The organism is Candidatus Njordibacter sp. Uisw_056 (genome assembly GCF_047730085.1).
Taxonomy (GTDB): domain Bacteria; phylum Pseudomonadota; class Gammaproteobacteria; order Pseudomonadales; family Balneatricaceae; genus Njordibacter.
The window spans coordinates 2,483,821-2,714,506 of sequence record NZ_CP159830.1 but is presented as its reverse complement, the minus strand read 5'-3'; the positions used below and the strand labels follow the sequence as shown (position 1 = coordinate 2,714,506).

209 protein-coding genes, 8 tRNA genes and 2 other RNA genes (2 of these 219 running past the window's edge) are annotated in these 230,686 nt (G+C 45.3%); 152 read left to right on the top strand and 67 right to left on the bottom strand.

Annotation, left to right across the window (positions count from 1 at the left end):
- Nucleotides 1-495, top strand: partial view of an ArnT family glycosyltransferase gene (locus ABXT60_RS12980; protein ID WP_443630514.1) — the end only. Its footprint begins 957 nt before the window's first position; 495 of the gene's 1,452 nt are visible here — the last part of the coding sequence; its start codon lies beyond the left edge, outside the window; the stop codon is at nt 493-495.
- On the opposite strand, the gene torT is transcribed toward ABXT60_RS12980, so the two are convergent.
- The gene (gene torT, locus ABXT60_RS12975; RefSeq protein ID WP_443630513.1) at nt 492-1,502 is read right to left on the bottom strand and encodes a TMAO reductase system periplasmic protein TorT; all 1,011 of its coding nucleotides are present in this window, start codon (nt 1,500-1,502) and stop codon (nt 492-494) included. The two genes, ABXT60_RS12980 and torT, sit on opposite strands and share 4 nt — an antisense overlap.
- A gap of 158 nt (nt 1,503-1,660) precedes the next feature.
- On the opposite strand from torT, the gene torS reads away from it, so the two are divergent.
- Entirely contained in the window at nt 1,661-4,600 is a 2,940-nt protein-coding gene (torS, locus tag ABXT60_RS12970; protein ID WP_443630512.1) for a TMAO reductase system sensor histidine kinase/response regulator TorS, read from the top strand.
- Nucleotides 4,601-4,608: 8 nt separating this feature from the next.
- Here the strand turns inward: torS and torR are convergent, their stop codons facing one another.
- Both torR and ABXT60_RS12960 read right to left on the bottom strand, forming a co-directional pair.
- Nucleotides 4,609-5,319: a two-component system response regulator TorR gene (torR, locus tag ABXT60_RS12965; protein WP_443630511.1), complete on the bottom strand. Its 711-nt coding sequence runs from the start codon at nt 5,317-5,319 to the stop codon at nt 4,609-4,611.
- Nucleotides 5,320-5,451: 132 nt separating this feature from the next.
- Nucleotides 5,452-6,036, bottom strand: a complete 585-nt coding sequence (locus ABXT60_RS12960; protein ID WP_443630510.1) for a TetR/AcrR family transcriptional regulator — start codon at nt 6,034-6,036, stop codon at nt 5,452-5,454.
- 97 nt (nt 6,037-6,133) lie between these two features.
- On the opposite strand from ABXT60_RS12960, the gene ABXT60_RS12955 reads away from it, so the two are divergent.
- Together ABXT60_RS12955 and ABXT60_RS12950 are read left to right on the top strand one after the other, a co-directional pair.
- The gene (locus ABXT60_RS12955; RefSeq protein WP_443630509.1) at nt 6,134-7,255 is read left to right on the top strand and encodes an aromatic ring-hydroxylating oxygenase subunit alpha; all 1,122 of its coding nucleotides are present in this window, start codon (nt 6,134-6,136) and stop codon (nt 7,253-7,255) included.
- A gap of 42 nt (nt 7,256-7,297) precedes the next feature.
- Complete coding sequence (locus tag ABXT60_RS12950) at nt 7,298-8,479, top strand: aminomethyltransferase family protein (protein WP_443630508.1); 1,182 nt, start codon at nt 7,298-7,300, stop codon at nt 8,477-8,479.
- An 86-nt stretch (nt 8,480-8,565) separates the two neighbouring features.
- Here ABXT60_RS12950 and ABXT60_RS12945 read toward each other — a convergent pair whose 3' ends face one another.
- The 5 genes from ABXT60_RS12945 to ABXT60_RS12925 all read right to left on the bottom strand — a co-directional run bounded on the left by ABXT60_RS12945 (nt 8,566) and on the right by ABXT60_RS12925 (nt 16,133).
- Entirely contained in the window at nt 8,566-10,626 is a 2,061-nt protein-coding gene (locus ABXT60_RS12945) for an ABC transporter permease (RefSeq protein WP_443630507.1), read from the bottom strand.
- Nucleotides 10,623-11,699, bottom strand: coding sequence for a quaternary amine ABC transporter ATP-binding protein (locus ABXT60_RS12940; protein WP_443630506.1), 1,077 nt, complete (start codon nt 11,697-11,699; stop codon nt 10,623-10,625). The genes ABXT60_RS12945 and ABXT60_RS12940 overlap by 4 nt, the downstream gene beginning before the upstream one ends.
- A gap of 141 nt (nt 11,700-11,840) precedes the next feature.
- On the bottom strand, nt 11,841-12,782 hold the full coding sequence (locus ABXT60_RS12935) for an ABC transporter substrate-binding protein (protein WP_443630505.1): 942 nt from the start codon (nt 12,780-12,782) through the stop codon (nt 11,841-11,843).
- Between the two features lie 196 nt (nt 12,783-12,978).
- Nucleotides 12,979-15,267 (bottom strand): DUF1989 domain-containing protein, encoded by a 2,289-nt coding sequence (locus tag ABXT60_RS12930; protein WP_443630504.1) that lies wholly within the window; start codon nt 15,265-15,267, stop codon nt 12,979-12,981.
- 152 nt (nt 15,268-15,419) lie between these two features.
- A complete protein-coding gene (locus ABXT60_RS12925; protein ID WP_443630503.1) occupies nt 15,420-16,133 on the bottom strand; it encodes a FadR/GntR family transcriptional regulator in 714 nt (237 codons plus the stop codon).
- A gap of 341 nt (nt 16,134-16,474) precedes the next feature.
- On the opposite strand from ABXT60_RS12925, the gene ABXT60_RS12920 reads away from it, so the two are divergent.
- The 5 genes from ABXT60_RS12920 (at nt 16,475) to ABXT60_RS12900 (ending at nt 21,567) form a co-directional block, all read left to right on the top strand.
- Entirely contained in the window at nt 16,475-17,950 is a 1,476-nt protein-coding gene (locus ABXT60_RS12920; RefSeq protein ID WP_046484074.1) for a glutamine synthetase family protein, read from the top strand.
- Between the two features lie 94 nt (nt 17,951-18,044).
- A complete protein-coding gene (locus ABXT60_RS12915) occupies nt 18,045-18,980 on the top strand; it encodes a hypothetical protein (protein WP_443630502.1) in 936 nt (311 codons plus the stop codon).
- Nucleotides 18,968-19,813 carry a GXGXG motif-containing protein gene (locus ABXT60_RS12910; RefSeq protein ID WP_046484076.1) on the top strand — a complete coding sequence of 282 codons (846 nt, stop codon included), beginning with the start codon at nt 18,968-18,970 and terminating at the stop codon, nt 19,811-19,813. The genes ABXT60_RS12915 and ABXT60_RS12910 overlap by 13 nt, the downstream gene beginning before the upstream one ends.
- 20 nt (nt 19,814-19,833) lie before the next feature.
- Nucleotides 19,834-21,171 (top strand): FMN-binding glutamate synthase family protein, encoded by a 1,338-nt coding sequence (locus ABXT60_RS12905; protein WP_046484078.1) that lies wholly within the window; start codon nt 19,834-19,836, stop codon nt 21,169-21,171.
- 12 nt (nt 21,172-21,183) lie between these two features.
- A complete protein-coding gene (locus tag ABXT60_RS12900; RefSeq protein WP_046484081.1) occupies nt 21,184-21,567 on the top strand; it encodes a hypothetical protein in 384 nt (127 codons plus the stop codon).
- Nucleotides 21,568-21,685: 118 nt separating this feature from the next.
- Here the strand turns inward: ABXT60_RS12900 and ABXT60_RS12895 are convergent, their stop codons facing one another.
- The 14 genes from ABXT60_RS12895 to ndhC form a co-directional block, all read right to left on the bottom strand.
- Nucleotides 21,686-22,666 (bottom strand): GlxA family transcriptional regulator, encoded by a 981-nt coding sequence (locus tag ABXT60_RS12895; RefSeq protein ID WP_443630501.1) that lies wholly within the window; start codon nt 22,664-22,666, stop codon nt 21,686-21,688.
- Nucleotides 22,667-22,955: 289 nt separating this feature from the next.
- Entirely contained in the window at nt 22,956-24,410 is a 1,455-nt protein-coding gene (locus ABXT60_RS12890) for an NADH-quinone oxidoreductase subunit N (protein WP_443630500.1), read from the bottom strand.
- Nucleotide 24,411: 1 nt separating this feature from the next.
- Nucleotides 24,412-25,890 carry a complex I subunit 4 family protein gene (locus ABXT60_RS12885; protein WP_443630499.1) on the bottom strand — a complete coding sequence of 493 codons (1,479 nt, stop codon included), beginning with the start codon at nt 25,888-25,890 and terminating at the stop codon, nt 24,412-24,414.
- 21 nt (nt 25,891-25,911) lie between these two features.
- On the bottom strand, nt 25,912-27,747 hold the full coding sequence (gene nuoL, locus ABXT60_RS12880; protein WP_443630498.1) for an NADH-quinone oxidoreductase subunit L: 1,836 nt from the start codon (nt 27,745-27,747) through the stop codon (nt 25,912-25,914).
- A gap of 9 nt (nt 27,748-27,756) precedes the next feature.
- Nucleotides 27,757-28,065 (bottom strand): NADH-quinone oxidoreductase subunit NuoK, encoded by a 309-nt coding sequence (nuoK, locus tag ABXT60_RS12875; RefSeq protein ID WP_443630497.1) that lies wholly within the window; start codon nt 28,063-28,065, stop codon nt 27,757-27,759.
- On the bottom strand, nt 28,058-28,612 hold the full coding sequence (gene nuoJ / locus ABXT60_RS12870; protein ID WP_443630496.1) for an NADH-quinone oxidoreductase subunit J: 555 nt from the start codon (nt 28,610-28,612) through the stop codon (nt 28,058-28,060). Before nuoJ ends, nuoK begins: the two co-directional genes overlap by 8 nt.
- 33 nt (nt 28,613-28,645) lie before the next feature.
- A complete protein-coding gene (gene nuoI / locus ABXT60_RS12865; protein WP_443630495.1) occupies nt 28,646-29,212 on the bottom strand; it encodes an NADH-quinone oxidoreductase subunit NuoI in 567 nt (188 codons plus the stop codon).
- Nucleotides 29,213-29,225: 13 nt separating this feature from the next.
- Nucleotides 29,226-30,164 (bottom strand): NADH-quinone oxidoreductase subunit NuoH, encoded by a 939-nt coding sequence (gene nuoH / locus ABXT60_RS12860; protein ID WP_443630494.1) that lies wholly within the window; start codon nt 30,162-30,164, stop codon nt 29,226-29,228.
- A 13-nt stretch (nt 30,165-30,177) separates the two neighbouring features.
- Nucleotides 30,178-32,955 (bottom strand): NADH-quinone oxidoreductase subunit NuoG, encoded by a 2,778-nt coding sequence (gene nuoG, locus ABXT60_RS12855; protein ID WP_443630493.1) that lies wholly within the window; start codon nt 32,953-32,955, stop codon nt 30,178-30,180.
- Nucleotides 32,955-34,283 (bottom strand): NADH-quinone oxidoreductase subunit NuoF, encoded by a 1,329-nt coding sequence (gene nuoF, locus ABXT60_RS12850; protein ID WP_443630492.1) that lies wholly within the window; start codon nt 34,281-34,283, stop codon nt 32,955-32,957. Before nuoF ends, nuoG begins: the two co-directional genes overlap by 1 nt.
- Entirely contained in the window at nt 34,280-34,819 is a 540-nt protein-coding gene (nuoE, locus tag ABXT60_RS12845) for an NADH-quinone oxidoreductase subunit NuoE (protein ID WP_443630491.1), read from the bottom strand. The genes nuoF and nuoE overlap by 4 nt, the downstream gene beginning before the upstream one ends.
- Before the next feature lie 9 nt (nt 34,820-34,828).
- Nucleotides 34,829-36,607, bottom strand: a complete 1,779-nt coding sequence (nuoC, locus tag ABXT60_RS12840; protein WP_443630490.1) for an NADH-quinone oxidoreductase subunit C/D — start codon at nt 36,605-36,607, stop codon at nt 34,829-34,831.
- Nucleotides 36,608-36,612: 5 nt separating this feature from the next.
- Nucleotides 36,613-37,251, bottom strand: coding sequence for an NADH-quinone oxidoreductase subunit B (locus ABXT60_RS12835; protein ID WP_443630489.1), 639 nt, complete (start codon nt 37,249-37,251; stop codon nt 36,613-36,615).
- Nucleotides 37,252-37,332: 81 nt separating this feature from the next.
- Nucleotides 37,333-37,728, bottom strand: a complete 396-nt coding sequence (gene ndhC, locus ABXT60_RS12830) for an NADH-quinone oxidoreductase subunit A (protein ID WP_443630488.1) — start codon at nt 37,726-37,728, stop codon at nt 37,333-37,335.
- 343 nt (nt 37,729-38,071) lie between these two features.
- On the opposite strand from ndhC, the gene ABXT60_RS12825 reads away from it, so the two are divergent.
- The gene (locus ABXT60_RS12825) at nt 38,072-38,491 is read left to right on the top strand and encodes a CBS domain-containing protein (RefSeq protein WP_443630487.1); all 420 of its coding nucleotides are present in this window, start codon (nt 38,072-38,074) and stop codon (nt 38,489-38,491) included.
- 189 nt (nt 38,492-38,680) lie between these two features.
- On the opposite strand, the gene ABXT60_RS12820 is transcribed toward ABXT60_RS12825, so the two are convergent.
- Nucleotides 38,681-39,217, bottom strand: a complete 537-nt coding sequence (locus tag ABXT60_RS12820; RefSeq protein WP_443630486.1) for a peroxiredoxin-like family protein — start codon at nt 39,215-39,217, stop codon at nt 38,681-38,683.
- 90 nt (nt 39,218-39,307) lie between these two features.
- On the opposite strand from ABXT60_RS12820, the gene ABXT60_RS12815 reads away from it, so the two are divergent.
- Both ABXT60_RS12815 and ABXT60_RS12810 read left to right on the top strand, forming a co-directional pair.
- The gene (locus ABXT60_RS12815; RefSeq protein WP_443630485.1) at nt 39,308-40,054 is read left to right on the top strand and encodes an AraC family transcriptional regulator; all 747 of its coding nucleotides are present in this window, start codon (nt 39,308-39,310) and stop codon (nt 40,052-40,054) included.
- Between the two features lie 162 nt (nt 40,055-40,216).
- On the top strand, nt 40,217-40,927 hold the full coding sequence (locus ABXT60_RS12810; RefSeq protein WP_443630484.1) for a rhodanese-like domain-containing protein: 711 nt from the start codon (nt 40,217-40,219) through the stop codon (nt 40,925-40,927).
- A gap of 69 nt (nt 40,928-40,996) precedes the next feature.
- On the opposite strand, the gene ABXT60_RS12805 is transcribed toward ABXT60_RS12810, so the two are convergent.
- Both ABXT60_RS12805 and ABXT60_RS12800 read right to left on the bottom strand, forming a co-directional pair.
- A complete protein-coding gene (locus ABXT60_RS12805; RefSeq protein ID WP_443630483.1) occupies nt 40,997-41,383 on the bottom strand; it encodes a tetratricopeptide repeat protein in 387 nt (128 codons plus the stop codon).
- Nucleotides 41,384-41,570: 187 nt separating this feature from the next.
- Nucleotides 41,571-42,824: an FAD-dependent oxidoreductase gene (locus ABXT60_RS12800; protein WP_443630482.1), complete on the bottom strand. Its 1,254-nt coding sequence runs from the start codon at nt 42,822-42,824 to the stop codon at nt 41,571-41,573.
- A 397-nt stretch (nt 42,825-43,221) separates the two neighbouring features.
- Between ABXT60_RS12800 and ABXT60_RS12795 the strand changes: the two genes are divergently transcribed.
- From ABXT60_RS12795 to ABXT60_RS12780, 4 genes are all read left to right on the top strand, one after another.
- The gene (locus tag ABXT60_RS12795; RefSeq protein ID WP_443630481.1) at nt 43,222-44,697 is read left to right on the top strand and encodes a M81 family metallopeptidase; all 1,476 of its coding nucleotides are present in this window, start codon (nt 43,222-43,224) and stop codon (nt 44,695-44,697) included.
- A 445-nt stretch (nt 44,698-45,142) separates the two neighbouring features.
- Nucleotides 45,143-45,403, top strand: coding sequence for a hypothetical protein (locus ABXT60_RS12790; RefSeq protein ID WP_443630480.1), 261 nt, complete (start codon nt 45,143-45,145; stop codon nt 45,401-45,403).
- A gap of 58 nt (nt 45,404-45,461) precedes the next feature.
- Nucleotides 45,462-45,647: a hypothetical protein gene (locus ABXT60_RS12785; protein WP_443630479.1), complete on the top strand. Its 186-nt coding sequence runs from the start codon at nt 45,462-45,464 to the stop codon at nt 45,645-45,647.
- Nucleotides 45,644-45,790, top strand: coding sequence for a hypothetical protein (locus ABXT60_RS12780; RefSeq protein WP_443630478.1), 147 nt, complete (start codon nt 45,644-45,646; stop codon nt 45,788-45,790). Before ABXT60_RS12785 ends, ABXT60_RS12780 begins: the two co-directional genes overlap by 4 nt.
- Nucleotides 45,791-45,898: 108 nt before the next feature.
- Here the strand turns inward: ABXT60_RS12780 and ABXT60_RS12775 are convergent, their stop codons facing one another.
- The 7 genes from ABXT60_RS12775 to ABXT60_RS12745 form a co-directional block, all read right to left on the bottom strand.
- The gene (locus ABXT60_RS12775) at nt 45,899-46,867 is read right to left on the bottom strand and encodes an NAD(P)H-dependent flavin oxidoreductase (protein WP_443632112.1); all 969 of its coding nucleotides are present in this window, start codon (nt 46,865-46,867) and stop codon (nt 45,899-45,901) included.
- A 305-nt stretch (nt 46,868-47,172) separates the two neighbouring features.
- Nucleotides 47,173-48,003, bottom strand: coding sequence for a Brp/Blh family beta-carotene 15,15'-dioxygenase (locus ABXT60_RS12770; RefSeq protein WP_443630477.1), 831 nt, complete (start codon nt 48,001-48,003; stop codon nt 47,173-47,175).
- The gene (locus tag ABXT60_RS12765) at nt 47,996-49,117 is read right to left on the bottom strand and encodes a lycopene cyclase family protein (RefSeq protein ID WP_443630476.1); all 1,122 of its coding nucleotides are present in this window, start codon (nt 49,115-49,117) and stop codon (nt 47,996-47,998) included. The genes ABXT60_RS12770 and ABXT60_RS12765 overlap by 8 nt, the downstream gene beginning before the upstream one ends.
- On the bottom strand, nt 49,101-50,021 hold the full coding sequence (locus tag ABXT60_RS12760) for a phytoene/squalene synthase family protein (RefSeq protein ID WP_443630475.1): 921 nt from the start codon (nt 50,019-50,021) through the stop codon (nt 49,101-49,103). Before ABXT60_RS12760 ends, ABXT60_RS12765 begins: the two co-directional genes overlap by 17 nt.
- Before the next feature lie 3 nt (nt 50,022-50,024).
- A complete protein-coding gene (gene crtI, locus ABXT60_RS12755) occupies nt 50,025-51,524 on the bottom strand; it encodes a phytoene desaturase family protein (protein ID WP_443630474.1) in 1,500 nt (499 codons plus the stop codon).
- On the bottom strand, nt 51,521-52,483 hold the full coding sequence (locus ABXT60_RS12750) for a polyprenyl synthetase family protein (RefSeq protein ID WP_443630473.1): 963 nt from the start codon (nt 52,481-52,483) through the stop codon (nt 51,521-51,523). Before ABXT60_RS12750 ends, crtI begins: the two co-directional genes overlap by 4 nt.
- Before the next feature lie 104 nt (nt 52,484-52,587).
- Nucleotides 52,588-53,250, bottom strand: coding sequence for a bacteriorhodopsin-like (locus ABXT60_RS12745; RefSeq protein WP_443630472.1), 663 nt, complete (start codon nt 53,248-53,250; stop codon nt 52,588-52,590).
- A gap of 338 nt (nt 53,251-53,588) precedes the next feature.
- Between ABXT60_RS12745 and ABXT60_RS12740 the strand changes: the two genes are divergently transcribed.
- From ABXT60_RS12740 to ABXT60_RS12730, 3 genes are all read left to right on the top strand, one after another.
- Nucleotides 53,589-54,611 carry an MBL fold metallo-hydrolase gene (locus ABXT60_RS12740; RefSeq protein WP_443630471.1) on the top strand — a complete coding sequence of 341 codons (1,023 nt, stop codon included), beginning with the start codon at nt 53,589-53,591 and terminating at the stop codon, nt 54,609-54,611.
- A gap of 165 nt (nt 54,612-54,776) precedes the next feature.
- Nucleotides 54,777-56,321 carry an exonuclease domain-containing protein gene (locus ABXT60_RS12735; protein WP_443630470.1) on the top strand — a complete coding sequence of 515 codons (1,545 nt, stop codon included), beginning with the start codon at nt 54,777-54,779 and terminating at the stop codon, nt 56,319-56,321.
- 151 nt (nt 56,322-56,472) lie between these two features.
- Nucleotides 56,473-57,789 (top strand): DASH family cryptochrome, encoded by a 1,317-nt coding sequence (locus tag ABXT60_RS12730; protein ID WP_443630469.1) that lies wholly within the window; start codon nt 56,473-56,475, stop codon nt 57,787-57,789.
- Nucleotides 57,790-58,277: 488 nt separating this feature from the next.
- Here ABXT60_RS12730 and ABXT60_RS12725 read toward each other — a convergent pair whose 3' ends face one another.
- Nucleotides 58,278-59,030, bottom strand: coding sequence for a MipA/OmpV family protein (locus ABXT60_RS12725; protein WP_443630468.1), 753 nt, complete (start codon nt 59,028-59,030; stop codon nt 58,278-58,280).
- A 1,473-nt stretch (nt 59,031-60,503) separates the two neighbouring features.
- On the opposite strand from ABXT60_RS12725, the gene ABXT60_RS12720 reads away from it, so the two are divergent.
- Complete coding sequence (locus ABXT60_RS12720) at nt 60,504-60,671, top strand: DUF6435 family protein (protein ID WP_443630467.1); 168 nt, start codon at nt 60,504-60,506, stop codon at nt 60,669-60,671.
- Between the two features lie 234 nt (nt 60,672-60,905).
- Here the strand turns inward: ABXT60_RS12720 and ABXT60_RS12715 are convergent, their stop codons facing one another.
- From ABXT60_RS12715 to ABXT60_RS12705, 3 genes are all read right to left on the bottom strand, one after another.
- The gene (locus tag ABXT60_RS12715) at nt 60,906-61,250 is read right to left on the bottom strand and encodes a S24 family peptidase (protein WP_443630466.1); all 345 of its coding nucleotides are present in this window, start codon (nt 61,248-61,250) and stop codon (nt 60,906-60,908) included.
- A 1-nt stretch (nt 61,251) separates the two neighbouring features.
- The gene (sodN, locus tag ABXT60_RS12710; RefSeq protein WP_443630465.1) at nt 61,252-61,719 is read right to left on the bottom strand and encodes a superoxide dismutase, Ni; all 468 of its coding nucleotides are present in this window, start codon (nt 61,717-61,719) and stop codon (nt 61,252-61,254) included.
- 583 nt (nt 61,720-62,302) lie between these two features.
- A complete protein-coding gene (locus tag ABXT60_RS12705) occupies nt 62,303-62,470 on the bottom strand; it encodes a hypothetical protein (RefSeq protein ID WP_443630464.1) in 168 nt (55 codons plus the stop codon).
- A gap of 331 nt (nt 62,471-62,801) precedes the next feature.
- On the opposite strand from ABXT60_RS12705, the gene ABXT60_RS12700 reads away from it, so the two are divergent.
- The 3 genes from ABXT60_RS12700 to ABXT60_RS12690 all read left to right on the top strand — a co-directional run bounded on the left by ABXT60_RS12700 (nt 62,802) and on the right by ABXT60_RS12690 (nt 64,878).
- Nucleotides 62,802-63,536: a HugZ family pyridoxamine 5'-phosphate oxidase gene (locus ABXT60_RS12700; protein WP_443630463.1), complete on the top strand. Its 735-nt coding sequence runs from the start codon at nt 62,802-62,804 to the stop codon at nt 63,534-63,536.
- A 72-nt stretch (nt 63,537-63,608) separates the two neighbouring features.
- Entirely contained in the window at nt 63,609-63,995 is a 387-nt protein-coding gene (locus tag ABXT60_RS12695) for a DUF4149 domain-containing protein (RefSeq protein ID WP_443630462.1), read from the top strand.
- Nucleotides 63,996-64,353: 358 nt separating this feature from the next.
- A complete protein-coding gene (locus tag ABXT60_RS12690) occupies nt 64,354-64,878 on the top strand; it encodes a hypothetical protein (protein WP_443630461.1) in 525 nt (174 codons plus the stop codon).
- Between the two features lie 237 nt (nt 64,879-65,115).
- On the opposite strand, the gene ABXT60_RS12685 is transcribed toward ABXT60_RS12690, so the two are convergent.
- From ABXT60_RS12685 to ABXT60_RS12670, 4 genes are all read right to left on the bottom strand, one after another.
- Nucleotides 65,116-65,493 (bottom strand): phosphate-starvation-inducible PsiE family protein, encoded by a 378-nt coding sequence (locus ABXT60_RS12685; protein ID WP_443630460.1) that lies wholly within the window; start codon nt 65,491-65,493, stop codon nt 65,116-65,118.
- A 481-nt stretch (nt 65,494-65,974) separates the two neighbouring features.
- The gene (gene azu, locus ABXT60_RS12680) at nt 65,975-66,427 is read right to left on the bottom strand and encodes an azurin (RefSeq protein WP_443630459.1); all 453 of its coding nucleotides are present in this window, start codon (nt 66,425-66,427) and stop codon (nt 65,975-65,977) included.
- Nucleotides 66,428-66,885: 458 nt separating this feature from the next.
- The gene (locus ABXT60_RS12675; protein ID WP_443630458.1) at nt 66,886-67,917 is read right to left on the bottom strand and encodes a YeiH family protein; all 1,032 of its coding nucleotides are present in this window, start codon (nt 67,915-67,917) and stop codon (nt 66,886-66,888) included.
- Between the two features lie 743 nt (nt 67,918-68,660).
- Complete coding sequence (locus ABXT60_RS12670; RefSeq protein WP_443630457.1) at nt 68,661-69,596, bottom strand: LysR family transcriptional regulator; 936 nt, start codon at nt 69,594-69,596, stop codon at nt 68,661-68,663.
- Nucleotides 69,597-69,762: 166 nt separating this feature from the next.
- Between ABXT60_RS12670 and ABXT60_RS12665 the strand changes: the two genes are divergently transcribed.
- From ABXT60_RS12665 to ABXT60_RS12630, 8 genes are all read left to right on the top strand, one after another.
- Entirely contained in the window at nt 69,763-70,773 is a 1,011-nt protein-coding gene (locus ABXT60_RS12665; protein ID WP_443630456.1) for a TAXI family TRAP transporter solute-binding subunit, read from the top strand.
- 101 nt (nt 70,774-70,874) lie between these two features.
- The gene (locus tag ABXT60_RS12660; RefSeq protein WP_443630455.1) at nt 70,875-73,106 is read left to right on the top strand and encodes a TRAP transporter permease; all 2,232 of its coding nucleotides are present in this window, start codon (nt 70,875-70,877) and stop codon (nt 73,104-73,106) included.
- A complete protein-coding gene (locus tag ABXT60_RS12655) occupies nt 73,087-74,349 on the top strand; it encodes an NAD(P)/FAD-dependent oxidoreductase (protein WP_443630454.1) in 1,263 nt (420 codons plus the stop codon). Before ABXT60_RS12660 ends, ABXT60_RS12655 begins: the two co-directional genes overlap by 20 nt.
- Nucleotides 74,350-74,358: 9 nt before the next feature.
- On the top strand, nt 74,359-75,084 hold the full coding sequence (locus ABXT60_RS12650) for an aspartate/glutamate racemase family protein (RefSeq protein ID WP_443630453.1): 726 nt from the start codon (nt 74,359-74,361) through the stop codon (nt 75,082-75,084).
- A gap of 120 nt (nt 75,085-75,204) precedes the next feature.
- The gene (locus ABXT60_RS12645; RefSeq protein ID WP_443630452.1) at nt 75,205-76,215 is read left to right on the top strand and encodes a D-cysteine desulfhydrase family protein; all 1,011 of its coding nucleotides are present in this window, start codon (nt 75,205-75,207) and stop codon (nt 76,213-76,215) included.
- Between the two features lie 54 nt (nt 76,216-76,269).
- Entirely contained in the window at nt 76,270-77,340 is a 1,071-nt protein-coding gene (locus ABXT60_RS12640) for a TauD/TfdA family dioxygenase (protein WP_443630451.1), read from the top strand.
- Between the two features lie 6 nt (nt 77,341-77,346).
- Nucleotides 77,347-78,561, top strand: coding sequence for a hypothetical protein (locus ABXT60_RS12635; RefSeq protein WP_443630450.1), 1,215 nt, complete (start codon nt 77,347-77,349; stop codon nt 78,559-78,561).
- Nucleotides 78,562-78,650: 89 nt separating this feature from the next.
- Nucleotides 78,651-79,547: a fatty acid desaturase gene (locus ABXT60_RS12630; protein ID WP_443630449.1), complete on the top strand. Its 897-nt coding sequence runs from the start codon at nt 78,651-78,653 to the stop codon at nt 79,545-79,547.
- A gap of 49 nt (nt 79,548-79,596) precedes the next feature.
- Here ABXT60_RS12630 and ABXT60_RS12625 read toward each other — a convergent pair whose 3' ends face one another.
- Together ABXT60_RS12625 and ABXT60_RS12620 are read right to left on the bottom strand one after the other, a co-directional pair.
- On the bottom strand, nt 79,597-79,803 hold the full coding sequence (locus ABXT60_RS12625) for a hypothetical protein (protein WP_443630448.1): 207 nt from the start codon (nt 79,801-79,803) through the stop codon (nt 79,597-79,599).
- Nucleotides 79,803-80,603 (bottom strand): Bax inhibitor-1/YccA family protein, encoded by an 801-nt coding sequence (locus ABXT60_RS12620; protein ID WP_443630447.1) that lies wholly within the window; start codon nt 80,601-80,603, stop codon nt 79,803-79,805. The genes ABXT60_RS12625 and ABXT60_RS12620 overlap by 1 nt, the downstream gene beginning before the upstream one ends.
- Nucleotides 80,604-81,472: 869 nt before the next feature.
- Between ABXT60_RS12620 and ABXT60_RS12615 the strand changes: the two genes are divergently transcribed.
- Nucleotides 81,473-81,784, top strand: coding sequence for a hypothetical protein (locus ABXT60_RS12615; protein ID WP_443630446.1), 312 nt, complete (start codon nt 81,473-81,475; stop codon nt 81,782-81,784).
- A 983-nt stretch (nt 81,785-82,767) separates the two neighbouring features.
- Here the strand turns inward: ABXT60_RS12615 and ABXT60_RS12610 are convergent.
- Nucleotides 82,768-84,633 (bottom strand): sigma-54-dependent Fis family transcriptional regulator, encoded by a 1,866-nt coding sequence (locus ABXT60_RS12610; RefSeq protein WP_443630445.1) that lies wholly within the window; start codon nt 84,631-84,633, stop codon nt 82,768-82,770.
- A gap of 198 nt (nt 84,634-84,831) precedes the next feature.
- Here ABXT60_RS12610 and ABXT60_RS12605 point away from each other — a divergent pair, with 198 nt between their 5' ends.
- Genes ABXT60_RS12605 through ABXT60_RS12580 form a run of 6 tightly spaced genes read left to right on the top strand, consistent with a single transcriptional unit; the run spans nt 84,832 to nt 91,382 of the window.
- Nucleotides 84,832-85,884 carry an NAD(P)-dependent alcohol dehydrogenase gene (locus ABXT60_RS12605; protein ID WP_443630444.1) on the top strand — a complete coding sequence of 351 codons (1,053 nt, stop codon included), beginning with the start codon at nt 84,832-84,834 and terminating at the stop codon, nt 85,882-85,884.
- 35 nt (nt 85,885-85,919) lie between these two features.
- Nucleotides 85,920-87,455, top strand: coding sequence for an ABC transporter substrate-binding protein (locus ABXT60_RS12600; RefSeq protein ID WP_443630443.1), 1,536 nt, complete (start codon nt 85,920-85,922; stop codon nt 87,453-87,455).
- A gap of 53 nt (nt 87,456-87,508) precedes the next feature.
- Complete coding sequence (locus ABXT60_RS12595) at nt 87,509-88,375, top strand: carbohydrate ABC transporter permease (protein ID WP_443630442.1); 867 nt, start codon at nt 87,509-87,511, stop codon at nt 88,373-88,375.
- Between the two features lies 1 nt (nt 88,376).
- A complete protein-coding gene (locus ABXT60_RS12590; protein ID WP_046486195.1) occupies nt 88,377-89,222 on the top strand; it encodes a carbohydrate ABC transporter permease in 846 nt (281 codons plus the stop codon).
- A 5-nt stretch (nt 89,223-89,227) separates the two neighbouring features.
- The gene (locus ABXT60_RS12585) at nt 89,228-90,280 is read left to right on the top strand and encodes an ABC transporter ATP-binding protein (protein WP_443630441.1); all 1,053 of its coding nucleotides are present in this window, start codon (nt 89,228-89,230) and stop codon (nt 90,278-90,280) included.
- A gap of 1 nt (nt 90,281) precedes the next feature.
- On the top strand, nt 90,282-91,382 hold the full coding sequence (locus tag ABXT60_RS12580; RefSeq protein ID WP_443630440.1) for an ABC transporter ATP-binding protein: 1,101 nt from the start codon (nt 90,282-90,284) through the stop codon (nt 91,380-91,382).
- Nucleotides 91,383-91,781: 399 nt separating this feature from the next.
- Here the strand turns inward: ABXT60_RS12580 and ssrA are convergent.
- Nucleotides 91,782-92,136: a transfer-messenger RNA gene (gene ssrA / locus ABXT60_RS12575) on the bottom strand.
- 157 nt (nt 92,137-92,293) lie between these two features.
- Nucleotides 92,294-92,773 (bottom strand): SsrA-binding protein SmpB, encoded by a 480-nt coding sequence (smpB, locus tag ABXT60_RS12570; RefSeq protein WP_443630439.1) that lies wholly within the window; start codon nt 92,771-92,773, stop codon nt 92,294-92,296.
- 119 nt (nt 92,774-92,892) lie between these two features.
- Between smpB and ABXT60_RS12565 the strand changes: the two genes are divergently transcribed.
- Together ABXT60_RS12565 and ABXT60_RS12560 are read left to right on the top strand one after the other, a co-directional pair.
- The gene (locus ABXT60_RS12565; protein WP_443630438.1) at nt 92,893-93,321 is read left to right on the top strand and encodes a type II toxin-antitoxin system RatA family toxin; all 429 of its coding nucleotides are present in this window, start codon (nt 92,893-92,895) and stop codon (nt 93,319-93,321) included.
- Nucleotides 93,322-93,328: 7 nt separating this feature from the next.
- Nucleotides 93,329-93,661 (top strand): RnfH family protein, encoded by a 333-nt coding sequence (locus ABXT60_RS12560; RefSeq protein WP_443630437.1) that lies wholly within the window; start codon nt 93,329-93,331, stop codon nt 93,659-93,661.
- Between the two features lie 25 nt (nt 93,662-93,686).
- Here ABXT60_RS12560 and ABXT60_RS12555 read toward each other — a convergent pair whose 3' ends face one another.
- Nucleotides 93,687-94,007: an outer membrane protein assembly factor BamE gene (locus ABXT60_RS12555; protein ID WP_443630436.1), complete on the bottom strand. Its 321-nt coding sequence runs from the start codon at nt 94,005-94,007 to the stop codon at nt 93,687-93,689.
- A gap of 79 nt (nt 94,008-94,086) precedes the next feature.
- Here ABXT60_RS12555 and fur point away from each other — a divergent pair, with 79 nt between their 5' ends.
- Entirely contained in the window at nt 94,087-94,497 is a 411-nt protein-coding gene (gene fur, locus ABXT60_RS12550) for a ferric iron uptake transcriptional regulator (RefSeq protein ID WP_443630435.1), read from the top strand.
- A gap of 27 nt (nt 94,498-94,524) precedes the next feature.
- Here fur and recN read toward each other — a convergent pair whose 3' ends face one another.
- Entirely contained in the window at nt 94,525-96,207 is a 1,683-nt protein-coding gene (recN, locus tag ABXT60_RS12545; protein WP_443630434.1) for a DNA repair protein RecN, read from the bottom strand.
- Nucleotides 96,208-96,413: 206 nt separating this feature from the next.
- Between recN and grpE the strand changes: the two genes are divergently transcribed.
- The 7 genes from grpE to greA all read left to right on the top strand — a co-directional run bounded on the left by grpE (nt 96,414) and on the right by greA (nt 106,284).
- Nucleotides 96,414-96,995 (top strand): nucleotide exchange factor GrpE, encoded by a 582-nt coding sequence (gene grpE / locus ABXT60_RS12540; RefSeq protein WP_443630433.1) that lies wholly within the window; start codon nt 96,414-96,416, stop codon nt 96,993-96,995.
- 161 nt (nt 96,996-97,156) lie between these two features.
- Complete coding sequence (gene dnaK, locus ABXT60_RS12535) at nt 97,157-99,079, top strand: molecular chaperone DnaK (protein WP_443632111.1); 1,923 nt, start codon at nt 97,157-97,159, stop codon at nt 99,077-99,079.
- 122 nt (nt 99,080-99,201) lie between these two features.
- On the top strand, nt 99,202-100,323 hold the full coding sequence (dnaJ, locus tag ABXT60_RS12530) for a molecular chaperone DnaJ (RefSeq protein WP_443630432.1): 1,122 nt from the start codon (nt 99,202-99,204) through the stop codon (nt 100,321-100,323).
- A 51-nt stretch (nt 100,324-100,374) separates the two neighbouring features.
- Complete coding sequence (gene dapB, locus ABXT60_RS12525) at nt 100,375-101,181, top strand: 4-hydroxy-tetrahydrodipicolinate reductase (protein WP_443630431.1); 807 nt, start codon at nt 100,375-100,377, stop codon at nt 101,179-101,181.
- 221 nt (nt 101,182-101,402) lie between these two features.
- Nucleotides 101,403-102,536 (top strand): glutamine-hydrolyzing carbamoyl-phosphate synthase small subunit, encoded by a 1,134-nt coding sequence (gene carA, locus ABXT60_RS12520; RefSeq protein ID WP_443630430.1) that lies wholly within the window; start codon nt 101,403-101,405, stop codon nt 102,534-102,536.
- Between the two features lie 27 nt (nt 102,537-102,563).
- The gene (gene carB / locus ABXT60_RS12515; RefSeq protein ID WP_443630429.1) at nt 102,564-105,785 is read left to right on the top strand and encodes a carbamoyl-phosphate synthase large subunit; all 3,222 of its coding nucleotides are present in this window, start codon (nt 102,564-102,566) and stop codon (nt 105,783-105,785) included.
- Between the two features lie 19 nt (nt 105,786-105,804).
- Entirely contained in the window at nt 105,805-106,284 is a 480-nt protein-coding gene (greA, locus tag ABXT60_RS12510) for a transcription elongation factor GreA (RefSeq protein ID WP_046482327.1), read from the top strand.
- Nucleotides 106,285-106,351: 67 nt separating this feature from the next.
- On the opposite strand, the gene ABXT60_RS12505 is transcribed toward greA, so the two are convergent.
- A complete protein-coding gene (locus ABXT60_RS12505) occupies nt 106,352-106,654 on the bottom strand; it encodes a YhbY family RNA-binding protein (RefSeq protein ID WP_046482297.1) in 303 nt (100 codons plus the stop codon).
- A gap of 142 nt (nt 106,655-106,796) precedes the next feature.
- Between ABXT60_RS12505 and rlmE the strand changes: the two genes are divergently transcribed.
- The 17 genes from rlmE (at nt 106,797) to serA (ending at nt 124,106) form a co-directional block, all read left to right on the top strand.
- On the top strand, nt 106,797-107,420 hold the full coding sequence (rlmE, locus tag ABXT60_RS12500) for a 23S rRNA (uridine(2552)-2'-O)-methyltransferase RlmE (protein ID WP_046482324.1): 624 nt from the start codon (nt 106,797-106,799) through the stop codon (nt 107,418-107,420).
- A gap of 70 nt (nt 107,421-107,490) precedes the next feature.
- Nucleotides 107,491-109,452, top strand: a complete 1,962-nt coding sequence (gene ftsH, locus ABXT60_RS12495; protein WP_443632110.1) for an ATP-dependent zinc metalloprotease FtsH — start codon at nt 107,491-107,493, stop codon at nt 109,450-109,452.
- Nucleotides 109,421-110,293 carry a dihydropteroate synthase gene (gene folP / locus ABXT60_RS12490; protein WP_443630428.1) on the top strand — a complete coding sequence of 291 codons (873 nt, stop codon included), beginning with the start codon at nt 109,421-109,423 and terminating at the stop codon, nt 110,291-110,293. Before ftsH ends, folP begins: the two co-directional genes overlap by 32 nt.
- Nucleotides 110,294-110,323: 30 nt before the next feature.
- On the top strand, nt 110,324-111,661 hold the full coding sequence (gene glmM / locus ABXT60_RS12485) for a phosphoglucosamine mutase (protein ID WP_443632109.1): 1,338 nt from the start codon (nt 110,324-110,326) through the stop codon (nt 111,659-111,661).
- Between the two features lie 132 nt (nt 111,662-111,793).
- Complete coding sequence (gene tpiA / locus ABXT60_RS12480; RefSeq protein ID WP_443630427.1) at nt 111,794-112,546, top strand: triose-phosphate isomerase; 753 nt, start codon at nt 111,794-111,796, stop codon at nt 112,544-112,546.
- A gap of 44 nt (nt 112,547-112,590) precedes the next feature.
- Complete coding sequence (gene secG / locus ABXT60_RS12475) at nt 112,591-112,941, top strand: preprotein translocase subunit SecG (protein ID WP_443630426.1); 351 nt, start codon at nt 112,591-112,593, stop codon at nt 112,939-112,941.
- Nucleotides 112,942-112,949: 8 nt separating this feature from the next.
- Nucleotides 112,950-113,035: transfer RNA gene (locus ABXT60_RS12470), tRNA-Leu, on the top strand.
- A gap of 222 nt (nt 113,036-113,257) precedes the next feature.
- Nucleotides 113,258-113,701 carry a VOC family protein gene (locus ABXT60_RS12465; protein ID WP_443630425.1) on the top strand — a complete coding sequence of 148 codons (444 nt, stop codon included), beginning with the start codon at nt 113,258-113,260 and terminating at the stop codon, nt 113,699-113,701.
- A gap of 89 nt (nt 113,702-113,790) precedes the next feature.
- Nucleotides 113,791-113,867: transfer RNA gene (locus ABXT60_RS12460), tRNA-Met, on the top strand.
- A gap of 157 nt (nt 113,868-114,024) precedes the next feature.
- Nucleotides 114,025-114,480: a ribosome maturation factor RimP gene (gene rimP / locus ABXT60_RS12455; RefSeq protein ID WP_046482323.1), complete on the top strand. Its 456-nt coding sequence runs from the start codon at nt 114,025-114,027 to the stop codon at nt 114,478-114,480.
- 38 nt (nt 114,481-114,518) lie between these two features.
- Nucleotides 114,519-116,000 carry a transcription termination factor NusA gene (nusA, locus tag ABXT60_RS12450; RefSeq protein WP_443630424.1) on the top strand — a complete coding sequence of 494 codons (1,482 nt, stop codon included), beginning with the start codon at nt 114,519-114,521 and terminating at the stop codon, nt 115,998-116,000.
- Nucleotides 116,001-116,031: 31 nt separating this feature from the next.
- The gene (infB, locus tag ABXT60_RS12445; RefSeq protein ID WP_443630423.1) at nt 116,032-118,551 is read left to right on the top strand and encodes a translation initiation factor IF-2; all 2,520 of its coding nucleotides are present in this window, start codon (nt 116,032-116,034) and stop codon (nt 118,549-118,551) included.
- A gap of 9 nt (nt 118,552-118,560) precedes the next feature.
- On the top strand, nt 118,561-118,947 hold the full coding sequence (gene rbfA, locus ABXT60_RS12440; RefSeq protein WP_046482283.1) for a 30S ribosome-binding factor RbfA: 387 nt from the start codon (nt 118,561-118,563) through the stop codon (nt 118,945-118,947).
- Nucleotides 118,948-118,953: 6 nt separating this feature from the next.
- Nucleotides 118,954-119,931, top strand: a complete 978-nt coding sequence (truB, locus tag ABXT60_RS12435; RefSeq protein ID WP_443630422.1) for a tRNA pseudouridine(55) synthase TruB — start codon at nt 118,954-118,956, stop codon at nt 119,929-119,931.
- Nucleotides 119,932-120,035: 104 nt separating this feature from the next.
- On the top strand, nt 120,036-120,305 hold the full coding sequence (gene rpsO / locus ABXT60_RS12430) for a 30S ribosomal protein S15 (protein WP_046482321.1): 270 nt from the start codon (nt 120,036-120,038) through the stop codon (nt 120,303-120,305).
- A gap of 276 nt (nt 120,306-120,581) precedes the next feature.
- A complete protein-coding gene (gene pnp / locus ABXT60_RS12425; protein ID WP_443630421.1) occupies nt 120,582-122,672 on the top strand; it encodes a polyribonucleotide nucleotidyltransferase in 2,091 nt (696 codons plus the stop codon).
- 204 nt (nt 122,673-122,876) lie between these two features.
- Nucleotides 122,877-124,106 (top strand): phosphoglycerate dehydrogenase, encoded by a 1,230-nt coding sequence (gene serA, locus ABXT60_RS12420; RefSeq protein ID WP_443632108.1) that lies wholly within the window; start codon nt 122,877-122,879, stop codon nt 124,104-124,106.
- On the opposite strand, the gene rpiA is transcribed toward serA, so the two are convergent.
- On the bottom strand, nt 124,103-124,774 hold the full coding sequence (gene rpiA, locus ABXT60_RS12415) for a ribose-5-phosphate isomerase RpiA (protein ID WP_443630420.1): 672 nt from the start codon (nt 124,772-124,774) through the stop codon (nt 124,103-124,105). The two genes, serA and rpiA, sit on opposite strands and share 4 nt — an antisense overlap.
- Before the next feature lie 149 nt (nt 124,775-124,923).
- Here rpiA and ilvA point away from each other — a divergent pair, with 149 nt between their 5' ends.
- Complete coding sequence (ilvA, locus tag ABXT60_RS12410; protein ID WP_443630419.1) at nt 124,924-126,441, top strand: threonine ammonia-lyase, biosynthetic; 1,518 nt, start codon at nt 124,924-124,926, stop codon at nt 126,439-126,441.
- Nucleotides 126,442-126,493: 52 nt separating this feature from the next.
- On the opposite strand, the gene ABXT60_RS12405 is transcribed toward ilvA, so the two are convergent.
- The 5 genes from ABXT60_RS12405 to ABXT60_RS12385 all read right to left on the bottom strand — a co-directional run bounded on the left by ABXT60_RS12405 (nt 126,494) and on the right by ABXT60_RS12385 (nt 129,466).
- Nucleotides 126,494-127,870, bottom strand: coding sequence for an ATP-binding protein (locus ABXT60_RS12405; protein WP_443630418.1), 1,377 nt, complete (start codon nt 127,868-127,870; stop codon nt 126,494-126,496).
- Entirely contained in the window at nt 127,854-128,558 is a 705-nt protein-coding gene (locus tag ABXT60_RS12400; protein ID WP_443630417.1) for a response regulator, read from the bottom strand. Before ABXT60_RS12400 ends, ABXT60_RS12405 begins: the two co-directional genes overlap by 17 nt.
- 147 nt (nt 128,559-128,705) lie before the next feature.
- Nucleotides 128,706-128,883: non-coding RNA, 6S RNA (gene ssrS, locus ABXT60_RS12395), on the bottom strand.
- Between the two features lie 57 nt (nt 128,884-128,940).
- Nucleotides 128,941-129,219, bottom strand: coding sequence for a cell division protein ZapA (locus ABXT60_RS12390; protein ID WP_443630416.1), 279 nt, complete (start codon nt 129,217-129,219; stop codon nt 128,941-128,943).
- Entirely contained in the window at nt 129,212-129,466 is a 255-nt protein-coding gene (locus ABXT60_RS12385) for a hypothetical protein (RefSeq protein WP_443630415.1), read from the bottom strand. Before ABXT60_RS12385 ends, ABXT60_RS12390 begins: the two co-directional genes overlap by 8 nt.
- Before the next feature lie 140 nt (nt 129,467-129,606).
- On the opposite strand from ABXT60_RS12385, the gene ABXT60_RS12380 reads away from it, so the two are divergent.
- From ABXT60_RS12380 to ABXT60_RS12355, 6 genes are read left to right on the top strand one after another with little or no spacing between them, the layout of a single operon-like run.
- The gene (locus tag ABXT60_RS12380) at nt 129,607-130,206 is read left to right on the top strand and encodes a UPF0149 family protein (protein WP_443630414.1); all 600 of its coding nucleotides are present in this window, start codon (nt 129,607-129,609) and stop codon (nt 130,204-130,206) included.
- 12 nt (nt 130,207-130,218) lie between these two features.
- The gene (gene pepP, locus ABXT60_RS12375; RefSeq protein WP_443630413.1) at nt 130,219-131,532 is read left to right on the top strand and encodes a Xaa-Pro aminopeptidase; all 1,314 of its coding nucleotides are present in this window, start codon (nt 130,219-130,221) and stop codon (nt 131,530-131,532) included.
- Nucleotides 131,532-132,869, top strand: coding sequence for an FAD-dependent monooxygenase (locus tag ABXT60_RS12370; protein ID WP_443630412.1), 1,338 nt, complete (start codon nt 131,532-131,534; stop codon nt 132,867-132,869). The genes pepP and ABXT60_RS12370 overlap by 1 nt, the downstream gene beginning before the upstream one ends.
- Nucleotides 132,866-134,128: a UbiH/UbiF/VisC/COQ6 family ubiquinone biosynthesis hydroxylase gene (locus ABXT60_RS12365; protein ID WP_443630411.1), complete on the top strand. Its 1,263-nt coding sequence runs from the start codon at nt 132,866-132,868 to the stop codon at nt 134,126-134,128. Before ABXT60_RS12370 ends, ABXT60_RS12365 begins: the two co-directional genes overlap by 4 nt.
- A 10-nt stretch (nt 134,129-134,138) precedes the next feature.
- Nucleotides 134,139-134,525: a glycine cleavage system protein GcvH gene (gene gcvH, locus ABXT60_RS12360; RefSeq protein ID WP_443630410.1), complete on the top strand. Its 387-nt coding sequence runs from the start codon at nt 134,139-134,141 to the stop codon at nt 134,523-134,525.
- Nucleotides 134,526-135,716 carry a class I SAM-dependent rRNA methyltransferase gene (locus ABXT60_RS12355; protein WP_443630409.1) on the top strand — a complete coding sequence of 397 codons (1,191 nt, stop codon included), beginning with the start codon at nt 134,526-134,528 and terminating at the stop codon, nt 135,714-135,716.
- Between the two features lie 49 nt (nt 135,717-135,765).
- On the opposite strand, the gene ABXT60_RS12350 is transcribed toward ABXT60_RS12355, so the two are convergent.
- On the bottom strand, nt 135,766-136,425 hold the full coding sequence (locus ABXT60_RS12350) for an HAD family hydrolase (protein ID WP_443630408.1): 660 nt from the start codon (nt 136,423-136,425) through the stop codon (nt 135,766-135,768).
- 118 nt (nt 136,426-136,543) lie between these two features.
- On the opposite strand from ABXT60_RS12350, the gene ABXT60_RS12345 reads away from it, so the two are divergent.
- Nucleotides 136,544-137,065, top strand: a complete 522-nt coding sequence (locus tag ABXT60_RS12345; RefSeq protein ID WP_443630407.1) for an RNA pyrophosphohydrolase — start codon at nt 136,544-136,546, stop codon at nt 137,063-137,065.
- A gap of 23 nt (nt 137,066-137,088) precedes the next feature.
- Entirely contained in the window at nt 137,089-139,365 is a 2,277-nt protein-coding gene (gene ptsP, locus ABXT60_RS12340; protein WP_443630406.1) for a phosphoenolpyruvate--protein phosphotransferase, read from the top strand.
- On the opposite strand, the gene ABXT60_RS12335 is transcribed toward ptsP, so the two are convergent.
- Together ABXT60_RS12335 and ABXT60_RS12330 are read right to left on the bottom strand one after the other, a co-directional pair.
- A complete protein-coding gene (locus ABXT60_RS12335) occupies nt 139,339-139,962 on the bottom strand; it encodes a LysE/ArgO family amino acid transporter (protein WP_443630405.1) in 624 nt (207 codons plus the stop codon). The two genes, ptsP and ABXT60_RS12335, sit on opposite strands and share 27 nt — an antisense overlap.
- The gene (locus ABXT60_RS12330; RefSeq protein ID WP_443630404.1) at nt 139,947-140,738 is read right to left on the bottom strand and encodes an NRDE family protein; all 792 of its coding nucleotides are present in this window, start codon (nt 140,736-140,738) and stop codon (nt 139,947-139,949) included. Before ABXT60_RS12330 ends, ABXT60_RS12335 begins: the two co-directional genes overlap by 16 nt.
- Nucleotides 140,739-140,817: 79 nt before the next feature.
- On the opposite strand from ABXT60_RS12330, the gene ABXT60_RS12325 reads away from it, so the two are divergent.
- From ABXT60_RS12325 to ABXT60_RS12310, 4 genes are read left to right on the top strand one after another with little or no spacing between them, the layout of a single operon-like run.
- The gene (locus ABXT60_RS12325; RefSeq protein ID WP_443630403.1) at nt 140,818-141,612 is read left to right on the top strand and encodes a sulfite exporter TauE/SafE family protein; all 795 of its coding nucleotides are present in this window, start codon (nt 140,818-140,820) and stop codon (nt 141,610-141,612) included.
- Between the two features lie 8 nt (nt 141,613-141,620).
- On the top strand, nt 141,621-142,397 hold the full coding sequence (lgt, locus tag ABXT60_RS12320) for a prolipoprotein diacylglyceryl transferase (RefSeq protein WP_443630402.1): 777 nt from the start codon (nt 141,621-141,623) through the stop codon (nt 142,395-142,397).
- Nucleotides 142,398-142,433: 36 nt separating this feature from the next.
- Entirely contained in the window at nt 142,434-143,228 is a 795-nt protein-coding gene (locus ABXT60_RS12315; protein ID WP_443630401.1) for a thymidylate synthase, read from the top strand.
- Nucleotides 143,225-143,728, top strand: coding sequence for a dihydrofolate reductase (locus ABXT60_RS12310; RefSeq protein WP_443630400.1), 504 nt, complete (start codon nt 143,225-143,227; stop codon nt 143,726-143,728). The genes ABXT60_RS12315 and ABXT60_RS12310 overlap by 4 nt, the downstream gene beginning before the upstream one ends.
- A 38-nt stretch (nt 143,729-143,766) precedes the next feature.
- Here the strand turns inward: ABXT60_RS12310 and ilvD are convergent, their stop codons facing one another.
- Both ilvD and argA read right to left on the bottom strand, forming a co-directional pair.
- Entirely contained in the window at nt 143,767-145,611 is a 1,845-nt protein-coding gene (gene ilvD, locus ABXT60_RS12305; protein ID WP_443630399.1) for a dihydroxy-acid dehydratase, read from the bottom strand.
- A 36-nt stretch (nt 145,612-145,647) separates the two neighbouring features.
- On the bottom strand, nt 145,648-146,976 hold the full coding sequence (argA, locus tag ABXT60_RS12300) for an amino-acid N-acetyltransferase (protein ID WP_443630398.1): 1,329 nt from the start codon (nt 146,974-146,976) through the stop codon (nt 145,648-145,650).
- Nucleotides 146,977-147,335: 359 nt separating this feature from the next.
- Here argA and glnE point away from each other — a divergent pair, with 359 nt between their 5' ends.
- The gene (gene glnE, locus ABXT60_RS12295) at nt 147,336-150,257 is read left to right on the top strand and encodes a bifunctional [glutamate--ammonia ligase]-adenylyl-L-tyrosine phosphorylase/[glutamate--ammonia-ligase] adenylyltransferase (protein ID WP_443630397.1); all 2,922 of its coding nucleotides are present in this window, start codon (nt 147,336-147,338) and stop codon (nt 150,255-150,257) included.
- On the opposite strand, the gene lpxL is transcribed toward glnE, so the two are convergent.
- Nucleotides 150,248-151,168 (bottom strand): LpxL/LpxP family Kdo(2)-lipid IV(A) lauroyl/palmitoleoyl acyltransferase, encoded by a 921-nt coding sequence (gene lpxL, locus ABXT60_RS12290; protein ID WP_443630396.1) that lies wholly within the window; start codon nt 151,166-151,168, stop codon nt 150,248-150,250. The genes glnE and lpxL overlap by 10 nt on opposite strands.
- A 135-nt stretch (nt 151,169-151,303) precedes the next feature.
- Here lpxL and msbA point away from each other — a divergent pair, with 135 nt between their 5' ends.
- Nucleotides 151,304-153,085 carry a lipid A export permease/ATP-binding protein MsbA gene (gene msbA / locus ABXT60_RS12285; RefSeq protein ID WP_443630395.1) on the top strand — a complete coding sequence of 594 codons (1,782 nt, stop codon included), beginning with the start codon at nt 151,304-151,306 and terminating at the stop codon, nt 153,083-153,085.
- A 2-nt stretch (nt 153,086-153,087) separates the two neighbouring features.
- Nucleotides 153,088-153,444, top strand: a complete 357-nt coding sequence (locus tag ABXT60_RS12280) for a diacylglycerol kinase (protein WP_443630394.1) — start codon at nt 153,088-153,090, stop codon at nt 153,442-153,444.
- A 3-nt stretch (nt 153,445-153,447) separates the two neighbouring features.
- Here the strand turns inward: ABXT60_RS12280 and ABXT60_RS12275 are convergent, their stop codons facing one another.
- Entirely contained in the window at nt 153,448-154,503 is a 1,056-nt protein-coding gene (locus ABXT60_RS12275) for a glycosyltransferase (protein ID WP_443630393.1), read from the bottom strand.
- 66 nt (nt 154,504-154,569) lie between these two features.
- Between ABXT60_RS12275 and ABXT60_RS12270 the strand changes: the two genes are divergently transcribed.
- The 23 genes from ABXT60_RS12270 (at nt 154,570) to ABXT60_RS12160 (ending at nt 178,791) form a co-directional block, all read left to right on the top strand.
- On the top strand, nt 154,570-155,865 hold the full coding sequence (locus ABXT60_RS12270) for a 3-deoxy-D-manno-octulosonic acid transferase (RefSeq protein ID WP_443630392.1): 1,296 nt from the start codon (nt 154,570-154,572) through the stop codon (nt 155,863-155,865).
- Nucleotides 155,862-157,469 carry a thiamine/thiamine pyrophosphate ABC transporter permease gene (thiP, locus tag ABXT60_RS12265; RefSeq protein WP_443630391.1) on the top strand — a complete coding sequence of 536 codons (1,608 nt, stop codon included), beginning with the start codon at nt 155,862-155,864 and terminating at the stop codon, nt 157,467-157,469. The genes ABXT60_RS12270 and thiP overlap by 4 nt, the downstream gene beginning before the upstream one ends.
- Nucleotides 157,462-158,169 (top strand): thiamine ABC transporter ATP-binding protein, encoded by a 708-nt coding sequence (gene thiQ, locus ABXT60_RS12260; protein ID WP_443630390.1) that lies wholly within the window; start codon nt 157,462-157,464, stop codon nt 158,167-158,169. Before thiP ends, thiQ begins: the two co-directional genes overlap by 8 nt.
- 32 nt (nt 158,170-158,201) lie before the next feature.
- On the top strand, nt 158,202-159,686 hold the full coding sequence (gene hemG / locus ABXT60_RS12255) for a protoporphyrinogen oxidase (RefSeq protein ID WP_443630389.1): 1,485 nt from the start codon (nt 158,202-158,204) through the stop codon (nt 159,684-159,686).
- 22 nt (nt 159,687-159,708) lie between these two features.
- Nucleotides 159,709-160,332, top strand: a complete 624-nt coding sequence (locus tag ABXT60_RS12250; RefSeq protein WP_443630388.1) for an NUDIX domain-containing protein — start codon at nt 159,709-159,711, stop codon at nt 160,330-160,332.
- Complete coding sequence (locus ABXT60_RS12245; protein ID WP_443630387.1) at nt 160,332-161,090, top strand: metallophosphoesterase; 759 nt, start codon at nt 160,332-160,334, stop codon at nt 161,088-161,090. Before ABXT60_RS12250 ends, ABXT60_RS12245 begins: the two co-directional genes overlap by 1 nt.
- Nucleotides 161,091-161,215: 125 nt before the next feature.
- Nucleotides 161,216-163,114, top strand: coding sequence for a DNA topoisomerase IV subunit B (gene parE / locus ABXT60_RS12240; RefSeq protein ID WP_443630386.1), 1,899 nt, complete (start codon nt 161,216-161,218; stop codon nt 163,112-163,114).
- Nucleotides 163,115-163,280: 166 nt separating this feature from the next.
- Nucleotides 163,281-163,673 (top strand): hypothetical protein, encoded by a 393-nt coding sequence (locus ABXT60_RS12235; RefSeq protein WP_443630385.1) that lies wholly within the window; start codon nt 163,281-163,283, stop codon nt 163,671-163,673.
- A gap of 183 nt (nt 163,674-163,856) precedes the next feature.
- Nucleotides 163,857-165,656, top strand: a complete 1,800-nt coding sequence (lepA, locus tag ABXT60_RS12230) for a translation elongation factor 4 (RefSeq protein ID WP_443630384.1) — start codon at nt 163,857-163,859, stop codon at nt 165,654-165,656.
- Nucleotides 165,657-165,691: 35 nt separating this feature from the next.
- Nucleotides 165,692-166,495 carry a signal peptidase I gene (gene lepB / locus ABXT60_RS12225; RefSeq protein ID WP_443630383.1) on the top strand — a complete coding sequence of 268 codons (804 nt, stop codon included), beginning with the start codon at nt 165,692-165,694 and terminating at the stop codon, nt 166,493-166,495.
- Nucleotide 166,496: 1 nt separating this feature from the next.
- Nucleotides 166,497-167,204 carry a ribonuclease III gene (rnc, locus tag ABXT60_RS12220; RefSeq protein WP_443630382.1) on the top strand — a complete coding sequence of 236 codons (708 nt, stop codon included), beginning with the start codon at nt 166,497-166,499 and terminating at the stop codon, nt 167,202-167,204.
- 13 nt (nt 167,205-167,217) lie between these two features.
- Entirely contained in the window at nt 167,218-168,153 is a 936-nt protein-coding gene (gene era, locus ABXT60_RS12215; protein WP_443630381.1) for a GTPase Era, read from the top strand.
- A 5-nt stretch (nt 168,154-168,158) separates the two neighbouring features.
- Nucleotides 168,159-168,884: a DNA repair protein RecO gene (gene recO, locus ABXT60_RS12210; protein ID WP_443630380.1), complete on the top strand. Its 726-nt coding sequence runs from the start codon at nt 168,159-168,161 to the stop codon at nt 168,882-168,884.
- Between the two features lie 56 nt (nt 168,885-168,940).
- A complete protein-coding gene (gene pdxJ, locus ABXT60_RS12205; protein WP_443632107.1) occupies nt 168,941-169,699 on the top strand; it encodes a pyridoxine 5'-phosphate synthase in 759 nt (252 codons plus the stop codon).
- A 21-nt stretch (nt 169,700-169,720) separates the two neighbouring features.
- Nucleotides 169,721-170,095, top strand: coding sequence for a holo-ACP synthase (gene acpS / locus ABXT60_RS12200; protein WP_443630379.1), 375 nt, complete (start codon nt 169,721-169,723; stop codon nt 170,093-170,095).
- Nucleotides 170,096-170,116: 21 nt separating this feature from the next.
- Entirely contained in the window at nt 170,117-171,007 is an 891-nt protein-coding gene (gene cysM, locus ABXT60_RS12195) for a cysteine synthase CysM (RefSeq protein WP_443630378.1), read from the top strand.
- A gap of 2 nt (nt 171,008-171,009) precedes the next feature.
- Nucleotides 171,010-172,437 (top strand): 23S rRNA (uracil(1939)-C(5))-methyltransferase RlmD, encoded by a 1,428-nt coding sequence (gene rlmD, locus ABXT60_RS12190; RefSeq protein WP_443630377.1) that lies wholly within the window; start codon nt 171,010-171,012, stop codon nt 172,435-172,437.
- Between the two features lie 73 nt (nt 172,438-172,510).
- Nucleotides 172,511-174,766: a GTP diphosphokinase gene (relA, locus tag ABXT60_RS12185; RefSeq protein ID WP_443630376.1), complete on the top strand. Its 2,256-nt coding sequence runs from the start codon at nt 172,511-172,513 to the stop codon at nt 174,764-174,766.
- On the top strand, nt 174,759-175,586 hold the full coding sequence (mazG, locus tag ABXT60_RS12180; RefSeq protein ID WP_443630375.1) for a nucleoside triphosphate pyrophosphohydrolase: 828 nt from the start codon (nt 174,759-174,761) through the stop codon (nt 175,584-175,586). Before relA ends, mazG begins: the two co-directional genes overlap by 8 nt.
- A 250-nt stretch (nt 175,587-175,836) precedes the next feature.
- Nucleotides 175,837-176,493 (top strand): adenylate kinase, encoded by a 657-nt coding sequence (adk, locus tag ABXT60_RS12175; protein WP_443630374.1) that lies wholly within the window; start codon nt 175,837-175,839, stop codon nt 176,491-176,493.
- Between the two features lie 8 nt (nt 176,494-176,501).
- Nucleotides 176,502-177,203 (top strand): tRNA (adenosine(37)-N6)-threonylcarbamoyltransferase complex dimerization subunit type 1 TsaB, encoded by a 702-nt coding sequence (tsaB, locus tag ABXT60_RS12170; protein ID WP_443630373.1) that lies wholly within the window; start codon nt 176,502-176,504, stop codon nt 177,201-177,203.
- Nucleotides 177,204-177,229: 26 nt separating this feature from the next.
- Complete coding sequence (locus ABXT60_RS12165; RefSeq protein WP_443630372.1) at nt 177,230-178,039, top strand: undecaprenyl-diphosphate phosphatase; 810 nt, start codon at nt 177,230-177,232, stop codon at nt 178,037-178,039.
- On the top strand, nt 178,009-178,791 hold the full coding sequence (locus ABXT60_RS12160; RefSeq protein WP_443630371.1) for a class I SAM-dependent methyltransferase: 783 nt from the start codon (nt 178,009-178,011) through the stop codon (nt 178,789-178,791). Before ABXT60_RS12165 ends, ABXT60_RS12160 begins: the two co-directional genes overlap by 31 nt.
- 4 nt (nt 178,792-178,795) lie before the next feature.
- Here ABXT60_RS12160 and ABXT60_RS12155 read toward each other — a convergent pair whose 3' ends face one another.
- Nucleotides 178,796-179,014 (bottom strand): SlyX family protein, encoded by a 219-nt coding sequence (locus tag ABXT60_RS12155; RefSeq protein WP_443630370.1) that lies wholly within the window; start codon nt 179,012-179,014, stop codon nt 178,796-178,798.
- Between the two features lie 182 nt (nt 179,015-179,196).
- Here ABXT60_RS12155 and ABXT60_RS12150 point away from each other — a divergent pair, with 182 nt between their 5' ends.
- Entirely contained in the window at nt 179,197-179,637 is a 441-nt protein-coding gene (locus ABXT60_RS12150; RefSeq protein WP_443630369.1) for a cold-shock protein, read from the top strand.
- 142 nt (nt 179,638-179,779) lie between these two features.
- Nucleotides 179,780-180,541 (top strand): maleate cis-trans isomerase family protein, encoded by a 762-nt coding sequence (locus ABXT60_RS12145; RefSeq protein WP_443630368.1) that lies wholly within the window; start codon nt 179,780-179,782, stop codon nt 180,539-180,541.
- A 202-nt stretch (nt 180,542-180,743) separates the two neighbouring features.
- Here the strand turns inward: ABXT60_RS12145 and ABXT60_RS12140 are convergent, their stop codons facing one another.
- The 3 genes from ABXT60_RS12140 to ABXT60_RS12130 form a co-directional block, all read right to left on the bottom strand.
- Entirely contained in the window at nt 180,744-180,962 is a 219-nt protein-coding gene (locus ABXT60_RS12140) for a DUF2061 domain-containing protein (protein ID WP_443630367.1), read from the bottom strand.
- 754 nt (nt 180,963-181,716) lie between these two features.
- On the bottom strand, nt 181,717-182,415 hold the full coding sequence (locus ABXT60_RS12135) for a hypothetical protein (protein ID WP_443630366.1): 699 nt from the start codon (nt 182,413-182,415) through the stop codon (nt 181,717-181,719).
- Between the two features lie 619 nt (nt 182,416-183,034).
- Nucleotides 183,035-183,119 (bottom strand) — tRNA-Leu (locus ABXT60_RS12130).
- 236 nt (nt 183,120-183,355) lie between these two features.
- On the opposite strand from ABXT60_RS12130, the gene queA reads away from it, so the two are divergent.
- From queA to secF, 5 genes are all read left to right on the top strand, one after another.
- Entirely contained in the window at nt 183,356-184,402 is a 1,047-nt protein-coding gene (gene queA / locus ABXT60_RS12125; protein WP_443630365.1) for a tRNA preQ1(34) S-adenosylmethionine ribosyltransferase-isomerase QueA, read from the top strand.
- A 14-nt stretch (nt 184,403-184,416) separates the two neighbouring features.
- Nucleotides 184,417-185,529 (top strand): tRNA guanosine(34) transglycosylase Tgt, encoded by a 1,113-nt coding sequence (gene tgt / locus ABXT60_RS12120; protein ID WP_443632106.1) that lies wholly within the window; start codon nt 184,417-184,419, stop codon nt 185,527-185,529.
- Nucleotides 185,530-185,561: 32 nt separating this feature from the next.
- A complete protein-coding gene (yajC, locus tag ABXT60_RS12115; RefSeq protein WP_046485974.1) occupies nt 185,562-185,891 on the top strand; it encodes a preprotein translocase subunit YajC in 330 nt (109 codons plus the stop codon).
- Nucleotides 185,892-185,977: 86 nt separating this feature from the next.
- Complete coding sequence (secD, locus tag ABXT60_RS12110) at nt 185,978-187,858, top strand: protein translocase subunit SecD (RefSeq protein ID WP_443630364.1); 1,881 nt, start codon at nt 185,978-185,980, stop codon at nt 187,856-187,858.
- Nucleotides 187,855-188,814, top strand: a complete 960-nt coding sequence (gene secF / locus ABXT60_RS12105; RefSeq protein WP_443630363.1) for a protein translocase subunit SecF — start codon at nt 187,855-187,857, stop codon at nt 188,812-188,814. Before secD ends, secF begins: the two co-directional genes overlap by 4 nt.
- Before the next feature lie 70 nt (nt 188,815-188,884).
- Here secF and ABXT60_RS12100 read toward each other — a convergent pair whose 3' ends face one another.
- Nucleotides 188,885-189,673, bottom strand: coding sequence for an inositol monophosphatase family protein (locus tag ABXT60_RS12100; protein WP_443630362.1), 789 nt, complete (start codon nt 189,671-189,673; stop codon nt 188,885-188,887).
- Between the two features lie 184 nt (nt 189,674-189,857).
- Between ABXT60_RS12100 and ABXT60_RS12095 the strand changes: the two genes are divergently transcribed.
- The 33 genes from ABXT60_RS12095 to rpoC all read left to right on the top strand — a co-directional run bounded on the left by ABXT60_RS12095 (nt 189,858) and on the right by rpoC (nt 220,712).
- Nucleotides 189,858-190,613, top strand: coding sequence for an RNA methyltransferase (locus ABXT60_RS12095; RefSeq protein ID WP_443630361.1), 756 nt, complete (start codon nt 189,858-189,860; stop codon nt 190,611-190,613).
- A 91-nt stretch (nt 190,614-190,704) separates the two neighbouring features.
- Entirely contained in the window at nt 190,705-191,475 is a 771-nt protein-coding gene (gene cysE / locus ABXT60_RS12090) for a serine O-acetyltransferase (protein ID WP_443630360.1), read from the top strand.
- Between the two features lie 88 nt (nt 191,476-191,563).
- Nucleotides 191,564-192,037 (top strand): Fe-S cluster assembly transcriptional regulator IscR, encoded by a 474-nt coding sequence (gene iscR / locus ABXT60_RS12085; protein WP_443630359.1) that lies wholly within the window; start codon nt 191,564-191,566, stop codon nt 192,035-192,037.
- Nucleotides 192,038-192,097: 60 nt separating this feature from the next.
- Complete coding sequence (locus ABXT60_RS12080; RefSeq protein WP_443630358.1) at nt 192,098-193,312, top strand: IscS subfamily cysteine desulfurase; 1,215 nt, start codon at nt 192,098-192,100, stop codon at nt 193,310-193,312.
- Between the two features lie 90 nt (nt 193,313-193,402).
- Nucleotides 193,403-193,780 carry a Fe-S cluster assembly scaffold IscU gene (gene iscU / locus ABXT60_RS12075; protein WP_046485203.1) on the top strand — a complete coding sequence of 126 codons (378 nt, stop codon included), beginning with the start codon at nt 193,403-193,405 and terminating at the stop codon, nt 193,778-193,780.
- A gap of 45 nt (nt 193,781-193,825) precedes the next feature.
- Complete coding sequence (gene iscA, locus ABXT60_RS12070; RefSeq protein ID WP_046485204.1) at nt 193,826-194,149, top strand: iron-sulfur cluster assembly protein IscA; 324 nt, start codon at nt 193,826-193,828, stop codon at nt 194,147-194,149.
- A 23-nt stretch (nt 194,150-194,172) separates the two neighbouring features.
- Complete coding sequence (hscB, locus tag ABXT60_RS12065) at nt 194,173-194,700, top strand: Fe-S protein assembly co-chaperone HscB (RefSeq protein ID WP_443630357.1); 528 nt, start codon at nt 194,173-194,175, stop codon at nt 194,698-194,700.
- An 11-nt stretch (nt 194,701-194,711) separates the two neighbouring features.
- On the top strand, nt 194,712-196,595 hold the full coding sequence (gene hscA / locus ABXT60_RS12060; RefSeq protein WP_443630356.1) for a Fe-S protein assembly chaperone HscA: 1,884 nt from the start codon (nt 194,712-194,714) through the stop codon (nt 196,593-196,595).
- 41 nt (nt 196,596-196,636) lie between these two features.
- Nucleotides 196,637-196,975 carry an ISC system 2Fe-2S type ferredoxin gene (gene fdx / locus ABXT60_RS12055; RefSeq protein WP_443630355.1) on the top strand — a complete coding sequence of 113 codons (339 nt, stop codon included), beginning with the start codon at nt 196,637-196,639 and terminating at the stop codon, nt 196,973-196,975.
- Between the two features lie 27 nt (nt 196,976-197,002).
- On the top strand, nt 197,003-197,203 hold the full coding sequence (iscX, locus tag ABXT60_RS12050; protein ID WP_443630354.1) for a Fe-S cluster assembly protein IscX: 201 nt from the start codon (nt 197,003-197,005) through the stop codon (nt 197,201-197,203).
- Nucleotides 197,204-197,332: 129 nt separating this feature from the next.
- Nucleotides 197,333-197,740: a nucleoside-diphosphate kinase gene (gene ndk / locus ABXT60_RS12045; RefSeq protein ID WP_046485207.1), complete on the top strand. Its 408-nt coding sequence runs from the start codon at nt 197,333-197,335 to the stop codon at nt 197,738-197,740.
- 151 nt (nt 197,741-197,891) lie between these two features.
- Nucleotides 197,892-199,007, top strand: a complete 1,116-nt coding sequence (rlmN, locus tag ABXT60_RS12040; protein ID WP_443630353.1) for a 23S rRNA (adenine(2503)-C(2))-methyltransferase RlmN — start codon at nt 197,892-197,894, stop codon at nt 199,005-199,007.
- 125 nt (nt 199,008-199,132) lie between these two features.
- The gene (locus tag ABXT60_RS12035; protein WP_443630352.1) at nt 199,133-200,089 is read left to right on the top strand and encodes a RodZ domain-containing protein; all 957 of its coding nucleotides are present in this window, start codon (nt 199,133-199,135) and stop codon (nt 200,087-200,089) included.
- A gap of 41 nt (nt 200,090-200,130) precedes the next feature.
- A complete protein-coding gene (gene hisS / locus ABXT60_RS12030) occupies nt 200,131-201,411 on the top strand; it encodes a histidine--tRNA ligase (protein WP_443632105.1) in 1,281 nt (426 codons plus the stop codon).
- A gap of 42 nt (nt 201,412-201,453) precedes the next feature.
- A complete protein-coding gene (locus ABXT60_RS12025) occupies nt 201,454-202,086 on the top strand; it encodes a YfgM family protein (RefSeq protein ID WP_443632104.1) in 633 nt (210 codons plus the stop codon).
- A 42-nt stretch (nt 202,087-202,128) separates the two neighbouring features.
- Nucleotides 202,129-203,298, top strand: coding sequence for an outer membrane protein assembly factor BamB (gene bamB / locus ABXT60_RS12020; RefSeq protein WP_443630351.1), 1,170 nt, complete (start codon nt 202,129-202,131; stop codon nt 203,296-203,298).
- An 11-nt stretch (nt 203,299-203,309) separates the two neighbouring features.
- Nucleotides 203,310-204,722 (top strand): ribosome biogenesis GTPase Der, encoded by a 1,413-nt coding sequence (gene der, locus ABXT60_RS12015; RefSeq protein ID WP_443630350.1) that lies wholly within the window; start codon nt 203,310-203,312, stop codon nt 204,720-204,722.
- A gap of 43 nt (nt 204,723-204,765) precedes the next feature.
- Nucleotides 204,766-205,743: a bifunctional biotin--[acetyl-CoA-carboxylase] ligase/biotin operon repressor BirA gene (gene birA, locus ABXT60_RS12010; RefSeq protein WP_443630349.1), complete on the top strand. Its 978-nt coding sequence runs from the start codon at nt 204,766-204,768 to the stop codon at nt 205,741-205,743.
- On the top strand, nt 205,740-206,465 hold the full coding sequence (locus ABXT60_RS12005; RefSeq protein ID WP_443630348.1) for a type III pantothenate kinase: 726 nt from the start codon (nt 205,740-205,742) through the stop codon (nt 206,463-206,465). The genes birA and ABXT60_RS12005 overlap by 4 nt, the downstream gene beginning before the upstream one ends.
- A gap of 92 nt (nt 206,466-206,557) precedes the next feature.
- Nucleotides 206,558-206,633: transfer RNA gene (locus tag ABXT60_RS12000), tRNA-Thr, on the top strand.
- A 21-nt stretch (nt 206,634-206,654) separates the two neighbouring features.
- Nucleotides 206,655-206,738 (top strand) — tRNA-Tyr (locus tag ABXT60_RS11995).
- A gap of 6 nt (nt 206,739-206,744) precedes the next feature.
- Nucleotides 206,745-206,819 (top strand) — tRNA-Gly (locus ABXT60_RS11990).
- A gap of 79 nt (nt 206,820-206,898) precedes the next feature.
- Nucleotides 206,899-206,973: transfer RNA gene (locus tag ABXT60_RS11985), tRNA-Thr, on the top strand.
- Nucleotides 206,974-207,125: 152 nt separating this feature from the next.
- Nucleotides 207,126-208,349, top strand: coding sequence for an elongation factor Tu (tuf, locus tag ABXT60_RS11980; RefSeq protein ID WP_443630337.1), 1,224 nt, complete (start codon nt 207,126-207,128; stop codon nt 208,347-208,349).
- Nucleotides 208,350-208,467: 118 nt separating this feature from the next.
- Nucleotides 208,468-208,543 (top strand) — tRNA-Trp (locus ABXT60_RS11975).
- A gap of 64 nt (nt 208,544-208,607) precedes the next feature.
- Nucleotides 208,608-208,976: a preprotein translocase subunit SecE gene (secE, locus tag ABXT60_RS11970; protein WP_443630347.1), complete on the top strand. Its 369-nt coding sequence runs from the start codon at nt 208,608-208,610 to the stop codon at nt 208,974-208,976.
- 31 nt (nt 208,977-209,007) lie between these two features.
- Nucleotides 209,008-209,541: a transcription termination/antitermination protein NusG gene (gene nusG / locus ABXT60_RS11965; RefSeq protein WP_443630346.1), complete on the top strand. Its 534-nt coding sequence runs from the start codon at nt 209,008-209,010 to the stop codon at nt 209,539-209,541.
- 185 nt (nt 209,542-209,726) lie between these two features.
- Nucleotides 209,727-210,161, top strand: a complete 435-nt coding sequence (rplK, locus tag ABXT60_RS11960) for a 50S ribosomal protein L11 (protein WP_443630345.1) — start codon at nt 209,727-209,729, stop codon at nt 210,159-210,161.
- The gene (gene rplA / locus ABXT60_RS11955) at nt 210,161-210,856 is read left to right on the top strand and encodes a 50S ribosomal protein L1 (protein ID WP_443630344.1); all 696 of its coding nucleotides are present in this window, start codon (nt 210,161-210,163) and stop codon (nt 210,854-210,856) included. Before rplK ends, rplA begins: the two co-directional genes overlap by 1 nt.
- A gap of 274 nt (nt 210,857-211,130) precedes the next feature.
- A complete protein-coding gene (gene rplJ / locus ABXT60_RS11950; RefSeq protein ID WP_443630343.1) occupies nt 211,131-211,631 on the top strand; it encodes a 50S ribosomal protein L10 in 501 nt (166 codons plus the stop codon).
- A gap of 86 nt (nt 211,632-211,717) precedes the next feature.
- A complete protein-coding gene (gene rplL / locus ABXT60_RS11945; RefSeq protein WP_443630342.1) occupies nt 211,718-212,092 on the top strand; it encodes a 50S ribosomal protein L7/L12 in 375 nt (124 codons plus the stop codon).
- Nucleotides 212,093-212,380: 288 nt separating this feature from the next.
- Nucleotides 212,381-216,463 (top strand): DNA-directed RNA polymerase subunit beta, encoded by a 4,083-nt coding sequence (gene rpoB / locus ABXT60_RS11940; protein WP_443630341.1) that lies wholly within the window; start codon nt 212,381-212,383, stop codon nt 216,461-216,463.
- A 22-nt stretch (nt 216,464-216,485) separates the two neighbouring features.
- Nucleotides 216,486-220,712: a DNA-directed RNA polymerase subunit beta' gene (rpoC, locus tag ABXT60_RS11935; protein WP_443630340.1), complete on the top strand. Its 4,227-nt coding sequence runs from the start codon at nt 216,486-216,488 to the stop codon at nt 220,710-220,712.
- A 181-nt stretch (nt 220,713-220,893) separates the two neighbouring features.
- Here rpoC and fusA (ABXT60_RS11930) read toward each other — a convergent pair whose 3' ends face one another.
- Nucleotides 220,894-222,981 carry an elongation factor G gene (fusA, locus tag ABXT60_RS11930; protein ID WP_443630339.1) on the bottom strand — a complete coding sequence of 696 codons (2,088 nt, stop codon included), beginning with the start codon at nt 222,979-222,981 and terminating at the stop codon, nt 220,894-220,896.
- A gap of 356 nt (nt 222,982-223,337) precedes the next feature.
- On the opposite strand from fusA (ABXT60_RS11930), the gene rpsL reads away from it, so the two are divergent.
- The 8 genes from rpsL to tdh all read left to right on the top strand — a co-directional run.
- Nucleotides 223,338-223,712: a 30S ribosomal protein S12 gene (gene rpsL, locus ABXT60_RS11925; RefSeq protein WP_443628005.1), complete on the top strand. Its 375-nt coding sequence runs from the start codon at nt 223,338-223,340 to the stop codon at nt 223,710-223,712.
- A 205-nt stretch (nt 223,713-223,917) separates the two neighbouring features.
- Nucleotides 223,918-224,388: a 30S ribosomal protein S7 gene (gene rpsG, locus ABXT60_RS11920; RefSeq protein WP_443628004.1), complete on the top strand. Its 471-nt coding sequence runs from the start codon at nt 223,918-223,920 to the stop codon at nt 224,386-224,388.
- 29 nt (nt 224,389-224,417) lie between these two features.
- On the top strand, nt 224,418-226,511 hold the full coding sequence (fusA, locus tag ABXT60_RS11915; protein ID WP_443630338.1) for an elongation factor G: 2,094 nt from the start codon (nt 224,418-224,420) through the stop codon (nt 226,509-226,511).
- A 20-nt stretch (nt 226,512-226,531) separates the two neighbouring features.
- Nucleotides 226,532-227,755 carry an elongation factor Tu gene (tuf, locus tag ABXT60_RS11910; protein ID WP_443630337.1) on the top strand — a complete coding sequence of 408 codons (1,224 nt, stop codon included), beginning with the start codon at nt 226,532-226,534 and terminating at the stop codon, nt 227,753-227,755.
- 107 nt (nt 227,756-227,862) lie between these two features.
- Nucleotides 227,863-228,126 carry a hypothetical protein gene (locus ABXT60_RS11905; protein ID WP_443630336.1) on the top strand — a complete coding sequence of 88 codons (264 nt, stop codon included), beginning with the start codon at nt 227,863-227,865 and terminating at the stop codon, nt 228,124-228,126.
- Between the two features lie 350 nt (nt 228,127-228,476).
- Nucleotides 228,477-229,082 (top strand): helix-turn-helix domain-containing protein, encoded by a 606-nt coding sequence (locus ABXT60_RS11900; RefSeq protein WP_443630335.1) that lies wholly within the window; start codon nt 228,477-228,479, stop codon nt 229,080-229,082.
- A 34-nt stretch (nt 229,083-229,116) separates the two neighbouring features.
- Complete coding sequence (locus tag ABXT60_RS11895) at nt 229,117-230,316, top strand: glycine C-acetyltransferase (protein ID WP_443630334.1); 1,200 nt, start codon at nt 229,117-229,119, stop codon at nt 230,314-230,316.
- Between the two features lie 29 nt (nt 230,317-230,345).
- A protein-coding gene (tdh, locus tag ABXT60_RS11890; RefSeq protein ID WP_443632103.1) for an L-threonine 3-dehydrogenase crosses the window boundary here: on the top strand, nt 230,346-230,686 show its 5' end (the start). It continues 685 nt past the right edge of the window; the window shows 341 of its 1,026 coding nt (coding positions 1-341); the start codon lies at nt 230,346-230,348; its stop codon lies beyond the right edge, outside the window.

The following is a 230,686-nucleotide window of genomic DNA, read 5'->3' as shown; positions in this document are numbered from 1 at the left end:
TTCACCCCTGCTGGCAATGTTATCTGGACCTATGTGCTTCCATCGATGCCAGCGTTTGCCTTCTTAATGGGTTGGGCTATGGTGAAACTCAATAATGGTAAACAATGGCGTCAGCTTGGCTTCAACCTAGTCATGTGGTTTATGCCTGTTGCTGGGCTAGTATTTAGTGTGTTGGTTGCAAATAACAATGATTTGATGAAAACCGAAAAGCGGATCGCTGAATATGTTGCACAACAACCCCAAAATGGTGATAACCATAATTGGTCCAGGCTTTACTATCTTGGCTCTAAGTTAGAGTTCTCTGCCCGCTTTTATAGCCATGACAAGGCTAAACCTGTTCAGCTAGACCAGCTTGAAAACTTAGCCATTCAACAAAAAGGCATATTCGTGGCGGTGCCAACAAATCAGTGGGAAACCACTGTTGCCCAGTTTGGAGCAAGGCTGCAACCACGTATTGAAAACATGCGCTTTAAGTTAGCTTTTCTTGCTCCTTAGTCTGAAATAACTTCAAAAGTAGGCCAGAAAGAGGCAGGTGCTAGTGAATTTTCAGTATTGAACTGGCCTACGTTGTATTGATCTATCATAACTATTCGTGGACTAAGGTGGCGCTCTGTCAGCTTTCCTTCAAGAATGCGCACAGCCTGATCGACGGCTAAACGGCCCTGCAACACAGGTGAATCTGTGGGTGCAGCTAAAATGTGCCCCCGCTTAATACCGCGAAATACATTATGGGTAAAGTAGGTCGATACAATATCAATTTTACCACGTAAATTGCGGCTAAGTAGTTCGCTGACGGCCACATCTGCTGTAAGTGCTGTGCCCACAATGTAATCAAAATCACTAGTCTCTTCTAGTACTTCTTGGAGCAAATTACGTTGAATTTCCTTACCAGTATCCCCCCATTTCACTGCGACTATCTGCACTCCTGAACCAGCAATGCCATCGTGAAAGCCGTCATCAATAAATTTCACCCAACCCGATTCTTTTGGGCCAGGAAACCACGCTACCTTAGCCTCATTGTCCCCTTTGATGGGGTGACGTTGGGCAAGGTACTGCCCTACTTTTTCCCCCATGCTGTACCAAGAAACGGCTGCTTTAGCACTTATGCCTATGTTTTCAATGTCGTTGACAGCTGCCACAACGGGAGTGGTTTGCGCAATTTTGCGAATACTAGGCGACAGCCCGTTAAAAGACACTGTACCCACAATAATGGCATCACTGGCAGAGTTGGTGCAATGCTTAAGCTGCTCTATTTGGGTACTTAGTTGAGGGTAACCTCCAGCTTCGAGAACCGTCATGTTAACGCCTAGACGCTTCACTTCTTCCACCATTCCGTAGTTGACACTAAGCCAGTATGGGTCTTTAAGGTGAGGATAGGTCACACACAAGTGCCACGGTTGAGTGGCTTTTTCTATGGGTTGGTATAACAACGGCCGCATCTGACCTTGATAATCAAATGGTGGATCCCACGCCACAATGTCCCACACTGCATAGGCGGGCAAACTAATCCCAAAGCAGAAAACTAAACTTAAACAGTGTGTTAAACGAAAAATCATGGTGTTAACTACCTCAGGTGGTACATTTAAGGGTGAAAATCGGCTGCGGTACTAGAGCGTATTGTGTTATTTTACGCCTACGTTAGTCTACCTTCTGAGTGCCTATGGCTGTCAACCTTGGCGTCGGCAGTAAATTACTGTTGGCTATGATCTTAACCATTAGTTTGTTATTAGTTGCTGCCGTAATTGGTTGGCAGGGTTATGAGCGGGTGGCCAGTAAACAAAACTCGGTGATTGATGAGGCCATACCCAGTATTATTGCGGCCCACAGCTTAACAGAGATTAACGCTAGTTTAGCCACCGCCGCCCCAGCACTGTTAGGTGTGACTAATGAGCCTGAACGTAAAAAAATCACTGCGACTATCGAATATCAATTACAGCAACTCAGGGATTCATCTATTTGGCTTGGCGGCGCCAGCGACTACCCTTTTGAAAGCTTGGTATTGCAGAGCATGAGCGTGAATATCAGTAATAACTTAGTGCGCCAAATTAGTTTAGTGGAACGACGACTAGACTATTTGCAAAAAGCGAGCGTGCTACAAAATAAAACCTTACTTGCAATGAGCAAGATTCATGATATCAGCACCTCCTTGGTAGCTAATGCGAACACCATGACCACGGCAGTGGCGTCTAGTTTATATGACTTAGCCGATGCCAAGAGTGACGCAGGGCAGGATGCTTTGTATATTGCCTTTGATCGCCTCATTGAGGTTGATTTAGACCATATGGACAGGATGTACGAACTGCGCCAGCGTTCTGCAAGCTTAATGGGTTTGCTAACCCTACTGCCTAAACAAACCACTTTAGCCGCGTTATATAAAATTAAGCAGGACATTCAACTCAATATGGTGGTGCTTCAGCGCCGGGTTGCCGAAGTGAATGACCCAGGTCGCCGCCAGCAAGGGTTAGATTTGCTGTCGGTGGTGAAAACTAACATTGCCTCCACTACCGCAGATAACCTATTTGCCTTGCAGCGAAGTAACATTAATGTGCTCAACCAATTAGTGGTATTGAACAATGCCAGTGTTAAATTGACTAAAGCATTTAATGAGCAAGCAGACAGCGCTAGCAGAGCTGCAGGGGCAAAAGTACAGAAGGCTACAGATGAAGCTCGCACTGCGGTAGCTAATGGTCGCAACATATTACTGATAGCGTGTTTAATTTTAGCTGTAGTGGCAATCAGTGTTTTGTGGTTTTATGTCAAACGTAATCTTTTCCATCGATTAACCCAGTTAAACCAAGCCTTCTTAGCCGTAGCTCAAGGCAACTTAGACTATCAATTGCAAATTAGTGGCCATGATGAGCTAGGGCGCTTAGCTAAAACTGTGCAGGTGTTTAAAGAAAATGCCCGCGCTCGCCAGCAGCTAGAACAGCAACAAGAAGCTGTAGAATTGCGTCTAAGGAACTATCAGTCTGAGCTTGAACAAGAGATCCAAATGCGCACGGGACAGCTTCAGCAGCTTAATCAGGAGCTTTTGGCGACAGCTGGAAAGCATCAGCTTGCTCGTACGGAAGCAGAGCGAGCAAACCAAGCTAAAACCGCATTTTTAGCTACTATGAGCCATGAGGTACGGACACCTTTAAGTGGTGTGCTAGGCACCTTAAGGTTATTGCAAAAAACACAATTAGATACTCAGCAAACGGAATATATAGGCCTAAGTCAGGCTGCTGCTGAAGCTTTATTAGGTATTTTGAATGGCATCCTAGATTATGCCAAGGTAGAGCAAGGGAATATGCAGATGGAAAATCTGCCCTACCAGCTAGTTAAGGTAGAGGCGAACATGATAGCCCTAATGTCTGGTGCAGCGGCTGAAAAAGGACTGCAGTTAGACGTGCATATCCCACAGCAACTTAGACAACAAACCCTTTTAGGTGATCAGGGTAAGGTCCAACAAGTATTATTTAACTTACTGGGTAATGCCATTAAATTCACCAGCGTAGGCTACATTGAGCTTTATGTGAGTTTGATTGAAGACGACAGTTTAATTGAACGCTTGCGTTTTGAAGTAAGAGATACTGGTTTAGGCATTCCACAAGACATGCGCCAGACGCTGTTTCAGCCGTTTACCCAATATGATGCATCCACCTCGAGACGTTTTGGAGGCACTGGTTTAGGATTGTCTATTTGTAAAACCTTGGTGGAAGCCATGGAAGGCACTATTGGCATTTGTAGCCGCGTTGAAAATGATGTAAAACAAGGCTCAAATGTATGGTTTGAATTACCCTATTGGCCAGATTTAGAATACATATCTTCAACGCCTAGTGTCGCTGAGACTGCCGCAGTTTTAACGTGTATGAATATATTGTTGGTAGAAGATAATGAGATTGGTCGGATCGTTGTAGAAGGTTATCTGAGCCATGAGGGACACAAAGTGACGTTGGCCAAAAATGGGTTTGAGGCTCTAGCGCTAGCAGAAAACCACTTCGACATTATTTTAATGGACATTAGTATGCCCGGCATGGACGGTGTTGAAACTACCCTGCGAATGCATCAAGTTCACAAACGCTTGGGGCTAAAGATTCCAATTATCGCCATGTCTGCACATATTTTTCCAGAGGAGGTTGATTCTTATTTAAGCTCAGGGCTAGATGGGTTTGTGGGCAAACCCATAGACCCAGAACGGCTAAATGATTTGCTATTAGGTGTTAGTCAAGCTCAGGAGAAGCTGGTATCTATGCCTCATGAAGCAGAAATTCAGTTAGTTAACGAAAAATTGCTTAACGATGACCTCAGTGTGTTGGGTAAAACCTGTTTGTTAGAAATGGTTAGCCTTTTCACTCAAGCTTGTAATGATAATATGGAGGTACTAGAAATTGCACGGCAACAAGAGGATTGGGTGAAACTAAGTGACTCAGCACACAATTTTAAAAATGCTGCGGGTAGTTTGGGACTTGAGACATTACATCAATTGATTAACCAGCTGGAAAGCCAAGCAAAGCATGGTCAGCCTACGAGTATCGATTTGATTCTAGAAGATTTGCCAGACCTGGTAAAAGCTTCCCAAAAAGCCCTTAACAATTGGAGCGCCGCACACATTATCTAGTGTTAGGGCTATGATTCGTCTAAACCACTGAACAAATAACCTTCTCCATGAACAGTGGTTAACAGCAGGGGTTTTTTATAGTCACGTTCCAATTTTCGCCGTAAACGCATGATTAATACATCTATGGTGCGATCGTTTGGATCCCAGCTGCGGTGAGTGACTTGGGATAATAAACGATCACGATTAAGGACTTGACCAGGGTGGGCCATAAACACAAATAAGAGTTCGAATTCTGCTCTAGTTAATTTAACCTCTTGTTGATCTCTGCCTAATAAATGGCGACGAGACGCATCTAATAATAAGCCATCAAAAGCATAGATGGATTTGTGTTGTATAGGCTCTTCACTTTGGCTATGAATGCGCCGTAGCAGGTTAGTGACTCGTGCCAGAAGTTCTCGTGGGTTAAACGGTTTAGTCACATAATCGTCGGCACCTATTTCTAGGCCAACAATGCGGTCTATATCGTCAGTTTTCCCAGTGACTAATACGATACCCATACTGCTTTTGGCTCTTACTTCGCGGGCCAGCAATAAACCACTTTCATCAGGCAGGTTAATATCTAAAAGAAGCATGCTGATGTCTTCTTGGTTGATTACAAGACGCATTTCTCTAGCACAGCTCACAGCAGTGACGCGATAACCCTCAGACTCAAAGTAGCCTGCAAGCTTAGTTCGGGTGATAGCTTCGTCTTCTACTATGAGGATGTGATGAGTCTTCATAAGGGCTACTCTTGTTATTATTGAAACTAGTATAGCAGTAGATATAGACATAAAAAAAGGCACCAGCTGGGGGGCGTCCTTTTGAGCTAGAACTACTTCGTAAGCATAGTCATGCTAGTGTTGCTTGGGCGTTTATTTGAGGCTAGAAAGGAGGCGTTTGATCAGTTGTTGATTGTTACGTATTAAGGTTGGATTTAATTCCAGGCCGCGCAAACTATCCCAAGCAAAATAAATATTAATCACGCCAAGGGCGACCTGTTGGCAGTCATCTGAGCTTGCTTGTGAATGCCTGCGCTGCAACTCTAGGCTAAGGTCAGCAACATAGAGCTCAAAGCACTGAGTCATGCGAACACTGACGGTAGGGTAGCGATGGGAGGCAGATAATAAAGCATAAAATGCGGGTAGCATTGTTCGGTACACTGCCTCTGGTTTGGTGCTAAACAGCACATCGACTAACCACTCATTTGTGAGGTCTTCTCGATGGGAGTGTTCCTGTTGTCGCCATATATTCTCAAACTTGCTCGCTACATAATCAGCAACTTGATTGACTAAGTCCTCTCGGTTACCTGCAAAATGGCGCACTAAGCTGCGCTGCATACCGGCTTCTTTTGCTATTTCATCAAGAGATGCTGCTTCGAGACCAAGTTTACTGATGCATCGAGTAAACGCAGCCATAATGCTTTGTTGGCGTTCAGCTTGAAGGGATGGGCGTGCCATAGTTCATTCGCTCAAGGGTAGTAAATAATCATGTTTGACAATTTTAAACCAAAAGTATAAGTTGTCACAAATGATAATTAATAAAAGAAGTGATCTTATGGCGCTTATACACCCCCAAAAACCTCTAGAACAGCCTTTTACGAATGATCCGCAAGCGTCTTATACCCTGCCTTCTCGCTTTTACACAGACGCAGATATCTATAAGCAGGAAAAAGCAGCCATTTTTTGGAAATCGTGGGTTTATGTTGGTCATGCATCGCAATTACAACAACAAGGCGACTATTTAACTGCCAGTCTTCATGGGCAAGAGGTTCTAGTGATGAGGGATCAGGCAGGGGAGTTGGGTGCCTTTTTCAATGTATGCCCCCACAGAGGTCATCAATTGTTAGAAGGCTGTGGCAATACTCGCGTTATCGTTTGTCCCTACCATGCTTGGTGTTTTGATCAACAAGGCACGTTTTTACGTGGGCGTAACCTGCAAGATTTAAAGCAATTCTGTGAACCAGAATTTAATCTTAAAACCGTCAAATTGGAGCTTTTTTTGGGCTTTGTGTTTGTTAATCTAGATCCTAATGCACCTGCAATGACTCAAGTTTATGCAGGCTTAGCAGATGAAATTAAGTATTATGTGCCAAAAATTGATGAGGTAGAACACCAGTATCACGCTGATTATTCCGTTGCGGCCAACTGGAAATTATTGATGGACAATTTCCTTGAGTGCTACCATTGCCAGCCAGCTCATAAAGATTTTGTTGATTTGGTAGATATGCCCAGCTACAAAACTAAAGCTCATGATTATTATTCCAGCCATATTTCGCATCAACCCAGTAATAGCAACAGCAATGCATATAAAGTCGAAGGAGACCAAACCTTTGGCTACGCGGCTTGGTTCGTTTGGCCTAATTTGACCATCTGGGTCATGCCGGGGGATGCAAATATAAGCATGTTACAAATGCATCCAGATGGGCTAGCTCAATGCCACGAAACGTTAGACTGGCATGGCATAGGCAAGCAGCTCAATCAAGCTTCGCAAGACGCTATTACTTATTTAGATGAGGTGCTGCAGCCAGAGGACATTGGCCTGTGTGAAAGCGTCCAAAAAGGCCTTTCGTCTCTAGCCTACAACCAAGGGCGTTTTGTTGTAGATGACCAGCGCAGTCATTTGAGTGAGCACGGCGTACACCACTTCCAGGAACTAGTGATTAACGCGTTAAATTAATCATATTCAAACTAACATGAATTGCCTTACGAGGAGATTTCTATGGGTTCTAGCGACGGTAAATCACGAGATTTAGTAACTACTATGGCCGGTTCAGGCTGGGATTTCTCTTTAACAAGGCATTGTTATCATGACATTGAACAGCCACTTGGGCCGCATTATTGTGTCTATAATCGACGCCTAATGGCCTGTTTTTTTGACCATCGTTCTACTGAAGATGGCTATTGGTTACTACGCCAAAAAGTAGCTGTACTCAATACAGGAGAACTGCCACTTCAGTTTAAGGGTGCGGATGCGCTGCTATTAATGGATAAGCTATTCACCAAGGACATGACCAAGCTTAAAACTGGGCGCTGTGCATATGGTCTTGCGTGTTATGAAGATGGTGGCCTGATTGTAGATGGTATTCTGTTGAGGGTTGCTGACGACTGTTTTTGGTACGCTCAAGCAGATGGTGATTTCTACAGCTGGGCTAGAGCTCATGCGGTGGGATTAAATATTGAAATTACGGATCCGAAGATATTTGTATCACAGGTTCAAGGCCCCAATTCAATGAAAGTGCTGGCGGCTGCTTGTGACGATGGCATGCCCGAGCCATTTGGTTACTTTGCCATGGCGCGGGTTAAGTTTGGTGGTCAAGAAGTTGTTATTACGCGCACCGGATACACCAACGAGCTAGGCTGGGAGTATTATACTGAATCCCATCATGATGCTGATGCCTTGTGGCAGCACCTGAAGCGAGCAGGTGCACCATTTGGACTTGATATTTTTGGGCTTGATTCGATGCATATACGCCGTATTGAAGCTGGGATACTTAATGCAGGGTCCGATTTTGATCATACAACCACCCCCTTCGATGTAGGCTTAGGCATGTTTGTTGACCAAGATAAAGGTGATTTTATTGGCAAGGCTGCACTTAAAAAAGCATCTAAGAGTAACCGTTTAATAGGTGTTTTGTGTAATGCGGAGCCACACATAGGTGCCGAAATAAAACGGGATGGCCATGTAGTTGGCAAAGTGACTGCAGGTGCTTTATCACCCTATTTAAAACAGGGTGTAGGGATTGCCTTGATGCTTGAACCTGGAAATCTACCGGATACGCTAGTTACAATAGGCTGTATAGATGGCAAATTTCATGAAGGTAAGCTTGCAACCTTGCCACTATATGACAAAGCCGGGGAAATACAGCGCGGCAAAGGCGGTGCTATTCCTTTGAGAGATTAACCCCCTTGAGGGGTTAAGTTTTTAGTATTTGGGTACAAAAAGGCTGGGCATTGCCCGGCCTTTTTGTGTGTTAAATTAAACCTTTATTAATTTAATCCGAGAGCCTGTTTTCTCTGGTTGGCCCATGTTCGTAATATCTGGTCGATAGCGAGGCCAATACAGGCTACGCAAATACCAAGAATTAAGCCGTTACCCACACCATTTCTGTCAGACAAAGAACCCAGGATCAGCTGTCCAAGATCATCTGTACCGATCATTGCACCGATAATGACCATAGATAGGGCAAACACCACAGTTTGATTAAGACCTAAGGCAATGTGAGGGAATGACATGGGTAACTCAATTGTTAACCAACGTTGTACTCGATTCACTCCGGACATAGTGCCGGCGTCTTGTAACGTTTCGGGCACACTTAATAGGCCTTCTACGGTGTAGCGAAGGGCGGGAATTGACGCATACACAATAATCGCGATAACTACTGCGGTATCAGTGATACCAAACAGCATCATTACGGGGATTAAATAAATAAATGATGGGAAGGTCTGAAAGGTATCACAGTAGGTCAGAATAAAGCGTGTTGATCTAGCATTCTGTGCACACAATGTGCCCACTGTAATACCAATTATGCCTGATACGAGCACAGATACACTCATTAGGTATGCGGTAATCAGCGCTCGGTCCCACCACTGGGTGAGAGCAATAAAGAGTAATAATGCACCTACAGTTAAGGCAACGCGAAGACCCCCTACAATAAAACCAATACCCATAAATAATGTAAAGGTCGCTATCACTGGCATGCCCAAATAGGCGGCTTTAACGGGTAACAATACCGAAATAATTAGCCATTCGTTAAAAACTTTAAGTGCGAAGAAGTAGGTGTCCCATATCCAGTCAACGCCAGACTGCAAGTAAATAGCGATGGACATGCCCTTGTTATGCGGCACAATGTACAGGTAATTAAACCCTTCTGGAAAAATGAATTGACCCACATATGCTAAGCCTAGTGCTATCATGAAAAGTGCTGCAAACACGAGAGAATACTTGTGCTTCTCGATAAAAGACAGACTGGAAAAATAGTCGGTTTGCTTATTGGCCCAGGCCAGTGACATACGGTCGAGCACAATTGCGATTAATACGATGCAAATACCGATTTCGGTAGCTTTACCGATATCAAGGCGGTTAAGAGCAATCAGAAGATCAATGCCTAGCCCCTTCGCACCGATCAGCGACGCTAAAACCACCATGGCCAAGCATTGCATGATGACTTGGTTTACACCAATCAATATGTCGCGGCGGGCTGTTGGCACCAATACATTGGTCAATAGTTGCCAATTGGTGCAACCACTCATCATGCCAGACTCGGCAACTTCGGGCCCCAATTTTTTCAGGCCAAGTAAGGTAAGGCGCACCATTGGTGGAGTAGCAAAAATAACCGTTGCAATAGCACCGGCATGATCACCAATACCAAAAAATACCATCACTGGAATTAAGTAGGAAAAATGAGGGATGATCTGCGCCATGTTAAGTAGTGGATTAAGTACAGCTTCAACGGTTTTACTTCTAAAGGCCCAAATGCCAAGTATGAGGCCAATAAAAACTGAAACTGGGGCAGCGACTAATACGAATGACAAGGTCTGCATGGCCGGTTCCCATTGGCCAAACACTGAAATGTAGGTCATTGAAAAGCCCACTAACAGAGCAAGTCCTCGTCCAGCAAGTGCATAGCCTAAGATGGTGGCACCACCAGCGATCACTGTCCACGGTAAACCAGGCATTCTCGCCCAAGGGTTTGCTGTTGCCCAGTCCCAACTGGAAAAAGTGACGATTGTTTTTGCGCCGCCTAGCATTATTTCTCGGATGAACTCGATTTGGAAAAGAATGAAGCCCGAAATTATTCGTGTGAATTGGCTCACTAGCGGCTTTTGTTCGAACTCCTCAATATCTGGGTCATACACTTCAACTGGCCACCATTCAAACATTAGGTAACCAATTGAGTCATTGATATAAAGAGGGAACCATTTGAGTAATGGTGGTAGGCGCCATAGAATATTAGACTCAGCAGGCACAATAAAATGGTTTAGCAGGTAAAAAATCACTAACAGTAAGATAAATTGTAGTGATTTTTTCTGTTTAAATAGTTCGATCATGAGGCGTTTTCACTCCCCTTGGTTGAATGGCTTCCAAACAAAACATGCACAATTTTAGCAGCAGTTATAGCACCGACAGCTTGGCCTGCGTCATCAACAACCGTCACCGGTTTGCTAGAGTTTAAAATGACTTCAGCCACAGTTTCAATGACGACATTATGAGGCACTGTCAAATCACTCATCGACTCAAGTGGGTCAAATGCGTCCATCACAGATTCGATCTTTAGTACCTTTTCCCGTGGTACTTCTTCGGTAAATTTACGCACGTATTCAGTCGCTGGATTGAGCACTATATTGGCGGGTGTATCAAGCTGCTCAATAATGCCATCTTTCATGATGGCAATGCGGTCAGCTAGACGCAAGGCTTCGTCAAAATCATGGGTGACGAATAAGATGGTTTTGTGTAGTACTGATTGTAAGCGCAGAAATTCGTCCTGCATTTCCTTACGAATGAGTGGGTCAAGTGCAGAAAAAGGTTCGTCAAGGAACCAGATATCAGGCTCAATCACTAGCGAACGTGCGATGCCGACTCGCTGCTGTTGGCCACCTGATAGTTGTCGCGGGAAATAGTCTTCACGCCCAGTAAGGCCCACTAAGTCGACCATTTCTTTGGCTTTTTTAACACTCTCTTGAGTGCTAACGCCCTTTACTTGTAATGGGAAAGCAATATTTTCTAATACTGTCTTGTGTGGCAGCAAAGCGAAGTTTTGAAACACCATGCCCATTTTATTGCGGCGTAGCTCAATCAATTGCTTGTTATTCATTTTCAGGATGTCTTCACCTTCAATGAATATTTTGCCAGCAGTGGCGTCGGTCAATCTGGAGATGCACCTTAAGAGGGTTGATTTTCCAGAGCCAGATAGACCCATAATAATCAGTAGTTCACCTGCATGTATGTCGAAAGAAGCGTTATTTACTCCAACGATGCATCCTGCTGCCTGAAATTTTGCAGCATCAACTACACCATTAGCTTTCTTTAACATGCTTTCTGCATTGTCGCCGAAAATTTTGTAGACTGAGTCGCAACGAATTACGGGTTCGTCCGAAGGAGATGTTGCATTTTGCGTAGACATAGGCGAATTCATTTTTTTATACTTTAGTGTTTAAGGATGACATCTTAGGCTAAATAAGAAAGGCTATTATGTCAAAAAATAACCCTCTGATTAGATCACCAACCAGAGGGTTTAGTTACTTAGGCATTAATGCCCCAAGTGTTACTTGGTCCAAGCTGTCCAAGTCGCTTCGTTGTCTGCAAGCCATTTAGCTGCAGCATCTTTATGGTCCAATCCGTCTGTGTCAACCAAAGCAGCCATTGAGCCGATTTGACCTGTAGAGAAGGAAATTTTGCTGTACGCAGTGTACGCAGCAGGGTGACTCTTTGGGAACTTGTAGCTAGCTGCTTTCTTCAACCAACCTTTTGGTGAACCACAACTACCTTCACCCCCATCAGCCACACGACAACCTGCAGTGTACTCTGGGAACTCAATAAAGGTAAAGCCTTCAGCATCGGTGAAGTTTGGTGTCCAGTTAAAGATAATGGTAGCACGGCCTTCTTTCTTAGCTGCGGCTAGTTCTGCCCAAAGAGACGACGCACCACCAGCATATTTAACCATGTAGTCATCACCCAAACCAAGTGCCGCGATACGCTCTTCCATCAACGTACCATGCCAGCTTTGTGGGCCTTCTAACCAACGGCCTTTGCCGTCTGAATCCACTGTAGTAAATACATCTTTACAGTCTTTTAGAGCTTCCCAGTTAGGTAAGCCAGGACATAGGTTTTGGTCGATTACCCAAGTTGGAACACCCATTTCTTCTAGGGTTGCTGCAGAGTGCGTACCGGCGTCAATCAAGCCACCTTTAGCCATAGCATTGTAGAATGAACCTCCAAAACTTGACTGCCACACTTCGTGTGAAATGGTCACGTCGCCATTACGAATAGATTCATATACGGCTTGGCTATCCGCTGGAACATATTCAACGTTGTTGCCCATGCTTTCAAATATTCCACCAATAACGTGGGCCATAACCACTTGGCTTGACCAGTTGTGGATGGGGATGACGATAGGTTTTGTGCTATCAGCTGCTTTGGCTACGCCAGTTGCCGATAGTAGGATGGCAGATGCGCCAGCAGCTATTAATGTATTTCTAAATTTCATTAGTTTTTCCTCGGTATTATTTTTATTTATTGATATTTATGTATTCACAAATTATTGGTAAGTACATAAGCTGTCAAGTATCAGCTTTTAATTATGTGTAACAACACCCTTCTCTTTTAATGACAGGCAAAAGCCTGTTTATTTTTTGATCCAGCGTTACCGCTAAATCAAAAAGGCTTGCAACATTCACTCCAAATTAAGCTCTCACACGAGATTTAGTTGGGTCATAGTGAGAAATGCCCACTACGGTTGCGGGAATCCGTTTAATGTGGCCATCCAGCTTGCCAACCTCTACCTGAGTACCAGGTTCTATGTGGTCGATGGACATGCTGCATAAGGCAATGTTTTGATTTAATATGGGGGAGCGCACAGCACTGGTAATGGTGCCCACTTGTTGACGGCCTACGCGGACACATTCCCCGTGGCTTGCAATCTCTTCACCTTCTAAGACTAAACCGACTAACTGGCGCTGTGGGTTAGCTTTACGCTCGATCAAAGCGTCACGGCCAATAAAGTCTTCGTCTTTAGTTTTAAGTGGCACTGTAAAACCGATGCCAGCTTCAAACGGGTCAGTTTGGTCATTAAATTCGTAATCGGCAAAAATTAATGCAGATTCAATTCTTAGGTTATCCAGTGCTTCTAAACCCAACGGACTGATACCAAATTCTTGGCCAGCGTCCCATACGGCGTCCCATACTTCATGGCCGTCTTTAGGGTGGCACCATACTTCATAGCCGCGCTCCCCAGTATACCCCGTGCGTGAAACTGTTACGGGGGCACCTTGTGGCCCACCTATGCGGCCATGGGTAATGCGAAATGGTCGTAAATCTTTAATAGGTGTTTGGCAGTCAGGCGTAAAGATTACTTTCTTTAGCGTGTCACAGCTTAAGGGGCCCTGTACTGGTAAATTGTGCAGTTGGTCATTAGAGTCTTTAATCACTACAGCGAAATTCTTTTCTATGGCCACTTTACGCAGCCATTCAATGGCACCGTCACAACCGCCTACCCAGCGGAAGTTATCTGTTCCAAGGCGGAATACCGTGCCATCATCTACCATACAGCCGTTCGGGTAACACATAGCGGTATAGATAACTTGGCCAATAGCCAACTTACGAATGTTGCGGGTAACCGCATAGTTTAATAAGTTTTCGGCGTCTGGGCCTAAAACTTCACACTTGCGCAGTGGGCTTAGATCCATTAGGACTACTTTTTCACGACATGCCCAGTATTCAGCGATAGCCCCATAGTTGCTAAAGTGGTTTGCTAACCAGTAGCCATTATAATCAACAAAGTGTTGCGTCATGGTGGCAAAACGGTCGTGAAATGCTGTTTTCTTAGTCATAGTGGAATCTGCTACGGCGTTTTTACGGAAGGCATTGCCTTTCTCAAAGTTGTTATCAGCGGCGTAAATGCGCACGTGAATATCTGTTGGGTTCCAGCCATTTGCTGGGCTAATATCGTCTGGACAGGCCGTAGAGCCACAAACAAGGTCTACCTGAGCCTGCATTAACACATAGTCGCCTGGGCGAGTCCAAGGTTGGCACGAGCTATGCTGATCGTAATCGTCATAGCCTGTGTTAAAGAAAAAGTTTACTGCTGGCCATCCCTTACGAGGTGCAACACCCATTGGGCCTAGCACCGCATTAAGGTTCTCTGTGCAGTTAATATGACCAGGATAGCCAATGTCATCATAATACTTAGCGCTGCAGGCTAGGTTAAAGGTATCGTGACGGGCTACTGTATCTTGGATCACATTAAGCACATTAACTTGATCATCAGTATAGAACTTGTCGTATAAGCCAGGGCCTGGAAAAGCAGACGCCATTAAGGTACGGGTAGTTAATGGGCAAATAAGTTTTTCTACCCCTTGTGCTAAGCGTGCTGCGTCTAAGGCGATGAAGTCTGAGCATTGGCGGCCAGCAACATCAATAATTTGAATATATTCACCGGCTTTAACTAAGTAGGCTTGGGCGGTGCTGTTGTTAATTCGGATTTCACGGTCAACAGGTCCTAACGGTGCTGGCAATTCATCATTAACAATGACGCCGTTACCACTAACTCCAACGATAATATCTGTTGGCGGTAATAGCTGCTCTTGGCTCATGTCTTCGCCTGGCGCAGCGATTAAACATAAGACATCATGAGCAATAGAGTAGCTTTGTTTGCTTAGGGCTTTTGATCTGGCACCAAAAATAGAAATGCCTTGGCAGCTGGTTTGGTCGTTAGCATCCATCCAGTTACGCAAAGGGGCAATATCACTATTAGCTGCGGCACCTAAGCTTTCAAGGGCGGGCTTACCATTACTGTCAAAGGCAATAAGCTGAACTTCTTGCTCACCTTCAGGGTCACTTAACGTTAAGGTGGAACCCGCAGCCAATTGCAGAGAAATTAAATGCTGTGCAGGCACCCTGTAGCGCTGTATACCGTCATCGCCCAATACAGGCGATGGCATAGGGTTGGCGCTGTAATAGCTAAGCGGTTTCATAGGCCAGGGGCTCAAATGTTATTATAGTGACTAAGCACAGCGAGTGTGCGCCACTAACGATAACAATATGATATGAACAACTATTGTCTACAGTATGTATAGGATGTAATATTTTGTTAAATTTTTTAACAATTAGGCCGCAAATGTTTAGATTAGCGCACTAAATCCTTCTGTGCCTTGTCTAAATGTTCCGCCATACTCGCTTTAGCTGTTTGTGCATCACGATGGCTGATGGCCTCAAATATGGTCCGGTGATGGGTATTGTATTGGGCCATGTTCTCAGCGCTTAATACTTTGCCGCGGCTAGCTCGCCATAGCTCATGGCGGCGAACTTCATTCACCTGCTCGTAGATCCACATCATCAGTGGGTTATCGCATGCTTGGGCGATGGCTTGGTGAAAGGCTTCGTCGGCAATAGAGAATTGTTCAGCAGTTCTTGCGGCCTCTACCCTTTCAAGGGCCTGGCCAAGTTGTTCAAGATCACGGCCAGCAGCATGGTGTACAGCTAGATCTACAATAGCCGGCTCTAGCATGTTGCGAACCTGCATCAGTTGCATTGGGCTGGTGGTGTCGGCAAATTGGCTGGCAGCTTGCTCAGCCACCTGTGGCCTAACAAAAGTGCCACTACCTACCTTGCGCTCTACTAGACCATCTTGTTCTAACAAGGTAAGGGCGCTTCTTAATGTGCCCCGGGAAACATCATAATGAGCCGCCAGTTCTCGTTCAGCAGGCAGTCGCTCATCAGCCCTATAAACTTGTTTGCGTATGGCTTCTGAGATGGCGCTAGCCAATGCCCGCGCACCGTTAGGTCTAGACTGGCGTCGGTCCAACGTTTGGTAGCTTAAAGGGGCTGTGCTGGGAAACATGGTGAGTCGCTGCGTTTGGTTTTGATTGGTCTTTAGGTTAGCACATATAGTTTAATAATTGGTATAGCTATTGGTATAAAATTATTTACATTTTATTTGGACTTAATTAACTAAAAATAAAAAATTTTAAGTATTAATTAAAAATCTTTTAAAAAACATCTGTTTAGCTTAGCTATATAGCGTTTGTAGAAATAATTAACAAAAAAAGACTTGCCTCTTCAATTTCATCAATGGTATACCTTTACAGCGCTTTATACGTACCTTTAATGTACCAATTATTGTTTTTTGGTTGAAAGGCACGGGTCCCTAAGCTCAAACAAAAATAATATGAGGAGGCATCGATGACAGATTTACAACAATACGTTGACGCTCCAGGTCGGGATGACCTGGTTAAGCAAGTGCGCGCCAAGATCGACGAATTAGGCATTACCTATGTTTATTACCAATTTATTTCTGTAACTGGTCGTATTGTAGGTAAGGGCATACCAGCACGTCATTGGGAGCGTACAGCGGCCAAAGGCTTTCAGCTTGTATACGGATCAACCGCTAACTTAGCCATTGACCGTCATGGCGAATACATTGGCTACGGTCCGGAAGCTTCTGAGCTTGTGGGCATTGCAGATCCAGATACATTTGTACAATTACCCTGGGACAAGCGTGTTGCACGTGTGTTCTGTACGCTATTCCGCAACCGTGAAGAGCGTGTTAATCCAGGTCAATTCCTGACGTCAGATTGTCGTGGAAACTTGCGTCGTATACACGAAGAATTTAAAGGTAAGCACGGCCTCGAGATGCGCTGTGGTACCGAACCAGAAATGATGTGGTTGAAGAAAGGTGAAGATGGCATGCCAGATGGTGGTGTTACTAAACCAACGTGTTACCACATTGACCAGTTTGAAGAGTTACGTCCTGTCTTCATGCGCGTTATTGAATATTCAGAAAAAATGGGCTTAGACATTATTCAAGGCGATCACGAAGACGCCCCAGGCCAGCTAGAATTAAATACCCAGTACGATGACGTACTACAAAACGCAGATCGTTTAACCACTTACCGTCAAATCTGTGCCCAAGTTGCACGTGAATTCGGTTTAATTGCTTGCTTCATGAGTAAGCCATTTATGGGTGTATCAGCTTCAGGCTGTCACCATAACATGTCGCTATGGTCGGGTGGTGAAGACGTATGTCACCCAGAAATTGCGGGTAGTGATTCACTGCCAGGTATGCCTGGTCCATTTACCTATCGTGAAGGTGGTCATAACACTTTTATGCCAGTACTTGATATTCATGAAACTAAGCCAGGCCCTATCGGCCTACAGTGTATCGGCGGCGTTATTGCTCACTTACCAGCTTTAACTTCAATTGGTTCTTCAACTGTAAACTCGTTCCGTCGCTTATGGGACACCGGCTTCTGGGCACCAATCTTTGCAGACTGGGGTTACCAGAACCGCACGTGTGCCTTGCGTGTGTCTGCGCCAGGCCGTTTTGAATACCGTTCAGTAGACTCTATGGTTAATCCGTACCTTATGGGTGCTGCGCTCCTTAAAGCCTTTGATGATGGTATGGACAACGATCTTGATCCAGGTGATCCAGAAGAACGTAATATTTATGCGGCTATGGAGGCTGGTAAGCAAGTGACTAAATTACCAATGTCCTTAGGCGAGGCCATGAATGAGCTTGCTAATGATGAAGTGATCAAGTCCTCTATGCCTGGTGAAATGTACACTGTTTACAGTGGTCATAAGAATGATGAGTGGGAACGCTTTAACCAGACTGTGACTAACTGGGACACAGAAACCTATCTTGATTGCTTGCCATAAACAGCACGCTTTCAGAAAACCCCGGCTGGTAAGGTTAATAGCCTGCCAGCCAATTTTATAACTACTCTAAAAGTAAATATTAGGAGACGCGACCATGTGTGGTATTGCAGGCCTTATCCATAAGAAGGCGGGCGGTGCAAACATCGGACAAGAAATGACTGATATGCTTCAAGCTTTGAAGCATCGCGGACCAGATTCTACCGGTTATGCGCTATATGGCTCCCCCATTAGTAACTACATAATGCGTATCAACCTTGCTGAGCAAGCTGATACAAAAAAAGGTTTTGACGTTGCATCACAGCTTCAATCTCGTAACGACCTAGTCGATGCGCGTATGGCTGAATTAGGTGCTAACGTGGCTAAGAAAGAAAACTCCACTTCTTACGCGCTGCGTTATGAAGTGTCTTTTGACGGCGACCTTAAAAACTTAATCGATTACATTGAAGACATCGAAGGCGTTGAAGTAATGTCTTGTGGCAACGGTCTTGAGTTGATCAAAGACTTGGGTGATGCAGCTGTTGTTTCAGCTCAGTACGGCATTAACTCTTTTCAAGGTTCTCACGCAATCGGTCACACCCGTATGGCAACTGAGTCTGACGTAGACATTCGTTCAGCTCATCCTTATTGGGCATATCCGTTTGCAGACGTATCTGTAGTACACAACGGCCAGTTAACTAACTACTGGACTAACCGTCGTGCGCTAGAGCGCCTTGGCAACCGATTTAACTCAAACTGTGACTCAGAACTCATTGCTGTTTACATTGCCAACCGCATAAGTGAAGGCGATGACTTAGAAAAAGCAATGCGTCGTTCAGTAGAAGACCTAGACGGTGTATTCACCTACCTAGTGGCCACTTCTGACTCGCTTGGAATGGCTAAAGACGTTATGGCTGCTAAGCCTATGGTTATCTATGAGAGTGATGACTTTATCGCGTTGGCTTCTGAAGAAGTTTCAATCCGTAAAATCTTCGATCACGATATTGACACATTTGACCCCTATGAAGGCGAGGTGCGCGTATGGCAACTGTAAGCACGTCCGGTCAATCCCATGATATGGGGTTGCATACGGAAAAGCTCACAAACCGAACTCAGCAGCGTTTTTTTGATGCTGGCGAATCGGCTAATCTTACTTATGCATGGGCTCCAGAAGTCGACACAAACAAAGTAGGCACTTTGGATTGTGAAGGGATGGACGCAACTGCAATTAACATTCGTATACGGGAATTGATGACTGAGGGTTGTGGCACAATAAACCTTAGTAATCCGGGTTCTATGCACGGTTTGTGTGTTGGCATCTTAAGCCGTTTACAGCTAAACGTCACTGGTAGTTTGGGCTATTTTGGTTGTGGTCTGATCGACGGACCGAATGTCAACATCTCTGGTCGTGTTGGCTGGTCATGTGGCGAAAATATGATGGCTGGAACCATTATTGTGCAGAAAAATGCAGGTTCTACCTTTGGCGCAGCCATTCGTGGTGGTGACCTAGTGTGCAGAGGCGATGTGGGTTCACGTACCGGCATAGACCAAAAAGGTGGCACCATCATTGTTGGTGGTAAAACTGGCGCATTCACAGGCTTTATGATGCAACGTGGTCGTATGATCATTCTTGGTGATGCTGGCATAAACCTTGGCGACTCTATGTACGATGGTACCATCTACGTAGGTGGAAAAATTGAAGGCTTAGGTGTAGACGCCGTGCCAGCTGACTTAAATGACCTTGACCGCAAGTGGTTAAAGTCCAAGCTTGATCTTTATGGTATGGAAGCGCCTAACGGCATCGATAACATTCAAAAGATCGTTGCTGGTAAGCAGTTGTGGAACTACGACAACCTCGAACCATCAGAGAAGAAGCTAGTTCTTTAAGAGCAGCGAGGATACTTATTATGGCAGTTGTTAATCAAAAAGAAATAATCGGGAAGAGTTTTATGTTCCCGCCGGAAGTCATGAATGACATCCACATAAAGTCCGACCTTGGTCGTTACCGTATGCGTGGTTTTTCATTGTTCAAAAAGATCCCAAGCTGGGACGATTTGACCTTCATGCCTGGTACTTTGACACGCTTCGTAATTGAAGGTTACCGTGAAAAGTGCTTAACCAAAACCGTGATCGGCCCTAGAGCCAAGCGTCCTTTGGTACTTGATATTCCTGTATACATTACTGGTATGAGTTTTGGTGCATTGTCTTACGAAGCTAAGACAGCATTGGCCCGTGGCGCAACCATGGCAGGCACTGCGACCTGTTCTGGGGAAGGCGGCATGATCCCTGATGAGCGTCGCTACTCTGAGAAGTGGTTTTATCAGTGTATCCAGTCTCGTTACGGCTTTAACCCACACCACTTGCGCCTAGCAGATGCGTGTGAATTCTTTATCGGCCAAGGCTGTAAAGTTGGTTTGGGTGGTCACTTGATGGGTCAGAAAGTAACTGATCAGGTGGCAGAAATGCGTTCCCTGCCAGCCGGTATTGACCAGCGTTCACCTGCTCGTCACCCAGATTGGTTGGGTCCAGATGACCTTTCTTTAAAGATCAAAGAAATTCGTGAAGCCACTGACTGGCAGATTCCTATTCAGCTTAAGCTGGGTGCGGCTCGTGTGTATGATGATGTACGTATGGCGGCTAAGTGTGAGCCAGACTCTATCTTCATCGATGGCATGGAAGGTGGCACTGGTGCCGGCCCTCACGTGGCTACGGAGGAAACAGGTGTTCCAGGTATCGCTGCAATTCGTCAAGCGCGCAATGCCCTAGATGACGTAGGTAAGACTGGTGAAATCAGTCTTGTTTATGCTGGTGGTATCCGTAATGGTGGTGACGTTGCTAAAGCTTTGGCATTGGGTGCCGATGCAGTTGCAATAGGTCACTCTTCGTTAATGGCGTTGAACTGTAATCGTGACATCGACGAAGCTGACTTCCCTAATGAAATGGGCGTAGAAGCGGGCTCTTGCTATCACTGCCACACTGGCCGTTGCCCAGTAGGCATTGCTACTCAAGACCCTAAGCTGCGTGCTCGTTTAAACCCAGATGAAGCTTCTGAGCGTGTATATAACTTCCTACACACTCTAACCATCGAATGTCAGTTGTTGGCACGTGCATGTGGTAAGACAAACATTCATTCTTTAGAGCCAGAAGATATTGCGGCTCTAACAATGGAAGCGTCTGCCATGGCCCAAGTACCATTAGCAGGCAGCCAGCACACAGTTGGCCGTCCAGACATGACGCGTTTCTAGGAGGACATTACAATGTCAAAAGAAGTAGATCATTATTTAACGACAGACGGCTTGGATACAGACCGTGAGAAGATGATTGGTCAGACTATTGGTTACCGTTACGACGTTAACTTGGTGCCTGACATGGATCATTGTACTCCGTACCTTACGGAATACATGGCCAAAATGAACTGGTCTGACCTTAACTGGTTGGAAGATGTTCACATGGGCTACGAAGAAGACCATGCTGCTGTTTTCGATCGCAATATCAACGCTTGGGTAACTATTCCCGATACCATTGATCTTCCGAACAATCAGCAAGACCGCGATATGATTGCGCGTGAACTGTTAGTGAAGTTCCAAATGTCTGAAAATCACCCTATGGTCCAACTGCGTGAAGCTTACGCAAAGTTCTAATAGTGAAACCTTGGGGCGCTAGCCCCAAGAATTCGGCATTAAAAAGCCCAGCTATTGCTGGGCTTTTTTGTGGCTGTCAGTTGATATTATTAGCATTGGAATGAAGCCATATAATAAATTAAGCAGACCACATTAATGCTTTTTGATGACGGGCTTTTAATGGAGGAAGGCCAAAGCGTTTTTTATAACATTTATAAAAACTGGGTAGAGAAGAGAAGCCACTATTTATAGCGATTTTTTCAACTGTAAACTCAGATTCAAATAATAATTTATGAGCATGATTAAGGCGCTTTTCTAAATAATAAATACTTGGAGAAATACCAATATATACTTTAAATAAACGTTGAATTTGACGTTTTCCTAAGCCTGCATAACCACTTATTTCAGAAAGAGTTAATGGCTCATCAATATTATTTTCCATTAATGATGCCACTTGCTGTAAAGAATTAGGCCAACCGTAAGGGCTAACCTTATTATCTAAACGATGCTCTTTAGGGGTGCGCAACATGCCACAATTCATCTCTTCTGCTACCGAAATAGCCAATGACTTACCATGATGGAGATGGATAATATGTAGCATCATATCTAGGCTTGTACTCCCACCTTGGCAAGTAAAGCGGTTATTATTGACATTAAAAATGGCACGGTTTGGTGTGGCACCTTGCTGGCGCAGATTAGTTAAGTGACGGTGATCTATGGTCCATCGACAATCCTCTAGTAAGCCTGCACAATAAAGGTAGTAAGGCCCGGTGCCCACACCGCCTAGTAACGTACCATTTTCTGCTAGGCGCTTTAAGGGCTTAGTAAAGCCTTGAAGAGGGAGTTGATAAACATCCTGACTTGCACAAATAACTAATGCGTCAAGTTGATCTAAAGCTAGGTCAGAGGTCAAGGGGAGGGTATCAATCTGGATACCGCATGAAGACATTACAGCCCCCCCTTTCAATGAAAATAACTTCCATCGATAAAGAGCATCCCCAAGGCGGTGATTAGCAACTTTTAATGGCTCAATAATATGGCTCATTTCAGCCAAGTTATAACCAGGGATTAATAATGCGCCTAGCTGCCAATTTTTATTTTTTATTATATCTAGCGGCATAAAAAATCACCAATTTAAATATTTTTTAAATACAAGTTATGCCTGTATTATTCAGTACCATATTAATCTTAATTTGTCGTTTTCACAATATATTTCAGTTAAATTGTGTCGCTCTAGGACAATAATATATACAGGTTCACATTAATTATAAACAATAATATTTTATATAAAGGATATGTTTTAAAATGACACACTTGGGTAAATTATGTATATAAAATATACATTAGCTATTTGGCTATTAATATTATTATTTAGGCATTCATAAGGTTTACTAGAAAAATTAATAGCGCTAAGCGATGGCAAACTGAACCCATTCGATCAAAGGTGTTGGATATATTCCTAACCACAAAGTAGCCAACATTAAGAGCATTAACAGTAATTTTTCATTGGTACCAAGAACCCAATGGTGGTCACTAACTGGAGGTTTGCACAGCACCAATATTACCCGTAAGTAATAATATAGCCCTAGACTACTCCCTAGCACTAGCAGACCCAGTAACATCCACAGCTGACTGTCTACTGCTACTAGAACTAAATAATACTTACCAATAAAGCCTGCTGTTAAAGGCATTCCAGCCAGAGCTAACATGGCCAGAATTAACGAGCCTGCTAATAAAGGTTGCTGAAACAGAAGGCCTTCGTAATCCATTAAAGTGCCACTCTCAAAACGTCTGTCCTTTGCCGCTAGCTGGCTTATTACTGCGAACGCTAGCATGGTCATACAAGCGTATGTGATTAAATAAATAGCAGCTCCTTCAAGCGCGGTGGATAATGCTGCCGCCCCATCGGGTGCAGTGGCTGCTAGGGTTACAATAAGATATCCCATATGGGCAATACTGGAGTAGCCAAGCAGACGTTTTAAATTGCTTTGTCGCAAAGCCAGCAGGTTGCCCATAATCATGGACAACACTGCCATTAGTGTTAAGCCTAAAAGTAGCCCGTTCAAATACTCACCCTGGGCCATCATCAACCAGCGCATAACGAAGGCGAATACAGCCACTTTAACAGCCGCTGCCAAGAAGCCAGTAACAGGGGCTGGCGCGCCTTGGTAAACATCTGGCGTCCACATATGAAAGGGTACCCAAGACATCTTGAAAGCCACACCTACGAGCATCAGGGCAGCGCCAACGACTAAGTACCCTGATTGTAAGTGTGGCCCACCTGAAATGACTTTAAGGTCAATGGTTAGGGTGCCTGCATAAGCGTAAATTAATGCCACTCCAAAAAGCAAGAAACTTGAGGATACTCCAGAGAGCACCATGTACTTGACCCCAGCTTCAAGGGTCATGCTGACCTGCTGTTTACTGTGGGCCATATAACCCACCATGGCAAACAAAGACACGCTCATAAGCTCTAGGCCAATAAACATGCTAGCAAAATGATTACTTGAGACCAACACGCAGGCACCTAAAGCCGCCAGAGACAGCAATATATAATACTCTTCACATATTTCATCAGCAGTTTCTAGATAGGCGTAGGCCATCCAGGCACAGGCTAAGCTTACTAGTAACACCACTGCTCCTAGTAAACGGCTGAAATCGTCTATGATCAATAAAGGGGTTACTTGTTGTGGCGTATCACCCATTTGCGAAAAGGCCCAAAAAGCGGCCAAAGCAAAGCCAATACAGGTGACCCAACAAGTAAGTTTGTGGCTGCGTGCAAAGGCTATTAGCAGTAATAATATGACACTAATTGAAGCTACCAGTAACAAAGGAATGAGTGATGCTAATTCGACCCAATTCATATTAACCTCCTTTGCCTAAGTGCATCAGACTATCCACTGGTGCGGCGGTTACAGTAAATATGAGATTGGGCCAGAACCCTAGCAAAACCAGGCTAACCACTAATAAACCCAACATCAATAGCTCACGTGCGTTAAGGTCCAGCGCCTTAGTTTTGTCACCCACAGCCATACCAAAAAAACCTTTTTGCATAATAACTAAGGCATAAACTGGGGCGAGGATCATCGCCAAGGCCGCCAGTGAGGCAGCCCAAGGCTCTATTTGGAATACCCCTAGCAAGATCATGAACTCACCAATAAAGTTTGCTAGACCAGGCAACCCTAGAGTGGCCAATGCAAACACCATACTTAAGGTAGCCAGCTTAGGCATGAGGGCCCATAAACCACCCATTTGATCCAAGGCGCGGGTATGCAAGCGTTGTTGCAACAAACCAGCAATGGCAAATAGTCCTGCAGAGCTCAACCCATGACCCACCATTTGCATCACAGTACCCTGTAAACTGAGGTGGTTCCAGGCAAATATTCCTAAGCTTACAAAACCCATATGGCTAATGGAGGTGTAGGCAATGAGGCGTTTAAGGTCATTTTGGGCAAAGGCCAATTTGGCTGCATAGAGCACGCTTAATACCCCTAAACCCATGGCGATGGGTGCAAAAGCTAGCGCGGCATCTGGAAACAAAGGCCACACAAAACGCAACAAACCATAAGCCCCTGTTTTTAATAAAATACCGGCTAACAATATGCTGCCTGGTGTGGGTGCTTGGGTATGCGCGTCAGGTAGCCAATTGTGCACTGGTAGACCAGGCAATTTGACTAAGAAAGCCACATAAAAACCCAGCATCAACCACATGCCCATGCTGCCACTGGTATCAGTTTGGGTTAGAGTGAACCAAGAAAAACTCCATAAGCCAGTTTGCTGCTGGTTTAATAATACCAGGCCTACCATGGCAGCCAGCATTAATAAGCTACTGGCTTGGGTATAGATAAAAAACTTGGTGGCAGCAAAGCGTCGGTTTTCATGACCCCAGATGGCAATAATGAGGAACATAGGCACTAGCATAACTTCCCAAAAAACAAAGAAAAGGAATAAATCTAAGGCACTAAACACTCCCACAACACCGGCTAAAGTAAAGAGAAAATTAAGATAAAACAGGCCGCAACGATGGTTGATTTCATGCCAAGCAGATAATAACGCCACGTAGCCCAATACCAGTGTTAAGCCAATGAGGACCAGGCTTAAACCATCAGTGGCCAACAATAAATGAATACCAAAGCGCTCAATCCATGGCCAGTCTGTATGCATTGTCCAGAGTGAGGTAGATAGTGAGTGTGTGCTGTCAAGCCAAAGGCTAGTGTAAAACATGCTGGCCACTAGCAAGCTAGCCAAACTAAGCCAACGGCTGGCAACCGGGGATCTGTGCCCCGTCATCAAGGCCAATACCCCCCCACCTAATAAGCTAATTATAATGCCCAGAAGTTGCATCGCGTTTATTCCCCCATAGCCTTATTTACCTACCGTACTGATTGCCAAGGCCAATATAATAATAGCGGCACTAGCCAAGGTGGCAATATAGGCGCGTAACTGACCATTTTGTAATTGGCTAAACAACCTGTGTAAAAAGCGGCTTAGCTGTATCAACAATGTGGGTAGTCCATCAATAATATCGTTGCGGTTCACCTGGGCCAAGGATGTAAAAGGGGTTAAGAACAGACGTCTGTAAAGGCCATCAAACCCAAAGCCTTGGAACCAGAATTGGCGGAGTCTTTGCCAATGGGCTAAGCGTAAACCCTGCCATTTGTGGCGCACATATACTTGATAGGCAATACCAATACCCAGCAATGGTAATCCAATAGCCACTACTATAGTCCACATGGGTGGGTGGCCCGCAGGAGATGATGGCAGCACGTCACCTGTAGGTAATACAAACCAACCAGCGACCAAAGATAAGGTGGCCAAAATAATTAGGGGAGGATGGAACTGCCACCCTTTGGGTTCGTGGGGCTGCACTTTTTCAGCCCCAAAGAACACTAAAAATAATAATCGAAAACTATAGATGGCGGTAATAAACGCCCCTAAAACGCCACCAGCCCAAAACCAAGGGCCATACACAGGTAATTGCCAACTGGCATTGAGTATGGCTTCTTTGCTAAAGAACCCCGATGTTGGTGGCAGGGCTACCAAACAAGCACTGCCAATGACAAAGCACCAAAAAGGCACTGGCAATTGGCGCCGTAAGCCACCCATCAAGCGGATATCCTGCTCATGGTGTAGGGCTAATATAATTGAACCGGCGGTCATAAATAACAACGCTTTAAAAAGGGCATGGGTCATCAAGTGAAAAATACTCTCACTCCAGGCGCCCACACCTAAAGCAAAAAACATATACCCAATTTGGCTCATAGTTGAGTATGCAAGAACCCGTTTAATGTCAGTTTGGTTAAGGGCGGTGAAACCAGAAATTAATAAGGTAAAAAGGCCTATAAATGCGACTGCCAACAACACATCTGGAGCTTGCAAAAAGACACCATGAGTGCGTGCAATAAGATAAACTCCTGCCGTTACCATAGTCGCTGCATGGATTAACGCGCTCACTGGCGTGGGGCCGGCCATAGCGTCTGGTAACCAAATATGCAGTGGTAACTGTGCTGACTTACCTACAGCACCAGCCAGTAAAAGAGTGGCAATGAGAGTAGGTTGATTAGCACCCACCACAAATTTTTCAGGGGCTAACACCATGATGGAGGGTAAGTCTAGGGTGCCTAACTCACGGTATAATAGGAATAAGCCTATGGCAAACGCTGTGTCACCGACTCGCGTCACAATAAACGCTTTGCGAGCGGCATAGCCATTAGCTGGATCTTGGTACCAGAAGCCAATGAGCAAAAAGCTACAAACTCCCACACCTTCCCAACCTAAAAACAACAATACCAAGTTGTCTGCCAAAACCAGCATCAACATGGCGGCTACAAATAGATTCATATAGGCAAAAAAGCGCTGATAATCAGGGTCTTGCCACATGTAACCAGAGGCATACCAATGGATTAAACTACCTACACCGGTAACCACAAACAACATACTCAAAGACAGACCATCTAAGTAGAGCCCAAAACTCACCTCAAGCTCCCCTGCAGTGAGCCAAGGCCATAGTTCTACTTGATAGGTTTGGGCTGCGCCTGGGCTATAAAAATCAAGTGCCACCCAAAGCGTAATTAAAGCCGCTATGGCTATCGAACCCACACCAATTAGTCGCGCTAGTGAGCGAGTAAAACGGCCATGCCCCAGAACTAATAGGAAAAAGCCAACTAAAGGTAGACCTGGGATAAGCCACAATTGATGCATCACCTTCTCCTAGCCTCGCAACTTGTTCAGTTGATCTACATCAACGCTGTTATGGTGACGAAATAGCAGCAAAGTAAGGCCCAAACCCACGGCAACCTCTGCTGCACCTAAGGTAATTACCGCAAGAAACATAATCTGCCCTTCGGCCTGATTCCATGCGGAGCCAGCAGCAATAAATGCAAGCGCAGAGGCATTAAGCATGACCTCGATAGAGATCATCATAAACAACAGATTACGCCGCACCATAACACCCACTAGGCCTAGGCAAAATAAAATACCAGCTAATATAATTGCATGATCTATGTATTGATTATCCATTGCCTGCCTCATCTAAGGTGTTCTGGTCCATATGAGAAGGCATTTTACGCGCGATATGGAAGGCACCAATAAGTCCAGACAAGAGTAAGAATGACGCCAGCTCTACTACCAACACATAAGGGCCAAACAGGGCTATGCCAACATCTTTTACTGCCACCCCGTGGACACCATAGGGCTGCAAAGGGTGCTCGCTATTCATCCCTAACAGCAGCAAAGCGAGTAAGATAGATGCCAGTATCGAAGGCATTATCCAACCTCTTGCTGGCAGCCAAGCCGCTTCAAGCGCTGCAGACCTTTGGCCTTGGTTGAGCATCATTACAACGAATACAAATAGAATCATCACGGCACCAGCATAAACAATGACTTCTAAAGCAGCAGCAAATGCTGCACCTAAGAGGTAAAAAATAATTGCTAAGGACAAGGATGAAACAATTAAATACAACAATGCGTGAACAGCATTGTGACGACTAATCATAAGCAAAGTGGCCACCACAGTGACCCCACAACTTGCATAAAATACAATATTGTAGAGGTAGGCCCAGATCATATTCTTTCTCCTCGTTGGCAAATTAATGTGGGGTTATGGCAACAAACTTTTTATATTTACCGGCTGTGCTTCTTGGCAACCAGCCCCTTTAGCACGACCTGACACGGCCTTGCCACACATCTCATAAAAATTATAATCAGGGTGTTTTCCGGGGCCATCAATCAGTAAATGCTGTTTTTCATAAACCAGATTTTGGCGGTCATACTCTGCCAGTTCAAAATCTTGAGTAAGCTGAATAGCATAGGTTGGGCAGGCTTCTTCACATAACCCACAAAATACACAGCGAGAGAAATTAATACGGAAGTATTCAGCTGACCAACGGCCACTCTCATCTTCTGTTTTTTGTAACGATATGCAATCTGTAGGGCAAGCGCTTGCGCATAAGTTACAGGCCACACAACGCTCTTCCCCGGTGGGATCTCTGGTAAGTACAATACGACCCCGAAAGCGGGGTGCCAAATAAGGCATTTGTTCTGGGTATTCAACCGTATCGGCTTTGGTAAAGGTATGGGAAGCAACCTTCACTAAGGTGACAATATTACTGTAAAAATAATCCCAGACAATATATCCAAGGTGGACAAGACCTGTCTTGTGTTGCATAAAATCTTATCTCCTATATTAGTATTAACGCACCGGTAATAATCAAGTTGAGTAGTGACAAGGGGAGCATGAATTTCCAACCAAAAGCCATCAATTGGTCATACCTAGGGCGTGGTAATGACCCTCTAATTAAAATCATCAGTAGCACCAAAGTAATGGTTTTGAGCAAGAACCACGCTATTGGAGGGAGCCAATCTGGCCCCAACCAACCACCAAAAAATAACACGGTGATCATCGCTGCACTCATCAGCACACTGACATATTCGCCGATAAAAAACATAGCAAACTTCATACCTGAATATTCTGTATGAAAACCTGCAGTGAGTTCGTGTTCTGCTTCTGGCAAATCAAAGGGGGTACGGTGGCTTTCGGCAATGCCTGCCATAAAAAAGATAAAGAAGCCGATTATTTGTGGCCCAATAAACCATCCATCAACCTGAGCCAACACCAGCTCACGTAAGTTGAAGGTGCCAGCAAGCATGACGACACCCATGAGAGATAGCCCCATGAATACTTCGTAGCTAACCATCTGTGCCGCCGCCCGCAAGCCACCGAGCATGGCGTATTTATTATCCGAAGCATATGCACCAAACATGACTGCATAAACTCCCAAGGAGGTCATGGCAAGGAAGAATAATAAACCAATGTTTAAATCTACCACGCCAACGCCTGGCGCCATGGGAATTACTGCGAATGCCGCCACCACCACAAACATTGCAAAAGCTGGAGCGACAATGAAAATGAGTCTATCGGCAAAGGGGGGCACCCAATCTTGTTTCATCAATAACTTAATCATGTCAGCGACAATCTGCAAGGTACCAAAAGGACCAACACGGTTGGGGCCATAGCGATCTTGCCAGATTCCTAATAAGCGCCGTTCAAGCCAGGTGAGTAAGGCAGCTCCAAACACCACACTTAATAGGATTAGCACCACATTAAGTAAGCTATTCACTAGAGGGTCCATATTAAGTCGCCTCGTCCGTTGCGGTGCTAAGCTTCACTGCTGCAGGTAAATGGCCTACGTTGATGGGCGCTTGGTAATGGCTAGGTAACAACACTAAATCCATTGCCATCGACGCGTCCAAGGTTAACGGGAGGCGCCATTGTAATTGTGCTAATTCAACACAAACTTCAACTACCTCTGTTAAGCCCATTTGAGCCGCAGTTTGCGGGTGTATGCGGGCGCTCAAGGGGTCACTGCGTTGCCTTAGGGCGGTGCTTAAATGACTTGCTTGGTCGCTTGCAAACAGACGACTCTGGCTGTGAGCCAGAATTTGCCCAGCACCAATAGTAATACTAGGAATAAGGGTACTTGAGGTTAAAGGCAAACCTTGTAGACCATCAAATAGCCTCAGGCCCGCTTCACCACCCTTGAGGGGACCATTTATTTCTTCCTGAAATTTGTTGATAGCTTCGTTGGAGTTCCAACCTGGGCTCCATACTTGTGGCATCAGCGCACTTGGCTTATTAATGGGTGTGCCCTCCATGGTATAGCCCAAAGCCGAATCTAAGTCTTCTGGTTGTTTGGCTTCACTGACGCTTTCATGAGCATGAAGACTAGTTCGCCCAGACGCCCGATGACTTTGGCGGGGAATTTTCATTCCGGCAACCCGGAAATCTGCGTCAGGTGCAACGTTACACCAGTGACTAAATAGGCCCCCTTGCTGGCTAACTAGGTTGCACACATGATCGAACTTTATGCAGTTGGCTAGCTGTGTAACAGAAGTGCCAGGGTCTCCGGTTTGACTCACCATTTTTGCCAAAGTTGCCAAGCTGCGCCAGGCGTCTGACCGTCCCTGCTTGTCATGGACGGCGAAAAAACGCTGGGCACGGCCCTCATTATTGATGTAAGTCCCTTCAGTTTCAAACGTATTAGCACAGGCGATAACTACATCGGCTTTTTTGCTGGTGGCACTAGGCAAGTGATCCAGCACAATTAAATGCCGCAAATTTTCGCACATAGCCCCAGCCTCGGTAGATAGAGCAAACAGATCAGCTTGTAAAACGATTAGAGCGCTGGCAGTGCTTTGTTGCTGTAATCGAAGACTCAAATCACCCACGTGCTTAGCGTCTTGATTGAGCATGCCCAAACCCATACTGTTAGCGGCCTCTAAACAATAACTTAACCAAGCTTGGGTGCCGCTATTGTGGCCCAAAGCCAATGCCAATTGTGCTGCCCTATCAATTAATTCAGGACTCTGGCTGCTGGAACCACTGATCACCAGTGGGCGTTTTGCGCCAGCCAGCAAGGTGAGGCTACGCTGCACTTGGCCGTGCAGTTTGGCGGATAGTTTTGAACTATCCAACGTGCCATCAATAGCACTCGTTAAGGCCTGAGCATAGTCACACATTTCTTCTGGGGTAAGTTGCAAACATAGGCTACTGATATCGTCTAACCCAGTAGATGCAGTGGTAACACTGATAATAGGGCTAAGTTGGTTTTGTGTATGAATGCGGACTGGCTCGTCTTGCCATCTGGGAATACCAATGGCAGCAGCCCTGGCAAAGCCTAGGTTACGACTTGCTTGGCGCACACTTAACGCCATACGCGGGGCTGTATGTAATAGATCTTCGCCAATAATGATAATGGCATCGGCTTGTTCGATTTGCTTTAGGCTTGGGCTATGAAGGTTTGTTTGTGTGAGGTGATGCAGTACATGAGTTTGAATAGCATCTTGCACAGCATTATGCCCAGCATAAAAATTAGCCTTGCCAACTAAACTTTTTAACCCAAAATTCTCTTCCACCGAGGCCCGTGGTGAGCCCAAACCAAAGACATTTTCAGCCCCTAATTCATTAATAATTTGGGCCACATAGTCTAACGCATCAGCGTTATCACAAGTCACTTTTTCAGATTCACCCAGCGGCTGCACTTGGGCTTGATACAAGCCTTGTTCACTATTACTGTGGGCAAAACCATAGCGGCCTTTATCGCAGATAAAATATCCATTCACTTGGCTATGATAGCGATTAGTGACCCGTTTCACTCGACCTTCGCGTTCACCGACGGACAAGTTACAGCCTAAGCTACAGTGGCTACAAATACTCGGTGCTGATTGTAAATCCCACTTTCGAGTGTAACTATCACTCAATGCCTTGTCGTAAAACACCCCCGTGGGACAAACTTCAGCTAAATTGCCACTAAAGTGACTGCTTAAACAACCGTCTTCATGGCGCCCAAAATACACATTTTCCTTGCTGCCAAGGACCACTAAATCATCACCGCCAGCGTAATCTTGGTAAAACCTTACACATCGATAGCAGCTAATGCAGCGGTTCATTTCATGGCCAACACAAGGGCCTAAATCTTGGTTATGGTAGGTTTTTTTAGCCCCTTTATAGCGTCTTTGAGTGTGTCCAGATTGCAGTGTCATGTCTTGTAAATGACATTCACCGCCTTCCTCACACACCGGGCAATCGTGGGGGTGATTGGCCATGGTAACTTCAATACATTGCTGTCGAAATTCGCTAGCCATAGGTGCTGAGAGGCTCACACGCATGCCTTCAACAACTGGGGTCATACAAGCCATAGCCATGCGGCCCCGCTGATCTTCATCATCTTGATACAACTGCACTGCGCACTGGCGACACGAGCCTACAGAACCTAAGGCTGGATGCCAGCAAAAATAAGGCAGATCTTTGTCTAAGCCAAGGCACGCCTCTAGCAAGTGGCCGCCAGACTTTACTTTATAGGCAGAACCGTCGACATATATGGTGACAAGTTTATCTGTTGTGGCGTTCATTACATGGCCTCTTTCTTTAACCCATTATCAGGCTTAGGTGAATTACCATGGGGGCAACACGCCTGCTCAATATGGGCTACAAAATCGTCACGGAAATACTTAAGAGCACTTTGCAACGGCTCTGCTGCACCCGGAGCTAAGGCACAAAAGGTGTTGCCAATGCCAATGTAGCCACACAGCTTTAATAGATGCTCAAGATCTTCATGCTGGCCCCGACCCGCTTCTAAGTCAGTCAGAATCTGTCTAATAAAAGGTAAGCCATTACGGCAGGGAGTGCACCAGCCACAAGATTCTTGAGCAAAGAATTGAATTAAATTAAGTACCATGCCCACCACGCATGTTTGGTCGTCGAGCAAGATCATAGTGCCAGTGCCCATGCGACTGCCGGCATGTTGAATGGTGCCATAGTCCATAGCTAAGTTTAAGTGCTCTTCTGTTAGAAAATCTGTGGAACCACCCCCAGGTAAAAAACCTCGCAATTTGACGCCGTCCTGCATGCCTCCAGCCATGGCAATAATATCGGCTACCTTGGTGCCAATAGGCAACTCCCAGCAGCCTGGAGTCTTTACCCGACCACTAACTCCATAAATTTTGGTGCCATTGTCATCACCCAAACCCAAGTTGGCAAACCAATCAATGCCGTGATAGAGAATATGTGGCAAGTTGCATAAGGTTTCAGTGTTATTAACCACAGTAGGCCGACCAAATAAACCACTAACCTGGGGGAAAGGTGGCTTAAAGCGTGGCTGTGCGCGCTTGCCTTCAAGTGAGTTAATAAGGGCGGTTTCTTCACCACAAATATAGCGCCCTGCGCTGGTATGCAAAAGCATAGTTAAACTAAAACCTGACTCATTAACTGGATCACCAAGTAAACCAGCAGCGTGTGCCTCATCAATGGCATGCTGCAAACGCTCAGCACACAAGTCATAATCTGCACGTAGAAAAATAAACGCCGTGTCTGCCTGTACTGCGTAAGCTGCGATAGCTAGGCCTTCGATCAACTGGTGGGGATCATGTTCCATTAACCAGCGATCTTTAAATGTGCCAGGTTCCATTTCGTCAGCATTACAAATGACATAACGCTGGCCTGGCAGTTTTTCTAGTGGCGGTACAAAACTCCACTTTAAACCAGCCGAAAACCCTGCTCCACCGCGGCCGCGCAGATTGGCATTTTTCACCCAGTTCACCACCTCACTGGGGCTCATAGATAAGGCTTTGGTAAGCCCCTGATAGCCATAATTGGATTGATACTCAGGCAGAGTTGTGACGCTACCATCAGCTTTAATGTGTTGGCTTAAAGGTTGGTTTATAGTTTGAATATTGGTCATGAGGACTGCTCCTGCGCCCGACGCACCAGAAGAATGAGCGATGCAGGGGTTAATTGACGCGTCAGTTGATCGTCCACCATTGCCACAGGCGCATGATCACAAGCCCCTAGGCACGGAGTTGGCAAAAGTGTGATGGCGCCATCAGGGGTGGTCTCACCTAAGGCAATGTTTAATTCTTGGGTCACTGCTTGGGCCAAGCCTTGATAACCCATAATCCAACAACTGACACTGTCACAGATAGAAATTACTGTTGTGCCCACAGGTTGGCGATAAATTTTATTATAAAATGTCGCCACTGAATCGACCTCATCAGGGCTCATTTGTAGACGTTGGGCAATGGCTTTTACCTTGCCATCAGATACCCATCCTTGCTGTTGTTGGACAATTTTTAAGGCCTCAATCGCAGCCGCTTGGGGCTGTGGATAATGATGTATTTGCGCAGCGATAGCAGTTTCCTCATGCTCGTTAAGCGGCTCAATTTTAAGACGCCAATCAGCGCAATGGGTGGCAGCATCAGTAGCGATTATTGGTGTCATCAGTGCTCCTTAGCGGTCCACGTCGGCCATCACAAAGTCAATACTGGCTATGATGGCGATCATGTCAGCTACCATCATGCCTCGACTCATGGTTGGAATCATCTGCAGATGGGCAAAAGATGGGGTGCGAATACGTGTGCGATAAGAGGTAGTGCTGCCATCACTGACTAAGTAATAACTGTTTAAACCCTTAGCAGCCTCAATAGGCAAACATACTTCTCCTGCTGGAATAGCCGGCCCCCAGCTGGAGTGCACAAAATGATGAATCAAGGTCTCAATATCTTGCATAGTACGCTCTTTGGGTGGTGGCGTAGTCAGCGGGTGGTCGGCCTTATACGGGCCTTCTGGCATGTGGTCTACGCATTGTTGGATGATGCGCAGACTTTGGCGAATTTCTTGTAACCGCACCATTGCTCGATCATAACAGTCACCATTGCTACCTAATGGAATATCAAAATCAAAGTTTTCATAACCGCTATAGGGCATGCGCTTACGCATATCCCAATTGTACCCTGTGGCCCTTAAGCCGCCGCCAGTGATACCCCAGTCGATGGCTTCTTCACTGGTATATCGGCCCACACCCACGGTCCGTTGTTTAATAATACGATTGTCGAGCACCATTTTTTGGTACTCATCTAAGCGTTTGGGCATACGCACTAAAAACTCCCGCATCATTGCATCCCAGCCTTGGGGGAGGTCTTGTGCAACACCACCAATACGGAACCAGCTAGGGTGCATACGACCGCCAGTGATGGCCTCGATGATGCCAAAGAGCATCTCACGATCAGCAAAAATATAAAAAATAGGTGACATTTGTCCAATATCTTGGGCAAATGTACCAAAAAATAAGAAATGGCTTTGGATACGGAAGCATTCACACAACATGACCCGAATAGTTTCTACCCGCTGCGACACCTTAATGCCGGCAAGCTTTTCTACTCCCATGACATAAGGCAAGTTATTCATTACCCCACCGAGGTAATCAATGCGGTCGGTGTAGGGCATATAGGTGTGCCAGGCTTGGCGCTCTCCCATTTTTTCTGCACCCCGATGGTGGTAGCCTATATCAGCCACGGCATCCACTACTTCTTCACCATTAAGTTGCACAGCTATGCGGAACACACCATGCACACTAGGATGGTTAGGCCCCATGTTGAGAAACATATAATCAGTATTTTTTCCCTCGCGTTTCATTCCCCATTGTTCAGGTACAAAACGTAACGCCTCTTGTTCTTCGTCTTGCATTTGATCATTAATACTAAATGGCTCCATTTCTGTAGCGCGGGCTGGATGCTCCTTGCGCAGCGGGTGACCTTTCCAAGTGGGTGGAATGATGAGTGGGTATAAGTTTGGGTGGCCAACAAAATCGATGCCAAACATGTCGTGACACTCTCGTTCATACCAATTGGCGTTAGGCCACAAATCACATTGGCTGTCGATACGTAGCTGAGCGTCCATCAATGCCACCTTAATGCGTAAAAAGGTGTTGCCAGTCAAACTTAATACTTGATATACCACGGTAAAGTCACTTGGAGGCTGGCCTTCGCGGTGACTGCGAACACGTTCATCAATAGCGGTGAGGTCATACAACATGGTGTAGCTAGGGTGTAACTCGTGCTTGCAATAATGTAACAGGGCACCTACATGTTGGGAATCTACCCAAAGGCTGGGGATTCCATCTGCAGTATTTTGTTCAATTAAAGGATGAGGGAATTGTTGTTTCAGCAGTAACACAAGGTCAGCATCACCCATGGCGCAGGTTTTAGACTGGCGTAAAGGCACACTCATAACAATTAAACCCGATCCGGGTTAGGTAAATGGGTCATGCGAATACGCTCTGGGGTACGCAGATCACGTTGTGAAGGCATTGAGGGCTTTTCTACCCCGTCTGGCCCTAATACCCAGCTTAATGGCCTATTTTCATGTCGAATTGCATCTTGTAATAACATTAAACCCTGTAACAGGGCTTCTGGCCGGGGTGGGCAACCCGGTACATATACATCTACGGGAAGGAATTTATCAACGCCCTGCACTACGCTATAAATATCATATAACCCGCCTGAATTAGCGCAGGAGCCCATGGAAATAACCCATTTAGGTTCTAAAAGTTGTTCATAGAGACGTTGAATAACGGGTGCCATTTTGCGAAAAACAGTGCCAGAAATAACCATTACATCAGCTTGGCGGGGTGTGGCGCGGATGACTTCGGCACCAAAACGGCCAATATCATGGCGTGACGTAAAAGCGGTGGCCATTTCTACATAACAACAGGAAAGACCAAAATTAAATGGCCAAAGAGAGTTGCTCTGCCCCCATGCCACCAAGTCCTTAACCTTGCCCAACACCAAGCTGTCTTCCACCGACTGGGCAAAACTCTGGTCTTGTGACGCAATAAGGTTAGCGCCATAGGTACTGGATTTTAGCTTCGGCATAACAATCCCAGGACTCTTTTAGAGCCAGTTATTATTTTATTACACATTGCGTGCCGGTAGTTTAAGTTAAAAATCCAGCAATTAGCGTGCGTCCAAGTTGCGTAAATCGAGTTTTTGTCTGCTGGTGCGCCAGTCTAGTGCGCCAAGGCGCCACAGGTAGATTAGCGCTGCAAACAAAATAAGTATGAAGATTAGAGCTTCACTAAAGCCTAACCAGCCAGTTTCCTTAACGGCCACAGCCCAGGCAAAAAGAAACACTACCTCTAAGTCAAAGATGACAAAGAAAATGGCAAATAAGTAGAAGGGAATAGGCATGCGAATATGGGTAGATCCTGCAGGTACAATGCCACATTCATAGGGTTCGTTAACGCCCCGCGACACTCTGCGGCCACCTAGCAAGGCTGGCAGTGTCAGCATTAGTCCGATTAGGCCTGCCACCATTATCAAAAACAGTGCCAAGGGCCAAATTTGGCTCATTAACTCCTCTCCATAGGTCATATTTACTGCCTTTCATCAAAAGTAGAGATAAAAAAACTAAAAATATATGGGCAAAATAACTGCTGTTTAACTAGCCAAAATCTGATCAGTGCTAGTACCACAAGATGTCAATTAGTATAGAAGAGAAAAATACTATTTTGCAACTTATTCATTACAGTCCTTTTATTATTATATTTTTAACTTATAAAACAATCACTTAACTAATTTTTAAAAAAGACTCATTTAATCTAAGAAATTGACTAACACTAAAAAGTGGCGTAATACTGGATCTACTGCCATTGATTTATGCTTTGGGAGCAACTCAATAAAGGGGTTTTCTACCATGTTAAACTCAATCAATATTAAAGATTTCATGTCAGTCAACCCACTTACCTTTGCGCCTGCTACTCACATCATGGATGCCATTCATGAAATGTTAGTTCGAAAAGTAACAGGTGGGACCGTGTTGGATGACCAAGGTAGAGTTGTAGGAGTTATTTCAGAATTAGACTTACTAGACAAGCTGGAGCAAATAGCTTACTACCAAGAAGGTGACGCTTGTATTGGAGATTTAATGTGCAGTGAAGTAGACGTTTTGCCTTTGCAAACTACATTATTTGAGGCAGCACGTACTTTAACTCAACACAAGCGTCGGCGTATGCCTGTAGTTGACAACGGCCTCTTTGTTGGCCAAATTAGCTGCCGTAGTATCCTACAAGCGTTTAAAGACGCTGTGTTGGCCCATGACAAAAAAGAGGATTAATCAATGCCAACTGAAGGACTAAGTAAGGCTTCGTTGATGATGTCTAGTATTCTCTAAGCAGGGCTAAAATAAGGGCCCTATTATCATCATAATTAACAAAATGGGCTCCATGCGCCCTCTTTGAGAAAGCAATTCACTGTTCTAAGACAATACCCCCCCTAAAGGAATTTATCTTTTTACCCCATGCTTCTAAACTTCACCAGTGTACTCGCCACGTGCAGGGTAATCATTAGCAATAGCAAAATCTAAAGCGCCTAATAATTCAGCAAAATGGGGCCGAGCGAAGGGCATCGTTTGTGTTGATCCATAATAAAGTGACTGATCTGGGCTTACTAAAAATAGCCCTGGTTCAGAAAATAATGCAGGTTCTTCAATGCCAATTGACGTTTTGCCTCTAGAGGTAGAAATATAAAGCCCCCATTCTTTAGCTGTAGTAAGGCTCATACCATAACCAAACTTAAGACTATCACCTGGAACTTTGTCTGCCATTTGCCGAGTGCGTTCTTCGCCATCTGAACTAACTGCTATACAACTCACGCCTCTTTTTGCAAATTCTTCAACATGGCGCTGAAAATCAATCAGCTGTTTTGCGCAAATTGGGCAATGCAAACCTCGGTAAAAACAGATGACAACGCCCCGTTCTGCAATATCAGTAGATAGATTGAATTCACCATGATCCAGGGTCAATAATGTAAGATTTGGGGTTTTCTGGCGCGGTAATAACATATTGTCCTCTATTTTCTGTGGGGTATTTCCTATCTACTATAACTGATATTATTATCATATAAATACGATTTAATGGATTAAAACAACGATATGTCTGAATTTGATCGACTTTCTTCTCTGATCAACCGGTTTTCTTTAAAGGTGACTCCCCAACAAGGTGTTCAGGTTAACCTTGTCATCATGGGAGATATAAAAACACAGGTGCCTACTAAGATATTGCTGGCACCTCTAAGTTTTTTAGGTAACGTTACCTTGGTGGACGACTATATAATGTTCAGTGCTGGTGCAGACTGGGGGGGGCGAGATAACCCTTTATTAGCCACTTTACCAAACTTAATTGAGATTAATATCCAACACAACCCAGATCTATCCATGTTGGCCCGTTTACTTAAAACTGAAGCTGAAGCTCAGCGGTGTGGCGTAAGCGGAGTGCTTAACCGCCTAGGAGAAGTGTTAATGATTAGGATCCTACGTCAGCAACTAGAACGAGGAGCTACTGCGCCAGGATTACTTAATGGGCTGGCGGATAGCAGGCTTAGCCGAGCCATTGTATCTATGCACGAAACGCCAGGGAAAAATTGGAAGAATGGAGACCTTGCCGCAATTGCAGGGTTATCAATCAGCCGATTTACTGAGCTTTTTAATCATCGGGTAGGACAAACGGTACAATCTTATCTAAGGCACTGGCGCATGATCCTAGCATACCAAGACATAGAGCGAGGAGACCGCATACAAACCATTGCTCACCGCTATGGCTATGGTTCTAGTGAAGCTTTGAGTCGAGCGTTCCGTCGTCAATTTGGCAGCAATCCAGTGTTTCATCGAAAACGTCTTTAAAGTTAGGTTGATTAACTGACTTCAAAAAAAATAAAATATAAAAAAAGTTTTTTATACTGTTAACAACTATTAGACTAAAGAGGAATGTAGTGATATTTTTATTTATTGGATCATGAGCACGGCGTACTAATAAAATACGTCCTACTAATATTAGGGTGAAATATGAAAAAAATAACAAAAATAATGTCATCTATGAGTGTTGGGCTGTTATTAGGCTCTAGTAGTTTATGCGTTTTTGCTGCCGGAGGCCCGGTTGGAATCACGGCGAACATGATGTCTATTGACGTGACTCATAATGGGCAACCTATGCAAATCATGCGAAACCAAGACAACAATAATATGGTGATTGACGCGTTTGCAAAAACCTCACGCCCTTGTCCTGTATTTTGTATTCAGCCAATGAAGTTTGCCCCAGGTATTGAAACCCTAGGTGAATTGGAGATCATTGATCATATAGTACGCATGCAAAATGGTGAAAACATTTTGGTAGTAGACTCGCGAACCCCCGATTGGGTTAAGCGGGGCACTATTCCTGGTGCTGTCAACGTGCCTTTCACAAAACTAACGCCCTCCAAAGGTGCGACTACAGAAATTATTATGCAGGTAATGATGGACCAATTTGGTGTTAAGCTGGTTGGTGATGCTGATGAGTTCACTGTCGACGAAGCCATTGTCGCTGGCAATGTAAATGAAGTGTTTGATTACGCTGATGCGAAAACCTTAGCATTGTTTTGTAATGGTATGTGGTGTGGGCAGTCTCCAGCTTCTATGGCAACCTTATTGAAATTTGGCTATCCGGCTGAGAAAATTAAGTGGTTCCGCGGCGGTATGCAGACTTGGGAAGTGCTTGGTTTTAATACGGTCAAGCCATAATAGGCTAAGTTATAGCCATAATAAAAGGGCCGTTGGGCCCTTTTATTATGTTAAATCTGGTAGTAATATCTAGCAGTCGTCTTCAGGATCTTCATCTTCATCCTCATCTTCTCCACCAGTTGCTGCAGAAATAGTTTGCAGGCTCAACCATTTAGTTGCAAGCAAATGGCCTTGATCCGCTGCTTTTTGTATTAAAATTTTTGCCTTAACAAGGTTTGAGTCAATGCCAATGCCTTGAACATAGAGCAAGCCCAACTGGTATTGAGCTTCGCTACTACCAGCTTGAGCTGCTGTTAGAAAGTAATTAGCAGCACTTGTTAAATCAGACTTACTTTGGGCTTGAAAGCCCTGTTCTAATTCACTTATGGCGTGCACCTGAGATGATAATGGCAGTAGTGCTAACGAGGAGAAAAAGCCGAATGAACTGGCGCACACTATGGTTTTTATTATGCTCATACATGATCCTCTAATATATTAGGAGTCTAGCTGTATAGGTTTACTAGATCTACCCTTATTAAGCCTGATTAGCTTATCCTTTCGTCTAACTATAACTCTAACTCTAACTCTAACTCTAACTCTATATGAACACCTATGGCGGTCTCAAAGGAACGTGCAGGCTATGGTTATATATGTGTTTCTAAATTTAAGTTTTGAGTAGGAATGGGCTCATATCTACGTGTGGCTTTTTCTTGGCTATGATATCTGCAACTATTTTTCCTGTACCACAAGCTAAGGTCCACCCTAGGTTGCCATGACCAACATTGAGATATAGGTTTTCTATTGGAGAAGGGCCTAGTATGGGTAACGATGAAGGGGTCATAGGTCGCAACCCTGACCAATATTTAGCAGCGCTATAATTGGCTGCATTTGGAAGTATCTCTTTGGCCAAATTTAAAATCTCTTGGAAATTTTCTTGTCTAAAATGAGTATCAAATCCATCAAAAACTGCCGATGAAGACATCCGCAGGCGATCTCCAAAAATAGATAATGCAACGAGTTTATCGGTATCATCAAACCCCGGCATAGGCTCTATTGGTGTATTGATTAAAGGGGCTGTTATTGAAAACCCTTTGATTGGGCAGATCGGTAATTTAATATTAAGCTGTGTTGCTAAAATACCGCTGTGGGCGCCAGCTGCTAGCACATATGCATCTGCTTTAAACTCTCCTTTAGACGTTACAATGCTTGAGATCTTATTATCTTTTTGGCAAATTTTTTCAACTGTAGCGCCCCATATAAATTGGCATTCTGTCTTTTTTACGCACCAGTTAGCTAGTTCTACAGAAAACTTGGCGGAGTCGCCTGTTTTGCAATTAGGCGAGAAAACAGCTCCGGCATACGTTTGGCTATTAGCTTGCAGCAAAGGCAGTTTTTCATGCAGAGCGCCTCGATCCAGTAATTCTAATTTAAGCCCCCGGTCTTCTAAAAAGTTAAAATGACGGCTCAACTCTTCTAAACTACCTTGGCTTCTACTCGCATAGGCTATGCCTTGGTGACTAGCGTCAAAGTTTATCTGCGTTGCCAGCTGCAATTCGGCCAACATATCTATGGAATATTGTGCTAATTGGAACTTTGAATCTGAATTTTTAACCCACCGGCTGCTGCGGCACTGAGATAAAAAAGATGCTGTCCATCGCCATAATGTAGGGTCCATATGTAACTTATACTGAATCCCTAACTGCGGTTTTAATAGAGATTTAATCGCTACCTTTAACGCAGAGGGTGACGCCCAAGCAAACGCATCGCTGGGGCTTAAAAGGCCAGCATTTCCAGCGGTTGCACCAAAATCCCCATGTCTTTCTTGGGCTTCTAAAACAGTGACATTGATTCCTTTTTGAGAAAGATAGTAAGCCGTTGCCACCCCAACAACACCTCCTCCAATAACGAGTATATTCATAGTCTGACTCAAAAAAGAAATTCATTAAAACTTGGCTTAAATGATACAACAAAGTTACCAAAGGTTTTACATAAATCACACGCCCTTTAAGACGTCATTAAGGCTAGTTTACCATTGTCTTTCATCTGTTATTTTTAAGGCAATGGGTGCACCAATGTTAGTGCTTTGTATGAGTGACATTTTAATTGATCAGGTTGTTTACTTGCTACTTAATCCTCTAGTGTGAGAACGTATAAATGGTTTAAACGGTGACCATTTAATAGCATGAATTAATATTTAATTGACAACCTATGGGGCTGCCTAGGTGAACGCCACTCTAAGAGTTTTTTAATGAGCTGTCGGTTCTTTCAGAGGGCTGCGGTTATTCATAATAAAAAATCAAAAGGCAGGCTAAGTAATGACCTTTAAAATACTAAGTGCAGAGTTCTCTCATGAAACAAATACGTTTAATGTTTACCCAACAACATTCGATAGTTTTAATCGTCAAATGTTGCTCGATGGTATGCAGGCGATAGCCCAACGAGGGAGCAAAAACACTGAATTAGCAGGGTTGCTAGACGTAGGTGCCGAATACAACTGGCAAATAGAACACTGTTTTAGTGCCTCAGCTGGGCCTGGAGGTAAAGTCACAAGCCATGCTTTTGAGGAAATATTAAAGCCACTTACACAGCGTCTTTCTGAGCAGTGGGATGGTGTTTTTTTAATCTTACATGGTGCTATGGTGACTGATGTTTGTGATGACGGAGAAGGTGAAATACTGCGCAGAGTACGTGCAGGTGTGGGCCCAGATATTCCAATAGCCGTCACCCTAGATCCCCATGCCAATGTGACGCTACAAATGTGCCAACTGGCGCAAATTTTAGTGTCTTATAATACCTACCCCCACGTAGATATGCGTGAGACAGGGCAGCGCACAGCGCAAATTTTACAGCGAGCTTTAATCAAGCAAATTCAGCCTCAAACGCTGCGGGCCCATAGGCCAATGCTAGAAGAAATTAATGGCGGTAGAACTGATATAGGGCCAATGATCCAAAGGCATGAGTTAGCAAGGGGTTACGAACAGCAAGAAGACGTTTATGCGGTGAGTATTAACGGTGCCTTTGCCAGTGCTGATATTAGTGAATTAGGCCCTACAGTACTAATATGTTGCTCTGGTGACACCGCTTTACATCGTCAGCTGGCAGAAAATATAGCAGAAGATATTTGGACTAGGCGGGATCAGGTATTGAATACTTATTACAGTTGTACTGAAGTTGCAGGTATCGCAAGCAAGTGGTCAGGGCTCAGAGAAGAAGGCCCTCTAATTATCGCTGACTATGCAGATAACCCAGGTGCAGGCGCATATGGAGATAGCACTAACCTATTAAAAGCGCTGCTAGATAACCAAATTGAAAACGCCTGTTTTGGACCCTTGGTAGACCCACAAGCTGTTCTAGAGTTGCAAGGCTATGAGTTAGGAGCACAAGTGTGTATTAGAGTGGGTGGTAAAGTAGAGCCAAAAATGGGGGGTGGCCCACTGCAAGTCAATGCAAAACTTATGTGGCAAGGCAGTGGGTTAGTGGTGGGAACGGGCCCAATGATCGCAGGATTGCAAAAAAACTTTGGGGACTGCGCGGTACTAAAAATCCAAGGCATCGAAATTCTCCTGGTGAGTATTGCTGGACAAATGTTAGATCTTAATCAATTTCAAACCTTTGGCATTGACCCTAGAGAAAAAACAGTAGTTGCACTAAAATCTATGCAGCACTTTCGAGCGGCGTTCGAACCTATAGCTGGAGATATCATCGTTTGTGATAGTGGCGCACTGTGTACAGTAAATTATCAAGCACTGAACTATAAAAAGGTACCGCGACCCATTTATCCCTTGGACTAACGTTACTAATATGCAGTGCATCGCGCATGAATAAAGATGCTTAAGCTTAGTTGCCCTTAGGCCTAGATATGCCATGGCATTAAAAACAAACTATTGCTTTTTTTACCCTGCTAATATGAGATTTAACACCTGTTATGGCTCTTATAGGGGGCTTTACAATACTTTACTGCGCCTAAGCTACCTTGAACAGCTAGGCTCTGATCTAATAGAAGTAAGACTTTTTCACACATTATCTTGCCTTATTACTTTAATGAAACTTTAAGTAGTTCGTGGCCCAGTAGTTGCTTTGGTGGTGCTAAGATGGGCAATAAACCACTCGTTGGTTAATAGTGTGAAAAGCTCGATATTAGATACTAATTGTTTGATCAGCTTCACGAGACGTTAGTTTCAAAATCTTTTCAGCAATCTGGTATCATCTATTAATAAGATAGTGTCTTAGAGCGAAATGAAAACTAAACTCGAAGTAATGAATGATGAAAACAAAGTATCCCCACCCGCTGCTCAAACGAATCGCTTGAGTCTTTTACGGCTGGCTGGCTGGCTGGGTGTGGTAATTGCGACGCCATTTTTTTTGTGGGTGCCACTTGGGTTAACTGCCTTGGTTCCTTCTATGGTAGACGTGTTTGGTCTTGTAGGTCTTCGCATTCCAGCAGCGATTACTATCTCTGGACTGTTGTTAGCCTCAGTTGGGTTCCACCAAGTTTAGAAGGGAGGATCCGGGCCCTTATTCGGACAAACGTTAACTATTAGGTAAGGAAATTAGTATGTTCAAACTATCAGATTTATTCATCTTGCTGGCGGTTGCCGTGTCCTTTGCAGTTTCTGGTTTGCTCTGGTTTGAGGGGAAACAGATAGAAGGGTTGTTCACTGCCATATGGGTGCCGTCTATACTGGCCTTTGGCATCTACTTTAAATTATCTAGTCTCCTAGCCCGGAGGGATGAGTCATGATTGCTGACAACTTGTTTAATATTGCCATGTTTGTATTTGCTATGATGTCTATAGGGCTTGTGCTCACTTTCTTAGAATTTCGTTTTGGCGCACCAAGGCGGCAGCAAGACCGTGCGGACAGGAATAAAGAGTCTGACGACTGAGATAAATCAGTTAGTTGGGTTAACTTTACCCTAAGCTATTTAAAAAATAGCGTGAGTATAGAGACAGGGAATACCATTAGACTCATTCGGCTATGAATTTAATGTCTACTATGGTCTCTCTAACTCTGTTTTGAGTAGCTGTAGAACCTGTAAACAGGGAAGAGGGCGTATTTTTTTAAAATTCTGGCCAGCCCAATGGCTTACAAATTCCCCACTAGAAGTGTCTTGCGCGGTCTTTCTCAAGTGGGCAGTGAGGGAATTCTGTGCTGGGAATGGCAGAGTAGGCTTGTTTTTCATCAGATGTATAAACGTATTATCTATTCCTCGAGCGGGCCTGCCAGAAAAAGCCTGAGTGATTTCTGTTTTTCTATCATGGCTGTTGAGTAAGTAGTGCTTATGAACAGCGCTGGTTCCTGCTTCTGGACAGCACAAAAAAGCCGTACCCAATTGTGCCGCACTGGCGCCAAGGCTCATCACTCGCCTAATATCTGCCCCATCCATTAGCCCACCAGCAGCAACTAGGGGTAAAGACACTGTTCTGCGTAGCTTTAAAAGAAGGTTTTCAAGTGTGAGCTGATGATCTTCACTTTCTAGATTGAATACACCCCTATGCCCACCAGCCTCAATACCTTGAGCTACAATAAAATCAGCCCCAGCGTTAGCCACAATGATTGCTTCAGCCTCACTCGTTGCTGTTATTCCTACTTTAATTCCTAGAGACTTCGCTTTTTCTATAATGCAAAGATCAGGAACCCCTAGATGAAAAGTCAGGATAGAGGGACGGCTCTCCCATATGGGGCCTAATTGGTCATTCAGTGATGGAAAAAAAGGAAATGAGGGCACTGTAAATTCAACACCTTCATTAAATGGTAACGAAGTTAATGCTTCAATACAGGTATTTTGAATATTTTTGTTTGGCAGTTTTATATCTTTAAAGACAAAAAAATTAGCGTTTATATGCCCAGATGTCAGTTTTTTTGTACTTAGTAGAGACTTTTCTATATTTTCTGGTGTGGTGTAAGCAAAGCCAAAACTGCCTACTCCACCAAAGTTAGCCACTGCACTTGCTAATTTCAGGAGTGTTTACTCCACCTGCCATAGGGGCCTGTATAATTGGGCTTTTTAAGTCATCAAATTCAAATGTGTTCATGGGTAATATTATAGATACGTCTCATTAAGGGCACAAGTTTTAGCATTATATAATCGGCTTGTCAGCAGACTACACAACATAAATAGGGCCATTAAAATGATTCTTGACTGCACAATATACGGCGTTCAATGTTATTTATAAGGCTAAATCTTATGCCTCTAGGGGCTAAGCTCTGTATTTTTTCGCACTTTTACCCTTGTACATGAGTTGCCAAGACATTATTTTTGAATGGTCATGGCCATAGGTGACGGCGTTTTAGTTTGTCTGCAAAGTCTACCAATAACATGTGGGGCACAGTAAGCGCAGCCAGACCAATAAAAGTTATTTGTATAAGTGCTGTAGTAAAAGACTGTTGAAAAACTATGTAAAACCCTAATGCAGCAACCCAGGCTGTCACAGAGTAGATAACTGCCTCTATTAAACTGCGCCGGCGTTCACTTTCTTCTTTAAGGCTGCGCCATATTCGCAGGGTATGGCAACGACTGTGCCATACACAAAAATACAGGGCAAAACTAACCAGTGGCGACAGCCAGAATACTAAAATTAATACTATGATTAGATTAAGTAATGGTTTGCGCCATGCTGGGTAAACAGTGGCATAACCACAGTAAACAGCGAAGCAGGCTAGCCATGGTAAAAACAGTAGGCTAACGGCATCCATAAGCATTGTTGTGCCCACTTCACCCACCAAAAGGGTAAATAATGGCTGCACCTGTGATGACTGCAGGCTGGGAATGGCAATAGGCACTAGGCCACCATGTGCCAACAAGGGGAGCCATCTATAGACAGGTCTTTCTGCTAGGGTTGATTTTGTAGTTACAATGTCACTACTACCAAAATGTAGTCCTGAGATTGTTAGGAATACGGCCAACCCCAGCAATGGCCATTGCCACCAAATCCATATCACCGAAGCTGCCAGAAGGACGTAAGTAAGATTGAACCCAAACCATGAAATGAATCCCTTGGGCCACCCGCTGCGGCGGGCTATAGCGCCATCTAGGCCGCCATGGGGCACGCCAAACAGCAACACTGCAGCCATAGCTAAGACATCTAGGCTAGTCATGGCTAAAACATTGCTTCAGTGCAGCTTTTATAAAGGGTCGTTTGGGTATGGCGTGTATTACTTTTAGCCATTCAATGACCCCTGCCTTACCCAGCATAAAGTGTGAAAATTGGTCAGCATCAAGCGCCCTAGCTGTTGCCATAAAAAAACTAACCCCCTGATCTGGTTGCGCCTTAAGAGCCCGATTAAAGACCTTATCCATAAAAATTAAACCTTTAGAAAATGCTTTGGGTAAGTGAGGACTGCCAACCGTGATAGATTTAGCCAGTGAAGACATCTGTGTTTGAATAGTGCTAAAAGCATAGCCAGAGGAAAGCCGCACTGCACCGCCAGCAGTACCAATATGATTGATTTCAGAATTATGCGGCGCCACTGTTGCCATAGAGATAACGCCAAACTCTTCCCTCACCTTCGACTGCACCTGCATGTTGCGTTCAGCAAGCCAACCCCTGATGGCGCTGCGATACCAATCTTTGTCTTCTATGTGTGTTGAAATCATTGTTGATTCGACCAGTAAATGGCGATCTGAGTAGGGCAGTACATAAATAAAGTGTAAGCCTCTAGATTGGTCCACACGAAAGTCCATCAAAGTGGCAATGTCAGCATTCTCTATAGGTTCGGCAAGGATTATTTCCCAACCTATAAAATGCTGACACAAGCTATTGTCTTCAAGTTTTGGTGGGCGGCTATCATAAATAGTCTTCGCCCTATAATGCTGACCCCCAGCCTCAAATTGTCCACCACCTCTCTCACCAACCAGGTTCTCAACGGATTCCCTCACCAGATTTATAGGTGCTTTTAATTTAGTTTCACAGTGGTTTAAATATTTTCCTGCACTCAAAGCGGTATAGCAATATTGGTCACTTTGGTGAATGACTTCGTGATTATGATCAATAATACGCCATTGATCCCAGCTACCCTGGACAGATGTGCTTAATTCTTTTAGTTGAGATTCTTTTGCCCAAAGAGCCCAGCTACAATCTCGCTCAGCCGCTGTTCTTGGCTCGAACACTGTGGCTGGTAAACCATTTAGCTTGGTCGCTAGCGCCATTCCAGCACTGCCACCACCGATGATAGCAATGTCTAATTCTATAGTTTCATCTGGGCTGAACACCGGCTAATCCCTGTAAATGATGGTGTAGCCTAGTTTCATGTGGGGGCACTACTTTTGGTCGCAAATCAGCCATACTTCGAAGGCTAAGTAGCACTTTTTCGCCCGCTGTTACCATCACTCGGCCCTGCCACCAAACCATATTGCGTCGTTTAAGTACCCAGCCAATTTGGCGGTATACCCTTAATGCTATGGCAATGGATAGCCTTGATCTAAAAGGCAACAGACGTATACCAAGTTGTGCACTAGCATAATACTGTTCGGAAAGGTTCAACAAACGTGTTATCGCATATGCTACAGGTTGCTGGCAGTTAACACCTGCTTCTGCAATCTGTTGTGGGGTAAAATTAACCCAACTAGAAGGCAAGTATCGGCGATCCATTTGAGCATCTTCTAACACGTCTCGGGAAATGTTAGTGAGTTGCATAGCAATTCCTAGGTCAATAGCAAAGCTCTCGGCTCTAGGTTCTTTGCAGTTGAGTACGCGGCACATCATTAGGCCCACGGTGCCCGCAACAGAGTGGCAATAGCGCAGCAGTTCTGCTTCATCGACCAAAGCCGTGGGATGCTGGTCACTAAGCATACCGTCTAGCAGTTCAGCAGCAGCACTAAGTGGAATGTTATGTGTATCAGCTAATTTAATAAACGCTTCAATTTCAGGCCCAGCAGAAACATGCTTGCCATCTAGTCGAGCGCGAATATCTTCAAGTGATTCTTGCCGGTCAGGCAAGTCGCCATCTGCTAAATCGTCTACATAGCGACAGAAGAGGTAAAGCTGCGCAGCGCGCTCTGCCAGATCTGCACCAAGAAATTTACTAGCCCAATAGAATGATTTGCCATGACGAGCCAGTATCTGCTGTGGTTGCGAACTACTAGGGCTTAAATGGCCTAACTGAGGAGTTTTCATAGTTTAGCCGCCCGAACCCACCTCAACACCAGTCAGCAGCTCTTCTACTACCTTAGCAGAGCTAACCACCCCGGGTAACCCAGCACCAGGGTGGGTGCCAGCGCCAACAAAGTAGAGGTTGTTCACTGCTTTATCGCGGTTATGGAACCGAAACCAAGCTGATTGAGTAAGCCGTGGTTCAATAGAAAATCCGGCGCCATGCATAGAACGGTAATCTTTAGCAAAATCTTCTGGAGTCATCCAAAAAACTTCCTCAATAACATTCGAAAGGTCGGGCAGTATGGTGTCTTCTAACGCTGTGACAATGCGATCACGCAGCACTTCTCCCTCTGTTTCCCAGTTTACGTTACCTTGCAGGTTGGGAACTGGGCAGAGTACATAAAACGATTCACAACCTTCAGGGGCAAAGCTTTTATCTGTTGCTGTAGGGCGATGTACATAAAGTGAGAAGTCTTCACTCATCTGTTTGGCGTCAAAGATTTCTGCCAAAAGTTCTTTGAATCTGGCGCCCATCCAAATGCTGTGATGAGCCACGTCGGGGTAGAGTTTTTTTGTACCAAAATAAAGCACATAAAGGCCCATACTGTAATGTTTCTTTATTTTCGGCAGGCGTAACTTTGTTTGCGGTAATAAGTGTTGATAACAGGTTTCTGGGTCACCACCAAACACAACGAGGTCAGCATCGATGACTTGGTTATTGCTGAGGCGAACACCAACAGCACAATTATTTTCAAGTATAATTTCATCAACATCAGCATTAAGCTGAATAGTGATGCCGTGGCGTTGCATTAATGCAGTCAATTCTTCAACCAGCTTCCCAGTGCCTCCCATACAAAAAAACACCCCCCAACGCCTCTCAAGGTAGTGGATTAGGGTGTAGATAGCAGTGGTTTTAAAGGGGTTACCACCCACGAGCAAAGGATGAATTGAAAATGCCTGGCGGATCAATGGGTGTTTCAGGTGGCTGTTAACCATTTGTGATACCGTCTTATAGCACTTCAACATCAGTAGTGCGGGGACCTGCTTGACCATATCCCATATGCGCGTAAACGGCCGGTGGACAAGCTGTTTAAAGCCTACGTTATAAACTTTCCTAGACTTTTCTAAAAGCCTCAGATAGCCATCTGCATCGTCTGGTTCAAAGCGCCGAATCTCAGTTAAGGTGTCTTCAATACTCGCACGGTAGTCAAATTGACTGCCATCAGCAAAGTGAAACCGATAGAAGGGGTCTAACGGTACAAAGTTTAAATGGTCTGCAAGCTTCTCATCGAAAAGCTCAAATAATTCATCAAACAAAAATGGCGCGGTGATTACAGTAGGGCCTGCATCATGGCGGTAACCGCCTTGCTCAAATACTTGGGCGCGACCACCAAGGCTGTCTAAGCGCTCTAGTAAGGTAACGTTATATCCTATGGCCTTAAGTCTTAATGCTGTTGCAATACCAGCGAATCCAGCCCCGATCACTACCACCGTTTTACCGGCTCCAAACGTTTTTGATGTCAAGCGATCAACCCTTGGTGTTTTATTTCTTTTTTCTGCTTTACAGCGTCTACTAAACTCTGAGTCACAGTGTGCAATTGACGAGGTAACGAAGGTACCAGTTGGTCAGCTTCTAGCAACCAGTAATCAACCAGCTCATTGGCTTCAAAAATCACATCACTAGCAGCAATGCGGCGCTGCCAATGGCCTAATTGCTGACTATCTTCTGATTCATACCAGCTTAAAAAATCTTTGAAGCCAGTACCTTGTTTAGCAAACAAACTAACCACTAAATTAGGTTTGCGCCCATCAAGGTCACTTGAGCGATGGCTTGATGGAATAATATCTTCAATATCATTGCGGCCTTGGTAAGCTTGGCCACAAAGACCTACAAGGTGCTCTAAGCCAGAAATATCTGGGCCTAGGCCAGCAGCAATGGCCGCACCTTTAATAGGAGCAATTAAAAGGGGTGCAGTCTTTCCTTTGGCGATATTTTGCCACTGTGCTAATTCAGCACACTCACGCTGGGTGATGTCAGATATCTGGCCACTACATGTTCTTTGCATTGCCTGCGCCAAAAGAGCCACCAAGCTACTGCTGTGTTGTGTGTTTCTAGCGCCCAGTTCAAAAGCTTTGGCAACCATCCAGTCGCCTAGGCACAGTGCCATGTCAGGCCCAAAATGTTGATGGATACTCTCTTGCCCTCGCCTATGGGTGCTGGCATCACTGATGTCGTCGTGAATAAGGGAGGCGTTGTGCAGCAGCTCACATGCGGCTGCCCAATGTAAATTATCTACTGTATTTAAACCCAGAGACAACCCGCTGGATAACGCCAGTTGCGCTCTGAAACATTTGCCAGGGTTTTTAAAGTGGTACTCAGCAGCAATTGCCAAGCTACTTTGGGGCTGCGGCATTTCTTGCTTATACAAAGCGGTTAGCTGAGTTTGCAAGTTCAACCCGTTGGTCTGTTTTATTGGGGACATTAATCGTACCCTTAATCAATTATTGTTATTTAACTGCTTATATTAGTACGCAAAAATGGAAGAGTCAGTAAACCTGACTCTTCCTGTCGTTCGAACAGCTCAAATTATGCTTTTGAATCTGAATCCGCTACTGCAGCAGCCCAGATAATCACACCAAACGCGATCTTATTTATAAAGTCGGCTAGGTTATAAACAATGTTCAGCATTTCTGCATCAGCACCGCCGGCCATATAGCCAAAGAAGTATCCGATAGGGTAGATAGACCACCCTATGGTTACACATATAAGCATCCACTTATACGCCTTTTGAACGTTGGCATTTGAAAGTCCAGCATTGATTTGGCTAGCTTCGCCTTTGAAGATTTCCCAAACAATGAATGCCCAACCAGCCATTCCTAGGATGAAGGCTAAAGTAACATTCATCATGGCTGTCTCACCAGCGAAGCCGAAGCCCAGCATAACAATAGAACCCACTAGCAACTTCCAGAATACGCGAGCTGGTACTTTTGTCACTGCAGACAGAACCAAGTAGAATTCAACCATCAACAATGGCACAGTCAACAGCCAGTCAATATATCGTAATTCGGTTGGAGATGTTCCGGTAGCTACCCACACATCACGCATGTAGAAGTAGTGAACCGCAGCAATCAACGTAACTAAGCCTGATACTGTTAAAGATGTCTTCCACTTTCCATCTACACGATCACGTTCTATGAAGAAGAACGCTGTAGCCGCAACAAGCGCCATGGAAATTAACCAAAAAGACATGCCAACCGGATCGGCGGACGTTAAGTTATAAGTCATTTGATACCCCTAATTTTTTTTATACCATTATGGTTGGTGTTGGTGCGTTTATTCGAACATAAACGTGCACAACACCGCTTTTATATAAAAACCAACTTTTTTGCATTAGCTGGCTTATTAAACTTATCAATTTTGACGCAGTTTTGCTGTGAGATTACACAAGTTTTACAATACTTGACTGTTTTTTACAGGGGGTAGGATTGGCTTGGTGTACCATTAAAAACACGAAAAACTAATGCTAAATAAAACAGCGCTTAACAAGATCGTTCGCGCTTTAGCTCCATCCACGGAAGGCAGTCCAGATGTATTTAAGTGCTCCAAAATTAATAAAGAAATACTTAGTGGCGATGGTTGTAGGGCTTTTAATCGTGCTCACTTTGACGTCTTGTAGTGTTGAGGAAACGTTTAGTAATACAGACCCAAGCGTAGTGCCAAAAAAACTTGGTGATGTAATAGAATGGCGCTTGACTAAAGATTCCTCTCCAGAGAGAGTCGATATCAAAGTCTCCAATGAGTGGCAGGACCTTGACCCCCAATCAACCCACTACGCAATTTGGATTGGGCACTCGAGCTACCTAATTAACACGGGTGATGTGACAGTGCTGACGGACCCGGTTTTCTCAAATAGGGCATCACCCGTAGGCTGGGCTGGCCCTGAGCGGCTAATCCCACCCGCCATGTCATTAGAGCAGTTGCCTAGCATTGATGTTGTTGTCATCAGTCATAACCATTACGATCACCTAGATCTACCCAGCCTTAAAATATTGCAGAAAAATAATCCCAAACTCGTTTTTTTGGTACCCCAAGGTGACAAAGCATTACTAGATTCAAATGGAATGGTTAATGTTTCTGAATTTAGGTGGTGGCAAAACATTGAAATTAAGCAAACTGAGTTTACCTTTACGCCCGTGCAACATTGGTCAGGCAGAGGGATAACTGGACGCAACAGCAGTTTGTGGGGAGGTTGGTTTGTGAAGAGCCCAAGTCTATCGATTTATCATGCCGGTGATACGGGTTATTCCAATGATTTTGTTGCCACTCAAAAACGGTTGGGAACCCCAGACGTGGCCTTTATTCCCATTGGGGCCTACAAACCAAGGTGGTTTATGAAAAATCAACACGTTGACCCAGATGAAGCTGTCCAGATTGCTCTAGATTTGCAAGTAACGCGTTCATTTGGCATGCATTGGGGTACATTTGTGTTAACTGACGAGCCTATTAAAGAGCCGCGTGCAATGCTCGCTCAAGCTCTTAAAGATCGCAATTTGGCACCTGAATTTTTTATAGCGCCAAAACCCGGAGCAATCCTACACTTAGCTCGGTAATATGAAAAAAGTTAAGCAGTTGGTATATCAAAGGGCCTAGAACTTAGCATCGATATTAAAATACTTGGAAACCTAAATAAATCATATGAGCAAAAAAGCTATGTGCACAAAGGCAAGCTCAGACGAGACAGAGAGCATCTGTGACTGTTGTGTAGGGGGTAGTGGATGCAACTAAACCTACTTCACCAACCCACACCTGCGCTTCTTTCCTCAGGCTTTCCAGACCGTATGGTACTGCTTGACTGCGAGACCACCGGTGGCAAAGCTATTTATCACCGCATTATTGAAATTGGTCTAATCGTTATTGAAAATGGTAAAGTGATTGAGAGGTGGCAAACATTCATCGACCCAAAAGTACCCGTGCCGTCCTTTATCCAAAAGCTCACAGGCATTAGCCCAGGTATGGTTAACGGTGCACCTGAATTTTGTGACATTGCTGAAGTGTTATTGAGCAAATTAAAGGGCCGCACATTGGTAGCTCACAATGCGCGGTTTGACTATAGCTTCTTAAAAAACGAATTTGAGCGCGCGGGCATCGGTTATAACGCCAAACCCCTATGTTCAGTAAAGTTTAGCAGAAACCTATATCCTCAATTTAAGCGACATGGCCTTTCGCAAATTATTCAGCGCTTTAGTCTGTCTATTGAAAATCGTCATAGGGCACTTGATGATGCAGAGATGATCTATCAGTTTTTCCAAAAGTCTTCAGGGCTATTTTCAGATGATGAGATTGCGGCCACCTGTAAAGTACTTCTTAAGCGAGCAACCTTGCCCATTTTACTCGACGCCAAAGACGTAGAAAAGTTACCCTCTAGTGCGGGTGTTTACTATTTCTATGATGAAAAAGGGGCTCTGCTTTATATTGGTAAAAGTGTGAATATTCGTAACCGAGTTTTAAGCCACTTCAGCTCTGACCACAAAAATCCAAAAGACCTACAGATGAGTACCAAAATTGCACAAGTTGATTTTGAACAAACCCCCAGCGACTTTGGTGCCCAAGTCCGTGAAAGTAATCAGATTAAAGCACTTGCCCCGCTCTACAATCGACGGTTGCGCAAAGTAAAAAAATTATTTCAATACCGCAGTACTAAAGACAGTAATGGTTACTTGCGCCTGACTATTGAAACTGTTGAAACAGCAGATACAGACGTTGAAGAGCAGTTTGGTTTATTTCGTTCTCCACGCCAAGCCGCTCAACAAATGGAAAAACTAGCTGACCAGTACTTTTTATGTCACAAGCTACTGGGGTTGGAGGGTGCACGGAACGCCCAGCAAGCCTGTTTTCGTTCGCAGCTAAAAAAGTGTTTTGGCGCCTGCCATGGGGCCGAATCTGCTTCTAGTTATAATGATCGAATGGGGGCTGCACTAAAAAATTATCAGATAAAACTATGGCCCTATGCTGGCCCTATTCTTCTGGAAGAACGAGACCCCCAATGCCCCGACCAAGTGGCCTTCCATGTCATTGACCGCTGGCGCTATATTGCTAAGCTGCCAATCTTTGAAGATATTTATGACCTAGGTTACCAGCTTCTTGATCAGGGTAACTCTCCCTCTACTTTAGGTAATAATGTGATTGATCTTGCTAAAGATGACGATCGTTTTGATTTGGACATTTACTTTATTCTTGTGCGGTTCATGGTGAATCAGAAAAACATTAAAATGAATACTCTAAAAATTTGGCCATTACTTGATCTTTCTAATGTGACTTAAAAATAATCTGGTAAGATTAAGCGGGTTAAATGCCAAGGTTTATTTGCATTAAATCTAGTTATTCTAAGTTTAAACTTGCAAACGTTTAAACTTAGCAGAAGTTAAATTAAGCAGTATTAACGCCATAAAATTAATCAAAAGGTGCGTATTAATGTCCCGTCAGGTTGGCTTATTTTTGTTTAAAAATGATTTGCGAATTCATGATAACTTAGCGCTAGCAACGGCAGCTGCTGAGGTTGATCAACTGATTTGTATTTATTGCCTAGAACCTAAACAACCACCTTCTAGTTTGCGCGCCCCGAGTAACTTATCGCCTCACCGGCAGTTTTTTTTGCAGCAGTCGCTTACCGATTTACACCAGAGCCTTAAAAACCTGGGTCAGCAGCTTATGGTTACTAATGACTCACCGCTGGATATTATCCCACAGCTCATCACTCAGCATAATATTGGGCACATTTATTGTAGTGAAGCTGCAGGATATTATGAGCGACTAAATTGGCAACGCCTCATTAAACGTTACCCGTTTATTGGCTTTAAGAGCATCACAACACACACCTTATTTGAAATTGCTGAGTTGCCATTCCCCATAGCTGAACTGCCTGACAGTTTTTCAAAGTTTCGCAAGCTTACTGAGCACCTCAGTATTAAACTACCCCAGCCTAAGTTGGCAAGTATGCCGCCAAGCCCTGCAGTTTTTATACCATGGCCAGACCCTAGCCCCATAAAAGTAGATAACCTATTGTTTGAAGGTGGCGAGCAACGGGCGCTTGCACATTTAAAAAATTACTTTAATTCTGAGCTTGCCAGCACCTATAAAGAGACACGCAATGGCTTAGAAGGCATGGACTATTCAACAAAATTCTCGCCTTGGCTTGCTAATGGCTGCCTATCTGCCAGGCAAATTCTACGAGTATTGCATGCCTATGAGCACCATAAAGGCGCAAACGATTCTACTTATTGGATTTATTTTGAGCTGCTATGGAGAGAGTATTATCAGCTGTATGCCCATCGGCATGGAAAGAAGCTATTTAGTTTTAGTGGGCTCAAGTTGACTAAACCCGCCACTAGTTTTTACCCAGAACGATTCCAGAAGTGGTGTAATGGTAATACCCCTTATCCAATCGTCAATGCTTTTATGAAACAGCTTAATAGCACTGGTTATATGAGTAATCGTGGCCGCCAGTTAGTTGCTAGCTGCCTCGTGCATGAACTAGGCCTCAATTGGCGCTATGGCGCTTCTTATATGGAGCAGCAGTTGGTTGATTATGATGTGGCCTCAAACTGGGGTAACTGGCAGTATCTTGCTGGCGTGGGTGCTGACCCGCGCGGCCACAGACGCTTTAACTTAACGAAACAAACACAAATCTATGACCCTAAAGGAGACTTTATTAAAAAATGGGGTGGCGACAACTTCGACTCTCAACTTGATTCTGTGGATGCTGCTGACTGGCCAATTAGTCGCTCATGATCAATAGTTAACCGCATTGACATGGCTCAGCCAGCAAAACCGATCACTGCAACCATTTTCATACTGGCATCTAGTTAAGTACTGTAAGGCTGTGTAAGTAACGTAAAGCTGTGTAAGTAGTATTGTTGGCTAAAGTGATCACTGCTATCGTCCGTAATGAAGCTATTCGCTTCAATCATAAACACTCTTTGGCCGCGGGGTTCTTTTGAGCCTCGTCGGTCCTTTTAATCGGCTTAAGTTAATAACAGATTAACTGGCACTCACTCATGAGCAGCGTTTTTTAGCCATACAATGGTTGGTTGTTTGTAAAAGGCATCACGTTACTGGAGGCCATTGCAACTTTGATCTTAGTCCAATAGAGCTGCCGACTGGTATAATACAAAGCGACTCTAGCTGCGCCGAATACTAACCGACAACAGGGGGCTTGACTGCCTGCAACACAAGTCTTTGCACCCCGTTATCTGCGTCTAAGCAGTGCCAAATTAACTTCAGAAACTATAATTAAAACCCAAAATAGTAGATACCGAACTTCCACTTTTAACAATGGCGCTATCTGTCAAGTTAGTTGGCAAAAAGTTGACATTAACGTTAGCAAATAGTGATGTTTGTTTAGTAAGGGGGTGAAACGTTTGAACAGATACGTAAGGTAAAATCGCACTTCCTGGTGCGTATTGCGCGCGTTGCCCATTCGCTTCGCTAGCCTTAACCCCGTACAAATAGTTTGCCCGTTTTGCATCAAGCCACTTTGCGCCAGCCTGGAAAATAAACGGTTGTCCACCAATTAGAGCTTGTTGACCGAGAGATAAACCTACAGAATTACCACTGAACTTACTGGATAGTTCTGTGGCAGCTTCAAGCTTTGCTGTTAAAAAACTAGTGAGTTTATACGATGCATTTAACGAACCGTCAACATACATATCTCTGGTCATCCCTGCTAGATCAGCTGAATCACTGCTTTTGTAGGGTCTAAAGTTTGGTCTTATAGAGACTCCTACGGAAACCTTGTCTCCACTAGTAACCTTATAAGCCAAACCTTCTTGCACGCTAACATTAAGCTTGTTTGACCTATAACTAATAGAAGGCATTATAGCAGACGAAGATTTAACATTGGCATACACCGAGTCGCCGCCAACATAGACCATTCCAATAGAAAGTTCCGATTTTTCTTCAGCATGGGTAGCGCCAGCTGAGAGCACAACAGTCGCCGCGGTTAGGTGAGCCAATAAGCTAAGTTTCATCATTTCAAATCCTTTTTTAGTTAATGTTATCGAACACTTTATAAGTTTATTTTTCACACGGACTAGTATGAAGGTTATGGTTAACAACTCAGGTTAGGACAATAAGCTAGCCTGTAAGGGCTGATATTATTGAGAATATCAATACTACGTAAAAAGAGACCGCCAATTTACATTACTTTACTTGCTGTTCATGAAAGTAAGCGCCGTAAACATATGAAGTAGAATTGGAGTGATCTTTTACAAAACGATCAAATATCGTGCATAACAACACTCGCCTGAATGGCTTAGGCTTTTTAGGTCTATAACGAACTCAAATAACTTACGTATCCACTGAATCTAAACCAATCGAGGTACATATCTTCAATAAAATACTGGGCTATGCAAGAGGCAAGGGCTGTTGCTACGACCAAGGCTTTTAAGTTACACAGCAGAAGTTCTTTTCTATCTTTTAAATGCCACATATCTTCATTAGTAAACCACATTTTTGTTTAATAAATAGAGTGTTTTTAGTGTTCAATTAGGGAACATTTTTTTCATTTTTCAGTTAGTGTTTATGGATGAAAAGTGATCTCCTAATCTACTGTGACGGTGGTTTCTCTGATGCTATGAAAATAGCGTAACGGGCTCTATACACTAACGGGTAAGAGCCCTCGTATAAATATGTAATGCCCTAGATGACAGTTTATGGCATGTAGATGTCATTAATTTAGAGTCAAGGTGGCGGACAATTGAGTCCACGCTGCGATTACCCGCACATTGCGCGATACGATACCAAACGTAAGCTTCCTCAACGCTTTTATTTACGCCATCTCCATGGTAGTGCAGATGACCATATTCTTCGGTAGACAGAGGGTACTCGCTTAGAATCATGATGCGAACATCTGATAGTGAAATTTTTATGTGTGCATTCAAGAACCACTCCTTGGTTTTCTACCCTCTTTTAAAGGTAATACTTCAAGCGTTTTTGGACCCGTATTTTATTGTAACGAGTTAGCTTTTTCTCAACATAAATTTTGTTGTTCAATTACTGAACTCTGTAATTTTTGGTGTTCAAATATTGGACAAGCACCTAAATTCGTGTTGCTTCAAAAAATTTAACAATAGGGTTCTAATATATAGAGCGAGCACAATTGGCATATAGAGCACCTTAGGGAAGAATTTAAGGCGTGGGAACAAGGTAACTTTGAACCTAAGTATTACCTGAGGCATATGTAAAGTTCTGGAAAGATTTCCCAGAAAACAATATCACAGCTGTAAACTATAGCTAAGATTGTTAGCAAACCGAACCTGAGCCCCTACATGGCGTTGATAGGTTGGTGAATGTAAAAATATTTGCTTGAATTAAGAAGACCAATAGTCTGCTCTCTAGTCGTTTGAAGCCAATTTCTTTTAGGCTAATAATTGTATGCAACGCCGACCAAAAGCCAATATACCCCTTAGGGTAAGAACTAGAATAACCACAAAGAGAAAAATTTAATGTTTGGATTGTTTAAAAAGGACCCAGCGAAAAAACTACAAAAACAATATGAAAAACTATTGTTTGACGCAATGCAACTGCAGCGCAAAGGAGACATCATGGGATACTCTATGACAACCCAAGAAGCTGAGAAAATACGTGAGCAGATAGAAGCACTAAAGGACTGATGAATGAGGCGCTGGGGCAGAGTGCTGGTGTTAAAAAAGAACAGTTTTTTGGGATAAGCCTGTTCAGTGTAAAGCGACCACTAAGGGGCGTAGTAGGCTTCAAGCCTCGACCTAAGCAGCTATACATGACCTAAATCGCCCAGATTATCAAACAGCGTGCTTGTTTGTGGTACCTGTCTATGCAAAGTTAATACGGCTTGATAGGGCCAAATTTCTGTACTAATGGGTTTCTTTTTAACATAATTTAGATGTAATTTTCTTGCCGATACCGGACAGTTTCTGTAATGAATGTTCTAGTTTAATAGAAGCTTTGCTATTTAGATTAATCTTAAATAGCACCTTGCCAATCAGGTGGTTTTTGGACTGCCAAACGCCGCAGCAAGATGAAAATATTTCTTTATTGTCACTACACAGCATGACCTCTTTTTTTCTAACCTGTTCCAAGCGCTTCAGCACATACCCATAATTTGGCAGGTCCATCACTACAACATTACCTATTTTTGCACGGCTATTAAAGGTTCCAACTAAGTCACCAGAAGCGAAAAGAGGGGTCATACTGTCTCCCTCAACACGGAACATTTTAAGCATCTTTTAGGTAAGGATGAACAACCTCAAGTGCTGGGGGGTATGGAGCAAAAACGCGGTGTGTGACTATATCTTTGCTGTGCCAGAATATCTCTGAAAAACGATTTAGTTGCTCCACTAATATAATGCCATCTCTTCGTGCGATGCCTTGTTTACACTTTGATGCAGCTTGCATGATTTGGTGAGTAATCTCATGAATATCCGGAAATTTTTCTATCTGCGGCTGCTTGAAGTAATCTCCCCATATAGTTGTTATCTCATGTTTAACCTGCGCGGCATGGACTTCTTTTTGCGCAACCAATCGGGCCAATTGAGCAGTGCTGTCCTTATCTGGATCGTCAGCTAGCTCTGCAATTATGTCCATAAGGCGCACAACGCTAAGAGCGGCAATTTGAGCCACCGCAGGGTCATAAATTTTGCAAGGAATATCGCAATGGGCATGAACTGCGGTAATGCTAAACATGAGAGCTTTTAACCGCAAGGATACTTAGAATGATTGATATCATTATTAGCATTTGCCCAGTAAGTGATAAATCATTATGCGTCAATGCGCTGCTATCAGTGTGTGCGAAACTGTTTGACGCAGAAATCAAAAGTGCTAGCGCTAGTAATTTTTTCATACAGTGAATCCTCATTAAACGCGATAAAAATAAAGGTTAAAATCATGGACTTGAGTTTAGATAAGTTTATTGTTAATAGCAATCATTATCATTATTATTATCATTTGCATTAACTTGCTATTGTGCATTCGGTAAGTGTTCAAGGGAAAAGTACGTTAGTAAGTGGGTAAAACCGCTTATACGATTTTTTTGGATTAAGGTTTGCCACCGTGGCACTTCTCTTGTGCCTTGGCTTGGCATAAGCATGTTTAAAATTTTACCATGTGCATTAATTCTGCTAAAAATTGCTGCCATGGACCAACCCAAATACGATAACATTCGAATATTTATAGGGTGACTGGAGTGGTTCCAGACAAAGGTAGTTATTGGTACCTTAGTCTTTACATGTATGCCCCCTGGATTTTACCTAATTGGCTAGTAAAATTTTTATAGCCAATAAGCATCCTCTTGCTCTTCATCGAAAGACTTAGATTGATCAGTATTCTGATGTTGTAGCTGGACTAGGGGGTCTACCGTCCCCTTTGGTTGAGCAGGCAATGGTGCAGTGTGTTGCCACTGGCTGAGATAAAATTCGGTGAGTAATTGGTTAATCATTTGGATAAAACCTCTCCTTTGGGCTTTAAAAATTCCCACTAATGATAATCATTCTCATTCGTGACTGCAAGTGATATTTGACTACAGTTTAAAGTTTTATGCATGGTTATTACTCCACGTTCTAAAAACAGATAAGGTCAGTTAGTTTGAAGACGCAACCCGTAAATTTAACCCTAATACCACTTGCAATCACTAATAAGAATCATTATCATTTATTTAAAGGTGTGATTATCTCAACACATGTTGTATCAGGCGTTTTTTGCTTAGGTTTTTGCTTAGGTTAGCCAATAGCCCGCTAACTATATTTATTGTCAATTAATTACGATTAGTTATGAATACATCTAACACTCATTACGAACTGCATGCAGTTAATCTTTTTAGGTCTAGTAACACGGCCGTTTTATCAACCCTTTCAAAAAGCACAGATGGCTACCCTTTTGGTAGCTTTGTCACATTCGTCTCCCATAGTAATAGGGAGCTATTTATATATATTAGTGATATCGCAGAGCATACAAAAAATATTCTTAGTGACTCAAGAGGCTGTGTCACTATATTTTCAGTCAACCCAGAAGGTGATAAGCAGAACAGCGCCAGGCTCAGTTTAATTGGAGATCTAATTAAGATCCCCAGTAATGAGGTGAAAACCTGCCAAACAAGATTCTTTAAACTTTCCCCTGAAAGTGAAAGTTACTCCCACATACATGGTTTCCACTTGTATAAATTAAACATATTGAAGGCTAGATGGATCGGTGGTTTTGGTCAAATTGGTTGGTTAGACATAACCCACTGGGTTGCCTCTGCCCCAGATTGGCACAACGGCGAGAAAGCAATGATTGAGCATATGAATCAAGACCACTCTAATGTTATTTGCTCAGCACTAAATGGCGTGTTTAATATTGTCGATCCTAACGCAAAAATGTTGGCCTTGTGCACTGACGGCTATTATATTCTTTCCACAGGCACTCAGTTCTTTGTGCCTTTTCTTGAACCATGCTATAGCGAAAAAAACGTTCGCACAGCCCTAGTAAAGCAAGCAAAAGCCTATCGAGCGTTTGAACTTAAATAGGTTTCACGGCCTAAATTATAGGTTAATAACTGAATTTTTTTGATACATTTTTTTATAAAGTAGGGATTACACATGTTAAGCAATCTGCCATTATTTTTAAGTGGTCTGTCAGTCGGTGTTATTTTATTTCAAACTACAATAATTGCGCCCACTGTGTTTGGTGGCTTGGGGCCTGTTCGTTCAGGCCCACTTTTACGTAAGGTATTCCCTAAGTTTTTTATTCTGCTGTCAATTTTGGGTTTGTTAAATACTCTAGCTTCTGTAGTGTCAGATATGAATACGCAAGCTTACATAGGCATCGCCACTTTTGCCCTAGCTACACTGGCTTATGGGTTAATTCCAATGACTAATAAGAGCCGTGATGAAAGTAATGAAAAGTCATTCAAACGTCTGCATAACGCCAGTGTGCTGATAACGGTTACAATGCTTTTTGTTAACTTAGCAAGTGTAGTGATCTAATGTGGTATCGGAGATTAACCAAAAACTGTGGTTGATAACACACATTACTCGTTTGGATGAGAGCTAATGCTGAGAAGGAAGACGGAACAAATACCCGTACAAAATTGGGTAACTAGGGTAATGATAACGTCACTCTTTGGTTGGTTAACCTGTTATTGAAGGCGTTAGTGCAGTTAGTTCTTGGTCTAATAATTTTCTAAAACTATCCCTAGTCACTCGATCGCGTAAACAGAGAGCTTTTGGGGTTAAGGGGTTGAACTAATCACCAAATTCGGTTTTTGTAATGAACCAATACTCCTTGTCAGTTATTTCAATGACCGCTGAATAAAATGCAGCCATCTAAATAGGAAGAAAAATAATGCCAAAGACCACGTTCTTTGCTGTGGGAATAATTTTATTAGTTGCAGTTATCATTGCCCTTATTTACGGCAAAAAACCTGTTGGATTATATGAAAATGAGTCTTCTAAGATTGAAGACTTTCTCTCTGCCAATAACCAGTTTGTGGATATTGTTGAAACCATTGAAAACCAATCAACAGGTAAAGTGACGACGGCTAAGTTTGAACGTGACATTGGTAATGGAAATTCTCATATTGAATTTGAAGTAATACTGGATGATGGTGGTGAGCAGGAATATATTTTTAATACGATCAATAATGAAATATTTCTTCAAAAAGATACGTTAGAAGTATTTATCTCTCAATATGAGTTATTAGATATCGTTAAAAGTTTAGAGAAAAGCACTGGTGGCAAGCTAGTTGAAGCTGAATTCGAAGACACCTTAGGAGATGGCACTACGCATATAGAGCTGGACATTAAAATGCCTGATGGAAGTGAGCAGGAATACATTTTTGATACAGTGAGTAAAACCTTGGCCCTATAGTGGCGCAGTGAGTTTTCTTAGTTAACAATAGATGTTATTGAAACCTCTAGGTGACAGCGCAGAGCCAAACAGTGTTTGCAGAACCTTTATTGGTTTGAGTCCTAAGTCTAGAGGTGGCTTTAAAGCCCATGCGGCAAACGTGAGGCATTGATACGTTAGGAAATTCATACTGAGTAAAAATTTATGAAAAAGTCACTCGCACTTTATTATGCTGCGTTGGCCACAATATAGTCTGATTCAATGGAGCTTCTTTTTCTCTAAGCTTAGCTTTCCTTTTAGGCTCATGATATACGCAGCGCCTGATAACAGAAGAACAGAGCCTGATTCACCCATAAGAACAAAGGCATCCATATCTTTACCGTGCATCACTATTAAACGGCAAAGTGCTGTTATCGCAATGATAATTGGCAGGGTTACTGGGATTCTTGAAGAGCTTGTATATGCGCCCACCATACCGATGATCTCAGCGTAGATAAAAAGTGTGAATAACTTCTCTATCTGCAGGTCATAGTGAATTATCGCTGTATATATTTCAATCAAGGCAGCCACGAAGGCCCCAACACCAATAACAAGAAGAATGAACTTCTCTCCCCATTCAAACGCAATTTTCGTCATGCTGCTACCCTCGACCAATACCCAAAAGTCACTATGGAGAACCTACGCTATTTAGCTCTTTGAACATACTATAACTTTGATTAACTAACAATAGAGTTCCTACAGCTATCTATTACCCTCGATCTTGGATACCTGGCCGTTCCAAATTCTATCGTGCTCATTAGAATTCTAAAAGTATAAAAAACCTAACAATCCTGATTTATAGGCAACGAAGCTAGTTGTGAGTATTAATAATAACGCTTGAAACTAGTATTTAATGGAGGTTGGGGAATTCAAATTGTTCTGTCAAAGTCATACACACCAAAGGTCCATTTCTGTGGCCCTGTAGATACCCCAAGGAGACATTTATATCAACAATTCAATATGTTACGTCTGCGCTCCTAAAGTCTTCCTGAGCACACCTTTGTTAAAAGTTAAGCTTAATTTAACCAAAAAAGCCCCGCATGCGGGGCTTTTTTAATAGCTAAATTATCCGTTTAAGCTACGGCTGCACCACAAACATACCGCGCATGCTGTAGGAATGCCCTGGCACTGAGCAGAAAAACATATAGTCCCCACCAGCCATTAAATCTGCTGTTGAGAAATTAACGCTAGTGGTTTCCCCACCACCTATTACTGCAGAGACCGCCATTACACGGCTATCGCCTGGCTTCACATACTTTGCGTCTAGGCCAGCTTGCATGCCATCTGCCGCAACTGCGTCTAAGTCAGCTGAGGCCGACAGCACCCAGTTATGGCCCATTACATTTGCGGGTAGGCTGCCTGCATGGGTCAGATTAACTGTAATTGATTCGCAGCTTTTTTCTACGGTCATATCCGCAGCACTAAACTTTAAATAATCCCCCACTTCTACATCAAAGGTACAGGCTGCTTGAGCAATACCAGCTGTTAGAGAAAAACCTACACACAAAATTGCTTTCATCATTGTCTTCATTAAAACTCCGTTAAACCACACATTTGATTGATAGAACAAGCGTCACTTGGCAGCCAACCGTGACTTACTTTCAAGTGGGCTTAGTACTCATGCCCCCCTGTTATTTATTTGCTTTTCTTGCCTCCTTTATAACTTAGCTGCGTCTTTTTAATTAAAACTGACTAATCTCATATTCAGCGCTTTTGGGTTGTCCTCATTATCCACAAAACCACCAATCTTTTGGCTTAGGAATTAGGATTTCACACACAAGCGGTTGAATTTTTTAACGTTAGATATGGTACCTCAACATGCCCAACAGGCCCACTAGACGAGTGTCACGAGATGGTAAAGTTTGGTAAAAAGTATCAGTGACAACTTTACTAAGTTGGTGGGGCTGGTGATATTACTAACCTGTTATGTTGCAAAGTTTTAGCAATATTAAATGGCTAGTGGGATTGCCAAGTTCTAAAGGTGAAGTTTTAAAATCCTAAACAGATCAGCACCAAGACTGCCAAAAATACCGTTTCTGCAAGCATCAGCACCATAGGGCGCCAGCCCATAGCTGCTAACTCTTTAAAGGATGATTTCATACCCAATCCCACCATTGCGACAATCAGGCACCAACGTGACATCTCAACCATAAAAATCGAAACTTGGGGCACTATAAGTCCACCGCTGTTGAAAGAAACTATCAAAATAAAAGCCACTAGAAAGCCTGGGAGTGGAAAGCCTTTGGATTTTGTATCAGACTGTGTCTTTCCCCAGCGTGCTGCAAATAGTGCAATAATCAACACCACTGGCACCAGCATCGACACCCTTAGCAACTTGGTAAACGTGGCAATATCACCAATTTCGTCAGACATTAAATAACCCGAACCGACCACTTGAGCAACATCGTGGATCGTCGCTCCCAAAAATACTCCGCTGGCGGCAGGGCCCATATTAAACGCCGTTACGACTAGTGGGTAAACGATCATAGCGACAGTGCTCAGCGCAGTAACGCAGATCACCGTAAAAATGAGATTTTTTTCAGCATCCTTACTGTGGGGCAATACTGCAGCAACAGCCAGTGCAGCAGAAGCACCACAAATACCTACTGCTGACCCACTCAAAATGCTCTGTGAGCGGCCTAGCTTCAGCCAGCGCCCAACAAAGAACCCAAATAGGATCGTAGCAGGCACTGCCAAGAGTACAATAACTATCGGAGTGAAACCTAAACTCATCAACTGCTCAAGGGTAATGCGCGCACCAAGCAGTGCGATACCAAAACGCAATATCGACTTGGCGGAAAACTCAATACCTGCAACACAGCGGCCTTCAGCCGATAAATAATTTAACGCTATCCCTATTAACAATGCATAAAGAATTACCGGGCCACCATAATGTTCTGACACAAATTTTGCGGACATGGCGACCACAAAACAAAGAGTAAAACCGGGCATTAAATCAGTGAGTTTCTGCCCACCAGATGTATTTTTTAAAGAAGAAAAACTTCGTGCGATTGAAGACATCAATTTGCTCTGTTATTTTGTTGGAACAACACGCCCCCATCTATATTTTGCCCAGCAGTGCCCTAAAGTTACAGGTCTTTTTTAGGCTACTTCTAAGAGGGTATATCGGTGTGAACTACTTGTTAAGCCATCCTATTAAGATGCCTTGTCATCACCCACAATCCCAAAGGTGCGGCGTTTAAAACGCACTGTGTCTTCAACAACTGCAGGCAATACAGCTATACTAATCCCTGCTCCAGAGATAGGCAATATTATTACGGCGTATTTTTTGGGTATATAGTTGGGCTTAAAAAAAATCTGCCTTCTTCCCAAGCAAAATACCACATTTCCTAGTATGCCCCACCCATTTTGGTGACAACTTCCAAGCCGTAAAAACCAATAACAACGCCATTTGGTGGCTACAAATTTTCTAGCTTCGGTGGCCGGGATAACGCTTTTTCAGCGCATGATCAATATACTGAAACCAAAACTATTTGGATCGACCTGAGCGAAGATAGCACTTAATAGGTAGCTTAGTATGTATAAGGTGGATAGCGCTAATAAAACCTAGCTAATGCTTGGTAAATGATGCCTTAGGAGAACAGTGTTTGATGTCTAATTAGCATGTGCACTTGATTATTCCCATTATTGGGAAGATCGCCCTGGTCACCTTTTTTGGCATTAGCTGGTCCACAAGACCTTTTCCAACAGGCTCTGTCGCTATCATATAGCTGTGAGATGAACCTTTTATCAAACTCACTAAGCTATGCAGGTTCGGCTAGAATATCCTGTACATATTGCTGCCAGTTATGTAAAAAATCTTCCGCAACTAAGGATATAGGTAGGTGGAGGGGTGTTAAAATACCAATACTATATGCTGTGGCGGGCGCAAAAGGCCGAAAAACAACCGTTTTTTTGGTTGCTCGTTGCTGCATAAGTTCATAGCCTCGAGCGCTTAATTTATCGAGTACCACACACGCTTGACCAGCGGCTACATATTCAAGCAAAGGTATAAAATACTGCGCGGTAAAGCGGACGTTAAAGTTTGCACCTTGTTCATAGAATTTGGCTTTAATGTTTTGTACTACTTTCACTTCTGAGTGCAGCGACCCCATAGGTACATTGTTTAAATGAGTTGGTGTAATGGTGGCTTCTGCTGCTAGAGGGTGGTCAATAGGTAGGGCGCAAACACATTCCGAAGTGAAGTTCATACTATTAAAAAGCTGACTATCCGCAACACTGAAGTCTATGTCACAAAAGCCAATATCGTAGGTTTGAGAGGACATTAAGCTGCGAATATGTGGACTACTTCGAGTAGCTATAGCAATTTTAACGTCTGCTTTTTCTGCCACATAGTTGCTGATGAAATTAGGTAATAAAAATGATGAAGGGCCAGGCATAGATACAATACGAATTGAACCTTGAACTCGCTCACGCATCAAGGCAATATTTTGCTGTGTAGTGCGGCAGCGATCCAAAATCTCTACTGCTTCTGTGAGTAAATAGTGGGCCTCAGGCCTAGGTACTAAACGCCGGCCTTCACGTTTAAACAAAACGATATCCAAGCTATTTTCAAGATTTTTTAAGCTAGCAGTGATCGCTGGTTGAGAGCGATGTAAAGTTTTTGCGGCGCCATTAAGAGAACCGCTTTTCATAACTTCTCTAAACACCTTAAGCTGTTGTATATTCATAATATCCATATCAATAAAATCTTTAAAAATACCACTTTTTTGAATTTGTGTATATCCACCTCAGGTACTAGACTGTTCAATACCATGAATAACTCATGCTGCTCACAGACAGAATCAGCACCTAAGGGATTGAGCTCTGGTTGTGTACAATTAAAATAACAAGAGGATTACCCCTATGAAACTACTTCGACAACTCACCGGCGTAGCGATGGCGTGCACATTATTAAGTGGTTCCGTTGCTGCACAAGAAATGACCTTCTTCCGTATTGGTACAGGCGGTGCTGGAGGCACTTACTTCCCCATTGGTGGCATCATTGCTAACGCGATATCTAATCCACCGGGATCGCGCGCCTGTGATAAAGGTGGTAACTGTGGTGTGCCAGGATTAGTGGCTATGGCTCAATCTACCAATGCCTCAGCGCACAACGTAAATGCAATCCAGGCGGGTCAAATGGAAGCAGGTTTGTCGGGTGCTGCCACCTTGCATTATGCCTATAACGGTGTCGGTAAATACGAAGGCAATGCCAAACCAGACCTGCGTATTATTGCTAACCTATACCCCGAGGACCTACATTTGGTATTGCCAAAGGGTAAGACGTTGTCTGGCTTGAGTGCCCTCAAGGGTAAACGGGTAGGTATTGCACAAGCTGGATCTGGTACGCAAATCGCTGTTGAGTTGATCATAGCTGATCATGATGTCAACCGTGGCAACATTGACGAAGCTGAATTGGGCAATAATCAAAGTGCGGAACGCCTCGCTGATGGTCAATTAGATGCTTACTTTTACGCAGCGGGTACCCCAGTTGCAGCCATGATTCAGTTGGACAATACTAAAGGTATGGAGCTGTATTCTTTTACCGATGCCGAAGTTAAGCAAGCTAATAAATCTGTACCTTACTACATCCCATCGTTTATCCCTAAAGGCACTTACGCAGGTGTTAACTACGATGTAAATACCGTTGCAGTAAGTGGCATTTTTGTGACCAACGCAAATCAGGATGAAGAGTTGATCTATCAAATAACTAAAGCTATGTGGTCTAAAACTTCTCGTAAGTTGCTTGATAATGGTCATGCCAAGGGCAAAGTTATAACCATTGAAACTGCTTTGGATGGAGTGGCGGGTATTGGTGTGCCATTGCATGCAGGTGCCGAGCGTTTCTACCGTGAAATGGGATTACTAGATTAACCTAGGGCTAATGTAGGCCTCGCATTGTTCTAATGTGCTTTTGGGCCGCCTTTTTAAGGCGGCCCATTTTTTCATGAACTTTCCCATTGGAATTGACCATCATGCAACTTGACACAAAAATAGACAATAGGGCTCTAGAGGAACTGGAAAAGAAATATGATAGCGCCCTAAATCTGCGTGATAATGGCCCCAGCTTGAGGCGGTTTGTTTATCTAGCAACATTATTATTTGCACTCTATCATTTTTGGACTGCAGGTTTTGGCACACCTGTAGACTATGTACATATGGGAATCCATTTATCAGGCTTATTCTTTTTTATCTTTGTGGGTTTCCCCTTATTAAAAACAACTTCAGCATTACAGTATAAAGGCCCTTCTATTTGGGCGCCGGGCAATGTGCCTCTGTATGACTGGGCTATTATGCTTTTGGCCATTATTGCATCGCTATTTTTGTGGTATAGCTGGCGTGGTTTTGATGTGTTTGGCATACAAGTTGCTGAACAAACTATGCGTCAAGGCAACCCCAGTACAATTGATGTGGTACTTGGCAGTTTCTTGATCCTAGCGGTGTTAGAAATTACTCGGCGTACCATTGGTTTCGTGTTGCCAATGATTATTTTGGTATTTGCAGGATATGCGCTTTTAGGGCCTTATATTCCTGTACAAATCTTGCGTCATCCCGGTGTTGATTGGTATCAATTCGTTAACAACATGTACTTCCCCTCAGAGGGCATATTTGGGGTTACTTTGTGGGTTGTTTCAACAGTGGTATTTCACTTTGTGCTCTTTGGTGTGGTCGCTCAACGAATGGGCCTAGGACAATTTTTTGTTGACAATGCCATGATATTGGCCGGCCGGTATACTGGTGGCCCAGCCAAGGTTTCTGTTGTTTCCTCTGCCTTTTTTGGTACTATTTCGGGCTCGTCAATTGCTAACACGGTATCTACTGGATCGCTCACTATTCCGAACATGAAAAAGATGGGTTACCCAGCCCATTTTGCTGGCGGCGTTGAAGCTGCATCCAGTGCCGGGGGACAAATTACGCCACCTATCATGGGTGCAGCTAGCTTTTTAATGGCCGAATATTTAGAAGTCCCTTATACAACCATTGTGATTGCCGCCATTGTTCCTGCCCTGATGCACTACATTGGTGTTATGTCTATAGTGCATTACACAGCCAAACGACTAGGCTTGCCTACTTATACAAAGGAACAATTGCCAAAATTTGTCCAAGTGTGGCGCGAAGGCTGGTACACCATCATTCCATTGGTGGCTTTGCTTTTAGTATTGTTTAGTGGGTATTCCCCTAACATGGCTGCCTTTATTGGCTTAGCCTTGTGCGTTGTGGTTGGCTTTTGTGGGTTAGACAAGCCGCTAACGCTGCTTGTTCCCTTTGCCTTATTGACTTATATATTTTGGAAAGCATCGGCCTACTCTGGCGGAGGCTATAGCCCTAGTGTGGCTGGTGTATTAGCGGCTTTGACTTTAATAGGTACTCTCCACCGTAACAAACTGCAAAGTTTTCGAGCCTTGTTTGATAGCTTTAATGTAGGGGTACAATATGCCCTTGCCGTAGGAGCTGCATGTGCAGCCGTAGGCATTGTTGTTGGTGTTATTAACACCACGGGTATTGGCTTTCGCTTAGGTTTTATGGTGACCGGAAGTGCTGCTGATATGGCCAGTTGGCTGGCGCCATTATTGGACTGGACGAGCATAGAGGCTTTCTCCCAAAGCGCGTTACAACAGTTTTTGTCGTTAGTGTTAATTGCCATCGCCTGTATTCTGATGGGCGCTGGATTGCCCACAACAGCGCTATATATTATGTTGGTTGCTGTAGCCCAACCCGCGCTGTCAAACCTAGGTGTGCCACCCTTAGCTACTCACATGTTTGTGCTCTACTACGGTGTAATTTCAGAAATTACTCCACCGGTTTGTGCATCGGCCTATGCCGCTGCAGGCATTGCAGGAGCCAATCCATTTCGCACAGGTATGAGTGCATTCAGTTTGGGCTTGGGTAAATTGTTAGTACCTATGGTGTTTGTATATGCACCGACCATGCTGATTGTGCTGCCGGAGTACTTCACTCTTGGGTCATTCTTACAGGTATCCATTACTTGCGCTTTAGGAGTGTTTGTTATTGCCACGGCCGTATCCGCTTATTTTATGGCACCATTGCGCCATGTTTGGCGCTTATTAATGGCACTTGGCGGCTTGTTGTTAGTAGCACCAAGCGGCAACTCTGACTTGGTAGGTTTATGTATAGTTGCACTTGTCTTCACTCAGCAATGGCTCTCTTTAAAAAAGGAATCTAAAAGTGTCGCACACTTTAGCTAGGCCTGGTGGACAAGATATTACTATCATTGGTGCTGGTATTATTGGCCTTTGCTCAGCAATTGAATTACTCCAAAAGGGGTTTCAAGTCACCATAGTCGACAAAGCAGAACCAGGGCAGGGAGCCTCATACGGTAATGCGGGTATTATTTCACCCTGGTCGATTGTGCCTCAATCGCTACCAGGGCTGTGGCGAAAAGTGCCTAACTGGCTACTGGACCCATTAGGTCCAGTAGCCGTGTCACCGCGTTACCTGCCACGCATGGCCTATTGGGGTGCTCGGTTTTTGCTCCAAGGACGGCATACGCAAGTAGAAAAAAACTCCCAAGCTATGGCGAGTTTAATCAGTAATTGTATTCCTTTATATCAGCAACTTCTTGCCGATACAGGAGCTCAAGACTTACTGCGTGACAGTTACTATGTGCATGCCTATCGCAATGAAAAAGATGCAGACCTAAACAGTTTAGACTATCAAATTCGCATCAAAAACGGTGCAGATATACAGCGCTACAATGGGCAACAACTAAGACAGCTAGAACCTGCGTTATCCACAGATTTTGCTGCTGCAATTGTCATTAAAGGCCAAGCCCGGCTTACTAATCCTGGACGTTTGGGGCAGGTTTTAGCTAATAAAGTACAGCTTTTAGGTGGTAAGTTGATTCAGAGTCAAGTCAGCAGTGTTAGGCCCAATGTGAGTGGTGGTTGGGACTGTCTTTATGATGGAAAATCTCACCCATCTAGCCAGTTACTGGTTGCAGCAGGAGCTTGGTCGTCTGATTTGCTGCGCCCCCTGGGCATTAAAGTACTGATGGAAAATGAACGTGGGTATCATCTTTCCTACCCTGATGTTGATATGCAGCTAAACAACTCTATTATGGATGCGGACATGAAATTCGTAGCTTCACAAATGGAAGATGGACTGCGCATTGCAGGCACTGCAGAATTTGATGATAAGAATGCGCCTCCTAACCCTCAGCGGATAGCTGGCCTGGCCACCTTGGCTAATAAAATGTTCCCTGAACTAGGGCAATCCAATTTCCAATCATGGGTTGGTGTGCGCTCATCATTGCCAGATAGCTTGCCGTGTCTTGGCAAAGTGAAAGGGATGCCGGGTTTACATGTCGCTTTTGGGCACAGTCACTATGGCATGATGATGGCTCCTCAGTCAGCAAAACTAATAGCGCAGTTGATTACACATGAGATTGACCAGGAGTTGTTAAAAGATTTTCGTATCAACCGTTTTTAAAGGAAGAGTATGAATAAGGCCTCTGGTGAGAAAAATATTTGTGGTGTCTCAATTGGCGTTTTAGCGCTTGAAAGTTACTTCCCTAAGCCACCAGGGCATATCAAAAATCCATCCAGTCTGCCGTTCACAACCTGTTATGAAATATTGCGGGGTATCTCTGTGCCTGACCTGCTTTACCGCCCCACGCCAGCCATGGAAAATACTATTTTAGAGGCAGCTCTTTCACTTGAAATGCAAGGTGTTAAAGCGATTACTGGTTCGTGTGGCTTTTTGGCCTTGTATCAATCGGTATTGGTTAATACTGTGCAAATTCCTGTATTTGCCTCAAGTCTCATACAGGTGCCTTTGGCGTACCAAATGACGGGGCAAAAGGTGGGGGTCATTACTGCTGACGCAACTGTTTTAAATAGCCACTACTTAAAAGCTGTAAGTGCCGACCATGTGCCAGTGGCTATTGCAGGTTTGCAGGATAGTGAGGAATTTGCCAGTGTAATACTGCATAATGAACGCAATAATATGGACCTTGAACTGGTCTTAGAAGAACTTCTAACGGTGGTTAGGGAGTTACTTGAAAACAATCCAGATATTGGTGCGCTGGTATTGGAGTGCACAGACTTGCCGCCCTATGCCCACCGTTTGCAGGCTGAGTTTGGCTTGCCAATTTTTGATCTCACAACTCTTGCATGCATGGCGAACGACGTGGTTCAGCGTCAACCGTATAAGGGATTTACGTAATGTCTGCTAGCTTCTTATGCTCGTTAGCCTTTAGCAAATCTAATTGCTCAGTTAATAGCACATGAGATTGGTAAAGAGTTGTTAAAAACTTTTCGTCTCTCATAAATCAGGACTTAACTCATGCATAGCGTTTCACAACTGATATCAAAGTTTCCACGTGCTGAGCTAATCTCTTTGCCTACTCCTGTAGAACGCTTAGACCGAATGTCTAATAAATTAGGTATCGATCTTTGGATGAAACGTGATGATCTGACAGGACTCAGCTTTGGTGGCAATAAAACACGCCAACTGGAGTATTACATTGGTGCTGCGGTAGAGAAAAAAGCACATACTATTTTAATTACGGGTGCTGTTCAGTCGAATTTTGTGCGTACAGCAGCTGCAGCAGCTGCAAAATTTGGAATGAAGTCCATTTTACAACTTGAGGAGAGAGTCCCAGACATGGGATCTATGTATTACTCCTCAGGAAACGTTTTGCTTAGTAATCTTTTGGATGTTGAACATATGTATTTTCCTGAAGGTGAAAATGAATCAGGAGCTGATGCGGCATTGGCAAAACGTGCAGCAGAGTTAGTAGCACATGGGCAAGTTCCATTTATTATTCCACTAGGGATTGACCACCCCCCACTCGGATCAGTTGGCTATGTTAAAGGCGGTGCTGAATTAGCCGATCAAATGCCAGAATTTGATGTTGGGATTGTTCCCTCTGGCAGTGGCGCTACCCATGGTGGCTTGTTGACTGGTCTTCGCTTGTCAGGAATTAACAGTCCAATTTATGGAATATGTGTGCGTCGGGATGCGGTACAACAAAAAAACAGAATGAACAGGCTCACTCAAAAATTAGCTGAACTGTTAGACATTGAGCGCCCATTTAAACAAGAAGACATCCTTACTTGGGATGGTACCTTAGCGCCAGGTTATGGGCAGGTTGGCCAGAAATCGCTCTATGCTCTCAAATTGATGGCTCAAACTGAAGGCATAATGCTTGATCCTGTTTACACATCAAAGACGTTTGCAGGTCTTCTTGGATTACTCGAAGAGGGCCGGATTTTACCTGGTCAAAAGGTTTTAATGCTTCATACAGGTGGACTACCTGCCATTTTTAGTTATCAAGAAAGCTTGATAAATTAGCACTACCTCATAACCAAAACTAAGCTGTGTTCGCTTCCAAATGGGAATATTTACATGAAAAGTTGGCCTCATCAAAATTTAACTGACTTACCACAGTGTCTAACGGGCCCATCAGCATGGCTTGGCAAAGATATGGCACGCAACACCCAAGCGTGGTTATACCACCTTACCACAGAAGATATTGTTGATTTGGAAAAGGCAGCTAACTCCTTTTTAAGCCTTGGTATTGATGTGGGTGAAATCACTAAAGAGACCTTTCCTCTGTCCACTTTTCTCCCACATATTGATAGGTTAAGCAAAACACTCTTAAGGGGCGTTGGTGTGGAAGTTTTACGTGGCTTGAATATATCAAATTACTCCCAAAAATTTACTGCAGCTATCTTCTGTGGGTTAGGTTCACACATAGGAAGAGCACGTTCGCAAAATTCGGATGGGCATATTTTAGGGCACGTACGTGACGTTGGGGCAGATGCCAATGACCCGAATAGCCGTATTTATCAAACCTGTGATCGTCAAACATTCCATACAGATAGTGCCGACGTGGTTGGCCTAGTGTGCATCAGAAAGGCGAAAGAAGGTGGGCGTTCTTTATTGGTGAGTGCTGAAACAATTTATAACCGCATGAAGGCAGAGCGCCCAGACCTATTGGAAAAACTGTTTGATCCAATAGCAACAGATCGTCGAGGTGAAATTCCTGAAGGTGAAAAGCCATTCATGGAGATCCCTGTTTTAAGTTGGAATCAAGGCTATCTTACCGTTTTCTATCAAAGGCAATATATTGACAGTGCGCAACGATTTAGTGAAGCTATGGAATTAACCCCTAAGCATATTGAAGCACTAGATATGTTTGATGCCTTAGCAAACGACCCTAACCTTTATTTTAGCATGCAGCTGGAACCCGGTGATATGCAATGGGTATATAACCATTCTCAGCTTCATGATCGTGCGGGGTTTTTAGACTGGCCCGACCCCACCAAGCGACGTCATTTAATGCGCTTGTGGCTGTCTATGCCTGATGACCGCCCATTACCAGAGTATTACAAGCAGCGTTATGGCTCAATTGAAATTGGCAATCGAGGTGGTATTATCACCAAAGAAACTAAATTGTATGCGCCATTGGATTAGCCTGCTATGAATACAATTCCCCATTGCCAATTAATCGGTACTGGCACTGCCGGACTTTGCTTTGTCATTGCGCTTGTTAATAAAGTCAAACAAGCACAAGGACCTAAAAAACTAAAATACCAAGCTCTACTAGATTCGCTAATAGCAATCGAAGGTAATCACCAACCTGGTGGTGTGTTAGGTAATTATCAAATCAATGCCAATACTGACGCTGACGAAATTGTCAGTTGCTTACTTGATGAAACACCATTCAGCAATTTGCGTGATTATTATTTACAACAGCCTGAAGTGCATCAACCATTGATAACGTTGCCCAAAGTGGGAAAGTTAATGCTTAAACCAATCGCCAATATAATTACCTCATTGTTGGGCGATAATTTGTTGCTCGATACACAGGTCACACGTATTGAAATCAGTAAAAATGAATGCAAAAGTTATGGCAGTCACGACCAGTTATTAGTACGTAGTCAAAAAATGGTTCTTTGTTGTGGTGGCAGAGAAGATTTATTAAAAGACCTCTTGCCATGGCGGCAAAAAACTGTCTTCACGGGCCCATTTTTACAGACGAAAGATGCCAGTTTACTACCTCATCAACAGGGTAGCATATTGATTGTCGGCTCTTCTCACAGTAGTTTCTCAGCGGCTTGGCGTTTGCTTAATGATCCAAGGCTATCATTGTATGCCAAAGGGAGAGATATAATCATGCTACAAAGAAACCCGTTGGTTAAACTTCGTTGTACTCCAGAATTTGCGCATCAAAATCAATTGCCTTTTGATGCCATCGATGACGTCTGTCCTGTCAACGGACTGGTTTACCGTAATGCAGGATTGCGCAAAGACGCCAAGGCGCTATATCTCCAAATAAAAAAAGGGATAGAAAAACGCGTACGTCTTGAACCCATGGCAGCAATCTCTGATGCGAAACATTTATTGGATGATGCCGCACTAATTATTCAGTGTACGGGGTTCCAAGCAAACCTACCTAAAATTAGTCTGAACGGAGTTACCCAAAAAGTAAGGCAGCGTTCAAATTTTGGCGAATTAAGTGACATTAAATCTGGAGCAGCAATACCTAACCTGTTTGGCTTCGGCTTGGGTATTCAAATCATTCCTGAAGGTGATTTTCGTGGAGAAAAAAGCTTTAATGGCAGCTCTGATGGTGTTTTGCCATACCCAAATGCTGTTGCACCTGTCATTATTGACCAATTAATACACGATTGATTTAAATTAATCGTGCTATCTACGTATACCCAAGTGTATACCACAAAATACAGACATCAGTGACTGACATAATACCCGGACGCAACACCATGAATCATCAAGATTTTCTTAGGAGCCTCTCAAAGGAGACGCGTAAGAAGCTTACACAGCGATGTGATGAGCCTGGGTTGGTGCACCTCGGTTTGCATTTAGGGTTAATTGTTGGGTTCGGTCTTGCCATTTATTTGAGTTTGCCTGGTTGGCAATTGTTGCTGATACCGCAAGGTATTGTGATCGTGTTTCTATTTACACTTTTGCATGAATCTGTGCATCAGACGCCGTTTAGGACCCGTTGGTTAAATAACGTGACGGCGAGGGTGAGTGGTTTTTTAATTTTCTTGCCGTCCACATGGTTCAAATATTTTCACTTTGCTCACCACCGCTTTACGCAGATTCCAGGAAAAGATCCCGAATTGGCGACTGAAAAACCTAAAACTATGTTGAGTTTCGTCAAGCATATTTCGGGAATTCCAACATGGATGGGTCACTTTAAAACACTGGGAAAGAATGCAATGTGTGACTGCAGTGCGGATTTCTTGCCAAAGACGTCCGAGGCACCTATTGTCAAAGAAGCCCGTTTGCTTCTCTTGGCCTATGCATTGATTTTGTGTAGCGTAATATATACTGGGTCTGCAGCATTGTTCTGGATTTGGATTTTTCCCGCACTGTTGGGGCAGCCGTTTTTAAGGTTTTACCTTCTGGCGGAACATGGCCTTTGCCCAACCGCGTCAAACATGTTCGAGAACACTCGTACAACGTTCACCAATCGTATCGTGCTGTTTGTCACGTGGAATATGTCGTACCACACTGAACATCACACCTACCCATCGGTGCCGTTCCACAAATTGCCCAACCTACATGAGATCATGCAGCGTGAGCTAATCCATACCGAGTCGGGCTACAAGGCCTTTATGGGAAATTATATTGCGAGTCTCACAGCAAAATAAAGCATGATTGTTTGCAGGAAACCAATAGGAACACGACCCACTCCTGCAGCTAAATAAACTGCTGGACCAACACAATACCTCCGACCAGTGCGAGGGAATACAACAAAATTTTCCATATTGAAAATTTCCGCACTGACCAGTCTATGCGGTCATCTCGCTCAGTCTGCTTCTTAGAGGCTTTAAACTTGCCGAGATAGAAAAAAACAGCTAATGACAAAACTGCCATGGAGCCAAAGACTAAAGTATTGGCATCCATTAGCGACTTCTCAGTTTAGCCAATAGCCTGAGCATTTCAAGGTAGAGCCATATCAGCGTCACCATCAGAGAAAAAGCACCGAACCATTCCATGTATTTGGGTGCGCCCATCTCTGAACCTTGTTCAATAAAATCGAAATCCAACACCAAATTAAGCGCGGCAATGGCGACGACAAATAGACTAAAGCCAATACCAAATAAACCGTTTGAGTGAATAAATCCTATGCCGCCAGAACCGAACATATTCATTACCATACTAACCAAATAAAGCACACCAATCCCCATAGTGGCTGAAGTCACCATCAAGCGAAAATTTTCTGTGGGCTTAACGATGCCCGTTTTGTACAGGAACAGCAATGATGCAAGAGTACCCAACGTCAAGCCTACCGCCTGGATCACAATGCCTGGATATTGCATCTCAAAGATACCCGAGATAGCACCCAAAAATAGGCCCTGAGATAAAGCATACAGCGGCGCTGTTATACCAGACCACTGCTTTTTAAATATAGTCACCAGAGCAAATACAAAGCCCAGGATCGCACCACCAATCGCGAGCGGCATCACTGCTGCTGAGTTACCACTTTCAAAAAACAGGTTCCATGTCCAGGACGCTGACAACACCACCAATGCCAGTAATATACCGGTCTTGTTCACTGTCCCCTGCAGCGTCATGGTCTGTGACGACGTTGATTGAATGCCGCGTGTTGGTGATGATGATTGGGCACTCTTGCTGAACGTATCGGCCTTCAACGCCGGGTTGCCTGAGCGACCGAACATTTGAAGCGCTCTATGATTAGACATATATTAACCCCTAAGTTTATAACAAAAATTCCTCCCTAAACGCGCTAATGTGCGAGCCGCCAGGGTCGGTTAAAGCTTAAAGTAATGATAGCCGATTAGGCTCCCTAACCCAATATTATTGGGCAAAAATTTTTCCTTAAAAAGAGACTCAATAATAAAACCCAGACGCACATCAAAAAAATAGAAAGGAAGTTTAGAACAAGGGCAGCATTATGGACAAGGAACCCTAATTAACGGGCTTGGTGAGGCTCACGATGTTGATTTTGAGGGGGAATGTATTTTTCAAAGAAGAGTGTTTAAAGTTACAAACAGGAAACTAATGGCACTAAACATGCGCCAGGTAGTGGCCTTTGAATGGCCTTTATTTATCCCTTTGGGATAGTTCAAGGTGAATGAAGTTGTGCACTTAAGTACAGATGTAATACCATCATCCACATTAACAATACGCTATAGTCTATTTTCGTGAGAGTGAGAACCAAAAACTGTTATGTGTGTAAGGACGCAAAGGAAGTCCTGTACAGGTGTCAATATCAAGACCTAAAGGATTGGGTGTTCCTATGTGGAAAGTGTCTCACGGATGTTAAGGTACGTTTTGAGGATACTTACCAATACGGTGGAACTTGGAAAAGTAAGAAAAAATAGATGTGCCCTTAAAACCGAAGGTGTTTTTATAATCTATAAATGTATTATTATTTAAATACCCTAATTACTTTTCAAAACAGGTATTAAAAAGCCCCAAAATCTGTCTTAAAATAAGGTAATAAGGCTAATTGTGGGTCTCAATAATAACCCTTGAAACATATGTGGTGCATATAGAAGCAAAAATGAAACCCTTTGATAAGGAACTTACCTAATGAGAACCAAGGCGCATGAACACAACGAAACCTGATGATTATGTATATACGGCTATAGATGCCATAGATGAGGTTTCTTGTGGGAACACCCGTAAAGATGAACCTAAGCCAACTTCAGGAAAGGATAAATGGCATAAACTAAATAGGTGGCAGAAGGTCTGGTTAGTCTCTGTTGTTATTCAAAAGCTTATTATTGTGCTAATGAGCTTAGCTACAATGGACTTTAGCTTTGCATTTATCATGATAATTATCATCTTGAATGTAAATTGCCTAGTCTATGGTGTGGGCTTAGCCATTGCTTGGGGTCTTCGGCGAGTCAAAGCGTAGTTCTGTCTTTAACTCTGGGACATGAAGAGGAAGGGTTGGCAGAGAAGGACCGCTAGAACCTTCTCTGCCATAACTATTTATATACCTGCCAACTAGAACCGACACGTATAACTTCAACTTTCCTTTTCTTCGCCAACTGAGTAAGTATAAGGTGAGTAGTAAACCCAATAAAGAATCCAGCAACACAAGCTATAGTAGTAATCATAACAACTCCAATGTGAGCTAAGGGATAGGCAGAGCAGTGACTCTGGGACTGGGCTGCCAGTAAGAGAAACAACGGGGTTAGGATAAACCCCGCGGTCAAAGGAGAGCTTAAGATAAGCTCGTGAAGCCCCCCAATCCTCAAGGGCTAAGTTATCAATAATTGTGTTCACCAACAATACTGATTACATGCTTTTACATTGCTTACAAAGGCTTACGTTACAGCCACTTTAAGCAACATTAGCTTAGGTGTCACAAGTGTATAACTGGGTTCAAAAAGTGAAGTGTGTGATGCGCTGCAGATGGCTATAAGCCTGCTGTTGACTGCTGTGATTGAGTTGTATTTTGGCTACAAAAGGCGTTGCATTAACCGACTTATTGGGCTGTTTAGATGGCCTGTATGCGGCCTAAGTGCTTGAGGCAATAAAAAGCCCCGATACCCCTATGAAGGGTGTAACGAGGCTAATTGTGAGTCTCAATAATAACGCTTGAAACTTGTATGTGGTGGAGGTGGGAGTCGAAACTATTTCTCATATCCCCTCTAGCTATATTTCTTATAATTAGTTCTGTTTGCGTGTACCCATAGATAAATGCTTAAACTAGAACTTATGCTTTATCTTTACACTGAAGCGCACTAGCAAAAATATAACATGCCCCAGTGACAGCTTAAACCCCTGGGATTTATAGGATTATGGTACAAATGTCAGAAAGGGAAAGTGTAGAGTAACTGTTTATAAGGCCACGCCTTACTTAATTATACTTTACTCCTTTCGCTAGGCTTTTTAGTCGATGTGGTGAGCTTTGACCGTATTTCGCGCAACGCCAAGTTGGCGTGCGGCTAGAGCGATATTACCACTACATTCCAGTACAGTTTTTCTAATTTCAAGGCATTGAATCTCCTTAGCCATGTAGCCTTTACAACGTGTGCAGGCTGATATTTCGAATTCATGTTGCCCTAAAATTCGTACAATACTTTCTGTCTTTATCATACCTTCATGATGCTGGGAAACTAGCGTTCGCAAGCTCCAATCTAGATCAGACAAATTATCAATTGCGGCACTTGTACGAAGAGCTTCTATAGCGTTGTTTGATAATGAGTGCTGCGATGAAATTACTGCAAGCATTGAACTGCATAAGTGCCGAAAATCAGAGCGGTTCCTAAGTTTGGGTAAGAAAAGTGAGAAACCTGCCAGGCGATTCTCTAACTGCTGAAATGGCCCTTTAGCAGTGTTTTTCGCATTAGCATAAAGCCTGCTGCTTAAAATAACCCACTCACCATCACCGAGTAACTGTGTTCTCCTGTGAGTACAACGGTTTAACAGCGTGGTTAAAATTGGAACAATGTCGATTGACAAAAGATCAACTCGATCTAAATAAAGTGTGCCACCTTTATTTAGATCAATCTTATCCTCCATCGAAGTGTTACTGCTCGTGCTAGGTCTCAATTGGGCAATGAGCTGGCTCTCAACTGAATCAACAGTTAATGTTGCACAATCCAAAATTATAAAACTTTTTTTAGGGTGTAGCTGATCATGGATTTCTTCGGCTATTGTATTTTTACCCGTTCCTGGACCGCCCGCTATCATTACTGGGAGGCCTTGTAGAGCAGATTTTTTAGCTAATCGAAGATTGTGCCGTAATGCTTCATCTTTGAACACGCGCCCATCGTCAAAATCTTCAGTTGTTAATTGTTGGTGATAGATAGGGTCAACTGGCAAAAAAACCTTAGAATTTATTAGTTTACTACTCGCGCTGTGAGTAAGTCTAAGACGAGCAAAATACCCAGAGTGCAACCAGTCTTTGATTTGAACAACTTCACCTTTACAAATGCGCTCCATCAATGGAAAAAACTGCCCCATAAAGACATCTTCGAATTTTGGTGTACTGGTTAGCCTTAAACCTGTTAAAAGTTCTCCTGTATGGCGGTTGGCACCGGTAATATACCCCTCTTGGTTAAAGGCGATCATGGCAACATTTTGGGTTTGAAGGTATTCTTGGCGCGGGTGGAATTGGATGATGTGATCGCTACGATGATCGTCTACAAAAAGTCGATTTTCAACATTTTGAGCAGCTAGATTGACCAAGGCGAGGGTATGGTATTGACGTACAGTAACCTCAGAAGAGGCATCAATTAGTCCAATTAAATGGCCACTACTATCAAATATCGGAGCTGATAAACACGACACACTGCCCTCTCTAGAGAAAAAGTGTTCACGGCCTGTAACGTTGCATGGTTGGCCTGTGTAAAGTGCCAGCCCAAGCGCATTAGTGCCGCGGATGCTTTCATTCCAAATTGAGCCAGGCACAATGCTTTGCCCACACACTGACGTGCGAAATTCTTCATCAATAATTCGATCAAGAACAACGCCATCACTGTCTGCGAACGCCAACAAAAAGTTTGGCCCAGCAATTTGGGCGCTTAAAAGCTCCAGTTCGGGCCTCACCAAACGCATTACAAGGTCTAACTTATCACGGCGCTGGTGTAGGTCTGTGTGTGAAACAACGCACTCTTCAGGTTTGCTTAATGGGTCTAAACCTATGTTGACACAACGCCTCCAACTGTCTGCAATAGGCGCTGGAATTGCTCCATGAGCAAATTTGCCATTGAGTTCTAATGCGTTACGAGCTTTTTCAAATGTAGTTTCCAATAGACTCTCCAAGGTTCAGCAAATAATATGACCGCTCAAACACTTTAAAGAAAGTACATTTACACAATCTGTCAAATATTGACCACCTAAAGTGAACTGATGTGCAAAATTTGACAGCCTAAACGCAAACAGCAAGAAAATTTATTGGTTATATTTGAAGCATAAACGGTTAAGCAGTTCTATATTTCGGAGAGTCCAATGAAGGCGCAAGTTTTACATAAATACGATGACGACCTAAGTGCATCATCCTGGGTTGAATACATTGACGTTCCAGATCCTACGATTACAAAAGGGTCTGACGTTATCGTGCGTATTGGTGGCGCAGGCGTCTGCCGCACAGACCTGCACGTTATTGAAGGTGTTTGGCGCCCGCACATGGACCCCACCGGTGACCAGTTACTGCCCCTTATATTAGGCCATGAAAATGCCGGTTGGGTTGAAGACGTAGGCCCAGAAGTGGAAGGTTTGAAGAAAGGTGACCCTGTTATTGTCCATCCAAAGATTTCAAATGGCACATGCATTGCCTGCCGACGCGGACAAGATATGCATGGCGAAGGCACTTTCCCTGGGCTTGATTCAGACGGTGGCTACGCAGAAGCCTTGGTGACATCAGAGCGCAATATTATTAAGTTACCAGATTCCCTCCTACCGAAAGAAGTTGCACCTTATTCAGATGCTGGGCTAACAGCCTACAGGGCAGCAAAAAAAGCCACACGACATTTACTCCCTGGTGAGTACTGCGTAGTCATTGGTGCTGGAGGTTTAGGACATATTGCCATTCAAGTTCTTCGTGCCATGTGTGCTGCAGAAATTATTGTAGTAGATACATCTGCTAAGTCACTTGAACTTGCTGGCAAGTGTGGCGCCAATTATCTGGTACAAGCTGATGGTGGTGAAGTAGAGGCCGTTTTAGCACTAACAAAAGGGCATGGAGCTCAAGCAGTATTAGACTTTGTTGGTGAGAAAGGTACAACCAGAAAAGGGTTAGCAATGACCCGAGCTGCTGGCAGCTACTATGTAGTAGGTTATGGCGAAGATATTCAGGTACCCACTGTAGACCTAGTAATTACCGAAAAGAATATCATCGGCAATCTTGTTGGCACTTGGGCTGAGTTAACTGAATTGATGGAGCTGGCCCACAGGGGCTTAGTGGACCTTACCACTAAAGAATACTCGCTAAAGGATGCAAATCTTGCATTACGCGACTTGCACGAAGGTAAGATCACCGGACGCGCCGTACTGATCCCCTAAATTTTATTGAAATTTAAATAAACTGGAGTAAAACAATGATAAAAATAAGTAAGTTTATAGGGCCTGCAACTTTGCTGGCCCTGGCTGTCGCGGCTGCTACGCCTGCAATGGCAAAAGATTACACGCAATTTGGTATTGAAAAGGATTTGCCAGGTACCTGTAGCTACGAGGCTACAGATGCTAAGGATTATTCTGGGCGCTCCTTAAATGTGATTACCCATGCAATACCAGTAATTGGTGAGCCAACAGCACTTCATGCTGAGCAATTTGCAGCACTTACCGGAGCAGAAGTTAACGTTGTACATGTGCCTTTTGGTGATCTATTTCAACGCATAATGATCCCCTTTCAAAGTGATCAGAATGCTTATGACGTATTATTTTATGCCTCACTTTGGATTGGCGATTTCAACCGCTTTTTAGAGCCAGTGCCACAGAAGTATATTGATTCAACAGGCATGTCAGATGTGACCGATAGCTTCACGGGTGTTGCTACTTGGAATGGCGAGATGATTCAGTACCCAATGGATGGCGATCGCCATTACCTAAAGTACCGTACTGATATTTTTGACAACGCTGAAGTGCAAGCTAAGTTCCTTGCCGACACGGGTAGTGCGTTAACAGTGCCTGAAACATGGGAAGACTACAATAAGGTGGCTGCCTACTTTAATGATCGCGATTGGGATGGCGATGGCGAACTAAACTATGGTTCAGCTGAAGTAGCCAAGCGTGATGATTTGATGTTCTCTGCGTTTATTAGCCGCGCTGCTCCTTATGCAAAGCATCCTGATGTGAAAGGTGGTTTCTTCTTTGATCTAGAAACAATGGAACCATTAATTAATTCACCAGGCTTTGTACGTGGCCTACAATTGTTTGTTGATGCACAGAAAAGCTTTCCACCTGGTGGCAATAACTTCGGTCTTGGCGATGAGATATTCTCCTTTGGTGGTGGTCAAACGTTGATGAGCTACAGCTGGGATGATGCGTATGTTCAAGCTAACCAAAAAGATAGCCGCATTCGCAATATGGTTGCAGCAGCGCCTCTGCCTGGCGCAGGTGAAGTTTGGAACCGTGATACAGGCACGTGGGACACGTTTGCTACACCCAACCGTGCACCCTACATGACCTGGGGCTGGTCTTCTGCAGTTTCACAAATGTCTGAAGAAAAGGAAATGGCTTTTGACTTCTTGTGCTTCTTTGCAAATGAAGCTAACGCCAAGAACGACCTACAAATTGGCCGTTTTGGAGTTAACCCTTACCGCAATGAGCATTTAGATGTAGACTTCTGGAAAGGTCAGGGCTGGGAAGACAAAACAGCTGAATCCTATGTTTCAACTTTGTCAGATATGGAAGAAAGTCAGAACCGCGTGTTTGACCTGCGCGTTCCGGGTGTAAGCCAGTTTATGTCATCAATGGCCAACGGTGTTGCTGAAGCCATGGCTGGGCAGAAATCTGCGCAAGACGCGCTCGATGGTGTGGCCAAAGAATGGGCTGAAATTACTGAGCGTATTGGTAAAGATCGGTTGCGTGCAGCTTATGCTAACGTTGTTAAGCTTGAAGACAACGAAGGTTGATGCCGTAGGGTGGGCGCCTTTAGGCGCCCACCAACAATCTTGGAAAAAATATAATGTTATCTTCAAAGCACTTTTTTTTACTACCAGCCCTTTTGACGCTGGTAGCTATCATTCTTTTCCCACTTTTATTCACGGTTAGAGTTAGCTTTTCAAGCTGGGATGTATTTCAGTCTGGGCTCGATTTTATTGGTGGTAGCAACTACGTTCGCGTATTTGCGGACGATCGATTCTGGCAAAGCCTACAACGCTTATCACTTCTTTCAATCATATCTGTATCATTGCAATATACCCTAGGCTTTGCGCTTGCCTTAGCGGTATGGAAACAGGTCAGAGGTGGTCGCTTATTACGGGTGTTGTTCCTCATCCCAATGATGACCACTCCAGTGGTTATGTCGGTTATTTGGCGCACTGTTTTTCATGAAAGTTTAGGGCCAGTGAATGATATTTTAAGTGCATTTGGTGTCGGTCCTGTGCCGTGGCTTTCAAGTGCTACGGGAGCCTTTATTAGCGTTCTTATTGTAGAGGTTTGGCAGTGGACCCCCTTTATGTTCTTGCTTTTGTTGGCTGGCTTGGTGTCGTTGCCAAAAGAGCCCTATCTTGCTGCAGCGATCGATGGTGCTGGCACGTGGCGGACATTTTGGCAGGTGACCTTTCCCTTGATGGCGCCTATTACTATCGGTGCATTGATTATTCGGCTCATTGAGGCGTCGAAGATTATGGACACCGTCTATGTGCTTACTTCGGGTGGCCCAGGAACTGCAACTGAAACCTCCTCGTATTATATTTATATACGTGGTTTGAGAGATTTCCAGATTGGCTACTCTGCAGCTTTGTCACTTGTGTATCTGGTGATTATGATTATAAGCCTCACTATAATTGCTAAACTTCTGTTACGCACACTGGTTGGGAAGGACGAATAAAATGAATAAGTTCTACCACACACTTAAAACTCTTTTTTTACTAGGTTGGTCAATTTTTGTTGTGTTTCCCTTTCTTTGGGCGCTATCAACTTCATTCAAAGACGCAAACGCCATTACTAGTGGTGCTACTTACATTCCATGGGTAGATTTTGAACCGTCGACCCAGGGCTGGACTTCACTCTTCACCAACGGTTCTCAGGGTATTAATATTGTTGGACCATTTATAGACTCTGCGGCTGTTACCCTTATTGCCAGCCTTGTGAGTTTAATTTTGGGCACACTTGCAGCCTATGGTTTGTCTAGGTTTGAGTACCGCTTAGGTTTTGTGAAAAACGCAGACATTACCTTTTTCTTCATATCTCAGCGAATTATGCCACCGATTGTGCTGGCTATACCCTTTTTTTTAATGCTTAAGGAACTGGGTGCGTTGGACACTATTTTTGGATTGGTTCTGGTGTATGTGGCATTGCTTTTGCCTATTGCTGTTTGGGTGATGACTGATTTCTTTGCAGGTATTCCCAAAGAACTAGACGAAATGGCCATGACCGATGGATGTAGCCCTATTGGGGCATTTTTCCGAGTAATTCTGCCTAATTCAGTGCCAGGCCTTGTGGTTGCAGGGATGTTCTGCCTTATCTTTGGGTGGAATGACTTCTTCTTTGCCTTTACGCTAACGTTTACTGAAACGCAGCTATTGCCAGTATCAATTGTTTCCCTTAACTCTTCAGTGACGCCTTGGTGGTCGCTGTCAGCCTTTGCGCTAATTTCTGTTGCACCACTAGCCTTAGTTGCAATCGTTGTTGAGCGTTATATGTCACGCGGCACAATGTCCGGGGCCATTAGGTAATTATCATGCTTCAAATTGATCATCTCACAACTGCCAAAGCCAAAGTTTCTTTGGATAATGTCTCATTCCTTTTTGAGGCGGGTAATATTTATACTATCTTAGGCCGCACAGGTGCAGGAAAAACTGAGCTTTTGCGGGCCTTAATGGGGCTCAATCCTTTAATTAATGGTGACATCAAGTTAGACAAAGAAAACATCACCAAACGTCCCATCAGGGACCGCAATATGTCACTTGTGTACCAGCAGTTTATTAACTACCCACACCTTAGTGTTCTGGATAACGTGGCTTTTCCGTTGCGTCGACAGGGTAAGAAGAAAGCTCAGGCCCAGGCGCTTGCTAGTACTATGTTGACCACCGTGGGGTTGGGAGACTTTTTACATCGAAGGCCCTCACAACTCTCTGGTGGTCAGCAACAGCGTGTTGCTCTGGCGCGGGCAATGGTCAAACAGTCTCGTATCTTAATGCTAGATGAGCCATTGGCTAATCTTGACTATAAACTGCGCGAACAGTTGCGTGAGGAGTTTCCACGGTTAGTAGCAGACAATCAAGAAAGTGTAATTCTTTACACCACCACAGAGCCACGTGAGGCAATGGAGTTGGGTAACACTATGATCGTTATGCATGACGGGGAAATAATTGCCAGTGGGCCACCTGCAGACCTATTCGCACACCCACCCACTAAAGATACTGCAAGCGTAATAAGTGACCCTCCAATTTCCTTTATCTCTGGGTTTGTACGTGACCAAGTGCTTTACTTTGGTGAAGGCCAGCTAGCGCCAAGTGAAGGCCTGCAACTGCCACCTGATGGCCCTGTAACTATTGCCCTTCGTCCAGATGCAATTGAGCCTGGTGGCGCATTTACAGCTAAAATTGGGTTATCCGAATTTAGTGGGTCGCAAACTATTATCCATCTTGATTTTGACTTTGGCCGAGCAATTATGATGGTTGAAGGTATAGAAACCTTCAAATCTGGTGATAACTTAAGTATCTCTATTCAAGCAGAACAAATGATGCTGTTTGCACCAGATGGCCGCAATATAACACTCAGGGACAACTAAGATGGCTAAAATTGTACTGGAAAACCTTGGACACAGTTATCTGTCCAATCCAAAAGGTGAGCATGATTTTGCGCTTAAACCGGTCAACCTCACCTGGGAAGATGGTAAAACCTATGCTTTGCTGGGGCCGTCAGGCTGTGGCAAAACAACTATGCTTAATATTATTTCAGGCTTGGTGCCTCCGTCACATGGGCGCTTATTATTTGATGATCAAGACGTAACATCGGTGCCCACATCTGCCCGAAATATTGCACAGGTATTTCAGTTCCCAGTCATTTATTCAACTAAGACAGTAAGGCAGAACCTGGCATTTCCGCTTGAATGTAGAGGGATGACTCCGTCTAAAATAAAACAGCGTGTGGCTGAAGTGGCCACACTTTTAGACCTAGACTATGCGCTTGATATGCCTGCTCGCAAGCTAAGTGCAGATCAAAAGCAATTGATCTCTTTAGGGCGTGGCCTGGTGCGGGAGGATGTAAGCGCCATTCTATTGGATGAGCCCTTAACAGTGATTGATCCACAGATGAAGTTTATGTTGCGTCGTAAACTGCGGGAGATTAATCGCCAAACGGGTATGACAATGATACTGGTAACCCACGATCAGAGTGAAGCTATGAGCTTTGCTGATGAAATTGTGGTGATGAAGGATGGTTTAGTGCAGCAATCAGGCACTCCTGAAGAACTATTTTCACAGCCACAGAATGACTTTGTTGGTTACTTCATAGGCTCGCCACCGATGAATATGATCACTTTAGAACCGAACTTGGGATCACTTAGCACAGAAGCCATCAACTTAACCAAGCCACTACCTGCAGCAATGCCAGTGGGAAATAATGTGTCCATTTACCAGATGGGTATCCGCCCTGAACACATAGTCATGGTAGATAAAGAGAGTGATAGCATTGGCAAAGGTACAATCATTAAGATAGAACACTTAGGTGTTGATGGCGTTGTCACACTAAAATTACCCACTGGAGTCATAATTAAAGCAAAGACACGTAAACATACCGAAATGACGTTAGGTGACACCTTTGGAATCCGTGTTTGTAAAAAAAATGCCTTACTATATATAGATGGAACACTTAGCTCTAGTTTAAATTGATAACTTGAATGTGTCCCAATAGTGGTGAGCTCTAATACAGAAAATGAGGCTCTCTCTTAGGATAGTTGTGTCAGATTTTTTGATGACTTACTCATGTCTACGATTAACTTACCCAGAATAGTGATTTTTTGAGTCCTAAGGCTGTGTACATACTATATGGTGATTCCCTTCATTGGGTTGGTTAATCGGCCCTGTAGAGGATCCACTGTTGCGTTTGCATAGACCATTACTAAGATGCCCCTGTGGTTACACAGGCCGTCCGAGCGCGTTTTAGCACCACAACAATGCTGTTTGAGGCTCTATGAGAATGTTACAGGCATAAAAAAGCCCCGAAACCCTTGTTTAGGAGGGTAACGAGGCTAATTGTAAGTCTCAATGATAACGCTTGAAACTCGTATGTGGTGGAGATGGGGGGAGTCGAACCCCCGTCCGCCAGTCCTCTGCCATCAGCTCTACATGTTTAGATCACTTTATTGTTTTAACCTACCGCGGCCCAAGTGTCAGGGCGCATAAGGCGATCTCGATTGGTTTTAGGGTTTTCTCCACGAGCGAGGAGTCCACACGATCCTGTTCTGCGAGCCACTTCACGACCGTTTACAGGCATCCGGTGATCAGTGTAAGCGGGATTTAAGCCGCTAGTGCGTAGTTTTCGTCGTTTGCGACTATAACTTTTGCAAGGTGGGATTAAAGAGAAACCTTACATTCTCTACATGCACCTCAGGGTTTGTAACCAACGTCGAATCCAGTCATCCCCTTAGCAGGAATGATTATAGCAGCATTAAATTAATAATGGTGTTAATTCAGAAGTTTACTAGAGTTCAAATGGTGTCAAAAGGCAAGCTAGGGCGTGTTTTTTTGGTTTTGAGTATCCAGGCACGCGGTAGTGCCTTTTTTAGTTTGCTAATGGTGGCCTAGGCCTTCATTAAAATCCGATGCTTTTGCTTACTCCAGTCACGATCTTTTTCTGTAGCGCGTTTGTCGTGCTGTTGCTTACCTTTAGCTAAGCAAATTTCACACTTCACTCGATGGCCTTTCCAGTAAAGCGCTGTAGCGACAATAGTTTGTCCAGTTTGTGACGATGAGGCAAACAAGCGAGATATTTCTTTTTTATTTAACAAAAGCTTTCGTTCACGGCGGGGCTCTGCTACCACGTGGGTGCAGGCTGTCATTAACGGTGATATGTGCATCCCTACAAGATAAGCTTCTTGGTCTTTTATAACCACATATGAATCTGTTAGGTTTGCACGGCCGTCACGAATGCTTTTAATTTCCCAACCGGTTAATACCAACCCTGCTTCGATACGCTGGTCTAAATGGTATTCAAATTTGGCCCGTTTATTGAGCGCAATGGTGCCGGAAGAGTGCTTTTGAGTTTTTGATTTCTTTGCCATGGGCGCATTCTACCTTAAGCCAGAATCTACTGCAGTGACATTTAGTGAATAATTGATGATATTGCTTTATTGGTGTCTGTTTTAACTTTAATATAGTCTTTTTATTAAGGGTAACGTCTGTGGCTAAGATAAACCGTTCGGCTTTGGTAATGCATTCTGCGGCCAGTATGTATGCGCTTGTGAATGACGTTAAGCGTTATCCAGAGTTTTTAGATGGTTGCTCTAAAGTTGATTTGATAGAGTCCACTTTAACAACGATGAGCGCTCGCTTATACTTGAGCAAGGCGGGACTTAGTTACCAGTTTGTGACACGTAATACGTTGCTAGCGGATGAAAAAATAACCTTAGCGTTGCAAGATGGTCCCTTTGATTACCTTACGGGGAGTTGGGTATTTACGCCATTAACAGATGATGCTTGTAAGGTGGAAATGGCGTTAGAATTCGGTGTTTCAGGGCTTAGAGGTAAGGCAATGAGTAGTGTTTTTAGCCCCATAGCAGGCAATATGGTGGACGCTTTTTGTAAGCGTGCAGACCACATATATAAGTGAGAATAATGTGATTGAAACTGCAGATATGATCGATGTAGAGGTGGCTTTTGCGCTACCAGATCAACAAAAAATTATGGCTTTACAAGTCCCTTGTGGCACAACAGTTTACGATGCCGCGGTAATGTCGGGTATTGTTGAACACTTTGACGGCTTGCAGCTTGCCGGCACCCCTATGGGTATTTTTGGCAAAGCGGTGAAAAACCCACAGGTAGAAAAAATTATGCAGGGTCAGCGGGTAGAAATCTATCGCCCATTAACTATAGACCCAAAGGTGGCACGGGCCAACCGTGCTGCCAAAGCAGCAGCTAAAGCAGCAGCTAAAGCGCAGCTAAAAGCCTAATAGTTATAAACAGTATGGCGGCTATTTACTGGTCTATACGGGTAACTCGACCCTGATCAAAAATGACCCTAAGTTTACGTTCTTCAAAGGTGCCATCGCCACGACGATATTGATAAATATAGTCCCAGTGGCTCGGGTTAAAGGTGTCCACCACTAGAGGTGTGCCCATAACATACTGCACTTGGCTTTGGGTTAAGCCAGGTCTAAGTAGCTCTATCATCTCATCGGTGATGAGATTACCCTGTTGGATATCAATTTTATGGACGCCTGGAAACCCTAGGCTGTCGATATTTGAGCACCCACTGGTAAGCGCGAGAAAAAGAGACGTGATAAGATAGCGTTTCATGGACCAAGTCTGTGTGTTGAATATGTGGTTGAGAATCATACCTCAATCCCCCATGAGTCTAAAGAGTGTAAACATTACTATGGCATCAGAAAGCCAAGAATTACGTAAAGCAGGGCTGAAAGTGACCTTGCCCCGTGTCAAAATCTACCAAATGCTCGAACAAGCTATGGAAGGTGACCACTGGAGTGCAGAAGATATTTATAAGCTGCTCATGGAGCAGGGTGAAGATGTTGGCTTAGCGACAGTTTATCGGGTGTTAACACAGTTTGAAGCTGCTGGCTTGGTCGTTCGCCACCACTTTGAAGGTGGTAACTCAGTATTTGAATTAGCCACTGAAAGCAGTCATGACCATATTGTTTGTATAAAATCGGGCAGAATTAAAGAGTTCAACGACCCAGTTTTAAACAAGCGCTTGGAAGAGATCGCTGCTGAATTAGGTTACGAACTTACTAGCCGCACTGTTTACCTCTATGGCGTTAGTGAAGACTAACTGCTTAGGCGCACTTTAGCTCTGCGTTTAGTGCAGGAGTGCGCCAGTACCTAACATTTCTTTAGCGTGGGCTAGTGTTTGTTGCGTTAGCTTCACACCGCCTAGCATTCGCGCAATTTCTTGTATTCTTTGATGGTCATTTAATGCGGCAACCTGGGTTTGTGTTGTTTGTCCCTGGCTAGACTTACTCACCTGCAAATGGTGCTGTGCTTGGCTTGCTACTTGTGGCAAGTGAGTGATACATAACAATTGGCAATGTTGGCCTAATTGAGACAAGAGTCGGCCAACAATTTCTGCCGTAGCCCCACCAATGCCCACGTCTACTTCATCAAAGATAAGGCTTGGCGTAATGCTAGTAGTTGCGATGACCACTTGGATCGCTAAGCTGATACGTGACAATTCACCACCAGAGGCGATTTTAGCCAGAGGCTTGGCGCTTTGGCCAGGGTTGGTGCTAATTAAAATCTCAGTGTCATCACGTCCCTGGGGCTGTAAGCGAGTCTCTGCTTTGGTCTGCATGCTTAGCTCTAATCGGCAGTTGGGCATGCCTAGTAATGAAAGTTGCTCACCCACAGCTTTTTCAAGCTGTTTAGCTGCAGCTTGTCTTGCTTTAGTGAGCTTAGCTGAAGCTCTATCGTATGCGTCGGTAAGTGCTGCCTGTTGTTCGTAGATGGCTTCAAGCTGGCCTTCTTGGTCTTGGTTTTGTTGCAGCTGCTGCTGCAGCTTATCAAGGTGTTCTGGCAGATCTGCCGCTTGAATTTTATGTTTCCTTGCCATGCTATAAATTTGGTCTAAGCGGTACTCTAAAGTTTGCAGGCGTGCTGGGTCTTCATCAAAGCCTTGTAAAAAGCTCTGTAGCTCAATCTGGCTTTCTTCTATTTGTATAACCGCACTGGCAAGCATGTCTACTGCAGCCAATAGGTGGGGGCTATGCTGGCTAAAATTCTGCAGTTGGTGCTGCCAGCGCTGCAGGCAAGCTGTGGGGTCTTCACCTAATGGGTTTTCAGGCAGGGCGCAGCGAACGGCTTGAAGCAGTTGGTCTGCATTGGCTCGTTGCTTGTGCTCTTGCTCTAGGCAGAGCAGTTCTTCAGGCAATAGGGCTAGCTGCTCAAGTTCATCCACCTGATATTGCAATAACTGTTGCTCAGCTTCAGAGAGCTGCTGGCCACCCGTTAGGGCCTTAATTTGTCGATCAAACTCAAACCAATCATGGCTTATTGATGCCACTGCTTCTTGGTGTTGTGGGTAATTGCCAAAGGCATCTAAAAGAGTTTGATGGCTGTCACGGCCTAGCAAGTGCTGGTGTTCGTGCTGGCCGTGTATATTAATTAGCTGGCGACCCAGCTCTTTAAGCGCAGTTATATTGACCGGTTTGCCGTTAATGTAGCCTCTGGAGCGGCCATCTTGGTTAATCATTCGGCGCAATATGCAGGTGTCGGGGTCTTCGGCTGCCGCCAGATGCTTAGCTGATAAGTAATCTTTCACACGGGGTAAGTGGCTAAGGTCGAATACAGCGTGAATGTCCGCTCGTTCTGCCCCCTGCTGAACACACCCAGACTCAGCTCTATCACCCAAAGTTAAGCCTAGTGCACCAAGAAGTATTGATTTACCCGCGCCAGTTTCGCCACTAATGGCGGTCATCTTGTCGCTGAAGTCTAGGTGTAAAAAATCTACTAACGCATAATGGTGAACAATTAGCTGTTGCAACATGGCGCTGCTCCGGTGAATTATTGTACTGGCATTATAACCAGTAGTGGGTTTATGTCCAGTATTTTTAGAAAGGCTTTAATATATATTTTTAAAACCTCATAAAAGCAGGGCTTAATTGCTTGAATCGCTCGACGGTGTCCCCATATAGAAGATCAGTCAAGTGACCTTATTGTAAAGGTTGCGAAAGTTATGTAACGGAGAAGTTAATGAGCGAGCAAGAACAGCCATCTGAAACTGAAGTTGAGCTAGAGCTAAAACTGGACGCCGAGGTGGTTGAAGACAGTGCTGAAGCGCCTACTGAAGACGTGTTGCAGGAAGTAACCCTAGAATCAGTGCAGGCCGAACTAGAAGTGGCCTTGGTTAAAGTAGATGAGCAGCAAGCTGATGTGTTGCGTGCGCAAGCAGAAGCGCAAAATATTCGCCGCCGTAGTGAGCAAGATGTGTCTAAGGCACACAAGTTTGGCCAAGAAAAGCTAATGACAGAAGTAGTGTCTTTGTTAGATAACTTAGGTCGTGCAATTGAAGCGGGCAGCGCTGACGGGGCTAGCTTAAAGGGCTTGCTTGAAGGTGTTGAGATGAGCCAAAAAATGCTCCTTGATGGATTACAGAAATTCAATGTAACTCAGCTAGATCCTCATGGTGAGCCGTTCAATCCAGAGTTGCACGAAGCGATGACGGCAGTGCCTAACCCAGATCTTGAGCCTAACACGGTGATGGAAGTGTTCCAAAAAGGGTACACCTTAAATGGGCGGCTTGTGCGGCCAGCCATGGTCGTGGTTTCTAAATAGAAAAATTAAGGTTTTGTAGTTGAAATTTGGGCAAATGGTCCTATATAACAAACAAGCAAGCAGGGCTAAGCCTAAGGCTAAGAACAACCTAGACCGCTAACGCTGCTGAGCAAAATTGAATCAAAAGCCCGTTAAGGGTGAATTAAGAATTGGAGTTTATGATGGGAAAGATCATTGGTATTGACTTAGGCACAACCAACTCATGTGTGTCTGTTTTAGATGGCGGCAGCGCTAAAGTAATTGAGAACGCAGAGGGCGATCGCACCACGCCTTCCATTATTGCTTTTGCTGGTGATGGAGAAATCTTGGTCGGTCAATCTGCCAAGCGTCAAGCTGTGACTAACCCGGTTAATACCTTATTTGCTATCAAACGTTTAATTGGCCGTAAGTTCAAAGATGATGTGGTACAAAAAGACATTAAAATGGTGCCTTACAAAATTGAAGCAGCCGATAACGGTGATGCTTGGGTTAACGTAAATGGCGAAAGCAAAGCACCACCGCAGATCTCTGCTGAAATCTTGAAAAAGATGAAGAAAACTGCCGAAGACTACTTAGGCGAAACGGTTACTGAAGCGGTAATTACTGTGCCTGCTTACTTTAATGATTCGCAGCGTCAGGCAACTAAAGATGCTGGCCGTATTGCTGGCCTAGAAGTTAAGCGCATTATTAACGAGCCTACAGCGGCAGCATTGGCTTATGGCCTTGATAAGAGCCGTGGCGATTCTACGATTGCTGTGTATGACTTGGGTGGTGGTACTTTTGATATTTCTATCATTGAAATTGCCGATGTAGATGGCGAGACACAGTTTGAAGTGCTAGCCACTAATGGTGACACATTCCTAGGTGGAGAAGACTTTGACCTACGGTTGATTGAGTTCTTAGCTGCTGAGTTCAAAAAAGACTCTGGTATTGATGTACATAACGACCCATTGGCATTGCAGCGTCTAAAAGAAGCTGCAGAAAAAGCTAAAGTTGAATTGTCTAGCTCTAGTCAAACTGATGTTAACTTACCGTACATTACGGCAGATGCCTCAGGCCCTAAGCACTTAAATGTTAAGATTTCTCGCGCTAAGTTAGAGTCTTTGGTAGAAGACTTGGTGTCTGGTACTCTGAAGCCGTGTGCCCAAGCGCTTAAAGATGCTGGCCTAGAGGCAAGCGAAATAGACGAAGTGATTATGGTTGGCGGCCAAAGCCGTATGCCTTTAGTTCAAACTGAAGTGACAACTTTTTTTGGTAAAGAACCACGCAAAGATGTTAACCCAGACGAAGCAGTAGCCATGGGCGCAGCGATTCAGGGTGGTGTATTGGCAGGAGACGTTACTGACGTATTGTTGCTAGATGTTACGCCTTTGACGCTTGGTATTGAAACTATGGGCGGTGTGATGACTTCGGTGATCGACAGGAACACGACCATCCCTACTAAGAAGTCTCAGGTATTCTCTACAGCTGACGACAACCAAGCTGCTGTGACCATTCATGTGTGTCAGGGTGAGCGCAAGCAGGCGACGCAGAATAAATCTTTGGGACGTTTTGACCTTAGTGATATTCCACCAGCACCCCGTGGTATGCCACAGATTGAAGTAAGTTTCGACATTGATGCCAACGGTATTTTAAATGTCTCTGCTAAAGATAAGGGTACGGGTAAAGAACAGTCCATTATCATTAAAGCCTCTTCTGGCCTCAGTGATGAAGAAATCGAGCAAATGGTACAAGATGCAGAGGCTAATGCTGCTGAAGATCAGAAGTTTGAAGAAATGGTACAAGCCCGTAATACTGCAGATGGCATGGTTCACTCATCTAAGAAGATGATTGAAGAAGCTGGTGAGAAGGCCACAGACGAAGAAAAAGCAGCAGTACAAACTGCAATTGATGCGCTTGAAGAAGCTTTAAAAGGCGAAGACAAAGAAGCCATTGAATCTGCTACTGCCACTTTAACTGAAGCCTCTGGTGCAATTGCTCAAAAGATGTATGCAGAAGACGCAGCCGCTCAGGGTGATGCTGAAAATGCTGGCGATGCAGCTGCAGATGACGCTGTTGATGCAGAGTTTGAAGAAGTTAAAGACGAAGACAAAGACAAAAAGTAAGCCGAATACGCCTGCTAGTGCTGCTTAAATGCGGCACAATGTTATAACGCGGGGCTTAGGCCCTGCGTTCTTGTATCTGCTTCTTGCAGTTAAAAATACAATAGAAGCTTAGTGGAATAACTATGTCTAAACGCGATTTTTACGAAGTTCTTGGTGTGGCCAAGGGCACTGATAAAAAAGAAATTAAAAAGGCTTTTCGCCGTATGGCGATGAAGTATCATCCAGATCGTAATCCAGGTGATAAAGCGGCCGAAGAAAGCTTCAAAGAAGTGAACGAAGCTTACGAGATTTTATCAGACGACCAAAAGAAAGCTGCGTATGACCAGCACGGTCATGCTGGAGTAGACCCAAACGCCCGCGGCGCTGGCGGTGCTGGTTTTGGTGATGTGTTTGGCGACATGTTTGGTGACATTTTTGGTGGTGCTGGTGCTGGTGGTGGCGGGCGTTCAAGCGTTCAGCGCGGATCAGACTTGCGTTACACCATGGATCTAAACCTTGAACAGGCCGTGCGTGGCACAACCGAAGAAATCCGTATACCCACTCAAGTAGAGTGTAAGCCATGTGGTGGTTCTGGTGCCAAGCCTGGTACTAGCAGCAAAACTTGCGGTACTTGCCATGGCCAAGGCCAAGTGCGCATGCAGCAAGGTTTTTTCTCAGTACAGCAAACCTGCCCAACCTGTCATGGTAACGGCAAGGTGATTAGCGACCCGTGTTATTCATGTCATGGTGAAGGCCGAGTACAAGAATACAAAACCTTATCTGTGAAGATCCCACCTGGCGTTGATACGGGTGACCGCATTCGTTTAACTGGCGAAGGTGAAGCTGGTGGAAATGGTGGCCCAAGTGGTGATTTGTATGTACAAGTATCTGTGCGTGAGCATAAGATATTCACTCGAGATGGCAAAAACTTATACTGTGAAGTGCCTATTAGCTTTACTGATGCAGCTTTGGGTGGCGAAATTGAAGTGCCGACCTTAGATGGCCGTGTTAAGTTAAAAATCCCTGAAGGCGCTCAAAGTGGTAAAATGTTCCGCCTGCGTGGTAAAGGGGTCACGCAAGTGCGAGGCGGTGGTCAAGGTGATCTTATGTGTCGTGTTGCTGTTGAAACACCAGTGCATTTGAATAAAGAGCAAAAGGATTTATTGCGTAAATTCCATGACACTATGGAAGCCACTAAAGGTAAGCATTCACCTAAAAAATCATCTTGGTTTGAAGGTGTTAAAAGCTTCTTCGAAGATAGTTAAAACAACCTGTCATTGCGAGTAAAAAAGCGTGGCAATGCATAGAGGTGCAGCATGACGCGAATAGCAGTAATGGGTGCCGCAGGGCGAATGGGTAAAGTGCTCGTTGAGGCTGTTCATCAAGCTCCTGGGTTAACCCTTGGGGCTGCAATCGTTTCGCCTAGTAGTAGTTTAGTAGGTGCAGATGCTGGCGAGTTGGCAGGTGTGGGCAAGTTGGGTGTAAGTATTAAAAGTTCTCTAGCTGGTGCAGCTGATGATTTTGATGTGCTTATAGACTTCACTAACCCAGAATTAACCTTAGCTAACTTGCAAGAATGTGTGATGCTAAGCAAAGCCATGGTAATAGGTACTACAGGCTTAAGTAGTGCGCACAAGCAAACATTAGCTGAGCAGGCTCAGCATACCCCAGTAGTATTTGCACCCAACATGAGCGTCGGTATTAACCTGTTGTTAGATATTCTCCACCGTGCAGCTAGCGTGCTTCAAGACGGCTATGATGTGGAAATTATTGAAACCCATCACCGCCATAAAGTTGATGCGCCGTCTGGTACGGCCCTGCGTTTAGGAGAGGTTGTGGCCAATGCTATGGGCCGTAACTTGGACGAATGTGCCGTTTATGGGCGTGAGGGAAATACTGGGCCACGAAAGGCTAATGAGATTGGTTTTGAAACCATTCGTGCTGGCGACGTAGTTGGCGATCATACGGTGCTGTTTGCCAGCGAAGGTGAGCGTATAGAGATTACTCATAAGGCCAGTAGTCGTATGACCTTTGCTAAAGGTGCGGTGCGCGCCTGTGCTTGGCTTCATGGCAAGCCCTCCGGTTTGTACGACATGCAAGATGTATTAGCGCTCAAAGGCTAGTCTATAAGCCCTGGCCTGAATAATCTGCTAGACAAATGGCACTTTAGTTCTGTATAATTTCGCCAGTTAAAAGGCGCAATAACTTAGCTGCCGGTCATAGCATTTATAGAAAGCGGGGTGTGTCTTACACACCTCGCTTTTTTGCGACTAGAGACCGCATCTTTTTGTACCTGTTAAAAAACATTTGCACGTATGACGCACTACACCTGAGGAGGCCCCCATTGACTACTCCCGCCATTCTGGCTTTAGAAGACGGCAGCATATTTAGAGGGGTTGCTATCGGCGCCACTGGCCAAAGTACCGGGGAGGTGGTGTTCAACACCTCAATGACTGGCTACCAAGAAATTCTAACGGACCCCTCCTACGCGCACCAAATAGTGACGCTTACCTACCCACATATTGGCAACACGGGCACTAATTCAGAAGACGAAGAGTCTGAGTTTGTCTGGTCTGCTGGTTTAGTGATTCGAGATTTACCTTTAATGGCGAGTAACTGGCGTAACACCCAACCCCTCGATGAATACCTAATTGCAAATAACGTTGTGGCTATTGCCGATATAGACACCCGTCGCCTTACGCGTATTTTGCGAGAAAAAGGTGCGCAAAGTGGCTGTATAGTGGCAGGTGACAATATTGATGAAGCTGCAGCCTTAGCCGCAGCCAAGGGGTTTTCTGGGCTAAAGGGTATGGACCTTGCCAAAGAAGTTACGGTTAAAGAGGCCTATAACTGGACTGGCTCCACCTGGGACTTAGTAGAAGGTAATCGTGAAAAGGTGGATGGTCATTTAAAGGTTGTTGCATACGACTATGGCGTTAAGCGTAATATCCTTCGTATGTTAGTTGAGCGGGGTTGTGATTTAACCGTTGTGCCTGCGCAAACATCCGCTAAAGACGTGCTAGCTATGAATCCAGATGGTGTGTTCTTGTCTAACGGCCCTGGTGATCCAGAGCCATGTGATTATGCTATTGCTGCCATCAAAGAAATTTTACAAACAGACACACCCGTGTTCGGCATTTGCTTGGGACACCAATTGCTAGCCTTGGCTTCTGGTGCTAAAACAGAGAAAATGAAGTTTGGCCATCACGGCGCCAACCACCCAGTGCAAGATCTTGACACTAAAGTGGTTATGATTACGAGTCAAAATCATGGTTTTGCTGTGTCAGAAGAGGCTATGCCAAGTCACTTGAGGGCTACGCACAAGTCCTTGTTCGATGGTTCGTTACAGGGTATTGAACGTACCGATAAGCAGGCCTTTAGTTTTCAAGGCCACCCAGAAGCAAGCCCCGGCCCGCATGACGTAGCGCCGCTGTTTGATCGATTTATCGACATCATGACAGCTCGAAAAGCTAACTAAACAGCCACAGATTATTGGATAACTGACATGCCTAAACGTTCCGACCTAGAAAGTATATTGATCCTTGGCGCTGGCCCTATCATTATTGGTCAAGCCTGTGAATTTGATTATTCTGGTGCTCAAGCCTGCAAAGCGCTTCGCGAAGAAGGCTACCGCGTTATCTTGGTAAACTCTAATCCAGCTACCATCATGACCGACCCGTCTATGGCAGATGCCACCTACATTGAGCCTATCCGCTGGGAAACAGTAGAGAAGATTATTGAAAAAGAGCGACCCAGTGCCATTTTACCTACTATGGGTGGTCAAACTGCGCTTAACTGTGCGCTCGACCTAAATCGTATGGGCGTGTTAGAAAAGTACAATGTGGAAATGATTGGTGCTGATGCAGACACCATTGATAAAGCAGAAGATAGAAATCGTTTCGACAAAGCCATGAAAAATATTGGCCTAGAGTGCCCTCGTGCTGAAATTGCCCACACTTTGGAGCAGGCATTTGATGTGCAAACGCGAATCGGTTTTCCAGCCATTATTCGGCCATCCTTCACCATGGGCGGTTCTGGTGGTGGTATTGCATACAACCGAGAAGAATTTGAAGAAATTTGCACCCGCGGATTAGATCTTTCGCCTACCAGTGAATTGCTCATTGATGAGTCTTTAATTGGTTGGAAAGAGTATGAAATGGAGGTGGTGCGTGACACCAATGACAACTGCATCATCATTTGCTCAATCGAAAATTTTGATGCCATGGGTGTGCATACGGGCGACTCTATTACTGTGGCACCAGCCCAAACCCTTACCGACAAAGAATATCAAATCATGCGCAATGCCTCACTGGCAGTGTTGCGTGAAATTGGAGTAGAAACGGGGGGTTCTAACGTACAGTTTGGTGTTAACCCAGAAGATGGCCGCATGGTGGTTATCGAAATGAATCCCCGGGTATCGCGTTCTTCGGCTCTGGCCTCTAAAGCTACGGGCTTCCCTATTGCAAGAGTTGCGGCTAAGTTGGCTGTAGGCTATACCCTAGACGAGCTACAAAACGACATTACAGGTGGTGCTACACCGGCCTCGTTTGAGCCTGCCATTGACTATGTTGTGACCAAAATCCCTCGGTTCACCTTTGAAAAATTCCCTCAAGCAGACGATCGCTTAACCACACAAATGAAGTCTGTGGGTGAGGTCATGGCCATTGGCCGCACATTCCAGGAGTCATTACAAAAAGCATTGCGTGGTTTAGAAACAGGCATCCATGGTTTGGACCCTATTTTAGACATTACCCAAGAAGATGCTCGTAGTCGAATTATTGCCGAACTTAAAATCCCTCGGGCTGATCGTATTCAATACGTCGGTGATGCATTGCGCATGGGCATGGGCGTTCAAGAAGTGTATGAATATTCTGGTATTGACCCCTGGTTTTTAGTGCAGCTGCACGATCTAATTGAAGAGGAAGCCAAGCTTTCCAAGCTAGGCCTTGCAGACCTTAATTATGAGCGTGTTTATAGCCTTAAGCGCAAGGGGTTCTCAGATATTCGATTGTCTAAGTTGTTGGGTCTTACTGAAAAAGGCTTCCGTCAACACCGCCAAAAGTTAGGTATACGTCCGGTATATAAGCGTGTAGATACCTGTGCAGCAGAGTTCGCTACTGACACGGCATATATGTACTCTACCTATGAAGAAGAATGTGAGTCTCGCCCAAGCAAGCGCAATAAGATTATGATTCTAGGTGGTGGCCCCAACCGCATTGGCCAAGGTATTGAGTTTGATTATTGCTGCGTGCATGCTGCCCTAACGATGCGCAGGCAGGGTTATGAAACCATTATGGTGAACTGCAACCCAGAGACTGTATCGACAGATTATGACACTTCAGATCGGCTCTACTTCGAGTCTGTTACTCTAGAAGATGTGTTAGAAATTGTGCACATTGAGCAGCCTGCAGGTGTGATCGTGCAGTACGGTGGGCAAACTCCACTTAAGCTTGCTGTCGATCTGGAAAATGCAGGTGTGCCGATACTAGGCACAAGCCCAGAGGCAATCGATCGCGCTGAAGACCGCGAACGGTTCCAGCAAATGATTCAACGGTTAGGTTTATTGCAGCCAGAAAACGCCACTGTGCGCACGCAAGAAGAAGCGGTTCGTGCAGCAGAAAAAATTGGCTACCCTTTGGTTGTTCGTCCATCTTATGTATTAGGTGGCCGTGCCATGGAAATTGTGCACAAAGAAACCGAACTCAAACGCTATATGAACGAGGCGGTTCAAGTGTCTCACGACTCGCCTGTATTACTAGACCGTTTCTTAAGTAATGCTGTAGAAGTGGATATAGATGCTGTGTGTGATGGTGAGCAGGTGGTTATTGGCGCTATTATGCAGCACATTGAGCAAGCGGGTATCCATTCGGGTGATTCAGCCTGTGCACTGCCTCCGTACGATCTGCCACAAAACGTGCAAGATGCAATGCGTGAGCAAGTAAAGCGTATGGCTTTAGAACTGGGTGTCATTGGTTTAATGAACACTCAGTTGGCATGGCAAGATGGTAAAATATATGTCATTGAAGTGAACCCACGTGCTTCTCGCACTGTGCCTTTTGTATCTAAGTGTATTGGTGTTTCGTTAGCAGACATTGGTGCTCAAGTTATGGCGGGTAAGCTCCTTGAAGACATCGGCTTCACTAAAGAGATTATTCCAGGCTATTTTAGTGTTAAAGAAGCAGTATTTCCGTTTGACAAGTTCCCAGGTGTTGACCCAATCCTCAGCCCAGAGATGAAGTCAACGGGCGAAGTAATGGGGATTGGTGATAGCTTTGCGGAAGCCTTTTCTAAGGCACACATAGGTACTGGTCAGTCTATGCCGGTGGCTGGAAAAGCTTTTATTTCTGTACGTGAAGTAGATAAGCCTGCATCTCTTAAGTTGGCAGCAGGCCTAATTAACCTTGGGTTCACTTTGGTTGCGACTGGAGGAACTCAAAAAACATTGATTAACGCTGGTTTCGAATGTGAGCTAGTCAATAAAGTAATGGAAGGTCGTCCTAATATTGTTGATAAGATCAAGAACGACGAGATCACTTTTGTTGTAAATACAACAGAAGGGCGTCAGGCTATTAATGACTCATCACTGATTCGTCGCTCTGCGTTACAGCATAAAGTGGCTTATTCCACTACCCTAACTGGCGGTCTTGCAGTGATGGAAGGTTTAGCGTTTGGGGAAGAACAAGAAGTGCGTCGTTTGCAAGATATGCATGCTACGCTGACAGCATAAGGAAGTATTAATTATGGCGATTACCAAAGTCCCCATGACGGTGCGCGGTGAGCAACTACTGCGTACAGAGTTAGTGGAATTAAAAAGTGTTACTCGGCCGCGAATCATTCAAGATATTGCTACGGCGCGAGAGCATGGCGATTTAAAAGAAAATGCTGAATACCATGCGGCCAGAGAGCAGCAGAGCTTTTGTGAGGGTCGTATTCAAGAGGTTGAAGCTAAATTATCGTTGGTACAGGTGATTGATGTTAGCCAAATACCCCACACGGGCAAGGTTATTTTTGGTGCTACGGTAACCATCATTAACTTGGAAACTGACGAAGAAAAGACCTACTGCATTGTGGGTCAAGATGAAGCTAATATTAAAGCCGGTAAGATTTCTATTGGGTCACCTATAGCACGTGCTTTGATCGCTAAAAACGAAGGTGATGAGGTGCGCGTAACTACACCTGGTGGGGTCATTAATTATGAGATTGCTGAGGTGCGGCACATCGTATAGCTAAGCTAATCATCATCTACATCTCTCAGGCTTAACATGGGAGATGTAGATGAAATGGGCCTAAACATTAACGCTCTACGTTAGATTTCTTAGGGTCTGCATTAGGGTTGCTTGAGTAGACTAAAGCAACGTTCCCAACAGACTGCACTAATGTGGCGCCCGTTGTTTTACACATTTGCGCAATGAGTGCATTTTTAACGTCTCGATCACCCACAGAAAACTTCACTTTTATTAATTCATGGTCAAACAGCGCTCGGCTGATTTCTGTCATTACGGTTTCTGAAAGTCCGTTGCCAGCCACAGTAACAAGCGGGTGCAAGTCATGGCCGATGGTGCGAAATTGTTTTTTCTGCGATTGAGCTAAATTCATGGTTGTCCAAAGGTAAATTGTTGGGCCCCATAGGCCCCGTGGCTGTGCTAAACTGCCAACTATTATAACGCATGTCTGGCGTTTTCGCTTGTTAGCAGCCAGATTTACCCACTTACTTTTCGAACTATCAGTAGAGATTCCCTTGGCTAGATCAAAAACCAGCAGCAACTGGCTAAAAGAGCACTTTGATGACCCATATGTAAAACAGGCACAAAAAGATGGTTACCGTTCGCGGGCTAGCTATAAGTTGCTTGAAATAAGTAAAAAAGACCGCCTAATACGCCCAGGAATGACGGTGGTTGATCTAGGCGCAGCTCCAGGTGGCTGGACTCAGGTTGCTGTGCAGCTGGTTGGTGAAGAGGGCACTGTGGTGGCCTCAGACATATTAGCGATGGATTCGATTGCCGATGTCACCTTCGTGCAAGGAGACTTTACAGAGCAAGCGGTTTACGATCAGATCGTAGCTGCTTTAGGTGGCGAAAAAGCAGACCTTGTAATTTCTGATATGGCCCCCAATATGAGTGGTAACCCAGCCATTGATCAACCAGCATCGATGTATTTGGTTGAGTTGGCCTTAGATATGGCCCGTAGTGTATTGAAACCCGGAGGCACATTTGTGACTAAGGTGTTTCATGGTGAAGGTTTTGATGATTTATTAAAAGACACCCGTACCAGTTTTAACAGTGTGCGGTCACGTAAACCCGATGCTTCTCGTGGACGTTCGCGGGAAGTTTATCAATTGGCAACCGGTTTTAAAGGTCAGTAAACCTAGTTTATAGTCCTCATTGCCCAAGCCGCCCTCGTACTGAGGATTAGGAGTCTAGCACTTGAACAACATGACAAAGAATTTGGTTTTATGGCTCATCATCGCAGCAGTGCTGTTGACGGTGTTTAATAATTTTAGCCAAGAAGCTGCTCCCAACCGCGTAAGCTATTCAGAATTTGTGCAAGCAGTGCAGCGCGATCAAGTTAGAAACGTTGAAGTTGATGGCATCATTATTAATGGTAAATTTGGTGATGGAACCAGCTTTGAAGTTGTCCGGCCAGCATTGTCAGATCCTAAGTTGGTTGATGATTTGCTCACTCACCAAGTTGAGATTGTTGGCAAACAGCCAGAGCAACAAAGCATTTGGATGCAGTTATTGGTAGCTAGTGCACCTATTCTTATTATCATTGTGGTGTTTATGTTCTTCATGCGCCAAATGCAAGGTGGTGCTGGTGGCAAGGGCGGCCCAATGTCCTTCGGTAAGAGTAAAGCTCGGTTAATGAGCGAAGACCAAATTAAAACGACCTTTGCAGATGTTGCAGGTGTTGAAGAAGCCAAAGAAGATGTAGAAGAATTGGTGGAGTTTTTACGTGACCCCGGAAAATTCCAACGGTTGGGTGGACACATTCCGCGCGGCATTCTTATGTCTGGTGCCCCAGGTACCGGTAAAACATTACTAGCTAAGGCCATTGCTGGCGAAGCTAAGGTACCTTTCTTTAGTATTTCTGGTTCCGACTTTGTGGAAATGTTTGTAGGTGTGGGTGCGTCTCGTGTGCGCGACATGTTTGAGCAAGCCAAAAAACAAGCCCCCTGTATTATATTTATCGACGAAATTGATGCTGTAGGCCGTCACCGTGGCGCTGGAATGGGTGGTGGCAATGACGAACGTGAACAAACTCTAAACCAGTTGTTGGTTGAGATGGATGGTTTTGAAGGTAATGAAGGCATTATTGTTATTGCAGCTACTAACCGCCCAGATGTGCTAGACAAAGCGTTGTTGCGCCCTGGTCGTTTTGACCGCCAGGTTCACGTATCTTTACCTGATATTCTTGGGCGCGAACAAATTCTTAATGTGCACCTCAAAAAGGTACCCTTAGGCGATGATGTAAAGTCAAAGCTTATTGCGCGTGGTACCCCAGGGTTCTCTGGCGCAGACTTAGCTAACCTAGTGAACGAAGCCGCATTGTTTACTGCGCGGCTCAATAAGCGCACCGTAGGAATGGACGAGCTAGAGAAAGCCAAAGATAAGATTATGATGGGTGCTGAGCGTAAATCTATGGTGATGCAGCCTAAAGAAAAGCTTAATACAGCCTATCACGAGGCAGGTCACGCTATTGTTGGGCGCTTAGTGCCAGATCACGATCCAGTCTATAAGGTGACCATAATTCCCCGTGGTCGTGCTTTGGGTGTCACTATGTTTTTACCTGAAGAAGATCGTTATAGTTTGTCTCGCCAAGGGATCTTGAGCCAAATTTGTAGCCTTTACGGTGGCCGTATTGCTGAAGAAATAACGTTAGGCAAAGATGGTGTGACTACGGGAGCATCCAATGACATACAGCGCGCTACGCAATTAGCACGAAACATGGTGACTAAATGGGGCTTATCTGAAAAGTTAGGGCCATTGCTATATGAATCTGAAGACGCTGATCCGTTTAGTGGTGCTCAAGGCCAGGGAGCTAAAGGTTTTTCTGATGAAACTACAGCGATTATTGATAGCGAAATAAAAGATATTATTGAAAGCTGTTACGGCCGTGCCAGCACCATTTTACATGATAATCGAGATATTCTTGATGCCATGGCTAACGCACTAATGAAGTATGAAACCATAGACTCCAGTCAGCTAGATCAGTTGCTAGCTCGCCAAGAAGTTTCAGCCCCAGAAGGTTGGGCTGACCGCGAGCGCAATGCTAGTGGTTCCAATACGGGCGGGGGTGCCAGTGCCTCTGCACCTGAAGATAAGGCCACTGTTTCTGAGGCAGACCTAGACGCGGATAACGGTGATGTGCCGGGTGCTGACGAAGCGCCAAGCTAAGATGCTATTTGGTGATCAGCGGCTCAACTTAACAGAGCCACATGTGATGGGAGTGATTAATGTCACTCCTGATTCCTTTTCTGATGGTGGCAGTTTGTTTGCCAGTCAGTCTCTGTGCCTAGATGCAGCCATGGAGCGCGCGCGTGCGATGGTGGCAGAAGGGGCAAGTTTTCTCGATATAGGTGGTGAATCCACTCGCCCAGGCGCTGACCGGGTTTCGGTTCAGCAGGAGCTAGACCGTGTTATTCCGGTTATTGAGGCAATACGTGCATCGTTAAATGTCGTTGTGTCTGTTGATACCAGCACCCCAGAAGTGATGATTGCTGCTGGCAAAGCAGGAGCTGGGCTGATCAATGACGTGAGGGCGTTGGGCCGTGAGGGGGCTCTACAGGCTGCCGCTGGTACCCAACTACCTGTATGTCTTATGCATATGCAGGGCGACCCTAAAACCATGCAAGATAACCCCGTATATGATTCTGTGGTAGAGGATGTTAGCCTTTATTTTGATGAGCGCATTAAGCAGTGTAATCATATGGGAATCCCTACAGAGCGCATACTGATAGACCCTGGATTTGGCTTTGGCAAAACCTTGGTTCATAATCTGCAGTTACTTAACCACCTTAATCTATTAATCAACAAGGGTTTGCCTGTTTTAGTGGGTATGTCTCGTAAAAGTATGATTGGCGATGTTTTAAATAAGCCTGTAGATAAAAGATTGCATGGGGGGTTAGCAGTTTCTGTGATGGCCTATGAGCGTGGTGCCCGAATTGTGCGGGCGCATGATGTGGCCCCTACTGTAGATGCCCTAAGGATGGCTCATGCTGTTATGATGAGTGATTGAAGCTAAACCAAGGAAGGTTATATAAAAGGAATTGGTATGAAGTATTTTGGAACAGACGGCATTCGTGGCCGTTGTGGTGAGTACCCAATAACCCCAGACTTTATGCTCAAATTAGGTTGGGCGGTGGGCAAAGTATTCTCGGAGCACGGGCGTAGCAAGGTTTTAATTGGTAAAGACACCCGTATTTCTGGATATATGTTTGAGTCTGCGCTGCAAGCAGGCTTGTCTGCAGCAGGTGTTGATGTGCGTTTGTTAGGCCCCATGCCTACTCCAGCTGTTGCCTATTTAACCCGTACTTTTCATGCTGAAGCTGGCATCGTAATCAGTGCCTCCCATAATGGCTACAAAGATAACGGCATAAAGTTTTTTTCCGCTCAAGGCACTAAACTGTCAGGCTCAGTGGAAGCAGCAATTGAAGATAAGTTGCAAGAGACTATGGAGTGTGTTGCTCCAGAAGAGCTTGGTCGAGCTAAGCGTATAGAAGATGCTGCCGGCCGGTATATCGAATTCTGTAAAGGTACGGTTGGCCCTCATACAAACTTGAAGGGCATAAAAATTGTACTAGATTGCGCCCACGGAGCTACTTACCATATTGCACCTAAGGTGCTGCATGAGCTAGGTGCAGATGTCACTAGCATCGGTGTTGATCCAGATGGACTAAACATCAATCAGGAATGTGGCTCTACGTCCGTTGCTATGTTGCGAAAAGTAGTTCGGCTTCAACAAGCAGACTTAGGCATTGCCCTAGACGGTGACGGTGACCGCGTTATTATGGTTGATCACACTGGTGATGAAGTCGATGGTGACCAATTAATGTTCATCATTGCTGCTCACTTAAAGCGCAACAGTCAGCTAGAGGGTGGGGTTGTAGGTACTCAGATGAGTAACTTGGGTATGGAGCTGGGGTTAAAAGATCTTGGTATAGATTTTGTCCGCGCCAAAGTGGGGGATCGTTATGTCATGGAGCAGCTAAAAGAAAAAGGTTGGCTGTTAGGTGGTGAATCCTCTGGCCATTTGATCTGTCGAAACCTAACTACCACAGGAGATGGCATAGTTGCTGCTCTGCAAGTGCTTCAAGCGATGAAATCTAGCCGAAAGACTTTACATGAGCTTAAAAGCCAAATGAAAAAAATGCCTCAAAAGCTGATTAACCTGCGCTTTACTCATCGGGTAAATTTGTCAGAATATCCAGCCATAGATGAAGCAGTTAGTGCGCTTGAAAAGCGAATGGGTGATCGTGGACGAGTGTTACTTCGGCCCTCAGGCACTGAGCCTGTGGTAAGAGTGATGGTAGAAGGTGAAGATGCTGACCTTGTGAGTCAATACGCTAAAGAGTTAGCTCATGATGTAAATCAGGTAATTTCTTAGTCTAAATAGTATTTAATTGTGGCCTAATTAAAAGGTTTTACCAGAAAGTCTCTTGTTTAGGCGCCCTAACTTGAGTATTATTGCGCGCTTAAATTGATTACCCTTGGTTTGTTTTAACAAAAGGTTACGGTAATGGCACACACGATAGTTGCGGGCAACTGGAAAATGAACGCCAGCAAAAATGCTGTAACGAAGCTGTTAAGTGAGCTAAAACTGGGTGTGGCAGCAGTTAATAATGCTGAGCTGGTGGTGTTTCCACCGTTTCCATATTTAGCTCAGGCCCAGGCAGAATTAATGGGCACAAGCATTGGCATAGGTGTACAAAATATTTGTGCATCAGCTAAGGGAGCCTATACTGGTGAAGTGTCCCTAGCCATGGCTAGAGAATTTGGTGTTAGTTATGTGCTGGTGGGCCATTCAGAGCGACGTGCCCTATTTGCAGAAGATGATGCACAAGTGGCTGCTAAGTATGTAGCCACCCAAGCCATGCAACTCACCCCTATTTTGTGTGTTGGTGAAACATTAGAGCAGCGTGAGAAAGGCCTTACCCTAAGCGTGGTGACTAGCCAAATTCAGGCAGTTATTGACGCTGCTGGTGGTGCCAGCTTTGCCAATGCAGTAGTAGCTTATGAGCCAGTTTGGGCAATCGGTACTGGCTTAACCGCAAGCCCGGCGCAAGCCCAGCAAGTGCACAAAGCTATCCGTGCTCACGTAGCAAGTATAGCCCCAGAACAGGCACGTGGTTTGAAGATTTTATATGGCGGCAGTGTTACTGCAGCTAGTGCTGAAGAGTTATTTGCTCAAGCAGACATTGATGGCGGCCTAGTAGGCGGTGCATCCTTACAAGCGGATTCATTCTTGGCCATTGGTCAAGCGGCGAAATAGATTAGTGCTTATATAAGCGCAATAAGTGTAAAGCGAGAAATTTAATGGAAGTTGCAATCTTAATTGTACATGTATTGTTAGCCATAGCCTTAATAGGCTTTATCATGATTCAACAAGGTAAAGGTGCCGATGCAGGCGCTTCTTTTGGTGGCGGTGGTGCTTCCCAAACTGTATTTGGTAGTAGTGGTTCAGGTAACTTCCTGAGCCGTACGACCGCTATTTTAGCAGCTGGTTTATTTGTCACCAGCTTTGCATTGGCTGTGTATGCCAAGCAGCAAGCTAGCAGTGTTTCTGATGTGGGTATCCCTGTCGTTGAGCAAGTAGAACAGCAAACGCTTCCCGAGTTTGAAGAGGTGTTGATGCCTACAGACAGCGACGTTCCTGCAACAGAGTAATAAGTAATGCCGACGTGGTGGAATTGGTAGACACGCCACCTTGAGGGGGTGGTGAGCTTTGCTCGTGCCGGTTCAACTCCGGCCGCCGGTACCAAATTAACATCTATTACCAATCATAGATGTCCTAAAAGCCCCTAACCATGGGGCTTTTTTTTACTCTTTTTTTTGAGCAGGTGGACCCTGTTAATATCTTCGCCAACGTTGAAATCATTTGCCAAGGTTGGGTGGATATTGCATGGTTAAAAGGTTTTAGTTGATTGCTTTTTTTTGCTGGTATGCTTTACTTGTAAGCCGGTCTAACATTATAGGGTTTAACATGCGTTATCTTCATACCATGATCAGAGTAAAGGATTTGAAGGCTTCTTTAGAGTTTTGGTGTAGTCAATTAGGGCTGGTTGAAGTCAAACGAACAGACCATGAATCAGGGCGATTTACCCTAGTGTTTTTGGCAGCTGCTCGAGATGAAGCACAGGCTCAAAGTACTCAGGCGCCGCTGTTAGAGCTCACTTACAATTGGGATGCTGATGAAGAGTTGGCCACGGGCCGCAGTTGGGGGCACTTGGCTTACCAAGTTGACGACCTCTACCAGCTTTGCCAAACATTGATGGATGCGGGAGTTGTGATCAATAGGCCCCCCCGAGATGGGCATATGGCGTTTATCAAGTCGCCAGATAATGTGTCTGTTGAATTGTTGCAAGTAGGGAGTGCTTTGCCACCCTCAGAGCCGTGGGTTTCAATGCTTAACACGGGAAATTGGTGAGTCTGAAGATTAAGTGCAATCTTTTAGTAATTAGTTGTAATAAGTGTTTGACGTGTAAGGAATAAATCGATATTATGTGCGCTCTTTGATGCGGGGTGGAGCAGTCTGGTAGCTCGTCGGGCTCATAACCCGAAGGTCGTAGGTTCAAATCCTGCCCCCGCTACCATTTTTAGGCTAGTGTTTTTTACGCTAGCCTTTGACGAAAGTCATAAAGAAGTAATTCAGGGGTTCATAATGCCGCAACTTGCGTCACTACGAGACTGAATACATATAGTCGATAAAAAGCCCCTATTTTGGGGCTTTTTGCGTTTTGGGATATTGAAATGGCAGGTGCAGCAGCACAAATTGAAGCATTAGTAGCGCCAGCAGTGGCCGCATGTGGATGTGACCTTTGGGGTATTGAATATATCTCTCAAGGCCGCCATACCACTTTGCGGGTATATATAGACCATGCCAAGGGTATTGGTGTGGAGCAGTGTGCAGACGTGAGTCGGCAAGTGGCTGCAGTGATGGATGTAGAAGATCCTATTACTGGAGAATACACATTAGAAGTGTCATCACCTGGGTTGGATCGTCCCTTATTCACCTTACAACAATATCAAGCTAGCATTGGTGAAAAGTTAAGTTTGAAATTACGCTTGGCGTTTGATGGTCGCCGTCGTTTTACTGGATTGCTTAGCGGCATTGAGGGTGACGATGTGCTATTACAGATTGATGATGAAGAATATTTGTTGCCTTTTGACAGTATAGAAAAAGCCAATATTGTACCGCGCTTTTAAGCTCGGTTTTATAAGTCCAAATTAAGTGAGAGCTTGAAATGAATAAAGAAATTCTGTTAGTGGCAGAAGCGGTTTCAAATGAAAAGGACGTGCCAAAAGACGTTATCTTTGAAGCTATAGAACTAGCCTTAGCTACTGCGACACGCAAACGAATCCATGAAGAAAGTGACATTAGAGTCTCTATCGATCGCAAGACAGGTGCAGCTACAACTACGCGTTGTTGGACGGTTGTTACTGATGAGGTATACACCAACCCAGAGGCTGAGTTGATTCTTGAGGATGCTCAAGAGACCAATTCTGGTCTTGAGCTAGGTGACCTTGTACAAGAAGAGCTACCTACCGAAGTATTTGGCCGCATTGCCGCACAAACTGCTAAGCAAGTGATTGTGCAAAAGGTCCGTGAAGCTGAGCGTGCTAAGGTGGTGGAGCTGTACCGTGGCCGAATTGGCGAAATCATTAGTGGCAGTGTTAAGAAAGTGACACGTGATAATGTGATTGTGGATTTAGGTAATAATGCAGAAGCACTCATGGCGCGAGATCAGTTGATTGGTCGGGAAACATTCCGTATGGGTGATCGTATTAGGGCTTTATTGGCTGAAGTTCGTACTGAAAGCCGGGGCCCACAACTTTTCTTAAGCCGCACAGATCCGCAAATGTTGGTCGAGCTCTTTAAGATTGAAGTGCCTGAGATCTCTGAAGAAGTGATCGAAATTCGGGCAGCTGCCCGTGACCCTGGATCCCGTGCTAAAATCGCAGTTAAAACTAATGATGGCCGTATCGATCCTATTGGCGCTTGTGTGGGTATGCGAGGTTCGCGGGTGCAGGCTGTAACTGGTGAGTTAAATAACGAACGTGTTGATATTGTGCTTTGGGATGATAATCCAGCGCAGTTGGTTATTAATGCTATGGCCCCTGCAGAAGTTAGCTCTATTGTTGTTGATGAAGATCGACATGCCATGGATGTTGCCGTTAGTGATGAGAATTTGGCCATGGCCATTGGTCGTAATGGCCAAAACGTTCGTTTAGCGTCAGAATTAACTGGCTGGACCATTAACGTTATGTCTGAAGAAGATGCCGCCGCCAAGCAACAAGATGAAGTGGGTGGTGTGGTACAGACTTTTGTGGATGCACTGGACATTGATGAAGAATTCGCTGAAATGTTGGTAGAAGAAGGCTTTGCTAGTCTTGAAGAAATTGCCTATGTGCCGCTTGATGAAATGTTAGCTATCGATGGCTTAGATGAAGACATTGTTGAAGAGCTGCGTACTCGCGCAAAAGACAAGCTTCTTAACCAAGCGCTAGCAGCCGAAGAGCAGTTAGATAACTCTGAGCCAGCTCAAGATTTACTCGACATGGAAGGCATGGATACTCACCTTGCATTTGTATTGGCAAGCCGTGGCATTATCACTATGGAACATTTGGCCGAGCAAGCTGTTGATGAGATCTCGGATATCGAAGGCTTGAGTGACGAAAAAGCAGCAGAACTAATTATGACGGCCCGCGCCCCTTGGTTTGTTTAAACCACCGCCCGACCGACAGGAGAATACGATTATGACAGATCAAACTGTCAACACCCTAGCTGAAAAAGTAGGTGTTCCGGTTGAGCGCTTGCTGAACCAAATGGAAGAAGCAGGCCTTACCCGCCGTGCGGCTACTGACGCAGTGTCAGACGAAGAGCGTAAGTCGCTTTTATCGCACTTGCAAAAGTCTCATGGTGGCGAAGGTGACAACGCTGATGGCCCTAAAAAGATTACCTTGCGCCGTAAGACAACAAGCACCTTGAAAGTTGCTGGTGCGGCGGGTAAACGCACAGTTAACGTGGAAGTGCGTAAAAAACGTACCTATGTTAAATCTGAAGAAGACGATCAGTCTGTGGTTATTGAGGCTGAGAAAGTAGAATTGGCAGCCCGTAAAGAAAGTGAAGTTGCTCAAGAAAAAGCAGTTTCTGAAGCTAAGTCTGCCGCTGAAGCGGCCGAAACTGCATCAGCAAGCGCTGCAGCAAAAAACGAAGCAGATGATCAAGCTAAGGTTCAAGCGGATGCCAACGCGGCAGCTGCTAAGGTAGCGGCAAACGCTGAGGTGGCTCGTCAAAAAGCAGCTGAAGATGCTAAGAAAAAACCGGCTCACCAGAAGACGTTTACTTCCCCTGATAAGCCACGTGGTGGCGCACCTGCCGGTAAGAATAAAGGTAAGGGCCGTACATCTGGTGGGCGTGATGACCGTAGCCGTGGTAAGGGTGCGCGAAACAAAGGTAAATTAGCTGCACCTAAGCGGTCTGGTAATGGTGAGCATGCTTTTGAAGTGCCTACTGAAAAAGTGGTTTATGAAGTAAACCTGCCTGAGTCGATTACCGTAGCTGATTTAGCTCAGCGCATGAAAGTAAAGGCTGCAGAAGTTATTAAGGTAATGTTCAACATGGGTGCAATGGCAACCATCAACCAAGTTATTGACCAAGATACAGCAACTATTGTTGTTGAAGAAATGGGTCATACGGTGAAGTTGGTGATGGATGATGCCATCGAAACAGAAGTAGTTGAAAGTATTAACTACGAAGGTAAAGAGATTCCCCGTGCTCCAGTTGTAACTGTAATGGGCCATGTTGACCACGGTAAGACGTCTTTGTTGGATTGTATTCGTTCTACTAAGGTTGCTTCTGGTGAGTCTGGTGGTATTACCCAGCACATTGGTGCCTACCACGTAGAAACTGACAAAGGTATGGTTACTTTCTTAGACACACCCGGACACGCTGCGTTTACTGCGATGCGTGCCCGCGGCGCTAAGGCAACTGATATTGTTATTTTGGTTGTTGCAGCAGATGATGGTGTAATGCCGCAAACTGAAGAAGCGGTACAGCATGCTAAGGCTGCTGGCGTTCCTTTGATTGTAGCGATCAATAAAATGGATAAAGAAGGTGCTGATCCAGACCGAGTTAAGACAGAACTGTCTAGCCGTGACGTGGTGCCAGAAGATTGGGGTGGTGTAACTCAGTTTATCCCAGTATCCGCTAAGACGGGTGACGGCATTGAAGCATTGCTAGATGCTGTATTGCTTGAGGCTGAAGTACTTGAGCTTACTGCAGTGCCAGAAGCGCCAGCCAAAGGCGTGGTCGTTGAAGCCCGCCTTGATAAAGGCCGTGGTTCTGTAGCCACTATATTGATTCAAAACGGTACCTTAAAGAAAGGTGATATTGTTCTGGCCGGCCAGCAGTTTGGTCGAGTCCGCGCTATGTTGGATGAGAACGGTAAGCCGATCACCAGTGCAGGCCCTTCTATTCCAGTAGAGATTTTAGGTTTAGGTGGTACGCCTGACTCAGGTGAAGACTTCGCTGTAGTTGCAGACGAAAAGAAAGCCCGTGAAGTCGCACTATTCCGCCAAGGTAAGTACCGAGACGTTAAGCTTGCTCGCCAACAGGCTTCTAAGTTGGACGCTATGTTTGAGAACATGGGCAAGAATCAGGCCTCTGTGTTAAATGTTGTACTTAAGACTGACGTACGAGGTTCTTTGGAAGCATTAACCAACTCTCTAATGGATATTGGTACCGAAGAGGTTAAGGTGCAGGTTGTATCTAGCGGTGTTGGTGGTATTGCTGAGTCTGATGTTAACCTTGCCGTGGCGTCAAACGCTGTGATCTTTGGTTTTAATGTTCGTGCTGATACGCCGGCCAAGGCGCTCATTGAGAAAGAAGGCATTGACCTACGTTATTACAGCGTAATTTACGACATTATTAATGATGTAAAGGACGCTCTTTCTGGTATGTTAGCGCCGGAGCTGCGCGAAACTATTGTGGGTATTGCGGAAGTGCGAGAAGTTTTCCGTTCGCCTAAGTTGGGCCAGATTGCTGGCTGTATGGTTACCGAAGGTACGGTTCATCGCAGTAAGCCTATTCGTGTATTACGCGATAACGTAGTTATTTACGAAGGCGAATTAGAATCCTTACGTCGGCACAAAGATTCTGTTGCGGATGTCCGTAATGGTATTGAGTGCGGTATCGGTGTGAAGAGCTATAACGACGTTCGCGTTGGTGACCAAATAGAAGTCTTCGACACTATCGAAGTTGAGCGTAGTTTGTAAGGGCTGACCATGGCACAAGAATATAGCCGCACCCAGCGTGTGGCAGACCAAATTCAGCGTGAACTAGCAGCCCTAATCCAGCGTGAGGTGAAAGACCCTCGCGTAGGTATGGCTACGGTGAGTGCTGTGGAAGTATCACGTGACTTGTCTCATGCGAAGGTGTTTGTCACCATTTTAAATGGTGGTGAAGATCCGCAAGAAATTACAGAATCTGTGAAGGCCCTTAATAATGCTTCAGGTTTCTTGCGCAGCCAGTTGGGCCAGCGTATGAAATTGCGTATTGTACCCACGCTGCGGTTTCATTATGACGACAGTTTGTCACGCGGCAATTACCTTAGTAACTTGATTGACCAAGCTAGGGCCTCAGACCCAGAGCAGGACACTAATGCTGAATAAGCGCTAGTGGCTCGACAACCAAAAGGCCGTGAAGTAAGCGGCATTCTTATTCTAGATAAGCCTACTGGTATGAGTTCAAATCATGCTTTGCAGCGGGTTAAACGTATGTTTGGGGCTCGTAAAGCGGGCCACACTGGTGCCTTAGATCCCCTAGCTACTGGCTTGCTGCCTATTTGTTTGGGTGAAGCTACAAAGTTTAGCCAGTTTCTTTTAGATTCTGACAAGCGTTATCAAACCATTGGCCAGCTTGGTGTGCGCACTGACTCCAGTGATGCCGACGGTAAGATTGTAGAAACTAAAGCTTGTGCCCATATCACTTTAGCCGATGTAGAGGCTCAGTTACCACAATTTCGTGGCCTGATTAGCCAAGTTCCTTCCATGTTTTCAGCCCTTAAATATAAGGGGCAACCTTTGTATAAATTGGCGCGGGCTGGCAAAACTGTAGAGGTGAAGCCGCGGCAAGTCACTATTCATAATTTAGAATTGTTGAGCTTTGATAATGCCCAAGTGCAGATGGATATTAGCTGCACCAAGGGTACTTATATTCGCAGCATTGTAGAAGATTTGGGCCTGGCGCTAGGTTGTGGTGCGCACGTCTCACAGCTAAAACGCCTTCAAGCTGGGCCTTTTGTGGCCAAGCAAATGGTCACCTTAGAAGACCTTCAGGCCATTATTGATGAGGCAACTAAGGGCCAAGTGGTAGAAGAGGGTAAGTGGCCAGACATCACCCCAGCCTTCTCAGCCCTAGATGATCTATTAATGCCCGCCGATACTGCCGTTTTATCATTAAATGCTGTACAATTAGGCCCCCAACAAATTGAGGCGTTGCAGCAAGGCAAGGTTATAGACCATGCCACTGACTTTGCTGAATTTGATGTGGTGCGTGTGTATAGCTCGCATGCTATTGAAGCGAATGCCTTTATCGGCTTAGCTGAAGTGCAACAAGAAGGTCGCTTAAAAGCGAAACGCTTAATGAGTACTTAGACCTTCATTTAAGTTCCGCTGTAAATATGCACGGTGTGAACATTAACGATCCCCTAACCCTCAATGTAGAGGCTAGTGGGCATATTAATTATTGGAGAATTACCATGGCACTAACTGCCGTTGAAAAAGCTGCTGTTGTAGCAGATTACCAAACTGCTGAAGGCGACACAGGGTCACCAGAAGTTCAGGTTGCATTATTAACTGCGAACATCTTGGCACTACAAAGTCACTTCAAAGAGCATAACCATGATCACCACTCACGTCGTGGTTTGATCCGTATGGTTAACCAGCGTCGTAAATTGCTGGACTACCTTAATCGTAAAGACGCTGAGCGTTACGTTACGTTGATTGGTCGTTTAGGTCTACGCCGCTAGAAATAGGTTTAAACTTGATGTATTCAGCGAATACAGAAGGCGCAACACCTGATTTAAATACCACGCTCAGTAGGTCTAAGTGTGATCAATAGAGGCTAGGTAATCATTTGGTTACGTAGCCTTTATTGTTTTAACTGCAAGCGATAAGAGAGGGTCGGCCCGTACTCTTATTGGCTTGGTGCTAGAGGTAGCTTTAAACCTCAACCGAGTTAATAAGTGTACTGGTGGATTAGATCGCTCAATTGATTGCAAATTCTTTATTTTATGGAGATAAATATGTCTATCATTACCAAAACATTTCAATACGGTGAGCAAACCGTAACGCTAGAAACTGGTCGTATTGCGCGTCAAGCTTCTGGTGCTGTTCTTGTCACAGTCGATGACGCTATCCAAGTACTGGTTGCTGTTGTTGGCTCCAAAACAGCCAAACCTGATCAAGGTTTCTTTCCACTTTCTGTCCACTACCAAGAAAAGACTTACGCTGTTGGTAAGATTCCTGGTGGTTTCTTTAAGCGTGAAGCGCGTCCATCTGAAAAAGAGACGTTGACTAGCCGTTTGATCGACCGTCCCATTCGCCCATTGTTCCCTAAGGGCTTCATGAACGAAGTGCAGGTTATTTGTACTGTAATGTCTGCTGATAAGCAAAATGACACAGACATTGCTGCTTTAATTGGTACTTCTGCTGCGTTAGCCATCTCAGGTATTCCTTTTGCAGGCCCAATCGGTGCAGCACGCGTGTCATACTCTGATGAGGCTGGTTACCAACTTAACCCAAGCTTCGAAGCCCAAGCTACATCTGATCTAGACATGGTTGTTGCAGGTACTGCTGATGCTGTATTGATGGTTGAATCAGAAGCCAAAGAACTAAGCGAAGATGTAATGTTAGGTGCTGTTCTTTTTGCTCATGATGAAATGCAAGCTGTAGTTAAGGCAATAGCTGAATTTGCCTCAGAAGCAGCCAAGCCTACTTGGGACTGGGTTGCCGCTGAAGAAGATGCAGCACTTAAGTCTGCTGTTACTGCTGCTGTTGGCGAAGCTGTTGGCGAAGCTTACCAAATTAGCGACAAGATGGACCGTCAAGCGCGCTTGGCTGAAGTGAAGGCGCAAGCGATTGCTGCCCTATGCAGCGATGAAGCTTCTGCTCCTTCCAAGTCTGACGTATTAGGCATGGTGAGTAAGCTAGAAAAGCACACTGTGCGCTCACGTGTAGTTGCAGGCGAGCCGCGTATCGACGGTCGTGATACCAAGACTGTCCGTGGTATCGATGTGCAAATTGGTACTTTGGCTAAAGCTCATGGTTCATCATTGTTCACCCGTGGTGAAACCCAGTCTATTGTTGTAGCTACCCTTGGTACTAGCCGTGATCAGCAGATTATTGATGCCTTAGAAGGCTCGCGTAAAGATCCGTTTATGCTGCACTACAACTTTCCAAGCTACTCTGTAGGCGAAACAGGCCGTTTCATGGGCCCAGGCCGCCGTGAGATTGGCCATGGCCGGTTGGCGCGTCGTGGCATACAAGCGATGTTGCCAAGCCAAGAAGACTTTCCTTATACTATTCGCGTAGTTTCAGAAATCACTGAGTCCAACGGGTCTAGTTCAATGGCTTCTGTGTGTGGTGCATCTCTAGCACTTATGGATGCGGGTGTGCCAATTAAGGCACCTGTCGCAGGTATTGCCATGGGCCTGATTAAAGAAGATGCTGGTTTTGCCGTTTTGACAGACATACTCGGTGATGAAGATCACTTAGGCGATATGGACTTTAAAGTAGCAGGTTCTGCTGCAGGTATTACTGCGCTTCAAATGGATATTAAAATCCAGGGCATTACTGAAGAGATAATGGAAATTGCTTTAGAGCAAGCACACGAAGCACGTATTCATATCTTAGACGAAATGAACAAGGTTATTGCAGTGCCTCGCACTGAGCTGAATGACAATGCTCCTACCATGAAAACCATCAAGATCGATCAAGATAAGATCCGTGATGTAATTGGCAAAGGTGGCGCTACCATTCGTGGTTTGTGTGAAGAGACTGGCGCATCAATCGACATTGAAGATGACGGTACCGTGCGTGTATTTGCTGACGACAAAGCGTCTGCCGAATTGGCAGAAGCTAAGATTTTAGAAATTACTGCAGAAGCCGAAGTGGGTGCTATTTACGAAGGTAAAGTGGAGCGTATTGTTGACTTCGGAGCATTCATTAACATCTTGCCTGGCAAGGATGGTTTACTGCATATTTCCCAAATCTCTAGTGAGCGTGTTGAGAAAGTCACTGACTACCTAGAAGAAGGTCAAACTGTTAAGGTTAAAGTGCTAGACGTAGACGCACGCGGCCGTATTAAGCTGTCTATGAAAGACATGGAAGCCTAACTTTATCTCAATAGGGCTTGAGTAAAGTGGCATTTGATTGATAAATCAGGTCGCGCAGCCCTCTTGAAATAATACAACCTCTAATCAGCAATGGTTAGGGGTTTTTTTATGTTTGCGAAGCTACTAATGTGTCGCATTTGGTAATATAATAGTCGCCTTTAGATCTGTGCTAAATCGTATTAAAAAGGCTCCCCCTTGAATCCATTGCAGCAAATTTCCCTCAAAAAAAATAACATTAAAATCGTTCTATTAGAAGGCGTGCATCAATCAGCTGTTGATGCCTTGCAGGGTGCGGGGTTTAGTAATATTCATTTTTACGCTACTGCACTGCCAGAAAACGAACTAATGGAAGTGTTAAAAGATGCCCACTTTGTAGGTATTCGTTCACGCACTCAGCTAACCCGTGAAGTGTTAGGTGAAGCTACTAAGCTAATGGCGATAGGCTGTTTTTGCATAGGCACCAACCAGGTGGATCTCAGTGCGGCCCTAGAGTTAGGTATTCCTGTATTTAATGCACCTTACAGTAATACTCGCAGTGTCGCAGAATTAGTGATTGCTGAAGCTGTACTTCTGCTAAGAGGTATTCCAGAAAAAAATGCCAAGGCTCATCGTGGTCAATGGCTTAAATCAGCACATCAGTCTTTTGAAGTGAGGGGTAAAAAGCTCGGTGTGGTGGGGTATGGGTCTATTGGCTCGCAGCTTGGTATTATGGCCGAAGCCATGGGCATGGAGGTGATCTATTATGATCAAATTACTAAGCTGAGTTTAGGCAATGCATCTGCCTGTGGCAATTTAGCAGCACTGCTTATGCAAGCCGATATTGTGACCTTGCATGTGCCAGAAACGCCATCGACGTATTGCTTAATGGGCCCCACTCAGCTTGCACAGATGAAACAGGGTGCGGTCCTGATTAATGCCTCACGTGGCACCGTGGTTGATATTGAAGCATTAGCTAGTTGTCTGAAGAGTGGTAAGTTATTAGGCGCAGCTATTGATGTGTTTCCAGTAGAGCCTCGGTCTAACAACGATGAGTTTATTTCGCCATTAAGGGGCTTAGATAATGTCATTTTAACCCCACACATTGGTGGTTCAACGGTTGAGGCACAAGTGAACATTGGTGTGGAAGTGGCCGATAAACTCATTCGGTATTGTGACAATGGTACCAGTCTGTCTGCAGTCAACTTTCCAGAAGTGTCACTACCTAACCATGAAAATGCGCATCGCTTGTTGCATATTCATGAAAATATACCAGGGGTACTATCTGAAATAAATAATGTGTTTTCTGAAAATAGCATTAATATTTCGGGGCAGTATTTGAATACTAATACCAAGGTAGGTTATGTGGTCATCGATGTAGATGCCAGCTGGTCAGAGTTGGCCTTAGTTAAACTCAAACAAGTGTCTGGCACCATAAGCTGCCGAGTATTATTTTAGCTTGTTAGGGTTTTAACCCCGTCTCCAGTGCCCAGAAATAGAATGTCTGCTGGGCGGTGCGCGAAAAGACCGTTAGTAACAACGCCAGTAAGCTGGTTGATCTGTTGTTCAAGGTCTTTTGGGTCTACAATGTCCATACCGTAAAGGTCTAGGATAAGGTTACCATTGTCGGTTACAAAGCCCTGACGCCACACAGGTTCACCACCAAGGCCTACTAGTTTACGAGCTACATAACTGCGGGCCATGGGAATTACTTCTACGGGCAGCGGAAACGCACCTAGTACACCCACTAGTTTGCTTTCATCGGCAATACAAACGAAGGTTTCTGCAACGGCAGCGACTATTTTCTCTCGTGTTAAGGCACCACCGCCACCCTTAATCAGGTTGAGGTGAATGTCACTTTCGTCTGCGCCGTCTACATAAAAACTCATGTGAGGCACAGCATTAAGTTCTAAGACGTTAATGCCATGGCTCTTGAGGCGTGTTGCAGTCGCTTCAGAACTTGCTACCGCAGCGCCAAAAGTGTGTTTTATCTTGGCTAGAGCATCAATAAAGCAGTTAGCAGTAGACCCTGTACCAACACCAATAATTGATTCCCAGGTAAGATGAGGCGCGATATAGTCTACTGCAGCTTGTGCTACAGCCTGTTTTAACTGGTCTTGGGTCATGGTGATGATCGAGTTGGACACTAATAGACAGATTATACAGGAATTTCCACTATACAATGTAGACGCTAGTGGCTTCTGCCATTAATATGATTAGCGAGTTAAACACACTTCACATTCTGTAAAAATATTACCCCATTAGAAGAAATATTATGCCTCATCGTTATATCAAGAAAATTCTATCTGCTAATGTCTACGACGTGGCAGTGGAAACGCCCGTTGACCCAGCTCGAAGTCTGTCTAAACGCTTGGCAAATAATATTTTGATTAAACGAGAGGATTTGCAGCCTATATTTTCTTTTAAAATCCGGGGGGCCTATAACTGTATTTCAAAATTAACAGATACGCAAAGGGCCTCTGGTGTGGTGTGTGCGTCTGCGGGCAATCATGCCCAAGGTGTAGCCATGTCTGCCCAGCACTTAGGTATTGATGCCACTATTGTTATGCCCAAAAGTACCCCAGAAATTAAGGTTAATTCGGTCAGAGCTCTAGGCGCAAAGGTCATTTTACATGGGGATTCATTCGCGCAGGCGTTTGCCCATTCACGCACCTTGATGGCTGACCTAGGGATGGTGTACATACACCCCTTTGATGACGAACATGTGATTGCTGGTCAAGGCACTGTAGCGGTGGAATTGTTGCGGCAGGTTCAGGGTAACATTGATGTGGTATTTGTACCTGTTGGCGGGGGTGGGTTAATTGCAGGTATGTCTGTTTATATAAAGTACCTGCGCCCAGATATCAAAATTATAGGTGTGGAGCCCGAAGATTCTTGCTGCCTTAAGGCAGCTATGGATGCGGGTGAACGGGTCATTTTGTCAGAAGTTGGTACCTTTGCTGAGGGTGTGGCTGTTGCTCAAATAGGCAAACTTAACTTTGAATTAGCCCAGCAGTATGTTGATGAAGTGATTACTGTAACCACAGATGAGCTGTGTGCCGCTATAAAAGATATTTATGGTGACACGCGTGCGGTTGCGGAACCTTCCGGGGCTTGTGCTGTTGCTGGCTTAAAGAAATATGTAGAACGTGAAAAAGCGCAAGGTCAAACCTTGGTTGCTGTTTCTACAGGGGCTAATCTGAACTTTGATCGCTTGCGCCACGTTGCTGAGCGTGCAGAAATAGGAGAGGGTCGTGAGGCTATTATTGCGGCAGAAATACCCGAGCAGCCAGGCAGTTTCAAACGGTTTTGTACGGCATTAGGTGAGCGTAATATCACCGAATTTAATTACCGCTATGGCAATAACACTAAAGCACAAGTGTTTGTGGGTGTGACCCTTAAAACAGATGAAGGGGGCCGTGAACCGCTGCTTAAACAGTTGGCTAGCCACCATATTACTGCGGTAGATTTGAGCAACAACGAAATGGCTAAGAGCCATGTTCGTTATATGGTAGGTGGGCATGCCTCAGTAGACAACGAAGTGGTCTACCGTTTTACTTTTCCAGAACGACCGGGTGCGTTACTTAAGTTTTTGAATAAACTTGGCCAACTATGGAATATCTCAATGTTCCATTATCGTAATCATGGGTCTGCTTATGGCCGAGTGTTAGTCGCAATGCAAGTTCGACCAGAAGACAAAGTGAAGTTTGAAGGTTATTTAGACGAGCTGGGTTATGCTTTTAATGAAGAAACAGATAATCCAGCCTATCAGCTATTTTTAGCCCCTGAATAATGCGGGGTGGTTATAAATGGTGCTGCCATGGGCTCAGCGCCATTAAGCCCTCCTAGAGAGATGCTTTTGGTAAGGTAATGTCAACTCTAAGTCCGCCCTCAGACCGGTTGCTAGCCTCAATAGTGCCACCTTGAGCCCTTATTGCCTGTTCGGCAATGGCCATGCCCACACCGTAGCCACCGCTTTGCTGGTTACGGCTAGCTTCCACGCGGTAAAAAGGCTCAAACAAGCGTTTAAGTGAGTCTTCTGGCACGCCTTCACCTTCATCTTCAATGCGAATAACCACGGTGTCTTTATGTAGGTCTACTTGTAAAAATATTTGGCTATCATCTGCAGTATATCTCATGGCATTTCGCAAGATGTTTTCTACTGCACGGGACACCAATTCGGGTTGGCCAGTTAACATGTTTTTGTCGGGCTGTTGCAGGTGCACCTGGTGTTTTGACTGGTCCTCAAACTGAGCATCTTGAGTGAGTTTGCATAGTAAATCGCTTAAATTATAGGCTTCTATACTAGGGGTTTGGCCATTTTGCTCTAAGCGTAATAAGGTGAGCACCTGATCAATCAGATCGTTCATACGTTCTATTTCGCGCTCAATACGGTGCAGAGATTGGTGCTCTGTATCAGGCAGCTTCCGCGCTAGTAACTCTAAGGCGATTTGCTGTCTAGCTAAAGGGGTTCTTAACTCGTGTGATATGTCTCGAAATAGGCGTTGCTGATTGCTCACCAGCAAACTAATACGTTCGGCCATGCGGTTGAAGGCTAGGCCCACTTCACCAATTTCATCTCTTCTGAAGCCAATTAACATGGGTAGCCGAGTGTCAAAATTGCCGCGGGCAAACGAGTCGGTTGCTTGCTTGAGCTTACGCAGCGGATCTGTGATTCGCCAGGTCACAAAAGCGGTCAAAAGGGCTACGATCACTAAAGCGGTAATAACTTGCAGTATGGGTAAATGCTTCAGCCAGGCTGGGTAAGGGCCGGAGTTATCGCGATGGGCGACAAACGTATAGATACGGTTGCTACTACTGGAAATACGATAAGGTTGGAACCCCCTCAAGTGACGCTCTGATAGCCTATTTTGGGTTAGGGGTAAGGTAAATTCAAGCCAGTTTTTTGGCAGGTTTGCGAGGCTTATAGGCCGTCGTTTAGAATCTAACATAAAGCCCTTTACGTTGAATTCTTGGTCGATATAGCGCAGCCAAACCGTCAACTCTTCGGTGCCTTTGGTTTCAAAAATGTCGGCTGCCTTGATGCCTAATTTAACTACCCGTTGATATTCTTCTTGTTCGCGCTTTTCAACAATAATTTCTGACAAGGTGGCAACAGAGAAAATAACCGCAATGAGGGTGAGCCAAAAAAAGAAAAATATCTTCCAATATAAGCTTCTAAATATTAATGGTCGTAACGGCCATTTAGTCATTAATGACATACTGGTATCCAACGCCTCGTATCGTTTTTATACGCGGTTCATTGCTTGAAAATGGCCCTATTTTTCGCCTTAGGTTACTCATATGCATATCGACACTGCGATCGTATAAGGCTAAGTGACGGCCTAATGCTGTTTCTGTGAGCTCTTCTTTACTCAGCACTTGGCCTGCTTTCTCCAGCAAACTGGCTAAAAGATTAAACTCTGTGCTGGTGAGATCTAGGTCTTCACCCTGCTTGGATACGATACGTGTATTGTGGTTTAGTTCTACATCCTCTCGGATAATCACTTGGCGACTGCCGCTGGCTTGCATGCCTGCTTTATCCATTTCTACCCGCCTTAATATGGCGCGAATACGGGCAACAATCTCTCTTGGGTTGCAGGGTTTCGGCAGATAATCGTCTGCTCCCATTTCAAACCCTACAATGCGGTCTACCTCGTCACTACGAGCAGTCAGCATAAGTACAGGTGTTTTATTGTTGACACGAAATTGTTTGAGAAGGTCTAGACCATTCATCTTAGGCATCATAATATCAAGGACCAAGGCATCATACTGGCCATTCAAGGCCATATTAAGTCCTTGTTCACCATCAAAGGCTTGGTCTACTTCAAAGTTTTCTAATGCCAAAAACTCGCTCAATAACTCATTGAGCTCCTGATCATCTTCAATTAACAAAATGCGGGTAGTCATGAGTTCAATCCTCAGAATGGGCAGTGTTTGTTAGAGTATAGATGCGTTTGGCCCATACTGACAGAGCAGGCATAGGTATTGGGGATGTATTTTACAGAATTTTACGTGTTTGGAGTTAGGTGATAACTCTACCAGAGTGGAAGTTAAAGACTCCCCAAGGTGTCGTTTCCGATGGTTGCCCTGAACCCGACGGTTCAAGTTGGGAGCTCCTGACTAAGCGGAAGGCGTTCCAGCAAGTGGACATGCACAAAGCAAAGCCGAGAAGCCCCCTGGGTATATAAATCGGCTCAAGGACGTTATCGAATGTCGAGTACCACAGGGAGTCTGTTGGTATTATAGGCCTGAGTTTTTAAGAATGGAACCTAAATTAGAGAATAAAAGGCTAACTTAGGCTGTCATTAACTCTTTTGTCTAAATGCTCAAGTGCTGTTTCCAAATTAATTAGCTGCTCTTGAGTATCTATTAGCTCCGCACTCATGTTCAAGGCTGCCATTACTGCCATACGCTCTAAACCCATTACCCGGCCACTTGATTTAATATCCTGCAGTATTTGATCTAAATTCTCAGCAGCCTGGCGCAAGTTAGCTTCTTTGCCAGCAGGGCAAGTGAGGGTATACCTTTGAGCTAAAATGGAAACTTGTACTGCTGTTGTGTCAGTCATGGTGAGCTTCCGTTGCTTGGTCAAATAAGCTGATTAAATGATTTAAGTCATCTTCTAGGTTTTGGTTGTGGGCTTGTGCAGGCTTTACAAAGGCTTCTTGTGCTAAGGCGTTGGCAGCCTGCTGCTTTATTAATTGTTCTTCTAGCTGCGCCACACTGCTTTGAAGCATTGCATATTCGTGCTGTAAGGCGCGGTGTTGAGTTAACAACTGGTCGATGTGATGTACCAAGGCATTGATGGTCGACATTGCTGGGCCACTTAAAAGATAATCTATGCTTAGATTTTATAGTAAATTACGCTACTGTCTAGTAACGCCGTATAAAAGCTCTAGAGAATGCGTTCAGCTCAGGTATAATAAACTGATAATTTAAAGCTAGAGCCAAACTAATGACTGAGACCACGCCACAACTAAACTACGTATTTGATGACTTTGCAGACATGTTTGTTGAGTTGGGGGCTTTCGGTACTCCATCTGAATTACACGGATTGCTTACAGGGCAGCTGGCAGCCGGTGTTCGAGCTGATGCTGAGGCTTGGCTGGCCATGGTTGTGGCCCATTTAGATGTGCAAGAGCTAGAAGATGATGATGACAAAGCTGAATTGGTGACACTTTATGATTTGGTGCTAGAGCAATTAACGGCAGCTGATTTTGGGTTCCAATTACTGCTTCCAGAAGACGATGCCGAGCTGACAGGCAGAACAGAGTCCTTGGGCGCTTGGTGTAGTGGTTTTTTAAGTGGGTTTGGCTTAGGTTTTGATCGCAGCAAGCAAACACTTTCCAGTGAAATCACCGACTCAATGGAAGACCTTGCTAATATTGCCCAAGTGTCCTTTGATGCGGATGACGAAGAGCTAGAAGGAGACAGTGCAGAAACCAGTTATATAGAACTGGTTGAGTATGTGCGTTTGGCTGCAATGATGGTATTTGCAGAATTTAATTTACCGTCCCACAGTGCCCAAAAAAAAGTACCTCAGCAAGTACATTAAGAGCAAAATGCCATGACTAAGTTAGCCACTATAGAATATAGCAAGCGACGTAAGGACCTAATGCAGCAGCTGCCTCAAGGAGCAGTTGTGATCATTCAGTGTGCTCCGGTATATATTCGAAACGGTGATGTAGAGCATGATTACCGTCAAGACAGCAGTTTTTATTATCTATCGGGTATGGTGGAGCCGCATACCACCTTGGTACTAGTTAATGGGCCAGAAGGCTGCTCCAGCAACATTTTTTGTCGTAGCAAAGACAAGTTACAAGAAATTTGGCATGGTCGCCGTCTAGGTGTGGATGCTGCACCACATACATTGATGATAGACAACGCATACACCAGCGAAACGCTAGTGGCGCAACTCATAGAGTTATTAGATGGCGCAAGCCAGGTGGTTTTCGGCTTTAGCCGTGACAATACTGCTGAGTTGGTGCAGCAGAGTTTATCTAAGTTGCGTGGCTTATCACGTCAGGGAAAAATATCTCCCACTCAGCTTGTGGACCTTGATCCTCTTGTAGATGCCATGCGTCTGTTAAAATCTGCCGCTGAAATAGATCAAATGGTGCGGGCTAGCAATATAAGTGTGGTTGCCCATAAACGCGCCATGAGTGTGTGCAAAGTGGGTATGAATGAATTTCAACTGGCTGCTGAAGTGCACCACCAGTTTTCGGTGCAAGGTAGTCAGCGCTTGGCGTATGGCTCTATTGTAGCGGGTGGTGACAATGCCTGCATTTTGCACTACACCAACAATGATCAAGTATTACAGGATGGTGATCTGGTATTAATTGATGCAGGTTGTGAGCTGGATCACTATGCTTCAGATATTACCCGTACTTTCCCAGTTAACGGCCGCTTTAGTGAAGCTCAAAAAACTATTTATGAGCTAGTGTTGTCCGCCCATACAGCGGCCTTAGCCTGTATTAAGCCTGGAGCGGTATTTACCGACATGCAAAATGCCGCAGTAGAGGTAATTACTCAGGGCTTAATTGATATAGGCTTGTTAACTGGTGAGCGAGACAAAAATATTGCAGACCAAAGTTATCGCAAATTTTATATGCATAATATTGGCCATTGGCTTGGCATGGATGTGCACGATGTGGGTATCTATAAATTCAATGGAGAATCCCGCCCACTTATCCAAGGCATGGTAACGACAGTAGAGCCTGGTATTTATATAGACCCAGACGATGCCAGCATTGCCCCTGAATGGCGTGGTATTGGCGTTCGTATTGAAGACAATATCTTGGTGACAAAAGATGGTTATCGTAACCTTACTGAATACCTGCCCGTGACTGTGGCAGATATCGAAACGTTAATGGCGGGCTAATGGCTGAAGATTTAGACGAACGCCCTATCGGCACTCAGTTTTCCAAAAGCTACGATATTGTTATTGTGGGAGGTGGTTTAGTTGGTGCGAGTTTATGTTTAGCGCTAGCTGGCACGGCAAAGGCTTATGGGTTATCTATTGCGTTACTTGATGTGGCACCCATAGGCGCTACAACACCCACAGCTGCAGGTGTTTTAGATGGGCGTGCCACAGCACTGGCTCTTGGTAGCCGCAACTTATTGCATAGTATCCACTTATGGCAACATTTACGTGGCCATGCCCAAGCCATCAACACTATTCAAGTGAGTGACCAAGGCCAGCCTTGGAAGAGCGATATGAAGGCCTCTGAGATGCAGCGTGAGGCCCTAGGTTATGTGTTGCAGAATCAGGCCATGGGGCAGGTTTTCTTAGAGCAAATAAATCAACGTTGCAGTGACTTTGTGCACCTCATTGATCAGGCAGAAGTGACGGCTATTGATAACTCACGTCAAAATAGTCAGCTGCAATATAAGCGCCTTGGGGAATGCGGCACTCTTACTGCACAGTTAGTTGTTATGGCCGACGGCGGACGGTCACATTTGCGCCATCAGTTGGGCATGTTTGATCAAATCCAAAATTATGATCAAGTGGCTTTAGTGGCTAATTTAGAACTAGACCGGCACCACTTTGGCCTTGCTTGTGAGCGATTTACCTCATCGGGCCCCTTGGCACTATTGCCCTTGCCCAGCGTCGAAGATAAACACCGTGCTGCCTTAGTGTGGACGCAACCCATTGCCCGCCAAGCTGAATTAGAGCAAATGCATGATGACCAGTTACTAGAAGAAATTCAACAAAATGTGGGTTATCCCATGGGCAAGCTTCGGGCTATTGGTGATCGCCAAGTGTATCCGCTCTCTCTAAGTGTTGCTGCTGAGCAGGCTAGACAAGGCTTAGCCGTTGTAGGTAACGCAGCTCATACGTTACACCCCATTGCTGGCCAAGGATTCAACCTAGCGTTACGGGGTAGTTTTGCATTAGCTGAATCAGTACTAAAAGCCTGTAAACAAGGCACCCCTATAGGTGACTTGACCAATTTAAACCAGTTTGTTGACATTAGCCGAAGGGACCAAGGACGTGTCATTGGTACCAGTGACAAGGTAATGAAGCTTTTTTCTAGTAAAAAGCTTCATTACTCTGTGTTAAGGCAATTAGGCCTATTAACCATGCAGCAGGTGCCTATGGTAAAGACCCTCTTTACCCGCGCAGCTATGGGTTTAGATGTGCCTTTGGCAGAGGTTTTAGTGATGCCTCCGGTAAACAATTTTGCTTCAGAAAACAGCTGTGAGACAAATCTATGAGCCAGTTCGACATAGCTATAGTTGGCGCGGGAATGGTGGGTGCAAGCCTTGCTTGTGGCCTAATAGATGCTGGTTTTAAGGTGGCCTTAATTGAATCTGGAGAATTAAATCCTTCGCAAAATTGGCCACTAGGGCAGGTAGACGCGCGCGTATCCGCGTTAAGCTTAGCCTCTGAAAATTTGCTAAAAAACCTCAATGTTTGGCCTGTTTTAGCAAATATGGCACGTTTCCAAGCCTACAGTGCTATGCATGTTTGGGATGCCTGTGGCACCGGTCGGCTTCACTTTACTGCCGCCGAGCAACATTTGCCTTATTTGGGCCATATTGTTGAAAATTGCACGATTACGTCAGCCTTGCACCAAACTCTAGCGCACAAGCAATACCAACTTTTCGAACACAGTGAAATTGTCGACCTGACTTCACAAGAAATATCGCCAAGGCGCTTAAGCTTTGCCAGTGGTGAGCAAATTAGCGCTTCCATAGTAGTAGGAGCTGACGGCGCTAATTCTAAAATTAGGCAGTTAGCAGGGCTACCTACCCGCGAGTGGGATTACCCTCATCACGCTTTAGTGACCCGTGTTAAAGTGACTAAAGCGCATGAAAACACCGCATGGCAAAGGTTTACCGAGGACGGTATATTGGCCTTTTTGCCCTTGTCTACTGCTGCTGAAGAAAGCCCAGACAATCATTATTGTTCTATCGTCTGGTCACGTCCAAAGGCACAAGCAGAGGCGATGCAACAACTATCAGAAAATGACTTCTGTCACGCCCTAAGCCAAGCCTTTGAGGGCCAGTTAGGCGCTGTGATTGAAACTGATCAGCGCCACGTGATCCCGCTTAGGCAGCGCCACGCCAAACGTTATGTACAGGCCGGGCTGGTTTTGGTGGGCGACGCAGCTCACACCATACACCCCTTGGCTGGCCAAGGGGTTAATTTGGGGTTTCTTGACGTGTCCGCTCTAGTAGAAACGTTAAAACAAGCCCAGCAGCAAGGCCATGATATTTCCAGTCTAAAAGTGTTAGAAAATTATCAGTCCCTAAGACGTGGTGATAATCTTCGCATGATGAGCTTAATGGAGAGCTTTTCTAGATTATTTGGTAATCAACATCCTATGCTAAGTTTATTGCGAAATACAGGCATGAACTGGGTGCAAAGACTAAGCCCAATAAAACAGCATTTAGCGCAACAAGCTATGGGAGTAGGTGTGCACTTACCCCCATTATCACAAGCGCCCCAACCCATAAAAAATACCCTATAAGGACACGATTATGAGCGACTTACCTCAAGGCTTAAGCTATGTTTCAAGCCATGAATGGATCCGCAATGAAGGTGACGGTATCGTCACCATTGGGGTGACAGATTTTGCCCAAGAGCAATTAGGCGATGTTGTATTTGTTGAGCTACCAGATGTAGGCACACAGCTTACGTCTGAGGATGAATTTGGTGTAATCGAGTCTGTTAAAGCTGCCTCAGATCTATTTGCGCCTGTTTCTGGCGAAGTAATTGCCATTAATGAGCAGTTAGATGATGACCCAGAGTTAGTGAACTCAGACCCTTATGGTGATGCCTGGCTATTACAAGTACGGTTAACTCATCCAGAAGAGTTGGAGCATTTGTTAGACGCTGAAGCCTATAGCCAATTGTGTGACGAATAAATGCCAGATTTAATTTTAAAACCAAAGTCGGATCGCCGTTTACGTCAGGGGCACTTGTGGATTTACAGTAATGAAGTTGATGTAAGTAAATCTTCTCTGCAAAGCTTCCTACCGGGTGAGCAAGTGAATGTGTTGGATGCCAAAGGTAAAGCCTTGGGTACTGCTATTATTAATCCTAAGCAGCTTATTTGTGGCCGTTTAGTGAGCCGTAAAGCTGATGAACCTCTTAATCGTGAACGTTTGGCGAGTAGGCTTAAGTCTGCCTTAGTGAGCAGAGAACAGCTGTTTGAAGACCACTGCTACCGTTGGGTGTATGGCGATAGTGATGGGTTACCGGGGTTAGTGATTGACCGTTTTGACCAAGTTATCGTGGTACAGGTGTCTAATGCTGGTATCGAGCTTTTGCTTGAACAGTTGTTGCTAGCTATCAATGAAGTGGTGCCGGGCCTCAACATTTTGCTTAAAAATGATGGCAAAATGCGAGCCATCGAAGGCCTAGAGGATTATGTGCGGGTGGCTCAAGGAGAGGTGCCAAAGCTTGTACCCCTAAAAGAAAATGGGGTGAGCTTTTTGGCACCTGTATGGGATGGGCAAAAAACGGGGTGGTTTTATGACCACCGCTTAAACCGCCGTAGAGTGCAAAAGCTATCACAGGGCAAGCGGGTTTTGGACATGTTTAGCTACATTGGTGGCTGGGGCGTGCAGGCTGCTGCAGCGGGTGCTAAGGAAGTTATTTGTGTGGATGCCTCGGCCCAAGCGCTAGACTTGGTGCATCAACAAGCCCAGTTGAACAATGTAAGTGATAAAATACATAGCCTAAAGGCAGATGCCTTTGCTGCGATGAAGCAGTTGCATGAAGATGGAGAACGTTTCGACATAGTCATCATTGACCCACCAGCCTTTATTGCCCGTCGCAAAGACATCAAAGCGGGGGAGTTGGCATACCAGCGTGCTAATCAGTTAGCGATGCGATTGTTAAATCCAGAAGGCATCTTAGTGTCTGCTTCATGTTCCATGCATTTAGAACGAACGCGCCTTACTCAATTGCTGCAAGAGGCCTGTCGTAAGAATGGTCGTCTGGGGCAAGTGCTAGAACAAGGAGGCCAGGGCGGTGATCACCCTGTACACCCGGCTATTCCAGAGACTGATTACTTAAAGTCCGTTATTCTTCGCACTTGGTATGAGGCCTAACTTTTTTGTGGGCCTGGTGCAACGGTGCAATGCTTACTGAAGGCGCTATTTAGCGCAAACTTATTACTGGCCAACCATGACTTTGTGCGTGGGCCTCAAGTGTTGCATCTGGGTCTACGGCAATGGGCTCATCTACCAATGCTAATAATGGTAAATCATTGTGAGAATCACTATAGAAACAGGCTCCTTCAATGCTATAGCCGTTTAGTGACATCCAATGATTAAGCTTGTCAATTTTCCCTGCTTTAAAGCAAGGAGCACCGCTTAACTTTCCTGTATAGCGCCCGTTTATAACCTCGGTGGGTGTTGCAATTAGGTGAGGGATGCCAAGGTGTTCAGCAATGGGTGCTGTGATAAAGTCGTTGGTAGCGGTGATGATAACCAGCACATCACCTGCCTCACGGTGCTGCTTTAATAAGGCTTGGGTTTTAGGTGCAATCATGGGGATAACTGTTGTTTGCATAAACTTCTTGTGAATAGTGCTAAGTTCAGTTGCCTCGTGCTGCATTAGCGGTGCAAGGGCAAACTCTGCGTAGGCCACCATGTCTAAACTACCAGCCAAATAGTCTTGATAGAAAGCATCATTTCTTGTGCCATACTCGTCCCTATTAACAAGCCCTTGTGCCACCATGAACTCACCCCATCCATGGTCGCTATCACCAGCTAATAATGTATTGTCTAAATCAAACAAAGCGAGCCTTCCTTGCATTGGTATTCCTATATTAATGGGGGGTAAAACATTATTTTAGCTCATTTTCATCTGTGGTTGTTGTTGGCTGCCATTTTGTGGAACAATGGGGCAAATATATTTTGTATGGTGCAAAGCCGTGATCGATAAAGATGGTTTTCGCCCCAATGTAGGTATTATTCTGGCAAATGCCCATGGACAAGTGCTATGGGCAAAACGTTTGGGTTGGGATGCGTGGCAATTCCCCCAAGGAGGCATTGATGCCCATGAAACGCCAGAAGAAGCCTTATTTAGGGAACTTAAAGAAGAAATTGGCCTGTCGCCAGAACATGTAGAAGTACTTGCCTGTACTCGTGGTTGGTTGAGGTATCGTTTACCTAAACGGATGATTCGCCAAGGCCAGCAACCTTTATGTATTGGTCAAAAACAAAAATGGTTTTTGTTGCGTATGCTGGCGCCAGATTCAGCAGTGCAAACAGCAACCACGAGTAGCCCAGAATTTGATGCCTGGGAATGGGTGAGTTATTGGTACCCAGTAGATCAAGTGGTGTCTTTTAAGCGCGAGGTTTATCGTCGTGCTATGAAAGAACTTTGCCTACGTCATTCACGGCTGGTTTATCATCATGGATTAATTATTCCCAGCCATGCCCAGAGCCAATAATGTATAGTTAGGAACTGAACTAAATGCTGCATAGTTTGCGTAAAATAATCCAAGCAGTGAGTGCTGCTGAGGATTTACAATCGGCCTTAAACCTGGTGGTACACCAAGTTCGCAGGGCTATGCGCACTGATGTGTGCTCTATTTACCTGCATTTCCCCCAAACTGACAATTACGTGCTCATGGCGAGCGAAGGGCTTAACCAAGCATCCATTGGCCACGCGTGGTTACCTTCGGGCAAAGGCTTGGTGGGTTTAGTGGGTCTTAAATCAGAAACTATTAATCTTAAGCGGGCTGCCGAGCACCCTAATTTTCATTATGTACAAGAGACCGGTGAAGAAGCCTTTAGCTCTTTTTTAGGTGTGCCTATAATTCATCACCGTAAGGTGCTGGGCATCTTGGTAGTTCAGCAGCGTGACGAACGCCAGTTCGATACCGAAGAAGAGGCGATGCTGATCACTTTATCGGCGCAACTTGCAGGTTTTATTGCCCACGCAGAGGCTACTGGTGGCGGTTTACGGCAGGATACGTTGGCAGATGGCGAAAGCCTAGACTTACACTATGAGGGAGTGAGTGGCTCTGCGGGTGTGGCGATTGGTTACGTCGCAGTTATTGCTCCGCCGGCAGACTTAGACAAAGTTCCTGATCGAAAATGTCGTGATGCAGAAACAGAAGTTGAAGCGTTCCAAACAGCGCTAGAAGCGGTTAGGCGTAAAATAAAGATTATTAGCCGCACTTTGGCCCGCAACTTAAAAAACCAAGAGCAAGAGTTGTTCGAAGTATATATGCGCATGTTAGATGACAACGCCCTTGCTGGGGAAGTCATTCAACATATACGCCAAGGGCAGTGGGCACAAGGCTCCCTAAGACGAGTTGTGCAGCAGCATATCCGGGCATTTGAAGCCATGGAAGATCCATATCTACGCGAAAGGGCGTCTGATATCCGCGACCTCGGGCGACGAATTTTAGCAGAGTTACAACAAACTAATACCGAAGTGCGTAAGTTTGAAGACGCTACTGTATTGGTAGCAGAAGAAGTGACGGCAGCGATGTTGGCTGAAGTGCCTGCTGATAAACTCAAAGCAATTATCTCTACGCTGGGTTCGAATAACTCTCATGCTGCTATTCTGGCTCGATCTATGGGCATTCCTACCATTATGGGTGCAGTAGACTTTCCTTATCGGCGTATGGAAGGCCAAGAGGTGGTTATTGATGGTTACATGGGGCGAATCTTTCTTAACCCAAGCCAAGACTTGCGCCGTCAATACGAACAAGCCATTGCTGAAGAAGACTCGTTTACTAAAGAACTAGAAATTTTAAGAAATGTTCCTGCACAAACACGTGATGGTCATACAGTGCCCTTGTTAGTTAATACTAGCTTACCACTAGATGTAAGTCGTTCCTTAGATCAGGGTGCTGAGGGTGTAGGTCTATACCGTACTGAAGTGCCGTTTATGATTAAGGAGCACTTCCCATCGGAAGACGAACAGACTGAGTGTTATCGTACTCAATTACATGGGTTTGCGCCCCTTCCTGTAACGATGCGCACCTTGGATATTGGTGGTGATAAAAACCTGCCTTATTTCGCTATTAAAGAAGATAATCCGTTTTTGGGTTGGCGCGGTATTCGGGTAACGTTAGATCATCCAGAAATATTTCTGGTGCAAATTCGTGCCATGCTCAAGGCTAGCGAGGGATTGGACAACTTGCGCATCATGTTACCCATGATCACCCACGTTAGTGAGATAGATGAGTCTATTCGTTGGATTGATCAAGCATTTTCAGAACTCTGTGAAGAAGGTTACAAACTGGTGCGTCCACCCATCGGTGTGATGGTGGAAGTGCCTGCTGCCGTTTATCAAGCTAAGCATATTGCGCAACGTGTAGACTTTATGTCGGTTGGCAGTAATGATTTAACTCAGTATATATTAGCAGTAGACCGAGATAATCCCCAGGTAGCAGATTTGTATCACACAATGCATCCTGCCGTATTGATGGCGCTGCAACATGTGGTAGACGCCGCTAAAGTGGCTGATATCCCAGTAAGCTTATGTGGCGAATTAGCAGGAGACCCTGCTGGTGCACTGCTGCTTATGGGTATGGGTTACGATAGTTTGTCGATGAACGCAGCTAGCCTTCCAAAAGTGAAGTCAGTCATTCGTAACTTTACCTTGAGCCAAGCGGAAAAAATGTTACAACATGCCTTAGAGCAAGCCGGGGCTGATGGTGTGCAGCAAGTCATTCAAGACAACCTCAAGGCTGCTGGTTTAACACGGCTACATAGTCGATATGTGGGTAATTAACCCTGCTGCAATGCTCCACATAATGAGTCCGATGAGACCATCAAGTACTCTCCATGCAGCAGGATTTCTAAATATAGGCATTAGCCATTTAGCCCCCCAAGCCAAGCCAAAAAACCAAATAAAAGAGGCGCTTACTGCGCCAAAGCCAAACCATAGCTTTTCACTGCCTACATACTGACTACTAATGCCACCCAGTAGAACCACCGTATCTAAGTAAGCATGAGGGTTAAGTAAACTGACACTAGCAGCAACAGTAAGGGCTTTTATAAGTGAGTATTCACTACTGCTAGAATCTAGTTTCATTGAGTGGTCACTAGCTGCCGACTTAAATGCTAAAGCACCATAAATCAACAAAAATAAAGCCCCACCCCAAGTGATCCATAACCATAAATCTGGCTGGGCTTGAACTAAAGACCCCATACCAAATATGCCGAGGCAAATTAGGCTGGCGTCAGTAATACTGCAAAAAAGCGCTACTGCGTATTGATGCTGGTTGCGCAAAGCGCGATTCAATAAATAAGCATTCTGGGCTCCAATAGCAACAATTAGCCCAGCACTTAGGGCAAGGCCATTAATGAAAATTAAGCTGGCATGCATAATGTTTTATTGGTCCAGTTGAAGTGTTGCTCTAATGGTGTCGCGTGATCAAAACAGGTCTCTAGAATGTCTATTTTGCCATTTTTGTCGCGGTATACACTAATGCATGTACGGGTGCCATAATTGTAGTCAGGGGCGTCGATAAAGCAAGCGGATAGACGTCTTTCCCAGTCTATGGGAATGCCTGTTTTAGGAAGTTTTTGGTCTTCAGCAATCTTGGTATGCTGCATCATTTGTTGTAGCAGCTGGTGTTGGGGAGGCTGGTGCAAAGTTTTCTGCAATCTGTCTTTAACATCGTTCACCTTTGGCCAATCGCTATTCAGGCAGCCATTACTTAGGCCGTATAGCCCTGCTGGCAGTATTTGTGGTTGGCAGTGTTCTTGGTTGGCACAATAAACGAGCTGGTGGTTATCCCAAAGTAATAAATTAAAGCCTGCGAACTGCTCCATTTGAAGCTCTGCTGCAAATTCTATTGCCGTTTTATTTTGACTTAGAAAATCAACTGCTAATCTGCCTCGCGTTTTAAATGTGGCTAAATCATTGGCAGGAGCCTTAGCGTTGGTTGTTGGGCGCATATTTGTCACTGCAGCCCAACGGCCATTCTTATGCACTGCTAGCCAGGTACCGCCTGCTTCCAAGTCTTTTCCAGCTAATATGTCGATATTAGGCCACCAATGCATATTCTCAGTAGGTCTATGGCGAAACTCATCACGATTGGCTGCCATGATTAGTGGGTAGTCGGTATCAAGTAGGTGGGCTAAAACAATCAGGCACATGGGAAATTGGCTATCCTAAACTTTGCGCTTATGCAGCGGAGCGTAGATAATAGCCTCTTTCTTACCTAGAAGTGAACGCATGATTTTTGTTGCTTATATGGTCCTTGGCGCGATCGCTGGCATGTTAGCAGGGCTATTTGGCATTGGCGGTGGTATTATTGTGGTGCCAGTATTGGTATTAGCCTTTAATCTGCAAGGTATAAACCCCGAAATAGTATTTTATATGGCTATTGCAACCTCACTAGCCAATATCATATTTACGTCTTTAAGTGCCATTCGTACCCACCACAAAAAAGCTGCCATTGAATGGTACTTAGTAAAGCCTATTGCTGTTGGAATGCTTGGTGGATCTTTTATTGGCGTTAATACTGCACTCACTATCCCTGCCATATACCTACAAGCCAGTTTTGGTGCTTTTGCCATCTTCTTAAGCTTAAGAATGATGTTTTCGCAACTTGGTGCCGGCACATTGCACTTACCTGGTACCCTAGGCTTAGGAGTGGCTGGCGCACTTATTGGTTGGGTGTCAGTCCTATTTGGTATTGGTGGTGGTAACTTGCTGGTCACATGGTTATCTAATCGTCAGTTGGTCATACAGAAGGCTGTGGCTACTGCAAGTGCTTGTGGTTTTGCTATTGCCATATCCGGTGCAGGGTCTAATGCTATATTGGGGTGGGGTAACCCTATGTTGCCGCCACACAGTTTGGGCTACATCTATTTGCCTGCATTACTTGGCATCGTGTCTACCAGCTTTGTTGCCGCTGCCTATGGGTCTATGTTGGCACATCAACTATCACCGCAGTTACTGAAGCGATTGTTTGCGTGGATGCTACTCTTAATGGGTTTGAGAATGTTAATAAGTGTTTGGTTTTAAGGATAATTATGCTTACTTTCCCCAATATTGATCCAGTTCTGATCCAGTTAGGCCCTTTAGCGATTCACTGGTATGGGCTAATGTACTTATTGGCCTTTGGCTCTGCATTATGGCTGGGTAATCGCCGTGCAGCATTAGCAGGATTTACTAAACAGCAAGTGAGTGATTTGATTTTCTTTGGTGCCATTGGCGTGGTGCTGGGTGGGCGGTTAGGCTATATTTTATTCTATCAATTTGAAGCCTTTTTATTACAGCCCAGTATGTTACTTAAAGTATGGCAAGGCGGGATGTCTTTTCATGGTGGTTTACTAGGGGTCATTTGTGGTGTTATTTGGTTCGCACACAAATATCAGTTTAAATTTTATCAGGTGATGGACTTTGTTGCTCCTATTGTACCCATTGGCTTGGGTGCAGGGCGCTTAGGTAACTTTATTGGTGGTGAGCTTTGGGGGCGTCCTACAGACCTACCTTGGGGTATGGTGTTCCCCCATGTAGACGCATTAGCAAGGCATCCTTCGCAACTCTACCAGTTGGCCCTGGAAGGCGCTTTATTGTTCTTAGTGCTTTGGCTCTACTCAGCCAAGCCTAGAGCCGCCTTACGTGTTTCAGGATTGTTTTTAGTAGGTTATGGCTTACAAAGATTTGTCGTAGAGTTTGCTCGTCAGCCAGATGCCCATTTAAACTATGTAGCCTTTAACTGGATGACTCAAGGGCAATTGTTGTCTCTACCAATGATTGCTTTAGGGGCTTATTTTTTACTACGCAAGACCTTGATTAAAGGTTAAAATAACACGTCTTTTATTTTTGTATGGGCTTTTTATATGCAGCAGTATCTCCAACTAATGCGCCATGTGCGCGATACCGGTGCTTTGAAGGAAGACCGCACTGGTACTGGCACCTTGAGTGTTTTTGGTTATCAAATGCGCTTTGATTTGTCTCAAGGTTTTCCCGCGCTAACCACTAAAAAACTACACCTAAAATCTATTATTCATGAGTTGTTATGGTTCTTACAAGGCTCCACAAATATCCAATATTTAACAGATAATGGTGTTCGTATTTGGGATGAGTGGGCTGATAAAAATGGGGATTTGGGTCCAGTGTATGGATCTCAGTGGCGCTCATGGCCAAAACCCGATGGTGGCCATATAGACCAAATTAGTCAAATAGTTGAGCAGATAAAAAGTAATCCAGACTCGCGCCGCTTAATTGTGAGTGCGTGGAATGTTGGTGATGTAGAGCATATGGCTTTACCTCCATGCCACATGATGTTTCAGTTTTATGTAGCCAATGGCAAGTTATCCTGCCAGTTGTACCAACGTAGTGCCGATATTTTCCTAGGCGTGCCGTTTAATATTGCAAGCTACGCGTTATTGACGATGATGGTTGCCCAAGTTTGTGGCTTAGAGGTTGGGGATTTTGTTCACACACTAGGTGATGCGCATCTGTATTCTAACCACTTGGAACAAGTTGATTTACAATTATCTCGAGACACCATAGCGTTGCCACAAATGCACATTAACCCTAAAGTGAATGATATTTTTGAATTTAAGATTGACGACTTTGAATTATTTAATTATCAGGCGCATCCGCACATCAAAGGAGCGGTTGCTGTATGACTATTGCCTTAATTGTTGCTGCTTCAAAGAACAATGTTATTGGTCGCAATAACCAGCTACCTTGGTATTTACCAGGTGATTTACAGTATTTTAAAGCGATGACTCTAGGTAAACCGGTTATCATGGGCCGCAAGACATTTGAATCTATTGGTAAACCCTTGCCTGGGCGAGACAATATCGTCATTAGTCGCCAAGCAGACTACCCATCTGAAGGGATTAAGCTAGTATCAAGTCTCGATCAAGCAGTTGCCTTGGGTGAGAGTATTAACCTGATTAATGGTGCTGAGGAAGTGATGATTATTGGTGGGGCACAAATTTATGCAGAATCATTAGATTTAGCAGATCGTGTTTACCTTACCCGAGTGCATCGCCACGTTGAAGGAGATGCTTATTTTCCTGACCTAGACGATGAACTGTGGCATGAGATCGCTCGTGAAGATATTTCGGCAAAAGAGCCCAACCCGTTTGATTTTAGCTATCTAGTTTTAGAGCGGAGTTAACCACGCCATTACCGCTTTAATAATGGCGTGGTTGGGGTTTAATCCAGCAGACTAATGTCTCGGATTGCGCCCTTATCTGCGCTGGTTACTGTTTTAGCATAAAACTTAAGAGCAGAGCTAACCTTACGCGGGCGATCAGCTGCAGGCATCCAGCCTTGCTTACCCTTAGCATTCATTTCTTGGCGACGCTGCTCAAGTTCATCTTCACTAAGCAACACATCAATGCTGCGGTTCGGGATATCGATCCGAATGCGGTCACCTTGTTCAACTAAAGCAATAGTGCCGCCACTAGCTGCTTCTGGTGAAACGTGCCCAATGGACAAGCCAGAGGTGCCCCCTGAGAAACGTCCATCAGTTAATAGAGCGCAGGCTTTGCCCAAACCTTTAGTTTTAAGGTAGCTGGTAGGGTACAACATTTCCTGCATCCCTGGGCCACCTTTAGGTCCCTCATAACGAATGACAATGACGTCACCTTCTTTCACTTTATCGCCTAATATATCTGCTACAGCTTGGTCTTGGCTTTCACAAATGTAAGCTGGGCCTTCAAATAACCAGATGCTCTCATCGACACCAGCAGTCTTAACTACACAACCGTCTTCTGCTAGGTTGCCCGTAAGGACAGCAAGGCCACCTTCAGTGGAGTAGGCATTAGCCAAATTGCGTACACACCCATCCACACGGTCGTCATCAACAGTTGGCCAGCGTGTGGCTTGGCTAAATGCAGTTTGCGTAGGTATGCCCGCAGGGCCTGCTGTGTAGAATTTTTTAACTGCTGCATCCTCAGTGACTGTAATATCCCATTTAGCAAGAGCGTCTGCCATGGTTGGGCTATGCACAGTGGGTAATTCTGCGTGCAGTAAACCTGCACGGTTGAGTTCACCTAATATAGCAAAGACACCACCAGCACGGTGGACGTCCTCCATGTGATACTTTGGTGTGCTAGGGGCCACCTTGCATAACTGTGGAACTTTACGAGAGAGTTCATCAATATTAGACATATCAAAGTCAATTTCACCTTCTTGGGCTGCAGCCAACAAGTGCAATATGGTGTTGGTAGAGCCACCCATAGCAATGTCTAAGGTCATTGCGTTTTGAAATGCCTTAAAACTAGCAATGTTTCGTGGCAGTGCGCTTTCATCATCATTTTCATAATAACGCTTACATAACTCCACTACCGTTCGACCTGCTTCTAAGAACAGTTCTTCGCGATCTGCGTGGGTAGCTAATAAGCTACCATTTCCGGGTAAGGATAAGCCTAGAGCCTCTGTTAAACAGTTCATCGAGTTGGCGGTAAACATACCTGAACAAGATCCACAGGTAGGGCAAGCAGAGCGCTCATATTCGGCGACAGTTTCATCACTGGCCGTATCGTCAACAGCAATAACCATGGCATCAACAAGGTCTAGTTTACGATCACCTAGTTTAGTTTTTCCCGCCTCCATAGGACCACCGGAAACAAAAACGCACGGAATATTGAGGCGCATTGCAGCCATAAACATTCCCGGGGTGATTTTGTCACAGTTAGAAATGCACACCATGGCATCAGCACAGTGGGCATTTACCATATATTCAACGGAGTCAGCTATGATGTCTCTTGATGGCAAGGAATACAGCATTCCGTCATGTCCCATGGCAATGCCATCGTCCACAGCAATGGTATTAAACTCTTTTGCAACACCGCCAGATTTTTCTATTTCGCGCGCCACTAATTGACCCATATCTTTAAGGTGAACGTGCCCTGGAACAAATTGGGTGAAGGAGTTGCACACAGCAACAATAGGCTTTTGAAAATCGGAGTCGGTCATTCCTGTTGCGCGCCATAAAGCACGTGCGCCTGCCATATTGCGGCCAGCTGTTGAAGTTTTAGAGCGATAAATGGGCATGGGATAGGTGCCTTATAATAAATTGTGTTAAGTGGGTTAGAGCAATTCCTTACTAAAGACTTTTGAATTGCGTTGGAAGTTGTATAACGACTGCCTACTAGTGGGCAGCTGGGCTAAGTCGGCGGCAACAAAACCATTTTCTATAAACCAATGTGACGACGCCGTTGTAAGAACAAATAGGGTTTGTAGTCCCATATGGCTAGATTGCTTTTCTATATGGCGCAATAGCACTTGCCCCCGATCTCCGCCGCGATAATTAGAGTCAATGGCCATGCAGGCTAGTTCTCCTTGGCGCGCATCGTCAAAGGGATAAAGTGCTGCACAGCCAATAATAGCACTGTCTCGCTCGATTACACTAAAGTAATGAATTTCAGATTCTAATAATTCGCGCGAACGGCGCACTAGCACCCCATCATCTTCTAATGGGCGGATCAGTTGTAAAATACCACCTACATCATCAATACAGGCATTACGAACTTGTTCGTAGCTTTCTTTAATGATCATTGTGCCTGACCCGTCACGGCTAAAGAGTTCACTAAGTAAGGCACCATCCTCTTGGTAACTTAACAAGTGCCCTCTTGCAACCCCAGCATCACAGGCTTTGGATAGTACATCAATATGCATGGATAAATCAGTCCAACTATCCCCGCTACTTTGATGCTGGTGGACAAGGCGATGCCCGGCACGAGTGAGTAGCTCAACAACCTGTTCACCACGGGAGTTGCTAATGCCTTTATCAGCTCCAAATACGATCAGTTTATCGGCTTGCAGGCTAGCGGCAACGCGGCCTGCAACCTGCGCTGCAGCAAGGTTAAAGGTTTCTCCTGTGGGTGAATATCCTAAACAGGAAATCAGTACAAGATTACCTTCATTGAGCTGTGTGCTAATAGCTTCTGAATCAACGCGCCTTACTTCGCCCGTATAGGCAAAATCTACCCCATTCTTAACACCAATAGGTCGTGCGGTAATAAAGTTACCACGGCTAGTCCTAATTCGAGAACCTTGCATGGGCGAATTTGCTATGCCCATAGAAAAGCGGGCCTCTAGTTGCATCGCTTGACGGCCAACAGTGGCCTGAACTAACGCTAGTTGTTCTAAATCGGTAATGCGTAAGCCGTTATGAAAATGACCCTCTAATGAGACTTTAGCACAGGCTTTTTGGATTTGAGGACGGCTACCATGCACCAGCACAAGCTTAACGCCTAAGCTATTAAGTAGGTTAATGTCGTGAATGGTATGGGCAAAGTTAGCGTGGGCTAGGGCTTCACCGGGTAAATAAATGACAAAAGTGCGACCGCGGTGAGCGTTAATGTAGGGCGCAGAATGACGGAACCAGTTCACATATTGCTGATTGGTTTCGATCACTTTAGTTACCTATGGCTATGCTGTGGGAAAGGTACTATTAAGCCGCGCTGAAGCTCTTCTGTCAATCACACAGGGACGACTTATTTAGAAAAAACCCACATCAGCTTTTTGGAAGCTTTAATTGTATCATTTAGGCGTCTAGTGCAGGGCAAACTATAGGCTACCATTAGGGTTGCCAGACAGGCCCCCTAAGCCTTGATGCAAGTTAATGTTACAAAAACAATGTATCACTTGATTATATATGAATCTTTCCGTTAGGGTCTAAAGTTAAAGACCAACCCTAATGACAGGTTAACCACTCTAGGCTACCATCAGCCATCTGTTTTTGGCCCGGCAATATAACCTTGGGAGTAATGTTTATGGCGATTGTTGTTGCGCCAGAAAATCTGCACGTAATTGATGCACTTCCAGACGCACTGAGAAATGAATTTCAGCAGCGGTTCGACGCACTTATGCAGCTTCCCCGCGTCGATCAATGGACATCCCCTGCCCAGCAGCTACAGCTTATTGATGTGATTATTGCGAGCCCCTTTTCGGCACACGTTTTTTTGCTTAACCCGCATTTGCTCAACCATACTTTTCTTGTGGCAGCTCTTTCAAAAAAACAGTTGCAGGTTTTGTTGTCTGAAACTATGGCTAAAGTCACTAATGAAAAACAGTTGCATCAGTGTTTAAGGCGATTTAGAAAAGCGCATCAAGTGCGCTTAATTTGGCGCAATCGGTGTGGTTTAGGGACTAGTCAGGAGTTGGTTGAAGAGCTGTCGAATCTGGCAGACGCATGCGTAGGCGAGGCTTTAAAGTGGCTACATAACGACAGCGCAAACCAATGGGGACAGCCTGTTGACGGCGACGGCAAACCGCAGGAATTAGTGGTATTAGGCATGGGTAAGCTTGGTGGCAGGGAGCTAAACTTATCCTCCGACATAGACCTGATATTTAGCTTTCCTGCCGGTGGAGAAACTCAAGGTGGTAGGCGGTGTATAGATAACCAACAGTTTTTTATTCGTTTGGGACAGCGGCTCATTCAAGCCATTGATATGGTCACTGCTGACGGGTTTGTGTTTCGCGTAGATATGCGCCTAAGGCCTTATGGTGCAAGTGGTGCCCTGTGTTTAAGTTTTGATGCTATGGAAATATATTATCAACAACAAGGGCGTGAATGGGAAAGATATGCGTTTATTAAGGCTCGTGTGGTTGCTGGGAACCAAACCCACGGTGCACAACTGTTAGAATTATTACGTCCCTTTGTGTATCGAAGGTACTTAGACTATAGCGCCATTGAATCCCTGCGCAGCCTTAAGCAAATGATTGCTAGTGAAGTTCGTCGTCGAGGGTTACAGCAAAACGTAAAGCTTGGCACTGGTGGTATACGCGAAGTAGAGTTTATTGCCCAAGCGTTTCAGTTGATCAGGGGTGGGCGAGACACCCGGTTACAAACGAGTAGCTTAATGGCAGTATTAAATTGTCTACCGCAGACAGCAGGCTTAGCGATAGCTGATGTGGAAAAACTGCGTAATTTTTATTGGTTCTTACGCGATGTGGAACACGCACTGCAGGCAGTGCATGATAAACAAACCCAGGACCTTCCCACCGAAGAGGCTGAGCAAGCAAGGCTAGCTTTGGCACTAGCGTTTTCCTGTTGGCCCAAATTGCAAGCACAAATTAATATCGCTAGGGGCTTTATCCATCAACAGTTTGAGCTAGTGGTAGCTCTAAAGGAAGCTAACGAGCCCCAAGGACTAGCACATCCATTAACTCAGTTGTGGGCTGAAATTTCTCATAGTGCCCGACACACTGATCAACTTACTCTTTTGCCTGAGTGGCAGGGTATATTAACCCAAGCTGGTTTTGCTGATTCTAGCTATATTTTGCAACAGCTATGGGCGCTCCACCAAAGTCGTGCTGCCCAAACAATGCAGCCTGTAGCGCAAGAACGCTTAACTCAATTAATGCCTCAGATTTTACAAACAGCAGCGCAACAGTCGGACCCCGCACTCACCTTGTCCCGAGTGCTTGTGCTTGTTGAAGCTGTTCTAAGGCGTTCTGTGTATTTGGTGTTATTGCTGGAAAATCCAGCCGCCTTAACGTTATTGATTCAACTATGTGCTGCTAGCTCCTGGTTTGCAGACTTCTTGGCTCGCCAGCCGTCCTTACTTGACGAATTGTTAGACGTTAATAGCCTGTTTAACGTACCGGATGCGATGGCGTTAAAGCAAGAGTTGGAGCAAAGTCTTTTGCGCTTGCCAGAAGATGACACTGAACAACTAATGGAGGCGCTTAGGCACTTTAAACATGCTCATTTGCTACGTATTGCAGCTCAAGAAGTGACGGGGCGTTTGCCGCTAATGAAAGTTAGTGATCAGCTCACCTATTTAGCGGAGGCCGTGGTGGGGCAGGTTAAGCATTTGGCATGGCGTGAACTGAGTGAGCGCCATGGAAATCCACAAAATGAACTAGGTATTAGTGATGACTTTATTGTTGTCGGGTATGGAAAAGTAGGTGGTTGGGAGCTGAGCTATGGTTCAGACTTAGATCTGGTATTTATTTATGATATGCCCTCCCAGACTGAAACAGACGGGCTCAAACCGGTGGCTAATAGTGTCTTTTTTACCCGCCTTGGGCAGCGCATGATCAGTTACTTAAACACGGTCACTGCTGCTGGCCGGTTATTCGAAGTAGATATGCGGCTGAGGCCTGATGGTGCTAAAGGGTTATTGGTTTCTACTTTGGCTGCATTTACGCAATACCAGTTGCATGAGGCCTGGACATGGGAACACCAGGCTCTTGTAAGGGCTAGGCCTATTGCAGGTAGCCACAAACTATCCAAAGACTTTATTGCCGTTCGCAAAGAGATATTGTGCCAAGCAAGGCAGCAAGAACCATTAAAACAAGAAGTGATTGCTATGCGAGAAAAAATGCGCCAACAGTTAGCTAGTAAACCAGATGCAGATGGGCTGAGAGCGCAGTTCCACCTTAAGCATGATGAGGGGGGCATTGTTGATATGGAATTTATGGTTCAGTACGGTGTGCTTGCTTACGCCCATAAATTTAGCAGCTTACTCACCTATACTGACAACATTCGTATTTTAGATGCCTTTGAAAAGCAGGAGATTTTGACAGAATATCAGGCCAATGATTTACGTGAGGCTTATCAGGCCATGAGGGCTGTCGAGCACCGACTTACGCTGCAGAACCAAGCGGGCGAGGTTGCTTCTGATGAGTTGGCTGACCAACGCCAAAAAGTAAAGGCCGTGTGGGCAACTATGATGGGTTATTTGTAAATAGTAGGACCATTGTTTGGGCGGGTTTTAAAGCGCCGATGTAGCCACAAGTATTGGCTGGGTTTTAGGCGTATTTTTGCTTCAATAGCTGCGTTTAATTTTGTCGCATCGGCTACAAGATCACCACTTGGGATGCTGGCCAAACTGTCAGATACTGTGAGTAAATAACGTTGATCTTGGTGTGTTCGATGATGGCTAAACTGCAGTACTTTAGCGCCTGTAGCCAAAGCTAAGCGGCTAACAATCGGTGTAGTGGCAGCATCTATGCCAAAAAAAGGTGCAAAAACAGAGCGGTCTAGGCCAACATCTTGATCTGGTGCTAGCCACACAATTTTTCCTTGCTTAAGAAGCCTCATAACCTGGCGTATGTCTTCTCGCTCTACCATACCCGGTAAATGATTTAACCTTCCACGGCGAATAATGCTGTCCATTAAAGCATTACCATGGCGCTGATAAGTGGCATAGTATGGGTAACTAGGGGCTAATAAAATGCCACCTAGATCAAGGCTAGTATAGTGGGCACCCACCAATAGTACGCCGCGGCCTTGTTTTTGTGCGTGTTCAATTAATTTTCCGCCTTCAATGGATACCCGACGACTTAGGGTGTCACGGGAACTCCACCACGCCATCGCGGTCTCAATAATGCCCACACCATTATCTGCAAACGTTTGACGCAGCATATACTGTCGTTCTGATGCTGTTAAATGACTAAAACACAGAGCAATATTGGTCTGGGCAATAGATCTTCTGCGGCTAGATAACTGATATAATATCCATCCAATAGCTCTGCCTATTGCCATGCGCCAGTTCCAAGGCAGGGTAATGATTAGGCGAAGGCAGCCTAAGGCAAACCAAATGGGCCAGTATTTAAATGCGTAGAACTTGGTGAGCGAAGGTTTGTAGGATGGCATAGAGAATTCAAACGAGATTAAGGGATGAATGAGCCAGTTACATTGCTGATTCAATTGATAACAGGGCCTTAGTTTACACTGAGCTAGCGATACCAGCTAGAGAAACTAACGCTCTATTTGATGTAAGGACAATAAATGAGTAAGCCAGTAAGTCCAGTTACGGCTAACAGCACTCAACCGACTATAGGTGCTTGGAGAGCCTATAGGCGCCTATTGGGCTACGTGCTGCAGCACGGCGTAGTCTTTTCTGTGAGTATTGTTGGTTTTGTTCTTTTTGCCTTAACCCAGCCAGCTTTTGCCAGCCTAATGGAATATATGGTGGACAGCGTTGAAAGCAGTGATAGTGAGGCTCGGATTTTAATACCTGCTGCAGTTTTGGCAATATTTATGGTGCGTGGCATAGGCTTTTTTTTGGGTAACTACGGTATTACCTACGTGGCAAGAAGGGTAATTCATCAGTTACGCTTGGCCATCTTTGATCGACTATTAGTACTTCCTGCCCGATTTTACCACCGTAATGCGTCGGCAACCCTGTTATCAAAGCTCACGTTTAACGTAGAACAAGTCACTGGCGCAGCAACTGATGCACTTAAAATATTTGTCCGTGAAGGACTCACTATTGTTGGTCTGTTGGCTTACATCGTGTATTTAAACTGGCAGCTCTCTTTAGTGTTTTTAACTGTGGGGCCATTTATTGGCTGGGTGGTAAATAAGGCCTCCAAGCGTTTTAGAAATATTAGTACTAATTTGCAGGACAGCATGGGGCAGGTTACTGCCAGCGCCAGTGAAGCGATTAAAGGTTATGAGGTGGTGCGAGTGTTTGGTGCACAAGATCAGGAGCGAAAAGGCTTTTCGGCTGCCAGTAATAATAATAGGCAGCAGGCCATGAAGTTGGCTTTGGCGGAATCTATTTCTACGCCGCTAGTGCAAATGATTGTGGCAGTGGCTATGGCCAGTTTAATTTATCTTGCATTGCACCCCAGTATAATTAACACCATGAGTGCAGGGCAATTTATCGCATTTGTTACGGCCTCAGGTATGCTCACTAAGCCACTGCGTTCGATGACAGAAATTAACAGTATTTTACAGCAAGGCATTGCCGCATCTCAGAGTATTTTTACCTTACTCGATGAAGCCCCAGAAACTGATCAAGGGACTCAATCCATGGGACGAACAAAAGGTCTGATCACCTTTGAAAATGTAGATTTCAGTTATGATGACCAGCCATTATTGACTAACATTAATCTTGTCATTCAACCAGGTCAGGTAGTGGCATTAGTGGGGCGTTCTGGCAGTGGTAAGTCTACCTTAGTGAACTTGCTGTTACGGTTCTACGAACCTAAAACAGGGCGCATTTTACTAGATAAAGATGACATTCAAGACCTGACTCGGGTCGATTTGCGTCGTCAGGTGGCCTTGGTCAATCAGCAAGTGGTGCTGTTTAATGGCACTATTGCCCAAAACATTGCCTATGGCGCCATGCATGATGCCAGTGATGCGCTTATTATAGCGGCTGCTAAGGCTGCCCGAGTCACGGAATTTACGGATCGTATGAGTTTAGGTTTGGACACTATGGTGGGCGAATCTGGTGTGCTTTTGTCTGGAGGACAACGGCAGCGTATTGCTATTGCCAGAGCACTATTAAAGGATGCACCTGTATTGGTGCTGGATGAAGCTACATCGGCTTTAGATACGGAATCAGAACGCCATATACAAGCCGCATTAGATGAAGTTATGGTGGGTCGAACCACTTTGGTGATTGCCCACCGCCTGTCAACTATTGAGCAGGCAGACATTATTTTAGTGATGGACCAAGGCCATCTAGTGGAGCAAGGGAGTCACCAAAAGCTTATCGATCAGCAGGGGCTTTACGCCCATCTGCATCAACTGCAATTCCAATCGGTTAAGGGTGCTTAAGTGTGAATGGTAAAATTTACAGCTTAACACGCTTGGTTAAAGCATTTGTTTATTCTTGGCGTGGTCTTAAATTTACCTGGCAAAACGAAACAGCTTTTCAGCAAGAGATCCTGGCTTTACTTGTTATGTTGCCTTTAGCTTTTTGGTTGCCAGAGACTCGTATAAAAAGTGCCTTATTGGTGATGAGTTTGTTTGTTGTGCTTATTACTGAGTTAATCAACACCGCAATTGAAGCCGCTATAGATCGCCATGGGGACGAGCACCACCACTGGGCTGGTGTAGCCAAGGACGTAGCTTCTTCAGCTGTTCTATTAGCGTTGATACAATGCGCAATAGTGTGGCTATTAGTGCTATTTTAACAATTAAACTACATTAGGGTCTATTTGTTGGCACAACACCGTGGCAATTTTTTGGCGAACACTGGTAGGGCTGTACTGGTCTCTAGAGGTAACATAAGCGGCCTCACACATGGCCTGGTAATCCTCAGCCCTTAACGCTATAGCTTGGGCTAGGGTGTCGGCTAAACTTTCAGCGTTGATATCGCATAATAGCCCATTGTGTAGATGTTCAATAATACCTTGGGGTCCTCCGCAGCGGGTGGCAACCACAAGACGTTTTCTAGCCATAGCTTCAATCACCACCATGCCAAACGTTTCTCCCCGAGATGGCAGGCAAAAAATATCTGCAGCATCAATAAACTCGTCTCGATTTTGGTTGCTTACCCAATCTAAACGCTCAGTAATGGAGCTCAAATCTAATTGCTTAATCCATTTATTTACTTTTTTATGCCAACGGCCCTTGCCAGCAATGACTAATCTAAATTTAATATTACGGCCACTCAAAATAGCTGCGGCTTGTAAAAGTATGTCCTGGCCTTTAGTTCGGCGCAGAATACCCATTGTGGCAATGACTGGGATTAGCTGAGGGGGTCTACTTGTGGGTTCTATGGGGTTCAATTCAACTAAATTGGGGATCACTTCTAACGCGCCAGTATAGCCTTGCTGTTGAGCAAACTCAGCGAGCACAGGAGAGACACAAATCAATAGGTCCGCAGCATCTATTCCTACAGCAGTGTAGCTATGAAGAACTAGAATTAGTTGACAATTTTTGGGTAGGGCTGCTCGGGCAAGTTCAGCATCAATGGGTTTGTGAACAATGACAAGATCTGCATCTTGCTGAAGAAATAGTTGCTTAAGGCGTTTAACTGCTATGTTTTTTAACAGGGGTAAACGCGTGCGGGGGTAATCAAGCAGCACGTAATCAAGCTTGCGTTGCTTTAATAACGGTTCTAATTGTGCCTTGGGGCGAATGACAGAAGTGACTTGATGGCCTAATTGGCGTAAATTGTCACTGTAATGTAAAAAAGTCTGCTTAGGCCCACCTAAGTCTTTACCGGATATCAGGTTGACGATCTTCATTGTTGTCGGCGTCACTAAAAATAAGAGTTAACATTAGTTTAACAAACAAAAGGTTATTTTGTACCCGTGGCACTCTTCGTTTATACCTGTTTATGTTATTTAGCCTTACCTATAGGCATTATATTTCACCTACTGTTCATTTGGCGCCGTGCTGAGTTCCGTCGTGGTTTTTGGCAGCGTTACGGCTGGCTGCCACAAAAACAACATCAACCGGTCTTAGTTCATGCTGCCAGTGTAGGTGAGCTCAATGCTATTGCTCCGCTAATAAAAGCCATTGTTAGCGATTTAAAACTCCCTGTTCTTGTGACCACCACCAGTGTGACTGGGCAATTACGGTGCCAGCAAATATTTGCTGGAAATAACCGTGTAAGCTGGGCTTACCTGCCAGTAGATCTGGGAGTGTCCAACTGGCTTATGCTGCGACGCATTAAACCCCGGGCCGTGTTGTTAGTTGAAACTGAGCTATGGCCCAATTTGATCGCTACCTGTGCCCGACAAAAAGTACCTACTATTTTAGTCAATGGGCGTTTGTCTGCTCGTTCTGCAAAGGCATATGCGCGTTTTTCCTGGTTAGTAGCCCCCATGCTTAAAAAGCTGACGCGAATATTAGTGCAGGATGAAATAACGGCCCAACGTTTTGTCAGCCTAGGTGAACAGGCTTCCAAGGTGTCAGTGTTGGGTAGCTTAAAGTACGATCTAGTAATCCCTGATAGAGAGTTAGACATAACTAACTCAGTAGTGCCTGAAGGTTTGTGTTGGGTCTGTGGTAGCACTCGCGTAAGCGAGGAAGTTGCTTTATTGCAGGCCTGGGGCCAGCTGCCCCAGCAAGTTAAAGGCACCTTGGTGCTGGTGCCTAGACATCCCCAGCGGTTCGATGAGGTGGCTGACTTGTGCCAGCAATCTGGATTACCTTGGTTAAGGTATAGCCAAACCCATGCTGAAAACCAGCCAAGTGCGATTACTAATGAGTATAAGCATCACCCACGCCGTATACTCTTAGTTGATAGCATGGGGTTGTTGATGCATTTTTACCGCCGTGCAGACGTTGTTTTTGTTGGTGGAAGTCTTGCAAACACAGGTGGGCATAATCCGCTAGAGGCTGCCGCTTTAGGAAAGCCTGTACTTATGGGACCCCATTGCTTCAATTTCACTCAAGTATGTGACCAATTAGAGAAAGTTCAAGGCCTGCGTGTTACCACTAATGCATGTTTGCTAGAAGACATTACCCAGTTATTAACGGACCAGTCGCTAAGGCATACCATGGGAACGGCTGGTGCTGCCCTAGTTGATCAGCAAAAGGGGGCCCTTAAGCGCCATTTGTTAGCTATAGAAAACACTTTAGAACAGGCATTAGGCGAGTGATAAAAGTAGCATCATCTAGGCATTGGTTGTGGTTTAGTAGCCTTAGTTTTTGTTTGGTGTTGTTGCCATTATTGCTTGCCATGGGTGCTTTTTCTTCTTATTTAGGCCAAGCCCAGTGGTTAACCTACATGACAGATGCCTATACCTGGCGTGTTGTTTGGTTTTCTTGGTGGCAGGCGTGTCTATCAACTGTTATTAGTTTATCTGCCGCTGTGCTTGTAGCCCGTGCTTTAGCGCGGAGGCAGTCTTTTGTGGGCCGGTGGCTATTATTACGGTGTTTTAGCGTGGCGCTAGTCGTGCCTAGTATTATTGCTGTGTTTGGTATTATTTTGTTGCATGGTAAGTACGGTTATTTTAATCAATTTTGGCTGTGGCTGGGAGGCCAGCCGCAAAGCTATGTTTACGGTTTAACAGGAATATTATTGGCGCACGTATTTTTTAACCTGCCACTGGCAACCCGTATTCTATTGCAGAGATTAGATGCAATTAACGCCGAAACTTGGCGCTTATCTAGCCAGCTAGGGATGACTTCAGTCGATCTTTGGCGACACATCGAATGGCCACACATCAAGGGGGTGTTACCGCAACTGGCTGCGCTGGTTTTTGCCTTGTGCTTCACTAGTTTTGCTATTGTGATGACTCTGGGAGGTGGACCAAAGGCCACCACTATTGAAGTTGCCATATTTCAAGCCATAAGGTTTGATTTTGATATTGCTAAAGCGGTGTATTTAAGCCTGTTACAGATGGGTTTTTGTGGCTTTATTTTGTGGGCTGGCTTGCGTCTAGGAAAGCCTATCGATATGTTTGTCAGCTTAGAGACGTCAGCTAAAAATATGCGCCCAGACCTCAAACCAATGTTAGGTATTGTGAGTGATTCAGTGGTGCTGCTTTTAGCTACGTTGTTGGTATTACTGCCTCTATTGGCTGTTGTTATTGCAGGGATTAATCCAGCTTGGGCCGACGTATTGCTAGATCTGCGTTTATGGAATGCTTTTGGTAATAGCTTATGGGTGGCCCTGAGTTCTGCGTTATTGAGCCTTTTAATGGCGTCAGGTTTGTTGCTTGCCCAGCGTCATTGGCGCAAGCGTTATGCTTCTGCAGCTTTAGCTGTGGAATGGATGGGTTCTGTTATTTTAGTGGTGCCACCGTTGGTATTAGCAACAGGTTTATTTATTGGCCTAAGCCCCCACGTTAATGTGTTTGCCATTAACCTTTATATTGTCGTACTGGTAAATGCCTTGATGGGCTTGCCTTATATGTTGCGTGTATTGTCTGTAGCCTACTTAAAAATTGGCACAGATTATGATCGCTTATGCAGTAGCTTGGGTGTGCAGGGTTGGCATCGATTGCGGCACGTAGAGTGGCCCATATTACGCAAACCTGTTGGCTTGGCTTTAGCTTTAGTGGCAGCCATGTCCGCCGGTGATTTGGGGGTTGTAGCCTTATTTGGCAGTCCAGATATTCAAACTTTACCTCTGCTAATGTATCAGCGTTTGGGGAGTTACCAAAGTGATGCTGCAGGGGTTACTGCAGTGGTTTTGTTGGGGTTATGTTTAGTAATTTTTGTGATTTTAGAACGTTTATTGGGAGGCTCAGATGATTAACTTTAAGCAAGTGAATTGTCGTTTAGGTGAGCAGAATTTTTGTTATGACCTGCAGATTCAATTGGGTCAGGTGGTGGCTGTTATGGGGGCAAGTGGATCTGGCAAATCAACTTTACTTAACTTGCTGGCTGGTTTCATTCAGCCGCAAAACGACACCGCGCAAATATTGCTCGGTGATGAGCGGGTAGACTTGCTTGCTCCATCCCAAAGGCCGGTGACAAGCTTATTCCAAGAGCATAATTTATTTGCCCACATGTCAGCGTTTAATAACCTAGCTTTAGGAATACGCACGAGTCTTAAACTGACAGTGGATGAAATAGCTCAGGTGGACACTGCTCTGGAGCAAGTGGGGTTAAAAGGGCTGGGTTCTCGTTTACCTAAGCAGCTCTCAGGTGGCCAAAGGCAAAGAGTTGCTCTGGGTCGAGCGCTTGTTCGGCGTAAGCCCTTGTTGCTATTAGATGAGCCTTTTAGTGCTTTAGATCCAGCATTAAGGCAAGAAATGGCCGCGTTGGTTAAAAGCCTTAGTCAGCAACACCAGCTCACCGTATTATTAGTTACCCACGAGCCTAGAGATGCCTTGGACCTAGCCGAAACTGTCGTATTTATTGCCGATGGTAGAGTGCATTGGCAAGGGCCAAGCCAAGATTTTTTACAACAAACAGACACTCATATAAAAGCCTATTTAGGCCAAAGCTGCTAACCTTGTAGTACTGACATAAGATGGTTAAAACGATGCATGATAATGATACAACATGGCCCACTGGCAAAAGTGCGGGGCCGTTGCCACAACCGCCTAAGCAGCTAGAACAGAATGATCATGTACTTGTTATTGGGGCAGGTATTTCTGGTTTGGCCAGTGCTTGGTTTTTGCAACAACAAGGTTTTTCGGTCACGGTGCTGGAGGCTGGCAACCAAGTAGGTGGTAACTTACAAACGGTACAAAAATATGGTTGTCAGTGGGAACGGGGCCCCAATTCCTTTATCAATAATCGCCCAGCCATGGCCCAGCTCATAGAGCAGGCTGGATTAAACCCACACATAGTCTTGGCAGACCAAGCTGCCCATAAACGGTTTATTGGCAAACAAGGCAGGGTTTTAGCCTTACCTATGGGTATTATCGACGCGCTGACTAGCCCGGTGCTGAGTATAAGTGGAAAAATTAGGGTGGCTATGGAGCCGTTTATTGGCAAAGCTACTCAGGAAGAAAGTATTGCCGAGCATGTTAGACGTCGGCTTGGTCATGAAATGTTGGACTGGTTGATTGACCCGTTTATTTCTGGCGTGTTTGCAGGTGACCCGGAGACATTATCTGTAAGGGCTGCTGTGCCTAAAGTTTACGCACTAGAGGCTGAATATGGCTCTATGATTTTGGGCGGTGTGGCAAAAATGAAAGCCAGGTCTCGCCAGAAAAAGCTGGAACAACAGCAGGGGGTCGCTCCCTTAGATGGTGCTATGATGAGTTTTTCTGGCGGGTTACACCAGCTTCCAGAGGTATTAGCGCAACAACTTGGGCCAGCAGTAAAGCTAAACACGCAAGTAGATAGCCTAACGTATAGTGCCGAGTTTGGGTATCAGGCAATGTCTGGTGATGAGATTTGGCAGGCTTCTCAGGTCGTCTTGGCGGTACCAGCAACACAAGTGGCAAGATTAATAGACGATCTACAGCCGCTAGATGAAGGCCTATTTGCCCGTGCAAAGGCCTGTTTACGAGACATTGACTATCCTGCTGTGGCAAGTATCAGTATGGCCTTTGAAAAGAGCCAAATTAAACATGCTCTTGATGGTTTTGGTTGTTTGTTACCTACTAAGGAGAATAAGCAAACGCTAGGCGTGCTATTTCCCTCAAGTATTTTTTCTGAACGCTGTCCAGCTAACCAGCACCTAATCACTGTATTTATTGGTGGTGGCCGCGGGCAGCAGGCTATGACTTTAACACCACAGCAAAGAGTAGATCTGGTACTCCAAGAACTGTCGCCTTACCTAGGTATCCAGGGCCAGCCTTTGTGGCATGAAGAAAGCTTATGGCCTAGGGCTATTCCCCAATATCAGTTGGGGCACTTGCCAAGAGTGGCGTTAGTTGATGAAGCCCTGGCTCAGTTTCCTGGACTGTATCTGCGCAGTAATTGGCGTGATGGTGTGGCGTTAGGTGACTGTGTTGAAAATGCTCTGCAATTAGCCAAAACTATGGGTAGCAAAATAACGTCGCCTCAAACATAACGAATAGGACTTTCTGGCAATCATGTATAAGCCCACATTTCAGCGTGCAGACGTACGTATAGCTCATCAAGAAACTGTATACCAAGGTTTCTATCAAGTGCAAAAACTGAAGCTGCAGCATCGTTTATTCAACGGCGGCTGGAGTAAAGAGTTGCAGCGAGAGTTAGTGGTGCGGTTGCCAGCAGTGGCCGTGCTGATGTATGACGCCAGCACAGATGAAGTGGTATTGATTGAGCAGTTCCGTGTTGGCGGTATGGGCCATGAGGAAGGGCCATGGCAGCTTGAAATGGTGGCTGGAATGATTGATACAGCAGAAACTTCTGCACAAGTGGCTGTTCGAGAATGTAAAGAGGAGTCTGGAGCGATTATTGCAGAAAGTGACTTAGAGCTAGTATGCACATACCTTGTCACTCCAGGCGGAAGTAATGAAAGCCTAGATATCTATTGTGCTCCTGTGAATGCCAGCACGTTAAGTGGGGTTCATGGGTTACCGACCGAAGGCGAAGACATTAAAGTCCAGGTGATTAGGCGCCAAACTCTATGGCAAATGCTAGAGCAAGGTAAGTTAACCAATGCAGCCACTATTATTGCTACGCAGTGGTTACAATTACACTCCCCTAGGCTTAAGGTTAAGTGGGGCTGTTGATGAGTTTACGCCTTGCACAGATTACCGACTGCCACTTACAAGCTGATGCATTAACGTTTTACAAAGGTGTGGATGCAGATGCTCATTTAGACCAGTGTTTGTCTTGGCTGCATAATAATGCCGAGGTCGATCTTTTGATGCTTACTGGAGACCTTAGTCATTTTGGCAGTGAAGCGGCTTACCAGAGGCTAAAAAAAAAGCTTAGTAGCCTAACTTACCCGTGCATTTGGTTAGCGGGGAATCATGACAATTGTGGCATTATGCAAGGCGTTTCTGGTCAGGCTGTGCAGCAACTGCGGGTGTTAGACTATGACCATTGGCGCTTGGTGGTTCTCAATACCACGGCAAACGCAGATGGCAATGGGGCAGGTAGTATTGCATCTGCTCAAATGGAAGAGCTTAGACAGGTTTTAGAAGACGGTTCGCAGCTGCCGGTGTGTGTGTTTATGCACCATAACTCGATGCCAGTTGATTCGATGTGGCAGGACCCTATTATGCTGGGTAATGCCCAGCAGTTTAATGCCTTAGTTGCCTCTAAGCCGCAAGTGAAGGCTGTACTATGTGGCCATGTACATCAGAATTTTGACCAGGTCGTGGGTAATATCCGTTTTCTTGCTACGCCCTCCAGTGCCGTTCAGTTCACCTGCAAGCAAGATAAATTCAAGGTAGAAGTAGAGCTTGGCCCAGGCTTAAGGTTGCTTACGCTTGAGCAAGGTGGCCACCTAAACACTAAAATACAGCGGTTACCCCGGATCTAAAAAAAATTATGGATACGCGCGTAAAACGTCTCGGTAGTTAAGTAATTACTGCTACTATTGCAAAACAGCGATGAGGTGTTAGATTATCGTTAACCCTACTATGACTCTATTGGCGAATTAACTCCATGGCACAAGATAACTACACAGCAGATTCCATTGAAGTATTAAGTGGCCTAGACCCAGTTAAAAAACGCCCAGGCATGTACACAGACACCAGCCGCCCAAACCACTTAGCCCAAGAGGTCATTGATAACTCGGTGGACGAAGCATTGGCCGGACATGCCGATCAAATTGATGTAATCCTTCATAGTGATCACTCACTTTCCGTGATTGACAATGGTCGTGGCATGCCTGTGGACATACATGCTGAAGAAGGAGTGAGCGGTGTAGAACTTATTCTTACACGCCTACACGCAGGTGGTAAGTTTTCTAACAAAAACTACCAGTTCTCTGGTGGTTTGCATGGTGTGGGGATCTCTGTTGTAAACGCACTCACCTCAGCCTTAGAGGTTAAGATTAGGCGCAATGGCGAAGTGCACCGTATCGCTTTTGCCAATGGTAATAAAGTTAGTGAGCTTGAGGTAGTGGATACCGTGGGCCAGCGTAACACAGGCACTAGTGTTACCTTTTTGCCTGATCCACAGTATTTTGATTCTGCTAAATTTTCTGTGGCCCGGCTTAAACATGTACTGCGAGCTAAGGCAGTGCTTTGCAGCGGCCTAAAGGTGACCTTTTTAGACCTAACCAGTGTTACCAAAGAAAAACATGAATGGTATTACCAAGAGGGTTTAGACGATTATCTGCAAGGTGCTAATGAGGGCTATAGCTGCCTGCCAGAAACGCCGTTTGTCGGTAGCCGAAAAAGTGAGATTGAGGGAGTAGATTGGGCAGTTCAATGGTTGCCTGAAGGTGGAGACTTAACCCAAGAGGGTTATGTTAATCTCATTCCAACCTCTCAAGGGGGGACTCATGTTAATGGTTTGCGCAGTGGTCTGTTAGATGCCTTGAGGGAGTTTTGTGAAATTCGCGCTTTGCTTCCTCGCGGCGTGAAGCTTGGCCCAGAAGATATATGGGACCGCTGCTGTTTTGTATTGTCTGTAAAAATGCAAGATCCGCAGTTTTCCGGCCAAACTAAAGAACGGCTTTCGTCTCGCCAAATTGTGGCTTATGTTTCTGGTGAGGTGAAAGATGCGTTTAGCTTATGGCTCAACAAGCATACAGATGAAGGCGAGCTGTTAGCTGAGCTAGTGATTAATCATGCTCAAAAACGTTTAAGGGCTGGAAAAAAAGTGATTCGTAAAAAAATCACCCAAGGGCCAGCTTTGCCGGGTAAGCTGGCAGACTGCAGTGGCACAGATGTTAGCCGGGGTGAGCTGTTTTTGGTGGAAGGTGATTCTGCTGGAGGCTCGGCCAAGCAAGCACGCGAAAGGGAATTTCAAGCGATCTTGCCCTTGCGCGGCAAGATACTTAATACATGGGAGGTTGATTCAGGGCAAATATTAGCGTCTCAAGAAGTGCATCATATTGCTGTTGCAATGGGTGTAGACCCTGGTGCAGATAATTTAGAAGGGTTACGTTACGGTAAGATTTGTATCTTGGCGGATGCTGATTCAGATGGCTTACACATTGCCACGTTGCTGTGTGCTCTGTTTGTGCGCCACTTTAAACCACTAGTTGCTGCGGGGCATGTATATGTAGCTATGCCGCCTTTGTATCGCATCGATATTGGCAAAGAAGTATTTTATGCCCTTGATGAAAACGAAAAGCAAAGCGTGTTAGACCATATTGCTGTTGAGAAAAAACGTGGCAAAGTTAATGTGCAGCGTTTTAAGGGGTTGGGTGAAATGAATCCTTCCCAGCTAAGAGAAACTACCATGAAGCCAGATAGTCGGAGGCTTGTTCAACTTAGTCTTGAGCCAGGAGACGGCACCATGGAAGTGATGGACATGCTGTTGGCAAAAAAGCGCTCAGGTGATCGTAAATCTTGGTTGCAAGAAAAAGGCAACTTGGCCCAAGTGGACTAAAATAAGACGACATGGGTAATCTTCTCACAAAACAAGCGTTATCTTTGCACTCCTTTGCACTCCCTACACCCACCTTTTCACTTGAATGCTTATAATGTATTTTTAGCTGTGGGCAGGAATCTACCTTAGGAGCAAGATCATTAAAGTATACATCAAGCGCAGCTTAATGATCCTCCCAACTTTAGGGTTAGTTGGTTTAATAGGCATAGGCATGGCTATGGCTGATAGCAAAAAAGAGTTTAGAGGTGACAATAAAATAGACAGCCAAGGTTGTCATCACGATGCGAGTTATAGCACTAAGCAAGAAGGTTATGGCCTTAAAAGCGATAACGAAAGCGCCACAATGATTCGGCACATGACTAAGGTACTCGATCTGACAGAGGCGCAGGAAGGTGCTATTAAAAAAATCATTACTGGCCAAGATGAATCTGCAGTTGAGGGCGATGAGTTGCTTAAACATGCCAATGTTGAAACGCAAATAACGGACCTACTAACTCCGGAACAGGTTGAGCAATACCAAGTAATGCGTAAGAAAATGACCAAAAAACAAACAGAATAAAGGAAAAACCCTCCTAAAAAGAGACATCACTCGCCTTAACCATTAAAAATAGCCTTAAATGGCATTAACAAAACCGCAGCAGGTGGACTTGCTGCGGTTTTTTGGGTTGAACTAGGATATAATTCCGCTCTTTTATGCTCCCTACTCCTGGTTTATTGGTAGGGGTAACTCGGAAGTCATCGCATGGCCATCAACTCCCTGATCCGCAACTTTTCCATTATCGCCCATATCGATCATGGCAAGTCCACTATTGCTGATCGCTTTATCCAAATGTGTGGCGGTTTGTCAGATCGTGAAATGGAGCAGCAGGTGCTGGATTCCATGGACATAGAGCGCGAACGGGGCATCACCATTAAAGCTCAAAGTGTAACTTTGGATTTTCCTAGCAAAGACGGCAAAACCTATCAACTTAACCTTATAGATACCCCGGGGCACGTAGATTTTTCCTACGAAGTTTCTCGCTCTTTAGAGGCCTGTGAAGGTGCCTTGCTGGTTGTGGATGCGGCTCAAGGCGTAGAGGCGCAATCTGTGGCTAATTGCTATACGGCCCTAGAGCTGGGTTTGGAAGTAGTGCCTGTGTTAAACAAAATGGACCTGCCTCAAGCTGATCCAGATAAGGTAAAGCAAGAAATTGAAGAAGTGATTGGTATCGATGCCACTGACGCAGTTGAAGCCTCGGCTAAAAGTGGTTTAGGTATGGAAGCAGTACTGGAGCAATTAATTGAATTAATTCCACCGCCTGTTGGTGACGAAGATAAACCACTGCAAGCGCTAATCATTGATTCTTGGTTCGACAACTACCTTGGCATTGTGTCTTTGGTGCGCATTAAAAATGGTGTGTTGCGTAAAAAAGACAAAATCATAGTCAAGTCTACTGGCATTCAGTACGGTGTAGAAGATATTGGTATTTTTACGCCTAAACGGAAGCAAACTGGCATCTTAAGTGCGGGTGAAGTAGGTTATGTCGTTGCGGGTATTAAAGATATTCATGGCGCACCGGTTGGCGATACGTTAACCCATCTTAAAACGTCTGATGTTGATAGCCTGCCAGGCTTTAAGAAAGTTCAGCCCCAGGTATATGCGGGTTTGTTCCCTACTAGCTCTGATGACTATGAAGATTTCCGTGAAGCCTTAGCTAAGCTAAGCCTTAACGACGCTTCGTTATTTTATGAGCCAGAAAGCTCTGATGCCTTAGGTTTTGGATTCCGATGCGGGTTCTTGGGCATGTTACACATGGAGATTATTCAAGAGCGGTTAGAGCGAGAATATAATCTCGATTTATTAACCACTGCACCTACTGTAATCTATGAACTGGAACTCAATAATGGCAAGGTGATCTACGTAGATAACCCCTCAAAACTGCCTGATATGGGTGGTGTGGCAGAAATGCGTGAACCTATTGTGGAAGCTAATATTTTAGTGCCACAAGAACACTTGGGTAACGTCATTACCTTGTGTGTTCAAAAGCGTGGGGTACAAAAGAATATGCAGTTTACTGCCACTCAGGTTGCGTTGACCTATGACATGCCAATGAGTGAGGTAGTGCTAGATTTCTTTGACCGTCTTAAGTCTGTAAGCCGAGGTTATGCGTCCCTAGAATATAATTTTGTCCGGTTCGAAGAAGCCAAGCTAGTCCGTTTAGATATTCTTATTAATGGGGAGCGAGTGGATGCTTTAGCCGTCATTATGCATCGAGATAACGCCCAGTCACGAGGCAGGGCTTTGTGTGAAAAAATGAAAGAGCTCATTCCTCGGCAAATGTTTGATGTTGCAATTCAGGCCGCTATTGGGGGCAATATCGTGTCTCGCACGACGGTTAAAGCGCTGCGTAAAAACGTAACAGCTAAATGTTATGGTGGTGATATTAGCCGTAAGAAAAAACTCTTGTCTAAACAAAAGGAAGGTAAAAAACGCATGAAACAGGTGGGTAGTGTAGAAATCCCGCAGGATGCCTTCTTAGCAGTACTTAAGCTAGATAGCTAAGCTGACAGTAACTAGACATAAAGGATATATAGACGATGATGGATTTTGATTTTGAATTACTGCTCACCGTGCTGGTGGGGCTTTTTGGCGTTGGTTATGCCTTAGACGTGTGGTTATGGAAACCTGCACGCGTCAAAGCTTTGGCGCTAGCAACGGTTAGTGCAGGTGGTAACCTGCCTCAAGCAGACCAACAAAAAGTAATGCGTGAACCACTGTTTGCAGAATACAGCCGTTCATTTTTTCCTGTGTTGGCCTTTGTGCTGATACTGCGTTCTTTTTTTATGGAGCCATACCAGATTCCTTCAGGTTCTATGCTGCCTACCCTTACTGTAGGCGACTTTATTGTGGTGAATAAGTTTGAATATGGTATACGTTTGCCAGTATTGGGCACTAAAGTGTTTGACTACAATGAGCCAAAAGTAGGCGATGTTATGGTGTTCAAGTATCCAAAAGATACAGCGATTAAGTATATTAAGCGAGTGGTAGCTGTGCCTGGGGATACCTTAGAGTTGCGCGACAAGGTTATATACATTAACGGTAAACAGATGACCCAGACTTTTATTGCTGATGAGTCCCCAACGACAGAAATCTATAAAGAGCAGCTTGGGGATGCTGAGCACCTTATATGGCGAAACAAAAACCCTGGGAAAAATGGTGCGGTCACTGTTCCTCCAGGTAAATACTTCATGATGGGAGACAACAGAGATGGCAGTAATGACAGTCGTTATTGGGGTTTTGTGCCCGAAGAAAATATCACTGGTAAAGCCGTTGCGGTGTGGTTACATTGGGAAAACTTCTTTAGTTTGCCCAATTTCAGTACGGCAGGTAGCATAGACTAATATGAAAGCCCCTGCCGCGACGGCCTATCAGCAAAAACTTAACACCTTGTGTTCTGCAATGGGTTATTCCTTTGTTGACACAACACTGTTGGAGTTGGCGCTAACGCACCGTTCGTGTGGTCACCATAATAATGAGCGCTTAGAGTTTTTAGGAGATTCTATTGTTAACTTTGTTATTGCAGACGCTTTGTTTGATAAATTCCCTAAAGCCCGTGAAGGCCAATTAAGTCGTTTACGCGCAGGCTTAGTAAAAGGTGTGACCCTTGCCCAAGTGGCAAAAGAAATGCACATTGGCCCTTGTCTGAAGCTAGGTGCAGGTGAATTAAAGAGTGGTGGGCAGCGACGCGAATCGATTTTGGCGGACGCCACTGAGGCCCTTATTGGTGCGATTTACAAAGATGCGGGAATGGCTGTTTGCCAAGCCCGTATTTTAGCTTGGTTTACCTCTCGACTAGAAAATCTGAGTTTGTCAGACACCCAAAAAGACCCTAAAACACGCTTGCAGGAATACTTGCAGGCTAAGAAATCTGACTTGCCCATATACCAATTGGTCGATGTTAAAGGGCAGGATCATGAGCAAATGTTTATTATAGAATGCCACAGTAGCCTACTAGATAAGCCCACCAAAGCGGAAGCCTCCAGTCGCCGCATCGCAGAACAGAAATCGGCCACGCTAGCATTGCAGCAGCTTGGTCAAGAATCTTTATAGTAGAAAATATATCATGACAGATCTAGACACTTGGCTAGCAGCCCAAAATGACAGCAGCACAAAGTGTGGCTACGTCGCTATTGTAGGCCGCCCTAATGTGGGCAAGTCAACTTTGCTCAACCGTATTTTGGGCCAAAAAATTAGTATCACTTCTCGTAAGCCACAAACTACACGCCATCAAATTCTGGGTATTAAAACCGAAGGTGACGTGCAGGTTGTTTATGTGGATACGCCTGGCTTACATATAGACCAAGCCGACAAGGCGATTAACCGCTACATGAACAAGGCCGCATCTAGTGCTTTAAAGCATGTAGACTTGGTGATTTTTATGGTCGATCGTACGCGGTGGAATGAAGCTGATGAGCACGTGTATGAAAAAGTTAAAGCGGCTAACTGCCCTGTTATTTTAGCAATAAATAAAATTGACATACTGGATGATAAGCAATCTTTGTTGCCGTATTTACAGGAGGTTCAGCAACGTTTGCCTAACGCTGTGTTAGTTCCCATTGCAGCCCATACAGGCGCATCGGTAGAACAGCTGGAGCAATGTGTGCTTGATCAACTTCCAAATGGGCGCCATTTTTTCCCTGAAGATCAAGTGACCGACCGCAGTGCGCGCTTTATCACTGCGGAGTTGATTCGTGAAAAAATCATGCGCCAACTTGGTGACGAGCTGCCTTATCAAATGACAGTAGAAATAGAAGAGTTCGCTCAAGACGGCCCTGTATTGCATATAGGCGCTTTAATTTTAGTAGAGCGAAAAGGCCAAAAACGTATTCTTATTGGCGACAAAGGCGACCGAATTAAACAGATTGGGCGTGATGCGCGGGTTGATATGGAACGTATGTTTGAGTGTAAAGTTATGCTTAAGCTCTGGGTAAAGGTGAAAAGCGGTTGGTCTGATGACGAGCGTGCTTTGCAAAGCCTAGGCTACGACGGCCTCGATTAATCAAGGTGAATGAGCAGCAGCCGGCCTACGTATTGCACAGCCGCCCATGGCGGGAGACCAGTGTGATTGCCGATTTGTTCACGCTAAATCAAGGCCGTGTGTCGGTCATTGTTCACGGGGCACGAAAAGCCCAGGGTAAGCAGCCAGCTAAACGCGCTTTAGTGCAGCCCTTTACGCCGCTTATGGTGAGTTTCACTGGGCGGGGTGAATTACGGACAAGTGTGCAATTTGAGGGTGCAGGTGCACCGTTAGCCATAGTGGGTAATAGCTTGTACAGTGGCCTTTATGTTAATGAACTATTGCTCAACTTGCTAGCTAGCGATGATCCCCACCCAAACTTATTTGCTTACTATCAAGCCTTGCTCAATGAGTTGATGGATAATCCTTTAATTGAGCAATGTTTGCGTCCGTTTGAAGTCCATCTAATGGACGAACTGGGGTATCATATGGTGTTAGATAAAGACTATATATCGGGCCAGCCGGTGGTAGCTGATGCAAGTTATCAGTTACATCCTCTGCAGGGAGTTTGTGTAACCCAAACCCCTCATGATGAGCCAGATGTCCCTCCTTCGATTAGCGGCAAGGTGCTGCTACAATTAGCTGCAGGTTATTACGCAGACAGACAATGCCTCAGAGTGGCTAAGTACATGGCACGAGCTAATTTAGACCAGTTGTTGGATGGCAAGCCAATTCACAGCCGTAACCTATTTCACACTATTGTTAAAAAGTAACTCATTATAGGTAGTGGAAATAAAGACTAGCGACAACTAGGAGAAAGTAAGACATGGTGGATCCAAATAGAATTTTATTAGGTGTTAATGTAGACCACGTTGCCACCTTGCGCCAAGCAAGGGGCACGCGTTATCCCGACCCAGTAAAAGCCGCGTTAGACGCAGAGCAAGCTGGTGCAGACGGTATTACAGTGCACTTGCGTGAAGATGCGCGCCACATTCAGGAACGTGATGTGCGTGTGATGGCGCAAGTGTTACAAACGCGGATGAATTTTGAGATTGCAGTCACTGACACAATGGTCGATCTAGCTGTGGAAATTGCCCCAGCTTATGTGTGTTTAGTGCCAGAAAAGCGCCAAGAACTCACCACGGAGGGAGGCCTAGATGTGGTTTCTCAAGAAGCCAAAATTAAATCGGCGTGTCAGCGTATGCAAGCCGTAGGCACCCAAATTTCTTTGTTTGTAGATGCAGACAAACAGCAGATAGATGCAAGCAAGCGCACAGGTGCGCAGCTTATAGAGTTACACACAGGGGCTTATGCAGACGCCACAACTTATGCCCAGCAGCATGCCGAACTTGTGCGTATAGCCGAATGTGCAGCGTATGCTGCCAGTATTGGACTTGTTGTTAACGCAGGCCATGGCCTTAACTTACAAAACGTAGAAGCCATCGCTGCTATCCCTGAAATCAATGAACTTAATATAGGCCATTCTTTGATAGCAGATGCGTTATTTGTGGGCCTGCCTCAGGCGATAAAGAATATGAAAGCATTAATGTTAGCGGCCCGTGAACCCCACCGCCCTAGCCGCGTTTAGCTAGGAAGAGCGAAACTGCACATGGTTAAGGGTATTGGCACCGACATAGTAGCAACTGCTCGTATTGAAGCGGCGTTAAAGCGCACGGGGCGGAAATTTGCACAACGAATACTTACTGAGTTTGAACTGACTCAGTTTGATGTCGCCAGCCAACCTGCTGCTTTTTTAGCCAAACGGTTTGCCGCCAAAGAAGCTGCTGCCAAAGCCTTAGGAACGGGCATTGGGCGCGGTATTTCCTGGCAACACATGCATATAGAACATGATGAAATGGGTGCGCCTCTGCTTATTTTTAGTGGTGCAGCTGCGCAACGACAAGCTGATTTGGGTAGCCAAATAGCTCATATTAGTATTGCTGATGAATTAGACCAAGCCTTAGCCTTTGTAGTGCTAAGCTAGGGATGTTAACTCGAGGTTAGTATGCACACGTTCCCCACAATAGAAGACTATGTAGGCAAGACCCCGTTGGTTCGCCTGCAACGTTTGCCGGGCAATACCAGTAATATTATTCTCGCTAAGCTAGAGGGTAACAATCCTGCTGGCTCAGTAAAAGATCGCCCTGCCTTGAGTATGATCGCTGAAGCAGAAAAGCGGGGTGATATCCAGCCAGGTGATGTGCTTATCGAAGCGACTAGTGGCAACACAGGGATTGCTTTAGCCATGGTAGCCGCCATCAAAGGCTACAAGCTAAAGTTAATCATGCCCGATAACATGAGTTCAGAACGTAAGGCCTCTATGGCTGCTTATGGTGCCGAGCTGATTACAGTGACAGCAGCCCAAGGCATGGAGAGTGCTCGGGATTTAGCGTCAGCTATGCAGGCTAGGGGTGAAGGTAAGGTGCTGGATCAATTTGCCAATAGTGATAACCCGTTGGCCCATTATCGTACAACAGGCCCTGAGATTTGGCAGCAAACCCAAGGAAAAATTACTCATATGGTAAGTTCCATGGGAACTACCGGTACTATTATGGGATTGTCGGCCTATTTAAAGGAACAAAACCCAGAGGTGCAAATCCATGGGTTACAGCCAACGCCAGATTCCTCCATCCCTGGTATCCGCCGCTGGCCAGAAGCTTATTTGCCAAGTATTTTTGATGCAGCAAAAGTAGACGCCATTATTGACATGGACCAGGCCGAAGCAGAAACAACAATGAAAGCCTTAGCTACTGAGGAAGGTATTTTTGCTGGAGTCTCTTCTGGCGGTTCTGTAGCTGGTGCCTTGCGTTTGTCTAAGCAGGTGGAAAACGCCATTATTGTCTGTATTATTTGTGATCGTGGTGATCGCTACTTATCCACTGGAGTATTTGTTTAATTATGGCCCGTTTATCGCCCTTACAGCGCAAACTCAAACTTAAAAACCCTTCGGCTTCAGCTAAACAAAAGCGCTCTCAAGCCCACGTAGATGTCGAAGTTGTTACCTTGCCCGTTGGCAAGCATATCAACCTAGATCTTGATAGCCTAAGTCATAATGGCCGTGGCGTGGGTAGGTGGCAAGGCAAGACAATTTTCGTTGAAGGCGGGTTACAGGGTGAAACTGTTAAAGCAGAAGTGCTTAGTGACCACAAAACCCACGCTGAAGCCCGGTTGCTGGAGATCCAACAAGTCAGCGAATATCGCGTTGAACCTTTCTGCCCGGTGTATGAGACCTGCGGTGGTTGCCAGTTGCAGCACCTAGAATCAGCGGCTCAGGTTAGTTTCAAGCAACTAGCCATTGGTGAGCAACTGCGTCGTTTGGCAGATATTGAACCTCAACAATGGGTGCCCCCTATCATTGGTGAGAACTTGGGCTACCGCCGCCGAGCGCAACTGGCAACCCGTTATTTTGCTGACAGCAAAACCTTATTACTGGGCTTTCGCCAAAGTGGCCATAAACACATTGTACCTATTAGCCAATGCCCGGTGTTGGAACCCGCTTTGTCTAACTTGTTGGGGCCCCTGCATGACATATTAGTAGCAATGGAACACACTCAATGGGTAACCCATGTGGAGTTACTGCAAGTTAATTCGGGGGTCTGCATTAGTTTAAAAATGTCCGCCACCCCAACTCCAGAAGATCATCAGCTGTTAGCCAGTTTTGGTGCCCAATATGCGCTTAGTATTGTGTGTCAACAAACTGATCATGATGATCTGTGGTTAAGCGGCAGTGCCCAAGAGCTTAGTTATAGCGTGTCAGTGACAGGAATAGACAAACCTATAGAGCTAGATTTTTCAGTGCAAGATTTTGTTCAGGTAAACGCTAAGGTTAACCAAGGCATGGTTGCTCAAGCTCTAGAATGGCTCCAACCTCAGGCTGGAGATCAAGTATTAGATTTGTTCAGTGGTGTAGGTAACTTTGCCCTACCGATTGCGAGCATGGCTGATCAACATGTTACAGTATTGGCCCTGGAAGGTGACTACGCCATGGTAAAGCAAGGCCGTAAAAACGCCCGGCGAAATGGTTTGGCTCTAGTCGATTTTGAACATGCAGATTTGTTTGATGCAAGTGCCCGCAAGCTTTGGCAAAGAAAGTCCTTTAATAAGGCACTTTTAGATCCTCCCCGTGCAGGAGCTAAAGGTATTGCCCAATTACTTAAAGGTCAGTCATTGGAGCGAGTGGTTTATGTGTCTTGCAACCCTGCGTCTATGGCGCGAGATTTAAAAGAATTTCAGACCCTGGGTCTCACCGTTGCTAAAGTAGGTTGCATTGATATGTTTCCCCATACACCCCACTTAGAAGTGATGGCTTTGCTTGTTCCCAAATAACCCCCAGGCAAGCAAAAATACATTAGGATAACCGGCATGCCATGTTGGCGTGCCATTTAAACGAGATTTAACCATGGTACAGGTACGCGCTTTACACCCCACCCATGCGGATGGCAATGTTGATATCCAGGCCTGGATGGCGGGATTGCAAAATGAAGTAGAGTTGCCAGATACCAGCCGCCTACAAAAGGCCTGTGAACTGGCACAAGAAGTACGAGATCACGCCAGTAAAAGTGAAGATGTTTGGGCCACAGCAGAAGTAGACTGTTTCCGGACGGGCCTCGAAATGGCTGAAATCCTCACTACTTTAAAAGTTAATGAAGAAACCTTGGTGGCAGCCGTATTGTACCGTGCTGTGCGTGAGGACAAACTAACTCTTAAGTATGTGAAGGAAACGTTTGGTCCCATCGTTGCTCAGCTGATTGACGGCGTGCTACAAATGGCCGTGATAAGCAACTTGCAAAGCCCAACTCGAGATAGTATTTTGGGCCAATCAGATGGTCAGTTAACCAATGTTCGAAAGATGCTGGTTTCCCTGGTAGATGATGTGCGAGTTGCGCTCATTAAATTGGCGGAGCGTACCTGCGCTATTCGAGCAGTAAAAAATGTTGACCGTAAAAAGCGTTATTTAGTCTCCCGTGAGGTTTTTGATGTTTATGCACCCTTGGCACACCGCCTAGGTATTGGTGCTGTTAAGTGGGAACTAGAAGACCTCTCCTTTCGTTACCTTCAGCCCAACGCTTACAAAGAAATTGCGTCTTTTTTGGATGAGCGACGGATTGATAGGCAAGACTATATTGAGCGTGTGTTAGCTGACCTAACAGAGCAGCTCATGGGTGCAGGTATCCAGCCTGATGTTATGGGCAGAGCTAAGCATATTTATAGTATTTGGCGCAAAATGCAGCGCAAGAACATTGAGTTCTCTCAAGTATACGATGTGCGTGCCGTGCGTATCCTGGTACCAGAATTGACAGATTGTTATACCGCCCTGGGCATTGTTCATGGCTTGTGGCGCAATATCCCCCAAGAATTCGATGATTATATTGCTACGCCTAAAGAAAATGGCTATCGCTCCTTGCATACGGCCGTCATTGGCCCGGAGGGAAAGGTGGTGGAAATTCAGATTCGCACCTTTGCTATGCACGACGAAGCCGAACTTGGTGTGTGCGCCCATTGGCTTTATAAAGGCACTGATGTTAACAGCGCGGGGAACTCATATGATGACAAACTCGCATGGTTGCGTCAGGTGTTGGAGTGGCACGATGAAGTGGGCGATGGCGCCGAGTTTGTTAACCAAGTTAAAGGTGATGTTGCACAGGATCGCATTTATGTATTCACCCCTGACGGGCACGTAGTAGACCTACCTTACGGCGCCACTCCCATCGATTTTGCTTACCGGGTGCATACAGAGGTAGGTAATACCTGTCGTGGGGCAAAAATACATGGCCGTATAGTCCCTCTTACTTATGGCCTTCAAACTGGAGATCAAGTCTCTATAATGACGTCCAAAGGCGGTGCGCCAAGTCGAGATTGGATGAATCCAAACTTAGGCTATGTTAATGCTGGGCGCACACGGGCGAAAATAGGTCATTATTTTAAGCAGTTAGATAAAGACAAAAACGCAACAGCTGGGCGTCAATTGGTTGAGCGTGAACTGCGGCGTATGGCTATTTCAGGGGTGGATTACAATCACATAGCCACTGCCATAAACTTTAAACATGTGGATGACATGTATGCTGCGTTAGGTGCTGGCGACCTTCGGTTAACACAGGTTATTAACGCTGCACAGCTGCAAGTAGAGCCAAACCCTAAGTCTAAAAAGCAGCTAGACCTAAGCTTGTTAAATGGCAAAACTAAGGCCACCTCTGCAACTGGTAATGATGTTCAAATTGCTGGAGTAGGAAACCTGCTTACCACTATGGCCAACTGTTGTAAGCCTGTGCCTGGTGATCCTATTACCGGCTTCATCACCCTCACGCGCGGTGTTTCGGTGCATCAACAAGACTGCGCTAATATCATGAATATGGCAGAACGTGATCGACAGCGTATTATCGAAGTCAATTGGTCTGGTACTAGTGAGCACACTTACCCCGTAGATATCTTTATTGAAGCGGTGGATCGATCTGGGTTGTTAAGTGAAGTGATTATGGTTTTGGGTAATGAAAGCGTTAACTTGGGAAGTATCAGCACCAATGTCGATAAAAAGACGCATTCTGCTACTATTTCTATGACAATCGATATTCCTCGACTAGATCTACTTGGTCGGATCTTAGATAAAATAAGCCAGCTTCCTAATGTGTTAGATGTAAGGCGACAAAAAAATGGTTAAACATATAGGCAGTACCAGTGATGCCATGCAAAACTTGTTAGATATTATGGCTCAATTGCGCGACCCCGATGGCGGCTGTCCGTGGGACCTAAAGCAAGACTTTCGTAGCATTTTGCCTCATACGTTAGAAGAAGCCTATGAAGTAGCAGACGCAATAGAATCTGATGATCGGATTCAGTTGCGAGATGAGCTGGGAGATTTGTTATTTCAGATCGTATTTTACTGTCAGCTAGCCCGTGAAGAGGGTAGTTTTGAATTTGCAGATGTTGCTCAAACTATCGCGGATAAACTCATTCGCCGCCATCCCCATGTTTTTGGCCCTCAAGCCAATGATGCGCAGCAAGGCTCTTTGGCAATGGATGCAGAGCAAGTACTGGAACGATGGGAGAGCATTAAGCAAGACGAACGTGATGCAAAGCAGCAGTACTCTGTACTGGATGATGTGCCTACTGCATTACCAGCTATGCAACGTAGTGCAAAGTTGCAGAAGCGCGCGGCTAATGTAGGGTTTGATTGGCCTGATATAACCCCAGTGCTTGCGAGCATGACAGAAGAGCTAGAAGAAGTTCAGCAGGCTTTTGCCAGTGGTGATAAAGACCACACCCTAGAAGAACTTGGTGATTTAATGTTTGCCTGTGTGAATATGGCAAGGCATCTAAAACAAGACCCAGAACAAGTTATGCGCGCGGCTAACGCTAAGTTTGAGAGACGTTTTCGTTTCTTGGAAGCAAAGTTATTAGATGCCGGAGAGCAATTAGAAAACGTCAGCTTAGAGCGCATGGACGCAGGCTGGGATGAAGCTAAGGCTCACGGTTTATAGTATGTCGATAGGCCTCTTATAACGGCTATAAGCCACTTTCACTTTAGGGCCGTGGCACTGGAGCAGAGTTTTAGTTAAACTACGCGGCCAAGTTAAATGTGTATTCCAGCAAAGGGTTTCTTAGCAAGCAGGCAAGGCTGCAATTGTGTCTGTGTTTGTGTGTTTGCTAAGGCACCTTATTTTAGTCGAACGTGGGTTGACTGAGCTGTGAAATAATGGCCACCGTATTTAAATTTTTTGGAGTTAAATCATGAAGTTAATCCTTTTAGGTGCGCCAGGCGCAGGTAAAGGTACGCAAGCACAATACCTCACAGAAAAGTATGGTATCCCACAAATTTCCACAGGTGATATGCTTCGTGCAGCCGTTAAAGCGGGTACAGAATTAGGCAAAAGTGCTAAAAAAATAATGGACGAAGGTGGCTTGGTCTCTGACGAGTTAATTATCAACTTAGTTAAGGAGCGGATTACTGAGGACGATTGTAAAGGGGGGTTTTTGTTTGATGGTTTTCCTCGCACCATTCCTCAAGCTCAAGCTTTAAAAGACGCTAGTGTCTCAATTGATGCAGTGATTGAAATTGACGTTGCTGATGAGGAAATTATTAAACGAATGAGTGGTCGACGTATGCACCCTGGATCTGGCCGCACATACCACCTAATGTTTAATGCGCCCAAGCTATCGGGTAAAGACGACATAACGGGTGAAGACCTAGTGCAGCGTGCTGATGACCAAGAAGATACTGTGCGCCAACGCTTAAATATATACCATAGCCAAACTGCACCATTAATAGATTTCTACAACAGCCTAGTTGAGTCTGAAGGCCCTGCAGCCCCTGCCTATCACTACATTGCTGGAGTTGGTAGTGTGAATGATATTAAAGAGGCTGTTTTTACAGCGCTTGGCAAGTAACCTTACCGATGACTCGAATATTGGCTCTAGACACTTCTGGCACATCTTGTAGCGTCGCACTATGGAGCGATACAGGCCTTTTGATAGGTAAAGAGGAGCTTACAGAGCGGCAGCATACTCAGCGGTTGTTGCCTATGGTGGAAGAATTATTGTTAGAGGCTGATGTGAAAATGTCTAGTCTTGATGCAATTGCCTACGGCCGTGGCCCAGGGTCGTTTACGGGTATCCGCATTGCCGCAGGGGTGGCCCAAGGTTTGGCCTTTGGTATCGACTGCAAAGTGATCCCCATATCTACCTTAGCAGCCCTTGCTTTGCGCTGTCATCAGCGTTCCAATGTGGATAACGTAGCCTATGCTTGTAGTTTAGATGCACGCATGGCAGAGGTATATTGGGGTGAATACATTATTGACGAAACCCACCCCGAAATCGCTCTACCCCAGGTTGCCGAAAGAGTGTGCTTGCCCGGGCAAGTTAAGGTGATGAATTCAGTTTATGCTGCCTGTGGCAGTGGCATGGCAGTGGACAATATGCCTGAAGCAATTCTAACCTCTGCTCGATCGGTCTGCTCAGAGCTAGAGCCAAGAGCATTAGAGATGGCCCGCTTAGCAGCGGTAGATTTTGCTCTAGGGCGCCAGTGTGCGCCTGAGGATGCATTGCCAGTATACTTACGTGATGAAGTGACATGGCAAAAATTGCCGCGCTATCAATAGCCTGCGTTGCTGACTGAGGATTACCTATGGATTGGCTTCAAGCAATTATTATTGCATTAATTCAGGGTGTGACTGAATTTTTACCGATTTCCAGTTCTGCTCATTTATTGTTTCCAAGTTTATTATTAGGTTGGCCTGATCAGGGCTTAACGTTCGATGTGGCCGTTCATTTAGGGAGCTTATTAGCAGTGGTCATTTACCTGCGCAGCGATTTGAACGCTATGGTTTTAGGCTTGTGGCAGTGGCATCAGGAAAAACGGTTGAATCAGCAGGCTACCCTAGCATTAATGCTGATCGTGGCAACCCTACCTGCAGTATTTTTTGGACTGGTGCTTAAGGGCTGGATACAAGTGAATGCCCGAGAAATTTGGGTAGTGGCGGTAACGACTCTAGTGTTTGGTTTGCTACTGGGTTGGGCAGACTGGCGCAGCCGCAGGCAGTATCAAATGGCCACTATGAGTTGGCGCCACACCCTGTGCATTGGCTTAGCCCAAGCTTTAGCATTGTTGCCAGGTACATCTCGCTCAGGCATCACAATGACGGCGGCACTGATGCTCGGTTACACTCGCGAAGCTGCTGCACGGTTTTCATTTCTGATGTCTATTCCGGTCATCATAGCGGCATCTAGCTTAATGGCCCTTGAATTGGCAACCACCAAAGTTGCCATTGTTTGGGCCCCTATGCTGATTGCCTTTGTAGTATCCTTTGCGAGTGCTTGGTTGTGTATTGTATTGTTTATGCAAGTCATCAGTCGTATGGGCATGTGGCCATTTGTTGTCTATCGCATTGTCCTAGGAGCAGGCTTATGTTGGCTAATACTACCGATACTCAATTAGCTGTTGCAGCAGCTGGATTTCAGTTTTTAGAGGCTGCATTGGCCATAGAAGTGGGTGTGCCCGTAATCAAAAAAACCAACAAAACTTACGACTTTTTATTGCGGTTTACGTCTCAAGGCTTAGGTTTAGAGCCCGCAGATGGTCGTAGTGGCGCAGTGTGGGTTAATTTTGCAGCAGGTAAAGCGCGTCACCGAAGAGTATTTGGTGGCGGCAAAGGGCAGCAGCTCGCCAAGGCTGTGGGCATTCAGAGTGGAGTGCGCCCCAGCATACTGGATTTAACAGCAGGTTTAGGTGGCGATGCCTTCGTACTAGCCAGCCTAGGCTGCCCAGTGTCTATGGTTGAGCGCCATCCTGCAGTGCGGGCGTTGCTGGCCGATGGTTTAGCTAGGGGTGCGTTGGATATTGACGTGGGAGACATTGTTGCAAGCATGGGCCTAAAAAAGGGAGATGCCTTGTCTGTGATGGCCACCTGGCAGAGTGAAGCACCCCAGGTCATCTATTTAGACCCTATGTTCCCTCACACGGGCAAGTCGGCTCAAGTAAAAAAAGAAATGGCGCTGTTCCGACACTTAGTAGGCAGTGATGAAGACGCCGATGGCCTATTGGCCCCAGCGCTGGCTTTGGCCACTCATAGAGTCGTGGTTAAAAGGCCTCGAATTGCTCCAGACCTTGCCCAGCACAAACCTATGTACCGGCTTGAGGGTAAGTCTAGCCGTTTCGACGTTTACGTTAATAAAAGCTTTTCTACCTAGTAACTTAATAATGTGGTGGTGGTTCATTTGCATCAGCGCCACCTTGCCCTGCATCTGCTGCTTGCTGCAAATTTGCCATTTGTTGCGCTAATAACTCCAAAGCGCGATCTATCCTGGTAAGGTCTTTTTGCTGCTTGCTGACTACTTCATTGAGAGTGTCTATTGTCTGCTCTTGAAAAGCGATTTGTTGCTGTAATTCGACGATTTCGGAGGCATTATTCATGATATTCTCAAGAAGTTGCAAAAAAATAGGGTTTTATAAATCAAGTGTTTGATTGGGCGCAGGTTTTTCTATAACCTTGGCAGATTGTACCGACTTTATGCTGGCTAGGATACGCACATGGGCAAAGGTAGGGGTGCAATATTTTTTACCTAAAACAATAAAATTTGAGATATCGAGTTATTATGAGACGCACACTATTTACTTACAGCTTCATCATTAGTTTAATTGCCGCTTTGGCATTCCCCTTTATTCTAGACGAAATCCTTCACGGTTCAAGTATCGTTGATACACAGTTTGAGCTGGTGGCTGGTGTGGCTTTTGCCATGTTCTGGGTTGCTACGTTAGCTACAGGTGTTAAGTTCATCGCAACAGTTGTAGAAGACGACGCCCAATGGGACGAAATGGATGACGACCCAAATCGCGAATCTGGCACTGTGAAATGGTTTAACGTTACCAAAGGGTTTGGTTTTGTCACACGTGACCAAGGTGATGACGTATTTGTTCATTTTCGTTCTATCCGTGGCAAAGGCCATCGGTCGTTACTAGAAGGGCAGCGAGTGCGCTTTAGTGTGACTGAAAGTGATAAAGGCATTCAAGCTGAAGATGTCTCCATCGTAGGTTAGTTGTAAATGGCTTGGCGATTTTCGCCAAGCCAAGCCTAATCTAGGCTCTAAGTGCAAAGTGTAGAGTCATAGGAAGAGATCGAAAGAACCACATTGCCTGCCAATAGAACGAGTGTGGGCGAGTTTAATAGGGGCTTTTTCGATGGACAATGCACAGAAACTGCCTTACTCAACAGGCTCAGGATTAGGCCAATCTGCAAAAATTGGCCTAATTGTGTTACAAACAGACCAGACCATAGAAGATGAGTTTCGGCAGATGTTAGCCATCGATGGTGTCGCCTGCTATCACTCCCGTATTGCAAATGCCATGCAGGTCACCCCCCAAACCTTAGCAAAGATGCAAGCAGATCTGCCCATTGCAGCCAGCCTATTACCTAAAGCTTTTATATTTGATGCTATTGGCTATGGCTGTACGTCAGGCGCCACTATTATTGGCGAAGACCGGGTGGCACAAATGATTTTGGCACAGCATCCTAGTGCAAAAGTAAGTAATCCTCTGAGTGCATGCAGGGCTGCGTGCGCGGCTTTAAAACTGAACCGCATCGCCTTGCTAACCCCTTATACGCCTCAAGTCACTCAAGCCTTAAGTGATGTGCTTAGTAATGGTGGTATAGAGATCTCTCATACAGGTTATTTTGATATAGAAGATGACTTTGACGTAGGCAGAGTAGATTCAGCCAGCTTATTTAATGCCATTATCAAGCTTGGGTCTCATGAAAGCTGTGAGGGTGTATTTGTTTCATGTACCAGTTTAAGGGTGGCACACCTCATCCTTAAGGCAGAGCAACGCCTTGGGAAGCCGGTTATTTCTAGTAACCAAGCCCTGGCATGGCATTTGCTTCGGCTATCTGGAGTAACCAAAGAGCTACCTCACTTTGGTTGCCTGTTCACCCAAAGCTTTTAATATTCTAAGCATGGCCTTATGCCTGCTGCATAGACATCCTAAGATGCCCATACTATGACGCTAGCTTCGATTATGCAGATAAAGATGGCTTGTACTTTACAACAGCAAGAAACAATCCCACCCCCGGCCTAGTTAATCGCAGCACCACAGCCTTACTTGAGTTCACCTTGAGTCGGGCTACTATCTTGCTCTTAAATTGAGTTTATTTTAATTTTATATTTGTCCACAAACGCTCATGGTAATAATAGATTGCAAATTTCACAAAAAACTCAATAGAGCCTATTGTAACGGCCGACCCTATATTTCCGGTAATAAAATATGCTATGACTGTGGTAGTGCAAGTAGCCGTAATTCTCCAGCTAGTTGCTTTTAATAAGCTACGTCTTTTACTTTCCAATGTGTAACACCTAATTAGTTGCATCCTTGGTTCATCGCTAACAATATGGATTTAGCATTAGCTTTACTTTGGATCTGAGTTTTCTTTTATTTCAAATTTCGACTATGGAATGTGTCTGAAGCAGCTACAGTTAAAGCTGGCTGTAATCCGGCTCCCATCCTATGTAGATTTATTTAAGATGCAAGAATATTTTTCAAGGAATTGGTGCTTTAGATACAAAAAAACCCATGTACCAGCGGTATCATGAGGGCTAGAGCGTGCGATGGTACCAGTGCCCAGACTCGAACTATCTTCTACATGCCTCTTCGTTGCTAGGTTCTTACGTTAGTGCTGGCGTAGTTTTCAATGAAAGGTTCAATGGAACAGGCTATATATGACACCCAAGACATCCAAGCTGCCTAAGTATGTGACAGCGCGTAAAGGGTCGCTTCACTACCAACGACAGTATCCAACCAAGCTCAGACATCTATGTATGACTACAGCATTCACTCGTCCGTTAGGCCTATCCATTAAACAAGCTACTGATGATAAGATACTGAAAGCCGCTTGTAATCTTGGTGGCGTGGTTTATTAGGGTGAGGGCTGGCACTTATATAAGTGATTCTGGAGCTTAAAGAGGCTAGGGGTGTGTATGCAAATAATTGATTTATGTATAGTATTTATTAGAATCAAGTCTGCATAGTTAATCGCTATGTGGTCTTTTTTTACTTTTGAATTTCACTTTTTTAAATATGCTGGGGGCTACCTACAGCTTCTTGGCACACTTGAGATAAACATCTTAGAATCGATAACTGATACCTAATTTAACTACTGGATAAAAGAGCTTTCTGTCAAGGTCACTATTTACCTTACTCATCTCAGCCGCTACATCCGATTGTAATGCCGAACATTGGGAACTGCTCAATCCACTGCCACATTCCACAGCTAGATCTACACTACCTGTTCCAACATCAATTAAGCCGGCTTCAAAAGAAAAAGCGACCCCAGATGAAACCTTGTTCCGGTTTGACCAACCAAGGCCTAGATAAGGTGCCGTTGAATGACTGAAGCCAGCCTTACCCATAAATGCAGCCACATTAGCGTAAGCATAAGATGTTCCATTAAAGTTAAAAACCGAAGTTGACGTATTACCCGTTAGTTCAAAGTTAATATTTTGACTTATTAAACCTCCAGTCAGGTAAAACGCACCTGAGAAGGGGTGAATGTCAACGAACAACGATTTTGTATCTGGATTAAATGTTATGTCATAACGGTTGTTCTCTAATGTTAATTTTCTATCAACCTTTCCATTAATATTTATTTCACCACGCACTGAAACATAATTATTTAGGGGTGTAGATATTTCTAGATTTGTACCAGTTAGGCCTATCGTGACGCCTACGTTAGCTTGTTGCGTATTTTTAGTCTCATCTGAAAAGGCTGAGTTTGTAAATAGCACTGATGCTGCAAGTGCAAGGGGTTTTAGTGAGCGTTTCATGTCAGACATTCCTTGTTTTGTGTAAGACGCTATTTACGTACTTAATGGTATTTTAATCTAGTCAAATTTATATAGCAACTGGCTATAACTAATGGATGAGTCTTGAAAAAGTAAAAAAAGAAAGCTAATCCAAGACCCCCTCAGAGAGCCTCTCAGGAGGGCTCAGAGGGGGCTATGTGATTTGGTTACAGTCATGTAGTTACTAAGCTTAGAGAAGTTACTTTCTATAGTGAGTCGCTAAGAATATACCTAAAAAGATACTACTTAGTAATATAAGTAGATTACCCCCTAAGAGTCGCTTAAGCAGGGATAGATAATTAAAGTATCCCTCTGAAGGGACTCTTAGGCCGGCTTCGCGTATAACTAAGAGGAATAAGGAATTACCTCCAGACTTAACCCTCCCTCCAATTTCAGACATCCAAAACACCCTCTGATGTGTCTTTGAGTCTGAATACAATTAACAATATTAGCCATAGGGGGGCTCCCCCATGCCTTAGCTAGGTGCTTTTTATTGGGTGTGGATCAGCAAAATCTATGACAGGAATCATGGCAGGAATGAGTGCTTCAGATACAAAAAACCCCCAGAAACCAAGCGATTAATGAGGGCTGCAATGTGCGCTGGTACCAGTGCCCGGACTCGAACCGGGACGCCGCGAAGCAACGGATTTTGAATCCGTCGTGTATACCAATTTCACCACACTGGCACATTGAGGAGCGAAGTATACAGTGTTCTTTTTTAGCGTCAACGATTGGATGGTGATTTATCTGTTTTATGGCCAATTAACTAGGCATTAGATAACCAAAGACGGCTGGCGAGTAAAATTTTAATGTCTAAAATAAGCGCCAAATACGCCTGTGCTGCCGCTATCAATTTTGTTATTATAGAAACCCCAGTTACCTAGGCCTTGGGATTATCATCAAGAGCCCCAATCAAGATCTAATGCAAGTTTCTGATTTTAGTTTTCATCTCCCTAACGAGCTTATTGCTCGCTACCCAGCACCGGAACGCACAGCTAGCCGATTAATGCAGCTTAATGGTGAGTCTGGCGTAGTATCTCACGGTGGTTTTACCGATTTGCTTGAGTTTCTGCAGCTGGGTGATTTGCTGGTATTAAACAATACTAAAGTTATTCCTGCACGCTTGTTTGGTGTGAAAGAATCGGGTGGACGTGTTGAGGTTTTGGTTGAGCGACTTTTGGGAGAGCGTAGTTTTTTAGCTCATGTGCGCTCAAGTAAGTCGCCTAAAGAAGGTGCGAGATTATTATTGGAAGGTGAAGTATGGGCCACTATGGTTATGCGTCACGGCACCTTATTTGAGCTCATTTTAGATGAAGGCGAAGTTGCTTTAAATGTATTGCAACGCTTGGGCCATATGCCTTTGCCCCCCTACATAGATCGTCCAGATGACACTGCAGACCGTGAACGTTACCAAACCGTATTTGGCGAGCACCATGGGGCTGTTGCGGCACCCACTGCAGGGCTGCATTTTGACCAGCCCCTTTTGGATTCTATAGCAGCTAAGGGGGTAAATGTAGCTTATGTGACCTTGCACGTGGGCGCAGGAACTTTTCAGCCAGTCAAAGTTGAACGTATTGAAGACCATCATATGCATGGTGAGTTAGTGGAAGTGAATTTAACAGTGTGTGATGCTGTTAAACGTGCCCGGGCCAATGGCGGCCGAGTAGTTGCTGTGGGTACAACGTGTGTAAGGGCTCTAGAGAGTGCCAGTGCTAATGGCGAAATTGCTCCTTTTAAGGATGAAACACGGATCTTTATTTATCCCGGGTATCGTTTTAAAAGTGTTGACGCTCTAGTGACTAACTTCCATTTATCTGAATCAACTTTGCTAATGCTGGTGAGTGCTTTTGCAGGCCGAGATTATGTATTGAACGCTTATGCAAAAGCTATTGAGCAAGGGTATCGTTTTTTTAGTTATGGTGATGCTATGTTAGTGACCCCAAAATCTTCTGCCTTGGAGCGGACATGAGTCGTCGTTGTTTTATGAAATTCGAGCGTCTGGCCCAAAGTGGTGAAGCGCGTCGAGGCCGGTTAACCTTCCCTCGTGGTTCGGTAGAAACTCCGTGCTTCATGCCAGTGGGTACTTACGGAACGGTAAAAGGCATGTTGCCCAGAGATATTGAGGCCACTGGCGCAGAAATTATCCTGGGTAACACCTTTCACTTAATGTTACGCCCTGGCACTGAAGTGATAAAACTGCATGGTGATTTGCATAATTTTGCCCAGTGGCAAAAACCAATTCTTACAGACTCTGGTGGGTTTCAAGTATTTAGCTTAGGCGCTAAAATCAATGAAGAAGGTGTTAAGTTTCAGTCGCCAGTTAATGGTGATACGGTATTTATGACGCCAGAATCGTCGATGCAAGTGCAGCAAGAATTAGGCTCAGACGTAGTGATGATTTTTGATGAATGTACGCCTTACCCAGCAACGGAGGAAGAAGCGGCTACTTCAATGCGTCGCTCCATGCGTTGGGCTAAACGCAGCAAGGATGCCCATGGTGACAGCCCTTCAGCCCTGTTTGGTATAGTGCAAGGCGGTATGTACGAGCAGCTGCGTGATGAATCCCTAGAGGGTTTGGCAGAGTTAGATTTTGATGGCTTTGCCATTGGCGGTTTGTCTGTCGGTGAGCCTAAAGATGACATGTTAAGGGTGCTCGCTCATACAGCCCCTAAATTGCCCGCTGATAAACCACGTTATCTGATGGGTGTGGGTAAGCCAGAGGATTTAGTTGAGGGCGTTCGACGTGGAGTTGATATGTTCGACTGCGTTATGCCTACTCGTAATGCCCGTAATGGACACTTGTTCATTACTGACGGGGTAGTTAAAATCCGTAATGCCGTACATAAAACAGACCCTGGGCCACTTGATAAAGAGTGTGACTGCTATACCTGCAGCAATTTTTCTCGGGCTTACTTGTATCATTTAGATAAGTGTCGTGAAATGTTGGGTGCGCAGCTTAATACCATTCATAACCTGCATTACTATCAGCGGCTCATGGCAGGATTGCGTAAGGCACTGGAAGCAGGTACATTGGACAGTTTTGTCGATGATTTTTACAGCAGGCGTGGTTTAGCCACACCTGCTTTGAATAAATAATTTATTTTTTAGTTAATAATGTTGGAGATAATATGAGTTTCTTTATTGAGTCAGCCATAGCCGAAGGCGGAGCAGCACCTGGTGGTGATACAAGTTCTCTTGTGATCATGATGGTGATATTTGCTGCAGTTTTTTACTTTATGATTTGGCGTCCACAATCAAAACGCACTAAGGATCATAAGAACCTGATGGGTGGTTTGGCCAAAGGTGACGAGGTGGTAACTAACGGCGGCATGATTGGTAGAGTGGCTAAAGTGAGTGACGACTTCGTTACTATTACCTTAGCTGATGGTGTGGATTCTCACTTCCAAAAAGCAGCTGTGGCTTCTGTTTTGCCAAAAGGCACTATTAAGTCTATTTAATTTTGTAGTGTCAAAGCCTTGGTTGTCTTCGCCGTCTGTGGCTGGCAATGAGGCTTTTTTTATGACTTGTTCTTCAAGGAAAGCCTGTGTTAAATCGTTATCCCTTATGGAAAAGCTTACTCATTATTGTGAGTTTGGCCCTTGGTGGGCTATATGCTCTGCCAAACTTATACCCAGATGATCTGGCTATACAAATTTCTGGCGCAAGAAGTGCTACCGTAATTGATGAGCAGGTGCTTGATGAAGCAGTTTATGCCCTAGATCAAGCTGGTTTAAGTGCTAAAGACGTTGAGTTAACTACTAAAAACGTACTGGTACGTGTGACCAATTCCGAGTCTCAGTTGCAGGCTAAAGCGGTATTAAGTGATGCGTTAGGGGATAAGTACGTCACAGCACTTAACCTTGCCCCCACTACCCCTGATTGGTTAACCAACTTAGGTGCTGGACCTATGAAGCTGGGTTTGGACCTAAGGGGTGGAGTGCACTTTTTACTTGAGGTAGACATGGTGCAGGCGGTAGCGCAGCGCTTAGACGTATACGTGAGTGAAATTAAGACCTCCTTGCGTGCTGAAAAGCTACGTTACCGCGCAGTTTCCCGTGAAGCTGACGGCAGTTTGCGCATTAAATTTATGGACGCAGAAGTTCGAGACCAAGCGCGATCTCAGCTTAAATCCAGTTATAGTGAGTTTTTGATGAGTGCTGAAGATGAAGGCAGTGCTTACTACCTTCTTGTTAGCCTGAATGAATCGACAGTGCGAGAAATTGAGGACTATGCGGTTAACCAAAACTTAACTACCTTGCGTAATCGTGTTAACGAATTGGGTGTTGCAGAGCCATTAGTTCAGCGCCAAGGGCGTAACCGAATTGTGGTTCAACTGCCTGGTGTGCAAGATACTGCCGCCGCCAAGCGTGTGCTAGGTGCTACGGCAAACCTAGAGTTTCGCTTAGAAGCTAAGCCGGGTGCTGCAAGAGTTGCCACTGAGGAATTCACTTTTAGGTCCAACCCTAACCGTAAAGCAACCTTAGAAAAAGGCCTCATTATCAGTGGTACTAGCGTGTCTAATGCGCAGTCCAATTTTGATGAAACTGGTTCATCTCAGGTGAATATAGACCTTGATAGCCAAGGGGGTAAGCTGATGAACCGGATTACCAGAAATGCAGTTAAGCGGCGGATGGCTGTGGTGTTTGTCGAGCATAAGTCTCGTATAAAAGTGGTCGAGGTTGATGGCCAGTTGGTTGATCAGCGCCAGTCCTATGTGGAAAAAAGCATTATTTCTTTGGCCACTATTCAAACAGCCTTAGGCAACAGTTTTCGTATTACGGGGCTTGATGGGGCGGGTGAAGCCTCTGAATTGGCTTTACTATTGCGGGCTGGTTCTTTAGCAGCACCAATGTATTTTGTTGAAGAGCGCACCGTGGGGCCAAGCCTAGGTCAGGAAAATATAGACCTTGGTTTAACCTCTGTGCAAATTGGTTTGGCTCTTGTTGTGGTATTCATGTTGGCATTTTATGGCGTGTTTGGTGTTATTGCTAACGTAGCCCTAGCCTTTAACTTACTTTTAGTGGCTGCAGTAATGTCTTTACTGGGCTTCACGTTGTCATTGCCAGGCATTGCCGGTGTGGTGCTAACAGTGGGCATGGCAGTAGACGCTAACGTGCTTATCTTCTCGCGCATTAAAGAAGAGTTGAGAGCAGGCATGGCACCACAATCGGCTATCCACGCAGGTTACGAAAGAGCGTTCAGCACTATTTTTGATGCCAACATCACCACTTTATTGGTGGCGATTATCTTGTACGCTGTGGGCACAGGCCCTGTGAAAGGCTTCGCAGTAACATTGTCTATTGGTATTGTCACCTCTATGTTTACAGCCGTCATGGTGAGCCGTGCCATGGTAAATGGTATATATGGTGGTAGAAAGATTACAGATATTAAAATATGGCCTTTGTTTAGGGGAGCAGGTAAATGAGCGACATGAAGATTGTTAACTTTATGGCCCTGCGTAAAATAGCAGGAGCTATGTCTATTGCTCTGGTTTTAGGTGCGCTGATCTCCTTGGCAGTAAATCAACTGCAGTTTGGTTTAGACTTTACTGGTGGCACGTTAATTGAAGTGGGCTATGAGCAGGCCCCAAGTTTAGTTGATGTGAGAAGCCAATTACAGGGTGCTGGCTTTGACGACGCCGTAGTGCAGAACTTTGGGTCTGAAAAAGATGTGTTGGTTCGTCTTGGTCAAACCTTTAACGACAAGGTAGGTGAGCAAGTACTCACTGCTTTACAATCAGCATCAACCTCCAGTGTTGAGCTTCGTCGTTCTGAGTACGTTGGTGCTCAAGTAGGCGAAGAGCTTACCGAGCAGGGTGGCTTAGGGATGCTGCTGGCGCTGGCTATTGTAATGATCTACGTAGCTCTGCGCTTTCAAATTAAATTTTCGGTGGGTGCGGTGGTGGCTTTAGTTCACGACGTAATCATTGTATTGGGAATCTTCTCAATATTTAAACTGGACTTTGACCTCACGGTATTGGCTGCAATTTTGGCAGTGATTGGTTACTCGTTGAACGACACTATTGTGGTGTCTGATCGAATTAGAGAGAACTTCCGTAAAATGCGTAAGGGCACTACCATTGAAATTATCAATGAGTCTTTGACACAAACGTTAGGGCGCACTTTAGTGACATCCATTACAACGCTTTTGGTGTTAATGGCGCTTTTAGTGTTTGGTGGTGAGTTGATTCACGGCTTTGCGTTAGCGTTGACGATTGGCGTTTTCGTGGGTACCTACTCCTCTATTTATGTAGCGGCCAATGTGTTGATACTGCTAGGGATTACCCAAGAAGACCTTATTGTTCCACCAAAAGAAGAGGTAATTGAAGGTGAAGGCTTTGAAGAAGGCGAAGGCTTTGAGCAGGATTTAGAAGAGCAGTAGTAACAATGGCGTTGCTGCGTTCATAAAGCGTTATGAGCGCAGCAACGCGAAGTAACCTATAGGTCTAAGACTAAGCGCTATGGACAGCTTTAAGCATAAGCTTGAGAAGCTTAGAGTTAGCACAGACTAGCTCGCCGTTATTCAAAGGTGAGCCGCCGGTAAAGTTGGCTGCCAAAGCGCCTGCTTCCAATATTAGCAATAAACCAGCGTCTGCTGTATGGTCTAAACTGCTGTGCCATAGGGCATCTATGCGCCCAGCCGCAGTGTAAGCCAATGCCATATTATTGCTTAGTTGGGCATAGTTAGTGGCGCCTTGGCTAAATAGATTGCGGGAAATAGCTTGGCCGCGATCGAAGTCTGACAGGTCTTCACGGTTTTGGTTACCACCACCAAATATCTGAGACCCAACCAACGTAGCGCGTTTACTAACACGAATCCGGCGGCCGTTAAGTTGAGCGCCACGGCCTTTACTGGCGCAAAATTCTTCACCACTGCAAGGGCAAATGATAATAGAGTGGGCTAACTTACCGTCTTCGTAGCAGGCCATAGTTAAGGTAAACATGGGTAAGCTGTGGGCATACTGGTCCAGGCCGTCAATAGCGCTGATGCGCCACACTTTACTTGGTGCCTCTGCCGGAGGATTCATTTCACCAGCAACTGCGCCAATCACACCCTGCTCTGGGTGGGCTTTATGGATTTCATAGGCGATAGTGCGTTCGGCGCCTTCACACTGCTTGCGTATATGGGCATCGAGTTCCTGGCCTTCTTCGTGTATCAGATCCAGTCGTTCCATTGATCTGACGAGTTGTTCGCTAGCGATACGCGCGGCACGCAGGCCAATGTTAATTAGCGGAAGCATGGGTGAATTACCTTAAAGTTTATAAAGAACGGGACGCAAATGCGTCGAAGGCGAGCAGTATAGCAAAAAAGTGGTAAAAAAACCCAGTTACGCTTACAGATTCGCGTTCTAACCACGACAAAATTATGGAATATCGCTATTATTGCCACTTCGAAATTTATTCATTCTTAGGTTAGCAGCTTTCATGCAAAATTTAATGGCCAACGCGCGCATTGTCTTGGTAAATACTTCGCACCCCGGCAACATTGGTGGCGCGGCCCGAGCCATGAAGAACATGGGTATGCACAATTTAGTGTTGGTAGAGCCGCGGGAATTTCCCAGTGGTAAGGCGGATGCTCGCTCTGCGGGTGCACAAGACGTTTTGGCTGATGCCAAAGTAGTGGGTAGCTTAGCAGAGGCGATAGAGGGTTGTGGTTTAGTGGTAGGGACTAGTGCCCGCAGTCGCAATATTCCGTGGCCTTTACTAGACCCCAGACAAACCGCTGCGCAGGCCTTAGCGGAGCTGCCAAAGCATGACGTTGCGTTTGTGTTTGGCCGCGAAGACCGTGGCCTTACAAACGAAGAGTTGCACCTGTGTAATTTTCACGTACATATACCCTCTCACGAAGACTTTAGTTCGCTCAACCTAGCTGCAGCAGTGCAGGTGGTTACTTATGAATTACGTATGGCCGTATTGGCTGGAGAAAAAGGTGATGCGCCTGCGCCTATTTGGGGAACCGAATGGGACGAAGAGTTGGCGACTAATGACCAAATGGAAAAGTTGTTTGATCACATGCAGGAAACCTTAGTAGACGTTGAGTTTTTAGACCCAGAAAGCCCGCGTCAGCTAATGGCTCGTTTAAGGCGCTTGTATGTTCGTGCCCGAATGGATCGAATTGAGCATAACATTATGCGTGGTATCTTAACGGCCACGCAGCGCACGTTGAAAAAGCTGCGTTAGACACCATATAATCCACATCTGCCTAGTAATTGACTAATGCTGTCGTTTAGGCAAGCGTTGAGCTGCGCTCCACTAATTTAGGATTAAGGTCATGTTTAGACATCTGAAAGAAGATATCGCCTCCGTTTTTCACCGCGATCCAGCGGCAAGAAATTTTGTTGAGGTGCTTACCTGCTATCCCGGCTTACACGCTTTGCTGTTGCATCGTATAGCCCACACTTTTTGGAATATTGGGCTTAAGTGGTTAGGGCGTTACCTGTCTACCGTAACTCGCTGGCTTACAGGAATAGAGATTCATCCTGGGGCACAAATTGGTCATCGGTTTTTTATTGATCACGGCATGGGTGTAGTGATTGGTGAAACAGCCATTATTGGGGACGACGTAACCTTATACCACGGCGTGACCTTAGGTGGCACAACATGGGACAAAGGTAAGCGCCACCCCACGCTGAACGACGGTGTGGTAGTGGGTGCTGGGGCAAAAATATTGGGCCCTTTTGAAGTGGGTAAAAATGCTCGCGTGGGCTCCAATGCTGTGGTGACTAAAGCTGTTCCCGCAAATGCAACCGTGGTTGGCATTCCTGGGCGTATTATTGAAAGGCCCAGCGAGGCTGAACAAAAGTTACGCCAAGACCTGGCTGACAAGTTTGACGCCTATGGCATGAGCTCAGACCTGCCAGATCCGGTGGCTAAATCTTTATCTGCCATTCTGGATCATATGCATGCAGTGGACAGGAAATTGCATTGCATGGCGGCTAAAATGAAAGAGTTAGATGCAAGTTATGTAGATGAAAACCTGCCGGCCTTAAATGTTGCAGACTTTGAGGCAGCCATTGATCCTGCAACTGATAAACCAGTATAAAATGGGCCTTTAATAGAAGCGCTTTAATACTTGACTAATTTAGTCAGGTTTTAGTAAAATAGAGTATAATTAAAACTGAGGCGGTCTAATGAAGCTCACTACCAAAGGCCGTTACGCGGTGACTGCAATGTTAGACCTTGCTATCCATGCGTCTGATAAGCCAATAAGTTTGGCTGATATTTCAGAACGCCAAGTGATCTCATTGTCTTACCTAGAGCAGCTTTTTTCTAAGTTACGTCGCCAAGGTTTAGTGCAAAGTGTTCGGGGCCCAGGCGGTGGTTATTGTCTGAGCCGAGAAGCAGAAAATATTTTTGTGGCGCAGGTGATTGACGCAGTCAATGAAGCTGTTGATGCCACTGGCTGCAGAGGTACAGAAAACTGCCAAGCAGGAAAAATGTGCTTGACGCATCACCTATGGACTGACCTGAGTAATCAAATTCATTCCTTTTTGAGTGATATTAGTTTAGCTGACTTGGTTAGCCAAGGTGAAATACAAGCCCATGCGCAGCGTCAAATAGAACAAGCTAATACCGCTGAGTTCCTAAATTTTGTAAGTGAGTAATTATCTGCTCATCTGTTTTGAAGATTGACTAATAGCTGTATGTGACAGTGGAGAATATACATGAAATTGCCTATTTTTTTGGACTACTCAGCAACTACACCTGTAGATCCAAGGGTTGCGAAATTGATGTGTGATTGTTTGACGCAGGAGGGTAACTTTGGTAACCCAGCGTCACGGTCTCACGTGTATGGTTGGCAGGCAGAGGAAGCGGTAGAGAATGCTCGTCGCCAGGTTGCTGATCTAATTAATGCTGATCCAAGGGAGATTGTTTGGACATCGGGTGCGACCGAGTCAGATAACCTCGCTATTAAGGGTGTGGCGCATTTTTATCACAAAAAAGGTAAGCACATTATCACCTCGAAAATTGAGCACAAGGCAGTGTTGGATAGCTGTCGCCAGCTTGAGCGTGAAGGCTTCGAAGTGACTTATTTAGAGCCTACATCAGACGGTATTATTAGTGCTGAACAAGTTGCTGAAGCCCTGCGTGAAGACACTATTTTAGTGTCCTTGATGCATGTGAATAATGAGATTGGAGTAGTGACAGACATTACGGCCATTGGTGAAGTAACCCGCGCCAATAAGGTGATATTTCATGTTGATGCTGCTCAAAGTACTGGTAAAATAGCCATTGATTTAGCGGTATCTAAAGTTGATTTGATGTCTTTCTGTGCCCATAAAACCTATGGGCCTAAGGGTGTGGGTGCTTTGTACGTAAGCCGTAAGCCACGTGTTCGTTTGGAAGCCCAAATTCATGGTGGTGGCCATGAGCGCGGCATGCGCTCTGGTACCTTAGCCACTCATCAAATTGTCGGCATGGGTGCTGCGTTTGCGATTGCACAAGAAGAAATGGCCTCTGACAACACCCGTATCGCCCGCTTAGGTAAGCGTTTGTGGGATGGCGTTAAGGACATGGAAGAAGTGTATATGAACGGCCATCCAACACAGCGAGTAGCAGGTAACGCCAACATAAGCTTTAATTTTGTAGAAGGTGAGTCTTTGCTCATGTCTTTACGTGAGTTAGCTGTTTCTTCTGGCTCGGCGTGTACGTCGGCTAGCTTAGAGCCGTCTTACGTACTGCGTGCCTTGGGTATGAATGACGAGCTGGCGCATAGTTCAATTCGTTTTAGCATCGGACGCTTTACTACGGAAGAAGACATTGATCAGGCGATTGAGTTATCACTTAACGCTGTGACCAAATTACGAGCGTTATCGCCCTTGTGGGACATGTACAAAGATGGTGTCGATTTGGACACTGTACAGTGGGCGGCGCACTAAGAAAGCGGGCTGAAGGCCCAGTGGTCTTCGCATAATAAGGTTGTGTGATTTACACAGCCTGCACATACAATAGATTGAGAGGATAAGCACATGGCATATAGCGAACAGGTTCTTGACCATTACGAAAACCCACGTAACGTGGGAAAAATGGACGAAGCAGACGCGCATGTAGGCACAGGCATGGTTGGAGCACCAGCGTGTGGCGACGTAATGCGTCTGCAGATTAAAGTAAATGATGATGGTGTCATTGAAGATGCCAAGTTTAAAACCTATGGCTGTGGCTCTGCCATAGCGTCAAGTTCATTAGTTACGGAATGGATGAAGGGCATGACTTTGGATCAAGCTGGGGAAATTCGTAATTCCAATATTTCTGAAGAGTTGGCATTACCACCGGTAAAAATTCACTGTTCTGTGCTTGCTGAAGATGCGATTAAAGCCGCAATTCACAATTACAAAAGTAAGCAATAACGCCTAGGCGTTATTAAGTAAGAATAAGAGGAAGAGGAAGTCATCATGGCCATTACCATTACACAGGCAGCCGCCGACCATGTCACTAACTACTTAGCTAATCGCGGTGAAGGTGAGGGTGTGCGACTGGGTGTCCGTACCACGGGTTGCTCAGGTATGGCTTACATTTTAGAGTTTGTCGATAAGATATCTGCAGATGATGCAATCTTTGACAGCAAGGGTGTGAAAGTGGTGATTGATCCGAAAAGCTTGTTGTATTTAGATGGTACAGAGCTAGATTATGCCAAAGAAGGTCTTAATGAAGGTTTTCAATTTAATAACCCCAACGCCAAAAGTGAGTGTGGGTGTGGTGAAAGCTTTAACGTTTAGGCAGTTTTCGGTATTTTAGAACTATGGATATTAGTCAAGATTATTTCTCTTGTTATGGCTTGTCTTGTGATTTTGCAGTGGACTCCGTGGCACTGCGCCAATCTCATCGACAGCTACAGCAGCAGCACCACCCCGACCGCTTTGTATCAAAGTCTGATAGTGATCAAAGACGGGCGGTACAAATAACGGCGTATTTGAACCAAGCCTACGCAACCTTGAGCGAGCCGTTAAAGCGTGGCATTTATTTGCTTCAGCTTCAAGGTATGGATCCATTAGCGCCGACCAACACACAAATGCCGATGGATTTTTTGTTGCAGCAAATAGAGCTGCGAGAATCCCTAGAAGAGATGTCTCAGGCCCAAGACCCAGAAACACAAATGGATTCTATGTCGTCTCGACTTCAGCACCAGGCTAGCCAGCTAGAAAGTGAGTTCGCTCAGGCTTATGGTTCGTCAAACTTTGAAATTGCAGAAACAAGCGTGCGTAAGCTTCAGTTTATTGTTAAGTTACAGCAGCAATTAGACGCCCTTGAGGGCGCGTTGCTCGATTAAGGAATACACACATGGCCTTGTTGCAAATTGCAGAGCCCGGTCAAAGCGCCAAACCTCACCAACGTAAACTCGCTGTCGGCATAGACCTTGGCACCACTCACTCGTTAGTGGCCAGTGTTCGTAGTGGGCAAGCAGAAACCTTAGCTAATAGCCGCGGTGAACATTTGTTACCCTCTGTGGTGCGCTATTTGGCCGACGAGCTGCCTCAGGTAGGCATTAAGGCTCAGGCTCATTTAGTAGATGATGCGGCTAACACAGTAATGTCTGTTAAGCGTTTAATGGGTCGTGGCATTGATGATGTAAAGCGCCTTGGCGAAAGCATGCCTTACCTATTTGAAGCCTGTGATCAGGGCATGCCCCTGATCAACACTGTGTCAGGTTTGAAAAGCCCTGTGCAAGTTTCTGCAGACATTCTCCGTGCTTTGGTGCAGCGTGGAGAGAGTAGCCTAGGTGGTGAATTGGTTGGTGCAGTGATTACGGTGCCTGCTTACTTTGATGACGCTCAGCGTCAAGCTACTAAAGATGCTGCTCAATTAGCGGGTATTCAAGTATTGCGCCTACTCAATGAGCCAACGGCTGCGGCAGTGGCGTATGGTTTAGAGCAGGATCAGCAAGAGCAAGGCACTATTGCTGTATTTGACCTAGGTGGTGGCACATTCGATATTTCTATATTACGTATGGAGCAGGGTGTTTTTGAGGTGCTTGCAACTGGAGGTGATTCAGCCTTAGGGGGAGATGACTTTGACCATGCGCTTGCTGAGTGGATGCGTCAAGAGCGCCAAATACCAGCAGAGTTGGGCTTAGCTGAGCAGCGTTTTTTGCTGCGCTTGGCCCGAGCAGGGAAGGAGCTATTAAGTGATGTCTGCAGCACCGAGTTATCATTTGACGGTTGGCCAGGTGATGCGACCTATGCAGACTTAGAGCTCACTCGTGAGCGAATGAACCTATTATTAGACCCTATTATAGATAAAGCTGTCAGAGCGACTAAGCGTACCTTACGTGACGCCAAAGTAGCGCTAGGTGATATTGCTCGAATCGTGATGGTGGGGGGCTCAACTCGCAGCCTCCGAGTGCAGGAAAGAGTAGCAGACTTATTTCAGCAGCCACTACTAACCGATATTGACCCAGATAGAGTAGTCGCTTTGGGTGCAGCGCGTCAGGCCGACGTATTGGCAGGCAATCAAAGTGGCGAAGAGTTATTGTTGCTTGATGTGTTGCCATTATCCTTGGGTTTGGAAACCATGGGGGGTTTAGTGGAACGAGTTATCGACCGTAACACGCCTATTCCAGTGGCTCGTGCCCAAGAATTTACCACCTATCAAGATGGCCAAACAGCGATGGCTATCCACGTTTTGCAAGGCGAGCGAGAATTGGTGCAGGACTGCCGATCTCTATCTCGTTTTGATTTGCGTGGTATTCCGGCAATGGCAGCGGGTGCTGCTAAAATCCGAGTGACCTTTCAGGTCGATGCGGATGGCTTGTTAGAGGTGAGTGCTCGTGAATTAACCTCGGGAGTGGCTGCGTCAGTGCAAGTGAAGCCGTCTTATGGACTGTCTGATGTGCAGATTGCAGATATGATCAAAGCCAGCTGGACTAATGTAGAGGACGATCGCAGCGCCCGTAGTCTGCGAGAACAGCAGGTTGAGGCGGATCGTCTTGGAGAAGCTATAACGATGGCGCTAGCGGAGGATGGAGCGCGTCTCCTTACCTCGCAGCAGCAACAGGTTATTGAGAACCAGATGCAGCGATTAGTTGCGGCTCGAAATGGCCATGATCATCATGCGATTGCGAAACAAATTGAAGAAATGGCTAAGGCCAGTGATGCCTTCGCAGCGATGCGTATGGATGACAGTATTAAGCTTGCCCTGGCGGGCAAGTCTATAGATCAGCTGTAAAAAAACTGCAATAACAGTGACAAGCCTAGGAGTTAACTCAAATGCCACAAATTATTATTCTGCCACATGCCGAACTCTGCCCACAGGGGCAAGTATTTGAGGCGCCTGCAGGGCAGACTATTTTAGATGCCGCTAAAGAGAACGGAATTGATATAGAGCATGCATGTGAAAAATCGTGTGCTTGCACAACATGCCACGTTATCGTGCGCGAAGGGTTCGATTCAATGATTGAGTCGGACGAGCTAGAAGATGATATGTTAGATAAGGCGTGGGGTTTGGAGCCAGATTCCAGGCTCAGTTGTCAGGCTGTTATCGCTGAGGATAATTTAGTAGTGGAAATTCCAAAGTACACTATTAATATTGTATCTGAAGCGCATTAGAGCTAATTAAAACCTCGGGAGGTGCCTATGAGCATGGTTTGGACAGATACGTTAGATATTGCCATTGAGTTGTATGAAGTTCATCCAGATGTAGACCCGCGAATGGTGAGGTTCACAGATTTAATGGAGTGGGTTATGGCTTTGCCAGACTTTAATGATGACCCCAAGCGTTGTGGAGAAAAGGTCTTGGAAGCTATTCAGACAGCATGGATAGATGAGTTAGATTAACGTCCCGCAGTCTATTAAAAGCGTATAAAACAGCGTATCATTACGCGGTCAAAATTCTCGTACATGTTAGTACGTCTTTGCTTTTTTAATATTAACCCATTTAATGGGTCCCACTGTTTGGAGAATACCATGGCGGTAGAACGCACTCTGTCCATCATCAAGCCTGATGCTGTAGCAAAAAATGTAATCGGCAAAATTGTTTCTCGGTTTGAAACTAATGGCCTTAAAGTTGTTAGTATGGAAATGAAGCAGTTATCAGAAGCTGAAGCTCAAGGCTTTTACGCTGAGCACAGCGAACGTCCTTTCTTTGGGCACTTGGTTTCTTTTATGACTTCTGGTCCTGTTGTTGTTCAGGTGCTTGAAGGCGAAGGGGCTGTCAATAAGAACCGTGATCTAATGGGCGCTACTAACCCACAAGAAGCTGCTGAAGGAACAATTCGTGGCGACTTTGCAGAATCGATTGATGCAAACGCGGTACACGGATCTGACTCTACCACGTCAGCCGCTCGTGAAATTGCCTACTTCTTCGGTGGCTAATAGCCGTCGGTTAAAGTAGGCTGTTATGGCTTTGGCTAATTTTTTAGCAGCAATAGCAGCATGCAACGTGCGGCGTTCCTAGTGAACGCCGCATTGCGTTTAGACCAAATAAATGGCTGCGCAAAACTATGGATTAATTACAGGTCTTAAAATGTCCGAAGTCAGCACAAAAATAAATATTCTGGGGTTTTCACAGGCGCAAATGGAAGCCTTTTTCAAGACCATGGACGAGCCGAAGTTTCGAGCAGTTCAGGTGATGAAATGGATTCATCAGTTTGGTGCAGATGACTTTGAGAGCATGACTAACGTAAGTAAAAAATTGCGTGAAAAGCTAACTATAAGCGCTGAAATTGTAGAGCCTGAAGTCATTTACCGTGGGGACTCTAAAGACGGTACCCGTAAATGGGTAATTGCCGTGTCTGGTGGCAATAAAGTTGAGATGGTACTTATACCTGAGGGTGATCGCGCCACCTTGTGCGTTTCATCTCAAGTGGGCTGTGCCTTGGATTGTAGTTTTTGTTCTACGGGCAAGCAGGGGTTTAACCGTAACTTAACCTCAGCTGAAATAATTGGCCAACTGCGTATTGCTATTAAGTCATTTGGCCCTGTCGACCCCAATGGACCACGGCGGGTGACTAATGTTGTTTTTATGGGCATGGGTGAGCCTTTACTTAATTTTGACAGTGTCACGCCAGCCATTGCGCTGATGATGGACGATAATGCATATAACTTGTCCAAGCGCCGTGTCACCTTAAGCACGGCGGGTGTGGTTCCAGCAATCGATCGCTTGAGCCAGATCACTGATGTATCCCTAGCTATTTCTTTACATGCACCCAATGACTTGCTGCGCAACGAGCTGGTGCCAGTGAATAAAAAGTACAATATTGATGCATTGTTGGATGCCTGTAATCGTTATTTAGAAAATTTGAGCGATAAGCGGGTAATTACCATGGAGTACACCATGATTGATGGTATCAACGACCAGCCTAAGCATGCCCGCGAATTGGCTCAAGTGCTAAAGCGTGTACCCTGTAAACTTAATTTGATTCCTTTTAATCCATTTCCAGGCTCAGATTACCGCAGAAGTCCAAGACCACAAATCGAAGCGTTTCAGCGTATTATGGCTAAATCAGGCATTATTACGACGATTAGGTCTACTCGTGGGGATGATATTGACGCTGCCTGTGGCCAGTTAGTAGGGCAAGTTAAAGACCGTACGCGTCGCAGTGCAGAGCATGCTGCACGTATTCAAGCTAAGCAAATATAGTTAAGGAACTTCCCTATACTGGCAGTGTCCAAAAATGGGCGTTATGATGGGTCTATAAAGCACCATAGATAAGTCTGACTAATATTAATTAACTCAGCGTCGAATAACATTAAAAGGTACTGATAGTGAGTGATTTGGAACCATTAGATATGCAGGATCAACCAGAATTAGACGGACAGTTGCCAGGCTTTCCTGGTCACTTATTGCGCCAAGCTCGCGAGGAACAGGGTCTGTCTCAAAAAGAAACAGCCCGTGATTTACATTTAACCTCAAAAGTCATTAATGCTATTGAAGAAGATGACTTTGAGTTGATTCCAAGCTTTGTATTTGCTCGAGGGTATATTCGCTCATATGCGCGTCATCTGGGTTTAGATGGCCAAGCCCTAGTGGCCGAGTTTGATTTAGCCTATGGTGTGCCTAATAACAGTGCCAAGCCCATGTCAGCTATCCGCAAGGGTGTCCAGCAAAGTAAGCCCGGTGATACTTGGGTTAAGTTAATCTCAATTGTCTTTGTTGTGGGTTTGGTGGCGGCGTCAATCGTTTGGTGGCAAAGCCAAAATGGTAGCCAAATGTTGCCACAACTATCCAGTGGTGCAGAGCAAGAGCTCCCCAGTGGCACCTTAGTTGAAGGCTTAGATACTGATGATGCCAACCTTGACTTACTTCTACTTTTAACAAATGAGAGTGAAGTAGATGCGATTGTGCCAGAAGCTGAGTCAATTATAGAGAGTGAACAGGCGCAAGTTGTTGTGGTTGAGCCGGTGGTCGATCCAGTTGCAGAAGCGGCAACAGAGCAAGCGCCCAAAGAAGTTACTGATGCCGTTGTGCTGCTGCCAAACCAAGCACAGTTAGTCATGGTGTTTGATAAAGACTGCTGGGTAGAGATTAAAGATGCGAATGGTAAAATGGTACTGTCAGACTTGTACTCTGCAGGAGATACCATAGAACAAGTGATCACTGCGCCTATAGAAGTGTTGTTGGGACGCTCTTCTGGCGTTGCTACCATGACATTTGATGGCCGAACAATTGATCTAAAACCACATACACGTAAAGATATTGCGCGCCTTACGTTAAGCAAATAGACCTGCATTAGTTAGCGACACCTCCATTAAATAAGGAACACATTTTGGCGTCTATAAAAGCCATTCGCGGCATGAACGATATATTGCCGGCTCAAACGCCGTTGTGGCAGTTTTTTGAAGCACAGGTAAAGTTAGTGTTTGACCAGTACGGTTATCAAGAAATCCGTATGCCCATCGCGGAAAAAACAGATTTATTTTGTCGCTCAATCGGCGAAGCCACTGATGTGGTTGAAAAAGAAATGTATACCTTCGCAGATCGCAATGGCGACAACATGACCTTGCGGCCAGAGGGCACAGCGTCCTGTGTGCGTGCTGCTCAAGAGCATGGGTTGACCTATAATCAAGTGCAACGTTTGTGGTATCACGGACCTATGTTCCGCTATGAGCGCCCACAAAAAGGTCGCCAAAGACAGTTTCACCAGTTTGGTGCAGAGGTCTATGGTTTAGACGGTCCAGATGTAGATGCTGAGCTAATTATAATGACAGCGCGTCTGTGGCGGCAATTAGGTTTGCAAGGTGCTGTAAAATTGCAGTTGAACACGTTAGGTAGTGCCGCAGCTCGGGCTGCCTATCGAACTGATTTAGTGGCATTTTTGCAAGCTAATATGGCTTTGTTAGATGCAGACAGTCAGCGTCGTGTCACGACTAATCCATTGCGTGTGCTAGACAGTAAGGATGAAAGCACTCAGGCATTGTTAGACGGTGCACCTGATTTTTATGGTTACTTAGATGATGGATCTCGTGTGCACTTTGAGCGTTTGCGTGAACTTTTAGACGCCGCAGGCATTAGTTATGAGGTTAACCCTCGTTTAGTGAGGGGGTTAGACTATTATTGCAAAACTGTTTTTGAATGGGTCACTGATAAATTAGGTGCACAGGGTACCGTATGTGGTGGTGGCCGTTATGACGGTATGATTGAGCAGCTAGGGGGTAAGCCTACGCCTGCTGTAGGTTGGGCTATGGGGGTAGAGCGGATGATTTTGTTGCTACAAGAAATGCAGCAAGAGCCGGCTGGTCTTGGGCAGCAAGCTGATGTGTATCTAGCCCATATGGGTGATGCAGCAACCGTTCGCACCATGCAATTAGCAGAACAATTGCGCACTGACATCTCGGGCTTACGTTTATTGTGGCACTGCGGTGGTGGTAGTCTCAAAAATCAAATGAAAAAGGCTGACCGTTGTGGTGCTAAACTGGTGCTTATTATGGGCGAAGATGAGTTAGCACAGGGTCAAATCCAGATTAAGCCACTGCATGGGCAGGGCGAGCAGCAAAGCATATCTCTAGATCAAGTATCAGCGCACGTTGCTGAGCTTATTCAATAATTACTACAAGCAGCATTAAGGGAGTTTTTGGTCGTGGCCGAAATGAAAACAGAAGAAGAGCAGGTAGAAGCACTTAAACGTTGGTGGCAGGAAAATGGTAAGTCATTAATACTCACCATTGCAGTTTCCGTGGGCGGGGTATTAAGCTGGAATGCCTATCAGGACCATCAGGTTAACCAGGCAGAAACAGCTAGTGCATACTTTCAGCAGCTAATGAATAGTTCACCAGCCGGGCAGTTAAGTGATACTGAAATTGCTGAAATACGCTATAACAGCAAATTACTTAAAGCTGAGTTTGGTTCTAGCTCCTATGCTCAGTTTGCTGCCCTTATGTTAGCCAGAGTTGAAGTTCAAGACGGTAATTTGCCTGCAGCAGCAGTCGAATTACAGTGGGTGTTAACGCAACAGGGTGATGCTGAAGTTAATGCGTTGGCCACTATTCGTTTGGCTAAGGTGCTAAGTGCGCAAGATCAACATAGCCAAGCATTGGCTTTGTTGGTAGATGGTGATGATGCGTGGCAGCTAGGTCGGTTAGAAACTCGTGGCGATGTATTGGTTGCTCAAGGCGATTTAGATGCGGCTAGAGAAGCGTACTCTGCAGCCTCGCTGCTTGCTATTGCTGGTGGTGTAAATAGTCCGCTGTTAGGTTTGAAGCTAGATAATCTTGCGCAATAGTGTATTGAGTGCCTAATGCAATGGTAAAGAGATCCCCAAATAATGACTAGGATAGAAATTGTTAACATGAGTGCTAGGCCGTTAAAGCTGGTTATTGGTTGTCTAGCGTTAATCACTGTTAGTGCGTGTTCATCAACTGGTGGGGATCTACCAGATCCTACCCCACTGGAGGGGTTTGAGCCGCAAGTTGAACTCGTTGAACATTGGTCTGTGTCTGTGGGCAAAGGCGATGTTGAAGGTAGTTCAGTAATGCAGCCTGTGTTATCGGCTAATGCTATATTTGCAGCTTCTGGTCAGCAGTTGGGGTCCTTTAATATAGACACAGGAGCGGTTAACTGGCAGACCGATCTTGCTCAGCCAGTGACTGCAGGCGTAGGCCAAATAAACGAACAATTATTTGTGGTGACCCGCAGTGGTAAGTTAGTTTCTGTAAGTAGTGTTGATGGGTCTGTGTTGTGGCAGGTGAATGCGTCTAGTGAGGCTTTAGCAGCGCCGCAAGCTAATAGTGAAATTGTTGTCGTGCAAACAGTGGATGGGAAGGTAAGCGCCTATTCAATAACTGATGGCAATTTCCAATGGTCTTATTCAGCAAATCTTCCTAGCTTAACCCTGAGAGGCACTAGTACGCCACTTGTTACCAAAAGCTACACCTACGCAGGCTTCGCCAGCGGTAAGTTAGTGGCTTTGGATAATCAAGTGGGTAACGAGGTGTGGCAGAAGAGTATTAGTTCTGCGCAAGGTCGTTCAGAAATTGAGCGTTTATCCGATGTAGATGGCACATTAACGCTGATAGACGATTTGCTATATGTGACTAGTTATCAGGGCAACATTGCAGCAATCGACGCCTTAACTGGCACCGTTAAGTGGCAACAGCCAGTGTCTAGTATTAGTGGTACAGCCATAGTCGGTGATGCGGTTTTGGTTGTGGATGCTCAGGATGGTGTGCTTGCTTATGACCAAGAGCTAGGCCATGTGTTGTGGCAGAGTGACGCCCTTAAACATCGTATATTAGCGGCTCCTATGGGGTTGGCAGGTAATGCATTAGTTATTGATACACAAGGCTATGCGCACGTACTTAAGCTTAGTAATGGTGAGATTGTAGGTCGTCAAAAAATGGCCCTAAAAGGTGCTCGTATTGGTAGCAAGAGCTACCAAGATAATATTTTCTTACTCAGTCTAGATGGCCGTCTTACGCGTCTTGGCTTGAAATAATTGGTTTATTTATGAATCCCGTAATTGCCCTTGTTGGGCGCCCTAACGTGGGTAAATCCACACTTTTTAATCGCTTAACGCGCTCTCGTGATGCTTTAGTGGCAGATTTTCCAGGCCTTACTCGTGACCGAAAATATGGTGAAGGTAAGACCGAAGAGCGAGACTATATCGTTATTGATACTGGCGGTATTAGTGGTGATGAAGCCGGTATTGATCAAGTGATGGCAGAGCAGTCGTTGCTGGCGATCGACGAAGCTGACGCAGTATTATTTTTAGTTGATGGCAAGGCGGGTCTGAACCCTTCTGATGAGTTGATTGCCGACCATCTTCGCCGCTGTGATAAACCTTGCTATTTGGTAGTAAATAAAACTGATGGTATTGATATTGACGTAGCCTTGGGTGATTTTTATGGCCTAGGTCTAGTCGGTTTGCCGCGCCCTATTGCAGCGTCTCATGGCCGTGGTGTAAGCCAGTTGATTGAAGATGTGTTGGCACCGTTTCCAGAAGACCAAGGGTTCCCGCCGGACTCAGAAGGAGGCATTCGCATTGGTGTCGTGGGTCGGCCAAATGTAGGCAAGTCTACTTTGGTCAACCGTATGTTGGGTGAAGACCGTGTTGTGGTCTATGATGAAGCGGGCACTACGCGTGACAGTATCTATATTCCCTATCGCCGTAACGACAAGCCATATACCTTAATCGATACCGCAGGTGTGCGTCGTCGTCGTAGCGTTACAGAAACGGTGGAGAAGTTTTCGATTGTTAAGACACTACAAGCCATTAAAGATGCCCATGTTGTTGTGTTAGTCGTTGACGCTCACGAAGGTCTAACAGAGCAAGACATGCACCTGTTAGGCTTTGTTATTGATGCGGGTCGGGCATTAGTGATCGCTGTCAATAAATGGGACGGCATGTCTGTTGACGATAAAGCTCATGTAAAACATGAGCTACAGGCCCGTTTGGAGTTTGCTAAATTTGCACGCATTCACTTTATCTCAGCATTACATGGTTCTGGTGTAGGTGATTTGTACAAATCAGTTGAAGAGGCGCATGGCTGTGCCTTCACCAAATGGAGCACCAACAAGTTAACCACATTACTAGAAGACGCAATACTAGACCACCAACCCCCCTTGGTGCACGGGCGTCGAATTAAGCTGCGTTATGCTCACCTAGGTGGCTCTAACCCGCCTTTGTTTATAGTGCATGGTAACCAAACAAACGCATTACCTACCACCTACAAGCGTTATTTGGAAAATAAGTTCATTAAAGTGCTGAAGATCCGTGGTACTCCTGTGAGGTTTGAATTCCGTACCAGTGATAATCCTTTTGATGGCAAAAAGAATGTTCTGTCCCAGCGCCAAATTACTAAAAAGCAGCGACTAGTGAAACATGTTAATAAGGCTAAGAAAAAGGCCAAACAGAAGTAATATGTGGCGCTATTGATAGGCGCGCAGCGACGCGGTAATTCTTATGTCATTAACGAGTCTTAATCAGTTACTCCACTTGCTAGCCGATGGTCAGTTCCACTCGGGTACGGCCTTAGGCCAGCACCTGAGTATGACTAGAGCTGCTGTTTGGAAGCAGCTCAAAGGTGTGGAAGCATTGGGGGTAAACTTACATCGCGTACGTGGTCGTGGTTATCGTATTTCAGGTGGCCTAGATTTACTAGACGTGGAGGCGATACAGCGCCAGCTTCCCATTCTAGACCCTAGCTTTAATGTGCAGTTGTACATGTCCCTTCCATCTACCAATCAAACCTTAATGCAGCACCAGCAGCAGCGATCTATTCATGGTGACGTGGTGCTGGCTGAAGTGCAAACATCAGGGCGCGGTCGTCTAGGCCGACAATGGCAGTCGCCGTTTGGCCAAAATGTTGCCTTGTCTCTTGGTTGGCATTTTTATGGTGGAGCCGTTGCTCTAGAAGGGCTGAGTTTAGTTGTGGGTTTGGCGTTGACACATGCATTAGCCGATATGGGGGTAAAGCAAGTACAGCTAAAGTGGCCCAATGATGTCTTAGTTGACGGCAAAAAACTTGCTGGTATTTTGCTGGAAATGCGAGGCGACGCAACAGGCCCTTGTCATGTGGTCATTGGCATTGGTCTTAATGTGCATTTAATGCATGATGATGCTATCGATCAGCCTTGGGTGAGTCTTGCGCAGCTAGGCTATCAACTAAGCCGCAATGACGTTGTGGCGCAGATTTTATTGCGTTTAAATGAATACTTGCATGAGTTTGTGCAACATGGCTTCGGTGCTATGCGTGATGAATGGCAGCAATACCACTATTACCAAGACCAAAAGGTTCAGCTTCTGCTTCCAACTAAGTGCATTGAGGGTATTTGCCGTGGTGTGAACCAGGTGGGTGCGCTAATAATAGAACATAGCGGGATGATAGAGGCTTATAGTGGTGGCGAGATTAGTTTGCGACCTATTGAGGAGCGCCAGTGACTGACTTGTTAGTAGATATAGGCAATACTCGTCTTAAGTGGAGGCTGCAGCAGCAAGGTGCAGTGCACCGCTCAGGAGCAATATTGGTGCGTGACTTAAATATGGCTCAGCTGCAGGCTATCCTGCCAGAGGCTGCTGGCGCGATGTATTGGGCGAGTGTGGGTGATGATGCGCAGGGTCTTTGTGTGGCAGCCTGGGCACATGAAAAAAATATACCATGCCATCAGATCACCACCCAAGACTGCTGGCAAGACCTCACCAATGGCTATCAGCAAACTCAGCAGCTAGGCGTAGATAGATGGCTAGCCATGGTAGCTGCAAGGCAACATACACGCAACGCCGTTTGTGTAGTTGATTGTGGCAGTGCCATCACCTTGGACTATGTAAGTGCACAAGGCCATCATGAAGGCAGCTATATTATTCCTGGCGCAAGGCTTATGTCCCAAGCGCTAGCGCGTGATACTGCCCAAATTAACATTACCCATCGGGCCCTAGAAAATATTCATCCTGGCACTTCCACAGCCCAAGCAGTATTAGCGGGGTGTTTCCAAATGGCCCACTATGGTGTTTGTGCTCTGGTGAGGGAGGCCCAAGGCCAGGGCTACGAAATACTGCTTTGTGGGGGAGATGGTTTAGCCATTGCTAACGAGCTTGGTGTGACTTATGTAGAGCAATTGGTGCTTGATGGTATGGCGCAACTGGCTGGTTTGCATCAGCTCTAAAAAACTTTAATAAAATCATCATTGATGCTTGCATCCTACTAGTTCGTTCAGTATTATACGCACCTCCTGAGTTCAGGGGCACAGGCAATTTAGCCGGTATAGCTCAGACGGTAGAGCAACTGACTTGTAATCAGTAGGTCCGGGGTTCGACTCCTCGTGCCGGCACCAGTTCCTGATAAAGAATACTTAGGTGGGGTTCCCGAGTGGCCAAAGGGATCAGACTGTAAATCTGACGCGTAAGCTTCGGTGGTTCGAATCCACCTCCCACCACCATTCTTTGCGGGTATGGTATAATGGCTATCACGACAGCCTTCCAAGCTGTATATGCGGGTTCGATTCCCGCTACCCGCTCCACATTGTATTAGGTTCACTTAGTGTGTTTAGGTTAGTGAATTGATTGAAGGCTATTTAGAGCCAGTTTAGTGCGTTATAAGCTCTAGTAGCTCAGGGGTAGAGCGCACCCTTGGTAAGGGTGAGGTCGGCGGTTCAATTCCGCCCTAGAGCTCCATTGTCACAAGTGGCAAAGGAGCACGATATATTTTGAAGGGTAGATATAGCAATATATCTACCCTTCTTGTTATCTGCAGTTTACTCAATAAGTGGGTGGCTGCATTATTTAACTTAGCGCGGCCAATTGGTCGCCCATTGTCGGAGGCTATCATGGCTAAGGAAAAGTTTGAAAGAAATAAGCCGCACGTAAACGTCGGCACCATTGGTCACGTTGACCACGGTAAAACTACATTAACAGCTGCATTGACTCGTGTTTGTGCAGAAGCGTTTGGCGGAGAGCTAAAAGACTTCTCTCAGATCGACAACGCCCCTGAAGAGCGCGAGCGTGGTATCACCATCGCAACTTCACACGTTGAATATGATTCTGAGCAGCGTCATTACGCCCATGTTGACTGTCCAGGACACGCTGATTATGTGAAGAACATGATCACTGGTGCTGCCCAGATGGACGGTGCTATTTTGGTATGTGGCGCAACTGATGGCCCAATGCCTCAGACACGTGAGCACATCCTTTTGTCACGTCAGGTAGGTGTACCATACATCGTAGTATTCCTAAACAAGTCAGACTTGTTAGCTGAAGATTGCGGCGGCGCAGACTCAGAAGAATACGCAGAGATGCTAGAACTTGTTGAAATGGAGCTTCGTGAGTTGCTAGACGAGTACGAATTCCCAGGTGATGACACGCCAATCATTCCAGGATCTGCCTTAATGGCATTGAACGGTGATGACACTAACGAAATGGGTACCACTGCAGTACGTAAGTTGGTAGACGCGTTAGACAGCTACATTCCACAGCCAGAGCGTGCGATCGATGGTGATTTCTTAATGCCTATCGAAGATGTGTTCTCAATTCAAGGCCGCGGTACTGTGGTAACGGGTCGTATTGAGCGTGGTATCGTTAACGTTGGTAACGACGTAGAGATGATTGGCATTAAAGACACTACGCGTTCTACGTGTACAGGTGTTGAGATGTTCCGCAAGTTGCTTGACGAAGGTCGTGCAGGCGAGAACGTGGGTGTACTACTACGTGGTACTAAGCGTGAAGATGTAGAGCGTGGTCAAGTATTGGCTAAGCCTGGTTCAATCACTCCTCACACCAAGTTTGAAGCTGAAGTATACGTACTAGGCAAAGACGAAGGCGGACGCCACACTCCTTTCTTTAAGGGATACCGTCCACAGTTCTACTTCCGTACAACGGACATCACAGGTGCCTGTGAATTGCCAGAAGGCGTAGAAATGGTTATGCCTGGTGACAACATCCAAATGGTTGTTGAGCTCATTAACCCAATCGCCATGGATGAAGGTTTACGCTTCGCTATTCGCGAAGGTGGCCGTACTGTTGGTGCTGGTGTTGTAGCTCGTATCCTAGCTTAATTAAGCTGAGGAAATGCAAGCAGTTAGCCTTAACTGCTTGCAAAAACCATGGGGCACGTATAATATACGCGTCCCATACTTTTGGCATGTTTCAAATGATCATGCGAAAAGATGTTCTAGGCCAGTAGTTCCAACGGCAGAACGTCGGTCTCCAAAACCGAATGTTGGGGGTTCGAATCCCTCCTGGCCTGCCATATTTTTTAATGCTTTGGGTTGTATAGCCGAAAGTGTAAAGCACCGTTAACTAGAGGCTCCAAAATGAGCGCTACACCAACTACACAGAACTCACGTTTTGACACCGTTAAGTGGGTAATTGTTCTGGCTTTAGTAATCACTGGTGTCGTAGGCAACTCTGTTTATTCCGATCAATCCCTACTGTACCGAACACTGGCTTTAGTAGCCTTGGCGGGTGTGGCCTTGTTTGTTGTATTGCAAACAGCCAAAGGAAGGGGTTACGCGGTTAGCTTTAAAGAAGCTCGCAAAGAAATCCGTAAAGTGGTTTGGCCCAATCGGCAAGAAACTACGCAGACTACATTAATTGTAGTGGTGGTAGTACTGATCATGGCTTTAGTTTTGTGGGGTCTGGACTCATTTTTGAGTTGGACTGTTTCTTCTTTGATTGGCTAGTCAGCTTAAAAAGTTTAGTTAGGAAATTATCATGGCAAAGCGTTGGTACGTTGTTCACGCATACTCAGGTTACGAGAAGCAAGTAATGCGTGCCTTGCATGAGCGCATAGAGCGTTATGAAATGCAGGATGTGTTTGGTGATGTCTTGGTGCCAACTGAGGAAGTGATTGAAATGCGCGCGGGCAAGAAGCGTCGCAGTGAGCGTAAATTCTACCCTGGCTACGTGCTAGTGAATATGGAATTAAACGATGAAACTTGGCACATGGTTAAAGAAACACCTCGTGTAATGGGCTTTATTGGTGGCACTGCAGATAAGCCAGCACCCATTACTGAGCGTGAAGCCAATGCCATTTTAGAGCGTGTTGAGTCTGGTGCAGAAGCGCCTCGCCCTAAGACTATCTTCGAGCCAGGCGAGATGGTTCGTGTTGTCGATGGCCCGTTTGCAGACTTCAACGGCGTAGTAGAAGAAGTGAACTATGAAAAGAGCCGGCTACAAGTTGCTGTACTTATTTTTGGCCGTTCAACGCCGGTCGAATTAGAATTTATTCAGGTCGAAAAGGCCTGATCTCTGGCAGCCTAGGCTGCCAGCACTAGACCCTGGAGTCGGTAACGGCGCCCAGGGTTTTTGCGCATTCAGCAATAGCGGAATGTTTTTTGAATAGGGGAGCTGTTCATTTGCTCTTCAAGTGTCGCCTAAATGGCCACCTGAAGAACAAAGAAGGCGTTATTACCCATTAGGAGATCACTACCATGGCTAAGAAAGTACAAGCCTACATCAAGCTTCAGGTTGCTGCCGGCAAGGCCAACCCAAGTCCACCAGTTGGTCCTGCATTGGGTCAGCACGGTGTAAATATTATGGAATTCTGTAAAGCCTTTAATGCTCAAACCCAGAGCATGGAATCTGGCATGCCTGTACCTGTTGTAATTACAGTATACGCAGACCGTAGCTTTACATTCATCACTAAGACTCCTCCTGCAGCAGTGTTGCTAAAGAAGGCAGCAGGGCTTAAAAGTGGCTCAGCACGCCCTAACACTGTAAAAGTGGGCACGGTAACTCGTGCACAGCTAGAAGAGATTGCAACCACAAAAATGGAAGATCTAACTGCTTCTGATATGGATGCAGCTGTACGGACTATCGCGGGCAGTGCTCGTTCTATGGGCTTAAATGTAGAAGGTGTTATCTAATGGCTAACGTGACTAAACGTGCTAAAGCAATCGCCGAAAAGATTGAGCTAGGCAAAGTATATGAGATCAACACTGCTGTTGACCTATTGTCTGAACTATCGACAGTTAAGTTTGCCGAAGGCATAGACGTTGCGATTAACTTAGGTGTTGATCCACGTAAATCTGACCAGGTTGTTCGTGGTTCTACTGTGCTTCCAAACGGTACTGGCAAAGAAGTTCGTGTTGCTGTTTTTACCCAAGGTGAGAACGTAGAAAAAGCAACAGCTGCTGGTGCAGACATTGTAGGTATGGACGATTTAGCTGCAGAAATCAAAGCCGGTAAAATGGACTTTGACGTAGTGATCGCTACACCAGACGCAATGCGTGTTGTAGGCCAGTTAGGTCAGGTACTTGGTCCTCGTGGTCTAATGCCTAACCCTAAAGTTGGTACAGTAACACCAGATGTAGCAACTGCTGTTAAGAACGCTAAGTCGGGTCAAGTGCGCTACCGTACAGACAAGGCCGGCATCATTCATTGTTCATTAGGTAAGGTAGGTTTTACTGCAGACGCAGTGAAAGAAAACCTAATCTCCCTATTGGGTGATCTTAAGAAAATGAAGCCAGCTTCAGCTAAAGGCGTTTACATTAAGAAGGTTACTATTTCAACCACCATGGGCCCAGGCCTCTCGGTTGATCACGGTGCCGTTAAGTTCTAACGCATTCGGTTCTCCATTGGAGAGCCACATTAAAGGCTAAAGTTTTTTTAGTTGAGGCCTTTAATAAACCAAACTTTGGGGTCTTGTACTTGTACAAGACTGTCAAAGACCGTAGGTGGTTTGATCCTTTTGGTGACAAGCCTTAATGTTTGCCTACGCAGACGGTGAACCCGATTCAGAATTCTGAATTTAACACCGTTATTAGGTTCTTGTTGTTACTTAGCGCAAGCTAAATAAGAATGAGAAGTTGGATAATTTTTCCAGGAGAAATAACGTGGCTTTAGGTCTCGAAGACAAGAAAGCGATTGTCGCAGAAGTCAGCGAAGCAGCCACCAGTGCTCTATCTGCAGTTGTAGCCGATTCACGTGGCGTTACTGTAGGTGACATGACTGCTCTTCGAAAGCAAGCTCGCGAGAATGGCGTAACCCTACGGGTTGTGCGTAACACTCTCGCTAAGATTGCTTTAGAAGGCACGGACTACGCGTGTTTGCAGGACTCCTTCAAAGGTCCAAGCATTATTGCATTTTCTAACGAACATCCAGGCGCTGGCGCCCGTTTGTTCAAAGAGTTTGCAAGAAGCAACGGCAAATTTGAAGTGAAAGCACTGGCGTTTGAAGGCAACCTTATGGGTGCTGATCAAATCGACGTATTGGCATCATTGCCAACATACGACGAAGCAATTGCTAAGTTGATGAGCGTAATGCAAGGTGCGACCAGCAAGCTGGCACGTACACTAGCAGCAGTTCGCGATCAGAAAGAACAGGAAGCCGCTTAAATCTAAAAGCCAGTTTGGCTAGATTTAATTCGACTTATGTATGAACAAGATGACCCACTGGGTCTTATTAAAGAGTAGGAATTGTTATGTCTATCACTAAAGACGATATCATCAATGCCGTAGCCGACATGTCTGTAATGGACGTGGTTGAACTTATCTCCGCTATGGAAGAGAAGTTCGGTGTTACTGCTGCAACTGCATCAGCTGGCCCAGCTGCCGGCGGTGACGCTGGTTCAGCAGCCGAAGAGCAAACTGAATTCGACGTAATTCTAGTTTCTGGCGGCGAAAAGAAAGTAGCAGCTATCAAAGCTGTACGTGCAGCAACTGGTCTTGGCTTGAAAGAAGCTAAGGGCCTAGTTGAAAGTGCTCCAGCAGCAGTTAAGGAAGGTCTGTCTAAAGAAGACGCAGACGCCCTTAAAACTGAGCTTGAAGCATCTGGCGCTACTGTAGAAATTAAGTAAGCCATCTTTTAAGATGTGCTTGCTTAGACCTAATGTTCCTATTGGAATTGTGGGTTTGACTGCACACGGCTGGTGGCATATTTGCCACCGGCCTTTTTCGGTTCTATAGCGCTGGCTTTTTATGTCGTGTTTTATAACCAAAAAAGGCTGGATCAAAGGGGTTAAAACCCTTTGCCAGTACTGTTTTGCGGGGAGTATGCCCCCGTCGCCTAGGGCGGAACCAGTATATTTGGACATTTGTCCGACCAATTTAACGGTCTGAATACAGACCCAAATCGGGGATTTTTGATGCCTTACTCATACACTGAGAAAAAACGTATCCGCAAGGATTTCGGCAAGCTGCCTCCGGTGATGGATGTGCCTTATTTGTTGGCCATCCAGATCGACTCCTACCGTAAGTTTTTACATTCTGGTCACGGTGTTGACCAGCGTAAAGACCTAGGCCTTCATGCTGCTTTTGAATCTGTTTTTCCCATTGTCTCTTTTTCTGGCAATGCGTCTTTAGAATATGTGACCTACAAGTTAGGTGAGCCTGTTTTTGACGTTAAAGAATGTCAGTTACGTGGCGTTACCTACGCTGCACCTTTGCGCGTTAAGGTGCGCTTAGTAATTTATGATCGCGATTCCAAGGCTAAGGCGATCAAGGATATTAAGGAGCAAGAAGTCTACATGGGCGAAATGCCTTTGATGACTGACAACGGTACCTTTGTTGTTAACGGTACAGAGCGTGTTATTGTTTCTCAGCTACATCGTTCACCTGGCGTATTCTTCGACCATGACAAGGGTAAGACCCACAGTTCTGGTAAGTTGTTATATAACGCCCGTGTTATTCCTTACCGTGGTTCTTGGTTAGATTTTGAATTCGACCCTAAAGATACGCTTTTTGTACGTATTGACCGTCGCCGTAAGCTACCTGCATCTATTTTGTTGCGCTCTTTGGGTTACACCAGCGAACAAATCGTAGAAACATTCTTTGATAATGTCGATGTGACACTGACCGAAGAAGGCTTCACCATGACTTTGGTGCCTAGCCGTCTGCGTGGCGAAACAGCCACCTTTGACATTGTGGATCAAAAAGGGTCTGTATTGGTTGAAGAGGGGCGTCGAGTGACTGCCCGTCACATTAAACAAATGGAAAAGATCGGCTTAAAGCAGCTGCAAATTCCTGAAGAATACCTCGTAGGCAAGAAAATTGCCCGCGACCAAATTAACCCAGCTACTGGCGAGTTAATTTGTGATTGTAATACTGAAGTCACACAAGAACTCCTCGTTGCCCTGCGTGTAGCTGGTATTACTGCGTTGCCGTTGATTTATAGTAACGATTTAGACTGTGGCCCATTCATGTCAGATACTCTGACCGCTGATCCAACCCGCACACAACTTGAAGCTTTGGTAGAAATTTACCGCATGATGCGTCCTGGTGAGCCACCAACTAAAGAATCTGCAGAAAACTTGTTTAACAACTTGTTTTTCACTAGCGAACGTTATGACTTGTCTGCCGTTGGCCGGATGAAGTTTAACCGTCGTTTAGGCCGTTCTGAAACGACGGGTGAAGGTGTGTTGGGTGACCAAGACATCGTTGCAGTAATGCAAACGCTAATCGCTATCCGCAACGGTAAAGGCATAGTGGATGATATCGACCACTTAGGTAACCGTCGTGTTCGGTCTGTAGGCGAAATGGCAGAAAACCAATTTCGTGTTGGCCTAGTGCGTGTAGAGCGTGCTGTTAAAGAACGTTTAAGTATGGCTGAGTCTGATGGCCTAATGCCACAAGACTTAATCAACGCTAAGCCTGTGTCTGCTGCGATCAAAGAATTCTTTGGTTCTAGCCAGTTGTCTCAGTTTATGGATCAAAACAACCCGCTATCAGAAGTGACACACAAACGTCGTGTTTCTGCTTTAGGGCCTGGTGGTTTAACCCGTGAACGTGCAGGCTTTGAAGTGCGTGACGTACATCCGACTCACTATGGTCGCGTGTGTCCTATCGAAACGCCAGAAGGCCCAAACATTGGTCTGATTAACTCTTTGGCTACCTATGCCCGCACTAACGATTACGGTTTCTTAGAAACACCGTATCGTAAAGTAGTTGCTGGTAAAGTGACCTCAGAAATTGAGTACTTGTCTGCTATCGAAGAAAGCCAACACATCATTGCTCAGGCCAATGCCAAGCTTGATGCTAAGGACAATCTTTCTGAGGACCTAGTTACCGTTCGTCACGAAAACGAATTTACCTTGATGTCACCTGACAACGTAGACTACATGGACGTATCTCCACGCCAGGTAGTTTCTGTAGCGGCCTCATTAATTCCGTTTCTAGAGCACGATGATGCTAACCGAGCTTTGATGGGCTCGAACATGCAGCGTCAAGCAGTGCCAACTCTTCAGGCTCAAAAGCCTCTAGTAGGCACAGGTATGGAGCGTCACGTTGCCCAAAACTCTGGTGTATGTGTCGTAGCCACCCGCGGTGGTGTGATCGAATCAGTTGATGCCACCCGTGTTGTAGTTAAAGCGCATGATTCTGAGACAGAAGTAGGGGATGCAGGTGTAGATATCTACAACCTAACCAAGTACACCCGCTCTAATCAGAATACCTGTATTAACCAACGTTCTATCGTTAACCTAGGCGACACTGTTGCCCGTGGTGATGTATTGGCTGATGGCCCATCTGTTGACCTTGGCGAGTTAGCCTTGGGTCAGAATATGCGTATTGCCTTTATGCCTTGGAATGGTTACAACTTCGAAGACTCAATCTTGATCTCTGAGAACGTTGTTAAAGAAGACCGTTTCACTACGATCCATATTCAGGAATTAACCTGTGTGGCACGTGACACTAAATTAGGCAGTGAAGAAATAACCTCTGACATTCCTAATGTGGGCGAAAGCGCACTAGCGAAATTAGACGAAGCTGGCATTGTTCACATTGGTGCTGAAGTAGGCCCTGGTGACATTCTAGTAGGTAAGGTGACACCTAAAGGTGAAACTCAGCTTACGCCAGAAGAAAAGCTATTACGTGCTATCTTTGGTGAAAAAGCTTCAGACGTTAAAGACACCTCTCTTCGTGTTAAGACGGGTACCAAAGGCACCGTGATCAACGTGCAAGTGTTTACCCGTGACGGCGTGGATAAAGATCAACGTGCAGTTGCCATTGAACAAATGCAGTTAGATCAAGAGCGTAAAGATATTAATGACCGGTTCCGCATTGTTGAATCAGCCACATACGAACGTTTATCGGCGGCCTTAATCGGCAACGCAGTAAATGGTGGTGCTGGCTTCAGTAAGGGCGACGTTATTACGGTGGACAATTTATTAGAAGTTGACCGTATTGATTGGTTCAAATTACGCATGGCAGATGATGCTCTTCAGCAGCAGCTAGAATTAGCACAGCAGTCTTTAGAAGAAACTCGTCTTGACCTAGATGCAAAATTTGAAGACAAGAAAAAGAAGCTACAAACTGGCGACGACCTAGCCCCTGGGGTGTTGAAGATCGTTAAAGTATACGTGGCTGTTAAGCGTCGTATTCAACCTGGCGACAAGATGGCTGGTCGTCATGGTAACAAAGGTGTTATCTCTGTAATTATGCCTGTTGAAGATATGCCTTATGATGAATTCGGTAAAACCGTAGACATCGTGCTAAACCCATTAGGTGTGCCCTCGCGTATGAACGTGGGTCAGATCCTAGAAACTCATATGGGTATGGCTGCCAAAGGCTTAGGTGAGCGCATCGAAGAAATGATGGCGCAAGAGCGGGCCAAGTCTATTAAAGAGATTCGTGCTTTCTTAGACCAGATCTACAACGATGGCAACTGCTACCGTTCAGAAGACCTTAACAGCTTCAGCGATGACGAAATCCTTGAGTTGGCTAAAAACCTGAAAGCTGGCGTGCCTTTAGCAACGCCTGTATTTGATGGAGCCGAAGAAAACGAAATTAAGCGTTTGTTAGAGCTTGGTGGTTTAGATCGTTCTGGCCAAACCTGGTTATATGACGGTCGTACAGGTGATAAGTTTGATCGCCCTGTTACCGTAGGTTATATGTACATGTTGAAGTTGAACCACTTGGTTGATGACAAGATGCATGCCCGCTCTACTGGTTCATACAGCCTGGTAACTCAGCAGCCACTTGGTGGTAAGGCTCAGTTTGGCGGTCAGCGATTTGGTGAGATGGAAGTTTGGGCCCTAGAAGCATATGGCGCCGCTTACACTTTGCAAGAAATGCTAACTGTTAAGTCTGATGACGTGAATGGTCGTACTAAAATGTATAAGAACATCGTAGATGGTGACCACAGCATGGACCCAGGTATGCCTGAATCCTTCAACGTATTGGTTAAGGAGATTCGATCTCTGGGCATCGATATTGAGTTGGAATCTGACTAAGACATTAAGGTAGGAGAAGGCAATGAAAGACTTATTAAAATTATTGAAAGCCCAAGGTCATTCGGACGAGTTCGATTCGATCCGTATTGGTTTGGCGTCTCCAGAAATGATCCGTTCATGGTCTTTTGGCGAAGTAAAAAAGCCAGAAACCATAAACTACCGTACCTTCAAGCCAGAGCGTGAAGGCTTGTTCTGTGCCAAGATTTTCGGCCCAGTAAAAGACTACGAATGTTTGTGCGGTAAGTACAAGCGTTTGAAGCATCGCGGTGTGATCTGTGAAAAGTGTGGCGTAGAAGTGGCTTTGGCTAAGGTGCGTCGTGAGCGCATGGGCCACATAGAGCTGGCTAGCCCAGTGGCACACATCTGGTTCCTTAAATCATTACCTTCACGTATTGGTTTATTGTTAGACATTACTTTGCGTGACATTGAGCGTGTGCTTTATTTTGAAAGCTACATTGTTATCGATCCAGGTATGACCACGCTTGAACGTGGTCAGATGATGAACGATGAGCAGTACTTTGAAGCCATGGAAGAGTTTGGTGACGACTTCGATGCGCGTATGGGTGCTGAAGCCATTCAAGCATTGTTAAAAGATTTGGATATGGCCCAAGAAGCGGCCCAGTTGCGTGAAGACATCCCAGCAACTAACTCTGAAACTAAAATTAAGAAGCTATCTAAGCGCTTAAAGTTAATGGAAGCCTTTTTGGCTTCTGGCAACAAGCCAGAATGGATGGTGCTAACGGTACTGCCTATCTTACCACCGGACTTGCGTCCTTTGGTTCCTCTAGATGGTGGCCGGTTTGCAACTTCAGATCTGAACGACTTGTACCGTCGCGTGATCAACCGTAACAACCGCTTAAAGCGCTTGTTAGACCTGAGCGCGCCAGACATTATCGTACGCAACGAAAAGCGTATGTTGCAAGAGTCTGTAGATGCCTTATTGGATAACGGCCGTCGTGGTCGTGCCATCACTGGTTCTAACAAGCGTCCGTTGAAATCTTTGGCAGACATGATCAAAGGTAAGCAAGGTCGTTTCCGTCAGAACCTTTTAGGTAAGCGTGTAGACTACTCTGGCCGTTCGGTTATCGTAGTGGGCCCATACTTGCGCTTGCATCAGTGTGGTTTACCTAAGAAAATGGCTTTAGAATTGTTTAAGCCGTTCATCTTCTCTAAGCTAGAATTACGTGGTCTTGCTACCACCATTAAAGCTGCTAAAAAGATGGTAGAGCGTGAAACTGCCGAAGTTTGGGATATCCTTGCTGAAGTAATTCGTGAACATCCAGTCATGCTGAACCGAGCACCCACTCTTCACCGTTTGGGTATCCAAGCCTTTGAACCAGTATTAATCGAAGGTAAAGCCATTCAGCTTCACCCCCTCGTTTGTGCGGCATACAACGCCGACTTCGATGGTGACCAAATGGCTGTTCACGTTCCGCTAACTATTGAAGCTCAGCTTGAATGTCGTGCTTTGATGATGTCTACCAACAATATTTTATCACCAGCAAACGGCGACCCAATCATCGTACCTTCTCAGGACGTTGTACTGGGCATCTACTTTATGACTCGTGACTGTATCAACGCTAAGGGCGAAGGTATGGTATTTGCAGACGTAGCTGAAGTGCAGCGGGCCTATGGTGCTAAGCACGTAGACTTGCAAGCCAAAGTTAAAGTTCGAGTGACTGAATATGTGAAGGCCGAAGACGGCACATTGGAAGGCACTGACACAGTGACTGATACCACTGTTGGCCGTGCACTTTTGTCCCAAATTATGCCTCAAGGTATGCCTTACAGTTTGATCAACAAGACCATGAAGAAGAAAGATATTTCTACTGTGCTTAACGCTTGTTACCGTAATGTTGGCCTTAAAGAAACCGTAATATTTGCTGACCAATTAATGTACACAGGCTTTGCTTACGCGACTCGTTCTGGTGCTTCTGTTGGTGTTAACGACTTCGTTATCCCTGAAAAGAAAGAAATTATTATCAACGGTGCGGAAGAAGAAGTGCGCGAAATTGAAGCGCAGTTCCGTGACGGTTTGGTAACCCAAGGCGAAAAGTATAATAAGGTGATCGACATTTGGTCCCGTGCCAACGAGCTTGTTGCTGGCGCCATGATGGACAGTTTGAAAAGTGACACGGTGATCAACGCTGAAGGTGAAGAAGTTGAGCAAGAGTCATTTAACTCTGTTTACATGATGGCTGACTCCGGTGCTCGTGGTAGTGCTGCACAGATGCGTCAGTTGGGTGGTATGCGTGGTTTGATGGCTAAGCCAGATGGCTCAATCATCGAAACACCGATCACGGCTAACTTTCGTGAAGGTCTTTCGGTACAGGAATACTTTATCTCTACTCACGGTGCGCGTAAAGGTTTGGCTGATACAGCTTTGAAAACAGCTAACTCGGGTTACCTAACTCGTAGATTAGTAGACGTAGCACAAGACTTGGTAGTAACTGAAGTAGATTGTGGTACTGAAAATGGTTTAACCATGCTACCTGTAATCGATGGTGGTGATGTACGTGTGCCACTAGGTGATCGTATTTTGGGCCGTATGATTGCAGAAGATGTGATCAACCCAACCACAGGTGATCTGTTGATTGCTAAAAACACCTTAATTGACGAAGCTTGGGTTGAGCGTTTAGAGAATGATGAAAGTTTGTCATCTGTAGACGAAGTAAAGACCCGCTCGCCAATTACATGTGAGACACGTTACGGTATCTGTTCTAGCTGTTATGGACGTGACCTAGGTCGTGGCCATCAGGTTAACATTGGTGAAGCTGTAGGCGTAGTTGCTGCACAGTCAATCGGTGAGCCAGGTACACAGCTAACCATGCGTACCTTCCATATTGGTGGTGCAGCATCTCGAGCTGCAGCAGAAGATAAAATTCAAGTGAAGAATGGTGGTGAAATCCGCTTACATAACTTGAAAGCAGTAACCCGCACCGACGGCAACATGGTCACCACCTCTCGTTCTGTAGAACTAGGTGTTACTGATGAGCACGGTCGTGAGCGCGAACGTTATAAGCTACCATACGGTTCTTTGATTCAAGTGGTCGACGGCGCACGCGTAGAAGCTGGCGAGATTGCTGCAACGTGGGATCCACATACTCACCCAATCGTTTCAGAAATGGCTGGTACTGTGCAGTTTGTTGGATTAGATGAAGGCCTTACCATTAGTCTTAGGACTGATGATTTAACAGGTTTGAGTTCTATCCAAGTGCTTACTGTAGGCGAACGTCCTGCGGCAGGTAAAGACTTGCGTCCAATGATTAAGTTGATTGATGCTAAAGGCAACGAAATCATTAACCCAGAATCTGGAGCACCTGCGCAATACCTTCTTCCTGGTGGTGCCTTGTTGTCTATTGTAGATGGTGGCCAAGTAGAAATTGGTGATGTAGTTGCACGTATTCCACAAGAAAGTGCAACAACGAAGGACATCACTGGTGGTCTTCCTCGTGTAGCTGACTTGTTTGAAGCACGTAAGCCAAAAGAAGCTGCTATTTTGGCAGAAGTCTCTGGCATCGTAAGCTACGGTAAAGAAACTAAGGGCAAAAATCGTCTAGTCATTACGCCTACAGACGGCAGTGACAACTATGAAGAGCTTATTCCTAAGTGGCGTGTACTCAACGTGTTTGAAGGCGAAACAGTAGTGAAGGGTGAAGTTATTGCTGATGGCCCATTCAACCCACATGACATTTTGCGCATTTTAGGTGTTGAAGAGCTAGCTCGCTACATTACCACCGAAGTGCAAGACGTATACCGTCTGCAAGGTGTAGTAATAAACGATAAGCACATTGAAGTCATTGTGCGTCAGATGTTACGTAAGGTAGATGTGGTTGCTTCTGGCGACACTAACTTGATCAAAGGTGATCAGGTTGAATACACTCGCTACTTAGAAGCTAATGAGAAGATGGTTGCCGAAGACAAGATTGTGTCGCACATGCAGCGCGTGTTGTTGGGTATCACCAAGTCTTCTTTGGCTACGGAATCCTTCATCTCGGCGGCGTCCTTCCAAGAGACTACCCGTGTACTCACTGAAGGTGCAGTAACTGGCAAGAAGGACCACTTGCGCGGTCTGAAGGAAAACGTGGTCGTAGGCCGCTTAATTCCAGCCGGTACTGGTTTAGCATATCACTCAGAGCGTAAGCGTAAGCGTCAAGAGCAGCGTGCTTCTGAAGGTGTTTCAACCGTAAGTGCAGAAGAGGTGCAAGCAGCGCTAACTGAAGCTTTACGTGCTGAAATGTCTAGCTAGGTTGCTATGCTATTTTGCTTCGTAATGCCTACGAAGTGAAGCACTTAAAAAGCCCGACGCGTTCGGGTTTTTTTGTGCCCTGCGAAATTCTAGGGCTGAGCTATTTAGCTTAAATAGCTTGTTTAAGGCAAAAAAACCCCGCACTGACTAAGCCAGGCGGGGTTTTTTTTAGTAAAGAAGCTTACTTAGCCGCTTTACGTTCCTTTTCTTCTACAATGACTCTCTCAGCAACGCTGTTAGGGCAATGCATATAGTGTTGGAATTCCATTGAGAACTGACCGCGGCCAGAAGTCATGGTACGCAAATGACCAATGTAACCAAACATCTCTGAAAGAGGTACGCTAGCCTTGATGCGTACACCAGTGACGCCAGCTTCTTGGTCGTTAATCATGCCGCGACGACGGTTCAAGTCACCAATGACATCACCTACATGATCATCTGGAGTGTAAACGTCTACCTTCATGATGGGCTCTAGCAACTGTGGGCCGGCCTTAGGCATAGATTGACGGTAAGCACCTTTAGCAGCTATTTCAAAAGCGATAGCAGAGGAGTCAACTGCGTGGAATCCACCGTCTACCAATTCAATTTCAACATCCAGAAGAGGGAAGCCAGCTAGTGGTCCTTCTACCATCATTGTGCGGAAGCCCTTCTCAATGGCTGGGAAGTATTCCTTAGGCACGTTGCCACCCACAACAGAAGACTTAAAGATAAAGCCAGAACCGGTTTCACCTGGGGTAACGATGTAGTCGATCTTGCCATACTGACCAGAACCACCAGACTGCTTCTTGTGCGTGTAACTGTCTTCAAGCTTAGTCGTAATGGTTTCACGGTAAGCCACCTGAGGTTGGCCAACAATAAGGTCAACACCGTAGGTGCGGTTGAGAATGTCTACCTTAATGTCTAGGTGAAGCTCACCCATACCTTTAAGAATAGTTTCGCCTGAGTCTTCATCTGTTTCAACGATGAACGAAGGATCTTCTGCAACCATCTTACCAATAGCAATACCCATTTTCTCAGTAGAAGCCTTATCCTTTGGTGTTACCGAGATAGAGATTACTGGTTCTGGGAAGATCATTGGCTCTAGAGTACATTCGTGCTTAGGGTCACACAGAGTGTGACCAGTCTGTACATTTTTCATGCCTACAATAGCGATGATGTCGCCAGCTTGAGCTGAACTTAATTCAGTACGCTCGTCTGCGTGCATTTCTACCATGCGGCCTACACGTTCACTCTTACCTGTGTAAGAGTTAAGTATGGTGTCACCTTTCTTTAAAGTGCCAGAGTAAATGCGCACGAAGGTTAACGCGCCGTAGCGGTCATCCATAATCTTAAATGCTAGCGCACGTAATGGCTGTTCAATAGCAACGAGAGCAACTTCACCATTAGCTTCGCCAGTTTCTTTATCGGTTAAAGGCTGTGGCTTAACTTCTGTTGGGCTTGGTAGGTAATCGATCACTGCGTCAAGAATTAGCTGAACCCCTTTGTTCTTAAAGGCAGAACCACAGTAAGTTGGGAAGAAGTCTAGTGCGATCGTTCCCTTGCGGATACAGCGTTTAATTTCGTCCAAAGAAGGTATTTCACCTTCTAGATAGGCTTCCATAAGATCATCATCTTGTTCTAACGCCGTTTCGATCAGTTTTTCGTGGTATTCATCAACTAGGTCAACCATGTCTTCTGGAACGTCTAGAATTTCGTAATTTTCTGGCAAGCCAGTGTCATCCCATACGTAGGCTTTCTTTGTCAATACATCGACCATGCCCGAGAAGTTCTCTTCGGTACCGATAGGTAATGTCATTACCAACGGGTTAGCGGCAAGAACAGTTTCTATTTGGCCAACAACTCGAAGGAAGTCTGCGCCCATACGGTCCATCTTATTAACCAAAATGATACGCGCCACTTCTGATTCGTTGGCATAGCGCCAGTTAGTTTCAGACTGAGGCTCTACGCCGCCAGAGCCACAGAATACGCCTACACCACCGTCAAGTACTTTAAGAGAGCGGTATACTTCTACTGTAAAGTCTACGTGTCCTGGAGTATCGATGATGTTCATGCGATGGTCTTTCCAGAAACATGTGGTTGCCGCAGACTGGATAGTTATTCCGCGTTCAGCTTCCTGTGTCATAAAATCTGTAGTGGATTCGCCATCATGAACTTCACCGGTCTTATGGATTTTACCCGTAAGCTTAAGAATACGTTCTGTGGTCGTGGTTTTGCCCGCATCTACGTGAGCAAAAATACCGATATTACGGTATAAGTTTAAGTCAGCCATGAGGGCTCCAGTTAGTTACAGTCTTAAAAAAGTCGCGGTATTGTACAGGAATAGCGTGCTTATATCGAACAAAAACAAGGCTAAAGATCGCCTATGTTGAGTTAATTAGCCTTGTTTTGTGCTTTTGTATGCGTTTTGCGCTTTTGTTGCACATGTCAGGGGTTAAATTAGCCATTTATTTGTCGACGCAGGCTAAAAATAGGCTTTGCCTTGCTTGACGCTACTCTACCAAAGCGAATATAATTCACCGCCCGAAATTGGCAGGCAAATATAGTCCTGTGTATTTTTGGGTATTTCGGCGGTACTAGCAAATAGGTTGTTAGTGTTGTGCCGATGAAGAATGTGGAGTTTGCATAATGGCAACAGTTAACCAGTTGGTTCGTAAGCCTCGTAAGCGCAAGATTGTTAAGAGTGATGTACCTGCATTGCAGGCTTGTCCTCAGCGTCGTGGCGTTTGCACAAGGGTTTATACAACTACCCCTAAGAAGCCTAACTCTGCTCTACGTAAAGTATGTCGCGTGCGTTTGACAAATGGTTTTGAAGTTACCTCCTATATCGGCGGTGAAGGTCATAACCTACAAGAGCATAGTGTTGTATTGATCCGTGGCGGTCGTGTAAAAGACTTGCCAGGTGTTCGTTACCATACAGTACGTGGTTCTTTGGATACATCCGGCGTGAGCGATCGTAAACAGAGTCGTTCTAAGTACGGTACTAAGCGTCCTAAGTCTTAATGAAACTTTCCTTAGTGGGTGGTGTTGTTTATAACACCCGCCAGCTAGGACGGGCAGTAACTACGCAAGTCGTTGCTGTTAGCCAGATTGCTTTTTAGCAGCTGGCCATGAGACTTATCGAGAACCGATAAGAGTAAGGCCAGGTAAGCACTTAATTATGAGTGTTAATTCCTGAACATAACCTGAAGTATATTTGAGGCCCATCATGCCAAGAAGAAGAGTTGTCGCCAAACGTGACATCCTGCCAGACCCTAAGTTTGGCAACGTCACCCTAGCCAAGTTCATGAACCATGTCATGATCTCTGGTAAGAAATCTGTCGCAGAGCGTATCGTCTACGGTGCTCTAGAAAAAATCGTTGAGCGTAAAGGCGGCGATCCACTAGAAGTATTTGAAGCGGCGTTAGAAGCTATCCAACCTATGGTCGAAGTTAAATCTCGCCGTGTTGGTGGTGCGACTTACCAAGTTCCAGTTGAAGTACGTCCTGCACGTCGTTCTGCCCTAGCCATGCGTTGGTTGGTAGACTACTCACGCAAGCGTGGCGAAAAGTCTATGGCTTTGCGTCTTGCTGGTGAGATCCTAGACGCTGCTGAAGGCAAAGGTGCTGCGGTTAAGAAGCGTGAAGACGTTCACCGTATGGCTGAAGCTAACAAAGCCTTCTCTCACTTCCGCTTCTAAGCAGACCTGAGAGAATAGAGAGAACTGTCATGGCTCGTAAGACTCCAATAGATCGGTACCGTAACATCGGTATCGTTGCTCATGTAGACGCGGGTAAAACCACGACTACTGAGCGCGTGTTGTTTTACACTGGCCGGTCCCATAAAATCGGTGAGGTGCACGATGGTGCAGCCACAATGGATTGGATGGAACAGGAACAAGAACGTGGTATCACTATCACTTCGGCGGCGACTACCTGTTTTTGGAAAGGCATGAGCCAGCAGTTCGAAGACCACCGCATCAACATTATTGATACCCCAGGGCACGTAGACTTCACTATAGAAGTTGAGCGTTCCTTGCGTGTATTAGATGGTGCAGTGGTGGTATTATGCGGGACTTCCGGCGTTCAGCCACAGACAGAAACCGTATGGCGTCAAGCCAATAAATATGGCGTACCGCGCATGGTATTTGTTAACAAAATGGACCGAGCAGGTGCCGACTTCCTTATGGTAGTTGAGCAGCTTAAGGAACGTCTTGGTGCCAATGCTGTGCCCATTCAGCTAGCCATTGGTGCAGAAGACGAATTCAAGGGTGTTATCGACCTTGTTCGTATGAAAGCCATCATGTGGAATGAAGAAGACCAAGGCATGACGTATGAGTTGGAAGATATTCCTACTGATATGCAAGACGAGGCTGACTTTTTCCACGAGCAGTTAGTTGAAGCCGCAGCCGAAGCAGATGACGACCTAATGGAAAAGTACCTTGAAGAAGGTGACCTTTCTATGGAGGAAGTTAAAGCCGGCTTGCGCAAGCGTACGTTAGCCAACGAGATTGTGTTGGTGCACGCAGGTTCAGCGTTTAAGAACAAGGGCGTGCAAGCGGTATTAGACTCAGTTATTGAATATATGCCGTCACCAATTGAAGTAAAGGCTATTGAGGGTACATTAGACGACGGTAAAGGTACATTGGCGACTCGCGAAGCCAATGACAGTGCCCCGTTTTCTGCCCTGGCATTTAAGATCGCTACGGACCCATTTGTGGGTACGCTAACGTTTATGCGAGTTTATTCAGGCGTATTGAAATCTGGCGATCACGTATTTAACTCTGTTAAAGAAAAGCGTGAACGTGTAGGCCGTATGGTGCAGATGCACGCTAACGACCGAGAAGAAATCAAAGAAGTATGTGCCGGAGACATTGCTGCGGCGATCGGTCTTAAAGACGTGACTACCGGAGACACCCTATGCTCAGTGGACAATAAAATTGTTCTGGAGCGCATGGAATTCCCCGAACCTGTTATCTCTGTAGCTGTAGAGCCACGCTCTGTGCCTGATCAAGAGAAAATGGGTGTTGCTCTTGGTAAGCTAGCTCAGGAAGATCCCTCTTTTCGAGTTAGAACTGACGAAGAGACAGGCCAAACTATCATTGCTGGTATGGGTGAATTACACCTAGATATCATCGTTGATCGTATGCGCCGAGAATTTGGTGTTGAAGCCAACATTGGTAAGCCACGTGTGGCCTACCGTGAAAAGATTCGTGCTACCGTTGACGGCAATCATAAGTTTGTCCGTCAGTCTGGTGGTCGCGGTCAGTATGGTCACGTTGTTATTGAGTTTAGCCCTTCTGATGAAGAAGGTTTAGAATTCATTAACGAAATCGTGGGTGGTGCTATTCCTCGTGAATACATCCCAGCCATACATAAAGGAATTGAAGAACAGATGAAAAATGGCGTTATTGCCGGCTATCCTTTGTTGGGGCTTAAAGCCCGTTTGTATGACGGTTCCTTCCACGACGTTGACTCCAACGAAATGGCCTTTAAAATCGCCGCTTCTCAATGTTTGAAGAAGTTTGCTCAATTAGCCGACCCGTGTTTGCTAGAGCCGATGATGAAGGTTGAAGTGGTAACCCCAGAAGAGAACATGGGAGACGTGATGGGAGACCTGAATCGTCGTCGTGGGATAGTTCAGGGTATGGATGACAGCTCCGCTGGTAAAATCATCAATGCACAAGTGCCATTGGGTGAAATGTTTGGCTATGCTACTGATTTGCGTTCTGCAACTCAGGGTCGCGCCAGCTACTCTATGGAATTTGAATGCTATTCAGAAGCGCCTCAGAATATTGCTGAAGCGGTAACTAATCAAGCCTAACTTTTTAGAGGATTCTACCCATGGCTAAGGAAAAGTTTGAAAGAAATAAGCCGCACGTAAACGTCGGCACCATTGGTCACGTTGACCACGGTAAAACTACATTAACAGCTGCATTGACTCGTGTTTGTGCAGAAGCGTTTGGCGGAGAGCTAAAAGACTTCTCTCAGATCGACAACGCCCCTGAAGAGCGCGAGCGTGGTATCACCATCGCAACTTCACACGTTGAATATGATTCTGAGCAGCGTCATTACGCCCATGTTGACTGTCCAGGACACGCTGATTATGTGAAGAACATGATCACTGGTGCTGCCCAGATGGACGGTGCTATTTTGGTATGTGGCGCAACTGATGGCCCAATGCCTCAGACACGTGAGCACATCCTTTTGTCACGTCAGGTAGGTGTACCATACATCGTAGTATTCCTAAACAAGTCAGACTTGTTAGCTGAAGATTGCGGCGGCGCAGACTCAGAAGAATACGCAGAGATGCTAGAACTTGTTGAAATGGAGCTTCGTGAGTTGCTAGACGAGTACGAATTCCCAGGTGATGACACGCCAATCATTCCAGGATCTGCCTTAATGGCATTGAACGGTGATGACACTAACGAAATGGGTACCACTGCAGTACGTAAGTTGGTAGACGCGTTAGACAGCTACATTCCACAGCCAGAGCGTGCGATCGATGGTGATTTCTTAATGCCTATCGAAGATGTGTTCTCAATTCAAGGCCGTGGTACTGTGGTAACAGGTCGTATTGAGCGTGGTATCGTTAACGTTGGTAACGACGTAGAGATGATTGGCATTAAAGACACTACGCGTTCTACGTGTACAGGTGTTGAGATGTTCCGCAAGTTGCTTGACGAAGGTCGTGCAGGCGAGAACGTGGGTGTACTACTACGTGGTACTAAGCGTGAAGATGTAGAGCGTGGTCAAGTATTGGCTAAGCCTGGTTCAATCACTCCTCACACCAAGTTTGAAGCTGAAGTATACGTACTAGGCAAAGACGAAGGCGGACGCCACACTCCTTTCTTTAAGGGATACCGTCCACAGTTCTACTTCCGTACAACGGACATCACAGGTGCCTGTGAATTGCCAGAAGGCGTAGAAATGGTTATGCCTGGTGACAACATCCAAATGGTTGTTGAGCTCATTAACCCAATCGCCATGGATGAAGGTTTACGCTTCGCTATTCGCGAAGGTGGCCGTACTGTTGGTGCTGGTGTTGTGGCTCGTATCCTAGCTTAATCGCTAACATATAAGCTGTAAAAAAGCCTCCTTGGTGCAAATCAAGGGGGCTTTTTTGTGCCCATTTTAGCCAAGGTGACGGCCAGTGCAGTGTCATTGATGAACAGGTGTCAAATGGGACTATAGGCCTCAGCCAAACCCAAATTGATACAGCACCTACTGTGCTAATTGCACATCGTGATATTCGCCAATATGTGCAGTACACAAACTCTCGAGCGCCTAAAGCATTCTTCGTAGCTGCCTGCTCTGGGCAATCGTTTTGGCTTGAGCAGCAAACTAGTCAGCAAAGTGCTGAAAAAAAGACATTAGAACAAGATGAACTAAACCGCCAGGCTTCAGACCCATGCTGTACCTTGCTTAAAAGTGAGTGATGGTTAGGGCGGCATACGGATTGGTTAATTATGGGTACAGTTACTTTTACAAACCTCAATAAATGCTCCTTGCATTATTTTTAATTGATGTAGATTGCCCTCCCTAAACGATCAAGCTTACTAATAAACTAAATGCATCACTGTACATCTTCTTTCAAGCAATGTTGATCAACATTGAGCTAGCTTATTTTTAAATCCTCAAATGTTAATTTATGTCTATGTGGGTGTTTATCTTGGTAAAACACCACCAAGCTAAGTTTATGACGTTAAAAAGTTATTTTTAATATACTCTTAGATTAATATAATATACTATTATTATGAATTATTAATGAATCTAAATGGGAATGACTATGCTTAAACCCAATCCAGAAATTGGTTTTAAATTAGCTGGCCAGCGGTTAGGTTTGCGCTTGCGAAAGGTGCGTCAGCAGCAAGGTCAGTCTCTTGACGCATTGGCCGATAAGGCGGGTGTGAACAAGCTCACACTGGGCAACATTGAACGGGGTGAGGGCAATCCTACTTTGTCAGTCATATGGAAAATTGCCAACGGTTTGGGTGTGCCTTTTTCTAGTTTGCTGGGGCAAGACATGCCCCCTCAAATCAGCCGCTTTACCCAGCAAGCCGATATGAGTAGTCCCGATGGTCAGTTTTTAGCTCATGCCATGACTAACATGCAAGAACAGTGCACCTTTGATGTGCAGATTGCCCGCATAGATGCAGGTAACCATTATCAATCAGAGGCCCATACGGAGGGGGTGGTGGAGCTGGTTTGCCTTATTGAGGGTGAGCTAGTGGTTGAGGTTGATGGTGACCATTTTAATTTACAGCCCTTAGATTGTCTGCGCTTCTGTGCCGACCAATCACACTCTTACTTTAACCCAGGGAGTAGTGAGGCAGTATTCCATTGCATTATCGCCTATCGCCAGCTTAGCAGTGACAAAGCGCACACCTATTAAGCCCAGTACTAAACCATCTATTAAGTTGACCCAAATGACGAATAACATGTTAAGTCTCAATACTCGCTTGCAACAACAACTTGAAGCGCTCCATGAGCAAGGTTTGTTTAAACATGAGCGAGCACTTGCGTCACCTCAGCAAGCCGTAATCGAAGACGCCGATGGGCAAAGTGCCATTAACTTGTGTGCCAATAATTACTTGGGGCTGGCCAACCACCCAAGCTTAATTAAGGCTGCCAAACAGGCTTTAGATAGTCATGGCTTTGGTATGGCTTCCGTGCGCTTTATCTGTGGCACACAAACACTGCATCAGCAGTTGGAGCAGCGCCTTGCAGGTTTTTTAGGCTTTGAAGACGCGATTCTTTATTCATCTTGCTTTGATGCCAACACAGGGTTATTCGAAACGATCTTAGATGCCCAAGATGCCATCATCAGTGATAGCCTTAATCACGCTAGCATTATTGATGGCGTGCGTCTGTGTAAGGCCCAGCGCTTGCGGTATGTCACCAGCGACATGCAATCATTAGAGCAGCAGTTGCAGGGGGCAGCTAATGCGCGCACTCGTTTAGTGGTCACCGATGGCGTATTTTCTATGGATGGCAGCATTGCCAACTTAGCGGCTGTGTGTGACTTGGCAGAACGTTATGATGCTATGGTAATGGTCGATGACTCCCATGCCGTGGGCTTTGTTGGTGAGTCTGGCAGAGGCAGTCATGAGCACTGTGAGGTTATGGGCCGGGTCGATATAATGACGGGCACCTTTGGTAAGGCCTTGGGAGGTGCCTCGGGTGGTTATGTGGTCGCTAGTGAAGCCGTGGTTGCTTGGCTTAGGCAACGCTCTAGGCCCTATTTGTTTTCTAATGCTTTGGCACCGGCTATTTGCGCAGCCACCCTGCAGGCCCTAGACTTAGTGGCTCAAGAACCAAAACTTCGGCAGCAGCTGTGGAGCAACTCTGATCACTTTCGTGACGGTATGCAGGACTTAGGTTTTACCTTGCTAGGGGCTGATCATGCCATTATTCCCGTGCTATTAGGTGATGCAGTGCTCGCAGGTGAGTTTGCCAAGCGCATGCAGGCCCGTGGCATTTATGTAGTCAGCTTCTGTTTCCCCGTTGTACCTCAGGGGCAGGCGCGTATTCGAACCCAGATGTCTGCCGCCCTAAGTCGCCAGCAGATAGATCACGCCATGCAAGCGTTTGCGCAAGTGGGCCGAGAGTTAGGAGTAATCCAATGAACACCAGCTCTGGCTTAGGTAAGCAAACTATGGCGGCCCTAGTGAAACAGTACGATCGTCCTGGCCTATGGCTAAGTGATATTCCCATACCTGAAATGGGAGATCATGATGTGCTGGTTAAAATAAGTTACACCGCTATTTGTGGTACTGATATGCATATTTATAACTGGGATGAATGGGCGCAAGCCACTGTGCCAGTGGGTATGGCAGTAGGCCATGAATTTGTGGGTCATATTGTGGCCAAGGGAAGTCAAGTGCAGGCTTACCAGATTGGTCAGCGTGTTTCAGGAGAAGGACACATTACCTGCGGCCAGTGTCGCAACTGTCGCGCTGGTCGGCGCCATTTGTGCATTCATACCGTGGGTATTGG

Bases quoted from the DNA above. Each gene is read 5' to 3' on its own strand.
- rlmN (WP_443630353.1), top strand. From the start codon at position 197,892: ATGTCCGAAGTCAGCACAAAAATAAATATTCTGGGGTTTTCACAGGCG.
- ABXT60_RS12155 (WP_443630370.1), bottom strand. From the start codon at position 179,014: ATGAATAATGCCTCCGAAATCGTCGAATTACAGCAACAAATCGCTTTT.
- ABXT60_RS12620 (WP_443630447.1), bottom strand. From the start codon at position 80,603: ATGTCTAATCATAGAGCGCTTCAAATGTTCGGTCGCTCAGGCAACCCG.
- yajC (WP_046485974.1), top strand. From the start codon at position 185,562: ATGAGTTTCTTTATTGAGTCAGCCATAGCCGAAGGCGGAGCAGCACCT.
- ndk (WP_046485207.1), top strand. From the start codon at position 197,333: ATGGCGGTAGAACGCACTCTGTCCATCATCAAGCCTGATGCTGTAGCA.
- ABXT60_RS12150 (WP_443630369.1), top strand. From the start codon at position 179,197: ATGAGACGCACACTATTTACTTACAGCTTCATCATTAGTTTAATTGCC.
- ABXT60_RS12335 (WP_443630405.1), bottom strand. From the start codon at position 139,962: ATGCATGCCAGCTTAATTTTCATTAATGGCCTTGCCCTAAGTGCTGGG.
- pnp (WP_443630421.1), top strand. From the start codon at position 120,582: ATGTCTATCATTACCAAAACATTTCAATACGGTGAGCAAACCGTAACG.
- adk (WP_443630374.1), top strand. From the start codon at position 175,837: ATGAAGTTAATCCTTTTAGGTGCGCCAGGCGCAGGTAAAGGTACGCAA.
- nuoG (WP_443630493.1), bottom strand. From the start codon at position 32,955: ATGAACGCCACAACAGATAAACTTGTCACCATATATGTCGACGGTTCT.
- ABXT60_RS12135 (WP_443630366.1), bottom strand. From the start codon at position 182,415: ATGAAACGCTCACTAAAACCCCTTGCACTTGCAGCATCAGTGCTATTT.
- rpsL (WP_443628005.1), top strand. From the start codon at position 223,338: ATGGCAACAGTTAACCAGTTGGTTCGTAAGCCTCGTAAGCGCAAGATT.
- ABXT60_RS12605 (WP_443630444.1), top strand. From the start codon at position 84,832: ATGAAGGCGCAAGTTTTACATAAATACGATGACGACCTAAGTGCATCA.
- ABXT60_RS12955 (WP_443630509.1), top strand. From the start codon at position 6,134: ATGGCGCTTATACACCCCCAAAAACCTCTAGAACAGCCTTTTACGAAT.
- grpE (WP_443630433.1), top strand. From the start codon at position 96,414: ATGAGCGAGCAAGAACAGCCATCTGAAACTGAAGTTGAGCTAGAGCTA.
- ABXT60_RS12505 (WP_046482297.1), bottom strand. From the start codon at position 106,654: ATGAATTTAGCTCAATCGCAGAAAAAACAATTTCGCACCATCGGCCAT.
- ABXT60_RS12940 (WP_443630506.1), bottom strand. From the start codon at position 11,699: ATGTCTACGCAAAATGCAACATCTCCTTCGGACGAACCCGTAATTCGT.
- ABXT60_RS12235 (WP_443630385.1), top strand. From the start codon at position 163,281: ATGATCCTCCCAACTTTAGGGTTAGTTGGTTTAATAGGCATAGGCATG.
- ABXT60_RS12735 (WP_443630470.1), top strand. From the start codon at position 54,777: ATGCAACTAAACCTACTTCACCAACCCACACCTGCGCTTCTTTCCTCA.
- ABXT60_RS12465 (WP_443630425.1), top strand. From the start codon at position 113,258: ATGCGTTATCTTCATACCATGATCAGAGTAAAGGATTTGAAGGCTTCT.
- ABXT60_RS12885 (WP_443630499.1), bottom strand. From the start codon at position 25,890: ATGCAACTTCTGGGCATTATAATTAGCTTATTAGGTGGGGGGGTATTG.
- ABXT60_RS12960 (WP_443630510.1), bottom strand. From the start codon at position 6,036: ATGGCACGCCCATCCCTTCAAGCTGAACGCCAACAAAGCATTATGGCT.
- ABXT60_RS12950 (WP_443630508.1), top strand. From the start codon at position 7,298: ATGGGTTCTAGCGACGGTAAATCACGAGATTTAGTAACTACTATGGCC.
- nuoJ (WP_443630496.1), bottom strand. From the start codon at position 28,612: ATGATCTGGGCCTACCTCTACAATATTGTATTTTATGCAAGTTGTGGG.
- ABXT60_RS12715 (WP_443630466.1), bottom strand. From the start codon at position 61,250: ATGTTCCGTGTTGAGGGAGACAGTATGACCCCTCTTTTCGCTTCTGGT.
- hscA (WP_443630356.1), top strand. From the start codon at position 194,712: ATGGCCTTGTTGCAAATTGCAGAGCCCGGTCAAAGCGCCAAACCTCAC.
- thiQ (WP_443630390.1), top strand. From the start codon at position 157,462: ATGATTAACTTTAAGCAAGTGAATTGTCGTTTAGGTGAGCAGAATTTT.
- ABXT60_RS12370 (WP_443630412.1), top strand. From the start codon at position 131,532: ATGGCTGAAGATTTAGACGAACGCCCTATCGGCACTCAGTTTTCCAAA.
- nusG (WP_443630346.1), top strand. From the start codon at position 209,008: ATGGCAAAGCGTTGGTACGTTGTTCACGCATACTCAGGTTACGAGAAG.
- relA (WP_443630376.1), top strand. From the start codon at position 172,511: ATGGTACAGGTACGCGCTTTACACCCCACCCATGCGGATGGCAATGTT.
- ptsP (WP_443630406.1), top strand. From the start codon at position 137,089: ATGCTGCATAGTTTGCGTAAAATAATCCAAGCAGTGAGTGCTGCTGAG.
- ABXT60_RS12660 (WP_443630455.1), top strand. From the start codon at position 70,875: ATGCAACTTGACACAAAAATAGACAATAGGGCTCTAGAGGAACTGGAA.
- ABXT60_RS12380 (WP_443630414.1), top strand. From the start codon at position 129,607: ATGACTGAGACCACGCCACAACTAAACTACGTATTTGATGACTTTGCA.
- hscB (WP_443630357.1), top strand. From the start codon at position 194,173: ATGGATATTAGTCAAGATTATTTCTCTTGTTATGGCTTGTCTTGTGAT.
- cysM (WP_443630378.1), top strand. From the start codon at position 170,117: ATGCACACGTTCCCCACAATAGAAGACTATGTAGGCAAGACCCCGTTG.
- dapB (WP_443630431.1), top strand. From the start codon at position 100,375: ATGACGCGAATAGCAGTAATGGGTGCCGCAGGGCGAATGGGTAAAGTG.
- ABXT60_RS12805 (WP_443630483.1), bottom strand. From the start codon at position 41,383: ATGAGCATAATAAAAACCATAGTGTGCGCCAGTTCATTCGGCTTTTTC.
- nusA (WP_443630424.1), top strand. From the start codon at position 114,519: ATGAATAAAGAAATTCTGTTAGTGGCAGAAGCGGTTTCAAATGAAAAG.
- rplL (WP_443630342.1), top strand. From the start codon at position 211,718: ATGTCTATCACTAAAGACGATATCATCAATGCCGTAGCCGACATGTCT.
- dnaK (WP_443632111.1), top strand. From the start codon at position 97,157: ATGGGAAAGATCATTGGTATTGACTTAGGCACAACCAACTCATGTGTG.
- ABXT60_RS12835 (WP_443630489.1), bottom strand. From the start codon at position 37,251: ATGCCGAAGCTAAAATCCAGTACCTATGGCGCTAACCTTATTGCGTCA.
- birA (WP_443630349.1), top strand. From the start codon at position 204,766: ATGTCATTAACGAGTCTTAATCAGTTACTCCACTTGCTAGCCGATGGT.
- iscR (WP_443630359.1), top strand. From the start codon at position 191,564: ATGAAGCTCACTACCAAAGGCCGTTACGCGGTGACTGCAATGTTAGAC.
- rimP (WP_046482323.1), top strand. From the start codon at position 114,025: ATGGCAGGTGCAGCAGCACAAATTGAAGCATTAGTAGCGCCAGCAGTG.
- infB (WP_443630423.1), top strand. From the start codon at position 116,032: ATGACAGATCAAACTGTCAACACCCTAGCTGAAAAAGTAGGTGTTCCG.
- ABXT60_RS12700 (WP_443630463.1), top strand. From the start codon at position 62,802: ATGAATACATCTAACACTCATTACGAACTGCATGCAGTTAATCTTTTT.
- ABXT60_RS12815 (WP_443630485.1), top strand. From the start codon at position 39,308: ATGTCTGAATTTGATCGACTTTCTTCTCTGATCAACCGGTTTTCTTTA.
- ABXT60_RS12315 (WP_443630401.1), top strand. From the start codon at position 142,434: ATGCAGCAGTATCTCCAACTAATGCGCCATGTGCGCGATACCGGTGCT.
- ABXT60_RS12730 (WP_443630469.1), top strand. From the start codon at position 56,473: ATGTCCCGTCAGGTTGGCTTATTTTTGTTTAAAAATGATTTGCGAATT.
- ABXT60_RS12665 (WP_443630456.1), top strand. From the start codon at position 69,763: ATGAAACTACTTCGACAACTCACCGGCGTAGCGATGGCGTGCACATTA.
- ABXT60_RS12720 (WP_443630467.1), top strand. From the start codon at position 60,504: ATGTTTGGATTGTTTAAAAAGGACCCAGCGAAAAAACTACAAAAACAA.
- ABXT60_RS12905 (WP_046484078.1), top strand. From the start codon at position 19,834: ATGGCAGTTGTTAATCAAAAAGAAATAATCGGGAAGAGTTTTATGTTC.
- ABXT60_RS12670 (WP_443630457.1), bottom strand. From the start codon at position 69,596: ATGGATATTATGAATATACAACAGCTTAAGGTGTTTAGAGAAGTTATG.
- ndhC (WP_443630488.1), bottom strand. From the start codon at position 37,728: ATGAGCCAAATTTGGCCCTTGGCACTGTTTTTGATAATGGTGGCAGGC.
- ABXT60_RS12705 (WP_443630464.1), bottom strand. From the start codon at position 62,470: ATGATTAACCAATTACTCACCGAATTTTATCTCAGCCAGTGGCAACAC.
- nuoK (WP_443630497.1), bottom strand. From the start codon at position 28,065: ATGGATAATCAATACATAGATCATGCAATTATATTAGCTGGTATTTTA.
- ABXT60_RS12580 (WP_443630440.1), top strand. From the start codon at position 90,282: ATGGCTAAAATTGTACTGGAAAACCTTGGACACAGTTATCTGTCCAAT.
- ABXT60_RS12310 (WP_443630400.1), top strand. From the start codon at position 143,225: ATGACTATTGCCTTAATTGTTGCTGCTTCAAAGAACAATGTTATTGGT.
- ABXT60_RS12685 (WP_443630460.1), bottom strand. From the start codon at position 65,493: ATGACGAAAATTGCGTTTGAATGGGGAGAGAAGTTCATTCTTCTTGTT.
- nuoF (WP_443630492.1), bottom strand. From the start codon at position 34,283: ATGACCAATATTCAAACTATAAACCAACCTTTAAGCCAACACATTAAA.
- fur (WP_443630435.1), top strand. From the start codon at position 94,087: ATGGCATCAGAAAGCCAAGAATTACGTAAAGCAGGGCTGAAAGTGACC.
- rnc (WP_443630382.1), top strand. From the start codon at position 166,497: ATGAAAGCCCCTGCCGCGACGGCCTATCAGCAAAAACTTAACACCTTG.
- iscA (WP_046485204.1), top strand. From the start codon at position 193,826: ATGGCCATTACCATTACACAGGCAGCCGCCGACCATGTCACTAACTAC.
- ABXT60_RS12745 (WP_443630472.1), bottom strand. From the start codon at position 53,250: ATGTCTTTTTGGTTAATTTCCATGGCGCTTGTTGCGGCTACAGCGTTC.
- ABXT60_RS12740 (WP_443630471.1), top strand. From the start codon at position 53,589: ATGTATTTAAGTGCTCCAAAATTAATAAAGAAATACTTAGTGGCGATG.
- ABXT60_RS12250 (WP_443630388.1), top strand. From the start codon at position 159,709: ATGTATAAGCCCACATTTCAGCGTGCAGACGTACGTATAGCTCATCAA.
- pepP (WP_443630413.1), top strand. From the start codon at position 130,219: ATGACTAAGTTAGCCACTATAGAATATAGCAAGCGACGTAAGGACCTA.
- ABXT60_RS12925 (WP_443630503.1), bottom strand. From the start codon at position 16,133: ATGTTTCCCAGCACAGCCCCTTTAAGCTACCAAACGTTGGACCGACGC.
- carB (WP_443630429.1), top strand. From the start codon at position 102,564: ATGCCTAAACGTTCCGACCTAGAAAGTATATTGATCCTTGGCGCTGGC.
- acpS (WP_443630379.1), top strand. From the start codon at position 169,721: ATGGTTAAGGGTATTGGCACCGACATAGTAGCAACTGCTCGTATTGAA.
- nuoL (WP_443630498.1), bottom strand. From the start codon at position 27,747: ATGCATCAATTGTGGCTTATCCCAGGTCTACCTTTAGTTGGCTTTTTC.
- rpoB (WP_443630341.1), top strand. From the start codon at position 212,381: ATGCCTTACTCATACACTGAGAAAAAACGTATCCGCAAGGATTTCGGC.
- ABXT60_RS12400 (WP_443630417.1), bottom strand. From the start codon at position 128,558: ATGACTACCCGCATTTTGTTAATTGAAGATGATCAGGAGCTCAATGAG.
- ABXT60_RS12645 (WP_443630452.1), top strand. From the start codon at position 75,205: ATGCATAGCGTTTCACAACTGATATCAAAGTTTCCACGTGCTGAGCTA.
- rpsG (WP_443628004.1), top strand. From the start codon at position 223,918: ATGCCAAGAAGAAGAGTTGTCGCCAAACGTGACATCCTGCCAGACCCT.
- rbfA (WP_046482283.1), top strand. From the start codon at position 118,561: ATGGCACAAGAATATAGCCGCACCCAGCGTGTGGCAGACCAAATTCAG.
- lpxL (WP_443630396.1), bottom strand. From the start codon at position 151,168: ATGCCATCCTACAAACCTTCGCTCACCAAGTTCTACGCATTTAAATAC.
- ABXT60_RS12820 (WP_443630486.1), bottom strand. From the start codon at position 39,217: ATGTTATTACCGCGCCAGAAAACCCCAAATCTTACATTATTGACCCTG.
- ABXT60_RS12785 (WP_443630479.1), top strand. From the start codon at position 45,462: ATGTTCAAACTATCAGATTTATTCATCTTGCTGGCGGTTGCCGTGTCC.
- ABXT60_RS12145 (WP_443630368.1), top strand. From the start codon at position 179,780: ATGGACAATGCACAGAAACTGCCTTACTCAACAGGCTCAGGATTAGGC.
- ABXT60_RS12800 (WP_443630482.1), bottom strand. From the start codon at position 42,824: ATGAATATACTCGTTATTGGAGGAGGTGTTGTTGGGGTGGCAACGGCT.
- ABXT60_RS12635 (WP_443630450.1), top strand. From the start codon at position 77,347: ATGAATACAATTCCCCATTGCCAATTAATCGGTACTGGCACTGCCGGA.
- ABXT60_RS12910 (WP_046484076.1), top strand. From the start codon at position 18,968: ATGGCAACTGTAAGCACGTCCGGTCAATCCCATGATATGGGGTTGCAT.
- ABXT60_RS12025 (WP_443632104.1), top strand. From the start codon at position 201,454: ATGAAAACAGAAGAAGAGCAGGTAGAAGCACTTAAACGTTGGTGGCAG.
- ABXT60_RS12650 (WP_443630453.1), top strand. From the start codon at position 74,359: ATGAATAAGGCCTCTGGTGAGAAAAATATTTGTGGTGTCTCAATTGGC.
- ABXT60_RS12895 (WP_443630501.1), bottom strand. From the start codon at position 22,666: ATGCCGCTAGATATAATAAAAAATAAAAATTGGCAGCTAGGCGCATTA.
- ilvA (WP_443630419.1), top strand. From the start codon at position 124,924: ATGCCTCATCGTTATATCAAGAAAATTCTATCTGCTAATGTCTACGAC.
- ABXT60_RS12640 (WP_443630451.1), top strand. From the start codon at position 76,270: ATGAAAAGTTGGCCTCATCAAAATTTAACTGACTTACCACAGTGTCTA.
- dnaJ (WP_443630432.1), top strand. From the start codon at position 99,202: ATGTCTAAACGCGATTTTTACGAAGTTCTTGGTGTGGCCAAGGGCACT.
- der (WP_443630350.1), top strand. From the start codon at position 203,310: ATGAATCCCGTAATTGCCCTTGTTGGGCGCCCTAACGTGGGTAAATCC.
- fusA (WP_443630338.1), top strand. From the start codon at position 224,418: ATGGCTCGTAAGACTCCAATAGATCGGTACCGTAACATCGGTATCGTT.
- ABXT60_RS12615 (WP_443630446.1), top strand. From the start codon at position 81,473: ATGAACACAACGAAACCTGATGATTATGTATATACGGCTATAGATGCC.
- ABXT60_RS12585 (WP_443630441.1), top strand. From the start codon at position 89,228: ATGCTTCAAATTGATCATCTCACAACTGCCAAAGCCAAAGTTTCTTTG.
- cysE (WP_443630360.1), top strand. From the start codon at position 190,705: ATGTTTAGACATCTGAAAGAAGATATCGCCTCCGTTTTTCACCGCGAT.
- fusA (WP_443630339.1), bottom strand. From the start codon at position 222,981: ATGGCTGACTTAAACTTATACCGTAATATCGGTATTTTTGCTCACGTA.
- ABXT60_RS12555 (WP_443630436.1), bottom strand. From the start codon at position 94,007: ATGAAACGCTATCTTATCACGTCTCTTTTTCTCGCGCTTACCAGTGGG.
- ABXT60_RS12385 (WP_443630415.1), bottom strand. From the start codon at position 129,466: ATGTCGACCATCAATGCCTTGGTACATCACATCGACCAGTTGTTAACT.
- iscX (WP_443630354.1), top strand. From the start codon at position 197,003: ATGAGCATGGTTTGGACAGATACGTTAGATATTGCCATTGAGTTGTAT.
- azu (WP_443630459.1), bottom strand. From the start codon at position 66,427: ATGAAGACAATGATGAAAGCAATTTTGTGTGTAGGTTTTTCTCTAACA.
- parE (WP_443630386.1), top strand. From the start codon at position 161,216: ATGGCACAAGATAACTACACAGCAGATTCCATTGAAGTATTAAGTGGC.
- mazG (WP_443630375.1), top strand. From the start codon at position 174,759: ATGGTTAAACATATAGGCAGTACCAGTGATGCCATGCAAAACTTGTTA.
- rplK (WP_443630345.1), top strand. From the start codon at position 209,727: ATGGCTAAGAAAGTACAAGCCTACATCAAGCTTCAGGTTGCTGCCGGC.
- ABXT60_RS12590 (WP_046486195.1), top strand. From the start codon at position 88,377: ATGAATAAGTTCTACCACACACTTAAAACTCTTTTTTTACTAGGTTGG.
- secF (WP_443630363.1), top strand. From the start codon at position 187,855: ATGAGCGACATGAAGATTGTTAACTTTATGGCCCTGCGTAAAATAGCA.
- ABXT60_RS12365 (WP_443630411.1), top strand. From the start codon at position 132,866: ATGAGCCAGTTCGACATAGCTATAGTTGGCGCGGGAATGGTGGGTGCA.
- ABXT60_RS12725 (WP_443630468.1), bottom strand. From the start codon at position 59,030: ATGATGAAACTTAGCTTATTGGCTCACCTAACCGCGGCGACTGTTGTG.
- ABXT60_RS12325 (WP_443630403.1), top strand. From the start codon at position 140,818: ATGATTTTTGTTGCTTATATGGTCCTTGGCGCGATCGCTGGCATGTTA.
- tuf (WP_443630337.1), top strand. From the start codon at position 226,532: ATGGCTAAGGAAAAGTTTGAAAGAAATAAGCCGCACGTAAACGTCGGC.
- ABXT60_RS12750 (WP_443630473.1), bottom strand. From the start codon at position 52,483: ATGTCCCCAATAAAACAGACCAACGGGTTGAACTTGCAAACTCAGCTA.
- hemG (WP_443630389.1), top strand. From the start codon at position 158,202: ATGCATGATAATGATACAACATGGCCCACTGGCAAAAGTGCGGGGCCG.
- torS (WP_443630512.1), top strand. From the start codon at position 1,661: ATGGCTGTCAACCTTGGCGTCGGCAGTAAATTACTGTTGGCTATGATC.
- nuoI (WP_443630495.1), bottom strand. From the start codon at position 29,212: ATGCAACACAAGACAGGTCTTGTCCACCTTGGATATATTGTCTGGGAT.
- ABXT60_RS12770 (WP_443630477.1), bottom strand. From the start codon at position 48,003: ATGACTAGCCTAGATGTCTTAGCTATGGCTGCAGTGTTGCTGTTTGGC.
- tpiA (WP_443630427.1), top strand. From the start codon at position 111,794: ATGGCACACACGATAGTTGCGGGCAACTGGAAAATGAACGCCAGCAAA.
- rlmD (WP_443630377.1), top strand. From the start codon at position 171,010: ATGGCCCGTTTATCGCCCTTACAGCGCAAACTCAAACTTAAAAACCCT.
- ABXT60_RS12675 (WP_443630458.1), bottom strand. From the start codon at position 67,917: ATGTCTTCAATCGCACGAAGTTTTTCTTCTTTAAAAAATACATCTGGT.
- sodN (WP_443630465.1), bottom strand. From the start codon at position 61,719: ATGTTTAGCATTACCGCAGTTCATGCCCATTGCGATATTCCTTGCAAA.
- gcvH (WP_443630410.1), top strand. From the start codon at position 134,139: ATGAGCGACTTACCTCAAGGCTTAAGCTATGTTTCAAGCCATGAATGG.
- ABXT60_RS12625 (WP_443630448.1), bottom strand. From the start codon at position 79,803: ATGGATGCCAATACTTTAGTCTTTGGCTCCATGGCAGTTTTGTCATTA.
- nuoC (WP_443630490.1), bottom strand. From the start codon at position 36,607: ATGAGTGTGCCTTTACGCCAGTCTAAAACCTGCGCCATGGGTGATGCT.
- tuf (WP_443630337.1), top strand. From the start codon at position 207,126: ATGGCTAAGGAAAAGTTTGAAAGAAATAAGCCGCACGTAAACGTCGGC.
- tsaB (WP_443630373.1), top strand. From the start codon at position 176,502: ATGACTCGAATATTGGCTCTAGACACTTCTGGCACATCTTGTAGCGTC.
- msbA (WP_443630395.1), top strand. From the start codon at position 151,304: ATGAGTAAGCCAGTAAGTCCAGTTACGGCTAACAGCACTCAACCGACT.
- ABXT60_RS12890 (WP_443630500.1), bottom strand. From the start codon at position 24,410: ATGAATTGGGTCGAATTAGCATCACTCATTCCTTTGTTACTGGTAGCT.
- folP (WP_443630428.1), top strand. From the start codon at position 109,421: ATGTGCCGGGTGCTGACGAAGCGCCAAGCTAAGATGCTATTTGGTGAT.
- fdx (WP_443630355.1), top strand. From the start codon at position 196,637: ATGCCACAAATTATTATTCTGCCACATGCCGAACTCTGCCCACAGGGG.
- ABXT60_RS12600 (WP_443630443.1), top strand. From the start codon at position 85,920: ATGATAAAAATAAGTAAGTTTATAGGGCCTGCAACTTTGCTGGCCCTG.
- ABXT60_RS12245 (WP_443630387.1), top strand. From the start codon at position 160,332: ATGAGTTTACGCCTTGCACAGATTACCGACTGCCACTTACAAGCTGAT.
- lepA (WP_443630384.1), top strand. From the start codon at position 163,857: ATGGCCATCAACTCCCTGATCCGCAACTTTTCCATTATCGCCCATATC.
- ABXT60_RS12405 (WP_443630418.1), bottom strand. From the start codon at position 127,870: ATGTCATTAATGACTAAATGGCCGTTACGACCATTAATATTTAGAAGC.
- smpB (WP_443630439.1), bottom strand. From the start codon at position 92,773: ATGGCAAAGAAATCAAAAACTCAAAAGCACTCTTCCGGCACCATTGCG.
- ABXT60_RS12790 (WP_443630480.1), top strand. From the start codon at position 45,143: ATGAAAACTAAACTCGAAGTAATGAATGATGAAAACAAAGTATCCCCA.
- ABXT60_RS12930 (WP_443630504.1), bottom strand. From the start codon at position 15,267: ATGAAACCGCTTAGCTATTACAGCGCCAACCCTATGCCATCGCCTGTA.
- secE (WP_443630347.1), top strand. From the start codon at position 208,608: ATGAGCGCTACACCAACTACACAGAACTCACGTTTTGACACCGTTAAG.
- ABXT60_RS12780 (WP_443630478.1), top strand. From the start codon at position 45,644: ATGATTGCTGACAACTTGTTTAATATTGCCATGTTTGTATTTGCTATG.
- era (WP_443630381.1), top strand. From the start codon at position 167,218: ATGACAGATCTAGACACTTGGCTAGCAGCCCAAAATGACAGCAGCACA.
- ABXT60_RS12595 (WP_443630442.1), top strand. From the start codon at position 87,509: ATGTTATCTTCAAAGCACTTTTTTTTACTACCAGCCCTTTTGACGCTG.
- iscU (WP_046485203.1), top strand. From the start codon at position 193,403: ATGGCATATAGCGAACAGGTTCTTGACCATTACGAAAACCCACGTAAC.
- ilvD (WP_443630399.1), bottom strand. From the start codon at position 145,611: ATGCCCATTTATCGCTCTAAAACTTCAACAGCTGGCCGCAATATGGCA.
- ABXT60_RS12355 (WP_443630409.1), top strand. From the start codon at position 134,526: ATGCCAGATTTAATTTTAAAACCAAAGTCGGATCGCCGTTTACGTCAG.
- ABXT60_RS12100 (WP_443630362.1), bottom strand. From the start codon at position 189,673: ATGCTTCCGCTAATTAACATTGGCCTGCGTGCCGCGCGTATCGCTAGC.
- ABXT60_RS12920 (WP_046484074.1), top strand. From the start codon at position 16,475: ATGACAGATTTACAACAATACGTTGACGCTCCAGGTCGGGATGACCTG.
- ABXT60_RS12080 (WP_443630358.1), top strand. From the start codon at position 192,098: ATGAAATTGCCTATTTTTTTGGACTACTCAGCAACTACACCTGTAGAT.
- ABXT60_RS12095 (WP_443630361.1), top strand. From the start codon at position 189,858: ATGCAAAATTTAATGGCCAACGCGCGCATTGTCTTGGTAAATACTTCG.
- queA (WP_443630365.1), top strand. From the start codon at position 183,356: ATGCAAGTTTCTGATTTTAGTTTTCATCTCCCTAACGAGCTTATTGCT.
- ABXT60_RS12695 (WP_443630462.1), top strand. From the start codon at position 63,609: ATGTTAAGCAATCTGCCATTATTTTTAAGTGGTCTGTCAGTCGGTGTT.
- rpiA (WP_443630420.1), bottom strand. From the start codon at position 124,774: ATGACCCAAGACCAGTTAAAACAGGCTGTAGCACAAGCTGCAGTAGAC.
- ABXT60_RS12690 (WP_443630461.1), top strand. From the start codon at position 64,354: ATGCCAAAGACCACGTTCTTTGCTGTGGGAATAATTTTATTAGTTGCA.
- torR (WP_443630511.1), bottom strand. From the start codon at position 5,319: ATGAAGACTCATCACATCCTCATAGTAGAAGACGAAGCTATCACCCGA.
- ABXT60_RS12350 (WP_443630408.1), bottom strand. From the start codon at position 136,425: ATGCAAGGAAGGCTCGCTTTGTTTGATTTAGACAATACATTATTAGCT.
- ABXT60_RS12275 (WP_443630393.1), bottom strand. From the start codon at position 154,503: ATGAAGATCGTCAACCTGATATCCGGTAAAGACTTAGGTGGGCCTAAG.
- ftsH (WP_443632110.1), top strand. From the start codon at position 107,491: ATGACAAAGAATTTGGTTTTATGGCTCATCATCGCAGCAGTGCTGTTG.
- ABXT60_RS12330 (WP_443630404.1), bottom strand. From the start codon at position 140,738: ATGTGCCTGATTGTTTTAGCCCACCTACTTGATACCGACTACCCACTA.
- glnE (WP_443630397.1), top strand. From the start codon at position 147,336: ATGGCGATTGTTGTTGCGCCAGAAAATCTGCACGTAATTGATGCACTT.
- ABXT60_RS12165 (WP_443630372.1), top strand. From the start codon at position 177,230: ATGGATTGGCTTCAAGCAATTATTATTGCATTAATTCAGGGTGTGACT.
- lepB (WP_443630383.1), top strand. From the start codon at position 165,692: ATGATGGATTTTGATTTTGAATTACTGCTCACCGTGCTGGTGGGGCTT.
- ABXT60_RS11895 (WP_443630334.1), top strand. From the start codon at position 229,117: ATGACGAATAACATGTTAAGTCTCAATACTCGCTTGCAACAACAACTT.
- lgt (WP_443630402.1), top strand. From the start codon at position 141,621: ATGCTTACTTTCCCCAATATTGATCCAGTTCTGATCCAGTTAGGCCCT.
- rpoC (WP_443630340.1), top strand. From the start codon at position 216,486: ATGAAAGACTTATTAAAATTATTGAAAGCCCAAGGTCATTCGGACGAG.
- ABXT60_RS12935 (WP_443630505.1), bottom strand. From the start codon at position 12,782: ATGAAATTTAGAAATACATTAATAGCTGCTGGCGCATCTGCCATCCTA.
- ABXT60_RS12795 (WP_443630481.1), top strand. From the start codon at position 43,222: ATGACCTTTAAAATACTAAGTGCAGAGTTCTCTCATGAAACAAATACG.
- ABXT60_RS12160 (WP_443630371.1), top strand. From the start codon at position 178,009: ATGTTGGCTAATACTACCGATACTCAATTAGCTGTTGCAGCAGCTGGA.
- bamB (WP_443630351.1), top strand. From the start codon at position 202,129: ATGACTAGGATAGAAATTGTTAACATGAGTGCTAGGCCGTTAAAGCTG.
- secG (WP_443630426.1), top strand. From the start codon at position 112,591: ATGGAAGTTGCAATCTTAATTGTACATGTATTGTTAGCCATAGCCTTA.
- ABXT60_RS12900 (WP_046484081.1), top strand. From the start codon at position 21,184: ATGTCAAAAGAAGTAGATCATTATTTAACGACAGACGGCTTGGATACA.
- ABXT60_RS12140 (WP_443630367.1), bottom strand. From the start codon at position 180,962: ATGCAACTAATTAGGTGTTACACATTGGAAAGTAAAAGACGTAGCTTA.
- ABXT60_RS12390 (WP_443630416.1), bottom strand. From the start codon at position 129,219: ATGACTGACACAACAGCAGTACAAGTTTCCATTTTAGCTCAAAGGTAT.
- recN (WP_443630434.1), bottom strand. From the start codon at position 96,207: ATGTTGCAACAGCTAATTGTTCACCATTATGCGTTAGTAGATTTTTTA.
- ABXT60_RS12825 (WP_443630487.1), top strand. From the start codon at position 38,072: ATGTTAAACTCAATCAATATTAAAGATTTCATGTCAGTCAACCCACTT.
- nuoE (WP_443630491.1), bottom strand. From the start codon at position 34,819: ATGACACCAATAATCGCTACTGATGCTGCCACCCATTGCGCTGATTGG.
- rpsO (WP_046482321.1), top strand. From the start codon at position 120,036: ATGGCACTAACTGCCGTTGAAAAAGCTGCTGTTGTAGCAGATTACCAA.
- ABXT60_RS12810 (WP_443630484.1), top strand. From the start codon at position 40,217: ATGAAAAAAATAACAAAAATAATGTCATCTATGAGTGTTGGGCTGTTA.
- ABXT60_RS12760 (WP_443630475.1), bottom strand. From the start codon at position 50,021: ATGAAAACTCCTCAGTTAGGCCATTTAAGCCCTAGTAGTTCGCAACCA.
- tgt (WP_443632106.1), top strand. From the start codon at position 184,417: ATGAAATTCGAGCGTCTGGCCCAAAGTGGTGAAGCGCGTCGAGGCCGG.
- ABXT60_RS11900 (WP_443630335.1), top strand. From the start codon at position 228,477: ATGCTTAAACCCAATCCAGAAATTGGTTTTAAATTAGCTGGCCAGCGG.
- ABXT60_RS12915 (WP_443630502.1), top strand. From the start codon at position 18,045: ATGTGTGGTATTGCAGGCCTTATCCATAAGAAGGCGGGCGGTGCAAAC.
- ABXT60_RS12630 (WP_443630449.1), top strand. From the start codon at position 78,651: ATGAATCATCAAGATTTTCTTAGGAGCCTCTCAAAGGAGACGCGTAAG.
- rplA (WP_443630344.1), top strand. From the start codon at position 210,161: ATGGCTAACGTGACTAAACGTGCTAAAGCAATCGCCGAAAAGATTGAG.
- ABXT60_RS12945 (WP_443630507.1), bottom strand. From the start codon at position 10,626: ATGATCGAACTATTTAAACAGAAAAAATCACTACAATTTATCTTACTG.